208 protein-coding genes, 4 tRNA genes and 4 pseudogenes (2 of these 216 running past the window's edge) are annotated in these 227,857 nt (G+C 58.9%); 109 read left to right on the plus strand and 107 right to left on the minus strand.

Going from position 1 to position 227,857, the window contains the following annotated elements; translation table 11 throughout:
* The 11 genes from ribD to ABH909_RS07065 all read left to right on the plus strand — a co-directional run.
* Positions 1-681: the 3' portion of a bifunctional diaminohydroxyphosphoribosylaminopyrimidine deaminase/5-amino-6-(5-phosphoribosylamino)uracil reductase RibD gene (gene ribD, locus ABH909_RS07015; protein WP_429431539.1), read on the plus strand. 453 nt of this gene lie to the left of the window's left edge; 681 of the gene's 1,134 nt are visible here — the last part of the coding sequence; the start codon falls outside the window, past its left edge; it ends in the stop codon at positions 679-681.
* Positions 682-728: 47 nt separating this feature from the next.
* Positions 729-1,394 (plus strand): riboflavin synthase, encoded by a 666-nt coding sequence (locus tag ABH909_RS07020; RefSeq protein ID WP_429431542.1) that lies wholly within the window; start codon positions 729-731, stop codon positions 1,392-1,394.
* A gap of 31 nt (positions 1,395-1,425) precedes the next feature.
* The gene (ribBA, locus tag ABH909_RS07025) at positions 1,426-2,517 is read left to right on the plus strand and encodes a bifunctional 3,4-dihydroxy-2-butanone-4-phosphate synthase/GTP cyclohydrolase II (protein WP_007906834.1); all 1,092 of its coding nucleotides are present in this window, start codon (positions 1,426-1,428) and stop codon (positions 2,515-2,517) included.
* 248 nt (positions 2,518-2,765) lie between these two features.
* Positions 2,766-3,242: a 6,7-dimethyl-8-ribityllumazine synthase gene (ribH, locus tag ABH909_RS07030; RefSeq protein WP_003228649.1), complete on the plus strand. Its 477-nt coding sequence runs from the start codon at positions 2,766-2,768 to the stop codon at positions 3,240-3,242.
* Positions 3,239-3,739: a transcription antitermination factor NusB gene (gene nusB / locus ABH909_RS07035; RefSeq protein WP_007906833.1), complete on the plus strand. Its 501-nt coding sequence runs from the start codon at positions 3,239-3,241 to the stop codon at positions 3,737-3,739. The genes ribH and nusB overlap by 4 nt, the downstream gene beginning before the upstream one ends.
* A 28-nt stretch (positions 3,740-3,767) precedes the next feature.
* A complete protein-coding gene (gene thiL / locus ABH909_RS07040) occupies positions 3,768-4,733 on the plus strand; it encodes a thiamine-phosphate kinase (protein WP_429431545.1) in 966 nt (321 codons plus the stop codon).
* A complete protein-coding gene (locus tag ABH909_RS07045; RefSeq protein WP_008073949.1) occupies positions 4,730-5,233 on the plus strand; it encodes a phosphatidylglycerophosphatase A family protein in 504 nt (167 codons plus the stop codon). The genes thiL and ABH909_RS07045 overlap by 4 nt, the downstream gene beginning before the upstream one ends.
* Positions 5,234-5,256: 23 nt before the next feature.
* Complete coding sequence (locus ABH909_RS07050) at positions 5,257-5,991, plus strand: substrate-binding periplasmic protein (RefSeq protein WP_429431548.1); 735 nt, start codon at positions 5,257-5,259, stop codon at positions 5,989-5,991.
* A 235-nt stretch (positions 5,992-6,226) separates the two neighbouring features.
* Positions 6,227-6,844: a GTP cyclohydrolase II gene (ribA, locus tag ABH909_RS07055; protein WP_052967080.1), complete on the plus strand. Its 618-nt coding sequence runs from the start codon at positions 6,227-6,229 to the stop codon at positions 6,842-6,844.
* Positions 6,841-7,260, plus strand: a complete 420-nt coding sequence (locus ABH909_RS07060; protein ID WP_429431551.1) for an MFS transporter — start codon at positions 6,841-6,843, stop codon at positions 7,258-7,260. The genes ribA and ABH909_RS07060 overlap by 4 nt, the downstream gene beginning before the upstream one ends.
* On the plus strand, positions 7,260-8,060 hold the full coding sequence (locus ABH909_RS07065; protein WP_429431554.1) for a cobalamin-binding protein: 801 nt from the start codon (positions 7,260-7,262) through the stop codon (positions 8,058-8,060). The genes ABH909_RS07060 and ABH909_RS07065 overlap by 1 nt, the downstream gene beginning before the upstream one ends.
* Before the next feature lie 153 nt (positions 8,061-8,213).
* Here ABH909_RS07065 and ABH909_RS07070 read toward each other — a convergent pair whose 3' ends face one another.
* The 14 genes and pseudogenes from ABH909_RS07070 to exaC form a co-directional block, all read right to left on the minus strand.
* Positions 8,214-10,097 carry a TonB-dependent receptor domain-containing protein gene (locus ABH909_RS07070; RefSeq protein ID WP_429431557.1) on the minus strand — a complete coding sequence of 628 codons (1,884 nt, stop codon included), beginning with the start codon at positions 10,095-10,097 and terminating at the stop codon, positions 8,214-8,216.
* A 149-nt stretch (positions 10,098-10,246) separates the two neighbouring features.
* Complete coding sequence (gene dxs / locus ABH909_RS07075; RefSeq protein ID WP_429431560.1) at positions 10,247-12,145, minus strand: 1-deoxy-D-xylulose-5-phosphate synthase; 1,899 nt, start codon at positions 12,143-12,145, stop codon at positions 10,247-10,249.
* Between the two features lie 91 nt (positions 12,146-12,236).
* Positions 12,237-13,124: a (2E,6E)-farnesyl diphosphate synthase gene (gene ispA / locus ABH909_RS07080; RefSeq protein WP_429431563.1), complete on the minus strand. Its 888-nt coding sequence runs from the start codon at positions 13,122-13,124 to the stop codon at positions 12,237-12,239.
* A complete protein-coding gene (locus ABH909_RS07085; RefSeq protein ID WP_095633943.1) occupies positions 13,121-13,363 on the minus strand; it encodes an exodeoxyribonuclease VII small subunit in 243 nt (80 codons plus the stop codon). The genes ispA and ABH909_RS07085 overlap by 4 nt, the downstream gene beginning before the upstream one ends.
* A gap of 258 nt (positions 13,364-13,621) precedes the next feature.
* Positions 13,622-13,750 (minus strand): annotated as a pseudogene (locus tag ABH909_RS07090) (DUF4172 domain-containing protein); the annotation flags it as partial.
* A 572-nt stretch (positions 13,751-14,322) separates the two neighbouring features.
* Positions 14,323-15,069, minus strand: a complete 747-nt coding sequence (locus ABH909_RS07095) for a S24 family peptidase (protein ID WP_007894319.1) — start codon at positions 15,067-15,069, stop codon at positions 14,323-14,325.
* A 239-nt stretch (positions 15,070-15,308) separates the two neighbouring features.
* Positions 15,309-15,836: an inorganic diphosphatase gene (gene ppa, locus ABH909_RS07100; RefSeq protein ID WP_007894323.1), complete on the minus strand. Its 528-nt coding sequence runs from the start codon at positions 15,834-15,836 to the stop codon at positions 15,309-15,311.
* Positions 15,837-15,949: 113 nt separating this feature from the next.
* Positions 15,950-16,762, minus strand: coding sequence for a zinc-dependent peptidase (locus ABH909_RS07105; RefSeq protein ID WP_429431568.1), 813 nt, complete (start codon positions 16,760-16,762; stop codon positions 15,950-15,952).
* Positions 16,763-16,768: 6 nt separating this feature from the next.
* The gene (locus ABH909_RS07110; RefSeq protein WP_429431571.1) at positions 16,769-17,425 is read right to left on the minus strand and encodes a DedA family protein; all 657 of its coding nucleotides are present in this window, start codon (positions 17,423-17,425) and stop codon (positions 16,769-16,771) included.
* A gap of 258 nt (positions 17,426-17,683) precedes the next feature.
* Entirely contained in the window at positions 17,684-18,145 is a 462-nt protein-coding gene (locus ABH909_RS07115; RefSeq protein ID WP_063342407.1) for a GNAT family N-acetyltransferase, read from the minus strand.
* A gap of 113 nt (positions 18,146-18,258) precedes the next feature.
* On the minus strand, positions 18,259-19,083 hold the full coding sequence (gene eutC / locus ABH909_RS07120; protein WP_429431574.1) for an ethanolamine ammonia-lyase subunit EutC: 825 nt from the start codon (positions 19,081-19,083) through the stop codon (positions 18,259-18,261).
* Between the two features lie 8 nt (positions 19,084-19,091).
* On the minus strand, positions 19,092-20,486 hold the full coding sequence (locus ABH909_RS07125; RefSeq protein ID WP_429431577.1) for an ethanolamine ammonia-lyase subunit EutB: 1,395 nt from the start codon (positions 20,484-20,486) through the stop codon (positions 19,092-19,094).
* Positions 20,487-20,688: 202 nt separating this feature from the next.
* Positions 20,689-22,059: an ethanolamine permease gene (gene eat, locus ABH909_RS07130; protein ID WP_429431580.1), complete on the minus strand. Its 1,371-nt coding sequence runs from the start codon at positions 22,057-22,059 to the stop codon at positions 20,689-20,691.
* A 261-nt stretch (positions 22,060-22,320) separates the two neighbouring features.
* Positions 22,321-23,841 (minus strand): acetaldehyde dehydrogenase ExaC, encoded by a 1,521-nt coding sequence (gene exaC / locus ABH909_RS07135; RefSeq protein ID WP_429431583.1) that lies wholly within the window; start codon positions 23,839-23,841, stop codon positions 22,321-22,323.
* A 402-nt stretch (positions 23,842-24,243) separates the two neighbouring features.
* Here exaC and ABH909_RS07140 point away from each other — a divergent pair, with 402 nt between their 5' ends.
* The 4 genes from ABH909_RS07140 (at position 24,244) to ABH909_RS07155 (ending at position 28,664) form a co-directional block, all read left to right on the plus strand.
* Complete coding sequence (locus tag ABH909_RS07140; protein WP_429431585.1) at positions 24,244-26,163, plus strand: sigma-54-dependent Fis family transcriptional regulator; 1,920 nt, start codon at positions 24,244-24,246, stop codon at positions 26,161-26,163.
* A gap of 245 nt (positions 26,164-26,408) precedes the next feature.
* Positions 26,409-27,758 (plus strand): UDP-N-acetylmuramate:L-alanyl-gamma-D-glutamyl-meso-diaminopimelate ligase, encoded by a 1,350-nt coding sequence (gene mpl, locus ABH909_RS07145; protein ID WP_008009026.1) that lies wholly within the window; start codon positions 26,409-26,411, stop codon positions 27,756-27,758.
* Entirely contained in the window at positions 27,755-28,387 is a 633-nt protein-coding gene (gene ubiX / locus ABH909_RS07150; protein ID WP_429431588.1) for a flavin prenyltransferase UbiX, read from the plus strand. The genes mpl and ubiX overlap by 4 nt, the downstream gene beginning before the upstream one ends.
* Positions 28,380-28,664: a YceK/YidQ family lipoprotein gene (locus ABH909_RS07155; RefSeq protein ID WP_429431591.1), complete on the plus strand. Its 285-nt coding sequence runs from the start codon at positions 28,380-28,382 to the stop codon at positions 28,662-28,664. The genes ubiX and ABH909_RS07155 overlap by 8 nt, the downstream gene beginning before the upstream one ends.
* Before the next feature lie 77 nt (positions 28,665-28,741).
* On the opposite strand, the gene ABH909_RS07160 is transcribed toward ABH909_RS07155, so the two are convergent.
* The 3 genes from ABH909_RS07160 to ABH909_RS07170 all read right to left on the minus strand — a co-directional run bounded on the left by ABH909_RS07160 (position 28,742) and on the right by ABH909_RS07170 (position 31,696).
* On the minus strand, positions 28,742-29,383 hold the full coding sequence (locus ABH909_RS07160; RefSeq protein ID WP_429431594.1) for an oxidoreductase: 642 nt from the start codon (positions 29,381-29,383) through the stop codon (positions 28,742-28,744).
* 27 nt (positions 29,384-29,410) lie between these two features.
* Positions 29,411-31,126, minus strand: a complete 1,716-nt coding sequence (locus ABH909_RS07165) for a C13 family peptidase (RefSeq protein WP_429431596.1) — start codon at positions 31,124-31,126, stop codon at positions 29,411-29,413.
* A 114-nt stretch (positions 31,127-31,240) separates the two neighbouring features.
* On the minus strand, positions 31,241-31,696 hold the full coding sequence (locus tag ABH909_RS07170; RefSeq protein WP_429431599.1) for a MaoC family dehydratase: 456 nt from the start codon (positions 31,694-31,696) through the stop codon (positions 31,241-31,243).
* A 195-nt stretch (positions 31,697-31,891) separates the two neighbouring features.
* Between ABH909_RS07170 and ABH909_RS07175 the strand changes: the two genes are divergently transcribed.
* Genes ABH909_RS07175 through ABH909_RS07185 form a run of 3 tightly spaced genes read left to right on the plus strand, consistent with a single transcriptional unit; the run spans position 31,892 to position 33,568 of the window.
* Positions 31,892-32,254, plus strand: a complete 363-nt coding sequence (locus ABH909_RS07175) for a CidA/LrgA family protein (RefSeq protein ID WP_429431602.1) — start codon at positions 31,892-31,894, stop codon at positions 32,252-32,254.
* The gene (locus tag ABH909_RS07180) at positions 32,251-32,967 is read left to right on the plus strand and encodes an LrgB family protein (RefSeq protein WP_429431605.1); all 717 of its coding nucleotides are present in this window, start codon (positions 32,251-32,253) and stop codon (positions 32,965-32,967) included. The genes ABH909_RS07175 and ABH909_RS07180 overlap by 4 nt, the downstream gene beginning before the upstream one ends.
* A gap of 10 nt (positions 32,968-32,977) precedes the next feature.
* Positions 32,978-33,568: an LON peptidase substrate-binding domain-containing protein gene (locus ABH909_RS07185; protein ID WP_429431608.1), complete on the plus strand. Its 591-nt coding sequence runs from the start codon at positions 32,978-32,980 to the stop codon at positions 33,566-33,568.
* A gap of 92 nt (positions 33,569-33,660) precedes the next feature.
* Here ABH909_RS07185 and ABH909_RS07190 read toward each other — a convergent pair whose 3' ends face one another.
* Positions 33,661-34,977, minus strand: coding sequence for a bifunctional DedA family/phosphatase PAP2 family protein (locus ABH909_RS07190; RefSeq protein WP_429431611.1), 1,317 nt, complete (start codon positions 34,975-34,977; stop codon positions 33,661-33,663).
* Between the two features lie 176 nt (positions 34,978-35,153).
* Positions 35,154-35,852, minus strand: coding sequence for a DNA-3-methyladenine glycosylase (locus ABH909_RS07195; protein ID WP_429431614.1), 699 nt, complete (start codon positions 35,850-35,852; stop codon positions 35,154-35,156).
* 189 nt (positions 35,853-36,041) lie between these two features.
* Here ABH909_RS07195 and ABH909_RS07200 point away from each other — a divergent pair, with 189 nt between their 5' ends.
* The 13 genes from ABH909_RS07200 (at position 36,042) to ABH909_RS07260 (ending at position 48,603) form a co-directional block, all read left to right on the plus strand.
* Positions 36,042-37,313 (plus strand): glutamate-5-semialdehyde dehydrogenase, encoded by a 1,272-nt coding sequence (locus tag ABH909_RS07200; RefSeq protein ID WP_429431617.1) that lies wholly within the window; start codon positions 36,042-36,044, stop codon positions 37,311-37,313.
* Between the two features lies 1 nt (position 37,314).
* Entirely contained in the window at positions 37,315-37,992 is a 678-nt protein-coding gene (gene nadD, locus ABH909_RS07205; RefSeq protein ID WP_429431620.1) for a nicotinate-nucleotide adenylyltransferase, read from the plus strand.
* Between the two features lie 72 nt (positions 37,993-38,064).
* Entirely contained in the window at positions 38,065-38,559 is a 495-nt protein-coding gene (rsfS, locus tag ABH909_RS07210; RefSeq protein ID WP_038981377.1) for a ribosome silencing factor, read from the plus strand.
* A gap of 9 nt (positions 38,560-38,568) precedes the next feature.
* Positions 38,569-39,036 (plus strand): 23S rRNA (pseudouridine(1915)-N(3))-methyltransferase RlmH, encoded by a 468-nt coding sequence (gene rlmH / locus ABH909_RS07215; protein WP_003185785.1) that lies wholly within the window; start codon positions 38,569-38,571, stop codon positions 39,034-39,036.
* 10 nt (positions 39,037-39,046) lie between these two features.
* The gene (gene mrdA, locus ABH909_RS07220) at positions 39,047-40,942 is read left to right on the plus strand and encodes a penicillin-binding protein 2 (protein ID WP_429431623.1); all 1,896 of its coding nucleotides are present in this window, start codon (positions 39,047-39,049) and stop codon (positions 40,940-40,942) included.
* 31 nt (positions 40,943-40,973) lie between these two features.
* A complete protein-coding gene (rodA, locus tag ABH909_RS07225) occupies positions 40,974-42,077 on the plus strand; it encodes a rod shape-determining protein RodA (RefSeq protein ID WP_429439767.1) in 1,104 nt (367 codons plus the stop codon).
* A gap of 17 nt (positions 42,078-42,094) precedes the next feature.
* Positions 42,095-43,105, plus strand: coding sequence for a lytic murein transglycosylase B (gene mltB / locus ABH909_RS07230; RefSeq protein ID WP_429431626.1), 1,011 nt, complete (start codon positions 42,095-42,097; stop codon positions 43,103-43,105).
* Entirely contained in the window at positions 43,105-44,115 is a 1,011-nt protein-coding gene (locus ABH909_RS07235) for a septal ring lytic transglycosylase RlpA family protein (protein ID WP_429431628.1), read from the plus strand. The genes mltB and ABH909_RS07235 overlap by 1 nt, the downstream gene beginning before the upstream one ends.
* 182 nt (positions 44,116-44,297) lie before the next feature.
* Positions 44,298-45,455: a D-alanyl-D-alanine carboxypeptidase family protein gene (locus ABH909_RS07240; RefSeq protein WP_008070106.1), complete on the plus strand. Its 1,158-nt coding sequence runs from the start codon at positions 44,298-44,300 to the stop codon at positions 45,453-45,455.
* 80 nt (positions 45,456-45,535) lie between these two features.
* The gene (locus tag ABH909_RS07245) at positions 45,536-45,811 is read left to right on the plus strand and encodes a DUF493 domain-containing protein (RefSeq protein WP_429431631.1); all 276 of its coding nucleotides are present in this window, start codon (positions 45,536-45,538) and stop codon (positions 45,809-45,811) included.
* A complete protein-coding gene (lipB, locus tag ABH909_RS07250; RefSeq protein ID WP_429431634.1) occupies positions 45,811-46,458 on the plus strand; it encodes a lipoyl(octanoyl) transferase LipB in 648 nt (215 codons plus the stop codon). The genes ABH909_RS07245 and lipB overlap by 1 nt, the downstream gene beginning before the upstream one ends.
* A 1-nt stretch (position 46,459) precedes the next feature.
* The gene (lipA, locus tag ABH909_RS07255) at positions 46,460-47,482 is read left to right on the plus strand and encodes a lipoyl synthase (RefSeq protein WP_007946663.1); all 1,023 of its coding nucleotides are present in this window, start codon (positions 46,460-46,462) and stop codon (positions 47,480-47,482) included.
* 173 nt (positions 47,483-47,655) lie between these two features.
* Positions 47,656-48,603 (plus strand): S66 peptidase family protein, encoded by a 948-nt coding sequence (locus ABH909_RS07260; protein WP_429431637.1) that lies wholly within the window; start codon positions 47,656-47,658, stop codon positions 48,601-48,603.
* 94 nt (positions 48,604-48,697) lie between these two features.
* On the opposite strand, the gene ABH909_RS07265 is transcribed toward ABH909_RS07260, so the two are convergent.
* The 5 genes from ABH909_RS07265 to leuS form a co-directional block, all read right to left on the minus strand.
* Positions 48,698-50,020, minus strand: coding sequence for a lytic murein transglycosylase (locus tag ABH909_RS07265; protein ID WP_429431640.1), 1,323 nt, complete (start codon positions 50,018-50,020; stop codon positions 48,698-48,700).
* 62 nt (positions 50,021-50,082) lie between these two features.
* A complete protein-coding gene (gene arfA, locus ABH909_RS07270) occupies positions 50,083-50,247 on the minus strand; it encodes an alternative ribosome rescue factor ArfA (RefSeq protein WP_003176285.1) in 165 nt (54 codons plus the stop codon).
* Positions 50,248-50,431: 184 nt separating this feature from the next.
* Complete coding sequence (holA, locus tag ABH909_RS07275; RefSeq protein WP_429431646.1) at positions 50,432-51,469, minus strand: DNA polymerase III subunit delta; 1,038 nt, start codon at positions 51,467-51,469, stop codon at positions 50,432-50,434.
* A gap of 39 nt (positions 51,470-51,508) precedes the next feature.
* The gene (lptE, locus tag ABH909_RS07280) at positions 51,509-52,114 is read right to left on the minus strand and encodes an LPS assembly lipoprotein LptE (protein ID WP_429431649.1); all 606 of its coding nucleotides are present in this window, start codon (positions 52,112-52,114) and stop codon (positions 51,509-51,511) included.
* 89 nt (positions 52,115-52,203) lie between these two features.
* Positions 52,204-54,810 (minus strand): leucine--tRNA ligase, encoded by a 2,607-nt coding sequence (gene leuS, locus ABH909_RS07285; protein WP_429431652.1) that lies wholly within the window; start codon positions 54,808-54,810, stop codon positions 52,204-52,206.
* Positions 54,811-55,090: 280 nt separating this feature from the next.
* Between leuS and ABH909_RS07290 the strand changes: the two genes are divergently transcribed.
* A complete protein-coding gene (locus tag ABH909_RS07290; protein WP_429431654.1) occupies positions 55,091-55,411 on the plus strand; it encodes a hypothetical protein in 321 nt (106 codons plus the stop codon).
* Positions 55,412-55,517: 106 nt separating this feature from the next.
* Complete coding sequence (locus ABH909_RS07295; RefSeq protein ID WP_429431657.1) at positions 55,518-56,297, plus strand: YdcF family protein; 780 nt, start codon at positions 55,518-55,520, stop codon at positions 56,295-56,297.
* A gap of 118 nt (positions 56,298-56,415) precedes the next feature.
* Here the strand turns inward: ABH909_RS07295 and lnt are convergent, their stop codons facing one another.
* The 5 genes from lnt to miaB form a co-directional block, all read right to left on the minus strand.
* The gene (gene lnt / locus ABH909_RS07300; RefSeq protein ID WP_429431660.1) at positions 56,416-57,939 is read right to left on the minus strand and encodes an apolipoprotein N-acyltransferase; all 1,524 of its coding nucleotides are present in this window, start codon (positions 57,937-57,939) and stop codon (positions 56,416-56,418) included.
* Between the two features lie 15 nt (positions 57,940-57,954).
* Entirely contained in the window at positions 57,955-58,794 is an 840-nt protein-coding gene (locus tag ABH909_RS07305; protein ID WP_007894419.1) for an HlyC/CorC family transporter, read from the minus strand.
* Between the two features lie 5 nt (positions 58,795-58,799).
* On the minus strand, positions 58,800-59,294 hold the full coding sequence (ybeY, locus tag ABH909_RS07310; RefSeq protein ID WP_429431663.1) for an rRNA maturation RNase YbeY: 495 nt from the start codon (positions 59,292-59,294) through the stop codon (positions 58,800-58,802).
* Positions 59,287-60,303 carry a PhoH family protein gene (locus tag ABH909_RS07315; protein WP_095633901.1) on the minus strand — a complete coding sequence of 339 codons (1,017 nt, stop codon included), beginning with the start codon at positions 60,301-60,303 and terminating at the stop codon, positions 59,287-59,289. Before ABH909_RS07315 ends, ybeY begins: the two co-directional genes overlap by 8 nt.
* 225 nt (positions 60,304-60,528) lie before the next feature.
* Positions 60,529-61,857, minus strand: coding sequence for a tRNA (N6-isopentenyl adenosine(37)-C2)-methylthiotransferase MiaB (miaB, locus tag ABH909_RS07320; RefSeq protein ID WP_429439770.1), 1,329 nt, complete (start codon positions 61,855-61,857; stop codon positions 60,529-60,531).
* A 134-nt stretch (positions 61,858-61,991) separates the two neighbouring features.
* Between miaB and ABH909_RS07325 the strand changes: the two genes are divergently transcribed.
* A complete protein-coding gene (locus ABH909_RS07325) occupies positions 61,992-62,321 on the plus strand; it encodes a DUF1820 family protein (protein WP_007894425.1) in 330 nt (109 codons plus the stop codon).
* 209 nt (positions 62,322-62,530) lie between these two features.
* Here ABH909_RS07325 and ABH909_RS07330 read toward each other — a convergent pair whose 3' ends face one another.
* The 4 genes from ABH909_RS07330 to ABH909_RS07345 all read right to left on the minus strand — a co-directional run bounded on the left by ABH909_RS07330 (position 62,531) and on the right by ABH909_RS07345 (position 66,067).
* The gene (locus tag ABH909_RS07330) at positions 62,531-63,085 is read right to left on the minus strand and encodes a tetratricopeptide repeat protein (RefSeq protein WP_008070087.1); all 555 of its coding nucleotides are present in this window, start codon (positions 63,083-63,085) and stop codon (positions 62,531-62,533) included.
* A 225-nt stretch (positions 63,086-63,310) separates the two neighbouring features.
* Complete coding sequence (gene hemL / locus ABH909_RS07335) at positions 63,311-64,594, minus strand: glutamate-1-semialdehyde 2,1-aminomutase (protein ID WP_007894429.1); 1,284 nt, start codon at positions 64,592-64,594, stop codon at positions 63,311-63,313.
* Positions 64,595-64,612: 18 nt separating this feature from the next.
* Positions 64,613-65,236, minus strand: a complete 624-nt coding sequence (gene thiE / locus ABH909_RS07340) for a thiamine phosphate synthase (RefSeq protein ID WP_123498585.1) — start codon at positions 65,234-65,236, stop codon at positions 64,613-64,615.
* Positions 65,237-65,269: 33 nt separating this feature from the next.
* Positions 65,270-66,067: a hydroxymethylpyrimidine/phosphomethylpyrimidine kinase gene (locus ABH909_RS07345; RefSeq protein ID WP_429431667.1), complete on the minus strand. Its 798-nt coding sequence runs from the start codon at positions 66,065-66,067 to the stop codon at positions 65,270-65,272.
* A gap of 368 nt (positions 66,068-66,435) precedes the next feature.
* On the opposite strand from ABH909_RS07345, the gene ABH909_RS07350 reads away from it, so the two are divergent.
* From ABH909_RS07350 to ABH909_RS07365, 4 genes are all read left to right on the plus strand, one after another.
* Positions 66,436-68,799, plus strand: a complete 2,364-nt coding sequence (locus tag ABH909_RS07350; RefSeq protein WP_429431670.1) for a 7TM diverse intracellular signaling domain-containing protein — start codon at positions 66,436-66,438, stop codon at positions 68,797-68,799.
* Positions 68,800-68,895: 96 nt separating this feature from the next.
* Positions 68,896-70,545 carry an acyl-CoA dehydrogenase family protein gene (locus tag ABH909_RS07355; RefSeq protein WP_429431673.1) on the plus strand — a complete coding sequence of 550 codons (1,650 nt, stop codon included), beginning with the start codon at positions 68,896-68,898 and terminating at the stop codon, positions 70,543-70,545.
* 117 nt (positions 70,546-70,662) lie between these two features.
* The gene (amn, locus tag ABH909_RS07360) at positions 70,663-72,162 is read left to right on the plus strand and encodes an AMP nucleosidase (protein ID WP_162131364.1); all 1,500 of its coding nucleotides are present in this window, start codon (positions 70,663-70,665) and stop codon (positions 72,160-72,162) included.
* 69 nt (positions 72,163-72,231) lie between these two features.
* On the plus strand, positions 72,232-72,867 hold the full coding sequence (locus ABH909_RS07365; protein ID WP_429431677.1) for a pseudouridine synthase: 636 nt from the start codon (positions 72,232-72,234) through the stop codon (positions 72,865-72,867).
* On the opposite strand, the gene ABH909_RS07370 is transcribed toward ABH909_RS07365, so the two are convergent.
* The gene (locus tag ABH909_RS07370) at positions 72,862-73,071 is read right to left on the minus strand and encodes a DUF2788 domain-containing protein (RefSeq protein ID WP_429431680.1); all 210 of its coding nucleotides are present in this window, start codon (positions 73,069-73,071) and stop codon (positions 72,862-72,864) included. The two genes, ABH909_RS07365 and ABH909_RS07370, sit on opposite strands and share 6 nt — an antisense overlap.
* A 239-nt stretch (positions 73,072-73,310) precedes the next feature.
* Complete coding sequence (locus tag ABH909_RS07375) at positions 73,311-73,790, minus strand: Lrp/AsnC family transcriptional regulator (protein ID WP_007894448.1); 480 nt, start codon at positions 73,788-73,790, stop codon at positions 73,311-73,313.
* A 436-nt stretch (positions 73,791-74,226) separates the two neighbouring features.
* On the opposite strand from ABH909_RS07375, the gene ABH909_RS07380 reads away from it, so the two are divergent.
* Positions 74,227-75,222, plus strand: a complete 996-nt coding sequence (locus tag ABH909_RS07380; RefSeq protein WP_429431683.1) for a DUF6515 family protein — start codon at positions 74,227-74,229, stop codon at positions 75,220-75,222.
* Between the two features lie 67 nt (positions 75,223-75,289).
* Here ABH909_RS07380 and ABH909_RS07385 read toward each other — a convergent pair whose 3' ends face one another.
* Both ABH909_RS07385 and ABH909_RS07390 read right to left on the minus strand, forming a co-directional pair.
* On the minus strand, positions 75,290-76,183 hold the full coding sequence (locus ABH909_RS07385; RefSeq protein WP_429431686.1) for a cation diffusion facilitator family transporter: 894 nt from the start codon (positions 76,181-76,183) through the stop codon (positions 75,290-75,292).
* Positions 76,184-76,213: 30 nt separating this feature from the next.
* The gene (locus tag ABH909_RS07390; protein WP_007894454.1) at positions 76,214-76,633 is read right to left on the minus strand and encodes a hypothetical protein; all 420 of its coding nucleotides are present in this window, start codon (positions 76,631-76,633) and stop codon (positions 76,214-76,216) included.
* A gap of 351 nt (positions 76,634-76,984) precedes the next feature.
* Here ABH909_RS07390 and hrpB point away from each other — a divergent pair, with 351 nt between their 5' ends.
* Entirely contained in the window at positions 76,985-79,504 is a 2,520-nt protein-coding gene (gene hrpB / locus ABH909_RS07395) for an ATP-dependent helicase HrpB (RefSeq protein ID WP_429431690.1), read from the plus strand.
* Between the two features lie 95 nt (positions 79,505-79,599).
* Here the strand turns inward: hrpB and ABH909_RS07400 are convergent, their stop codons facing one another.
* Both ABH909_RS07400 and ABH909_RS07405 read right to left on the minus strand, forming a co-directional pair.
* Complete coding sequence (locus tag ABH909_RS07400) at positions 79,600-80,682, minus strand: endonuclease/exonuclease/phosphatase family protein (protein WP_429431693.1); 1,083 nt, start codon at positions 80,680-80,682, stop codon at positions 79,600-79,602.
* Between the two features lie 87 nt (positions 80,683-80,769).
* Positions 80,770-81,444 (minus strand): YciC family protein, encoded by a 675-nt coding sequence (locus tag ABH909_RS07405; RefSeq protein ID WP_429431696.1) that lies wholly within the window; start codon positions 81,442-81,444, stop codon positions 80,770-80,772.
* A 178-nt stretch (positions 81,445-81,622) separates the two neighbouring features.
* Here ABH909_RS07405 and ABH909_RS07410 point away from each other — a divergent pair, with 178 nt between their 5' ends.
* The 3 genes from ABH909_RS07410 to ABH909_RS07420 all read left to right on the plus strand — a co-directional run bounded on the left by ABH909_RS07410 (position 81,623) and on the right by ABH909_RS07420 (position 83,705).
* Entirely contained in the window at positions 81,623-82,375 is a 753-nt protein-coding gene (locus ABH909_RS07410) for a DUF2076 domain-containing protein (RefSeq protein ID WP_429431699.1), read from the plus strand.
* A 216-nt stretch (positions 82,376-82,591) separates the two neighbouring features.
* Positions 82,592-83,071 (plus strand): NYN domain-containing protein, encoded by a 480-nt coding sequence (locus ABH909_RS07415; RefSeq protein ID WP_095633876.1) that lies wholly within the window; start codon positions 82,592-82,594, stop codon positions 83,069-83,071.
* A 22-nt stretch (positions 83,072-83,093) separates the two neighbouring features.
* Entirely contained in the window at positions 83,094-83,705 is a 612-nt protein-coding gene (locus tag ABH909_RS07420; RefSeq protein ID WP_429431702.1) for a 3'-5' exonuclease, read from the plus strand.
* A gap of 155 nt (positions 83,706-83,860) precedes the next feature.
* Here the strand turns inward: ABH909_RS07420 and ABH909_RS07425 are convergent, their stop codons facing one another.
* Positions 83,861-84,313 carry an Lrp/AsnC family transcriptional regulator gene (locus ABH909_RS07425; RefSeq protein WP_123359120.1) on the minus strand — a complete coding sequence of 151 codons (453 nt, stop codon included), beginning with the start codon at positions 84,311-84,313 and terminating at the stop codon, positions 83,861-83,863.
* Between the two features lie 163 nt (positions 84,314-84,476).
* On the opposite strand from ABH909_RS07425, the gene yedA reads away from it, so the two are divergent.
* Positions 84,477-85,403 (plus strand): drug/metabolite exporter YedA, encoded by a 927-nt coding sequence (gene yedA / locus ABH909_RS07430; RefSeq protein WP_429431707.1) that lies wholly within the window; start codon positions 84,477-84,479, stop codon positions 85,401-85,403.
* A gap of 78 nt (positions 85,404-85,481) precedes the next feature.
* A complete protein-coding gene (locus ABH909_RS07435) occupies positions 85,482-86,816 on the plus strand; it encodes a DEAD/DEAH box helicase (protein ID WP_429431710.1) in 1,335 nt (444 codons plus the stop codon).
* A 73-nt stretch (positions 86,817-86,889) separates the two neighbouring features.
* On the opposite strand, the gene ABH909_RS07440 is transcribed toward ABH909_RS07435, so the two are convergent.
* Positions 86,890-88,137 (minus strand): TIGR03862 family flavoprotein, encoded by a 1,248-nt coding sequence (locus ABH909_RS07440; RefSeq protein WP_429431713.1) that lies wholly within the window; start codon positions 88,135-88,137, stop codon positions 86,890-86,892.
* A gap of 283 nt (positions 88,138-88,420) precedes the next feature.
* Positions 88,421-89,341: a histone deacetylase family protein gene (locus tag ABH909_RS07445; RefSeq protein WP_429431715.1), complete on the minus strand. Its 921-nt coding sequence runs from the start codon at positions 89,339-89,341 to the stop codon at positions 88,421-88,423.
* A gap of 90 nt (positions 89,342-89,431) precedes the next feature.
* On the opposite strand from ABH909_RS07445, the gene ABH909_RS07450 reads away from it, so the two are divergent.
* The 3 genes from ABH909_RS07450 (at position 89,432) to ABH909_RS07460 (ending at position 91,567) form a co-directional block, all read left to right on the plus strand.
* On the plus strand, positions 89,432-90,001 hold the full coding sequence (locus ABH909_RS07450; protein WP_429431718.1) for a GNAT family N-acetyltransferase: 570 nt from the start codon (positions 89,432-89,434) through the stop codon (positions 89,999-90,001).
* 106 nt (positions 90,002-90,107) lie between these two features.
* Positions 90,108-90,977 carry an acyl-CoA thioesterase II gene (gene tesB, locus ABH909_RS07455; protein WP_429431720.1) on the plus strand — a complete coding sequence of 290 codons (870 nt, stop codon included), beginning with the start codon at positions 90,108-90,110 and terminating at the stop codon, positions 90,975-90,977.
* A complete protein-coding gene (locus tag ABH909_RS07460; RefSeq protein WP_429431723.1) occupies positions 90,974-91,567 on the plus strand; it encodes an HAD family hydrolase in 594 nt (197 codons plus the stop codon). The genes tesB and ABH909_RS07460 overlap by 4 nt, the downstream gene beginning before the upstream one ends.
* A 124-nt stretch (positions 91,568-91,691) precedes the next feature.
* Here ABH909_RS07460 and ABH909_RS07465 read toward each other — a convergent pair whose 3' ends face one another.
* Both ABH909_RS07465 and ypfJ read right to left on the minus strand, forming a co-directional pair.
* The gene (locus ABH909_RS07465; protein WP_429431726.1) at positions 91,692-92,651 is read right to left on the minus strand and encodes an alpha/beta fold hydrolase; all 960 of its coding nucleotides are present in this window, start codon (positions 92,649-92,651) and stop codon (positions 91,692-91,694) included.
* Positions 92,651-93,544 carry a KPN_02809 family neutral zinc metallopeptidase gene (gene ypfJ / locus ABH909_RS07470; protein WP_429431729.1) on the minus strand — a complete coding sequence of 298 codons (894 nt, stop codon included), beginning with the start codon at positions 93,542-93,544 and terminating at the stop codon, positions 92,651-92,653. Before ypfJ ends, ABH909_RS07465 begins: the two co-directional genes overlap by 1 nt.
* Before the next feature lie 241 nt (positions 93,545-93,785).
* Between ypfJ and ABH909_RS07475 the strand changes: the two genes are divergently transcribed.
* Together ABH909_RS07475 and ABH909_RS07480 are read left to right on the plus strand one after the other, a co-directional pair.
* Positions 93,786-94,562, plus strand: a complete 777-nt coding sequence (locus ABH909_RS07475) for an IclR family transcriptional regulator (RefSeq protein ID WP_429431732.1) — start codon at positions 93,786-93,788, stop codon at positions 94,560-94,562.
* 147 nt (positions 94,563-94,709) lie between these two features.
* Positions 94,710-95,591 (plus strand): annotated as a pseudogene (locus ABH909_RS07480) (DMT family transporter); the annotation flags it as partial.
* 49 nt (positions 95,592-95,640) lie between these two features.
* Here the strand turns inward: ABH909_RS07480 and ABH909_RS07485 are convergent.
* Positions 95,641-96,978: an MFS transporter gene (locus tag ABH909_RS07485; RefSeq protein WP_429431735.1), complete on the minus strand. Its 1,338-nt coding sequence runs from the start codon at positions 96,976-96,978 to the stop codon at positions 95,641-95,643.
* Between the two features lie 617 nt (positions 96,979-97,595).
* On the opposite strand from ABH909_RS07485, the gene quiC reads away from it, so the two are divergent.
* Together quiC and ABH909_RS07495 are read left to right on the plus strand one after the other, a co-directional pair.
* The gene (quiC, locus tag ABH909_RS07490) at positions 97,596-99,497 is read left to right on the plus strand and encodes a 3-dehydroshikimate dehydratase QuiC (protein WP_429431738.1); all 1,902 of its coding nucleotides are present in this window, start codon (positions 97,596-97,598) and stop codon (positions 99,495-99,497) included.
* Positions 99,498-99,600: 103 nt separating this feature from the next.
* Entirely contained in the window at positions 99,601-100,278 is a 678-nt protein-coding gene (locus tag ABH909_RS07495) for a TetR family transcriptional regulator (protein WP_192345361.1), read from the plus strand.
* A gap of 92 nt (positions 100,279-100,370) precedes the next feature.
* Here ABH909_RS07495 and ABH909_RS07500 read toward each other — a convergent pair whose 3' ends face one another.
* The 3 genes from ABH909_RS07500 to ABH909_RS07510 form a co-directional block, all read right to left on the minus strand.
* On the minus strand, positions 100,371-101,225 hold the full coding sequence (locus tag ABH909_RS07500) for a shikimate dehydrogenase (protein ID WP_429431743.1): 855 nt from the start codon (positions 101,223-101,225) through the stop codon (positions 100,371-100,373).
* A 5-nt stretch (positions 101,226-101,230) separates the two neighbouring features.
* Positions 101,231-101,671, minus strand: coding sequence for a type II 3-dehydroquinate dehydratase (gene aroQ / locus ABH909_RS07505; RefSeq protein WP_429431746.1), 441 nt, complete (start codon positions 101,669-101,671; stop codon positions 101,231-101,233).
* Between the two features lie 214 nt (positions 101,672-101,885).
* Entirely contained in the window at positions 101,886-102,797 is a 912-nt protein-coding gene (locus ABH909_RS07510) for a LysR family transcriptional regulator (RefSeq protein WP_429431749.1), read from the minus strand.
* Positions 102,798-103,184: 387 nt separating this feature from the next.
* On the opposite strand from ABH909_RS07510, the gene ABH909_RS07515 reads away from it, so the two are divergent.
* On the plus strand, positions 103,185-103,631 hold the full coding sequence (locus ABH909_RS07515; protein ID WP_429431752.1) for a DUF2442 domain-containing protein: 447 nt from the start codon (positions 103,185-103,187) through the stop codon (positions 103,629-103,631).
* Between the two features lie 54 nt (positions 103,632-103,685).
* Here the strand turns inward: ABH909_RS07515 and trmA are convergent, their stop codons facing one another.
* Together trmA and ABH909_RS07525 are read right to left on the minus strand one after the other, a co-directional pair.
* Positions 103,686-104,765: a tRNA (uridine(54)-C5)-methyltransferase TrmA gene (gene trmA, locus ABH909_RS07520; RefSeq protein WP_429431755.1), complete on the minus strand. Its 1,080-nt coding sequence runs from the start codon at positions 104,763-104,765 to the stop codon at positions 103,686-103,688.
* Complete coding sequence (locus ABH909_RS07525; RefSeq protein WP_429431758.1) at positions 104,762-106,057, minus strand: NCS2 family permease; 1,296 nt, start codon at positions 106,055-106,057, stop codon at positions 104,762-104,764. Before ABH909_RS07525 ends, trmA begins: the two co-directional genes overlap by 4 nt.
* A 226-nt stretch (positions 106,058-106,283) precedes the next feature.
* Between ABH909_RS07525 and ABH909_RS07530 the strand changes: the two genes are divergently transcribed.
* Both ABH909_RS07530 and ABH909_RS07535 read left to right on the plus strand, forming a co-directional pair.
* On the plus strand, positions 106,284-106,739 hold the full coding sequence (locus ABH909_RS07530) for a DUF4879 domain-containing protein (RefSeq protein WP_429431761.1): 456 nt from the start codon (positions 106,284-106,286) through the stop codon (positions 106,737-106,739).
* Between the two features lie 67 nt (positions 106,740-106,806).
* Positions 106,807-107,358, plus strand: a complete 552-nt coding sequence (locus ABH909_RS07535; RefSeq protein ID WP_429431764.1) for a DJ-1 family glyoxalase III — start codon at positions 106,807-106,809, stop codon at positions 107,356-107,358.
* A gap of 21 nt (positions 107,359-107,379) precedes the next feature.
* On the opposite strand, the gene ABH909_RS07540 is transcribed toward ABH909_RS07535, so the two are convergent.
* Positions 107,380-108,621 carry an MFS transporter gene (locus ABH909_RS07540; protein ID WP_429431768.1) on the minus strand — a complete coding sequence of 414 codons (1,242 nt, stop codon included), beginning with the start codon at positions 108,619-108,621 and terminating at the stop codon, positions 107,380-107,382.
* A 525-nt stretch (positions 108,622-109,146) separates the two neighbouring features.
* On the opposite strand from ABH909_RS07540, the gene ABH909_RS07545 reads away from it, so the two are divergent.
* From ABH909_RS07545 to ABH909_RS07555, 3 genes are read left to right on the plus strand one after another with little or no spacing between them, the layout of a single operon-like run.
* Entirely contained in the window at positions 109,147-110,586 is a 1,440-nt protein-coding gene (locus ABH909_RS07545) for a cytochrome ubiquinol oxidase subunit I (RefSeq protein WP_429431771.1), read from the plus strand.
* Between the two features lie 3 nt (positions 110,587-110,589).
* Positions 110,590-111,597: a cytochrome d ubiquinol oxidase subunit II gene (gene cydB, locus ABH909_RS07550; RefSeq protein WP_429431774.1), complete on the plus strand. Its 1,008-nt coding sequence runs from the start codon at positions 110,590-110,592 to the stop codon at positions 111,595-111,597.
* A gap of 51 nt (positions 111,598-111,648) precedes the next feature.
* The gene (locus ABH909_RS07555; protein ID WP_258622847.1) at positions 111,649-111,816 is read left to right on the plus strand and encodes a DUF2474 domain-containing protein; all 168 of its coding nucleotides are present in this window, start codon (positions 111,649-111,651) and stop codon (positions 111,814-111,816) included.
* A gap of 66 nt (positions 111,817-111,882) precedes the next feature.
* On the opposite strand, the gene ABH909_RS07560 is transcribed toward ABH909_RS07555, so the two are convergent.
* Both ABH909_RS07560 and ABH909_RS07565 read right to left on the minus strand, forming a co-directional pair.
* Positions 111,883-113,007 (minus strand): methyltransferase, encoded by a 1,125-nt coding sequence (locus ABH909_RS07560; protein WP_429431777.1) that lies wholly within the window; start codon positions 113,005-113,007, stop codon positions 111,883-111,885.
* Between the two features lie 190 nt (positions 113,008-113,197).
* The gene (locus tag ABH909_RS07565; RefSeq protein ID WP_429431779.1) at positions 113,198-113,905 is read right to left on the minus strand and encodes an autoinducer binding domain-containing protein; all 708 of its coding nucleotides are present in this window, start codon (positions 113,903-113,905) and stop codon (positions 113,198-113,200) included.
* A gap of 291 nt (positions 113,906-114,196) precedes the next feature.
* On the opposite strand from ABH909_RS07565, the gene ABH909_RS07570 reads away from it, so the two are divergent.
* A complete protein-coding gene (locus ABH909_RS07570) occupies positions 114,197-114,973 on the plus strand; it encodes a ferredoxin--NADP reductase (RefSeq protein WP_429431782.1) in 777 nt (258 codons plus the stop codon).
* Between the two features lie 44 nt (positions 114,974-115,017).
* On the opposite strand, the gene mscL is transcribed toward ABH909_RS07570, so the two are convergent.
* Positions 115,018-115,431, minus strand: coding sequence for a large-conductance mechanosensitive channel protein MscL (mscL, locus tag ABH909_RS07575; RefSeq protein WP_429431785.1), 414 nt, complete (start codon positions 115,429-115,431; stop codon positions 115,018-115,020).
* A gap of 285 nt (positions 115,432-115,716) precedes the next feature.
* Here mscL and katB point away from each other — a divergent pair, with 285 nt between their 5' ends.
* From katB to radA, 3 genes are read left to right on the plus strand one after another with little or no spacing between them, the layout of a single operon-like run.
* Entirely contained in the window at positions 115,717-117,258 is a 1,542-nt protein-coding gene (gene katB, locus ABH909_RS07580) for a catalase KatB (RefSeq protein ID WP_429431788.1), read from the plus strand.
* Between the two features lie 57 nt (positions 117,259-117,315).
* Positions 117,316-117,870, plus strand: a complete 555-nt coding sequence (locus ABH909_RS07585; RefSeq protein ID WP_429431791.1) for an ankyrin repeat domain-containing protein — start codon at positions 117,316-117,318, stop codon at positions 117,868-117,870.
* A gap of 45 nt (positions 117,871-117,915) precedes the next feature.
* On the plus strand, positions 117,916-119,283 hold the full coding sequence (gene radA / locus ABH909_RS07590; RefSeq protein WP_007895270.1) for a DNA repair protein RadA: 1,368 nt from the start codon (positions 117,916-117,918) through the stop codon (positions 119,281-119,283).
* A 40-nt stretch (positions 119,284-119,323) separates the two neighbouring features.
* Here radA and ABH909_RS07595 read toward each other — a convergent pair whose 3' ends face one another.
* The gene (locus ABH909_RS07595) at positions 119,324-119,692 is read right to left on the minus strand and encodes a PilZ domain-containing protein (protein WP_429431795.1); all 369 of its coding nucleotides are present in this window, start codon (positions 119,690-119,692) and stop codon (positions 119,324-119,326) included.
* 159 nt (positions 119,693-119,851) lie between these two features.
* On the opposite strand from ABH909_RS07595, the pseudogene ABH909_RS07600 reads away from it, so the two are divergent.
* The 5 genes and pseudogenes from ABH909_RS07600 to lanM all read left to right on the plus strand — a co-directional run bounded on the left by ABH909_RS07600 (position 119,852) and on the right by lanM (position 126,737).
* A pseudogene (locus tag ABH909_RS07600) lies at positions 119,852-121,919 on the plus strand (carbon starvation CstA family protein).
* Positions 121,920-121,933: 14 nt separating this feature from the next.
* Entirely contained in the window at positions 121,934-122,131 is a 198-nt protein-coding gene (locus ABH909_RS07605) for a YbdD/YjiX family protein (protein ID WP_007895266.1), read from the plus strand.
* A gap of 161 nt (positions 122,132-122,292) precedes the next feature.
* Positions 122,293-123,264: a GTPase gene (gene yjiA / locus ABH909_RS07610; RefSeq protein WP_429431798.1), complete on the plus strand. Its 972-nt coding sequence runs from the start codon at positions 122,293-122,295 to the stop codon at positions 123,262-123,264.
* Between the two features lie 131 nt (positions 123,265-123,395).
* Positions 123,396-123,545 carry a hypothetical protein gene (locus ABH909_RS07615; RefSeq protein ID WP_429431801.1) on the plus strand — a complete coding sequence of 50 codons (150 nt, stop codon included), beginning with the start codon at positions 123,396-123,398 and terminating at the stop codon, positions 123,543-123,545.
* 57 nt (positions 123,546-123,602) lie between these two features.
* Positions 123,603-126,737: a type 2 lanthipeptide synthetase LanM gene (gene lanM, locus ABH909_RS07620; RefSeq protein WP_429431804.1), complete on the plus strand. Its 3,135-nt coding sequence runs from the start codon at positions 123,603-123,605 to the stop codon at positions 126,735-126,737.
* Between the two features lie 200 nt (positions 126,738-126,937).
* Here lanM and ABH909_RS07625 read toward each other — a convergent pair whose 3' ends face one another.
* From ABH909_RS07625 to ABH909_RS07640, 4 genes are all read right to left on the minus strand, one after another.
* Positions 126,938-127,492, minus strand: coding sequence for a hypothetical protein (locus tag ABH909_RS07625; protein ID WP_429431807.1), 555 nt, complete (start codon positions 127,490-127,492; stop codon positions 126,938-126,940).
* A gap of 67 nt (positions 127,493-127,559) precedes the next feature.
* On the minus strand, positions 127,560-128,132 hold the full coding sequence (locus tag ABH909_RS07630; RefSeq protein WP_429431810.1) for a hypothetical protein: 573 nt from the start codon (positions 128,130-128,132) through the stop codon (positions 127,560-127,562).
* 367 nt (positions 128,133-128,499) lie between these two features.
* Positions 128,500-129,753, minus strand: coding sequence for a serine hydroxymethyltransferase (gene glyA / locus ABH909_RS07635; RefSeq protein WP_007895259.1), 1,254 nt, complete (start codon positions 129,751-129,753; stop codon positions 128,500-128,502).
* 222 nt (positions 129,754-129,975) lie between these two features.
* Positions 129,976-133,824, minus strand: a complete 3,849-nt coding sequence (locus tag ABH909_RS07640; protein WP_429431813.1) for a sensor domain-containing protein — start codon at positions 133,822-133,824, stop codon at positions 129,976-129,978.
* A 273-nt stretch (positions 133,825-134,097) separates the two neighbouring features.
* On the opposite strand from ABH909_RS07640, the gene ettA reads away from it, so the two are divergent.
* On the plus strand, positions 134,098-135,762 hold the full coding sequence (ettA, locus tag ABH909_RS07645) for an energy-dependent translational throttle protein EttA (RefSeq protein ID WP_095632324.1): 1,665 nt from the start codon (positions 134,098-134,100) through the stop codon (positions 135,760-135,762).
* Between the two features lie 188 nt (positions 135,763-135,950).
* Here ettA and ABH909_RS07650 read toward each other — a convergent pair whose 3' ends face one another.
* From ABH909_RS07650 to ABH909_RS07660, 3 genes are all read right to left on the minus strand, one after another.
* Positions 135,951-136,445 (minus strand): GreA/GreB family elongation factor, encoded by a 495-nt coding sequence (locus ABH909_RS07650; RefSeq protein ID WP_429431817.1) that lies wholly within the window; start codon positions 136,443-136,445, stop codon positions 135,951-135,953.
* 300 nt (positions 136,446-136,745) lie between these two features.
* Complete coding sequence (locus ABH909_RS07655; protein ID WP_429431820.1) at positions 136,746-138,599, minus strand: DUF4105 domain-containing protein; 1,854 nt, start codon at positions 138,597-138,599, stop codon at positions 136,746-136,748.
* A 105-nt stretch (positions 138,600-138,704) separates the two neighbouring features.
* Positions 138,705-139,193, minus strand: a complete 489-nt coding sequence (locus ABH909_RS07660) for a DUF3015 domain-containing protein (protein WP_429431823.1) — start codon at positions 139,191-139,193, stop codon at positions 138,705-138,707.
* 271 nt (positions 139,194-139,464) lie between these two features.
* Between ABH909_RS07660 and ABH909_RS07665 the strand changes: the two genes are divergently transcribed.
* On the plus strand, positions 139,465-141,903 hold the full coding sequence (locus ABH909_RS07665; protein WP_427626808.1) for a Lon protease family protein: 2,439 nt from the start codon (positions 139,465-139,467) through the stop codon (positions 141,901-141,903).
* Between the two features lie 68 nt (positions 141,904-141,971).
* Here the strand turns inward: ABH909_RS07665 and ABH909_RS07670 are convergent, their stop codons facing one another.
* Positions 141,972-142,223, minus strand: coding sequence for a hypothetical protein (locus tag ABH909_RS07670; protein ID WP_429431826.1), 252 nt, complete (start codon positions 142,221-142,223; stop codon positions 141,972-141,974).
* Between ABH909_RS07670 and ABH909_RS07675 the strand changes: the two genes are divergently transcribed.
* From ABH909_RS07675 to ABH909_RS07690, 4 genes are all read left to right on the plus strand, one after another.
* Positions 142,222-142,563, plus strand: coding sequence for a hypothetical protein (locus tag ABH909_RS07675; protein ID WP_095632317.1), 342 nt, complete (start codon positions 142,222-142,224; stop codon positions 142,561-142,563). The genes ABH909_RS07670 and ABH909_RS07675 overlap by 2 nt on opposite strands.
* Before the next feature lie 303 nt (positions 142,564-142,866).
* On the plus strand, positions 142,867-143,355 hold the full coding sequence (locus ABH909_RS07680) for a TIGR00645 family protein (protein ID WP_007901849.1): 489 nt from the start codon (positions 142,867-142,869) through the stop codon (positions 143,353-143,355).
* A 202-nt stretch (positions 143,356-143,557) separates the two neighbouring features.
* Positions 143,558-143,854, plus strand: a complete 297-nt coding sequence (locus tag ABH909_RS07685; protein WP_429431829.1) for a DUF6482 family protein — start codon at positions 143,558-143,560, stop codon at positions 143,852-143,854.
* Positions 143,855-143,984: 130 nt separating this feature from the next.
* The gene (locus ABH909_RS07690) at positions 143,985-144,602 is read left to right on the plus strand and encodes an FKBP-type peptidyl-prolyl cis-trans isomerase (protein WP_007901858.1); all 618 of its coding nucleotides are present in this window, start codon (positions 143,985-143,987) and stop codon (positions 144,600-144,602) included.
* A gap of 143 nt (positions 144,603-144,745) precedes the next feature.
* Here ABH909_RS07690 and ABH909_RS07695 read toward each other — a convergent pair whose 3' ends face one another.
* The 3 genes from ABH909_RS07695 to ABH909_RS07705 form a co-directional block, all read right to left on the minus strand.
* Positions 144,746-145,003 (minus strand): hypothetical protein, encoded by a 258-nt coding sequence (locus ABH909_RS07695; RefSeq protein WP_429431832.1) that lies wholly within the window; start codon positions 145,001-145,003, stop codon positions 144,746-144,748.
* 206 nt (positions 145,004-145,209) lie between these two features.
* Positions 145,210-145,551 carry a zinc ribbon domain-containing protein YjdM gene (locus tag ABH909_RS07700; protein WP_201116276.1) on the minus strand — a complete coding sequence of 114 codons (342 nt, stop codon included), beginning with the start codon at positions 145,549-145,551 and terminating at the stop codon, positions 145,210-145,212.
* 166 nt (positions 145,552-145,717) lie between these two features.
* A complete protein-coding gene (locus ABH909_RS07705) occupies positions 145,718-146,686 on the minus strand; it encodes a polyprenyl synthetase family protein (protein ID WP_030129461.1) in 969 nt (322 codons plus the stop codon).
* A 240-nt stretch (positions 146,687-146,926) separates the two neighbouring features.
* Here ABH909_RS07705 and rplU point away from each other — a divergent pair, with 240 nt between their 5' ends.
* From rplU to ABH909_RS07730, 5 genes are all read left to right on the plus strand, one after another.
* On the plus strand, positions 146,927-147,241 hold the full coding sequence (gene rplU, locus ABH909_RS07710; RefSeq protein ID WP_007901869.1) for a 50S ribosomal protein L21: 315 nt from the start codon (positions 146,927-146,929) through the stop codon (positions 147,239-147,241).
* Positions 147,242-147,276: 35 nt separating this feature from the next.
* Positions 147,277-147,552 carry a 50S ribosomal protein L27 gene (rpmA, locus tag ABH909_RS07715; protein ID WP_007901871.1) on the plus strand — a complete coding sequence of 92 codons (276 nt, stop codon included), beginning with the start codon at positions 147,277-147,279 and terminating at the stop codon, positions 147,550-147,552.
* 193 nt (positions 147,553-147,745) lie between these two features.
* A complete protein-coding gene (cgtA, locus tag ABH909_RS07720) occupies positions 147,746-148,969 on the plus strand; it encodes an Obg family GTPase CgtA (protein WP_052967586.1) in 1,224 nt (407 codons plus the stop codon).
* Positions 148,970-149,092: 123 nt separating this feature from the next.
* A complete protein-coding gene (proB, locus tag ABH909_RS07725) occupies positions 149,093-150,211 on the plus strand; it encodes a glutamate 5-kinase (protein ID WP_429439773.1) in 1,119 nt (372 codons plus the stop codon).
* Positions 150,212-150,223: 12 nt separating this feature from the next.
* A complete protein-coding gene (locus ABH909_RS07730) occupies positions 150,224-150,688 on the plus strand; it encodes a CreA family protein (protein ID WP_429431836.1) in 465 nt (154 codons plus the stop codon).
* A 185-nt stretch (positions 150,689-150,873) separates the two neighbouring features.
* On the opposite strand, the gene rpsT is transcribed toward ABH909_RS07730, so the two are convergent.
* Positions 150,874-151,152, minus strand: a complete 279-nt coding sequence (gene rpsT / locus ABH909_RS07735) for a 30S ribosomal protein S20 (protein WP_007901883.1) — start codon at positions 151,150-151,152, stop codon at positions 150,874-150,876.
* A gap of 387 nt (positions 151,153-151,539) precedes the next feature.
* On the opposite strand from rpsT, the gene murJ reads away from it, so the two are divergent.
* From murJ to ispH, 6 genes are all read left to right on the plus strand, one after another.
* A complete protein-coding gene (gene murJ / locus ABH909_RS07740) occupies positions 151,540-153,078 on the plus strand; it encodes a murein biosynthesis integral membrane protein MurJ (RefSeq protein ID WP_429431839.1) in 1,539 nt (512 codons plus the stop codon).
* Positions 153,079-153,207: 129 nt separating this feature from the next.
* Positions 153,208-154,158, plus strand: a complete 951-nt coding sequence (ribF, locus tag ABH909_RS07745) for a bifunctional riboflavin kinase/FAD synthetase (RefSeq protein WP_429431842.1) — start codon at positions 153,208-153,210, stop codon at positions 154,156-154,158.
* Positions 154,159-156,990: an isoleucine--tRNA ligase gene (ileS, locus tag ABH909_RS07750; RefSeq protein WP_429431844.1), complete on the plus strand. Its 2,832-nt coding sequence runs from the start codon at positions 154,159-154,161 to the stop codon at positions 156,988-156,990. It begins immediately after the preceding gene.
* Positions 156,983-157,495: a signal peptidase II gene (gene lspA, locus ABH909_RS07755; protein WP_007901890.1), complete on the plus strand. Its 513-nt coding sequence runs from the start codon at positions 156,983-156,985 to the stop codon at positions 157,493-157,495. The genes ileS and lspA overlap by 8 nt, the downstream gene beginning before the upstream one ends.
* Positions 157,488-157,940, plus strand: coding sequence for an FKBP-type peptidyl-prolyl cis-trans isomerase (fkpB, locus tag ABH909_RS07760; RefSeq protein ID WP_429431847.1), 453 nt, complete (start codon positions 157,488-157,490; stop codon positions 157,938-157,940). The genes lspA and fkpB overlap by 8 nt, the downstream gene beginning before the upstream one ends.
* Before the next feature lie 192 nt (positions 157,941-158,132).
* The gene (ispH, locus tag ABH909_RS07765; protein ID WP_007901894.1) at positions 158,133-159,080 is read left to right on the plus strand and encodes a 4-hydroxy-3-methylbut-2-enyl diphosphate reductase; all 948 of its coding nucleotides are present in this window, start codon (positions 158,133-158,135) and stop codon (positions 159,078-159,080) included.
* Here the strand turns inward: ispH and ABH909_RS07770 are convergent.
* Positions 159,057-159,599 carry a GspH/FimT family pseudopilin gene (locus tag ABH909_RS07770; RefSeq protein WP_429431850.1) on the minus strand — a complete coding sequence of 181 codons (543 nt, stop codon included), beginning with the start codon at positions 159,597-159,599 and terminating at the stop codon, positions 159,057-159,059. The genes ispH and ABH909_RS07770 overlap by 24 nt on opposite strands.
* A 131-nt stretch (positions 159,600-159,730) precedes the next feature.
* On the opposite strand from ABH909_RS07770, the gene ABH909_RS07775 reads away from it, so the two are divergent.
* The 7 genes from ABH909_RS07775 to thiO are packed head-to-tail and all read left to right on the plus strand — an operon-like array spanning position 159,731 to position 166,534.
* Positions 159,731-160,204: a GspH/FimT family pseudopilin gene (locus ABH909_RS07775; protein ID WP_008068412.1), complete on the plus strand. Its 474-nt coding sequence runs from the start codon at positions 159,731-159,733 to the stop codon at positions 160,202-160,204.
* On the plus strand, positions 160,201-160,650 hold the full coding sequence (pilV, locus tag ABH909_RS07780) for a type IV pilus modification protein PilV (protein ID WP_429431853.1): 450 nt from the start codon (positions 160,201-160,203) through the stop codon (positions 160,648-160,650). Before ABH909_RS07775 ends, pilV begins: the two co-directional genes overlap by 4 nt.
* Positions 160,647-161,360 (plus strand): PilW family protein, encoded by a 714-nt coding sequence (locus ABH909_RS07785; protein ID WP_429431856.1) that lies wholly within the window; start codon positions 160,647-160,649, stop codon positions 161,358-161,360. Before pilV ends, ABH909_RS07785 begins: the two co-directional genes overlap by 4 nt.
* 11 nt (positions 161,361-161,371) lie before the next feature.
* Positions 161,372-161,851, plus strand: a complete 480-nt coding sequence (locus tag ABH909_RS07790) for a pilus assembly PilX family protein (RefSeq protein ID WP_429431859.1) — start codon at positions 161,372-161,374, stop codon at positions 161,849-161,851.
* On the plus strand, positions 161,838-164,960 hold the full coding sequence (locus tag ABH909_RS07795; RefSeq protein ID WP_429431862.1) for a pilus assembly protein: 3,123 nt from the start codon (positions 161,838-161,840) through the stop codon (positions 164,958-164,960). The genes ABH909_RS07790 and ABH909_RS07795 overlap by 14 nt, the downstream gene beginning before the upstream one ends.
* Positions 164,961-164,974: 14 nt before the next feature.
* On the plus strand, positions 164,975-165,376 hold the full coding sequence (locus tag ABH909_RS07800) for a type IV pilin protein (protein ID WP_429431864.1): 402 nt from the start codon (positions 164,975-164,977) through the stop codon (positions 165,374-165,376).
* Between the two features lie 57 nt (positions 165,377-165,433).
* Entirely contained in the window at positions 165,434-166,534 is a 1,101-nt protein-coding gene (gene thiO, locus ABH909_RS07805; RefSeq protein ID WP_429431867.1) for a glycine oxidase ThiO, read from the plus strand.
* A 93-nt stretch (positions 166,535-166,627) separates the two neighbouring features.
* Here the strand turns inward: thiO and ABH909_RS07810 are convergent, their stop codons facing one another.
* The 6 genes from ABH909_RS07810 to ABH909_RS07835 all read right to left on the minus strand — a co-directional run bounded on the left by ABH909_RS07810 (position 166,628) and on the right by ABH909_RS07835 (position 174,531).
* Positions 166,628-167,968: a sigma-54-dependent transcriptional regulator gene (locus ABH909_RS07810; RefSeq protein ID WP_429431870.1), complete on the minus strand. Its 1,341-nt coding sequence runs from the start codon at positions 167,966-167,968 to the stop codon at positions 166,628-166,630.
* Positions 167,969-167,970: 2 nt separating this feature from the next.
* Complete coding sequence (locus ABH909_RS07815; RefSeq protein ID WP_429431873.1) at positions 167,971-169,560, minus strand: sensor histidine kinase; 1,590 nt, start codon at positions 169,558-169,560, stop codon at positions 167,971-167,973.
* Positions 169,550-169,783 (minus strand): PP0621 family protein, encoded by a 234-nt coding sequence (locus tag ABH909_RS07820; RefSeq protein ID WP_429431876.1) that lies wholly within the window; start codon positions 169,781-169,783, stop codon positions 169,550-169,552. The genes ABH909_RS07815 and ABH909_RS07820 overlap by 11 nt, the downstream gene beginning before the upstream one ends.
* Before the next feature lie 140 nt (positions 169,784-169,923).
* Positions 169,924-170,181 carry a bacteriocin immunity protein gene (locus ABH909_RS07825; protein WP_429431878.1) on the minus strand — a complete coding sequence of 86 codons (258 nt, stop codon included), beginning with the start codon at positions 170,179-170,181 and terminating at the stop codon, positions 169,924-169,926.
* Between the two features lies 1 nt (position 170,182).
* Positions 170,183-172,252 carry an S-type pyocin domain-containing protein gene (locus tag ABH909_RS07830; protein ID WP_429431881.1) on the minus strand — a complete coding sequence of 690 codons (2,070 nt, stop codon included), beginning with the start codon at positions 172,250-172,252 and terminating at the stop codon, positions 170,183-170,185.
* 1,256 nt (positions 172,253-173,508) lie between these two features.
* Complete coding sequence (locus tag ABH909_RS07835) at positions 173,509-174,531, minus strand: outer membrane protein assembly factor BamD (protein WP_429431884.1); 1,023 nt, start codon at positions 174,529-174,531, stop codon at positions 173,509-173,511.
* Positions 174,532-174,682: 151 nt separating this feature from the next.
* Between ABH909_RS07835 and rluD the strand changes: the two genes are divergently transcribed.
* The 7 genes from rluD (at position 174,683) to ABH909_RS07870 (ending at position 179,774) form a co-directional block, all read left to right on the plus strand.
* Entirely contained in the window at positions 174,683-175,645 is a 963-nt protein-coding gene (gene rluD, locus ABH909_RS07840) for a 23S rRNA pseudouridine(1911/1915/1917) synthase RluD (protein WP_007901932.1), read from the plus strand.
* Positions 175,642-176,367 carry a peptidoglycan editing factor PgeF gene (gene pgeF / locus ABH909_RS07845; protein ID WP_429431888.1) on the plus strand — a complete coding sequence of 242 codons (726 nt, stop codon included), beginning with the start codon at positions 175,642-175,644 and terminating at the stop codon, positions 176,365-176,367. The genes rluD and pgeF overlap by 4 nt, the downstream gene beginning before the upstream one ends.
* A gap of 129 nt (positions 176,368-176,496) precedes the next feature.
* Positions 176,497-179,061 carry an ATP-dependent chaperone ClpB gene (gene clpB, locus ABH909_RS07850; RefSeq protein WP_429431891.1) on the plus strand — a complete coding sequence of 855 codons (2,565 nt, stop codon included), beginning with the start codon at positions 176,497-176,499 and terminating at the stop codon, positions 179,059-179,061.
* A 298-nt stretch (positions 179,062-179,359) separates the two neighbouring features.
* Positions 179,360-179,435 (plus strand) — tRNA-Asn (locus tag ABH909_RS07855).
* Between the two features lie 9 nt (positions 179,436-179,444).
* A tRNA-Pro gene (locus tag ABH909_RS07860) sits at positions 179,445-179,521 on the plus strand.
* 5 nt (positions 179,522-179,526) lie between these two features.
* A tRNA-Lys gene (locus tag ABH909_RS07865) sits at positions 179,527-179,602 on the plus strand.
* 95 nt (positions 179,603-179,697) lie between these two features.
* Positions 179,698-179,774: transfer RNA gene (locus ABH909_RS07870), tRNA-Pro, on the plus strand.
* A gap of 106 nt (positions 179,775-179,880) precedes the next feature.
* Here the strand turns inward: ABH909_RS07870 and ABH909_RS07875 are convergent.
* The 7 genes from ABH909_RS07875 to ppk2 all read right to left on the minus strand — a co-directional run bounded on the left by ABH909_RS07875 (position 179,881) and on the right by ppk2 (position 186,819).
* Positions 179,881-180,297: an HvfA family oxazolone/thioamide-modified RiPP metallophore gene (locus ABH909_RS07875; protein WP_429431894.1), complete on the minus strand. Its 417-nt coding sequence runs from the start codon at positions 180,295-180,297 to the stop codon at positions 179,881-179,883.
* Positions 180,298-180,613: 316 nt separating this feature from the next.
* Positions 180,614-181,912, minus strand: coding sequence for an NAD(P)/FAD-dependent oxidoreductase (locus tag ABH909_RS07880; protein ID WP_429431897.1), 1,299 nt, complete (start codon positions 181,910-181,912; stop codon positions 180,614-180,616).
* Between the two features lie 60 nt (positions 181,913-181,972).
* A complete protein-coding gene (locus ABH909_RS07885) occupies positions 181,973-182,146 on the minus strand; it encodes a DUF3094 domain-containing protein (RefSeq protein ID WP_050681443.1) in 174 nt (57 codons plus the stop codon).
* 124 nt (positions 182,147-182,270) lie between these two features.
* Entirely contained in the window at positions 182,271-182,897 is a 627-nt protein-coding gene (locus ABH909_RS07890) for a DUF1780 domain-containing protein (protein WP_095630608.1), read from the minus strand.
* Positions 182,898-183,007: 110 nt separating this feature from the next.
* Positions 183,008-184,129 (minus strand): AI-2E family transporter, encoded by a 1,122-nt coding sequence (locus tag ABH909_RS07895; RefSeq protein WP_429431902.1) that lies wholly within the window; start codon positions 184,127-184,129, stop codon positions 183,008-183,010.
* Positions 184,130-184,161: 32 nt separating this feature from the next.
* Positions 184,162-185,946 (minus strand): SulP family inorganic anion transporter, encoded by a 1,785-nt coding sequence (locus ABH909_RS07900; protein ID WP_429431905.1) that lies wholly within the window; start codon positions 185,944-185,946, stop codon positions 184,162-184,164.
* A gap of 48 nt (positions 185,947-185,994) precedes the next feature.
* Positions 185,995-186,819: a polyphosphate kinase 2 gene (gene ppk2, locus ABH909_RS07905; RefSeq protein ID WP_429431908.1), complete on the minus strand. Its 825-nt coding sequence runs from the start codon at positions 186,817-186,819 to the stop codon at positions 185,995-185,997.
* A 327-nt stretch (positions 186,820-187,146) separates the two neighbouring features.
* Here ppk2 and ABH909_RS07910 point away from each other — a divergent pair, with 327 nt between their 5' ends.
* Together ABH909_RS07910 and ABH909_RS07915 are read left to right on the plus strand one after the other, a co-directional pair.
* Positions 187,147-188,484: an aromatic acid/H+ symport family MFS transporter gene (locus tag ABH909_RS07910; RefSeq protein WP_429431911.1), complete on the plus strand. Its 1,338-nt coding sequence runs from the start codon at positions 187,147-187,149 to the stop codon at positions 188,482-188,484.
* 107 nt (positions 188,485-188,591) lie between these two features.
* Complete coding sequence (locus tag ABH909_RS07915) at positions 188,592-189,860, plus strand: OprD family porin (RefSeq protein ID WP_429431914.1); 1,269 nt, start codon at positions 188,592-188,594, stop codon at positions 189,858-189,860.
* Between the two features lie 43 nt (positions 189,861-189,903).
* On the opposite strand, the gene dctM is transcribed toward ABH909_RS07915, so the two are convergent.
* From dctM to ABH909_RS07935, 4 genes are all read right to left on the minus strand, one after another.
* Positions 189,904-191,187 carry a C4-dicarboxylate TRAP transporter large permease protein DctM gene (dctM, locus tag ABH909_RS07920; RefSeq protein WP_183682691.1) on the minus strand — a complete coding sequence of 428 codons (1,284 nt, stop codon included), beginning with the start codon at positions 191,185-191,187 and terminating at the stop codon, positions 189,904-189,906.
* Positions 191,184-191,816 (minus strand): TRAP transporter small permease, encoded by a 633-nt coding sequence (locus ABH909_RS07925; protein ID WP_429431918.1) that lies wholly within the window; start codon positions 191,814-191,816, stop codon positions 191,184-191,186. Before ABH909_RS07925 ends, dctM begins: the two co-directional genes overlap by 4 nt.
* 71 nt (positions 191,817-191,887) lie before the next feature.
* On the minus strand, positions 191,888-192,883 hold the full coding sequence (locus ABH909_RS07930; protein ID WP_429431921.1) for a TRAP transporter substrate-binding protein: 996 nt from the start codon (positions 192,881-192,883) through the stop codon (positions 191,888-191,890).
* A 104-nt stretch (positions 192,884-192,987) separates the two neighbouring features.
* Positions 192,988-194,442, minus strand: a complete 1,455-nt coding sequence (locus tag ABH909_RS07935; protein ID WP_429431923.1) for a TrkH family potassium uptake protein — start codon at positions 194,440-194,442, stop codon at positions 192,988-192,990.
* A gap of 245 nt (positions 194,443-194,687) precedes the next feature.
* Here ABH909_RS07935 and ABH909_RS07940 point away from each other — a divergent pair, with 245 nt between their 5' ends.
* Positions 194,688-195,377 carry an energy-coupling factor ABC transporter permease gene (locus tag ABH909_RS07940; protein ID WP_429431925.1) on the plus strand — a complete coding sequence of 230 codons (690 nt, stop codon included), beginning with the start codon at positions 194,688-194,690 and terminating at the stop codon, positions 195,375-195,377.
* Between the two features lie 63 nt (positions 195,378-195,440).
* Complete coding sequence (locus ABH909_RS07945; RefSeq protein ID WP_429431928.1) at positions 195,441-195,656, plus strand: hypothetical protein; 216 nt, start codon at positions 195,441-195,443, stop codon at positions 195,654-195,656.
* A 9-nt stretch (positions 195,657-195,665) separates the two neighbouring features.
* Here the strand turns inward: ABH909_RS07945 and yacG are convergent, their stop codons facing one another.
* The 5 genes from yacG to pilB are packed head-to-tail and all read right to left on the minus strand — an operon-like array spanning position 195,666 to position 200,277.
* Complete coding sequence (gene yacG, locus ABH909_RS07950) at positions 195,666-195,866, minus strand: DNA gyrase inhibitor YacG (protein ID WP_429431930.1); 201 nt, start codon at positions 195,864-195,866, stop codon at positions 195,666-195,668.
* The gene (coaE, locus tag ABH909_RS07955) at positions 195,863-196,486 is read right to left on the minus strand and encodes a dephospho-CoA kinase (RefSeq protein WP_429431933.1); all 624 of its coding nucleotides are present in this window, start codon (positions 196,484-196,486) and stop codon (positions 195,863-195,865) included. The genes yacG and coaE overlap by 4 nt, the downstream gene beginning before the upstream one ends.
* The gene (locus tag ABH909_RS07960; RefSeq protein ID WP_429431936.1) at positions 196,483-197,355 is read right to left on the minus strand and encodes a prepilin peptidase; all 873 of its coding nucleotides are present in this window, start codon (positions 197,353-197,355) and stop codon (positions 196,483-196,485) included. The genes coaE and ABH909_RS07960 overlap by 4 nt, the downstream gene beginning before the upstream one ends.
* 1 nt (position 197,356) lies before the next feature.
* Positions 197,357-198,574, minus strand: a complete 1,218-nt coding sequence (locus tag ABH909_RS07965) for a type II secretion system F family protein (RefSeq protein WP_429431939.1) — start codon at positions 198,572-198,574, stop codon at positions 197,357-197,359.
* Positions 198,575-198,576: 2 nt separating this feature from the next.
* Entirely contained in the window at positions 198,577-200,277 is a 1,701-nt protein-coding gene (gene pilB, locus ABH909_RS07970; RefSeq protein WP_429431942.1) for a type IV-A pilus assembly ATPase PilB, read from the minus strand.
* Between the two features lie 225 nt (positions 200,278-200,502).
* Here pilB and ABH909_RS07975 point away from each other — a divergent pair, with 225 nt between their 5' ends.
* Both ABH909_RS07975 and ABH909_RS07980 read left to right on the plus strand, forming a co-directional pair.
* Positions 200,503-200,925: a pilin gene (locus ABH909_RS07975; RefSeq protein WP_429431945.1), complete on the plus strand. Its 423-nt coding sequence runs from the start codon at positions 200,503-200,505 to the stop codon at positions 200,923-200,925.
* Between the two features lie 314 nt (positions 200,926-201,239).
* A complete protein-coding gene (locus ABH909_RS07980) occupies positions 201,240-201,596 on the plus strand; it encodes a BON domain-containing protein (protein ID WP_183682673.1) in 357 nt (118 codons plus the stop codon).
* A gap of 240 nt (positions 201,597-201,836) precedes the next feature.
* On the opposite strand, the gene ABH909_RS07985 is transcribed toward ABH909_RS07980, so the two are convergent.
* The 15 genes and pseudogenes from ABH909_RS07985 to dksA all read right to left on the minus strand — a co-directional run bounded on the left by ABH909_RS07985 (position 201,837) and on the right by dksA (position 221,934).
* Positions 201,837-202,133, minus strand: a complete 297-nt coding sequence (locus tag ABH909_RS07985; RefSeq protein ID WP_429439776.1) for a DUF2845 domain-containing protein — start codon at positions 202,131-202,133, stop codon at positions 201,837-201,839.
* Positions 202,133-205,120: a DUF748 domain-containing protein gene (locus ABH909_RS07990; RefSeq protein WP_429431948.1), complete on the minus strand. Its 2,988-nt coding sequence runs from the start codon at positions 205,118-205,120 to the stop codon at positions 202,133-202,135. Before ABH909_RS07990 ends, ABH909_RS07985 begins: the two co-directional genes overlap by 1 nt.
* 61 nt (positions 205,121-205,181) lie before the next feature.
* Entirely contained in the window at positions 205,182-206,198 is a 1,017-nt protein-coding gene (locus ABH909_RS07995) for a class I SAM-dependent rRNA methyltransferase (protein ID WP_429431951.1), read from the minus strand.
* A gap of 218 nt (positions 206,199-206,416) precedes the next feature.
* On the minus strand, positions 206,417-208,354 hold the full coding sequence (acs, locus tag ABH909_RS08000; protein WP_429431954.1) for an acetate--CoA ligase: 1,938 nt from the start codon (positions 208,352-208,354) through the stop codon (positions 206,417-206,419).
* A 229-nt stretch (positions 208,355-208,583) separates the two neighbouring features.
* Positions 208,584-210,248 carry a glucose-6-phosphate isomerase gene (pgi, locus tag ABH909_RS08005; RefSeq protein WP_429431957.1) on the minus strand — a complete coding sequence of 555 codons (1,665 nt, stop codon included), beginning with the start codon at positions 210,246-210,248 and terminating at the stop codon, positions 208,584-208,586.
* A gap of 231 nt (positions 210,249-210,479) precedes the next feature.
* On the minus strand, positions 210,480-210,860 hold the full coding sequence (gene panD, locus ABH909_RS08010) for an aspartate 1-decarboxylase (RefSeq protein ID WP_008153310.1): 381 nt from the start codon (positions 210,858-210,860) through the stop codon (positions 210,480-210,482).
* Between the two features lie 195 nt (positions 210,861-211,055).
* Entirely contained in the window at positions 211,056-211,916 is an 861-nt protein-coding gene (gene panC, locus ABH909_RS08015; RefSeq protein ID WP_429431961.1) for a pantoate--beta-alanine ligase, read from the minus strand.
* On the minus strand, positions 211,913-212,713 hold the full coding sequence (gene panB, locus ABH909_RS08020; protein ID WP_429431964.1) for a 3-methyl-2-oxobutanoate hydroxymethyltransferase: 801 nt from the start codon (positions 212,711-212,713) through the stop codon (positions 211,913-211,915). The genes panC and panB overlap by 4 nt, the downstream gene beginning before the upstream one ends.
* A 398-nt stretch (positions 212,714-213,111) precedes the next feature.
* Entirely contained in the window at positions 213,112-213,597 is a 486-nt protein-coding gene (gene folK, locus ABH909_RS08025) for a 2-amino-4-hydroxy-6-hydroxymethyldihydropteridine diphosphokinase (RefSeq protein ID WP_429431967.1), read from the minus strand.
* Between the two features lie 3 nt (positions 213,598-213,600).
* Entirely contained in the window at positions 213,601-215,001 is a 1,401-nt protein-coding gene (locus tag ABH909_RS08030) for a polynucleotide adenylyltransferase PcnB (RefSeq protein WP_429431970.1), read from the minus strand.
* Between the two features lie 737 nt (positions 215,002-215,738).
* On the minus strand, positions 215,739-217,175 hold the full coding sequence (locus tag ABH909_RS08035; protein WP_429431973.1) for a sigma-54-dependent transcriptional regulator: 1,437 nt from the start codon (positions 217,173-217,175) through the stop codon (positions 215,739-215,741).
* A gap of 22 nt (positions 217,176-217,197) precedes the next feature.
* Positions 217,198-220,153, minus strand: a pseudogene (locus ABH909_RS08040) (sensor histidine kinase).
* Entirely contained in the window at positions 220,137-220,313 is a 177-nt protein-coding gene (locus tag ABH909_RS08045; RefSeq protein WP_003176118.1) for a hypothetical protein, read from the minus strand. The pseudogene ABH909_RS08040 and the gene ABH909_RS08045 overlap by 17 nt, the downstream one beginning before the upstream one ends.
* A 77-nt stretch (positions 220,314-220,390) precedes the next feature.
* The gene (gene gluQRS, locus ABH909_RS08050; protein ID WP_429431975.1) at positions 220,391-221,287 is read right to left on the minus strand and encodes a tRNA glutamyl-Q(34) synthetase GluQRS; all 897 of its coding nucleotides are present in this window, start codon (positions 221,285-221,287) and stop codon (positions 220,391-220,393) included.
* A gap of 206 nt (positions 221,288-221,493) precedes the next feature.
* Entirely contained in the window at positions 221,494-221,934 is a 441-nt protein-coding gene (gene dksA / locus ABH909_RS08055) for an RNA polymerase-binding protein DksA (protein ID WP_007902025.1), read from the minus strand.
* Between the two features lie 334 nt (positions 221,935-222,268).
* Between dksA and ABH909_RS08060 the strand changes: the two genes are divergently transcribed.
* Together ABH909_RS08060 and sfsA are read left to right on the plus strand one after the other, a co-directional pair.
* Positions 222,269-223,441 (plus strand): pyridoxal phosphate-dependent aminotransferase, encoded by a 1,173-nt coding sequence (locus ABH909_RS08060; protein ID WP_429431977.1) that lies wholly within the window; start codon positions 222,269-222,271, stop codon positions 223,439-223,441.
* On the plus strand, positions 223,441-224,154 hold the full coding sequence (sfsA, locus tag ABH909_RS08065; protein ID WP_429431979.1) for a DNA/RNA nuclease SfsA: 714 nt from the start codon (positions 223,441-223,443) through the stop codon (positions 224,152-224,154). The genes ABH909_RS08060 and sfsA overlap by 1 nt, the downstream gene beginning before the upstream one ends.
* On the opposite strand, the gene ABH909_RS08070 is transcribed toward sfsA, so the two are convergent.
* Positions 224,143-224,460: a Rieske (2Fe-2S) protein gene (locus ABH909_RS08070; protein ID WP_429431982.1), complete on the minus strand. Its 318-nt coding sequence runs from the start codon at positions 224,458-224,460 to the stop codon at positions 224,143-224,145. The two genes, sfsA and ABH909_RS08070, sit on opposite strands and share 12 nt — an antisense overlap.
* Positions 224,461-224,701: 241 nt before the next feature.
* Between ABH909_RS08070 and ABH909_RS08075 the strand changes: the two genes are divergently transcribed.
* The 3 genes from ABH909_RS08075 to ABH909_RS08085 are packed head-to-tail and all read left to right on the plus strand — an operon-like array spanning position 224,702 to position 227,340.
* Complete coding sequence (locus ABH909_RS08075; protein ID WP_429439779.1) at positions 224,702-225,685, plus strand: FecCD family ABC transporter permease; 984 nt, start codon at positions 224,702-224,704, stop codon at positions 225,683-225,685.
* Positions 225,685-226,452, plus strand: a complete 768-nt coding sequence (locus tag ABH909_RS08080) for a heme ABC transporter ATP-binding protein (RefSeq protein WP_429431985.1) — start codon at positions 225,685-225,687, stop codon at positions 226,450-226,452. The genes ABH909_RS08075 and ABH909_RS08080 overlap by 1 nt, the downstream gene beginning before the upstream one ends.
* 21 nt (positions 226,453-226,473) lie before the next feature.
* Complete coding sequence (locus ABH909_RS08085) at positions 226,474-227,340, plus strand: ChaN family lipoprotein (RefSeq protein ID WP_429431988.1); 867 nt, start codon at positions 226,474-226,476, stop codon at positions 227,338-227,340.
* Between the two features lie 268 nt (positions 227,341-227,608).
* Here the strand turns inward: ABH909_RS08085 and ABH909_RS08090 are convergent, their stop codons facing one another.
* Positions 227,609-227,857, minus strand: partial view of a TfoX/Sxy family protein gene (locus tag ABH909_RS08090; protein WP_007902045.1) — the 3' portion only. 24 nt of this gene lie beyond the right edge of the window; the window shows 249 of its 273 coding nt (coding positions 25-273); the start codon falls outside the window, past its right edge; the stop codon is at positions 227,609-227,611.

The raw sequence follows: 227,857 nt of genomic DNA on the forward strand, positions 1-227,857 counted from the left end.
CATGGTTTGCCGTTCGTGCGGGTCAAGTTGGCGATGAGCCTCGACGGCCGCACGGCGATGGAAAGCGGCGAGAGCCAGTGGATCACCGGTCCGGCGGCGCGTTCGGCGGTACAGCGTTTGCGCGCCCAGGCCAGCGTGGTACTGACCGGCGCCGATACGGTACTGGCGGACAACGCGCGTTTGACCGTACGTGCCGACGAGCTGGGCCTGGACCCTGAGCAAACAGCCTTGGTCATGAGCCGTCCACCGCTTCGCGTGCTGATCGACGGTCGCCTGCGGGTGCCGCTGAACGCACCGTTCTTCAAGGCCGGTCCGGCACTGGTCGCCACGTGTGTCGCGGTGGAAGAACAGTACGCCAACGGCCCGGAATGCCTGATCGTGCCGGGCGACGATGGCCAGGTCGATCTGCATCGGTTACTGGTCGAACTCGCCAACCGTGGCGTCAATGACGTGCTGGTCGAGGCCGGCCCACGACTGGCTGGCGCGTTTGCCCAGCTCGGGCTGGTGGATGAGTTTCAGATCTTCATCGCCGGCAAGTTTCTCGGTTCCACGGGGCGGCCATTGCTGGACTGGCCGCTGGCGCAGATGAAAGACGCGCCTGAGCTCAAAATCACCGAAATCCGCGCGGTTGGCGATGACTGGCGAGTCACTGCCATTCCTGTGCCATCGGCGAGCGTATAATTCCTGGCCATTGCTCTAGCGCTGGCTCTGTTCTCGAGGAGGACTCCATGTTTACCGGCATCATCGAATCCATCGGCAGTATTCGTGCATTGACCCCAAAAGGCGGAGATGTGCGGGTTTACGTCGAAACCGGCAAGCTCGACCTGAGCGACGTCAAACTGGGCGACAGTATTGCCGTCAATGGCGTGTGCCTGACAGCGGTTGAATTGCCGGGCAATGGCTTTGCGGCGGACGTCAGTCGCGAAACCCTCGATTGCACCGCCATGAATGACCTGAAAAGCGGCAGCCCGGTCAATCTGGAAAAAGCCCTGACCCCGACCACCCGTCTCGGCGGGCATCTGGTTAGCGGTCACGTCGATGGCGTGGGTGAAGTGGTTGCCCGTACCGAAAACGCCCGCGCCGTGGAGTTCCGCATCCGCGCCCCGAAAGACCTGGCCAAATACATCGCCCATAAAGGCTCGATCACCGTCGACGGCACCAGCCTGACCGTGAACGCCGTCGATGGCGCCGAGTTCATGCTGACCATCATTCCGCATACCCTGAGCGAAACCATCATGGCGTCGTATCAGCCGGGTCGCCGGGTGAATCTTGAAGTTGATTTGCTTGCCCGTTATCTGGAACGCCTGCTGTTGGGCGACAAGGCCGCAGAGCCAGCAAAGTCCGGAAACATCACTGAAAGCTTTCTGGCCGCCAACGGCTACCTCAAATCCTGAAGCTCAAATTTCGAAAGAAGGGGGGTGCCTTGTGGCGCTCAATAGCATCGAAGAACTGGTTGAAGACATCCGCCAAGGCAAGATGGTCATCCTCATGGATGACGAAGACCGCGAGAATGAAGGCGACCTGATCATGGCCGCCGAGTGCTGCCAGCCTGAACACATTAACTTCATGGCCAAGCACGCCCGTGGCCTGATTTGCATGCCGATGAGCCGCGAGCGCTGCGAACTGCTCAAGCTGCCGTTGATGGCTCCGCGCAACGGTTCCGGTTTCGGCACCAAGTTCACCGTGTCCATCGAAGCCGCCGAAGGTGTCACCACCGGTATCTCCGCCGCCGACCGTGCGCGCACCGTACAAGCCGCTGCCGCCAAAGACGCCAAGGCTGAAGACATCGTCAGCCCTGGCCACATCTTTCCGCTGATGGCCCAGGCTGGCGGTACGCTGGCCCGCGCCGGTCACACTGAAGCTGCCTGCGACCTGGCGCGCATGGCCGGTTTCGAGCCCAGCGGTGTGATCTGCGAAGTGATGAACGACGACGGCACCATGTCCCGTCGCGCTGAACTCGAAGCCTTTGCCGCCGAACACAACATCAAGATCGGCACCATTGCCGACCTGATTCACTACCGGATGATCCACGAACGTACCGTTCAGCGGATTGCCGAGCAGCCGCTGGACAGCGAGTTGGGCCAGTTCAACCTGGTGACCTACCGTGATTCGGTGGAAGGCGACGTGCACATGGCCCTGACCCTGGGCACCGTGTGTGCTGAGGAGCCGACGCTGGTTCGGGTACACAACATGGACCCGCTGCGTGACCTGTTGATGGTCAAGCAACCGGGTCGCTGGAGCCTGCGCGCCGCCATGGCTGCGGTTGCCGAGGCTGGCAGTGGCGTGGTGCTGTTGCTCGGTCACCCGCTCGATGGCGACGTGTTGCTGGCGCATATTCGCGAAACCGCGGATCACAGCGCCGTGAAAAAACCGACCACTTACAGCATCGTCGGTGCCGGTTCGCAGATCCTTCGCGACCTGGGCGTGCGCAAAATGCGCCTGATGAGCGCGCCGATGAAATTTAATGCGATATCCGGTTTCGATCTGGAAGTTGTAGAATACGTGCCCTCCGAATAAGACGCCGGGTTTTGGCCTCGTTGTTCACTCAAGGCATATTTGATTTATTGTGGCGAGGGAGCTTGCTCCCGTTTGGGTGCGCAGCGCCCACAAGAGGGGCCGCTACGCAGCCCAGCGGGAGCAAGCTCCTTCGCCACAAAGATGTGCAAGTGAACACCGATGTGCGATTTCCGACGCTGTATTCGCGGTTCAAATATCACTGAGGGACGCGTACGAGACGCGTCCCGGCTCTTTAAGAGATCTAACGAATGACCCTGAAGACCATCGAAGGTACCTTCATCGCCCCTAAAGGCCGCTACGCTTTGGTAGTGGGCCGTTTCAACAGCTTCGTCGTTGAAAGCCTGGTCAGCGGTGCAGTTGATGCCCTGGTTCGCCATGGCGTGAGCGAAAGCGACATCACCATCATCCGTGCGCCTGGCGCCTTCGAAATCCCGCTGGTTGCGCAGAAAGTCGCTCAGAAGGGCGAGTTCGCGGCAATCATCGCCTTGGGCGCAGTCATTCGTGGCGGTACTCCGCACTTCGAATACGTGGCGGGCGAATGCACCAAGGGCCTGGCCCAGGTGTCCATGGAGTTCGGCGTACCGGTTGCTTTCGGCGTACTGACCGTTGATTCCATCGAACAAGCCATCGAACGTTCCGGCACCAAGGCCGGTAACAAAGGTGCTGAAGCTGCCCTGTCCGCTCTGGAAATGGTCAGCCTGCTGGCGCAGTTGGAGGCCAAGTGATTAGCGACGAAAGTGATCGTTTCAACCCGCGCGATCCAAAGCCTGCGGATGCCGGCAAGCCATCGAAAAGCGTCAAGCGTCGCGAAGCCCGTCAGCTCGCGACTCAGGCGCTGTACCAATGGCACATGGCCAAGCAGTCGCTGAACGAGATCGAAGCGCAGTTTCGGGTCGATAACGATTTCAGCGATGTTGACGGTGCCTACTTCCGTGAAATCCTGCATGGGGTTCCGGCGCAGAAGGACCGGATCGATGCCGCACTGGCGCCATGCCTGGACATCACCATCGAAGAGCTGGACCCGGTTGAACTGGCGGTTCTGCGCCTGTCTACCTGGGAGCTGCTCGAGCGCGTTGATGTGCCGTACCGCGTTGTGATCAACGAAGGTATCGAACTGGCGAAAGTCTTCGGCTCCACCGACGGCCACAAGTTCGTCAACGGTGTGCTCGACAAGCTGGCCCCGCGTCTGCGTGAAGCTGAAGTGAAGGCGTTCAAGCGCTGATTGGCGCTTGGAATGTCGACACGAAGCCATGGGCGAGTTTGAGCTGATCCGCAATTTCTTCGCCGCCGCGCCTTGTGCGCAGGGCGGCGAAGGCGTTGCGCTGGGGATCGGCGACGACTGCGCCTTGCTGGCTGTTCCCCCTGGGGAGCAGTTGGCGATTTCCACCGACACGCTCGTGGCCGGTGTGCATTTCGCAGACCCCTGCGACCCGTTTCTGCTTGGTCAGCGCTCGCTGGCTGTGGCGGTCAGTGACCTGGCCGCCATGGGCGCCGCCCCCATTGCCTTTACCCTTGCCCTGACCTTGCCGACGGTGACCACCGATTGGCTGGAAGCCTTCGCCCGTGGTTTAAACCTCATGGCGCAGAGTTGCGGGGTGGCGTTGGTGGGTGGCGATACCACCCGCGGGCCGTTGAGCCTGACCATGACCGTGTTCGGTCGGGTGCCGGCCGGTCTGGCGTTGACCCGCAGCGGCGCACAGCCGGGCGATTTGCTCTGCGTGGGCGGTGAGTTGGGGAACGGCGCGGGCGCATTGCCGTTAGTGCTCGGCCAGCGGATGGCTGAACCGGCCATCGCCGATCCGTTGCGGGCTCATTACTGGTCGCCACAACCGCAGCTGGGTCTGGGCATGGCGTTGCGCGGCAGAGCCACGGCGGCGCTGGACATCTCCGACGGTCTGCTCGCCGACTGCGGGCACATTGCCCTGGCATCGAAAGTCGGAATTGAGGTAGAGCGCAGCAAGCTGCCGTTGTCGAAGGCGCTGCTGGCCTTCCTCGGTCCGTCTGGCGCTGAGCAAGCCGCCCTGAGCGGCGGTGACGATTACGTGCTGGCCTTCACCTTGCCGCCCGCCGAGTTGCCATCGTTGCTGGCGGACGGCTGGCCGATTCATGTGCTGGGTCAGGTGGTTGCGGGGCAGGGCGTGACATTGCTGGACGCCGACGGACACGACATCACCCCGCCAATCCGGGGTTATCAACATTTTCGGGAGACACCGTGACAGATCATCCCAAACAGGTCCCGGCGGAGTTCGTACCGCCGTCGGTCTGGCGCAATCCGTGGCATTTCCTGGCATTCGGTTTCGGCTCGGGAACCTTGCCAAAAGCGCCGGGCACCTGGGGTTCGTTAGTGGCGTTACCCTTCATTCCGTTGTGGCAGATGCTCCCCGATTGGGGCTACTGGCTGATGCTCGGCATCACCATGCTGTTCGGCTTCTGGCTGTGCGGCAAGGTCGCCGATGATTTGCGCGTGCACGACCACGAAGGCATCGTCTGGGACGAAATGGTCGGGATGTGGATCACTCTGTGGCTGGTGCCGGAAGGTTGGTATTGGTTGTTGGCGGGGTTCCTGATGTTCCGCTTCTTCGACATCCTCAAGCCTTGGCCGATTCACTGGATCGACCGGCATGTGCACGGTGGGGTCGGGATCATGCTCGACGACGTGCTGGCAGGCGTATTTGCGTGGTTGGCGATGCAAGGGCTGGTGTGGTTTTTCGTCTGAGGCGTCCAGTGAGAGAACGGGGAATGGTGCGGCGCGGGTTGCTGCTGATGGTTATTGCGGTGTTTTGCTCACTCGCCCGGGCGGAGGATGCACCGAAGCCGTCCGTGATTCATCTCGCCAGCGAAGCCTGGGAAGACTACACCGCCGCCGATGGTCAGGGTTTGGGCTGGGAGGTGTTGCGCAAAGTCTTCGAGCCGGCGGGCGTAAAGCTGGATATTCGAACCGAACCTTATACGCGCGCCATGGGCTTGGCCCAGCGTGGGGAAGTGGACGCTTGTGTCGGTTCTTATCGGGAGGAGGCGAGCGATCTTCTTTATCCTCGCTGGAATTTCGATACCGACCACATCTACGCCTTGGGCTTGGCCAGCAATCCGGCGCCGACCCTGGATACCTTGGGCCGCTACCGATTGGCCTGGGTGCGCGGTTACAAATATCAGGCTTATCTACCCAATGTGCAGCGCTATAACGAAGTCGCGCGGCGGACGGGAATTGTGTCCATGCTGACCCACAATCGCGCCGACTATTACATTGATGCGCTGACCGAAGTCGATTACGTCTTTAGCCGAGCCACAGACACGTCGCAGTTTCGCCGCACGCATATCGCGGAATTGCCGCTGTTTCTGTGCTTTGCCGATACACCTCGGGCCCGCACGCTGATGGCGCTGTTCGATCAGCGCATGGAAGTATTGGTCAAAAACGGCCAGCTGAAACCGATTTTCGCGAAGTGGAAACAGCCGTACCCGTTTGGCACAGACTGAATACGGTCAATGTGTGGGAGCGGGCTTGCTCGCGAAAGCGGTGTGACAGTCACAATGATTTTGAATGTGGAGCCGTCTTCGCGAGCAAGCCCGCTCCCACAGGGTTATTGACTTGGCTTCTTGATCAAACTTATTGATCGTTATGCCCCATAATTCAGCCTAAGCGTCAGCAGGAACGTGCTGTTACAATGCCGCCTCTGCGAATCTTCAGTACTTATAGATCAGGAGCACACCGGTGCCTGTCGTTTTTGTCGCCGCTTCCAAGCTGCCAACGCCTTTCGCGCAATTCACCATGCATGGCTTTCTCGATGAAGAGAACGGGCGCGAGCACGTAGTACTGAGCCTGGGTGATTTTGCCGATGGTGCTCCGGTACTCGGCCGGTTGCACTCCGAATGCCTGACCGGCGATGCCTTGTTCAGCCAGCGCTGTGACTGCGGTTCGCAACTTGAGGCAGCCTTGCAGGCAATCGCCCGTGAAGGTCGTGGCGTGTTGCTCTACTTGCGTCAGGAAGGTCGCGGCATTGGCCTGCTGAACAAGATTCGCGCCTATGAATTGCAGGACGGCGGTGCCGACACCGTTGAAGCCAATGAGCGTCTGGGTTTCGCCGCCGACCAGCGCGACTATGCCATGTGCCTGCCGATGCTGGAGCACCTGGGCGTGAAGTCCCTGCGTCTGATGACCAATAACCCACGCAAGGTCAAAGCCTTGACCGACATGGGCATCGTGGTGGCCGAGCGCGTGCCGTTGCACACCGGGCACAACCCGCACAACAAACTCTATCTGGCCACCAAGGCGAGCAAGCTCGACCATATGATGGGCAACGAGCATCAGGGCGAGGTTGATCGGGCGTGACTCGCGGCCAGGTGCGGCGGCGACTCTCCGTCAATTGGTGGCAATACCTGGCGCTGGCCTTGGTACCGCTGTTCGTGATCAACGGCGTATTCGGCCAGCGCGAGGCGATTCTGCCGGTGCTGGCCATGCCATTGTTCATCGCCGGTGTGGCCTCGATGTTCGTCAGCCTGAAGTTCTTTGGCGGCTACAAGCACGCACTGATAGCCACCCAGAAAGCCCTCGATACCCCTGAAGAACCCAGCGCCTGGATTGCCCTGGCCGCGAAACGCCGTGCTGCGTTCCTGGTCGCCGGCCTGCCCGCCTGGATTGGTGCGCTGGCGGTATTCGTCGGTCTTGAAGCCGTTCCATTGGTGCTGCTGGCGCTGTCGACCACGGTGCTGTTCTACCTCTACCGTATCCCGCGTCAACTCGGCTGATGCGCAGCGTCTGGCTGGCGGTGTTGCTGCTGGCCGTCAGTGGTTCGGTGGCTGCGGTCGAGCGGGTCGTCAGTCTGGCGCCGTCGCTTTCTGAAATTGTCGTCGAGCTGAACTCGGCTGACCTTCTGGTCGGTGTGCTGGATGCTGGCGAACGTCCCGCTGAGCTCAAAGACATTCCTTCGGTGGGCAACTACGGTCAGTTGGACATGGAACGACTGCTCAGTCTCAAGCCCGATCTGTTGCTGCTCTGGCCGGGCAGTGTAGGGCCGGCGCAGCGTGAGCAGCTCAAGCGGCTGAATATTCCCACCTATGTCGCCGAACCCCATAACCTCGAACAACTTGCCGCCCAGATCGAAGCGATCGCTACGCAGCTCGGAAGACCGGAGCGTGGTGTTTCATTGGCCGCAAATCTGCGTCAACGACTCGATTCCCTGCGCCAGCGTTATCGAAGGGATGAGCCGATACGGGTGTTTTATCAAGTCTGGGACCGGCCCTTGTACACCGTGGGCGGCGGGCAGATCATCAGCGATGCACTGCAGGTATGCGGGGCGCGCAATGTATTTGCCGACCTGACACAGCCTGCTCCGCAGATCAGTGTGGAGGCGGTGTTGCAGCGTAATCCCGAGGTGATTCTGGCCAGTGACCAGGCGCAGCTCGATGCGTGGAAGAGCTGGCCTCAGGTAATGGCAGTGGCGCGGAGTCAATTGCTGCTGGTGATGGACAAAGGTCTGGAACGGCCGAGTGGGCAGATGATCGAAGCGACGGCCAAGTTGTGCCAAATTATCGCGCCCGAGCTCTAACCTGTGGCGAGGGAGCTTGCTCCCGTTGGGCTGCGAAGCGGCCCCAAAACCTGCCGGCGAGTGCTTTTCAAGTGGACCGAGTCAGCTTGGATTGCGGCTGCTACGCAACCGAGCGGGAGCAAGCTCCCTCGCCACAGTGATCGGGTGATGGCTTCAAATATCCGGCGTCCAGGTCACCCCGAACATCCACGCCCGGCCTTCCTCCCGATACCCATACTGACTGCCATCATGGCTGTACAACGCCCGGCTATAGCCCTTGTCCAGCAGGTTGTCGACCTTCAGCTCCAGCTTGATCTCTCGATTCAGCGCCCAACTGCTGCGCAACCCCAACAACGCGTACCCGCCCAACGGCTGCTGATTGTTCTCGTCGTCATAACTGCTGCTCACCGCTTGCCAACTGGCACCGAGGCCGAGCCGATCAAACTGCCGATCCAGGTCCAGGCTCAACGTCCGCCGTGCACGACGGGCGAGGGTATGGCCGCTGTCGCGATCCCGAGGGTCAATGATCGCCACGCCGAGGTTGCTCTGCCAACCGAACAGCTCTTGTTTCAAAGCCGCTTCAAAACCGTTGATCCGCGCCGAGGCGACGTTCGCCGGGCGGTTGTTGCTGCCGAAAATAATCGCGTCTTGCAGATCGGTGCGGTACAGCGAGGCTTCCAGGCGACTGGCTTCCGTTAGCTGACTGCGCCATTGCAGTTCATAACTTTTCGAGGTTTCGGGTTTCAGGTCCGGGTTGCTGAAGTCCGGGTAGTACAGGTCGTTGAAGGTCGGCGCGCGAAAGCCTTCGCTGTAAGTCAACAGCACATCGTTGTCCGGGTTCAGCGGCAGGGTGAGCGTGCCGCTCCAGCTGTTCTGGCTGCCGAACTGCTGGTTCTGGTCGCGGCGCAGGCCCAGTTCGGTAGAGAAACTGTCGGCCTGATAGCGATGCTGGATAAACGCTGCACGGTTCCAGCGGCTGTCTTCGTCAAACGCTGTGCTGCTATTGATTCGGTCTTCGTACCAGTCGCCGCCGAGAATCAGGCTGTTGCGTTCATTCAGGGTCAGGTCGTTCTGCCAGTTCACCGAATCGCGGTAGGTGTTGAACACGCTGCGCTCGTCGCTGAGCTTGTCGAGCGTCTTCTCACGGTTTTCGCTATGGCCGAACTCGACGCGGGTTTTCCAGGCGTCGTTGATCCGCGCATCGACGTAACTGCTGACGCTGCTCACAGCGAACTCGCTGTAGGGCTGCTGCTGGACCGATTCGAAGGTGTTCATGTCGAAGCGGCCGAACGGGTTGTCGAAGGCACTTTTGCCCTCGTTATCCAGCAGATTGGCGCCGACTTCGATGTCATCGCTGAGGGCGTGACTCAGGCTTAAGCTGACCGACTTATTGCGGTATTCATCGTGATCGCCATCGCTGGGCCAGGACTCATGAGTGCGATTGATGCCTGCCGTTTCATCAAGGCTGGCGCCCAGGTTGAAGCGGGTCTGCGCGTCGCCTCCAGACAATCCAAGGCTGCGTTCCCAGGTCTGATTGCTGCCAACCCCCACGTGCATGCGGGGTTGCAGGCCTTGTTCGCCACCACGGCGGGTGAAGATCTGAATCACCCCGCCGATCGCATCGCTGCCGTAAATAACTGAACGCGAACCGCGCAGCACTTCCACGCGCTCGACCTGTTCGATGTTGATGTGTTGCAGGTTGCTGTCGCCGGAGGTCGAGTTACCGATGCGTTGGCCGTCGACCAGCACCAGGCTCTGCGCCGACTTGGTACCACGAATATAAACCCCCGGCAGACTGCCACGCCCCCCGGTTTGCCCGACCTGTACGCCCGGCACCCGGCGCAGCAGGTCAGTGACACTGCTCGGTTGCAGACGGTCGATATCGTCACGGGTGAACACCGTGTTGGCGGCGCTGCTGTCGTTGCGCGCTTCGACCTGACGGTTGGCGCTGATCAGCACGTCCGGCAGTTTCAGGGCTTGGTCGCGTTCAAAGGTGTCGGCCAAGAGTTGGCCGGCCGGCAGAAGCGTCAGCGTCAGGGCAAAAGGGGAGAGTTTCATGGATGATCCGAGACGAATTCAGATACGACGCAACCCACGTAGGAGCTGCCGAAGGCTGCGATCTTTTGATTCTGTTTTTTCAGGTTGGAGCCGCCGAAGATCAGGATCAAAAGATCGCAGCCTTCGGCAGCTCCTACAGGGGATCGGGTTTACAAATTCAGCAGTTGCAGGCGCTGGCGCACCGCTTCTTCGATCCCGACCTCATCCAGTCCGCATTCGGCCAGCATCTGCGCAGGCTTGGCGTGCTCGACGTAGATGTCCGGCAAGCCCAGGTGCAGCACCGACTTGAGGATGTTTTCGCGGGCGAGAAACTCGCTGACCGCGCCACCAGCACCGCCCATGATGGCGTTCTCTTCGACAGTCACCAACAATTCATGGCTGCCGGCGATTTCGCGGACCAGTGCTTCGTCGAGCGGTTTGACGAAACGCATGTCGATTACGGTTGCATCCAGCTTCTCGGCGACTTTCAGTGCCTCGGCCAATTGCACGCCGAACACCAGCAGGGCGACTTTGCTGCCCTGACGACGGACGACACCTTTGCCGATTTCAATCGGCTCAAGGTCTTTCGTGATCGGCGCATTCGGGCCGGTGCCGCGCGGATAACGGACCGCCGCCGGGCCGTTGTACAGATGGCCGGTGCTGAGCATTTTGCGCAGTTCGTTTTCGTCGCTCGGGGTCATCAGCAGCATGCCGGGGATGCAACGCAGGAACGACAGGTCAAAGCTGCCCGCGTGCGTCGGACCGTCTTCGCCCACCAGGCCTGCGCGGTCGATAGCGAACAGCACGTCGAGGTTTTGCACCGCCACATCATGCACAAGCTGGTCGTAAGCACGTTGCAGGAAGGTCGAATAAATCGCCACCACCGGTTTTGCGCCTTCGCAGGCCATACCGGCGGCGAGGGTCACGGCGTGTTGTTCAGCAATCGCCACGTCGAAATAGCGCTTGGGAAAACGTTCGCTGAAGGCCACCAGGTCGGAGCCTTCCTTCATCGCCGGAGTAATCCCGACCAGGCGCGAATCGACCGCGGCCATGTCGCACAGCCACTCACCGAACACACCGGAATACTTCGGTCCGCCGGCTTTCTTTGGTGCGGCGGCCGGAGCATCCACAGGTTCGAGTTTGGTGATGGCGTGGTAACCGATCGGGTCGACTTCCGCCGGAGCGAAGCCTTTGCCTTTTTTGGTGACCACGTGCAGGAATTGCGGGCCTTTCAGATCGCGCATGTTGCGCAAGGTGGCGATCAGGGTCGGCAGGTCGTGGCCATCGATCGGGCCGATGTAGTTCCAGCCCAACTCTTCGAACAGCGTGCCGGGAACCAGCATGCCTTTGGCATATTCTTCGGTCCGACGGGCGATTTCCCAGGCCCCGGGCAGGCGCGACAGGACCTTTTTGCTGCCTTCGCGCATGCTCGCGTAAGTGCGGCTGGAAAGGATTTTTGCCAGATAGTTCGACAATCCGCCGACGTTGCGCGAAATCGACATGTCGTTGTCGTTGAGGATCACCAGCATGTTGGCGTCCACTTCCGGCGCGTGGTTCAGCGCCTCGAAGGCCATGCCGGCGGTCAGTGCGCCGTCGCCGATCACTGCGATCGCCTTGCGATCACTGTGTTGCAGGCGGGCGGCAATCGCCATGCCCAGCGCAGCGCTGATCGAGGTGCTGGAGTGGCCGACGCCAAAGGTGTCGTACTCGCTCTCGGAGCGACGCGGGAAGGCGGCAACGCCGTCCTTCTGGCGCAGGGTGCTCATGCGCTCGCGACGGCCGGTGAGGATTTTGTGCGGGTAGGCCTGATGACCCACGTCCCACACCAACCGGTCGTCCGGGGTGTCGAAGACGTAATGCAATGCGATGGTCAGCTCGATGACGCCCAGGCCGGCACCGAAATGCCCACCGGTCTGACCGACCGTGTAGAGCAATTCCAGGCGCAACTCATCAGCCAGGGTTTCCAGCTCGGCTTCGCCTAACCGGCGCAGGCCTTCCGGCGTGTTGGCACGGTCGAGCAGGGGCGTGGTCGGGCGCTTGCGGGGAATCTCATGAAACGTCGTGGGCATCAGGCGAATCGTTATAGGTATAAAAGATGCGGCAGTTTACCTGATGCATCGCCCCCTGCCCACGCGTTGGTTTTTTTTGGCGGATACGCCGTCAGCTGCGGCGATCGACGATGTACCGGGCCAGATCGCGCAATGGCTCAGCCGCCGCGTCAAACGGTCGCAGCGCGTGCAGGGCCTGGTCGCGTAGTTCCAGGGCATAGGCCTTGGCCGCGTCGAGACCGAGCAGAGCCGGGTAGGTCGGCTTGTCCCGGGCGATGTCGGCGCCCTGGCGTTTGCCGAGGGTTTCGGTGTCACTTTCGACGTCGAGAATGTCGTCCTGGACCTGAAAGGCCAAGCCAATGGCCTGTGCATAACTCTGCAGGGACTTCAGTTCATCCTTCGCGGCATGACCGCTGGCCAGGGCGCCGAGCTTGACGCTGACTTCGATCAATGCGCCGGTTTTGTGCCGGTGCATGTATTCAAGGGCTTTTTGATCGAGCTTCAGGCCCACCGAGCCCAGATCGATGGCTTGCCCGCCGACCATGCCCGCCGGGCCTGCCGCCAGCGCCAGGGCGCTGACCATCTGCAGACGGATTTCGGTATCGCAACTGCTCAGGCGCGGGTCGAGCAAAGCGCTGAAGGCCAGGCTCTGCAAGCCGTCACCGGCGAGGATTGCACAGGCTTCATCGAATTTTTTATGCGTCGTCGGCTGGCCGCGACGCAGATCGTCGTCGTCCATGGCCGGCAAATCATCGTGCACCAGCGAATAGGCGTGGATCAGCTCCACCGCACAGGCCGCGCCGTTGGCTTGCTCGGCCTTACCGCCCAAAGCTTCACATGCAGCGTAGGCCAGCAGCGGGCGCACACGCTTGCCACCGTTCATAACGCTGTAGCGCATGGCTTCGTAGAGGCGGGCGAGCTCAGGGCTCGGCGCGCTGAACAGGGTTTCCAGTGCAGCATTGACGCGGGCCTGGCTGGACGCCGAATACGCCGCAATCATTCTGGCTGATCCGCGTCGAAGGGTTCCTCGGCCAGCTCACCATCACGCTCGAGCAGTACTTGGACCTTCAGCTCGGCCTGCGCCAGCGCCGCCTGGCAATCGCGAGTCAGACCGATGCCCTGCTCAAAAGCGGCCAGCGAGTCTTCCAGCGACAATTCGCCATTCTCCAGACGCTCCACCAGCGTTTGCAGGTCAGCGAGGGATTGTTCGAAATCCAGTGCAGCTTTTTTGCGGGCCATGGCGGCTATTTCCGGTTGACGTTAAACCGGCGCGACACTAGCAGACATAGGGGTTATGGGCAAATGAGCGGGGCCTTTGACACCACAGTTTCCGGGTGAAAACACACCCTGTGGCGAGGGAGCTTGCTCCCGCTGGGGCGCGGAGCGGCCCCTAAACCAGACACCGCGTTTCTTCAGGTGTACCGCATCCAGCAATTTGCGACTGCTTCGCAGCCGAACGGGGCAAGCCCCCTCGCCACAGTGCGGTATTGATCATGATTAATCTGTTGAGTCATCGGGATAGCTGATTTGATATCGAGTACTGCGCCCGCCGCCGGGCAGGCGTTTCAGGCAGCCCTTCTCCAGCAGTTCGGCCAGATGACGGGTTGCGGTGGCTTTGGAAACCTGGAATGAGTGAGCCGATTAAAAATGCTATTCGGCTCATATAGTGAGCCGAATATGACGCCTATTCGGCTCACCGTCCAGTTGTCGGACAGCGTGTCGCCTCACGTGCGGCTGCGACTGAATCGCGCAACATGTGGGTTGGCCGCAGTTCAATGCGGTCAAAGTGAATTCAGGATTATTTTTTAGACATTAAAAAGCCGGCTTGTGGCCGGCTTCTCGGGGACTGGCTTGGTTTATTTTTGGTAAACCGCGCCAGCCTTCAAAACGTACACCCGGATCTTGCGTCCGGCTGTGGGACTTGGCGAGAAAGTCATCTGCCTTGTCGGTGCGATCTGAGCCTGCAGAAGGGGCGATGCGCAAATGTGGGGCGCAGCATACTGATTTTTTTGAGGAATTCCCAGTGGGAAGTGCCGGGTAGAGCGATGGGGGTGTTGGTTGGTAGGAGAGTTTCTGTATAGGGCCGGGCAGTTGGGTTTCGGGCTGATTGCCAGGATCGCAGCCTTCGGCAGCTCCTACAGGGGCCTGCATTTCCCTATCCCACCAAGGAGCTGCCGCAGGCTGCGATCTTTTAACGCTTACAGGAAGGGCACGGAAGGTCGGCGTTTGTTGAGCGTCGACCACCAGAATACCCACCCCAATACCCTGATGTTTTGCTTATCAATCTGCTCGGCACTGAAGATCTCGTCGGGATACTCGGCTTTGTTATAGCTGCGCAATCGCAACGCATTCCCCGGCATCCGGTGCAGGTATTTGATCCGCAACATCCCGTCATGCTCGATCGCATATATTTCCCCATCAATCACCTGAGTCAGCCCACGGTCGATCGCTAGCGTCGAGCCATCTTCAATCTTTTCGCCCATGCTGTTGCCGATCATGTGGGTACAGATAGCATTGGCGTGGTTGATTTCCAGGGAGTCCAGGTGGCTGCGGGGCAGGCGGATGGATTGGCTGGGGTCTTTGACGACGTGAGTTTTGTTGGAGCCCGGTGCGGTGGCTGTTTCTATATAGAAGGGCAACTCGACGTCGATGGACTCGATCACCGTGTAGATGCCGCGGATGGCCTGGGCATCGAAGGTGTTGCCGGACTCGTCGAGTACGCGCAGGCGTGAGGACTCTTTCGGGCCTTCGCCGGTTTTCAGCCAGTCGCTATTTACAGATAGTAATCTGGCGACCTCTTCCATGCGGTAGGCGGGCACACCTCGGGTGTACCAGTTGTGGATATTTTGCGCTTCCGTATCGAAGAAAGCGGCAAATCCAGTGGTTGTGATTTTCGCTGCTTCAAGGAGTGCTTTAAACCGTGGGCCGCTAGTGTTCTTTTTCATAAACACGAGTCTACTGGCGCAGGATGGGGGTTTGAATAAACGATCCGTTCAAATTCCGAGGGAAATTTAAGACTGGATGTAAGGCGCTTTTAGGAGAAATTAAACAAGCAAAAACCAAAGCCAGGAGGCGCTATACGTACCGTTAAAAATGAAAGGGTCTGTATGAAGCGCCCACAAAAAACCCCGGATCAACCGGGGTTCTTCTTCAAACGTCGCAGCTAGAAGCTTACCGCGGCTTCTCAGCCTTTATAGGCAGCAACCGACTTGGTGATCGCGTCGCGGGCGGCATCTGCGCCGGCCCAGCCTTCGATCTTCACCCATTTGCCTTTTTCGAGATCTTTGTAGTTCGCGAAGAAGTGCTCGATCTGCTGAATCAGCAGCGCAGGCAGATCGGTGTATTCCTTCACGTCGACGTACAGCTGGGACAGCTTGTCGTGTGGAACTGCGATTACTTTGGCATCACCGCCGCCATCGTCGGTCATGTTCAGGATGCCGACTGGACGCGCGCGGATCACCGAACCTGGGGCAACCGGGTAAGGGGTCACGACCAGCACGTCGAGGGGATCACCGTCGTCGGCCAGGGTGTTGGGGATGTAACCGTAGTTGGCCGGGTAGAACATCGGGGTGGCCATGAAACGGTCAACGAACAGGCAATCGCTGTCTTTGTCGATTTCGTATTTGATCGGCGCGTGGTTGGCCGGGATCTCGATCGCGACGTAGATGTCGTTCGGCAGGTCTTTGCCAGCCGGAATCTTGCTGTAGCTCATTGGGCGGTGCCCCCGTTAGTTGACCAAAAACACTTGGCCGGATTGACCAAAAAGTGGCGGCGATTATAGGCATATTCTGCCATCGTTGCCATGCGCCAGAGGTCGTGTAGACCTTAGTCGTGTGCCTGATAGACAGGGTTCTCGGCCAGAAGTTGCCGTAGCCGGGCCAGCGGATCCTGCCGATAAAACAACTTAAGCTGCTCATAAACCTGTGGATATGCCTCATGCAGCAAGTCCGGTGCGCTGAAGAAGTATTCACTGGTAACGGCGAAGAACTCGGCGGGGTTTTCCGCTGCGTACGGGTCGATGGCGGTTTCGGCGTCCGGGTTGCGGTCCAGTTGCCGGTCAAGGTCGTCATAGGCTTCTTGCATGACTCTGGCCCAGTCGCTGATGCGCATATCGGCATGCAGCGGTGGCAAGCCATTGGCGTCACCGTTGAGCATGTCGAGTTTGTGCGCCAGTTCGTGGATCACCAGGTTGTAGCCTTCCCAGCCACCGCTGGCCATTACGCCGGGCCAGGCGAGGATGATCGGACCTTGCTGCCAGGCTTCGCCGCTGTGTTCGCCGTCCCATTCGTGTTCCACGCCGCTGGCATCGCGATGGCGCTGGGGGCTGAGGAAATCGTCGGGGTAGAGGATGATTTCGTGAAAGCCCTGATACCAGTTCAGATCGCCCAGGTGCATCAGCGGCAATTGGGCCTGGGCGGCGAGTAGCAGGCGTTGCTCCTGGTGAAGCTCGACGCCGGGCAGGGCGGTCAGGTGTTTGTCTTGCAGGAACAGCACGCAGGCTTCCCGCAGCCACTGGTCTTCGGCTGCGCTGAGGCCATCGAGAAACTTCAAGTGATGGCGCACCCGTTGCCACATGTCGTCGGCAATCGGATGCCTGGCCAAGGTGCGCTGGCGTCGCCAGGCGCTAAGAAACCACATCGTGAGTCAGCGTGGTTCGACTTTGGACGTGGTATGACCGAGACGGCTGCGGATCACGCTGATGATCATCGGTAGCAGCGACAGCAGGATGATGCCCACTACCAGCAGCGAAAGATTTTTCTTGATGAACGGTACGTTACCGAAGAAGTAACCGAGGGTGACCAGGCCCCCTACCCAGAGGATGGTGCCAAGGACGCTGAAGGCAAAGAAACGAGGGTAAGGCATTTTGCCAACACCGGCGACGAAAGGGGCAAAGGTACGGATGATTGGCAGGAAGCGCGCCAGGGTCACGGTTTTGCCGCCGTGCTTTTCGTAGAAGTCGTGGGTTTGTTGCAGATAGTCGCGACGGAATATTTTCGAGTTCGGGTTGCTGAACAGCTTTTCGCCGACGGTGCGGCCGATCACGTAGTTGGTGCTGTCACCAAGAATTGCCGCCAGCATCAGCAGGCCGCCCAGCAGCACCGGGTCCATGCTGCCACCGGCCGCCACGGCGCCCGCGATGAACAGCAGGGAATCGCCCGGCAGAAACGGCGTCACTACCAGACCGGTTTCGCAGAAGATAACCAGAAACAGAATGGCGTAAATCCATGACCCGTAGTTGGTCACCAGCAGGTCGAGGTAAACATCGAGATGCAGGATAAGGTCGATCGGGTTGAAATCCATGGAAAGCACCTGTGGTGATTGGCCCGACTCTGCAGGCCTGTGCGGATGGCTTCGCGTAAGACTACAGCTAAGTGTGATTTTTCTTACGAGCCGGAAGAGCGGGCATTATACGGGGAGAGAAGTGAAAAACGCCTCGAGATTGTAGCGAAGGATGTCGATGGGGGCGGTGTTGTGGGAAAAGATCGCAGCCTTCGGCAGCTCCTACAGGGAAATGCAGACAGTGTAGGAGCTGCCGAAGGCTGCGATCTTTCTGGGGACTTAAATCCCGTCACTGATCGGCAACACGTAGTTCTTGAACTCGGTGTCTTCCCTGAACCCGATGGATTCGTAGGTTTTCTGCGCGACTTCGTTATTGCTGCTGGTGGAAACGCGCATGCGCACGGCATTGGTTTCCTTGGCCATTTTTTTCGCGGTACGGATCAGGTTGTCGGCCACCAACTGGCGGCGGGCGTCTTCGGCGACGTAGATGTCGTTGAGGATCCACACGCGTTTGAGCGAAAGAGACGAAAAGCTCGGATATAACTGGCAGAAACCCATCAGCTTGTTGTTGTCGTCATCGGCCAGGGCCAGATAGATCACCGATTCCTTGCGCCGCAGGCGTTTCTCGAGGAACGCTCGGGATGAGTCCGGATACGGCAGGGATCCGTAAAACTCACGATATTTGACGAACAACGGGGTCAGCAGGTCGAGGTGTTCGAGGGTCGCTTGAATAATCCGCATGGTAGGTCTCGTCTTCAAGTGGCTGTCTTACGTGGTGACGGCGATGGGAAATCCCTGGCGGCCGTGCATCGATCCTGCCTGAAACCTGAATAGAAACGCAATGCGGAAACGGTTCAGGCATCCGACGGGCTCAGTAGGAAATTACCTTTCATGTCCGCGCCATTGTCCGACTCCAGCGTCTGAACCTGGGCTTCGTCCTTCAGACTGACCCCTGATAACTGCCGCCGACAGGCTTCGCGCATCAAATACAGCAACCGGTGTGCTGCCATTCCGTAACTCAAGCCTTCGAGGCGGACATTCGAGATGCAATTGCGATAGGCATCCGTTAGTCCGACCTTGGGATTATAGGTGAAATACAGTCCCAAGCTGTCTGGCGAGCTCAAGCCGGGGCGTTCGCCGATCAAAATGACCACCATCTTCGCGCCTAATAGCTCGCCAATCTCGTCGGCCACTGCAACTCGGCCCTGTTCCACCAGGATCACCGGCGACAGGGACCAGCCCTCAGTGGCTGTCTGTTCTTCCATGCGCGCCAGAAACGGCAAGGTGTGGCGATGAACGGCCAATGCCGAGAGGCCATCGGCCACCACGACCGCCAGGTCCACCCCGCCAGGATGATTCCGGGCGTAGTCGCGCAGGGTCTGCGCCGACTCATCACTCAATTTGCGCCCCAGATCGGGGCGCTGCAGATAGCTGTTCCGGTCCGTGGCGGCGCTGTGCAGCAGCAAATGCTCACGTCCACGCTCGGCCAATTGCGAACCGAGCCCCTTGTGATCGAATGGCAGGTGCACCGCATCCCGGGCCTGTGCATGGGCGTACTGAAAATCCAGCTGCGCGCTGGTCGGCATACTGGTGCCTGTACGACCGAGGGCAATACGTGCCGGGGTCAGGCGGCGCAGTTCCAGCAACGGGTTTTGCGGATCGACAGGTGGTTTATCCATCTCAATACTCATCCCAGTTGCGCCATGGCCTGACGGAAGGCCGGCGGCAGGTTGTCGCCGAAGTGAATTTTGCCGTCTGTCTGGGTAAAGATGCCCATGTTCGCCAGCCAGTTTTCAAACTCTGGCGCCGGTCTCAGGCCCAGGGTTTTCCGGGCATAAAGGGCGTCGTGGAACGATGTGGTCTGGTAATTGAGCATGATGTCGTCGGAGCCGGGGATGCCCATGATGAAGTTGATCCCGGCCACGCCCAACAGGGTCAGCAGGGTGTCCATGTCGTCCTGATCGGCTTCGGCGTGATTGGTGTAACAGATGTCGCAACCCATGGGCACGCCCAGCAGCTTGCCGCAGAAGTGGTCTTCGAGGCCGGCGCGGATGATCTGTTTGCCGTTGTAGAGGTATTCGGGGCCGATGAAGCCTACGACGGTGTTGACCAGAAACGGTTTGAAATGGCGTGCCACGGCGTAGGCGCGGGTTTCGCAGGTCTGTTGATCGATGCCGTGATGGGCGTTGGCCGACAAGGCGCTGCCCTGGCCGGTCTCGAAATACATCAGGTTCTGGCCCAACGTGCCGCGATTCAGGCTCAAGCCTGCGTCATAGCCTTCCTGCAAGACGTTTAGGTTGATACCGAAACTGGCGTTGGCCGCTTCAGTGCCGGCGATCGACTGGAACACCAGATCCAGCGGAACTCCGCGGTTCACCGCCTCGATGGAGGTGGTGACGTGGGTCAGCACGCAGGCTTGTGTAGGAATTTCGTAGCGCTGGATGATTGCATCGAGCATTTCGAGCATGGCGCAGATCGAAGCGATGCTGTCGGTGGCCGGGTTGATGCCGATCATCGCGTCACCGTTGCCGTACAGCAGGCCGTCGAGAATGCTCGCGGCGATACCGGCCGGTTCGTCGGTGGGGTGATTGGGTTGCAGACGTGTCGAGAGCCGACCGCGCAAGCCCAGCGTGCCGCGAAATTTCGTGACTACACGGATTTTCTGCGCCACCAGCACCAGGTCTTGCACGCGCATGATCTTTGACACGGCGGCGGCCATTTCCGGGGTCAGGCCTGGGGCGAGGGCACGCAGGCTCTGTTCGTCGGCGGCGTCGCTGAGCAGCCAATCGCGAAAGCCACCGACAGTGAGGTGGCTGACCGCTTTAAAAGCCTGCTTGTCGTGGGTGTCGATGATTAGCCGGGTGACTTCATCGGTCTCGTAGGGAATCAATACTTCCTGCAGGAAATGAGTCAGCGGGATGTCAGCCAGGGCCATCTGCGCGGCCACGCGCTCGCCATCATTGAGGGCGGCAACGCCGGCCAGAAAGTCCCCGGAGCGCGCCGGGCTGGCCTTGGCCATGACGTCCTTGAGGTTGTCGAAACGGTAGGTCTGGGCGCCGACGGTATGGGCAAATACGGCCATGGGACGGTGTCCTCCTGATTCAATAAATAACTCAAATGCACCGCCGAACCCCTGTGGGAGCGGGCTTGCTCGCGAAGGCGGAGTGTCATTCACCACACATGTTGAATGTCAGACCTCCTTCGCGAGCAAGCCCGCTCCCACATTGGATCTCTGTGCACTTCAATATGGCAGGCGCCGGGAATCAGCCCGGCGCCGGTGCAATTCAGACGCCTTCGAGCATCGCATCCGCCGGTGCGTCGGAACGCTGCTTGGCCGTCAGTTGGAAATACAGGTAACCGGCCGCCATGAACCCGAGAAACACACACCCGATCAAGGTGTTGAACCACGCCATCGCCACCAGGCACACCACGGCCAGAAACAGCGCGATCCCCGGCACGATAGGGTAGCCCGGGGCGCGGAAGATGCGTTCCAGGTTCGGCTCGGTTTTACGCAGTTTGAACAGGCTCAGCATACTGATGATGTACATCACGATGGCGCCGAATACCGACATGGTGATCATTGCCGCCGTCAGCGTCATGCCCTGCAGGTTGACCAGGCCGTCGCTGTAGATTGCCGCGATGCCGATCACGCCGCCCGCCAGAATCGCCCGGTGCGGCGTCTGGAAGCGCGACAGCTTGGCCAGCCCTTTGGGCAGGTAACCGGCGCGAGCCAGGGCGAAGAACTGTCGCGAGTAGCCAAGAATGATCCCGTGGAAGCTCGCCACCAGGCCGAACAGGCCGATCCAGACCAGCATGTGCATCCAGGTTGAATCGTTGCCGACCACGGCTTTCATCGCCTGAGGCAGCGGATCGTTGATGTTCGACAGTTGGCGCCAGTCGCCGACGCCGCCAGCCATCACCATGACGCCGATGGCCAGGAACACCAGGGTCAGAATGCCACTGACGTAAGCCCTGGGAATCGTGCGTTTCGGGTCCTTGGCTTCTTCGGCGGCCATGGCTGCGCCTTCAATGGCGAGGAAGAACCAGATTGCGAAAGGTATTGCCGCAAAGATGCCGGGGATCGAGGCCATGGTGAATTCGTTGGAACCCGACCAACCATTGAGCACGAAATTGCTGAAGCTGAAGCCCGGTGCGACCACGCCCATGAACACCAGCAATTCGGCGACCGCCAGCACGGTGACCACCAATTCGAACGTGGCAGCGATGCTCACGCCGAGGATATTCAAGCCCATGAACACGAAATAGGCACCAACAGCAGCGATCTTCGGGTCAAGTTCCGGGTATTGCACGTTGAGGTAAGCGCCGATGGCCATGGCAATTGCCGGTGGCGCAAAGACGAATTCGATCAGGGTCGCAATGCCGGCGATCAGTCCGCCTTTTTCGCCGAAGGCCCGTCGGCTATAGGCAAACGGCCCGCCAGCGTGGGGAATGGCGGTGGTCAATTCGGTGAAACTGAAGATAAAGCAGGTGTACATCGTCGCCACCATCAGGGCGGTGACGAGAAAACCCAGGGTCCCCGCGGTGCCCCAGCCGTAACTCCAGCCGAAGTATTCGCCGGAAATCACCAGGCCGACGGCAATGCCCCATAGGTGCAGGGTGCCGAGTGTGGGTTTGAGCTGTGTAGTAGAAGTCATAAGTCCTCTCTGTCTTTATTATTGTTTGATCTGTTGGACTTTCGGGTATGGCGTTTATATGTGGTGCGGGCACGCAAAGCCCGTGCCAGAGCAGCAGGGCGATAATTGGTGTGTCATTGAGGGCGCCTTCGCGAGCAAGCCCGCTCCCACATTGGGGGTGTGGTGTGCCTGATAGTGGGCACGCCGGAAAATGTGGGAGCGGGCTTGCCCGCGATGGCCACCAGAAGGGCGATACAGAACTACCTGTATCGCCCCCGGTTTTTAGAAGAAGCCCAACGGATTGATGTCGTAGCTCACCAGCAGGTTTTTGGTCTGCTGATAGTGATCGAGCATCATCTTGTGGGTTTCACGGCCGACGCCGGACTTTTTGTAACCACCAAACGCGGCGTGAGCCGGGTACAGGTGGTAGCAGTTGGTCCACACACGACCGGCCTTGATGGCTCGGCCCATGCGATAGGCGCGGTTGATGTCGCGGGTCCAGAGGCCGGCACCCAGGCCGAACTCGGTGTCGTTGGCGATGGCCAGGGCTTCGGCTTCGTCCTTGAAGGTGGTGATGCTCACCACCGGGCCAAAGATTTCTTCCTGGAACACGCGCATTTTGTTGGTGCCCTTGAGCAGGGTCGGCTGGATGTAATACCCGGTCGCCAGGCTGCCCTCGAGTTTTTCTACTTTGCCGCCAGTCAGCAGTTCGGCGCCTTCGCCCTTGGCGATGTCCAGGTACGAAAGGATTTTGTCGAATTGCTGCTCGGACGCCTGAGCGCCGACCATAGTGTCGGTGTCCAGCGGGTCGCCACGTTTGATTTGCAGGACTTTGTTCATGACCACTTTCATGAACTCGTCGTAGATCGACTCTTGCACCAAGGCGCGGGACGGGCAAGTGCAGACTTCGCCCTGGTTGAAGAATGCCAGCACCAGGCCTTCGGCGGCTTTCTCGATGAAAGTCGGTTCTGCTTGCATGATGTCTTCGAAGAAGATGTTCGGCGACTTGCCACCCAGCTCCACGGTGGACGGAATGATGTTTTCGGCGGCGCATTTCATGATGTGCGAGCCGACCGGGGTCGAGCCGGTGAAAGCGATCTTGGCGATGCGCTTGCTGGTGGCCAGGGCTTCCCCGGCTTCTTTGCCGAAGCCTTGCACCACGTTGAGCACGCCGGGTGGCAGCAGGTCGCCGATCAGTTCCATCAGCACGGTAATGCCCAGTGGCGTTTGCTCGGCCGGTTTAAGGACCACGCAGTTGCCGGCGGCCAGGGCCGGGGCGAGTTTCCAGGCGGCCATCAGGATCGGAAAGTTCCACGGGATGATCTGCCCGACCACGCCCAGCGGTTCATGGATGTGATAGGCCACGGTGTTGCCATCAATCTCGGCGGCGCTGCCTTCCTGGGCCCGGATGCAACCGGCGAAGTAGCGGAAATGGTCGGCGGCCAGCGGGATGTCGGCGTTGAGGGTTTCGCGAACGGCCTTGCCGTTGTCCCAGGATTCAGTGATCGCCAGCACTTCCAGGTTCTGTTCGATGCGATCGGCGATTTTCAGCAGCACCAGCGAGCGAGCCTGGGCGGACGTGGCGCCCCAGGCATCGGCGGCAGCATGGGCAGCGTCCAGGGCCTTTTCGATGTCTTCGGCTGTGGAGCGCGGGAATTGGGCAATAGGTTGGCCGTTGACCGGCGATGTATTGGTGAAGTACTGACCTTTGACAGGCGCGACGAACTCGCCGCCGATGTAGTTACCGTATTTGCTCTTGAACGAAACGATAGCGCCTTCAGTACCGGGGTGAGCGTAACGCATGATGGGTTTCTCCTTGGCTTTTGTGCTTATAAGGGAGGACGCGCTAAAGCGCTGTATTAAGCGTAGAGCAAAGGTCGGGCCACTGCGTTGTAGGTCAGGTAAATCAAGGCCTTGCGTGTTTTTTGTCGGACGGATGGGCAGTGTTTGTGACGCTTGCGGTACAGCCCGTGTGACACTTTGTACCGTTTGTGGCGCAACGTGTGACGGGACGGGCTCGCCAGCATTGCAATACACGTCGCGCTGGAGGATGCTCGGCACAACCTCTGTAGGAGCTGTCGAGTGAAACGAGGCTGCGATCTTTGATTTTGCTTTTCCGGAACAAGATCAAAAGATCGCAGCCTCGTTTCACTCGACAGCTCCTACAGGGACGGGTGTAAAACCGCTCGGGGAGAATAATAAGAAATGCACGACAACCATTTGAGTCGCCATGCCCAGCAAGTGCTGACCGTGACCCAAGGCAAATCCCATCTGCACGGTCCCGGCAGCGATCCGTCCATTGCCCGTTCCTGGCTGCGTTGTCTTGAGGACTATCACCTCGACCCGGCTCTGACCATGGCGCCGACGGTGCTCGAACATGGCCGCGTGCTGGAAAGCCGTGAACGTTTGCAGCAAGTACTGCAAATCGCCGGCAACGAAATGACCAGTCTCCACCAGCAACTTTCCGGTGCCGGCCACGCGGTGCTGCTGACCGATGCTCGCGGGGTGATCCTCAACTGCGTTACCGCGCCCACCGAACGGAAGATTTTCGAGCGCGCTGGCCTTTGGCTCGGCGCCGACTGGAGCGAAGCGTGCGAAGGCACCAACGGCATCGGCACCTGCCTGGTGGAGCGCCAATCCCTGACCATCCATCAAGACGAACATTTTCGCGGCCGTCATACTGGCCTGACCTGCTCGGCGAGCCCGGTATTCGATCCTCACGGTGAACTGCTGGCGGTGCTCGACGTGTCTTCGGCGCGTCACGAGGTTTCGCGTCAGAGTCAGTTCCACACCATGGCCCTGGTCAATCTGTCGGCGAAGATGATCGAGAGCTGCTATTTCCTGCGTTACTTCGACAATCAATGGTTGCTGCGTTTTCACTTGCAGGCCGAATCTGTCGGGCTGTTCAGCGAAGGGTTGCTGGCGTTCGATGGGGAAGGGCGAATCAGTGCGGTCAACCAGAGTGCGCTGAATTTGCTGGGGCATATTCGTGGTGGGCTGTTGGGCAAACCGGTGGAGGCGTTTTTCGACTGCTCACTGGATGAATTGCTCGGCCGCGCGAGCGCCAATGCCAGCGCCAGTTGGCCATTGCGCACCCGTGACGGGCGGCGGTTGTTTGCCGTATTGCGCGGGCAGCCGCGCAGTATGCCGGTGCCGGTGGTGCAAAGCCCGAGGGTTGCCGAGCGTCCGCGCTTGTCGGGCATTTGCCTGGGCGATGCCGCGTTGCAGGAGGATTTTTGCAAGGCCTTGCGCGTGTTTGAACGCGACGTGCCGTTGCTGATCAATGGCGAAACCGGCTCAGGCAAGGAAGCTTTCGCCAAAGCCGTGCATCAGGCCAGCCAACGGGCAGAAAAATCGTTCGTCGCCCTCAATTGCGCGGCGATTCCCGAAAGCCTGATCGAAAGCGAACTGTTCGGCTATCGCGGCGGCAGTTTCACCGGCGCTCGCAAGGAAGGCATGCGCGGCAAGCTGCAGCAGGCCGATGGCGGGACGTTGTTCCTCGATGAAATCGGTGACATGCCACTGAACATGCAGACCCGGCTACTAAGGGTGCTGGAAGACCGTCAGGTGGTGCCGATTGGCGGTGAGCCGGAACCGGTCAATGTGCGGATCATCAGCGCCACTCACCGCAATCTGCTTGAACGAGTGAAGGACGGCAGTTTCCGCGAGGATTTGTATTACCGGCTCAATGGGCTGGAAGTCGCATTGCCGGCGTTGCGCGAGCGCTCTGACAAATCGCAGTTGCTCGACTTTTTGCTGGCCGAAGAGGCGGGCACGGAGACGGTGCTGATTGATGCTCCGGCGCGCCAGGCCTTGCTGGATTTTGCCTGGCCGGGCAATGTGCGGCAGCTGCGCAATGTGCTGCGAACCCTGGCAGCGTTGTGTGACGGCGGCCGGATCGGGCTGGAGGATTTGCCGGCGATGATTCGCCAGGCTCGGGCGGTAACGGTGTCAGCGGTTGAAGAACCGTCCGGGTATCCACTGGACGATGCGGAGCGATTGGCATTGCTGACGGTGCTGGAACAGCAGCGCTGGCATATGACGCATACCGCTGAACAGCTGGGCGTGAGCCGCAATACCCTCTACAGAAAGCTGCGCAAACACGGTATCGCCCGCTCTGTCTGACTGATTGAGTCCTGTGGCGAGGGAGCTTGCTCCCGCTCGACTGCGCAGCAGTCGTAAAGTTGGCAATCGGGTGATCCGAATGACCGCGTTGACTGGTTTTGGGGCTGCTTCGCAACCCAGCGGGAGCAAGCTCCCTCGCCACCAAAAGCGTGCCGGATCAGCCAAACGGTTGCCTCACGCTCAGCTAAAGAGTGCGATTTTTCCTACCCTACGCTAACCTGCGACCATGTTTTTCGAGGTCGACTATGCACATTCATATTCTTGGTATTTGCGGCACTTTCATGGGTTCGATGGCGGTTCTGGCCAAAGAGCTGGGCCATCACGTGACGGGCTCCGATGCCAACGTCTATCCGCCGATGAGCACTCAGCTGCAAGCCCAGGGCATTGAGTTGACCCAAGGTTACGACCCGGCGCAACTCGATCCGGCCCCGGACCTGGTGGTGATCGGCAATGCCATGTCCCGCGGCAACCCGGCCGTCGAATACGTGCTGAACAAGGGCCTGCCATACGTCTCCGGCCCGCAATGGCTGGCCGATCACGTGTTGCAAGGCCGCTGGGTGCTGGCGGTTGCCGGCACTCACGGCAAAACCACCACCAGCAGCATGCTCGCCTGGGTCCTGGAGCACGCGGGCATGAGCCCGGGTTTCCTGATCGGCGGCGTGCCGCAGAATTTCTCGGTGTCGGCGCGTTTGGGTGATACGCCATTCTTCGTGATCGAAGCCGATGAATATGACAGTGCGTTCTTCGACAAGCGCTCGAAATTCGTTCACTACCGTCCACGTACGGCGATCCTGAACAATCTTGAATTCGACCACGCCGACATTTTCCCTGATCTGCCAGCCATCGAGCGGCAGTTCCATCATTTGGTGCGGACCATTCCAAGCGAAGGCCTGGTGATCCATCCGACCACCGAGCCGGCATTGCTGCGCGTGATCGAAATGGGCTGCTGGACCCCGGTGCAAACCACCGGTGCCGGCGGTCAGTGGCAAGTTAAACTGCTCAGTGAAGATGGCTCGAAATTCGAAGTGATGTTCGAAGGCGCTGTTCAAGGCGTGGTCGAGTGGGACATGACCGGTCAGCACAACGTCGCCAACGCCTTGGCCACCTTGGCCGCCGCACGTCATGTCGGCGTCGTGCCGTCGATGGGCATCGCTGCACTGAGCGCGTTCAAAAGCGTCAAGCGGCGGATGGAAAAAGTCGCGGAAGTGCGTGGCATCACGATCTACGACGATTTCGCTCACCACCCGACCGCCATCGCCACCACCCTCGACGGTCTGCGCAAGCGCATTGGCGACGCGCCATTGATCGCGATCATCGAGCCGCGCTCCAACTCCATGAAGCTTGGCGCGCACCGTGATGGCTTGCCGGAAAGTGTGGTCGATGCCGATCAGGTGATCTGGTATTCCCCGGCCAACCTCGGTTGGGACCTGGGCGCCACTGCGGCGTTGTGCACCGTGCCGTCGATCGTCAGCGATTCGCTGGAAGGCATCATTGAGCGCGTGAAGAGCCAGGCTCAGCCCGGCACTCACGTGGTAATCATGAGCAACGGCGGCTTCGGCGGCCTGCACGGCAAACTGGCCGAGGCGCTGCAATGAACAACGGCCCGGAACGCATCACACTGGCGATGACCGGCGCTTCGGGCGTCCAGTATGGCTTGCGCCTGCTCGACTGCCTGGTGCGTGAAGACCGCGAGGTGCACTTCCTTATTTCCAAGGCTGCGCAACTGGTGATGGCCACCGAGACCGATGTCTCGCTGCCGTCCAAACCACAGATGATGCAAGCCTTCCTCACGGAATACACTGGCGCCGCCGCCGGGCAGATTCGGGTGTATGGCAAGGAAGACTGGATGTCGCCGGTGGCCTCGGGCTCTGGCTCGCCGGCAGCGATGGTGGTGGTGCCGTGTTCCACCGGGACCTTGTCGGCTATTGCGACCGGCGCCTGCAACAACTTGATCGAACGGGCTGCCGACGTGACCTTGAAGGAGCGCCGCCAGTTGATTCTGGTGCCCCGTGAGGCGCCGTATTCGAGCATTCATCTGGAGAACATGCTCAAGCTGTCCAACATGGGCGTGACGATTTTGCCGGCGTCGCCGGGCTTTTATCACCAGCCGCAGACCATCGATGACTTGATCGACTTTGTCGTGGCGCGAATTCTCAACTGTTTGAATATCCCGCAAGACATGCTGCCGCGTTGGGGCGAACACCATTTGAGCAGCGATGAATAAGCTGCTGGTCATTCTGCTGGCTTTGCAATTGGCGGGCTGCGCCACCGCGCGCACCCTCGATGCCGCCAAGCCTGGAGCGCCGGTGGTGTATTCGGGGACACGTCTTGATTGGTATGCGCTGAATGGCGGCTGCTGCGCCATGGACCGGTTTGGCGCCGAAGCGCCGAGTTATCCGGCTGTTGATCTGCCGGCCAGTGCGTTGCTCGACACGCTGCTGTTGCCGCTGTCGTTGTTGACGGTAATTGGCGTAAGTTTTCAAGCGACTGGCGGATTGTAAAAAGCAAAAGATCGCAGCCTTCGGCAGCTCCTACACATACCTATGTAGGAGCTGCCGAAGGCTGCGATCTTTTGATCTTATTTGCCTAATTTACGCAACTCATCCGACTCGACAATCCGCACGCCATCCTGCTCTTCCAGCGCCAGGCGCCACATGGCGCGGGCCAGTTGGCAGGCTTCGATGCCGTGATATTTGCCCGGAATCAATTTCGACAATGGGCCGGCAACCCGCTCGCCCAGTCGTGGCTCGACGCGATCGCCCAACAACAGCGAAGGCCGGCAGATGGTCAGCTGCGGCCAATTCTGCGCACGCAATGCATGTTCCATTTCGCCTTTGACCCGGTTGTAGAAAATCGGGGATCTGCGATCGGCCCCCAAGGCGCTGATCACGATCAAGTGCCGTGCGCCCATTTCCCGCGCACGTTTGGCGAAGGCCACGACCATGTCCAGGTCCACCGCGCGAAACGCTTCCTCGGAGCCGGCCTGCTTGATCGTGGTGCCGAGGCAGCAGTAGGCAATGTCGACGCGACCGTTCAATTGCGGCAAAAATACCGCGGGGTCGCCGACCGGGTTTTCCAGGTGAGGATGCTCGGCCAGTGGCCGGCGTGAGGGGGCTAATACCCGTGTAATCGTTGGCTCGTTGAGTAGACGGTCAAGCAAATGTTCACCGGTTAACCCGGTAGCTCCGGCAAGCAATACATGCTGAGGCGTCAAGTACATAGTAATTCCCCCTTGATACTATTCAGCTTAGTTGCTCTTTTCATCCTTGCTGACAGAGACACTTTGCAGGGCTTTTCGTGCCTGCTGTTTGCGTAACGATTGCCAGTGAGAGAGCACGGTTTTCGGCGCCCAGATTTGCGGCTCGGAGGCTTCGAAATTATCGGCCAGTTCGCGTTCGGCCACGGTGGCACTGGCCAGTTTGAAGGCTTGCTCCAGATCGTCGGTCTGGTTCAGCGCCTGGGCGAACAGCGCGTCGCCGAAGTACGTGAAATTGGCTTCTTCCGAACACCCAAAGGACACTCGATCGGCGCGCGAGGCGGTCATGATCAGGGTGCGTTCGTCCTTTAGAGTGGGAATGAAGCCGCCGGAATAACAGGATGAAATCACGATAATTTTGTCGCGCTTTTTCAGGGGCGCGAGGACCGCGGCGAGTTCGTCGGCCGGCAGGTCGGCCAGTTCCATGCGTGGCTGGTCGAGCACCAGTTCATGTTCGCTGGTGCCGTGGCTGGTCAGATAAATGAACAGCAGGTCCTCCGGGCCGCTGCGTTCGGCCAGGGTCTGGGCGGCGCGGCGCAGGTTTTCCCGGGTGGCCATCGGACGGTCGCCCAAGTGATCGCGATGGTTGACCAGGCGGATCTGGCCGAAGGCGCCAAAACGGCTGGCGAGCATGTTGGCAACATAGTCGGACTCGCGCAGGAACACGCTCTGCTTGCCATCGCCGCCGAGGGTCAAGGTGTACAGTTCGACCGCCGAGGTTGAGGCCGGGACATTGGCCAGTGCATCGTCGAGCAAACGACCCTGAGCCAGCAAACCGAGTTCGAGAGGGTCGGGTAGCAGCTTGCCGTCGGCATCGCGCACGCGCTGACTATTGACCCAGGTGCCGCTCTGCACCGTGCCATCGGTCAGTACCAAAGTACCTTGGCCCTGATAGTTGTCGCCGTCGAACTGGCCAACATAGAAACTGCCATCGGCCAGGTTCAAGCGACCCTGGCCGGTGAAACGCCAGTCGTTGAAGTGACCGATGTAGTGACTGCCATCGGCGCCGATCAACTCGCCCTTGCCGCTGAGCACGCCTTCCTTGAACTGACCGAGCCAGACATCGCCATCGGCGTTTTCGTAGCGGCCCTTGCCATGCAGTTGATTGTTCTTGAAACCGCCGACATAGATATCGCCATCGGCGCTGTTGAAGGTGCCATTGCCTTCCAGCTGGCCGTTAACGAAATGCCCGGTGAATTGATTGCCGCTGGCATCGCTGCGCTGGCCTTCGCCGTTGGGTTTGCCGTGGGCGAATTGACCCTGGTACTGGCTGCCGTCTGCGAGTTCCAGGCGACCGAGCCCTGAATATTGATCGGCCTTGAATTCGCCGCGGTAAGTCATGGCGTTTTCTTTGAGGGTGCCTTCACCGTCGCGTCTGCCCGCCTTGAAACCGCCGGTGTAGCTGCTGCCAGGGGTGGTCAGCGTGCCTTGGCCGTCGAATAGCCCTTGCTGGAATTGCCCGCGATAGACCTCGCCATTGCTGCCATGCCATTCGCCCTGGCCATGCCATTGGCCTTTATCGAACTGGCCGGCGTACCAGCTGCCGTTCGGATAATCGATGCGGCCTTCACCTTGCAGCAAGCCATTGACCAGATCACCGCGATAACGTCCGCCGTCCGGCAGGCGTGCATCAGGGGGCAACAGCGATTCGCCATCGCCGCAAGCGGTCAGCAACAGGGTCAAAGCAAGGAGTGCAAGTGAGCGCATAGCGGGATCCGGGCAATTAGGCGACCGAGTATGCCGCAGCTATGTGTCGCATTTATAGAGACATGGCACAGACACGGCGCGAAACAGCCTGAGCTGCTTCGCATCCGGGATGCTTTACACGAAGCAGAGGGACAGTGACTCGGCGATATACGCCGGTTTGTCCGACCCTTCGATTTCAAGCGTGGCGACGGCCTTGAGCAGCCATTGGCCGGGTTTCTTCTCGGTGACGTCGTTCATGTCAACCTTGAGGCGAACCCTGGAATTGACCTTCACAGGCTGGATGAAACGCACAGTGTCCAGACCGTAGTTGACGACCATCTTTGCGCCTTCGGGCAGAATGAGGATGTCTTCCATCAGTTTGGGGATCAGCGACAACGACAGGAAACCATGGGCGATGGTGCTGCCAAAAGGTGTTTGCGCGGCTTTGACCGGGTCGACATGGATGAACTGATAATCACCTGTGGCTTCTGCGAACAGGTTGATGCGTTCCTGGTCGATGGTGAGCCATTCGGAACGTCCGAGTTCCTTGCCGACATAATCTTTGAGCTCTGCAACTGGAACATAGGGCATTGAGACTCTCCTTGGGTTCATCGGTTTTATAGTTTTTCGAGTGGGGGGATTTGACCTCCCTGCGAACCACTTTAGATCAACATGGCAAATTGCTCCGGTCAACTGTCCATGCTTTTGGCGAATGCCGATTCATAGCGTTGGCGTGCTTATAATGTCGGGCCCCTTCTTTGTGGGAGCATGCGCGGGAGATGATGGATGTTGTTACGTGGCCTGACCTGGCTGGTGCTTTTTCAATTGCTCGGCACCGCCCTTAACCATTTGTTTGTGCCGGTACTGCCAGGGCCGATCATTGGTCTGCTGTTGCTGCTGGGATACCTGATTATTCGCGGCCAGGTCGGCGAACCGCTGAACCTCGCGGCCAGCAGCCTGCTGCGTTATCTGCCGTTGCTGCTGGTGCCGCCAGCAGTGGGCGTGATGGTTTACGCCGCCGATATCGCCGCGGATTTCTGGGCGATCACCGGTGCGCTGGTGTTGTCGCTGCTGCTGTCGATGGCCTTCGCTGGCGTATTGATGCAGCGCCTGGTCAAGCGTCACGCGCATCGCGAGGACGGCCAATGACTTTCGATTGGCAGGGTGCCTGGGCGTCGGTGATTCATCATCCATTGTTCGGTATCGGCATTACGTTGGGCGCGTATCAATTGGTACTGGCGGCCTACGAGAAAACCCGCTGGATTTTTCTGCAACCGGTACTGGTCTCCATGTTGCTGGTCATCGTTGTCCTGATCGGTTGCGGCCTGAGCTACGCCGAATATCGCAAGAGCACCGAGATCCTGAGTATCCTGCTCGGGCCGGCTACCGTTGCGCTGGCGGTGCCGCTGTACCTCAATCTGCGGCGGATCCGGCAGTTGTTCTGGCCGATATTTACTACGCTGGTGATAGGCGGCGTGGTCGCCACGGGCATGGGTGTGTTGCTAGGCTGGGGCTTCGGCGCCGAACACATGATCCTGATGACCATGGCACCCAAATCGGTCACCTCGCCGATTGCCATGCTGGTGGCGGAGCAGATTGGTGGCGTCGCGGCATTGGCAGCGGTGTTCGTGTTGATTACCGGGGTGATCGGGGCAATCTTCGGGCCGAGTCTTTTGACCCGCCTCGGTGTCCACAGCCCAGAGGCCCGCGGCATGGCCCTGGGCATGACCGCTCATGCGGTTGGCACCTCGGTGGCCTTGCAGGAGGGTGAAGAATGCGGTGCCTTTGCCGCGCTGGCGATGAGTCTGATGGGCGTAGCCACGGCGGTATTCCTGCCGTTGGCGGTGTCGATGGTGGTGTAAGGAAATGTCTATGAGTCTGCCGCTTTTTCCGCTGAACACGGTGCTGTTTCCGGACTGCATCCTCGACTTGCAGATCTTCGAGGCGCGCTATCTGGACATGATCGGTCGCTGCATGAAGCAGGGCGGCGGCTTCGGTGTGGTGTGCATCCTCGACGGCAAGGAAGTGGGCATCGCCCCTGAAGGCTACGCACGGGTAGGGTGCGAGGCGCTGATCACCGATTTCCATCAGCAGGACAATGGCCTGTTGGGCATTCGGGTGAAGGGCGGGCGGCGTTTTCATGTAGTGCGCACCGAGGTGCAGCGCGACCAGTTGATCGTCGCTGAAGTCGAGTGGCTCAAAGATGAACCCGAACAGCCGCTACAGGATGAAGACGCCGACCTGGTCGCGCTGCTCAAGGCCTTGGCGGAACACCCGATGGTCGAAGCGCTGAACATGGGCACCGAAGCGACGGGGCAACAGTCACTGGCCAATCAGTTGGCGTACCTGTTGCCGTTTGCCGAAACGGACAAGATTGACCTGCTGCAACTCGATGATCCGCAGCAACGTCTGGATGCGATTCAGGCATTGCTGGACAAGTTGCAGGGTGACTTGTTTGCCTGACGCGCGCTAAAAGATCGCAGCCTGTGGCAGCTCCTACATTAAATTGACGTACGCCCGGTAGGAGCTGCCGCAGGCTGCGATCTTTTGATCTTTCAGTACGCGTATCTCAACATCGCATGCGGCATATGCCTCAACACAAAGAAACCGAACAACGCCACCAATGAAGGCAACACCAGCCACCAGATTTTTGACGGCATGGCATTGAGAGAGGTCTGGCGTTGAGTCAGCCAAAGGCTGGCCGCGCACACGCATGCCGCCAGCATCGCCCCGGCCAGCACATCGGTCGGCCAGTGCGCTCCCAGGTACACCCGTGAAAAGGAAATTGTCAGCGCTGGCAAGCAACCCACCAGTAACCAGGTCAGGCGCATGCGCGGCGGTTGTCCGCGACCCGCCAGCACTGCGAGTGTCAAGAACAGCGCGAAAGAGCCCGAGGCGTGGCCGCTGGGCATACTGTAGCTGGTCAATGGATCACTCAGCACTTCCGGGCGTATGCGGGCGAAAAAATGCTTGGTCGCGGTATTGCCCAGTGCGGTGAACAGCAACGTGCCGCCTGCGAAAAGCGCGTGCCGCCATTGCCTCGTCAGCAACAGCAAAACTGTCAGCAGCGCGCTGAACATGAACATATTGCGGAATTCGCCGATCAGCGTGAACACCACGGCCACTTCATCGAGCATCGGGCTGCGGTGTTCCTGCACCAGCGTCATAACACCTTGATCAAGAGCGCTCAGGTGCGGATAGCCGATAAACAGCCCCGCCAGAATCAGCAGGCTCATGCCGGTGATGAATATCGTGGCTTTGCGATGCCGGCGCAGGCTGCTGGTGGCACTCAGCCCCACCATCAGTGCAATGCTGCCCACGACAATCCCGGCCTCGGGCCAGAAACCTTCCGGCAACGGCAAGCGAATCGCCGCTCCCGTGGCCCAGCCGGGCAGCAGATACGCAACGCTCCAGCCTGCGGCGGCGAGCAGACTGACCACGGCGAAGCGCGGGAATGGCATGTCGAACATCCCGGCGACCATCGGCAACATCGGTCGTAGCGGGCCGATAAAACGTCCGACCAATAGACTGGCAATGCCATAACGCTGGAAATACGCCTCGGCCCCGGCCATCCATTCCGGATGATGGCGCAACCCCGGCAGACGCCGGATGTTCTGATGGAAATGGCGCCCCAAAAAGTACGAAACGATGTCACCCAATACACCGCCGAGCAAACCCAGCAGCAGCGTTTCTCCCAATGACAATGCACCACTGCCGGCCAGTACCGCCACGGCAAACAGCAACACGGTGCCGGGCACGATCAGCCCGGCAATCGCTAGGCATTCAACGCAAGCCACAATGAACACTGCCGCGGCCAACCACTGCGGATTGACCGTCAGCCAACCAGTCACGCTATCGAGCCATTGGCCCATAAAAACAACTCCATCGAATAATCAATCGTTCCCAAAGGACGAACGCAATCTTCACAACACCACAGATTTCATGTGGGAGCGGGCTTGCTCGCGAAGGCGGAATGTCAGGCGGCACTAATATCGACTGAAAGGGCCCCTTCGCGAGCAAGCCCGCTCCCACACTGGATTTTCATCGTTCACGTCAGCAAAAAATAATCGCGTCCTTCGACCTGCCCCCGGCGCAGCGGGTTGCGTGTGCAATAAAGTGCGTAAGCCGCATCAACAAAACGGTACATCAAGTGCTCGTCACGCCCATGGGGAATGCCCAGGCGTGTGGTCTGGATAATGTGGCCGGGCGCTGGCCCGACATCTTCCACCAGCAGTACTTCATGGTCGAAGCGCTTGGCATCCCAGACTGGAACCTTCAGCCCCAGCGCCTTGCAAAGCAGCGTTTGCCCGGCACACAGCTTTTGTGAGGGGCGAGGGCGACCCTGAGCATCGGGATTGTTCAATAGCATCTGCGCCAGACTCGCTGGCCCGCTCAGTTCGTCGACCCATGGATAGGCGGATTTGATCAACACTGCATTGCCGGGGCCCTGAGCGCTGAAGTTCAACGAATCGCCACCGCGGGCGTAATACATATAGATATGGCCGCCATCCAGAAACAAAGCCTTACGCTTTTCTGTGTAGCCAAGGGAGGCGTGGCTGCCTTTTTCTTCGCAGTAATAGGCTTCGGTCTCGATGATCCGGGCACTGAGCCACAGGTCGCCGACCTTATGACGGATGATTTTGCCCAGTAAATCCCGGGCCAGCGTTTGGGCATCGCGGTCGAAAAATGCATCCGGCAACCCCTTGGGCTGGCGCGAAGCAGACGCAGAAACAGGCAGGTTAGTCATGATGAACAGCGTTTATCAGGGCTGATTGAGTCGTGATGATAACAATATGCGGCTTAATCACGGCTGAACGTCGGCAAATTGCCCTCCATTTCGACCATCCGCCTGTCACCGCTGTTAGTCCCGGGACGCGACAGCTATAATCTGCCGCTTTACTCTTTACCAAGACCTTAGCAAAGACCATTGCAGACCATGACTGAGTCCGTTCTTGACTACATGACCCGTTTGGGTCGCGCCGCTCGCGAAGCTTCCCGCGTGATCGGCCGTGCCAGCACCGCGCAGAAAAACCGCGCCTTGCAGGCGGCGGCCAATGCGCTGGACGCTGCACGCGCCGAATTGACCGCGGCCAACGAACTGGATTTGGCCGCCGGCCGCGCCAATGGTCTGGAACCTGCTTTGCTGGAACGTCTGGCGCTGACCCCGGAGCGCATCGACGGCATGATCGTCGGTTTGCGTCAGGTCGCGGCACTGCCGGACCCGGTGGGTGCGATCCGCGACATGAGTTATCGCCCGTCCGGCATTCAGGTCGGCAAGATGCGCGTGCCATTGGGCGTGATCGGGATCATCTACGAATCACGGCCGAACGTGACCATCGATGCCGCCAGCCTGTGCCTGAAGTCTGGCAACGCGACCATCCTGCGTGGCGGCTCCGAGGCGATTCATTCCAACCGTGCCATTGCCGCCTGCATCCAGCGCGGCCTGGCCGAGGCCGATCTGCCGGCCGCCGTGGTGCAAGTGGTCGAAACCACCGACCGTGCCGCCGTCGGCGCGCTGATCACCATGCCCGAATACGTCGACGTCATCGTGCCCCGTGGCGGTCGTGGCCTGATCGAACGGGTCAGTCGCGATGCCCGTGTGCCCGTGATCAAGCACCTGGACGGCATTTGTCACGTCTACGTCAGTGCCCACGCCGATCTGCCGAAAGCCCAGCGCATCGCATTCAACGCCAAGACTTACCGTTATGGCATCTGTGGCGCCATGGAAACCCTGCTAGTGGATCAAGCGGTCGCCAAGGATTTCCTGCCGTCGATGGCGGCACAGTTCCGCGAAAAAGGCGTTGAGCTGCGCGGTTGCGAGCGTACACGGGCGATCATCGAGGCCATTGCTGCCACTATCGAGGACTGGCACACCGAATACCTGGCGCCGATTCTCTCGATCCGCGTAGTCGACGGGCTGGATCAGGCCATCGAGCATATTAATAAGTACGGCTCCCATCACACCGATTCGATCGTCAGCGAAAATCTGGCCGAAACCCGGCGTTTCGTGGCCGAAGTCGATTCTTCTTCGGTAATGATCAATACGCCGACGTGCTTTGCCGATGGCTTCGAATACGGATTGGGTGCCGAGATTGGCATTTCTACTGATAAGCTGCACGCCCGCGGCCCGGTGGGCCTCGAAGGGCTGACCTGCGAGAAGTACATCGTGGTCGGTGACGGTCAGTTGCGCGGCCAGGAGTCGCTCTGACTTGGGCGACTTCGATCCGTCCGTCAGCGAGCCCCGGCCTCGACGCATTGGCGTGCTGGGCGGGACTTTCGACCCGGTGCACATCGGCCATTTGCGCGGTGCGCTGGAAGTCGCCGAATCGCTGGCGCTCGATGAGTTGCGTCTGACACCCAGTGCCAGGCCGCCTCATCGCGGTACGCCGCAGGTGTCGGCGAAGGACCGTCTGGCGATGGTCAAGTGCGCGGTGGCCGGTGTGCCGCCGTTGGTGGTGGACGCCCGCGAATTGCAGCGGGACAAACCGTCCTACACCATCGACACCCTGGAACTGATGCGCGCCGAACTGGCCGCCCCGGACCAGGTTTTTCTACTTTTGGGCTGGGACGCATTTTGCGGCCTGCCCACTTGGCACCGCTGGGAAGAGTTGCTCCAGCATTGCCACATCCTGGTGCTGCAACGCCCGGATGCCGACAGCGAACCGCCGGATGCCTTGCGCAACCTGCTGGCAGCGCGCTCGGTGAGCGACCCGCTGGCCCTCAAAGGGCCGAGCGGACAGATTGCATTCGTCTGGCAGACGCCGCTCGCGGTATCCGCCACCCAGATCCGTCAACTGCTGGCCAGCGGTAAGTCGGTACGTTTCCTGGTGCCCGACGCGGTCCTGGCCTACATCGATGCGCACGGGCTTTACCGTGCGTCGAACTGAAAAAGGGCGCGCTTCAAGGCACGTGAATGCGTGTATCGAAGCGCCCGAACACACGAGCAAAACGAGTTTTATATGACTGACAAAGACGTAAACAAAGTAAAGCGCAAGGGCACGTTCAAGAGCGCTCCGCTGCCAGTAGTGGCCAATACCGGCCCGGAACTGCGCGGCGAAGAGCTGGTCAAGGTGGCCGTAGCGGCCCTGGAAGACGTCAAGGCCCAGGATGTTCTGGTGATCGATGTTCGTGAAAAGCAGAGCATCACTGATTTCATGATTATCGCTACCGGTACTTCCAACCGCCAGATTGGCGCGATGCTGGATAAGGTCCGCGAGGCAGTCAAGGCCCAGGGCGTCAAACCGTTGGGTGAAGAAGGCAAGGGCGACAGCGACTGGGTGCTGCTGGATATGGACGACGTCATCGTGCACATGATGACTGCCAGCGCTCGCCAGTTCTATGACCTGGAGCGTTTGTGGCAGGGTGCCGAGCAGAGCCGTGCCGGCAGCGCCGCGCACCACAGCCCGGAAAACACCCATGAGCATTTCATCAAGCTCAACAAAGACCAGCAATAAGGGACCGCTGTGCGACTGCGACTGATCGCCGTCGGTTCACGCATGCCCAAATGGGTGGAAGAAGGCTGGCACGAATATGCCAAGCGTCTTCCGTCCGAGCTGGCGCTGGAACTGGTGGAAATTCCGCTCAACACCCGCGGCAAGAACGCCGACGTGGCGCGTTTTATCCGTCAGGAAGGCGAGGCCATGCTGGCCAAGGTCGGGCCGAACGAGCGCATTGTCACCCTCGAAGTCCACGGCAAGCCCTGGAGCACCGAGCAACTGGCGGTCGAACTCGATCGCTGGCGGCTGGACTCGCGCACGGTGAATTTCATGGTCGGCGGCCCCGAGGGGCTGGCGCCGGAAGTCTGTGCCCGGGCAGATCAACGCTGGTCGTTGTCGCCGTTGACGCTGCCGCACCCGTTGGTGCGGATTCTGATCGGCGAACAGCTGTATCGTGCCTGGACAGTTCTGTCCGGCCACCCTTACCACAAGTAGTTCTGCCCTCATGCCCCAGCCGATCCGCATCAAGGACCACGAAAAAGACGCCCGTCTGGTGCGCGGCCGCGTCGTGTTCGGGGCCATTGCGGTGGTGGCGCTGATTGGCGTGCTGATCGCGCGGCTGTATTTCCTTCAGGTGATCCAGTACGAGTACCACTCGACCCTGTCGGAAAACAACCGCGTCCATGTGCAGCCGATTCCGCCGACTCGCGGGTTGATCTTCGACCGCAATGGCGTGGTGGTGGCCGATAACCGGCCCAGCTTCAGCCTGAGCATGACCCGCGAACGCTCCGGCAACTGGCAGCAAGTGCTCGACGTGATCGTCGAAGTGCTCGAGCTGACGCCCGAAGACCGGGTGATTTTCGAGAAGCGCATGCGTCAGGGGCGCCGGCCGTTCGAACCGGTGCCCATCCTGTTCGAACTGACCGAAGAGCAGATCGCCCGCATCGCGGTGAACCAGTTCCGTCTGCCCGGTGTGGAAGTGGTCGCGCAGCTGGTGCGTCATTACCCGCAGGGCGCGCACTTTGCGCATTCGGTGGGTTACATGGGGCGGATCAACGAGAAAGAGCTGAAGTCCCTCGATCCGGTCAATTACAGCGGCACCCACCACATCGGCAAGACCGGCATCGAGCGCTTCTATGAAGCCGAGTTGCACGGCCAGGTGGGTTACGAGGAAGTCGAAACCAACGCACGAGGCCGCGTATTACGCGTACTCAAGCGTACCGATCCGATTCCTGGCAAGGACATTGTCCTGAGCCTGGACATCAAACTGCAGGAAGCTGCCGAAGCCGCGCTGGGTGGTCGCCGTGGCGCTGTCGTGGCGCTGGACCCGAACACCGGCGAAGTGCTGGCGATGGTCAGTCAGCCGAGTTTCGACCCGAACCTGTTCGTCACCGGCATCAGCTTCAAGGCCTATGCCGAGCTGCGCGATTCCATCGACCGACCGCTGTTCAACCGCGTGTTGCGCGGTCTGTACCCGCCGGGCTCGACGATTAAACCGGCGGTGGCGATTGCCGGCCTGGACGCGGGCGTGGTCACGGCGTCGTCCCGGGTCTACGACCCCGGTTATTACCAACTGCCCAATTACGATCACAAATACCGTAACTGGAACCGTACCGGCGACGGTTTTGTGGATCTGGACACGGCGATCATGCGGTCCAACGACACCTACTTCTATGACTTGGCGCACAAGCTGGGGATTGATCGGTTGTCGGCCTACATGAGCAAATTCGGCATTGGCCAGAAGGTCTCCCTCGACATGTTCGAAGAATCGCCAGGATTGATGCCGACCCGGGAATGGAAGCGCGCGACCCGTCGTCAGGCCTGGTACCCGGGCGAAACGCTGATTCTGGGGATCGGTCAGGGCTACATGCAGTCCACGCCGTTGCAGTTGGCCCAGGCCACGGCGCTGGTGGCCAACAAGGGGGTGTGGAATCGTCCGCATTTGGCCAAGACCCTCGAAGGTGCGAAGCCGGTGGATGAAAATCCGATGCCGGACATCATCCTGCGCGACCCGTCGGACTGGACCCGGGTCAACCACGGCATGCAGCAGGTGATGCATGGTGCGCGCGGTACCGCGCGCAAGGCTGCGATCGGTTCGCAATACCGGATCGCCGGTAAGAGTGGTACGGCTCAGGTGGTCGCGATCAAGCAGGGCGAGAAGTACGACCGCTCCAAGGTTCAGGAACGCCACCGCGACCACGCCTTGTTCGTTGGCTTCGCGCCGGCCGAAAACCCGAAAATCGTCGTGTCGGTGATGGTCGAGAACGGCGAGTCCGGCTCCGGCGTCGCCGCGCCTGTGGTGCGTCAAGTGATGGACGCCTGGCTCCTGGACCAGAACGGCCGACTGAAAGCCGAATACGCCAGCCCTATCAGTGCGGAGGCTACGGCCCGTGAAGAGTAATTTCGATCGCATTCTTTCCAGCGAGGATGTGATGCGTCGCCGGGCGACGCTGCTGCAACGCATGCACATCGACGGCCCGTTGTTGATCCTGCTGCTGACCCTCGCGGCTGGCAGCCTGTTCGTGCTGTATTCGGCCAGCGGCAAAAGTTGGGATCTGCTGGCCAAACAAGCCACTTCCTTCGGCATCGGCCTGGTGTCGATGATCGTCATCGCCCAGTTCGAGCCGCGCTTCATGGCCCGCTGGGTGCCGGTCGGTTATGTGATCGGCGTGCTATTGCTGGTGGTGGTGGATGTCATGGGCCACAACGCCATGGGGGCCACGCGCTGGATCAACATTCCCGGGGTGATCCGCTTCCAGCCCTCGGAATTCATGAAGATCCTAATGCCGGCAACCATCGCCTGGTACCTGGCCAAGCGCTCCTTGCCGCCACAACTCAAGCATGTGGGCGTCAGTCTGTTTCTGATCGGGTTGCCCTTCATCCTGATCGTGCGTCAACCCGACCTCGGCACTTCGCTGCTGATTCTCGCCGGTGGCGCGTTCGTGCTGTTCATGGGCGGGCTGCGCTGGCGCTGGATTCTCAGCGTGATTGCCGCGGCTGTGCCGGTGGCGATTGGCATGTGGTACTTCGTCATGCACGACTACCAGAAGCAGCGAGTTCTGACCTTTCTCGATCCCGAGAGCGATCCGCTGGGCACAGGCTGGAACATCATCCAGTCGAAAGCGGCCATCGGTTCCGGTGGCGTGTTCGGCAAAGGCTGGTTGCTTGGCACCCAGTCGCACCTGGACTTCCTGCCGGAAAGCCACACCGACTTCATTATTGCGGTACTGGGCGAAGAATTCGGCCTGGTGGGCATCTGCGCACTGTTGCTGATTTACCTGCTGTTGATCGGTCGCGGGCTGGTGATTACCGCCCAGGCACAGACATTGTTCGGCAAATTGCTCGCGGGCAGTCTGACCATGACGTTTTTTGTTTACGTTTTCGTCAACATCGGTATGGTCAGTGGCCTGTTGCCGGTTGTGGGGGTACCGTTGCCGTTCATTAGCTACGGAGGAACTTCGCTGGTGACGCTACTGTCAGCGTTTGGGGTTTTGATGTCGGTCCATACCCATCGCAAGTGGATCGCACAGGTTTGAATAAGGTGAAGATTTCAATGCAAGTAATGCGTGGCTGGGCGACTCGATACGCACCGTGGGTCGGCCTGGTAAGCATCCTTGGTACCGCGCAGCAAGCGTGGGCCGGCGATTACGAAGGCTCGCCGCAGGTGGCCGAGTTCGTCGGTGAAATGACCCGCGACTATGGCTTTGCCGGTGAACAGCTGATGGGCGTGTTCCGCGAAGCCGAGCGCAAACAGTCGATTCTGGACGCGATCTCCAAACCCGCCGAACGGGTTAAGCAGTGGAAAGAATATCGCCCGATGTTCATCACCGATGCGCGCATCGCCCGTGGCGTGGACTTCTGGCGTCAGCACGAAGCGATTCTGGCCCGCGCCGAGCAGGAATACGGCGTGCCGGCGCAGGTCATCGTCTCGATCATCGGTGTTGAGACCTTCTTTGGTCGAAATACCGGCAATTTCCGGGTGATCGATGCCTTGTCCACCTTGGGTTTCGACTATCCTCCCCGTGCCGAGTTCTTCCGCAAGGAATTGCGTGAATTCCTGCTGCTGGCCCGTGAAGAGCAGGTCGATCCGTTGACCCTCAAAGGCTCCTACGCCGGGGCCATGGGCTTGCCGCAATTCATGCCGAGCAGTTTTCGCGCCTATGCGGTGGATTTCGACGGCGACGGCCACATTAATATCTGGACCAACCCCGATGATGCCATCGGCAGCGTCGCCAGTTATTTCAAGCGTCATGGTTGGGTCGCCGGCGAACCGGTGGTCAGCCGCGCGGATGTGCGTGGCGATCAGGTAGATGAGGGTTTGACCGCAGGCATCGAGCCGACGAAAACTGTCGGGGAGTTGCGGGCGCTGGGCTGGTCGAGTCATGATGCGCTGCGCGATGATATGCCGGTCACGGCGTTCCGCCTGGAAGGTGACAATGGCCCTGAACACTGGATGGGCCTGACCAATTTTTACGCGATCACGCGTTATAACCGCAGCGTGATGTACGCCATGGCCGTACATCAACTGTCTGAACAGCTGGTCCAAGCACGGGGCGTCAAGTAATGCGGGCATTGCCTATGAATAAACCCCTGAAGCTCATGGCATTCGCCGCGTTGACGGTTCTGGTCGCCAGTTGTTCGACCAGTCGCGCGCCGGCTCAGAAGTCTCCCACTGCCGTTCGTTCGGCACCTAGCCTGGATATCAACCGGGCTCACAAGGATGGCGCACCCTGGTGGGACGTCGACGTGACGCGCATTCCGGATGCCACGCCGACCCTGCACAGCGGTCCTTATAAAGCCAACCCGTACACGGTGTTGGGCAAGACTTATTTCCCGATACAAGAATCCAAGACCTACGTGGCCTCGGGCACTGCGTCCTGGTACGGCACCAAGTTCCATGGTCAGAACACCGCCAACGGCGAAGTCTATGACCTGTACGGCATGAGCGCCGCGCACAAGACCCTGCCGCTGCCCAGTTACGTTCGGGTGACTAACCTGGACAACAACAAGACGGTCATTCTGCGGGTCAACGATCGCGGGCCGTTCTATTCGGACCGGATCATCGACTTGTCCTACGCAGCCGCCAAGAAACTCGGCTATGCCGAAACCGGTACGGCGCGGGTCAAGGTCGAAGGCATCGACCCGCAGCAATGGTGGGCCGCCAAAGGTCGCCCGGCGCCTTTAATGCTTAACGAACCGAAAGTCGCACAAAATAGCGCCCCGGTGATGACGGCATCGGCCGGCACCGTCGAGCAATGGACCCCACCGCCGCAGCAACACGCCGCGGCCGTAGTGCCCATGCAGATCGATGGAAAAAAAAACGCTTCTGTACCAGCCTCTGGCCAGTATCTGCAGGTGGGCGCGTTCGCCAACCCGGACGCTGCAGAGCTCCTGAGATCGAAGCTCAGCGGGATGGTGAGCGCTCCGGTGTTTATCAGCTCGATCGTGCGTAACCAACAGACACTGCATCGGGTGCGCCTGGGGCCGATCGGCTCGCCGGGTGAAATCCAGCAAGTGCAAAACAGCGTGCGGCTGGCCAATCTCGGTTCGCCGAGCCTGGTCAGCGCCGAGTAGTACCTGGTTCTTGTTTGACGGTTCGCTTGCGGTTTGGGGGGCGAACCGGGTTGTTGGCTCGTTGAAGAACAAAAGCCCGGCAAGGGTTGCAGAGTGAGCAACTGAACACGCGACAACTTTTTCGAGAGTTGTCTGATTAGTTTTGCCCTAGGGCAGTTTCCATTAGCGATTTCGAGAGACGGATGAACATCACCACCTTTGCCAAACGCCTGTGCCTGCTAGTCCCGCTGCTGCTCTCACCCGCGGCTTTCGCGGCCGAGATAATGCCGTCGCCACCGCAACTGGCCGCCAAAGCCTATGTACTCATGGACGCCAGCAGCGGCAACGTGCTGGTAGAGAACAATGGTGACCAGCGTCTGCCACCGGCCAGCCTGACCAAGCTGATGACCGCTTACATCGCGACCCTGGAAATCCGTCGTGGCCAGATTGGTGAAAACGATCCGGTGACCGTCAGCGAGAACGCCTGGCGTACCGGCGGTTCACGGATGTTCATCAAGGTGGGTTCGCAAGTCACCGTCAGTGATCTGCTGCACGGCATCATCATTCAGTCGGGTAACGACGCCAGTGTTGCGCTCGCCGAGCACATCGCCGGCAGCGAAGACGCATTCGCCGACATGATGAATAAAACCGTGGCCGACCTGGGCATGACCAACAGCCACTTCATGAACCCGACCGGTCTGCCAAACCCGGAGCACTACTCGTCGGCTCATGACATGGCTGTGCTGGCCCGCGCGATCATCCACGAAGACCCGGCTCACTACGCGATCTACTCGCAGAAAGAGTTCTTCTGGAACGGCATCAAGCAACCTAACCGCAACCTGCTGCTGTGGCGTGACAAGACCGTCGACGGTCTGAAAACCGGTCACACCGACGAAGCCGGCTACTGCATGGTGTCTTCGGCCGTACGTGATGGCATGCGCCTGATCGCCGTGGTGTTCGGCACCAACAGCGAAGTGGCCCGTGCTGCTGAAACCCAGAAGCTGCTGACTTACGGTTTCCGCTTCTTCGAAACCCAGACCTTCTATCAGAAAGGCGCCGAGCTGGCTCAGGCACCTGTCTGGAAAGGCACCACCAATCAAGTCAAGGCCGGCCTGGCTCAAGACCTGACCATGACCCTGCCAAAAGGCCAGCTGAAAAAGCTCGCCGCCAGCATGACCATGACCCCGCAACTGGTCGCGCCAATCGCCAAGGGCGATGTGATCGGTAAAGTCGAAGTGAAACTGGACGACAAAGTGGTGCACAGCGCCGACCTGATCGCTCTGGACGCGGTCGACGAGGGTGGTATCTTCCGCCGCATGTGGGATAGCATCCGTCTATTCTTCTACGGCTTGTTCAACTGAATTAGTGTGGACCTGCATGGCCCCGTTCCAATCCGGAGCGGGGCCATGTCCGTTGCCACGGCTTACGAGGCCGTTACGCCATGACAGACACTGAAGTAAAGGCGCCAAAAATCGAATTCCCCTGCGCGGATTACCCGATCAAGGTAATCGGCGACACCGGCGTGGGTTTCAGGGACAAGATCATTGCGATCCTTGAAAAACACGCGACCGTTGACCACGACACCTTTGCCGAACGGCAGAGTACCAACGGCAAGTACACGACTATCCAGTTGCACATCATTGCCACCGGCCAGGAACAGCTGTACGACATCAACAGCGAGTTGCGGGCTACCGGTTTCGTGCACATGGTGCTGTGATGCCTGGCACGCTGGGCTTTCGCGAACTCGGTCAGATGGCTTATGAGCCGGTCTGGCATGCCATGCAGCGCTTCACCAACGAACGCGGCAGCGATGCCGCCGACGAAATCTGGCTGGTGGAACATCCGCCGGTGTTCACTCAGGGCCAGGCTGGCAAGGCCGAGCATCTGCTGCTGCCGGGGGATATTCCGGTGGTGAAGGTCGACCGCGGTGGTCAGGTGACTTATCACGGTCCTGGCCAACTGGTGGCCTACTTGTTACTGGACGTGCGCAAGCTGGGGTTCGGTGTGCGTGATCTGGTCAGCCGCATGGAGCAATGCCTGATCGAGCTGCTGGCCAGCTACGGCGTGACCGCGGTGGCCAAGCCGGATGCGCCGGGTGTCTATGTCGATGGCGCGAAAATCGCTTCTCTGGGTCTGCGGATCCGCCACGGTTGCTCCTTTCATGGCCTGGCCTTGAATGTGGATATGAACCTGGAACCGTTTCGACGGATTAATCCCTGCGGCTACGCCGGGCTGGCAATGACCCAGCTGTGCGATCACGCAGGATCGATTGAATTTGCCGAGGTAAGTGCCCGGCTGCGCGCGCAGCTCGTCAAACACCTCGACTATGCTGAGCAGACGACCCTAACGGGCGGAATCGACTGATATGACTACTGATGCAGTGCAAACCATGATCCCGACGCTCGATGTCACCGAGCGTCCGGCCCCGCGTGCCAAGGTTGAAGCCGGCGTCAAGCTGCGCGGCGCCGAGAAGGTTGCACGTATCCCGGTGAAGATCATTCCGACCACCGAACTGCCGAAGAAGCCTGACTGGATTCGCGTGCGCATCCCGGTTTCCCCGGAGGTCGACCGCATCAAGGCCCTGTTGCGCAAACACAAGCTGCACAGCGTGTGCGAAGAGGCGTCCTGCCCGAACCTGGGCGAGTGCTTCTCCGGCGGCACCGCGACCTTCATGATCATGGGTGATATCTGCACCCGTCGCTGCCCGTTCTGCGACGTTGGTCATGGTCGTCCGAAGCCACTGGATGTCAACGAGCCGGAAAGCCTGGCCATTGCCATCGCCGACCTGAAACTCAAGTACGTCGTAATCACCTCGGTAGACCGCGACGATTTGCGTGACGGCGGTGCCCAGCATTTTGCCGATTGCATCCGCGAAATCCGCAAACTGTCGCCGAACGTGCAGCTCGAAACCCTGGTTCCGGACTACCGTGGCCGCATGGACGTCGCGCTGGAAATTACCGCCGCCGAGCCGCCAGATGTGTTCAACCACAACCTGGAAACCGTGCCGCGCCTGTACAAGGCTGCGCGTCCGGGTTCGGATTACCAGTGGTCGCTGACCCTGCTGCAACGCTTCAAGCAGATGATGCCGCACATTCCGACCAAGTCCGGTTTGATGCTGGGCCTGGGCGAAACCGACGAAGAAGTCATCGAAGTCATGAAGCGCATGCGCGAACACGACATCGACATGCTGACCCTGGGCCAGTACCTGCAACCGTCCCGCAGCCACTTGCCGGTCCAGCGTTTCGTGCACCCGGACACCTTCGCCTGGTTCGCCGAGGAAGGTTACAAGATGGGCTTCAAGAACGTTGCTTCCGGGCCGTTGGTACGTTCCTCGTACCACGCCGACGAGCAGGCGAAACTGGTCAAGGCCGAGCTGATGTCGTCCTGATCCCGTTTTGAAAGCAAAAAAGGCCCGCAGGCTTCCAGGCCTTGCGGGCCTTTTTTTTGCAGTGCCCATGGCGATTACCGTCTTTTCCTGCACACCGTGGTGCGATTGACCCTCTTCTGTTTATTCCCGTTCCTGACTACTGTGTGCTGAAGCATTCACAGGGAGAATCATGGATGACTGCTCGACCGACCCATACCCTTTGTCCTCACGCTCCCGTTCCGGCCTTGCCGTCTGCCGGGCTGATCGGGGTGATCGCGCCCGCCGGCCCCGCGATGCTGGACACCGATAAAGCCATTGCCTGGATGCGCGCTCGTGGCTATTCGCTGCGCGTGTTTCCCGGCGTTTATGAGCAAGAGGGTTATCTGGCTGGCAGTGATGATGTGCGGCTCAATGACCTGCATGGCGCATTCGACGACAGCGAGGTCGATGCCATTATCTGTCTGCGTGGCGGTTACGGTACGCCGCGTTTGCTCGATCGCATCGATTTCGAATTATTGCGCAACAACACCAAGCCGTTCATCGGCTACAGCGATGTCACTGCGTTGCACCTGGCCATCAGTCGTTATGCCGGGTTCGTGACCTTCCATGGCCCGATGCTCAACGCGGACTTGCTGGGTGACAAGCAGCAACCCACCGAGTTCTCGTTTTTCAACATGCTGCGCGGGCAGGTGAAGGCGGGCAGTGTGCTTTCTCACCCAGTGGCCTGGCCGTTGACTACCATCGAGCCCGGCATTGCTCACGGGCGTTTGCTGGGGGGCAATCTGTCGATGATCGCCGCGACCATGGGCACGCCTTATGAGATCGACGCCGAGGGCGCCATCCTGTTCATCGAGGATATTAACGAGCCGCTGTATCGCATCGACCGGTTGCTGACTCATTTGCGTCTGGCCGGCACGCTGCACAAGCTGCGCGGGGTTCTGGTGGGGGATGTGGCGGGGGTCGATACGATCGCGCTGAAGAAGTTGCTCAAGCAGACCTTTGCGCCGTTGCGCATCCCCGTGCTGGCCGGATGGCGTAGCGGGCACTGTGATCCGAATCTGACGCTGCCGATGGGCGCGCTGGTCAGGCTGGATGCGGGGGACAAGACGTTGGTGTTGGAGCAGGATGTGGTGATCAGGTAACAACAGTCGCAAAAAAAAGATCGCAGCCTTCGGCAGCTCCTACAGGTGTACACAAAACCTTGTAGGAGCTGCCGAAGGCTGCGATCTTTTGCTTTTAGCGGCTACGCAACCCTTCCAGCAGCTTGTGCGTCGGATAACCATCCGCCGGCCAGCCAAACGACTGCTGCGCACTGCGGATCGCTTTGCGGGTATTGGCGCCGATAATCCCGTCGGCGGTCCCAGCGTCGTAATTCTGGGCGCTCAGCAGGTTTTGCAGCTCGATTCGCTCGGTACGGCTCAACGGCAAGTCATCTTTCGGCCATAAGCCGCTGATCAAACCGCCACCATTGAAGCGCTCGGACAGCAGACTCACGGCCAAGGCATAGGACGAAGAATTGTTGTACTTGAGAATCGCGCGGAAGTTATCGAGGACCAGGAACGCCGGGCCGCGATAGCCTGCCGGCAACAACAGGGCGGCCGACAGGTGTTCGGAGCCTGCCGGAACCTGGCCGCCATTGGGCAGGGTTACCCCCAGTTGCCGCCACTCGGCCACACTCTTGCGAATCGCGCCATCGGCCAGAACGTAATTGAAGCCGCTCGCCAGTTGAACTTCGAAGCCCCAGGGCTGACCTTTCTGCCAGCCAGAGCTTTGCAGGTAGTGCGCGGTCGAGGCCAGTGCATCAGCAGAGCTGTTCCAGATGTCGCGGCGGCCATCACCGTCGAAATCCACGGCGTGGGTGTTGTAGGTAGTCGGAATGAACTGGGTCTGGCCCATGGCCCCGGCCCAGGAGCCGAGCATTTTCTCGGGAGCGATATCGCCCTGTTGCAGGATTTGCAAGGCTGCGATCAGTTGTGCGTGGGCAAAGCCCGGGCGTCGCCCTTCATAAGCCAGGGTCGCCAGGGAATTGATCACCGACTTGCTGCCCTGGAACTGACCGAAGTTACTTTCCATGCCCCACACCGCGACCAGAGCCTGACGGTCGACGCCGTAGCGCTGTTCGATGCTTTGCAGGATATCGGCATGCTCGCCGACAAGCGCCTGACCTTTGCGTACCCGCAGCGGAGACAGCGCGCCATCGAGGTACTCCCACACCGGGCGAGTAAATTCCGGTTGGCTGCGATCGGCACGGATCACGCTGTCGTCCACGCTGACATTGGCAAAAGCGCGATCGAACAGATCGGCGCGAATGCCGGCGGCAAGGGCGTCTTTACGGAAACCCGCCTGCCATTCGGCAAAGGTCTGGGTCGGCTGGATATCGAGATTTTCACCGGTTGGAACCACCGGCGGAACGATCGCAGGGGCCGTCGCAACGGTGCGGGTCTGAAGCGGTTGGGCGTCGGCGGCAGTGGGTTTTTCCGCGCAGGCGACAAGCAGAACGAGGCTGGAGGCAGCGATCAGTTGGCGAAAGTGCCAACGACGGGAAATACAAAGGGGCATGCACAGGTCCAGAGGATACGAATCAGATGCAGACCTTAACATGTTGAGCGCTGGCTTGCCTTTCAGGCCGCCAGAAAGTAAGAAGCCTCCCAGCTATTAGACTGGAAGGCTTCGCGGCGGTAGCTGCCTTTGCCCTTGCCGGCTCGTTCCTGACGGCTGCGGAACAGTGGCTGGGCGATGATGGATTTGGCCTTGTTGGGGCCATGTTTAGATGGCTTTTTGCTCATGATGATCTCTCGCAAGTGGGTGGGGTTTGCGGGGGAATAATCTGCCGAAGTGGGGATTCTGTCTATAGGGCAAATGCAGCTGTGTTTTGTAGGAAAGCAAGATCAAAAGATCGCAGCCTTCGGCAGCTCCTACATGGGGTCGCGTTCATCCGTAGGAGCTGCCGAAGGCTGCGATCTTTTGATTTTATTCGGCAGGTAACGACAATCTCTGCCCGGCCATCAACAGCGTCAACCGACTCAGACTCATCCACGGCGAACCCGCCGCCTGGCCTTTGATCTGCGCATCGATGCGCTGGGCTTCCAGCAGCAACTGCGCCCAGCGTTGTGCCGAATAGCGTTGCAGCGCTTTGCTCATCAACGGTTTGCGTTTGTCCCAGATTGGCGGTCGGGCCTGGCTGAAGGCTTTGTCCAGCGGCACGCCCTGGCTGTATTGCAGCGACAGGTTGGCCAGCAGACGCAGTTCCCGGGCCAGCGCCCAGAGGATCACCGGCGGTTCGACGCCTTCGCCGCGCAACCCTTCGAGCATGCGCAGGGCGTGAGCAGCCTCGCCATTGAGAATCGCATCGGTCAGGCCGAAAACATCGAAACGCGCACTGTCGGCCACCGCTGCTTGCACGGTTTCGACCGTGATTTGGCCACCCTCGGCCATCAGCTTGAGCTTTTCGATTTCCTGGGCGGCAGCCAGCAGATTACCCTCGACCCGAGCAGCGATCAGTTCGACAGCGTCCTGGCTGGCGGAAAGCCCGGCCTGGGACAGGCGTTGACGGATCCAGCTCGGCAACTGGTTGGTGTCCACCGGCCAGATTTGCACGAACTGGGTCTGGGGACCTTCGACCAGTGCCTTGCCCCACTTGGTCTTCTGCGCACTGCCGTCAAGCTTGGGCAGGCTGATCAGCAATACCGTGTCTTCGGCCGGGCGCGAGCAATACTCAATCAATGCCGCAGCGCCTTTGTCTCCGGGTTTGCCGGAGGGCAGACGCAGTTCCAGAAGACGTTTTTCGGCGAACAGCGACATGCTGGCGCCGGCCTGCAGCAGCGTACCCCAGTCGAAACTGGCGTCGGCGGCAAAGACCTGGCGTTCATCGAAACCTTGCTGGTGGGCAGCCGCGCGAATGGCGTCGGCAGCTTCCTGACACAGCAGCGGGTCATCGCCACTGATGACGTAGACCGGCGCGAGGGCACCTTGCAGGTGTTTAGCGAGTTGGGCGGGGGCGAGTTTCATAAGAAGAGGCGAACGGGGCGCCTGAGCGCCCCGTAAGGCTTATTGCTGCGGCAGTTCGATAGGCGACTGACGCGGCATCTGCGCTTCAGCTTTCTGCGCCGCTTCCAGCGCCTCGGCTTCAGCTTTGGCCCTGGCGTCAGCGGTCTGCTGCAGCTGTTCCAACTGAGTTGGGGAGAGCTGTTGCAGGCGCAGCATCATGCGTTGAACCAGTTCACGACGCATTTCCTTGCGGGCATCGTTGGCTTCCTGGTCGGAACCCACCAGGTTGTTGCCGTCATGGATGAAGACTTTCTGCACTTCGAGCTTGTCGCTCAGCAATGGCAGGTTGCTCTGACCCCGGATGTCGTAGTTCAGCACTATGGTCATCTGGTACTCGCCAGTACGACCGGCGCCTGCGTAACTGAGGATGCGCTGGCTTTCCTGCTCATCGGTCAGCACCAGTTTGTGAGGTGCACCGTTGTAGACCTTGACGCCACTGCTTTCCAGCACCTGACGCAATTGCGTCACGGTTTCGCCGTAGGCATTGCGGGCGCTCAGGTCGAGTTCCTTGATCGCCAGTTCAGTGGTGCCGGTGCCGCGCAGCTGGAAACCGCAGGCGCTCAGCAGGACTGCAAGGCCCATCACCAGCAAATTGCGTTTGATCATCTTGTTGCTCCCCTTGAAACCATGTGGGCCGGTCAAGCGGCCCGAAAGGTTTTACTCGGCGCCAGGCATGACCTGGCGCCCGATCCAATTTAGCTGGCGACGATATTGACCAGTTTCCCGGGCACTACGATCACTTTGCGAATAGTCAGGCCATCGACGAAGCGCAGGACGTTTTCGTTGGCCCGTGCGGCCGCTTCGACTTCTTCGCGGCTGGCGCTGGCCGGCATTTCGAGGTGGCCGCGCAGCTTGCCGTTGACTTGAATGACAAGCTGCAGGCTGTCCTGTACCAAGGCGCTTTCATCCAGCACCGGCCAACCGGCATCGATGACCGGATCGGCGTGACCCAGGCGATGCCACAGTTCGTGGCTGATGTGCGGGGTGATCGGAGCCAGCAGCAGGACTACGGTTTCCAGACCCTCGTGAATCAGTGCGCGATCCTGTTCGGTGCCTTGCACGGCTTTTTCCAGCACGTTCATCAGCGTCATCACTTGGGCGATGGCGGTGTTGAATTTGTGGTTCTGGCCGACGTCGTGGCTGGCCTGCTTGATGGCCTGGTGGATCGAACGGCGAATGGCTTTTTGCTCGTCGTTCAGGCTGGCGACGTCCAGTTTGCCCGGCAGGCCCTGAGTGACGTGCGCTTGAGCCAGGCGCCAGACGCGCTTGAGGAAGCGGTGCGAACCCTCTACGCCGGAGTCGGACCATTCCGCGCTCATGTCGGGTGGAGAGGCGAACATCATGAACAGGCGGCAGGTGTCTGCGCCGAACTGGTCGATCATCGACTGCGGGTCAACGCCGTTGTTCTTCGACTTGGCCATCTTCTCGGTGCCACCGATTTCCACCGGCAGGCCGTCCGCGATCAGCTTGGCGCTGATGACCTTGGCCTTGCTGTCGCGTTCGAGTTCGACATCCGCCGGGTTGAACCAGGTGTAAGCACCGTTGGCTTCGCGGCGATAGTAAGTCTCGGCGATTACCATGCCCTGGGTTAGCAGGTTCTTGAATGGCTCGTTGGAACTCACCAGGCCTTCATCACGCATCAGCTTGTGGAAGAAGCGCGCATAAAGGAGGTGAAGAATGGCGTGTTCGATGCCGCCGATGTACTGATCCACTGGCAACCAATGGTCGGCCGCCGATTTTTCCACCAGACCACCTTCATAGTGTGGCGAGGCGTAGCGGGCGTAGTACCACGAGGACTCGACAAAGGTGTCCATGGTGTCGGTTTCACGCTTGGCCGCAGCGCCGCATTTCGGGCAGGTGCATTCGTAGAACTCGGGCATGCGCGCCAATGGCGAACCGGCGCCGTCCGGTACGACGTCTTCCGGCAGCACGACTGGCAACTGATCTTCCGGGACCGGCACATCGCCGCAGGTGTCGCAGTGGATGATCGGGATCGGGCAGCCCCAGTAGCGCTGACGGCTGATGCCCCAGTCACGCAGGCGGAACTGGGTGCGCGAGGCACCGAGGTTTTTCTTGATCAGCGCCACTTCAATGGCGTCGAAGGCGCCTGCGAAGTCGAGGCCGTCGAATTCGCCGGAGTTGATCAGCGTGCCGTGCTCGCCGTACGCATCCTGCCAAGGAGCCGGGTTGGCGTCACCGGAACTCGTGCGCACCACGGATTTGATCGGCAGGTTGTACTTGGTGGCGAACTCGAAATCACGCTCGTCGTGAGCCGGAACAGCCATGACCGCGCCATCGCCGTAATGCATCAGCACGTAGTTGGCGACCCACACCGGGAGTTTCTCCCCGGTCAGCGGGTGTTCGACGAACAGCGAGGTCGGCAGGCCTTTTTTCTCTTGAGTGGCGACATCGGCTTCGGCAACGCTGCCGCCCTTGCATTCAGCGATGAACGCTTGCAGCTCAGGGTTGTTCTGCGCGGCCAGGGTGGCCAAATGGTGTTCGGCGGCCACCGCAACGTAGGTTGCGCCCATCAGGGTGTCCGGACGGGTAGTGAAAACTTTCAGTGCGCCGGCTTCGCCGATGGAAGCGACGTCGTACGGGAACTGTACTTCCATGCCACGGGATTTGCCGATCCAGTTGCGCTGCATGGTCTTGACCTGTTCAGGCCAGCCCGTCAGTTCGTCGAGGCTTTCCAGCAGCTCATCCGCGTAGGCGGTGATCTTGAAGTAGTACATCGGGATTTCGCGCTTTTCGATCAGCGCGCCGGAACGCCAGCCGCGACCGTCGATCACTTGCTCGTTGGCCAGAACGGTCTGGTCGACCGGGTCCCAGTTCACAGTGCCGCTTTTTTTATAAATCACGCCTTTTTCGAACAGGCGAGTGAACAGCCATTGTTCCCAGCGGTAGTAATCAGGCTTGCAGGTGGTCACTTCGCGCGACCAGTCCACCGCCAGGCCCAGGCTGCGCAGCTGGCTTTTCATGTAGGCGATGTTTTCGTAGGTCCATTTGGCGGGCGCTACGTTGTTCTTCATCGCGGCGTTTTCCGCCGGCATGCCGAAGGCGTCCCAACCCATGGGTTGCAGGACGTTCTTGCCTTGCATGCGCTGGTAGCGGGAGATCACGTCGCCGATGGTGTAGTTGCGCACGTGCCCCATGTGTAGCTTGCCGCTGGGGTAAGGGAACATCGACAGGCAGTAGAAGGTCTCCTTGCCTGGCTGTTCACTGACTTCAAAGGACTTTTGCTCGTCCCAGAATGACTGGGCGGCGGCTTCGATTTCACGGGGCTGATATTGTTCGTGCATGGCTACTTTTGAACTGAATAGGGGTGGCCTAATCCTCTTCAATGCAACGCTGGACGGTGAGAACGCCAAATCGGCGTTTCGGTGCCCAGGCGAGCTGGAAGTGGAGTTACAGGAAGCGCCGTAGCATACATGACCGCACTCTACCGAGGGAAACCCTGATTACACGCAAGGATGCGGCCAATACCCGCCCCGAGGGCCGTTGGTCGCGGCACTCAGCCGGTTTTTTCAGCGAGGCTAAGCTCTAAAAGGGGAGTGAGTCTTATCTTCAATGAGGTGATGGATGGTTGAGTCACAGCAAAAAGCTACGAAACCGGAGCTGTACGAAAAACTGATAGACCGTCTCGCAATGGCCTTGGACACGGCCAAAACAGCCGGACGGCTGCGTGATGAGCGTCCCCTGGAGCTGGAACTGCGTGGTTTGAGCCCCGCAGAGTTTGAACTGGTCAAGGCCTATCTGGATCGTAGTGAACGTGAAACGCACGGATGCTTGTCAGCAGCAGTGAAGCAACTCGAGGCACCACGTTCGGCCAAGATCATCTGGCTCAAGGATAAGGCACCCGGCAAAGGCGCGGTAAAGGTCCGGTCTTTGCAGTTCAAGTAAGGGCACTTGAAGCCATGGAAAATGGTTTTTTGAAACAAAGTCCTTCGACATTTGTTGTCGCATTGCGTCAACCCACCTAGGCTTCGGGCATCTATGGAGATGCTCGATGCCTTTTCGTTATTTCATTAAACAACTTCTATTGCCGCCCGGCATTCTGTTGCTGTTGCTGGTACTTGCCTGGTGGTGGCGCCGCTCGAGGCCGAGGCTGGCGGGGTTGTGTTTCATTCTGGGCGTGGGCGGCTTCTGGTTGATGAGCTTGCCGGTGGTAGTGGAGTGGAGTGCCAAGGCGCTGGAGCGCGAACCGCCGCTGGCGCGCGAGGAATGGGCAACCTTGGGCCGACGGGCGGACGCGATCGTGGTGCTGGGCTCAGGGCGTGAGCGGGGCGATCCGGCTTGGGGCGTTGACCAGCCGACCGGCGTAGGCCTGGGGCGTGAGCGCTATGCCGCACGCCTGGCCAAGGCGTCCGGCTTGCCGATTCTGACCAGTGGTGGTCTGCATTACGGCACACCACCGACCGAAGCGAAGCTGATGGCGGACTCATTGCTCGATGATTTCGGCGTGACGGTGCGTTGGCAGGAAGGACGCAGCCGCACGACCTGGGAAAACGCGCAATTCAGCGCCCAGGTGTTGTTGCCGGAGGGAGTCAAGCGGGTGGTGGTCGTGACTCAGGCCTGGCATATGCCGCGAGCGGTCTGGAGTTTCCAGCAGGCCGGATTTGAGGTGGTGCCCGCGCCAGTAGGGTTTTTAGGCGTGGACAATGCCCGGCCGCTGGGTGGCTGGATGCCGGAGTTCAAATCGATCTGGCAGAGCGGGCAGTTGATGAATGAGGCGGTGGGGCAGATCGGGTATTCGTTGTTTTATCGAGACGATGTTGACGCTGATTGATATTGTGCCTGTGATGCCGCCTTCGCGAGCAAGCCCGCTCCCACATTTAATCTCTGTCGTTCACACATTATGTGTTCACAGAAGATCCAATGTGGGAGCGGGCTTGCTCGCGAAGCTTTTAAACGGTCTTCGCCATCCGGTTCGCCACTAATGCCCAACCAAACAACAACACGCAACTGATGATCAACGGCCACGAGCGCCATTCCAGATAGGGCGTCAAGTTGTGCATCGGCACCACTTCGCCATACAGAATGCCTTGTTCGAACTGCGGGATCTGCACAGTGATCTGGCCAAACGGGTTGATCAGGCCGGTCACGCCGTTATTGGTGGCACGGATCATCCAGCGGCCGGCTTCAAGTGCGCGCATCTGCGCCATCTGCAAGTGTTGCAGCGGGCCGATCGAGGTGCCGAACCAGGTGTCGTTGCTGATGGTCAGCAGCAAATCGCTACGGGCGGCGAGGCTGGCGGCGAATTCCGGATAGACCACTTCGTAGCAGATGAACGGTGCAATCTGATAACCCTTGGCTTGCAGCAGCGCTTGATCGGCCGGCCCTCGGGCAAAGTCGGACATCGGCAGGTCGAAGAAAGCGATCAGGCCACGCAAGACTTCCTGCAGCGGCACGTATTCGCCGAACGGCACCAGTTTTTGCTTCAGGTAAGTGCCATCGCCCTCACCGACGACGGTAATGCCGTTGAAATAGCGCTTCTCGTGATGGAGTTCCTGGCGAATCGGCACGCCGGTGATCAACGCGGATTTACGCTCGGCGGCGAAGCTTCCCATCATGTTCAGGTAGCCCTCGGCGGACTCCTTGAGCACCGGGACCGCCGTTTCCGGCCAGATCAGCAGGTCGACGCGTTTGGAGCTCAAACTCATGTCGCGGTACAGCGCCAGCTGCGCATTGAGCTGCGAGGGGTCCCACTTCATGCTTTGTTCGATGTTGCCCTGAATCGCCGCGACGCTCAGTGGTGCGCCTGCCGGGCTGGTCCAGGCATGTTCCTTGAGCGCCATGCCGGCCACCCATGGTCCTGCCAGCAGTAACACGCCGACAGCGATGAAGCCTTTACGACCAGTGCGTACCAGGCGCGCAGCGTTGTAGATCAGCGCAGCCGTCAGGGCCAGGGTGAAGGAAATCAGCCACATTCCGCCGACCGGCGCGAGCCCGGCCAATGGGCCGTCGAGTTGGCTATAACCGGAATAGAGCCATGGGAAACCGGTAAGGAACCAGCCGCGAAAGGCTTCCTGGCCCACCCACAACGCCGCAAATGCCAAGGCATCGGCCAGCGGCGCTTCATTACGGCGCAGCCAGCGCGCCCAAATCCAGGCGGGCAGGGCGAAGAACCAGGCAATCGCCGCGGTGAACAGCAGCATCAAGAATCCGGCCAGCAGCACCGAGGCGCCGCCGAAGTTATGAATGCTGTAGTAGATCCAGCTGGTGCCCGCGGCAAACAGGCCGAAACCAAAACACCAGCCACGACCCAAGGCCTGACGGGGGCTCAGTTCGCGCAAACCGGCATAAAAGAAACCGGCCGCCAGCAAGGCCAGCGGCCAGATATCGAACGGTGCCAGGGCCAGGGTGGTAAGTGCACCGGCCGCCATGGCCAGCGAGTTACCGGGCCAGCCGGGGCGGGTCATCCAGTGCATTTCTTTCCTTAATTTTTACCGGGCAATGGGTGTCAGACGCAGCAAGTGAATCCGACGGCTGTCGGCGTTCAGGATGCGGAAGCGATAGGCGCCGATTTCAGTGATTTCGTTGCGTTTTGGCAAGTGCCCGAACGCGCTCATCACCAAGCCGCCGACGGTGTCGAATTCATCGTCGGAGAATTCGCTGTCGAAGAACTCATTGAAGTTATCGATCGGCGTCAGGGCCTTGATCAGGAAGTCACCGCTGGGCAGCGGCTTGATGTAGCTGTCTTCTTCGACGTCGTGTTCGTCTTCGATGTCGCCGACGATCTGTTCCAGCACGTCTTCGATGGTCACCAGACCGGCCACGCCGCCGTATTCGTCAATGACGATGGCCATGTGGTTATGGTTGGCGCGAAACTCACGCAGCAGCACATTCAGGCGCTTGGACTCGGGCACGAAGGTCGCCGGGCGCAGCAGGTCCTTGATGTTGAAGCTGTCGCCGTTTTCCTTGAGGATCAGCGGCAGCAAGTCCTTGGCCAGCAACACACCCATCACGTCATCATGGCTTTCGCCGATCACCGGGTAGCGGGAGTGGGCCGAGTCGACCACGGCCGGCAGGAACTCGCGAGGTGTCTGGGTCGCCTTGATGCTGATCATCTGCGAGCGCGGGACCATGATGTCCCGTACTTGCAGGTCTGCAACCTGGATGGCGCCTTCGACGATGGCCAGCGCTTCGCTGTCCAACAACTTGTTTTGATGTGCGTCGCGCAGCAGCTCCAGCAGCTCCTGGCGGTTTTTCGGCTCGTGGGCAAAAGCCTGGGTGAGCTTACCCAGCCATGACTTCTGCCCGTTGCTCGATCGATCTTCGCTCATAGCGATTACTCTGAATCCTTTGTTGTCACGATTGGGGATGTGTCTGTTTCGTCGTCCGCATAAGGGTCTGGATGACCCAGCTCTGCAAGCAACGTTCGTTCCAGTGCTTCCATCTCTTCGGCTTCATCGTCATCTATATGGTCGTAACCAAGTAGATGCAAGCAGCCGTGAATGACCAGATGCGCCCAGTGGGCCTTTGATTCCTTGCCTTGTTCCGCCGCTTCGCGCTCGACCACCGCTATGCAGATCACCAGATCGCCGAGCAGGGGAATATCGAGAAACTCATCGGGGACATCGGCCGGGAACGACAAAACGTTGGTGGCGTAGTCTTTCTGCCGCCAGGTGAAGTTCAGCTCGCGTGCTTCTTCCTCATCGACCAGACGGATGGTCATTTCGGAATCGGCGGTGCGCTGGCGCAGAGCCAGTTCGCACCATTGACGGAATTCGGCTTCGCTTGGGGCAGACGCTTCGCTAGCCAGTTGCAGGTCAAGCTCAAGCATCGGGGCGAGTGTCCTTGGGGGAGGGCTTCGCCGTTTCGTCGGCTGTGCGATTTTCGAAGCGCTCGTAGGCTTCGACGATGCGTTGCACCAACGGATGGCGCACCACGTCCTTGGGCATGAAGTGGGTAAAGCTGATCCCCGGAACGTCCTTGAGCACCTCGATCACATGATGCAGCCCGGACTTGGTGCCTTTCGGCAGGTCGACCTGGGTGATGTCGCCGGTGATGACCGCCGTGGAGCCGAAGCCGATACGGGTCAGGAACATTTTCATCTGCTCGACGGTGGTGTTCTGGCTTTCGTCGAGGATGATGAAACTATTGTTCAGCGTACGACCGCGCATGTAGGCCAACGGCGCGACTTCGATCACTTGGCGCTCGATCAGCTTGGCCACGTATTCGAAGCCGAGCATTTCGTAGAGCGCGTCATAAAGCGGGCGCAGGTACGGATCGATTTTCTGCGACAGGTCACCCGGCAGGAAGCCGAGCTTTTCGCCCGCTTCAACTGCCGGACGAACCAGCAGAATGCGGCGAATCTGCTCGCGTTCCAGCGCATCGACCGCGCAGGCAACGGCCAGATAGGTCTTGCCGGTACCGGCCGGGCCGATGCCGAAGTTGATATCGTTACCGAGAATTTCCTTCACATAGCGCACTTGATTCAAGCCGCGAGGGCGAATCATGCCTTTCTTGGTGCGCAAGGCGACGGACGGTTCGGCGGGAGAATGATTGTCCAGTTCCTCGACAGCTGATTCCTGCAGGAACAGGTGGACCATGTCTGGCGACAGCTCGGTACCTTTGGTTTCCCGGTACAAGCGGCGCAGCAGGTTTTCCGCGGAGGTGGTGTGCTTGCGCTCGCCGATCAGTTCGAACTGATTTCCGCGGTTGCGGATCTCGATCGCGAGGCGCTGTTCGATCAAGCGCAGATGCTCGTCGAATTGCCCGCACAGATTGGCGAAGCGGCGAGCTTCAAAAGGCTCGAGGATGAAACGATGTGGTTCTATGGGTGCGTTCAAGGTCGTATTTAGCCGCCCAAGGGCAATTATGATGAATCAAGGATAGCGCCAGTCGCCTGGGTGCGAAAGCTCTTAAACAAGATCCAGGCTGGCGCGTGATCTGTGGCGAGGGGGCTTGCCCCCGTTCGGCTGCGAAGCAGTCGCAAAATATTCGGGACCGCTTCGCGATCCAACGGGGGCAAGCCCCCTCGCCACAAAAGCCCGGCTCCCACAGGTGACGAGGTGTTACTGGAGCAGCGAGCCCCGTAGCGAGTGCGGTTGCGCGGCATCGATGTGCACATCGGCGAACTGGCCGATGAGGGTCGGATTGTCGCAGCGGAAGTTGACGATACGATTATTCTCGGTCCTGCCTTGCAGTTCACCGGGGTCTTTTTTCGAATAATCGGTGACCAGAATCCGCTGAATGGAGCCCACCATTTGTCGGCTGATCTCGAAACCTTGCTGGTTGAGGCGATGTTGCAGGGCGTTCAGGCGTTCTTTTTTCAGTTCTTCCGGCGTTTCGTCGGCCAGATCGGCGGCCGGCGTGCCAGGGCGCTGGCTATAAACGAACGAGTAGGAAAAGTCGAAACCTACATCTTCGATCAGCTTCATGGTCTGTTCGAAGTCTTTTTCGGTCTCGCCCGGGAAACCGACGATGAAGTCAGAACTGATGCAGATCCCCGGTACGGCAGCCCGCAATTTGCGCAGCTTGGATTTGTACTCCAGTGCGGTGTGGTTGCGTTTCATCGCCGCGAGGATCCGGTCAGAACCCGATTGCACTGGCAAATGCAGGTGTTTCACCAGTTCCGGCACGTCGGCGTGGGCCTGGATCAGACTGTCGGAGAATTCCAGCGGGTGCGAAGTGGTGTAGCGAATCCGGTCTATGCCATCGACAGCGGCCACTACCCGGATCAATTCCGCCAGATCAGCCAGGCGGCCATCGTGAGTGGTGCCGCGATAACCGTTGACGTTCTGCCCCAGCAAGGTCACTTCGCGTACGCCGTTTTCGGCCAGGTGAATGATCTCGGCAATCACGTCGTCGAACGGTCGGCTGACTTCTTCACCGCGGGTATAAGGCACCACGCAGAAGGTGCAGTACTTGCTGCAGCCTTCCATCACCGACACGTAAGCGCTCGGCCCGTCGATGCGCGGCTCGGGCAAGTGGTCGAATTTTTCGATTTCCGGGAACGAGACGTCGACTTGCGGCAGTTTGGTAGCGCGCGCGGCGTCGATCATTTCCGGCAGGCGGTGCAGGGTCTGCGGGCCGAATACCACGTCTACATACGGAGCGCGATCACGGATGGCCGCACCTTCCTGACTGGCCACGCAACCGCCGACGGCGATGACCATGTCCGGGTTAGCCAGTTTCAGTTCGCGCCAGCGGCCCAGCTGGGAATACACCCGGTCCTGGGCACGTTCGCGGATCGAGCAGGTATTGAGCAGGATCACGTCGGCATCTTCAGCGCGAGCGGTGACTTCCAGGGCCTGGTGTTCACCCAGCAGATCGACCATGCGCGAGCTGTCGTACTCGTTCATCTGGCAACCGTGGGTTTCGATGTAAAGCTTCTTGGCCATGGACAGAGTCATCACGTGATTCAAAGAACCGCGCATTATAGGGAACATGCTCCCAGGTTCCTACCGTTGCGCGTCCGGCGGCTATGCTATAGTTCGCGCCCTCATTTTTATCCCCGATGTGTTATCCGCCCACCATGACCAAACGTGAAGCTCCAATCTACAAGGTGATTTTCCTCAACCAAGGCCAGGTGTACGAAATGTATGCCAAGCAGATCTATCAAAGTGATCTGTGGGGCTTCCTGGAAGTGGAAGAGTTCGTCTTTGGCGAGCGCACGCAAGTGGTCGTCGATCCGAGCGAAGAGAAGCTCAAGGCTCAGTTCGAAGGCGTTGTACGTAGTTTTGTACCGATGCATTCGATTGTGCGCATCGACGAGGTCGAGCGCCTTGGCACCCCGAAAATCAGCGAAGCCCGTGGCGCGGTCGGCAATGTCATGCCGTTTCCGATGCCGATGCCTGAGAAGTAAAGCCACGGATTGAGTGGCTGGGTTTGTTGTGGCTAGTGGTGCTTGTTGTGGAGGGAGCTTTTGTGGCGAGGGGGCTTGCCCCCGTTGGGCTGCGAAGCAGCCCCTAAATCAGCCTCCGCCACCTTCCAGACAGACCGCGTGTGCTGATTTTACGACTGCTGCGCAGCCGAGCGGGAGCAAGCTCCCTCGCCACAGGGGCCAGCTTCAATTCAAGGCAGTGGCGAGAAAGGCGTACGCCCATCGGCGCTCTGCAATTCCATCAAGTATTTACGGAAAATTTGCCCCAGCACCTGGGTAGCGACTTCCAGATCTTCGCGGGGCATTTTTTCGGCGACTTCGTCGGCGGTGTCCAGCGCCTCTTCGGCACCATTGACTGCGGCCATTTTCAGCACGATATACGCCTGGACGTTATTGGCCGGTACGCCTTCGCCATGGAAGAACATGGTGCCGAGTTTGAATTGCGCCTGGGCGTGGCCTTGCAGCGAGGCCTTTTCGAAGTAGCTCAGGGCTTGATTGAGGTCGCGCGGCGCGTTTTTGCCGTCGTAGTAGAACTCACCCAACTCGTATTGCGCTTGCGCATCCCCTTCGTCCGACGCTTTCTGACAGGCGGCGAGCGCTTGCGTCAGGTCTTGCGGCTGAGTATTGAGGGTGCAGCGACCCATCGCCGGGATCAACAACGAGTTGCCGCCTGCTTGTGCGAGCGCGAGCAGGGGCTGAAGGAGCAACAGGCAGCCCAATGCAAGGGTGCGGCCGGTGCGGTTCATGGGAATCGACTTACCTCTGAAGGGCGCGTGGACCCATCGAGGGGATCCAATAAGCGCGCATTATGAAATAAGCAGGGCCAACCTTACAAAGTCTTTACTCGTTTTTCTGCTGCGCGGGGGATATATCGCCCACATTGCGGGGGATTATTGGCAGATGAACAGGAAAAAGGGCGCGGATGCAGGTGAAAGCTGACGCTGGCAATGGCCAACGTCAGCGTTACAGCTTTATTTCAATGCGGCGAACGCACGCTCGGCAGCGTCCAGTGTCAGTTTCAACTCGGTTTCGCCGTGGGCGATCGAGGTGAAACCGGCTTCGAAGGCACTTGGCGCCAGGTATACGCCGCCTTCGAGCATCAGATGGAAGAAACGCCCGAACAGTCCGGCATCGCTGGCCATCACGTCATCGAAGGTCACGATGTCGTCGGCGCCGCTGAAGTACAGGCCGAACATGCCGCCAGCCTGAGTGGTCACGAACGGAATGCCCGCGGCATCGGCGCGCTGTTGCAGACCATCGAGCAGACGGCTGGTGTAGTCGCTCAACTCGGCGTGGAAACCAGGACGGCTGATCAGGCGCAGCGTGGTCAGGCCCGCCGCCATCGCCAGCGGGTTACCCGACAACGTGCCGGCCTGGTAGACCGGCCCCAGTGGCGCGATTTGCTCCATGATCTTGCGTTTGCCGCCGAAGCAACCCACCGGCATGCCGCCACCGATGATCTTGCCGAAGGTGCTCAGGTCTGGCGTAACGCCGTAATGGGCTTGGGCGCCACCGAGGGCGACACGGAAACCGGTCATCACTTCGTCGAAAATCAGCACCACGCCGTGCTTGTCGCACAGGGTCCGCAGGCCTTCCAGGAAGCCCGGTGCCGGCGGTACGCAGTTCATGTTACCGGCCACTGGTTCGACAATGATGCAGGCCACGTCCTGGCCGACTTCGGCGAGCATGGTTGCTACCGCGTCGATGTCGTTGAATGGCAGGGTCAGGGTGTGTTTGGCGAATGCCGCTGGTACACCGGCCGAACTTGGTACGCCTTGGGTCAGGGCGCCAGAACCGGCCTTGACCAGCAGGCTGTCGGAATGGCCGTGGTAGCAGCCTTCGAACTTGATGATGCTGTCACGGCCGGTAAAGCCACGGGCCAGGCGGATGGCGCTCATGGTCGCTTCGGTGCCGGAGCTGACCATGCGCACCATTTCCATCGACGGCACGATCGAGCAGACCAGATCGGCCATTTCGGTTTCCATCGCGGTCGGGGCGCCGTAGGACAGGCCGTGTTCCAGCTGTTTGCGCACCGCGTCCAGCACGTCCGGATGGCTATGTCCGAGAATCATCGGCCCCCAGGAACCGACGTAATCCACATAACGCTTGTCGTCTTCGTCGGTGACGTAGGCGCCTTCGGCGTGTTTGAAGAACAGCGGCGTGCCGCCAACACTCTTGAACGCACGAACGGGCGAGTTCACGCCTCCGGGAATGTGTTTCTGGGCATTGGCAAACAGGGTTTCGGAACGAGACATGATCGGGCTCTCAAAAAATCAGGATTTGAACAATTCGTTAAAGGCGCGGGCGCGGCGTGTCACTTCAGCCGGGCTGTCGGCGCCAAACAGGCCATGCACCACCGCCAGCAAGTCGACCCCGTGGGCTACCAGCGGCGCAGCGTTGTCCAGCGTGATGCCGCCGATCGCGCAGATCGGCAGATGCAATTTGCTGCGGGCCTGATCAAGCAGTTCGAGGCCGCAGGCCGGTGCGCCGGGTTTGGTATTGGAATTGAAGAAGCGACCGAAGGCGACGTAACTGGCGCCTTCTTTGGCGGCTTGTTCGGCGAGTTCGAGTTGCGCGTGGCAGGTCGAACCGATGATCGCCTGACGACCGAGCAGTGCCCGAACCGGCATCAGAGGGCCATCGGTCTGACCCAGGTGCACGCCGACATTCAGGCGCGCGGCCAGTTCGGCGTCATCGTTGATGATCAGATGAGTCTTGTAGCGTTCGCACAGATCGCGCAGGGCTTCGGCCTCACGCAGGCGACGGGCCTCGTCACTGCTTTTGTCACGGTATTGCAGCAGGGTGACGCCGCCTTCGAGCGCCGCCTCTACGTACGAAAGAAATTTACCGGCCAGTAACTGGCTGTCGGTAATGGCGTACAGGCCACGTAGTTTCATCGGACTATGCCTCTGCGCTTCACGCATAGAAAGTTACAAACAGAAATCCAGCGGCAAGCGGCGCGGCACGAACTGGCCTTTGCCCAGTTGCTCCGCATCACGCAAGGTGCGCCAAGTGTAGTCAAGCGCGGTCTTTACGGCACTGGCGAGGTGTTCACCCTGGGCCAGGCGACCGGCGAGGGCGCTGGCCAGTGTGCAACCGGAACCGTGATAACTGCCGGGCAGGCGCTGGCAGGTAAAGGTTTCGCGGCGACCGTCACGGCTGTACAGGCGATTGTGTATTTCGTGTTCGTCGCCATGACCGCCGGTGATCAGCAGGTGTTTGACGAACGGCAGGAGTTTTTCAGCGCACTCGTCCGCGGTGCCTTCGGGCAGTTCGGCGAGGATGCGGGCTTCGGGAAGGTTGGGGGTGGCAATGATCGACAGCGGCAACAGGCGTTCGCGCATGGCGTAGCCGACTTCGTCCTTGCCCAGTCGTCCACCGCCGCCGGCGCGCAGTACCGGGTCGCAGACCACCGGCAAATGCGGATGCGCCGAGAGCAGTTCGACCACGGTGTCGACCATTTCCAGGGAACCGAGCATGCCCAGTTTGACGGCTGCGACTTCAGAGTCGTTGAGTACGGCGTTGGCCTGGGCCAGCACCCACTCGCGATCGAGAACGCGGAAGTCGGTGACGTTGACGGTGTCTTGCACGGTCAGGGCGGTGACGGCCGGGGCCGCATGACAACCTTGAGCAAGCAGGGCTTCGATATCTGCCTGCAAGCCGGCGCCACCACTAGGGTCGTGGCCGGAGAGGCAGAGGACAACGGGGCGAGAGCTGTAGATATTCATGGTGCGCGAGCTTACCACCAAACATGTTTTTCCGGTGCGCGCGCGCATCGAAGCCGATTGCGCAACGAGCAAAAGATCGCAGCCTGCGGCAGCTCCTACATGGACCGCGGATCGATGCAAATCCGTAGGAGCTGCCGAAGGCTGCGATCTTTTGATCTTTCTGACCAAGCCAACAGCTCTAACTCAATGTATAGAGCTGGAACGCCTGTTCTAGAGCCTTCGCAGGAAAAATTTCAATGGTGTTCAATGGCCACCAACGGCTATGCTAGAGTGGATCCAAACCAATAACAGGTAATACCGGTTTTACGTCTACTCAAAAGGAATGGGGGGCTTCCTGACACAACCGGACAGGCCACGCTGGGGCTTAAATGCGCTATTTGCTGATGTTGCTGTTGTGCTTGCCCCTCCTGGCGAGCGCCGTCGAGTTCGACGAGTTCACCCAGAGCCTTCCCCTGGGCCGAACGATGCAGGTTTATGAAGACGCGGGCGGTCAGGCGACCATCGCCGATATCCGTGCGCAAGCGGCGGCCGGGCAGTTCAAGCGTCATGATAAAGCCACTCTGAACGCCGGTTATTCGCGTTCGGCGTTCTGGCTGAAAATCGACCTGCAATACCGCCCGACCAACCCGTCGGCGCAACGGAGGTGGTTGCTGGAGCTGGCTTACCCGCCCCTCGATCACCTTGATCTGTACGTGCCCGATGCTGGCGGTGAATATCAATTGGTCCGACAGACCGGCGATGCGTTGCCGTTCGCCACTCGCGAGATCCGCCAGAACAACTATCTGTTTGGTCTGAACTTTGCGCCCGAGCAGGCGCAAACCGTGTATTTGCGTCTGCAAAGCCAAGGCTCCGTGCAGGCGCCTGTCACGTTGTGGTCAAGCACCGCTTACCTCGAAGAGCAGCCGGTGCGGCTCTATGTGCTGGGGCTGATTTACGGTGTGTTGTTGGGGATGCTGGTCTATAACCTGTTCATCTTTCTCAGTGTGCGCGACACCAGCTACCTCTATTACATCGTTTATATCGCCTCGTTCGGCTTGTATCAGTTGTCGGTGAACGGCGCGGCCGTGGAGTATTTCTGGCCCGACAATCCATGGTGGGCGAACGCCGCGACGCCGTTCTTCATCGGCTGTTCAGGATTGTTCGGCAGCCAGTTCGCCCGCAGCTTTTTGCAGACGGCCACCCACAGTCGCTGGCTCGACCGTTTGCTGCTGGCGTTGATTGCGTTCAGTGCGCTGGTGGTCGGATTGTCATTGATGACCCATTACGCCCTGGCCCTGCGTCTGGCGACGTTGCTGGCGCTGGTCTTCACCGTCGTGATTTTCGCCGCCGGGATTTTCGCCTGGTGGCGTGGCTTGCGGGTCGCGCGGTATTTCATCATTGCCTGGTCGGCGTTTCTGCTCGGTGGTGTGGTCAACACTCTGATGGTCCTGGGTTACTTGCCCAACGTATTCCTGACCATGTACGCCAGCCAGATCGGCTCGGCCATCGAAGTGGCGCTGCTGTCCCTGGCCCTGGCCGATCGTATCAACGCCATGCGCGAACAACAGGCGCAAACCCTGTTTGATGCCGGCCAGAAGCTCGAAGTGTTGAACCAGCAATTGGCTCACAGCAACAAGCTCAAGGACGAATTCCTCGCCACTCTGACCCACGAACTGCGCACGCCCATGAATGGTGTCATTGGTTCGCTGGAGCTGATGCAGACCGTCGAGATGAACCCTGAGCTGGAGCAATACCAGCAAACGGCCGCCGGTTCGGCGCGGGACATGATGCGCATGGTCAACGGCATTTTGACCCTGACCGAGTTGCAGGCCGGCAAGCTCAAGGTCTACCCGGACACCTTCAGTTTGCGCGGTGTGGTCGAGGCCTTGCGTCTACAGTTCGATGGCAATGTGTCGAGCAAGTCGCTGGATTTCAAAGTCGAGGTTACGCCCGGGCTGCCGGATCGCTTGCACGGCGACAGCGGCAAACTGACGCAATGCCTGGAATGCCTGCTGGATAACGCGATCAAATTCACCCGGGTCGGCGGATTGGCGTTACGGGTGACGGGCAAACCGGTGACGCCTGATCGGCTGGCGCTGTCCTTTGCGGTGATCGATACCGGCATTGGCTTTACCGATTTGGACGAGGCAACGCTGTATCAGCGCTTCTTCCAGGTCGACGGTTCGATGACCCGTGAGTACGGTGGTCTGGGCGTTGGCCTGGCCATTTGTCGGCAACTGGTCGAATTGCTCGGCGGGCGCCTGAGTCATCGCTCGGAACCGGGGCGCGGCAGTCGCTTTCAACTGGACGTCGAGTTCGAGCTGCCGCTGCCGGTGGTGGAATCTGCGCCCGCAATCCCCCGACAAACCACCGACCTGCGTTTGCCTCAGGACTGCACGGTATTGCTGATCGATGACAACAGCATCAATCAATTGGTGATGCGTGGCATGTTGCTCAAGCTGGGGTTTCGCGTGCGCACCGCTGACAGCGGCGTCGCTGCGCTCGATCATTTGCAGCAAGAGGCCGTTGACGCGGTGCTGCTCGATTGTCAGCTGCCGCCGCTGGACGGCGCCTCGATCTGCTGTCGGATCCGCGCCTTGCCGGGTTGTGCCGAAATACCCGTGTTCATGATTTGCCTGAGTGCGGATCGGGCCTACTGCCCAAGCGATACCTTGGTCGACTACCTGAACAAGCCGGTGAAATTCGAAGATTTGCAGGCGGCGCTTTATCGGCGGGTGCTCTGTTCGGGATAAGGCGAAAGCGCCGACAGTTAGGCAGATATGCCACTTTGTTCAACCTCGGGGCGGTGCTTAACTGAAAGTCCCTTGGCTGACCAAAGGAGCCCCGTCATGAACCTGCATCAGTTCGCCGAAACCCACGAAGTCACCAATCAGCCGCCGTCGCTGGACGGCGCCAACCTCTATCGCATCGACCTGCCATTGCAGGAATGGTCGCGGCGTTTCGATGCTGGTTGGGCCGAGTCGCGGATCGATGCTTACGGCGCATTGGCCGGCGGGCCGCTGATGGAGGCGGGGTTTGCGGCCAATCAGAACAAACCGGTATTCGTCAGCCATGACCGTTACGGCCATCGCATCGACCTGGTGGAATTTCACCCGGCTTATCATGAGTTGATGCGCACGGCGGTGGAGCATGGCCTGACAGGTTTGCCCTGGACCGACCCGCAATCGGGCGCTCACGTTGCCCGCGCGTCCATGACCTATTTGCACAGTCAGGCTGAAGCCGGCAGCGGTTGCCCGTTGACCATGACCTTCGCCAGTGTCCCGGCGATGCGCCTGCAACCGGATCTGGCCGAACAATGGCTGCCGAAAATCCTCGCCACCGAATACGACCCGCGCAACGTCGGCATGGCCCACAAGGCCGGGGTCACCATCGGCATGGCCATGACCGAGAAACAGGGCGGCACCGACGTGCGGGCCAACACCACCAAGGCATATCCGGTCGGCGCCAGTGGGCCCGGTCAGGCGTATGAACTGGTGGGCCACAAGTGGTTCTGTTCGGCGCCGATGTGCGACGCCTTTCTGACCCTGGCCCAGACTGACAAAGGCTTGACCTGTTTCCTGCTCCCGCGCCATCGCCCGGACGACACACGCAATCAGTTCTACATCCAGCGGCTGAAGAACAAACTCGGCAATTGGTCCAATGCCTCCAGCGAGGTGGAATTCCGTGGCGCCCTGGCCTGGATGGTTGGCGAAGAGGGCCGGGGCGTTCCAACCATCATCGAAATGGTCGCCATGACCCGCTTCGATTGCATGGTCGGCTCCAGTGCGCTGATGCGCCAGGCGCTGACCCAGGCCAGCCATCACTGCGCCCACCGCAAGGTCGCAGGCAAATTGCTCAGCGAGCAACCCTTGATGCAAAACGTGCTGGCCGACCTGGCCCTGGAAAGCGAAGCAGCGTTGGCCTTGAGTTTGCGCATGGGCCGGGCGCTGGATCATCTGGATGACGATCACGAGGCGAAATTCGCCCGACTGGTGACGGCGGTGGGCAAGTACTGGATCTGCAAACGCGCGCCCGCGATGATCAATGAAGCTGCCGAATGCATGGGCGGCGCCGGTTATGTCGAAGAAAGCATCCTGCCGCGTCTGTACCGTGAGGCCCCGGTCAACTCGACGTGGGAAGGTTCCGGCAACGTGCAATGCCTCGACGTGTTGCGCGCATTGTCGAAAGAGCCGGGTGTGCTTGATGTGTTGTTCAGCGAGTTGGGCGACGGTCATGGCGACAAACGTCTGGCGGCGCACATCAGCCAGTTGCGAACCGCGTTCAAGGACACCGACGACATTCAATACCGCGCCCGCCAACTCACCGAAGACATTGCCTTGGGGCTTCAGGCCAAGCTGTTGCTGGAGGCGGGTAATGCGGCGGTCAGTGATGCTTTCATCGCCAGCCGTCTGGGTTCGGCCGGTCGGGTGTATGGAACATTGCCGCGCGGGCTGGATGTGGAAGCGATTGTGGCCCGGTCGACGCCGCAAGGGTTTTGAAGGGCGAAAAGATCGCAGCCTTCGGCAGCTCCTACAGGTGTACGACGAACTGATGTAGGAGCTGCCGAAGGCTGCGATCCTTTTTCACTGTTCCCGTCGGACGATGATGCAGGCAAGATGAAGGTCTGCAAGTCAGAACACAGGAAGCTGATCGTGACCGAAGCGTTTATTGTCGTTCAAACCGCCGAGCAAGCCGTGGATCGGCTTGCTGCCTTGCACGAGCGTGCAACCACCGCGCTGAATCAGGCGCTCAAGCGTTATCTCAAGGATCGCGTCGAGCCGGACGCAGAACAGCGGGCTCTGTTTCGTTATCCCGAATTGCGTCTGACCTACCTTTGCCAGGGTGAAGTCCCACAGACCACTCGCGCCTATGCCAAGGTTCAATTGCCGGGGACCTACAGTGTCACCGTCACTCATCCCCGGGCTTTCCGCAAATACCTGTTGGAACAACTCGTCCCGTTGATGCACGACTTCACCGTGACCGTGGAAGTCGGCGTCAGCCAGCAGAACATCCCTTATCCGTACGTGGTCGAGCAGGGCGATGAACTGGCCGGTTCCGGCGTTACGGCGGCGGTGCTGGCCCGAGTGTTCCCGAGTACGGATTTGTCGGCCGCCACCGATGGCATCGCCGATGGCTTGTACGACTGGGAAAACACCGACCCGCTGCCGCTGGCCCTGTTCGACGCCGCGCGGGTGGATTTCTCCCTGCGTCGACTGGTGCATTACACCGGCAGCGACTGGCGCCATGTGCAGCCGTGGATTCTGCTGACCAACTACCACCGCTACGTCGACCAGTTCATCGTTCATGGCCTGGCGCAACTGCGCAACGACCCGCGTTTTGTGCGCATGGTGTTGCCGGGCAATGTGATCATCGAAAAGGACATGGATCACGGCGAAGCGTCGGCGATCGCCGCCGGCGTGGTCTGGCACCGTTACCAGATGCCGGCCTATCACCTGATCGCCAGCGATGGCCATGGCGTGACCCTGGTGAACATCGGTGTCGGTCCGTCCAACGCCAAGAACATCACCGATCACCTGGCGGTGCTGCGTCCGCATTGCTGGCTGATGATTGGTCACTGCGGCGGCTTGCGTCAGTCGCAGACCATTGGCGACTACGTGCTGGCCCACGCGTACATGCGTCGCGACGGGATTCTCGACCGGGTCGTGCCGCCGAATATTCCGATTCCGGCCCTGGCTGAAGTGCAGATGGCGTTGCAGCAAGCGGCGGCCAACATCACCGGTGAGAAGGGCGACGAGCTGAAGAAGCGCCTGCGCACCGGCACCGTGTTGACCTACGACGACCGTAACTGGGAACTGCGCTGGGCGCAGGAACGTCCGCTGATCAACCTGTCCCGCGCCGTGGCGGTGGACATGGAAAGCGGCACCATCGCCGCGCAGGGTTACCGCTTGCGGGTGCCATACGGCACGTTGCTCTGCGTATCGGACAAACCGTTGCACAGCGAAATCAAACTGCCGGGTTCGGCCAACGCCTTCTATGAACGCGCGGTCAGCCAGCACTTGAAGATCGGCATCGAAGCGGTGGATCTGTTGCGCACCGAGCTCAACTCGCTGCACTCGCGCAAACTGCGCAGCTTCGACGAGCCGCCATTCCGCTGATTTGCGATGGTCATTTAACGGTCAGGCTACTAGCATTAGCAGCCCTGACCGTTAGATGTTCCTTTCCTCATGTCTCGTCCACAACGCCCCGTCTCTCGCCGCCCTGGCGCGAACAACCCGCAATCAGCCCCGCGCCGTGTCGCCAAAGCCCCGCCGGCCGAGCCGAAGCTGATTCTTTTCAACAAACCGTTCGATGTGCTGACGCAATTCAGCGACGGCGAAGGGCGGGCGACGCTCAAGGACTTCATCGAGATTCCGGGAATCTACCCGGCAGGGCGGCTGGACCGCGACAGCGAAGGCTTGCTGCTGTTGACCAATGACGGCCAACTCCAGGCGCGGATTGCCGACCCGAAACACAAATTGGCCAAGACCTATTGGGTGCAAGTCGAAGGCGAACCAACCGCCGAGCAGTTGCAGCGCTTGCGCGATGGCGTCGAGTTGAACGACGGCATGACGTTGCCGGCCGAAGCGCGGCAATTGGATGAGCCGCAACTGTGGCCGCGCAATCCGCCAGTGCGCTTTCGTAAAAGCGTGCCGACAAGTTGGCTGGAACTGGTGATTCGCGAAGGCCGCAACCGTCAGGTACGACGCATGACCGCGGCGGTCGGCTTGCCGACGTTGCGTCTGGTGCGGGTCAGAATCGGTGACTGGTCGATCGAAGGGCTCGATCAAGGGCAATGGAAGGAAGTGCCAGCGCGCTTATAGCGTGCCGGATTCAATCATGCCGATGACCACGCTTTTGATCACAAACGCGGCCACGCCCAGCCCCAGTACGAAGAACAGAATGAACGAGCCGAAGCGCCCGGCCTTGGATTTTTTCGCCAGATCCCAGACGATGAAACCCATGAAAATGATCAGGATGCTGACCAGTCCAGTCATCATCCACTCTTCGAGTACTGCAGGATCCATTGAACATCTCCGGCGCAGGTGGGGCTAAAAGGCGCTGGAGTATACGCCATGGGGGATTGGCGGGGCATTGACCTGCGGCAGTGTGTCGCAGCTATTCATCGCCCTGGCTGACTCGCTCTTGTAGGAGCTGTCGAGTGAAACGAGGCTGCGATCTTTTGATTTTGCTTTTAAGAACAAGATCAAAAGATCGCAGCCTCGTTTCACTCGACAGCTCCTACGGTCCTACGGTCCTACAGGTCTCAACTGCGTAAATGAGTGAGCGGCAACTCGGTGCTGTTGAGCACTTGGTTCAACACAAAACTCGACCGCACGCTGGTTACCCCTTCAATCCGTGTCAGGTGTCCCAATAGCAGTTTCTGATAGTGGTCCATGTCTGGCACTACCACTTTGAGCTGATAGTCCGCATCCATCCCCGTCACCAAACTGCATTCCAGCACTTGCGGCAAGGTGCGAATGGCGGCTTCGAAGTTCTCGAACCGCTCGGGAGTATGGCGGTCCATGCCGATCAGCACGTAGGCGGTCAGGCTCAGGCCGAGCATCTTGCGGTCCAGCAGGGCGACCTGGCGGGTGATGTAACCGTCGTCTTCCAGCTGCTTGACCCGCCGTGAGCAAGGCGAAGGCGACAGGCCGATGCGTTCGGCCAGCTCCTGATTGGAGATGCGCGCGTCGCGCTGTAATTCCGCCAAAATGCTCAGGTCGTATCGGTCGAGTTTGCTCATCAATCAGGCCTTTGTCATAACTATTGCGGCGGATTATCTATCCTGAGTTAAAAATTGCGCAAGTGATGTTTATTTGAGCAATCTTCGCAATCCTCTGCCGGCGCGCCCGGCCTATTCTTATCACCAGAATCACTGCTCGGACAAACAGTCCAGTGCGGCTCGCCCAATCAGGCCAGCTGCGGTCGCCACCCCCACCGGGGCTGTGTCGGCCCCCGAGCTACACACTGTCCAGAAGACGGCGTGAGGTGAGCCGACGTCATAAGCGTCGAGCACGGACGAAGTTCTCAAAGGGAGGCCGACGGGTCTCCCTTTTTTCTTGCCCGGAATTTATGGGCGACCCTCAATAAATAAGTTGCGTGACTGATAACCTGTTGCAGAACCGGCCTGTGCTTTCCCCGTCTTACGTATAGGCCCCTAATCCGCAGTGAGGAAAAGCATGAAGTCGCGCATCTGGCGTTTGGCCGGTGTTGGTTTGCTGTGTGTGAGTGTCACTGCGCAATCGCTGGCCGATGAACCGCAAATCCGTGGGCCCGATGGGGGCCAACGCGGGCCGGATCATCAGGGCAAAGGCCAGGGCCATGACGGTAACAACCAGCCCCGGCCGCAGAACAACGACATCATTCGTGGCGACAACAGCCGTCAGTTCGAGCTTCACGACCAGAATCAGGGCGGCGAGCGTCAGAACCGTCCGTCGCACGATCCCAATGTCCAGGGCCGACCCCCGCAACAACCCGGTAACAATCTGCCGATCCAGGGCCGGCCCGATACGGTGCACCAGACCCAGGAACCCCGGCGTGGCTACTATCAAGACGAGCAGCCGCCTAACTATGACAACCAGCACTGGCAGACTGGCGGGCAGGGCTCACGTCATGATGATCGTCGCTGGCCTGGTCGCCCGGATGGGCGCGGCAATGGCTGGGGCCCCGGCCCACAGTATCGCCCGGGGTACGTGATCGACCGCTTTCCGGAGCGCAACTACCGCGTGCCGTATCGTGGCCAGGATTATTTCTATTCCGGTGGTTATTGGTATCGCCCACAAGGCCCGCGTTACGTGGTGGTTCAGCCGCCGCGCGGGATTCGGGTCAGCTACTTGCCCGATTACGCGCGTGAAGTGTGGATTGGCGGTGCGTTGTTGTTCCTGGCGGCCGGCGCGTATTACGCCTATCAGGAGAGCACTCGGGATTACGTCGTGGTCGAACCACCGATGCAGCCGCAACCGGTGAGCAGTGGTTATGACGTGGTGGCGTATCCGGCCAACGGCCAGTCGCCGGAGGAGGTCAGTCGGGACGGTTACGAGTGTTATCGCTGGGCCGTGGAGCAGAGCGGTTTCGATCCGCGCGCCGTCACCTATCAACCGGCCCCGTCGGTGGTGCAAGCCTACCGACAGGCCCAGGGCAACTGCCTGAGCAGTCGCGGTTATCAGGTTCAGTAGCAGCTGCAAGCTATAAGCCTCAAGCCTCAAGCCTCAAGCCTGGAGCCTGGAGCCTGGAGCCTGGAGCTTAAAGCTTGTCGCTTGAAGCTGCTTTCATAGGGTCGGCGTGCACCAGCACTTCGGCTCGCGGGTAGGCGGCATGGATCGCATCGGCGACTTGATCGCTGATGCCGTGGGCGACTGACAGCGTCAGCTCCCCCGGCAATTCCAGATGCAATTGCACAAACCACTGGTTGCCGGAGATCCGCGTGCGCAGGTCGTGGGCGCCCAAAACCCCCGGTACGCTGCAGGCCAGTTCAAGCATATGCTGGCTGACATCCGGCGGCAGTTCTTCATCCATCAGCACCGCAAAGCTTTCCCGGGCGATATGAATGGCGCTCCAGAGGATGTAGGCGGCGATCCCTAACCCAAACCAGGGGTCGACTTGATGCCAACCAAACCCGGCCAGCACCAGCGCCACCAGAATGCTGCCGTTGAGCAGCAGGTCTGAGCGGTAATGCAGGGAGTCGGCACTCACGGCGTTGGAACCGGTAGCCTTGATCACCCGATGCTGCAACATCAGCAGGGCCACGGTCAGGGCGAGGGAAAACACAATCACCCCGATGCTGAGCCACGCGGCGCTTACCGGCTCCGGATGTTTCAACCGTTCGATCGCCTGCAACGCAATCAGCACCGCACTGCCGCCAATGAACAGCGCCTGAGCCATGCCCGCCAATGATTCGGCTTTGCCATGCCCGTAGCGGTGATCGTCGTCGGCCGGGCGCAAGGCGTATTGCACGGCCAGCAGATTGAGCAACGAGCTGACGCCATCGAGTGCCGAATCGGTCAGCCCGGCGAGCATGCTCACCGAACCGCTCAACCACCAGGCGATGGCTTTGGCGACGATCAAGATGCACGCCACCGCCACCGAGGCGCGCGTCGCCAGCCGCAGCAGGCGGGCGTGTTCGGTACTGCTGGTCATAAGTGCGGCTTTTCCTTTTTGGTGCACCGATTACGCGGCCGGTTGCAGGCCGAACATGGCCAGTTGCTGGGTGCTGCCCTTGTGCTGGATCAGACGTGGATCGTCCAGCGGGAAGCTGCGGCCCAACTCGGTTTCCAGAATAGTCTGCAACTTGTGGTTATCGACTTTACCGTCGGCACCAATGGCTTCCTTGAGTTTTTCCGGCGCCACCTGGGCGGTGCGGCCGGGCTCGTAGTAAATGGCGCCAGTGGCAAAGTCCACCGCAAAGGCAATCAAGCCCGGAATGATATAAAACAGCAGACCCACGGCATCCAGCGCGACGATGACCGGGTCGATCTTGCCATCGATCTGCCCGCGACGATCGGGGTAGAAAATCGTGCCGCAGGCGGTTATTTGGGTCAGCAAACTCGCGACCAGTACACCGCCGATCAAGCGAAAGGGAGCACGCATGTGAAATCTCCTGGGTTATCTGGAAACGAAGGGGCGTCAATATGAATTAGGACCGCGACGAAGGCCGTTATACTCGCGGCGGCAGGGCGTGCCCACAGTAAATTGCGGTCGTGTCTCACCCCCCCACTGGAATGGCTGAGGATTGAAGTTGTTTTTTCCAGATCGACAACGCGTAACGACTGATGGATGTTATCGGGGTTCGGCCCTCCGGGCTGAAGCTGTGGGCGCGCCATGCTGCGTTGCAGGACTTGGCAAGGAAACGACCCTTACCGGCGTCCCGCGCCTTGCCTGGCACGCCCACAGCTTCAACGCGACTCGCAATTTACTGTGGGCACGCCCTGTGGAGCCAGCATGATTTCTTTGCCGATCGATGAAGTTTTACCCGCCCTGCGTGAAGCCCTCGCTACACGCCACGAAGCCGTGCTCGAAGCACCGCCCGGGGCCGGTAAAACCACCCGCGTACCCTTGGCCTTGCTCGATGAGCCGTGGTTGGCCGGGCAGACCATTCTGATGCTCGAACCACGCCGCCTGGCCGCGCGGGCGGCGGCGGAGCGGTTGGCCAGTGAACTGGGTGAGAAGGTCGGTGAAACCGTTGGCTACCGGATTCGTCTCGACAGCAAAGTCGGCCCCAATACCCGCATCGAAGTGGTCACTGAAGGTATCCTTACCCGGCGCTTGCAGGATGATCCGGCGCTGGAAGGCGTGGGTTTGCTGATTTTCGATGAATTCCACGAACGCAGCCTCGACGCCGACCTGGCGTTGGCCCTGAGCCTCAATGGCCGCGAGTTGTTTCGCGATGATCAACCGCTGAAAATTCTGTTGATGTCGGCAACCCTGGAAGGTGAACGCCTGGCCGGGTTGCTCGATGATGCGCCAATCCTGCGCAGCGAAGGTCGCATGTACCCGGTGGCGATGCGTTGGGGGCGACCGTTTCAGCCAGGTGAATTTATCGAGCCAAGGGTGGTGCAGACCATTCTCGACGCGCTGAACGATGAGACCGGCAGCCTGCTGGTGTTCCTGCCGGGGCAGGCGGAAATCCGTCGGGTGCATCAGCAACTCGCCGATGCACTGGGCGATAGCACACAGGTTCTGCTCTGCCCGTTGCACGGTGAATTGGACCTCGCCGCCCAACGCGCCGCGATCGATCCGGCGCCCGCCGGCAGACGCAAAGTGGTGCTGGCGACCAACATCGCCGAGACCAGCCTGACTATCAACGGTGTGCGCGTGGTGATCGATGCCGGGCTGGCGCGAGTGCCGCGTTTCGACCCCGGCAGCGGCATGACTCGCCTGGATACTCAGCGCATTTCCAAAGCCAGCGCCACGCAGCGCGCGGGCCGGGCTGGGCGGTTGGAGCCCGGCGTGTGTTATCGCTTGTGGTCGCAGGATCAGCATGAGCAACTGGCGGCTTACGCCAGTGCGGAAATTCTCTCGGCGGACCTCGCCGGGCTGGCCTTGCAACTCGGTCGTTGGGGCGTGACGCCGGGGCAGTTGGTTTGGCTCGATGTCCCTCCGGCAGCAGCTTATGCACAGGCTCAAGATCTGCTTGAACGTTTGGGCGCGCTGGAGGGCGAGGCGCTGACCCGTCACGGTCAGGCCATGGCTGAACTGCCGGCCCATCCACGGATCGCTCATTTGCTGTTACGTGGCCAGGCGCTCGGTCTCGCCGACATGGCCTGCGATGTCGCGGCATTACTCGGTGAGCGGGATATCTTGCGTGGTGCCGGGGCGGATCTGCACAGCCGATTGGTGCTGTTGTCCGGTGAAGAGCGAGCCGCTCGTGGTGCGCAGGGCGGTGTTCAACGGGCTCGGCAACTGGCGCGGCAGTATCGCGGTTATCTGCGTGGCAAGGCGTCGGAACCGGTCAGCGATCCTGAACATCCGCGCTGGCTCGGCGCGTTGCTGGCGTTGGCGTATCCCGACCGGGTTGCGCAACAGCGGCGGGCCGGTGGCGCGGAGTATCGTCTGGCCAACGGTCGTGCAGCGTTGTTCGCCGAGGCAGACAGCCTGATGAAGCAACCGTGGCTGGTGATCGCTGATCTGGGCAGTCGTCAGGGCCAGCGTGAAGAACGGATTTATCTGGCGACGGATTTCGATCCGGCGTTGTTCGATTCGGTGCTGGCCGAGCAGGTGCGTTGCGTCGATCAACTGGATTGGGATGAGCGCGAAGGCGTGCTGCGGGCTGAGCGTCAGCGCAAGGTCGGCGAATTGATCCTCAGTCGCGAGCCGCTGACCGGGCTCGATGAAACTGCCCGTAGTCAGGCGTTGGTGAATCTGGTTCGGCGCAAAGGCCTGGAGCTGTTGCCCTGGACGCCAGAGCTGCGTCAGTGGCAGGCGCGGGTGGCGTTGTTGCGGCAGCTGGATCTCGGCAGTAAGGAGCAGAGTGAATGGCCGGATGTCAGCGACGCAGCACTGCTCAAAAATCTCGAACACTGGTTGATGCCGTATCTGGGCAAAGTCTCGCGGCTCAGTCATTTCGCCAATCTCGACCTGTCGAGCATCGTTCATAACTTGTTGCCATGGCCGCTGCCGCAACGGCTCGAAGAACTTGCGCCACATCATTTGAGCGTGCCGTCGGGGTCATCGATTCGTCTGGATTACAGCGAACAGCCGCCGATTCTGGCGGTGCGTTTGCAGGAGTTGTTCGGCCTGGCCGAGACCCCGCGCATTGCAGGGGGCCGGCAAGTGGTCAAGCTTCATCTGCTGTCCCCGGCACGGCGGCCGGTGCAGGTGACGCAGGATCTGGCGAACTTCTGGCGCAGTACGTATGCCGAGGTGAAGAAGGATTTGAAGGGACGGTATCCGAAGCACTACTGGCCGGATGATCCGCTGGTGGCCGAAGCGACGGCGCGGATCAAACCTCGTAAAAGCTGAAGATCAAAAGATCGCAGCCTTCGGCAGCTCCTACAAGGGATCGCATTCCCAATGAGCTGCCGAAGGCTGCGATCTTTTTCACTAACGCCACAAATCTAAGGCGAAGCCGGCAACAGAAACCGCGCAATCACCGGCAAATGATCGGAAATGCGCAACGTATCGTCCTGCTTCACCCTCGCTTCGACCCGTTTGATGCGTGGGCTGTAAAACAGGTAGTCGACGGTCCGGTCCGGGCCGTTCAAGCCGGGGTCATTCGGGTAATGGGTCAGCCATTGCGCCCGGTCGATACCGCTGGCTTCGTTGTTGGTGGGGATCATCGGGTATTTGTCCCACAACACATGCAGCGCGCTGTCGGCGGAGTAGGGCGTGCGTTGCTCGGTGGGCAGGCGTCGATATTGGCCCAACGGCAACAGGTTGAAATCGCCGCCGATCAACCACGGCGTGCCGCGGCTTTCATACTTGTCGAGGACCTTGGCTATAGCCGTCACCTGGCGCTGCAAGGTTTCGTCGAGCGGGGTGGTGGCACGGTCCAGGTGGGTGTTGAGCACGGCCATTTGGCCGCCGTTGCTCAATGGCAGGTGAGTGACCAGCACGGCGTTTTTCGGCTTGAACTGGCGGCTGATGAAGTTGGCCGCAGCGACCGGTAATTGCAGGCGTTCGGCGTGTTCGATCCGGTAACGGCTCAGGGTTGCCAGTTGCCGGCCAACGCTGCCGAAGATTCGCGGTTCAGGCACGAAGTCGGCTTTCCAGTCGAAGGCTTGAGCGCTGCAGGGATACAGGTCAGTGACTCGATCCTGAAGCAATTTGAACTGGTTCTGGTAGTCGCTGGCCTTGGCACCGTCATCGAGTTCCTGCAATAGCACGATGTCCGGTTGCTCGTCGCGAATCACCCGCGCCACTTCGTCGAGGCTGAAGGCCATGTCTTCCGGTGTGGGTTTTTCATCGGTGCCGTTGGCCAGATCATTCCAGAACACATAGCGCTTGCCTGCCAGGTACTGGACGTTCCAGGTCATCACCTTCAGCGCCTGGCCGGGCACCAGCGTCGGCGCCTGGGCGTTGCAACTGACCGGCAGCGCTTCCTTGGCTTCGGGGCGCCAGGTGAGGCTGTAGATCATCAATGCAATCAGGCCAATGGCAATCAGCAGGCACAGCAGGGTGTAGCGCAGTAGACGGGTCATGGCTCGGCTTATAGCGTTACAAAGATGGCCTCGAGCATAACCGAGCGCAAACGGCATGCCCATCAATTAGCCGAGACACATCGTTCTTTAAAGTGCCCCGTCAACCTTCTCGGGCGCATCGCTAATCAGCATGAATAAACGGAACACCACGACGCTGGTGAACAGTTGCAGGAAGCTGTGGGCGCTGTCGATCAGCAGCGAGATCACCGGGTTTTGCGGCTCAGGGTAAGCCGCCAGCGTCGCACCCTTGAGCACCCACAGCGGGCCCATCACGCACAGAATGCACACCAGAATGCGCAGGAAATTCCCGCGGGTCAGGCGCAGGCTTTCCTTCATCGCCGCCAGTGGTGCCAGGCCGCGCAGCACCAGCAGGTATTCGCCGAACGCCAGCGTCACCATCAGCCAGATCCCCGGCAGGAAATACAATGACAGGCCGATCAGAATCAGCAGGGTATTGAGAGCGGTCAGCAGGGCGAAACGCGGCCACAGGGTCGCGGAGGTCGCCAGCAAGTCGCGGGTGCGCGGTGTTTCGCCACGGCTGCGGGCATCGAGAAACAGGATCAGCGCGGCGGTGTACAGCGGATACACCAGCAGGCCGACCAATACACTGATGCCGGGGAAACTGTCCGGCTCGGTGGAGTGGTCGACCACTTGTTGCAGCAGCGCCTCGACAATCACCAGCGGCAGGCACAGCTGCACGATCTGGCGCAGATTGCGCTTGAAGAAATACAGAGAGTCACGCAGTACATCGAACGGATTCATCAGTCGGTATCGCAGGTCGAAAGCAGGTGCCTCACTTTAACCGATGAACCCCTTTGGGGCGCAAACGTAAACGTTCGGTAAAGGTCATTGAAACATCCTGTATCAGCCCCATTACGGGTGAGCACCTTGTCCACCGTGGATGAGGGCGACGATATTCCAGGCAATCTATGAGGTCGCCATGAACAGCGAAGAACAAACCCTGATCGATGGACTGTTTTCCCGGCTGCAACAGGCCGAAACGGATTCAGCCCCGCGCGACGCCCAGGCCGAAGCGCGGATCAAGGAACACCTGACTCGCCAGTCAGCAGCGGGCTATTTCATGACCCAGGCGATTCTGGTGCAAGAGGCTGCCATCAAGAGCCTCGACGAACAAAACAAGCAACTCACTCAACAAATCCAGCAATTGCAGGCTGAACTGCAATCGGCCAAGGCTCAGACGACGGCGCCGGCACCGAGCAGCGGTGGCTTTTTGTCGAGCATCTTCGGTGGTGGATCTCGTGATCCACAGCCTGCGCCGACTCAAAGCGCAACCCCGTCGAATGGCGGCTGGCGTGAACCGGGGCGGCCGTCATTCAACTCGCAGCCGCCGCAGAACTTCGGTGCGCCGGCTGCTCAGCAGAACTTCGGAGGGCAGAACTACGCACCACAACAGTCTGCCGGCAGCAGTTTCCTCGGCGGTGCATTGAAAACTGCAGCGGGTGTGGCCGGTGGCGTGATGCTGGCGCAAGGCATCAGTAGCCTGTTCCAGCACAATCAGCAGCCGGAAGTGGTTGAAGTCATCAAGGAAGAACCGGCTCAGGTCAACGATCAGAGCGACAGCAACAATGAGCAGCGCCTGGCTGACAACTCCAGCGATCAAGGCGGATTCGCCGACGCGGATTACAATGATGACAGCTCATCGTTCTTCGGCGACGACGACTCTTTCGTCTGATTACATCTGTGGCGAGGGAGCTTGCTCCCGCTGGACTGCGTAGCAGGCCCCTTGGGTTTTAAAGCAAGGGCGCCACTTCGCACCCCAACGGGAGCAAGCTCCCTCGCCACACGGCCGATTATTCGCGGAACAATCCTTCGGGCTGGCATACTGGGCAACTTTTCGGGCCGGGTGCCTGATCCAGCCCGCGCTTCGGCACGCTATTGAGGATGTACGGTGAAAAAAATCGCAGTGTTCGCCGATGTCCAGAACCTCTATTACACCGTGCGTCAGGCCTATGGTTGCCACTTCAACTACGCCGCGCTGTGGGCGGACGTCAGTAAAGAAGGGCAGATCGTCGAGGCCTATGCCTATGCGATCGATCGTGGCGACAGCAAGCAGCAGCAGTTTCAGCAGATCCTGCGCAATCTCGGTTTCATCGTGAAGCTCAAGCCCTACATCCAGCGCAGCGACGGTTCGGCCAAAGGTGACTGGGACGTGGGCATCACCCTCGACATCATGGACGCCGCCGACCACGTTGACGAAATCGTGCTGGCCTCCGGTGACGGTGATTTCGACATGCTGTTGGAGCGCATCATCAGCAAGCACGGCGTGCAAGCGGTGGCCTATGGCGTGCCCGGTCTCACTGCCAACTCACTGATCCGCGCTGCCAGCCGTTACGTGCCAATCGAAGGCGCGTTGCTGCTCAAGAATTGATTTTTACGGAGTTGAAACAGGTTTGGAACGCATAGCAGTCATCGACTTTGAAACCACCGGACTCTCCCCCAACAGCAACTGCCGGGCCACGGAAATTGCCGTGGTGATTCTTGAACAGGGACGCATCGTCGAGCGTTACCAAAGCCTGATGAACGCAGGCGTGCGGGTGCCGGCCTTCATCGAGCAACTCACCGGCATCAGCAACGCCATGCTGCGCGCCGCGCCCTCGGCCGAGCAGGTGATGAACGAGGTCAATGAATTCGTTGGCATCACGCCTCTGCTGGCGCACAACGCTGCGTTCGACCAGAAGTTCTGGGACTACGAGCTCGGGCGAATCAAACGCACACGCTTGCAGAACTTTGCCTGCTCGCTGTTACTCGCCCGCCGCCTGATGCCCGCCGCGCCAGACCACAAACTCGGTACCCTCACCACTTTCGCCAGCCTGCCCAATACCGGTAAGGCTCACCGGGCCATGGCCGATGCCGAAATGGCCGCCAACCTGACGGCGCACTTGGCTGAAGAATTGCGGCGCAAGCATGGGTTGCGGGAGTTGTCCCATGATCTGCTCGTCAGTTTGCAGAAAGTGCCGGCGGCGAAGATCAATGAGCATCTGAAGCGGTATCGCGGGTTCTGACAGAAACACCGCCGATGTCCTGATTCTGTCCAACTTTTTGGGTGCAGATCATCCTGTAGGAGCTGTCGAGTGAAACGAGGCTGCGATCTTTTGATCTTGATCCTAAAAATCAAAAGATCGCAGCCTCGTTCCACTCGACAGCTCCTACAGAAGAACTATTTTCCATTCCCTTCCAACTGCCCCAACGGCACGCGCTTCTCGATGGCGCTCGACAGCACGATCGAGGTCTTGCTGAACCCGAACGTGGCGATCCGGTTGATCAACTCTTCCAGCTCCGGCATCGAGCCCACCGCCGCTTGCATGATCACGCACGGGTCGCCGGTGACGCGGTGGCATTCGGTGAGCTGTGGGATTTTGATCAGTTCGTCGTAGGTTTTCTGGTTGCCGTGCTGGTTCAGGCGCAGTTCGATGACGCACTGGATCGGCAGACCGAGTTTGGCCATGTCGACTTTCGCCTGGTAGCCGGTGATCACCCCGCAGGCCTCAAGTTTGGCCACGCGCTCGGCCACCGCCGGAGCGGACAGGTTCACCTTGCGCGCCAGTTCGGCGTAGGACGCACGACCGTTTTCCAACAGGGCGCTGAGGAGCATGCGGTCGTATTTGTCCATCGTGGTATTCCTGAAAAAAGACTGACTTTCGAAAGCACGGTTTATAGCGCTGAACTCCGTGTTTTGAAAAGTGTACCGGCGCTATAAACAGGTTTTGTAACTTATTTTCCGTCGCTGGCCTTTCTAAAATAACGGCTCCCTTTGTCTTGTTCTCGAGCTGCCCATGCCTGGCATACGCCGTTTTTCCTTACCGCTGATCGCTGCTTTTTTCGCGCTGTACGTGATTTGGGGATCGACCTACCTGGTGATTCGAATCGGCGTGCAGTACTGGCCGCCGTTGTTGCTCGCCGGTATTCGTTTCGTGATCGCGGGTACGTTGATGTACGCGTACCTGCGCTGGCGGGGTGCCCCGGCACCAACGTGGGCGCAGTGGAAAGCGGCGGGGATCATCGGGATTTTGCTGCTGACGTTCGGTAACGGGGCGGTGAGTGTGGCTGAACACACCGGTGTCGCCTCCGGCGTTGCCGCGTTGGCGGTGGCGACGGTGCCACTGTTCACTTTGCTCTGTGGATATTTCTGGGGCGCGCGTAATACCCGTCTCGAATGGGCCGGGATTGCGCTCGGGCTGATCGGTATCGCCATGCTCAACCTCGGTTCCAATCTGCAATCGAGCCCGTTGGGCGCGGCATTGCTGGTGTTCGCGGCAGCGTCCTGGGCGTTCGGTTCGGTGTGGAGCAAACACTTGCCGTTGCCGCAGGGCGCGATGGCCAGTGCCGTGGAGATGCTGGTGGGCGGCGTGGTGTTGTTGATCGGCAGCGCGGTGAGTGGCGAGCATCTGGAGGCTATGCCGCCGATCGAAGGTTGGGCCGCATTGGCCTATCTGACGTTCTTCGGTTCGATCATCGCCTTCAACGCGTACATGTACCTGTTGAAACACGTGCGTCCGGCAGCGGCCACCAGTTATGCCTACGTCAACCCGGCGGTGGCGGTGTTGCTGGGTATCGTGTTTGTTGGCGAGACCATTGGTATCGAGGAAGCGCTGGCCATGGCAGTGATCATCAGTGCCGTGGTGTTGATCGGGTTGCCACAGTGGCGCCGTGGTGCCGATCGGCCTGGTGTAGTGGTGCCGACAGAATCCCGTGCGAATTAGGGTAAACTGCGCGCCATTGCATCTTGTTTTGCACACTTGTTTTGAAAAACCCGCGCTGAATTTTCCTACGGTACTCCCATGACTTTCGCCACCCTTGGCCTGATCGAACCCTTGCTGCGCGCTCTCGAGACGCTCGGCTACCAGACCCCTACGCCGGTGCAGACACAAGCGATTCCGGCGGTGCTGGCCGGTCGTGACCTGATGGCAGCCGCCCAGACCGGCACCGGCAAAACCGCCGGTTTCGCTTTGCCGTTGCTGCAATTGCTGGCCATGGAAGGGCCGAAAGTCAGCGCCAACTCGGTGCGCGCACTGATCCTGGTGCCAACCCGCGAGCTGGCCGAACAGGTTCACGAAGCCGTGCGCCAGTACGCCGAGAACCTGCCGTTGAGCACGTACGCGGTGTACGGCGGCGTCAGCATCAACCCGCAAATGATGAAGCTGCGCAAGGGCGTCGACCTGTTGGTGGCGACTCCGGGGCGCTTGCTCGACCTGTTCCGCCAGAACGCGCTCAAGTTCAACCAGTTGCAAACCCTGGTGCTGGACGAAGCCGATCGCATGCTCGATCTGGGCTTTTCCGAGGAGCTGGGGAACATTTACCGCGTATTGCCGAAGAAACGTCAGACGTTGCTGTTCTCTGCCACGTTCTCCGATGCGATCCGCCTGCTGGCCGGGCAAATGCTCAACGACCCTCTGAGCATCGAAGTCAGCCCGCGCAACGTCGCTGCCAACACCGTCAAGCAATGGGTGGTGACGGTGGACAAGAAGCGTAAGCCGGAGCTGTTCGTTCACTTGATGCGCAAGGGCAAGTGGAAGCAGGTGCTGGTGTTCGCCAAGACCCGTAACGGCGTAGACGCGTTGGTGGAAAAGCTCCAGGGCCTGGGCATCAATGCCGACGGCATCCACGGCGACAAACCTCAGGCGACTCGTCAGCGGGCACTGGATCGTTTCAAGGCCAGTGAAGTGCAGATCCTTGTCGCCACCGACGTGGCAGCGCGTGGTCTGGATATCGAAGATTTGCCATTGGTGGTCAATTTCGACCTGCCGATTGTGGCCGAGGACTACATCCACCGCATCGGTCGCACCGGCCGTGCGGGCGCAACCGGGCAGGCGATTTCGCTGGTGTGTGCTGATGAGGTGAATTTGCTGTCGGCCATCGAGATGTTGACCCGTCAGACGTTGACTCGTCAGATGGAGCAGGACTTCGAGCCTGAGCACCGCGTGCCGGATACCGATGCCAGCGGCCAAGTGGTCAAGAAGCCGAAAAAACCGAAGAAGCCAAAAACTTCGAGTGGCGGAAAGCGCAATTTGGGTAAGTGGGTCGAGAGCGGTGACGCTTCGGCGCCGGAGCCTTCGATCAAGCCTGTGCGTAAAGTGCCGGTATTTAATACCGGGCCGCGTAAGCGTAAGCCGTAAAGAAGCAGTTATAAGCTATCAGCTGCAAGCGGCAAGCAGAAATGCGCCCGTCTTGCAGCTTGCAGCTTGCAGCTTATAGCTTGCCGCCGGCCTTGAGCCACTCCACCATCCCCAACCCCGCTGCTCGCCCACTGGCGAAACACGCGGTCAGCAGATAGCCGCCGGTCGGCGCTTCCCAATCGAGCATTTCCCCTGCGCAGAACACGCCGGGCAGTTGCTTGAGCATCAAACGTTCATCCATCGACTCGAACATCACGCCCCCTGCGCTGCTGATGGCCTCGTCCAATGGTCGGGTTTTCACCAACGTCAGCGGCAATGCCTTGATCGCTTTGGCCAGCAGTCCCGGATTGGTAAAACAGTCTGCTGGTGTCAGCTCTCGCAACAGCGCCGCTTTCACCCCATCAAGCCCAAGTTGACTGTGCAGGTGTTTGGCCATGGAACGGGAGCCGCGCGGTTTGCTCAGCGCAGACTGAATTTTATCCACAGGCTTGCCAGGCAACAGATCGAGGTGAATGGTCGCCGAGCCGTGTTGATTGATTGCTTCGCGGATTGGTGCCGACAGGGCGTAGATCAAACTGCCTTCAATTCCTGTGGCCGTGATCACACATTCTCCGAGTCGCGGCACATCGTCATTGAGGCCAATGGCGATGTTTTTCAGCGGGCTGCCTGCGAATTTGCTGACCATCAGTTCGCTCCAGGCCTGCACCTCGAAGCCGCAATTGCTCGGTTGCAACGGCGCCAGTCCTACACCGCGCTGTTCCAGCGGCAGCATCCAGGCACCGTCCGAACCGAGGCGCGACCAACTGCCGCCGCCGAGGGCCAGCAGGGTTGCATCGGCTTGAACGGTTTTTTCGCCTTCGGGGCTGTCGATGCGCAGGTCACCGTTGTCATCCCAACCGAGCCAGCGATGGCGGGTGTGGATAACGACGCCGGCATCGCGCAGGCGTTTGAGCCAGGCACGCAACAGGGGCGCGGCTTTCATGTCGGTAGGAAACACCCGGCCGGAACTGCCGACAAAGGTTTCGATGCCCAGGTCATGAATCCATTGGCACAAGGCATCGGCGCCGAAGGACCGTAACAGCGGCGCAATCTGCGGTGCCCGTTCGGCATAGCGTGAGAGAAACGCCGGGTAGGCCTCGGAATGGGTGATGTTCATGCCGCCGACCCCGGCGAGGAGGAATTTTCGCCCCACCGAAGGCATGCCGTCGTACAGATCGACCTTGATCCCGGCCTGGCTCAGCACTTCAGCCGTCATCAAACCGGCGGGGCCGCCGCCGATGATGGCGACGTGAGGGGAGAGGGAAGTGGAGGGCTGGGTCATGGGATGCGCTGCGGTTTGGCGGAATGAAGCCGGGCATTCTATCAGCCCCGATCAATGTGGGAGCGGGCTTGCTCGCGAAAGCGGTGGGTCAGTCGACATCAATGTGGATTGTTAAATCGCCTTCGCGAGCAAGCCCGCTCCCACATTTGATCTTCGGTGTTTCCAAAAGGGTGGTTAAAAAACAACCACCGCTCTGCCGCCTACGCTCCGCATGGCCTGCAGGCCCTTTCACTCAGGTTATCCACAGGCGGTTCCACAGGCATTGTGGGTAAAGACTCACACATCAATGACAACCTGATGACTGCCACACCCGTTGGGCGCTGTGATGGAGGATGCCATGACGGCGTGCCAGAGCCTTGCGATCCTTGCTGTAGCCGCCGCCGATCAGGCCGACCAGCGGAATATCCCGGCCCAGGCAATGACGCATCACGCTTTCATCGCGAGCGGCGACGCCTTTGTCTGTCAGCTTCAGATAACCCAAGGCGTCGTCCTTATGCACATCGACGCCGGCGTCGTACAGCACCAGGTCCGGTTGGTAGAGCGGCAGCAAATAGTTGAGCGCGTCGTCCACTACCTTCAGGTAATCGGCATCGCCCATGCCCATCGGCAACGGAATATCCCAATCACTGTCGGCTTTGCGTGCAGGAAAATTCTTTTCGCAGTGCAGGGAAACGGTTATCGCCTCAGGAGTGTTGTGCAGGATTCGTGCAGTCCCGTCGCCCTGATGCACATCACAGTCGAAGATCAGCACCCGATTCACTCGGCCACTTTCCAGCAGGTAATGGCTGATCACCGCCAGGTCATTGAAGATGCAAAACCCGGCGGGATGATCGTAATGCGCGTGGTGGGTGCCGCCAGCCAAGTGACAAGCCAAACCATGTTCCAGTGCCTGTTCGGCCGCCAGCAGCGAACCGCCGACCGCTCGCACCGTGCGCCGGGCCAGCGCTTCGCTCCAGGGCAAGCCGAGGCGTCGCTGGTCTTCGCGGGACAATTCACCGCCCATGTAGCGTTCGATATACGCAGGGTCATGGGCGAGGGCGAGAATCTCTGGCGGGCAGAGGTCCGGGCGCAGCAGGTCGGCGTCGTGGGCCAGGCCACTGTCCACCAAGTGATCGCGCAGCAGGCGAAACTTGTCCATGGGGAAGCGGTGATCCGCCGGGAACTCGGGGCTGTAGTCTTCGTGGTAGATCAGTGGCAGGGGCATGGCAGATTTAATCAGCAAGGCTGGCAGGAATGAGTGAACGATCCTACCAGCGATGTAGACTTGCGGCATGGAAACGGGGGAGGAGGCACGATGGAGCCGATACGGGAACTCGAAAGCGCACGACTGTTGTTACGGCAGTGGCGTGATGAGGATTTGCCGGCGTTTGCGGCGATGTGCGCCGACCCACAAGTGATGCGTTATTTTCCGGCACCCTTGAGTCGAGTGGAAAGTGCCGCGTTGATCGGGCGTATTCGCGGGCATTTTGCCGAGCATGGTTTCGGTCTCTGGGCACTGGAGCGCAAGGACACCGGGGCGTTCATCGGGTTTACCGGGCTGGGTATGGTCGGCTTCGATGCGCCATTTACGCCGGCCATCGAAATCGGCTGGCGCCTGGCGCGCGAGCATTGGGGCTTGGGCTATGCCGGTGAAGCGGCGTGGACCGCTCTGCGCTGCGGGTTTGATCGCTTGGCGCTGCAAGAGGTCGTGGCATTCACCACCAAGACCAATTTGCCATCCGAGAAAGTCATGCAAGCGATCGGCATGCACCATGCCCCCGCCGATGACTTCGAGCACCCGCGGCTTGCAACCGATCATCCGCTGCGCCCGCACGTGTTGTATCGCATCACCCGTGAGCAATGGCTGCAAACCTTGCATGGATAAGCAGGCGCGGACGTTTACAATGGCCCTCATGTTGAACCGGGCCATAAACTGAATCGACCGCCGCAGCCAAGACTGCGCGGCATTGCGTTGTGTGAGGAGAGTCTGAATGAGCCAAGTGTTGGAAGATCTGGTAGACCTGCTGACCCTGGAACCGATTGAAGAAAACCTGTTCCGTGGCCGCAGCCAGGACCTGGGTTTTCGTCAGTTGTTCGGCGGCCAGGTACTCGGCCAGTCCCTGTCGGCGGCCAGTCAGACCGTCGAGGCGGCGCGCCATGTGCATTCGATGCACGGTTATTTCCTGCGCCCGGGCGATGCCAAATTGCCGGTGGTGTATCAGGTCGATCGGGTGCGCGATGGCGGCAGTTTCAGCACGCGCCGGGTGACGGCGATCCAGAAGGGCCATCCGATTTTCACTTGCAGCGCCTCGTTCCAGTACGACGAAGAAGGCTTCCAGCACCAGACTGAGATGCCGCAGGTAGTCGGCCCGGAAAACCTGCCATCGGAGCTGGAACTCACCCAGCAGCGCGCGCACCTGATACCTGAGCACATGCGCGACAAACTGTTGTGCCCGAAACCGATCGAATTCCGGCCGGTGACCGAAGAAGACCCCTACAACCCGCAACCTGCCGACCCAGTCAAATACGTCTGGTTCCGTGCCGACGGTGCCTTGGCTGACACCCCGGCGCTGCACAAATACCTGCTGGCTTACGCGTCGGACTTCGGTCTGCTGACCACTTCGATGCTGCCCCATGGCAAATCGGTCTGGCAGAAAGACATGCAAGTCGCCAGCCTCGACCACGCCTTGTGGTTCCACGCCGACTTGCGCGCTGATGACTGGTTGCTGTACGCCATGGACAGCCCGTGGGCCGGCAACTCGCGCGGATTCTCCCGCGGCAGCGTGTTCAACCGTGCCGGGCAACTGGTGGCTTCGGTCACTCAGGAAGGCCTGATTCGCCATCGCAAGGATTGGGCATGAGCCTGGCCGAGGTGCGGCACTGGGTGTTCGACATGGACGGCACCCTGACAGTGGCCGTGCACGACTTCGCGGCGATTCGCGTGGCGTTGGCGATTCCCGCCGAACACGACATTCTCACTCACCTCGCTGCGCTGCCGGCCGATGAAGCCGCGGCCAAACACGCGTGGCTGCTGGAGCACGAGCGGGATTTGGCGCTGGGTTCGAAGCCGGCGCCGGGCGCGGTGGAACTGGTGCGTGAGTTGGCCGGGCGCGGTTATCGTCTGGGCATTCTCACGCGCAATGCTCGTGAGCTGGCGCATGTCACGCTGGAGGCTATCGGCCTGGCCGACTGCTTTGCGGAAGAGGATGTACTGGGCCGCGATGAAGCACCGCCCAAGCCGCATCCTGGAGGATTGCTGAAACTGGCCGAAGCCTGGAAAGTGCCGACGAGCGAAATGGTGATGGTCGGTGATTACCGCTTTGATCTGGATTGCGGCCGGGCGGCGGGGACGCGGACGGTGCTGGTGAATCTGCCGGATAATCCTTGGCCGGAATTGGCGGATTGGCATGCGCGTGATTGCATCGAGTTGCGGCAAGTACTTTTGGTTTGAGAGATGTATTGTTGGTTTAACCGCTTTCGCGAGCAAGCCCGCTCCCACATTTGATCGGTGTGAACACAGATTTTGTGTACACCAAAATCTACTGTGGGAGCGGGCTTGCTCGCGAAAACAACCCTCACTGCCCGAACAACTCCTTCTGCCCCTCGGGCGAGGTAAACATCCCATCCCCATCATGCCCGACCCCAGGCACTTCAATGAGTTGCTGACTCAACCCTTGCGGATGGCGCCGTTTCAGATAATTGAAATAGTGGCGCCCACGAATCAATCGAGAAGCGCCTTGGGCTTTGGCCTCGCAACTTTTATCCAGCGCCGGATGATTCGGGTCGATGTCCTGCTGCCCGAGTAAATAAACGATGTCACGTTTGACGTAGTTTTCTTCGAGTTGCGCAGGTGTTTGCCCATCGGCATAGGCGGGCAGATCCGCCAGGCCGTATTTCCAGCGATTGAAATTCGGACATTTCGCGTGACTGAACGCCACTGGCCGTTGCTCATTGAAGTAAGCGTACGACGAAGCATTGGCGATCACATAGCGCACCTTCACGCCCTCCGCGTCGAGGGCTGGCTGAGGGTGGCTCAGCAAGGCATAACGTTGAACCACCTGCGCACCGCCGGAGTGACCGGCGATGACGATTTGCTTCACGTCCGGAAACTGTCGCCGATCACCCAGTCGCGCGATGATTTCGTCGAGCGCCGCATAGGAACTCAGCGTAAACGGCGCGGTGGATAAACCGCCGGCCATCCAGTCATTGCCTTGCCAGCGTAAAACACTGTCAGGCACCGGTTGGCTCGCGACGTCGGTTTCGTTGAGAAACTGCGGGGCGAGCACCAAGGTGTTCGCGCTTTGCCCGGCCTGCTCGGCAGCGCGTTCGGCGCTTTGGCGATAGGTTTCAGCATCGCGTAATCGACCATGGACGATGATCACAACGCGTTCGATTTTTTCCGGTGTCGGGCCCATGCTCACTGCGATTTCCCCGGCGCTCAATAGCAGGCGCCCGGAACTGATCGCCTTGACCCCTTGCTCGGCAGCCTGGGTGCTTGCGCAGGTGATTAGCAGAGCCAGCAGCCACTTGCGCATCACAGACTCTTCGCCGCGAAGGTGTCGCACTGGCCGACTTGGCCCTGTGCGAACCCGGCCTTGAACCAGCGCACTCGCTGGGCCGAAGTGCCGTGGGTAAAGGAGTCCGGCACCACGCGGCCCTGACCCTGCTGTTGCAAGCGATCGTCGCCGATGGCGTTGGCGGCGTTCAAGGCTTCTTCGATGTCACCGGGTTCCAGCCAGTTCAGACGTTTTTGCGCATTGTGGGCCCAGACGCCGGCCAGGCAATCGGCCTGCAGTTCCTGACGCACCAGCAAACCATTGTCGCCTTCCATCTGCCGGCCCTGTTGGCGAGCGGCCTGAATCTTCGCGGAAACGCCGAGCAGGGTCTGCACGTGGTGCCCGACTTCGTGAGCAATCACGTAGGCCTGGGCGAAGTCGCCGGCGGCGGAAAAGCGTTGGGACATCTCTTGAAAGAAACTCATATCGAGGTAGACCTTCTGGTCAGCCGGGCAATAGAAAGGGCCGGTCGCCGAAGTCGCCAGGCCGCAGGCCGAGTTGACGCGGTTGCTGAACAGAATCAGGGTCGGGTCTTTGTATTGCCGATCGGCCTGCTGGAAAATCTGGCGCCAGGTGTCTTCGGTATCGCCGAGGATCGAGCGCACGAATTCGGCCCCTTCATCATTGGCCGGTGGCGCCTTGCGGGTTTGGGTGGGGGCCGGGGCTGACTGCTCGCTCATTTGCCCGGTCAGTTGACCGAGGATTTGCAGCGGGTCCTGGCCAGTGATCCAGCCGATCCCGACGATCAACAGGATCGCCGTCAGGCTCAGGCCCTTGCCTCCACCGAAGCGCATTCCACCGCCCCCACCACCGACGTCATCGCCACGGGCATCGACCACGTTGTCGCTGCGTCGGCCTTTTTTCCAAAGCATGGGGGATCCTCTTTTTTTACCTGATGAAGGCGCATGGTGCTGAGTGTTGCCGGTGAGTAGGTATGACGCCAGTCCGGTCGTCTGACAGCCCTTGGCGCCAGGGGTTCTCGTCAGTGGCGACATTAGCGGTTTCAGGGACGGACGGGTACCAGGTCGGTCAAGATTGCTGCCGGACAGGTTCCAGATTTTGCTTGCTCTGAGTTGTCTTTTAGAATCAGCCAAATTTCATTTGGAACCTCCCATGGCAGGCAGTCAGATCGAACGTGTTTTCAGCGTGCTGGAAAGCCTTACCGGTGAACCTCAAGGTTTACCGATGCAGACCCTGGCCGAGCAATTGGGCATACCCAAGAGCGCAACCCATCGTCTGCTCGCCGAACTGATTCGTCTGGGGTATGTGCGGCAGAACCCGCAAAACCTGCGCTATCACTTATCGACCAAACTGGTCGCCATGGGCTTTCGTTACTTGTCCGGCAGTGGTGCGGACATTGTCCAGCCAGTGCTGGATCGGCTGGCCCGGGAGACCGGCGAGCTGGTGCGTCTGGGGGTGATCGAAGGCGAGCGCCAGACCTGGATCGCCAAATCCCAAGGCGCCCGTTCCGGCCTGCGTTACGACCCCGACATGGGGCGCGATGCGCCGCTGTTCTATACCGCTTCCGGGCATGCGTGGCTGGCCAGCATGAGCGATGCCGAAGCGTTGTCGCTGGTTGAGCGCCAGGCCATCGAGACGCCCGAGGGCCTGGGGCCCAATGCGCCACGCTCCAACATCGAATTGCTGGAGCGGCTGCGCCTGGCGCGGGAGCAAGGCTATGCCTGGGTCGAGGAAAGCTCGGCGGTAGGCACGTCGGCGATTGCTGCGGTCATCCGTCATCCCTTGCAGGGGCGAGTGATCGGCGTGCTCAGCATTGCCGGACCGAGCGCGCGAATGCCGGGGGCACGACTGCATGAACTGGCGCCGACGTTGCTGGCGTTCGCCCAAGAGCTGTCGGCAGCGAGTCAGGCGTCGGAATTCTTTAGCTGATAGCGCTTGCTCGTATCGATTCGAAGGTCGATTCGAAGGTCGATTAAAAACCGTGCGCTGTTCGCACACTTTCAAGCGGTGCGGCTGTAAGAATCTGGAACCGGGTTCTAAATTATTGGAATTACCCCGCCAGAAGAGAACCTCGCCTTGACGTCGTCTATCAGCACTCCGCTCTGCGGCGTCAATCATCCTTTCAAAGGCATCCTGTTGGTGGTGGTCGCCACCTTTCTGTTTTCCAGCCATGACGCCTTGTCGAAATACCTCTGCGGGTTTTATCCGGTCGTCATGGGGGTCTGGGCTCGTTATGTGATTCACACCTTGTTGATGGCCGGGATTTTTCTCCCGCGAGCCGGGTTGCGCGTCCTGCGCACCAAGCGGCCATTGCTGCAGTTGATGCGGGCGTTGTGCTTGTTGGCAACCAGTCTGCTGTTTACCGGCGCGCTGTTGTTCATCCCGTTGGCCGAAGCCACGGCGGTGAATTTTCTCGCACCGGTATTGGTGACGGCGCTGTCGGTGCCGCTGCTCGGTGAGCAGGTGACGCGCGGGCAATGGCTGGCGGTGATTTGCGGGTTCATCGGGGTGTTGATCATCGTTCATCCCGGCGGCGAACTGTTCACGCCTGCGGTGTTGCTGCCGTTCTGCTCAGCGCTGTTTTTCTGTTTCTATCAACTGCTCACCCGCAAGCTCAGCGAAATCGACAGCCCGACCACCAGCAATTTTTTCGCCGGGCTCTGCAATACGTTGGTGATGAGTGCGCTGGTGCCGTTCTTCTGGCAAGTCCCAAGCGTGGGTCATGGGGTTTTGATGGTGGCGCTGGGGGCGTGTGGAATGACGGCGCATCTGTTGCTGACCCAGGCCTTCCGTCACGCCGCGCCCGCGTTGCTGGCACCGTTCGGCTATTGCCAGATTGTCTTTGCCGGTTTGCTGGGCTGGTGGCTGTTTTCCCAGACGCCGACCCTGACTGCGGTGATCGGGATCGTGGTGATTTGCTGCAGCGGGTTGGCAGCGGCGTGGCAACAACGGCGTCGACAAGAGGAGGGCGGCAGGCCTGGAATCAGGCCTGCCGGGGGAAGGGCGTTTACGCGGTGACGGTAGGAATCTTGCGCGGTGCCATGAAGTACATCCAGATCAGCGCGATGAAGTACATCGCCGGAATCATGGTGAACAACACCGTGTAGTTGTTGTGGGTGACCGTCAGAATGTGGCCGACCAATTGGGTCATGAACATCCCGCCGATTGCCGCGCACATCCCGCCGAAGCCGAACACCGTACTCATCATGTGCTTGGGCGTGTAGTCCATCACCAGGCTCCAGATGTTCGCGGTCCAGGCCTGGTGCGCACCGATGGCCAGGGAGATGGCGAATACCGCGAGCCACAGGTTGCTTGAGCCGGCGGCCATGACCACGCCGATGATGCAGCAGGCGAACAGGAACATGGACATCAATCGCGCCTTGATCGGGTTGATCCCGCGACCGATCAGGAACGAAGACAGAATCCCGCCGCCGACACTGCCGAAGTCAGCCGTGAGGTAGATGATGATCAGCGGAACACCCATCTGGGTGACGTTGATGCCCAGGTTGTATTGCTGATTGAGAAACGGCGGCAGCCAGTACAGGTAGAACCAGAACACCGGTGCGGTGATCGAGTAGGCGAGGGCGAAGGCCCAAGTGCCACGCATGCGCAGGATTCGCGAGAACGGTACGCGGGATTGTTCCGGCTCGACTTCCTTCTGGATGTAGTCCAGTTCCGATTGTTTAACGCTTGGGTGATCTTCCGGGTTGAAGTACTTCAGACCCCAGAACAGCAACCAGATACCGCCCAGCGCCGCCATGCACAGGAACGCGGCTTGCCAGCCCCAGGCGTGGAGGATCAGCGGCAGCAGCATGGGCGTGAACATCGCGCCGACGTTGGTCCCGGCGTTGAAAATGCCGGTGGCCACGGCGCGCTCGCCGGCGGGGAACCACAACCGGGTGGTTTTCACGCAGGCCGGGTAATTCGCCGCTTCAGTCAAACCGAGAATGAACCGGCAAACCATGAAACCCACCGCCGAAGTGGCCAGGCCATGAGCGCCGGTGGCCAGGCTCCAGAGCAGCACCGCGCAGAAGAACACCCGTTTGACGCCGACCCGGTCGATCAACCGGCCCTGCAGCACAAAACCGATGGCGTAGCCGACCTGAAACCAGAAGTTGATGTTGGCGTAGTCCATCGCCGTCCAGCTCATTTCCTTGGCCAGGATCGGCTGCATGACGCCCAGGGCGGCACGGTCGATGTAGTTCAGCGTGGTGGCGAAAAACACCAGCGCCAGCATCCCCCAACGGGTTTTGCCGACCGCCATGGCGCCGCGGATTTTATCGCCGATGCCGCCAGTGGCGACGCCGATGGCCGGAGCCACGGGAGAGCTTTGAGAAGGAATCATATTTATGTGCCATCCGTTCAATGACTGACAAGCAAGGCTTGCCGGGACTTCAAGGGCGCGTGATCAATCGACGGCGCCAGGCGCGGGTGTGATTGATCGGCTGAGGTGTTTTCGTCGGGCTGACGACAACGGTTATTCAGCGAGCGGGACGATTCGGCCCAGAGGACGCAAGGTTCGGATGGACGCCTGGTACGGCGTGAGGGCGATGGAGCAAGCAAACAAGGCGTTGAATGAGTGCATGAGCGTGTACCCGTTTTTTGAAATTTTTATGTGGTGTTCAGGGTCTTTGGTAACCGAGTCCATGGGGCCGTGGCCGGACTCAATGTGGTGTCGATGTTGCGCAGTGGACGAAAAATCGTCAATTCGCCAACTGCCATTGTGTTCGATAATCGCCCGCAAAACTAACCGGGTAGTACACTTTGAATTGCTGTGTGGATTCGTCAAGTCAATAATTTGCCCAAGACAAACGCTACCCCTGTAGGAGCTGCCGAAGGCTGCGATCTTTTGATTCTGGCTTTGAAGATCAAGATCAAAAGATCGCAGCCTTCGGCAGCTCCTACGTCGAGGCGTGCCATGCCCCCCTGACAAGAAATTTCCCTACCACCGGGAGTCCCTACATGCAGCGTTCCATTGCCACCGTTTCCTTGAGCGGCACCCTGCCGGAAAAACTCGAAGCCATCGCTGCCGCCGGTTTTGACGGCGTGGAGATTTTCGAGAACGACCTTCTCTACTACGACGGCAGTCCGCGGGAAATCAGGCAGATGTGCGCCGATCTCGGGATCGCCATCACGCTGTTTCAACCCTTTCGTGATTTCGAAGGTTGCCGCCGCGATCGCTTGCCGCGCAATCTGGAGCGGGCCGAGCGCAAGTTCGATCTGATGCAGGAACTGGGCACCGACCTGGTGCTGGTGTGCAGCAACGCCTCGGCCGATTCCATGGGTGATGAGCAGATTCTGATTGATGATTTGCACCAACTCGCAGAGCGGGCCAGCATTCGTGGCCTGCGGATCGGCTATGAAGCGCTGGCCTGGGGTCGGCATGTGAACACGTATCAACAGGTGTGGAACATCGTTCGCCAGGCCGATCATCCAAGCCTCGGCGTATTGCTGGACAGTTTTCATACGCTGTCGCTCAAGGGCGACCCGAGCGCCATCGCCGAGATTCCCGGCGACAAAATCTTCTTCGTGCAAATGGCCGACGCGCCGATGTTGGCCATGGACGTGCTGGAATGGAGCCGACACTTCCGCTGCTTCCCGGGCCAGGGCGAATTCGATCTGCCGGGCTTTCTCGCGCCGATCATCAAAAGTGGCTACACCGGGCCGCTGTCGCTGGAGATCTTCAACGACGGCTTCCGCGCCGCACCGCCACGGGCCAACGCCGCTGACGGTTTGCGTTCGTTGCTGTACCTGGAAGAGAAAACCCGCCAACGTATGGAACAGGAAGCCACGCCCGCAGCCAATCGCGACATTCTGTTCGACACCCCAAGCGCCAGCGAATACAACGGCATCGAGTTTCTTGAATTCGCAGTGGATGAAAGCCTCGGCGCCAAGCTGTCCTATTGGCTGGAGCGGCTGGGTTTCGTCAAGGCCGGGCAGCATCGTTCCAAGAGTGTCAGCCTGTTGCGTCAGGGCGATATCAACCTGATCCTCAACTCCGAGCCTTATTCTTTCGCCCACAGTTTTTTCGAGGCCCACGGCCCATCGCTGTGCGCCACCGCCGTGCGGGTCCAGGACAGCGCCAGTGCGCTGGCCCGTGCCGTGGCTTACAAAGGCCAGCCCTATCGCGGACTCGTTGGCCCCAACGAGCTGGAACTGGCAGCGGTGCGAGCGCCGGACGGCAGCCTGATTTACCTGGTGGACCAGAATGCCGACGTTTACGGCACCGACTTCAACCTGCAACCGACGGCCGTGGCCAGCGGTGGCCTCAAACGCATCGACCACATGGCAATGGCGCTGCCCGCCGACAGCCTCGACAGTTGGGTGCTGTTCTATAAGAGCCTGCTGGATTTCGAAGCCGACGATGAAGTAGTGCTCCCCGACCCGTATGGTCTGGTGAAGAGCCGCGCATTGCGTAGCCGATGCAGTTCGATCCGTCTGCCGCTGAACATTTCCGAGAACCGTAACACCGCCATCTCACATGCGCTGTCGAGTTATCGCGGTTCCGGCGTGCATCACATCGCTTTCGATTGCGACGACATCTTTGCCGAAGTCAGCCGCGCGAAGGCGGCGGGCGTACCGCTGCTGGATATCCCGCTCAACTACTACGATGACCTCGCCGCGCGATTCGATTTCGACGATGAGTTCCTCAGCGAGCTGGCCTATTTCAACGTGCTTTACGACCGCGACGCTCAGGGCGGTGAACTGTTTCATGTGTACACCGAGCCGTTCGAAGGACGGTTCTTCTTTGAAATCATCCAGCGCAAAAACGGCTACGCGGGTTATGGCGCAGCCAACGTGGCAGTGCGGCTGGCGGCGATGGCCAAATCGCGAAGTGGTGGCGTACGTCAGGCAAAGTTGTAGGAAAATCGTAAACACGGGGACAAAACTGCTGCCTCGCGCCTTCCTTCACTGGGCGCGGCAGCCCATAATCGCCAGCTTGTGCAGTGATGGCCGTGAGCCCGCAATGACAATAATTACAGAACTCTCCGCAGCGCCCGAAAAGCCGATAGCCGAGCCTCGCAAGAGTCGCAAGAACAATCCGGAAAAGACCCGCGAGAACATTCTTCAAGAGGCCATTGTCGAGTTCGTTCAGCAGGGACTTTCCGGTGCGCGCGTCGATGCAATTGCCGAACGCATCCACACCTCAAAACGCATGATCTATTACTACTTCGGCAGTAAGGAACAGCTCTACGTCGAGGTGCTGGAGAAACTCTACGGGGATATCCGCAGCACCGAGAACCGATTGCACCTGGCCGAACTGGCGCCGGTGGAGGCAATTCGCCGTCTGGTGGAATTCACTTTCGATCACCATGATCGCAACGTCGATTTCGTGCGTATCGTCAGCATCGAGAACATTCACAACGCCGAGTATGTGAAGCGCTCCGATGCGATCAAGGCGATGAACAACACCATCCTCGATTCACTGGGCGAGATTTTGCGTCGCGGCTGCGAAGAAGGTGTATTCCGCACCGACCTCGATCCATTGGATGTGCATCTGCTGATCAGCTCGTTTTGTTTCTATCGCGTATCGAACCGTCATACCTTCGGTGAGATCTTTCAGATCGACTTGCCGGACGAAAGCATCAAGCAGCGTCATCGGGCGATGATTTGCGAGTCGGTTTTGCGATACTTGCAGGCCTGATTCGTAACTCCCTTAAAAGATCGCAGTCTCGTTTCACTCGACAGCTCCTTGTAGGAGCTGTCGAGTGAAACGAGGCTGCGATCTTTTGATCTTCAACCATTCATGCTCTGAAAATGCGCCAGCATCCGCTGGGCATCCGGCACCACCCCGCTGAACAGTTCAAACGCCTTCACCGCCTGAAACACCGCCATGTTGCCACCATCCAGCGTTCGGCAACCCAGCGCGCGAGCGTTGCGCAGCAGTTCGGTTTCCAGTGGGAAATAGACAATCTCCGCAACCCACAACTGCGCCCGAAGCAGCTCTACCGGCACGGGTGTGCCCGGCAATTTTTTCATGCCCATTGGCGTGGTATTCACCAGCCCGTCTGCCTGGCCCAATGTGCCTGGCAAATCATGCCCAGCCACGGCGCGACCGAAACCAAAATACTGATTGAGGTTGTTCGCCAGCGACTGAGCGCGACCTTGATCCACATCGAAAATGCTCAGCAGCTGTACGCCTTCGCTCAATAGTGCGTGGGCCACTGCCGCGCCTGCGCCACCAGCGCCCATTTGTACGACGCGCTCAAGAGCAACGCCCTGCAAGCCACGGCGAAAGCCTTCGGCAAAACCCAGGCAATCGGTGTTGTGGCCGATGCGTTTGCCGTCCTTCAGCACCACCGTGTTCACCGCACCAATACCGCAGGCTTCCGACGATAATTCGTCCAGCAACGGGATGATCATCTGTTTGCACGGGAAGGTGATATTCAGCCCGGTGAAGTTCATCCGTTCGGCAGCCATCAGCAGGTCGGGCAGGGCACTGCTGTCGAGTTTCAACTGATCCAGATCGATCAACCGATAGAGGTAACGCAAGCCCTGCGCATCGCCTTCATGCTCATGCAGCGCGGGAGTGCGGGAAGCCTGAATGCCGGCACCGATCAGCCCGGCCAATACCACGGTGTTCTGTGTCATGACGCTTAACCTTCCAAACGATGGCTGAAATGCTCCAGCGCCAAACGATAGCCGTGGCTGCCGAAACCGCACATAACCGCCGTGGCGATGGATGAAACAAAGGAGTGATGCCGGAAGGGTTCACGGGCATGGACATTGGACAGATGCACTTCGATCACCGGCAGTTCGCTGGCGACCAGGGCGTCACGAATGGCGACCGAGGTGTGAGTCCAGGCGGCCGGGTTGATGACGATCCCGGCGCAGCGGCCGCGGGCGGCGTGAATCCAGTCGAGCAGTTCGCCTTCATGGTTGGTCTGGCGAAACTCCACTGTCAGGCCGAACTCTTCGGCCGCGCGACCGCACAGCGCGGAAATGTCCGCCAGGGTTTCGTGGCCATAAATCGCCGGTTCACGGGTGCCCAGCAGGTTCAGGTTCGGGCCGTTGAGCACCAGAACGATAGGGGACATCGGGTCTCTCCACATATTATTTTTTTGGCATTGGCCGAGGGTTTCAGCTTGTGGAGAGAAATTGTACTAACCGGTTAATAAGGTCAATTGAAGAGGGCGCTGGGACTGGATTATTTGTGCGGTGATCGGACAAGTACAAAAAGATCGCAGCCTTCGGCAGCTCCTACGGGGGTACGCGTTTCAATTGTAGGAGCTGCCGCAGGCTGCGATCTTTTCAGCGAGGCAGATGCTCAACCAGAAAATCGATAAACGCCCTGAGCCGCAACGGCACATGGCGGCTTTGCGGGTACAGCAGCGTGAAGGGGCGGGAGCGTCCGCCATAGGGCTTGAGCACTTCCACCAGCGAACCGTCCGCCAGTTCCTTTTCGACGATAAAGCGATAGGTTTGAAAGATTCCGGCGCCGCTTTTTGCCAGCGTCACGCCACCCAATACGTCATCGGAACAACAGTAATTGCCCTCGGCCAAAATTTCCCGTGGCATGCCACCATCGTTGAACAGCCAGGCAATCCGCCGCCCACTGCTGGGCAGTTCGTACTGGATGCAATCGTGCTGAGCCAAGTCATCCAGGGTCTGCGGGGTGCCGGCCCGCTTCAGGTAATCAGGGCTGGCAATCATCACCAGCGCGGCGTCCTCCAACGGCCGTGCGATCAGCCCGGAGTCGGGAATGGCCCGCACACGGATTGCCATGTCATAGCCTTCGCCGACGAAATCGATATTGCGATTGCTGATGTGTGCCTCGACTTTCACGGCGGGAAAGCGCGCCCGAAACGCAGGCAGCAAGGGCAGGATTCGATGATGGGCGTAGGTCGTGGGAATGCTGATGCGCAAAGTGCCAGAAGGTTCTTGCTGCTGCCCCATCACCTCGCGCTGGGCCTCGACCAGTTGTGCGAGCGCCTCGCGACACTCCTCGAAATAACGCCGACCACTGTCGGTCAGCTTGACGCTGCGGGTGGTACGCGCAAACAGCCGCACGCCCAAGCGTTCTTCCATGCGCGACACCGAGCGACTGACCGCGGCCGGCGTCACACCTGCCACCAGAGCCGCAGCAGTAAAGCTGCCAGCTTCGGCGGCCAGGCAAAACAGTTCGATGCTGCCCAGCTGAAGATCGTCGAAATGTCGTTGCATGATTGATTACACCGGGAATCAAATGAAGTGTCTGAGTCTGTATCTATCAAATAAGAGCGCACAAATACAGGGCCTAGTTACCGGCCAGGCATTGGCGATGAAAGGATTGCTTACTGTTTTTTGCCTTGATTGGCGGAGCCCGATCGACCTGGAACGCTAGGCTCAAACGTGGCCAGTTGATCCAAGCGATCAGCGCCAGTCATCGGATTCTTCAAGGAATAGTGAATCTTCAGATCCAATAACCTAACGGATGGGTTAGCATGAATGTATGCCGTTACAAAGGTTTTTCACTGGTGGTCATGTTGCGGGACGAGCATTGCCCGAGCCGGAGAGCAACAAGACCCTGCTGAGCCTGATGGGAGCACCAGAAGGCGTGGAGATCGAATTATGAAAACGATAAGCGCAAAAATGCAGGTCGATCACCCCGTGACCGAAGGCGCTCTGGACGAAGCAATCGAGCGTGGTGGGGCACGCCGTCGTGCCGGATTGAATGCAACGACTGTGATCTTTCTTGATCCATGTCTCGCCGTCGGCTTTGAGGATGGCAGCGGTGTGTTGTTGCCAGTAAAAAACTATCCGGAGTTCGATGGTTTTGAGACCGAGGATTTCGCCGGGCTGAAAGTCGGTTTCGCCGGAGCCGCACTTTGTCACGAAGACAAGGATCTGCAGGTGTCCATCGCCGGTCTGATTTCGGCGAGCAAACCGCTGATGGATATGGCCGCCTCGGTGATCGCATCGCGTAATGGTCGTCAGAGCAGCGCTGCGAAGGCGGAGGCTGCACGGGCCAACGGCAAGAAGGGCGGTCGCCCGCGCAAGGTCGATGCGGCTCTCTGATCACCCACAAAAAAGCCGTCCTGTGGACGGCTGATTTGTAGGGAGAGGCTGCAATCAACGACGGGTCAACAACACCCCGGATTCCATGTGATGGGTCCACGGGAACTGGTCGAACATCGCACATTGAGTAATGCGGTGGGTGTCGTGCAACTGGGCGATGTTTGCCGCGAGGGTTTCCGGGTTGCAGGAAATGTAGAGGATGTTGTCGAAGCGTCTGGTCAGTTCGCACGTGTCCGGGTCCATGCCGGCGCGGGGTGGGTCGACGAACACGCTACCGAATTCGTAGCTCTTGAGGTCGATGCCGTGCAGGCGGCGGAACGGACGAACTTCGTTCAGGGCTTCGGTCAGTTCTTCGGCAGACAAACGTACCAGCGTGACGTTATCCACTGCGTTTTCGCTCAGGTTGCTGAGTGCTGCGTTGACCGACGTCTTGCTGATTTCGGTGGCCAGCACTTTACGCACACGGGTCGCAAGCGGCAGGGTGAAGTTACCGTTGCCGCAATACAACTCCAGCAAATCGTCGGGGCGATCGCCGAGGGCGTCATACGCCCAGTTGAGCATCTTCTGGTTCACCGTGCCGTTGGGTTGGGTGAACGCGCCTTCCGGCTGGCGATAGCTGAAGGTACGGCCGCCAACTTCGAGTTTTTCGACCACGTAATCGTGACCGATCACTTCGCGTTTGCCCTTCGAGCGACCGATGATGCTGACGTTCAGGTCGGCGGCCAGTTTCGACGCCGCTGCGTGCCAGTGCTCGTCCAGCGGGCGGTGATAGCACAGGGTGATCATCGCATCGCCAGCCAGCGTGGTGAGGAACTCCACCTGAAACAGCTTGTGGCTCAGGGCCGCACTCGCTTGCCACGCCGCCTTGAGCTGCGGCATCAACTGGTTGATGCGCAGGCTTGCAATCGGGAACTCTTCGATCAGGATCGGCGTGCGTTTGTCTTCCTGGGAAAACATCGCGTAATGGCGCTCGCCGGCTTCGCGCCACAGGCGGAATTCGGCACGCAGGCGGAAGTTCTTCAGGGGCGAATCGAACACTGCAGGTTCAGGGGCATCGAATGGGGCCAGCAGGTCGCGCAGGCGCGTGACCTTTTCTTCGAGTTGAACGGTGTAGGCCTGGGAGTCGAAAGTCATGCGTTGAACCAACCCAATTTGATCACGAACAGAATCGACAGAATCACCAGCGCCGAATTCAATTCACGGCCGCGACCGGACAACAACTTGATGGCCGTCCAGGAGATGAAACCGAAGGCGATGCCGTTGGCGATGGAATAAGTGAATGGCATGGCCAGGGCGGTGACCACGACGGGGGCGGCGACGGTGATGTCGTCCCAGTCTATTTCGGCCAGGCCGGATGTCATCAGTACGGCGACGAACAGCAAGGCAGGCGCGGTGGCAAAGGCTGGAACACTGGCCGCCAATGGCGAGAAAAACAGCGCCAGCAGGAACAGGATCGCGACCACGATGGCGGTCAGGCCGGTGCGACCACCGGCACTCACGCCGGCTGCGGACTCGATGTAGCTGGTGGTGGTCGAGGTGCCCAACAGGGAACCGGCCATGGCCGCGGTGCTGTCGGCGATCAGAGCGCGGCCCATTTTCGGCATGTGGCCATCCTTGCCCATCAGGCCGGCGCGCTTGGCGACGCCAATCAGGGTGCCGGAGTTGTCGAACAGGTCGACGAACAGGAAGGCGAAAATCACGCTGACCAGACCGATGTCCAGTGCGCCCATGATGTCCAGTTGCAGGAAGGTCGGTGCCAGCGACGGCGGCATCGACATCACGCCGCCGAACGGGGTGAAGCCCAACAAGATGGAAACGATGGTCACCGCGAGAATACCGATCAGCACCGCACCGCGGACTTTCAGGGCTTCAAGCGCCACGATCAGGGCAAAACCGAGGGTCGCGAGAATCGGTGCCGGTTGCTTCAAGTCGCCGAGGCCGACCATGGTCGCCGGGTTGCTGACCACGATGCCGGCGTTGTGCAGGGCAATCAGGGCCAGGAACAGGCCGATACCGGCGGCAATCGCCGAGCGCAGCGCCAGCGGAATGCTGTTGATGATCCATTCACGGATGCGGAAGATCGACAGCAGGAAAAACATCACCGCCGAGAGGAACACCGCGCCCAACGCCACTTGCCAGGTGTGGCCCATGTGCAGGACCACGGTGTAAGTGAAGAAGGCGTTCAGGCCCATGCCTGGCGCGAGGGCGATCGGGTAGTTGGCGATCAGGCCCATGGTTGCCGAGCCGATGGCCGCTGCCAGACAGGTGGCGACAAACACCGCACCTTTGTCCATGCCGGTCTCGCCGAGGATGCTCGGGTTGACGAACAGAATATAGGCCATGGCCAAAAAGGTCGTGAGGCCCGCCAGAATCTCGGTCCGCACGTTGGTGTTGTGTGCCTTGAGTTGAAACAGCCTTTCCAGCATGTCTGCTCCCCGTGGCGCGCCCGGCGCCGTGAATGTATCGACCTCAACAGCAAAGCACAGGCCACAGCAGGCGCCTGGGTATTTTCTGTGGGTCGGAAAAAGCCGCGCATCATACCAGCAGCGTGGGGCTATGGCTGCTTATGGCTGCGATCGTCGTCGATGTTTTGCACAAAAGGGAACTGCGCCATACTGCGCGCTGTTTTTTTGGGGGAGGGAGGGGGTAGTTATGTCTTGCATTAATAAGCGTGTGATTGCGGCATTTGGATTGCTGCTCAGCTGTCTCATCGGCGTGCCAACAGCCTCTGCGGCCATGGCTCAACCATTGAGCCAGGTGAAGGTGCTTAAGGTCGAATCACCAGGCTGTGGCTTTGAAAATATCGCGGACGGCCAGGCGCAAACCCGTTGCGATCACAAGGGACCAAACATCAAGGTGTACGTGCTGGAAGTCGGCTACGGCCGTGCAGCCCATGTCGCACTGGACGGTTTCGAGGTGAACGGCACCCGCACTCCTGTCTGTGCTTTTGATACCGGTAACCTGACCGAGTGCTCCGCCGGGAAAAAAACCGTCGGCTATCTGTACATCTTCAACCTGGCCGGCAAGCAGGACGGCATCTTCACGTTCAGCAACACCTCGATCAACGCCCCCGGCAATACGATGTCGACGCAGCTTTACATCAAGTAACGGCTGGCCTTGAACAAGGGTCAGGAAAGCTGACTACGCTTTAAAGAATATCCTGTGGACCGCGCCCATGACCTTTAGAGCCCTGATTACCCTCGCCGAGGGCATCGACGATTTGCAAACCGTGACCCTGATCGATGTGCTGCGCCGCGCCAAGGTTGAAGTGGTGGTGGCCAGCATCGAGGCACGACGGATGCTCACCTGCGCTCGCGGCACCCGCTTGACCGCCGATGCGATGTTGGTGGATTTGCTCGCCCAACCCTTCGACCTGATCGTGCTGCCTGGCGGTGCTGTAGGGTCGCAGCATTTGGCGGCCCACCAACCCTTGCAACAATTGATCAAGGATCAGTCCGCCGCCGGGCGCCTGTTCGCCGGAATTGCCGAATCTCCGGCGCTGGCGCTGCAAACCTTTGGCGTTTTGCGCCAGCGACGCATGACTTGCCTGCCCACAGTCAGCAATCAACTGTCAGGCTGCAATTTCGTCGATAAACCGGTGGTGGTCGATGGCAATTGCATCACCGCTCAGGGCTCAGGTGCCGCGTTGGAGTTTGCGCTGACGCTGGTGGAGCAACTCTGCGGCAAAGCTACGCGGTCGACGGTGGCGGGGGAGTTGATGGTTTAAAGCGTGCCCTGGGCAACTCCGTCAGGCCCTGACTGCTTCTTCCACCGGCTCATGCATACGATCGCGGTTGGCCAAGGTCGGAAACAGTTTGATCCAGGCTCCGGTCACCATCAGCGTGCCGATACCGCCCATGACCACTGCCGGCACCGTGCCGAACCAGTGGGCGGTCAGGCCGGATTCGAATTCGCCGAGCTGATTCGAAGCACCGATGAATAAGCCATTCACCGCACTGACTCGGCCGCGCATTTCGTCGGGGGTTTCCAGTTGCACGAACGAGGCGCGGATCACCATGCTGATCATGTCCGCAGCGCCCAATACCACCAGCACGGCGAGAGAGAACCAGAACGAAGTCGACAGGCCGAAAGCGATCGTTGCCACGCCGAATACGCCCACGGCCGTGAACATCACCCGTCCGACGTTGCGCTCAACGGCAAATCGCGCCAGAAACAACGACATTAGCAACGCACCGACTGCCGGGGCCGAACGCAGCAGGCCCAAGCCCCAGGGACCGGTCAGCAGAATGTCTTTGGCGAACACCGGCAGCAGCGCGGTTGCGCCACCCAGCAGGACGGCAAACAGGTCCAGGGAAATCGCCCCGAGAATGTCCGGGCGACTGCGAATGAAGCGGACGCCCGCCAGCAGCGAATCCAGGGTGGCCTTGCCCTTGTTCAGCGGTGTTTGCCGGGCCGGGAGGTTGAGCATCAACGCACAGGCAATGAGGTAAAGGATCACCGTCGGGCCATACACCCAGACGCTGCCGAAGGCATAGAGCAAACCGCCCAGCGCCGGGGCGACAATGGTGGCCGATTGTTGCGCAGATTGCGCGGCGGCAACGGCACGGGGGAATAACGCGCTGGGTACGATGCTCGGCAGCAAGGCCTGAGTCGTCGGCATTTCGAAGGAGCGGGCAGCGCCGAGCAAGAACGCGAGGATGAAGATCATCTCCCGGGTAACCTGATCGGTCGCGCTGCCGATGGCCAGCGACAGGGCAATCAGCGCTTGCAGGGACTGACAGATCGCCGCGACCTTGCGCCGGTCATAGCGGTCCGCGACATGCCCGGTGTGCAGCATGAACAGCACGCGGGGGGCAAACTCCACCAACCCCACGAGGCCCAGATCGAGCACATTGCCGGTCAGTTGATACAGATTCCAGCCAATGGCCACCGTGAGCATCTGAAAACCGCTGGCGGTAAACACCCGAGCCAGCCAGAACGCGATAAACGGGCGGTGATGACGTAACAGCAGGGGCGCTTGGCTGGGCATCTGAAGGCAGGTCTGGGCGAGGGGATGGGTGAGATTATCACCAGGCTGTAACCAGAAGTTGCAAGGCTAGGAAATTTAGTTAGCTAGACACCGATCTGCGCAGCCCTTAAACCCCCTGTGGCGAGGGAGCTTGCTCCCGCTGGGCTGCGAAGCAGCCCCGAACCTGCTACCCGTTTCCCACAGGCATATCGCATCACCCGGTTTTACGACTGCAGCGCAGCCGAGCGGGGGCAAGCTCTCTCGCCATGGGAATGTATTGCAGCTCATGCCCAAACCTATGAGGCAACCTGTCACGCGGCAAAAGACCACACCGTCCATCGGCAAAAATGCGACTACTCTTTCAACGTTGCTTGATCCAGATCAAGACCCTTTGGGAATTGATCCGGCGGCCAGATGGCCAGACTCCCTACGTTTGTGATGGTGGTCTAAAAAGAACGAATTCGAATTCGCCACACTCCATATCCGTGGGGACAGTGGGTGTAGGCCGCAAGCCTTCAGCCGGTATTACCTGACAGAGGAAGACGTATGTTCGGTTTGGAGGCTCTTGATCTCGCCCGGATTCAGTTCGCATTCACCATTTCGTTTCACATCCTGTTCCCGGCCATCACCATTGGCCTGGCGAGTTACCTGGCGGTGCTCGAAGGCCTGTGGTTGAAGACCCACAACGATACTTATCGCGATCTGTATCATTTCTGGTCGAAGATCTTTGCCGTCAACTTCGGCATGGGCGTAGTTTCCGGTTTGGTCATGGCCTATCAGTTCGGCACCAACTGGAGCCGTTTTTCGGACTTCGCCGGTTCGGTGACCGGGCCATTGCTGACCTATGAAGTGCTCACCGCCTTCTTCCTCGAAGCCGGTTTCCTTGGCGTCATGCTGTTCGGCTGGAACAAGGTCGGACGCAAGCTGCACTTTTTCTCGACGGTCATGGTCGCCATCGGCACCCTTATTTCGACCTTCTGGATTCTGGCCTCCAACAGCTGGATGCAGACCCCGCAAGGTTACGAAATCGTCAATGGCCAGGTCATTCCGGTGGACTGGCTGGCGATTATCTTCAACCCGTCATTCCCTTACCGTCTGATGCACATGGCTACGGCGGCGTTCGTGGCGACCGCGTTTTTCGTCGGTTCGTCGGCGGCCTGGCACTTGCTGCGCGGCAAGGACAACCCGGCCATCCGCACCATGCTCTCGATGGCGATGTGGATGGCGCTGATCGTGGCGCCGATTCAAGCGGTCATCGGCGACTTCCACGGCGTCAATACGCTCAAGCATCAACCGGCGAAAATCGCTGCGATCGAAGGCCATTGGGAAAACATCGGCGATGAACCGACCCCGCTGATCCTCTTCGGCTGGCCGGACATGAAAGCCGAGAAAACCAGATTCGCCGTCGAGATTCCCTACCTGGGCAGCCTGATCCTGACCCATACCCTGGACAAGCAAATACCGGCACTCAAGGAGTTCGCGCCTGAAGACCGGCCGAATTCGACCATCGTCTTCTGGTCGTTCCGGATCATGGTCGGCCTGGGCGTGCTGATGATCTTCACTGGTTTATGGAGTCTGTGGCTGCGCAAGCGCGACAAGCTGTATACCTCGCGGCCGTTCTTGTACCTGGCGCTGTGGATGGGGCCGTCAGGCCTGATCGCGATCCTCGCCGGCTGGTTCACCACTGAAATCGGCCGTCAGCCGTGGGTGGTTTATGGGTTGATGCGCACGGCGGATGCATCCTCCGGCCACAGCTTCGTGCAGATGAGCATCACCTTGATCATGTTCGTCGTGGTGTATTTCGCGCTGTTCGGTGCCGGTCTTGGCTACATGATGCGCCTGGTGCGCAAAGGGCCGAAGATCGACGAAGGCAAGGAAACCAACGAAGGCGGTCCTGGCCAGAAACGCACACCAGCCCGTCCGCTGTCCGCAGCCGATGACAATGGTGACGCTGATCACAACCACAGCCTGAACAAGGAGATTTGAATCATGGGTATCGATCTTCCGCTGATCTGGGCCGTGATCATCATCTTCGGCATCATGATGTACGTGGTCATGGACGGCTTTGATCTTGGGATCGGAATTCTCTTCCCATTCATCAAGGGCAAGAGCGATCGGGACGTGATGATGAACACCGTCGCCCCGGTCTGGGACGGCAACGAAACCTGGCTGGTATTGGGCGGCGCAGCACTGTTCGGCGCTTTCCCGCTGGCTTACTCGGTGGTGCTCTCGGCGTTGTACCTGCCGCTGATTTTCATGCTGATCGGGCTGATTTTTCGCGGTGTGGCCTTCGAGTTTCGCTTCAAGGCCAAGGACGACAAACGCCACCTCTGGGACAAGGCATTCATCGGTGGCTCGATCGCCGCAACCTTCTTCCAGGGCGTGGCATTGGGTGCGTTCATCGATGGGCTACCGGTAGTCGATCGTCAGTTTGCCGGCGGTTCGCTCGACTGGCTGACACCCTTCACGATGTTCTGCGGTGCGGCGCTGGTGGTGGCTTACGCACTGCTCGGTTGCACTTGGCTGATCATGAAAACCGAAGGCAAGTTGCAGGAGCAGATGCATGATCTGGCGCGACCACTGGCCTTCGTGTTGCTGGCGGTGATTGGCATCGTCAGTATCTGGACGCCATTGGCCCATGCGGAAATCGCTGCACGCTGGTTCACCCTGCCGAACCTGTTCTGGTTCCTGCCGGTGCCGATTCTGGTGCTGGTGACTTTGTACGGTCTGATTCGGGCGGTAGCCCGCAATGCGCATTACACGCCATTCCTGCTGACCCTGGTGCTGATCTTTCTCGGCTACAGCGGTCTGGGTATCAGCCTGTGGCCGAATATCGTGCCGCCGTCGATCTCGATCTGGGACGCCGCCGCACCGCCGCAAAGCCAGGGTTTCATGCTGGTGGGCACGCTGTTCATCATTCCGTTCATCCTGGGCTACACCTTCTGGAGCTACTACGTGTTCCGCGGCAAGGTCACCCACGAAGATGGTTACCACTAATGACTACGGCGCAGCATTGAATCCTGCGCCGTTGCAGAGGAGAAAACGATGATGGCTGGCAAACCCACTTTGCAGGAAATCGAAGCCGCCGAGAAAAAGCCGCTGTGGCAGCGCCTCGGCTGGCTGGCGATGATCTGGGCCGGCAGCGTCGTGGCATTGTTCATCGTGGCCACGCTAATGCGGATGTTCATGAATGCCGCGGGCCTGAGTACCCACTGAAATTCCCATCCCGTTGCCTTGCGGCACGGATTCATAACCCTCCCGATGGAGGGTTTTTTTTCGCTTTTATTTACGGGCTTTGAGAATGACAAACTTGGGCGTGGCGGCTACTTGCTCGACGCCGCGGAACAATCGCGCCAGCTTGCTGTGATAACCCAGGTGACGGTTGCCGACGATGTACAACGCGCCGCCCACCACCAACGCTTCACGCGCCTGCTGGAACATCCGCCAGGCCAGGAAATCGCCGACCACTTGCTGTTGGTGAAACGGCGGATTGCACAGCACCACGTCCAGGGATTGAGGTTCCTGCTCGGCCAACCCATCGCCGGCCCGCACGATCACGTCGCGATCGCCTAGCGCCATGCGCCAGTTTTCAGCGGCCGATTGCACGGCCATGAACGATTCGTCCACCAGCGTGTAGTGCGCCTCAGGGTTTTGCAGGGCACTGGCAATCGCCAGCACGCCGTTGCCACATCCAAGGTCGGCAACCCGCGCCGTGCCGAGGTTCTTCGGCAAATGTGGCAAAAAGGCCCGCGTACCGATATCCAGCCCTTCGCGGCAGAACACATTGGCGTGATTGAGCAGTTCGATCGCAGGTTCGTCGAGTCGATAGCGGGTCGGGTAGGGAGAGATAGCAGGGGGTTTGGCTTCGGCTGTGGCGATCAGTAATCGAGCCTTCTTCACCGCCAGCGAGGCTTGCACCGGGCCGATGTAACGTTCCAGCAGATCGCCCGCAGCACGTGGCAAATGCTTCACCATCGCGGCCGCAATCACTTGAGCGCCGGGAGCCAGTTGCCCTTGTAGCCGGATCAGTTGCTCCTCCAGCAGGGCCAGGGTTTTCGGTACCCGGATCAATACCCGGTCAAACGGCCCGACGAACGTTTCACTGGCAGGCACCTTCGGCACTGCATCAAACGTCTGGCCGTTGCGTATCAAGTTTTTTTCCAGCCCCAGAAAAGCCAGAAACGAATCGCCGCTGCTGGTCACCCGAACCTTGCCCGCCAGGCTGGCGGCCAAAGCCCCGAAGCTGTCATTGAGCACCAGCACGCGGCTATCGGCGGCCGGTTGTTGCCCGGCCAGATGATTGAGCAGGTATTCGTCTGCGGCATCAAAGGCTTGCAACGGTTCGTTCTGCTGTTCTGGCTGGCGGATCAGATCGAGTTGAGCGAAGGGGGTTTCGAGCAGAGGCATGAGGCGGGGGACTCTGGGTAGTCAACGGAGGATAATCAACGAATGGCCCGCCGCTCAGGGGCTTGCAGCGGGCGAACCATCCGAGTGGACTGCGTCGTGGGAGTTTCACACGGCATCACTCAGGATGGATCGCAAATGGTACGGTTTTTTCGCCTGGATTACTCGCGGGGATTACCGGATTCAAACAGATTCAGATGACGCCCACTTTCGCGGCTCTGATCACCGCTGCAATCTTGTTGTTTACACCGAATTTTCGGATAGCGCCGCGTATATGGAACTGTACGGTGCTTGAACTCAGGCAGAGGATGATCGCGATCTCGTCTGCTGTCTTGCCAAGGGCTGAATATCTCAGCACCTCGATTTCCCGGGATGATAAATGCACTGTGCCTGATTTTGAGGCCGCAGGCAGTTCTTTCGCGACAAGCCCGTGCAGGTGACGGCTAATGAACAGCGCGTAGCCCAGATTTTTGTACAGATCATGCATCGTAATCGGACAGTGGCTTCTGGCCAGGCTCAGTATGCTGCAAAGCCCATTCTCATCATGAACGGATTGGGACCAGCCATAGCGCAATCCTTGCTGTTTTTGTGCTTGCCACAATGTGGGGGTCTTGCAGAAGATTTCTTCCTGCCAAAGAATCGGTAATTCGGAATGATTGCAATGAGCCAGTATCGGATCGACTTCACTGAAATGCTCCTGTTCATATTTCGTGTTCCATTCGGTGGGATAATTATTCAGATTGATCGTATGGTGGCATCTCTCCTTTATTTGGGATGTTATTGAAAATGCACAGAAATTAAAGCCAAGATTTTTAACGAGATTGAGAGAAATCTCGTACGCCGTCTCTATTTTCTGAGCGTAAGAAAGCTGCGTAAACTGTGATTCCTTCCAGACTTTCATGTGGAAACTCCATTGCGGACCTACTTGCATTGGTGCTTGTTGGATCCAATATCCTGGCACGTCCCGAGTGTAGGAGAATTCTTACTTGTATGATGAATTTTTTTGCTCTTAAAAAAAAATTGGAACTGCATTAACCGGTTCTTAGCTGTACTAACGAACAGCAAGTATCAACAGCGTGTCATATTCGGTGTTTCTACTGTTTGGTGAGGTGAAGCAAAGCCATTACAAATCACCGGTGTTTATGCCCTCTGCTTTGCGGGACACTGGCGTCATCTGTTGAAGGAGCGACCCATGACTGCCAGTGCAGAGAAATTCACACGTCAGACACTGCTCGACGTCCAGCCGTTGACTCCAAGCCTGTTTACCCTGCGCACTACCCGGGATTCGGGCTTTCGTTTTCGCGCTGGGCAATTCGCTCGGTTGGGCGTGACCAAGGCCGACGGCAGTACGGTGTGGCGGGCTTATTCCATGGTCTCGTCCCCCTTTGACGAGTTCCTGGAGTTCTTCTCCATTGTCGTGCCGGGAGGGGAGTTCACCAGTGAACTGAGCCGGCTGGAAGTCGGCGATACGCTGCTCGTCGACCGGCAGGCTTTTGGGTATCTGACGCTGGATCGCTTCGTCGATGGCCGTGACCTCTGGTTGTTATCCACAGGCACGGGGCTGGCGCCGTTTCTGTCGATCCTGCAGGACTTCGAGGTGTGGGAAAAATTCGAACGAATCATCCTGGTTTACAGCGTGCGCGAAGCGCGGGAGCTGGCGTATCAGGAGCTGATTGCAGGGCTGGCCCAGCGCGATTATCTGGCTGAGTACGCGCACAAGCTGCAGTTCATCGCCACCGTCACCCGCGAGCAGCCTCCGGGGGCCCTGAATGGGCGGATCACGACACTCATGGAAAGTGGCGAACTGGAGCGCACGGCCGGTGTAAGGCTGACCGCCGAGCATTCGCGGGTGATGCTCTGTGGTAACCCGCAGATGATCGATGACACACGCAAATTGCTCAAACAACGGGGCATGCACTTGAGCCTCAGTCGACGGCCCGGCCAGGTGGCAGTGGAAAACTACTGGTAAACAAACGGCGCCCTGAAGGCGCCGTTGCTTGGGGCAATCCGTCATCAGGGCTGATTGTTCTGAGCCTTGAGCAGATCGCGAATCTCGCCCAACAGCTCTTCTTCCTTGGTCGGAACCGGCGGCAGCGTTGGCGCAACGGCCTCTTCACGTTTCAGGCGGTTGATGGCCTTGACGCCCATGAAGATCGCGAAAGCGACGATGATGAAGTCGATCAGGCTCTGGATGAACTTACCATAGGCCAGCACCACCGCTGGCACGTCACCGTTGGCAGCCTTGAGCGTAATAGCCAGGTCACTGAAGTCCACCCCACCGATCAGCAAGCCGATTGGCGGCATCACCACGTCGCCGACAAACGATGAAACGATTTTGCCGAAGGCGGCACCGATGATGATACCCACGGCCATGTCGACCACATTACCTTTGACCGCGAAGGCCTTGAACTCACTTATCACGCCCATAGGTTATTTCCTTGTTACAGATGAGGTTGGTGAACGCAGTGTAAATCAGCTAAACGGCTGGCGCTCGAAACACCGCCTTACAATGCCCGCTATTATCGACACATCTTTTGGCATTTAGTTTACAAAGTGCCACCAGTCGCGCGCGATTACCCGCTCTAGACCGGGCATTACAGAACCTTTTCACTATCGGCTCGGTGCGGGATTTCTATTTATGTTTTGGCCTTTGGGTCACTAGCCTCTGTGGGGCGCACCTGGATGCGCTTTATAAAATCAGAGGAAACTTCCATGACAACTCCCCTTGGCCTCGGGGCTTTTCCCCTCCGTCGTACTCTTGGCGTTCTGACCGCCAGCCTGCTGTCCTTCTCCGTCAATGCTGCGACCTTGACCCGCGATAACGGTGCCGCCGTCGGCGACAACCAGAACTCGCAAACCGCCGGCGCGACCGGGCCGGTGCTGCTGCAAGACATACAATTGATCCAGAAACTCCAGCGTTTTGACCGTGAACGCATTCCCGAACGCGTGGTGCATGCCCGCGGCACTGGCGCCCATGGCACATTCACCGTCACCGACGACCTCAGTGACCTGACCAAGGCCAAGGTGTTCGCCGGTGGCCAGAGCACACCAGTTTTTGTACGTTTTTCGGCGGTGGTTCACGGCAACCATTCGCCGGAAACCTTGCGTGATCCACGAGGGTTTGCCACCAAGTTCTACACCGCAGACGGCAACTGGGACCTGGTCGGCAACAATTTCCCGACCTTCTTCATCCGTGATGCGATCAAGTTTCCAGACATGGTTCATGCCTTCAAGCCGGATCCGCGTACCAACCTTGACGACGATTCCCGTCGTTTCGACTTTTTCTCCCATGTTCCAGAAGCCACTCGCACCTTGACCGAGTTGTATTCCAACTCCGGTACGCCGGCCAGTTATCGGGAGATGGACGGTAACGGTGTACATGCCTACAAGTTAGTGAACGCCAAAGGCGATGTGCACTATGTAAAATTTCACTGGAAAAGTTTGCAGGGAATAAAAAATCTCGACCCTAAAGAAGTCACTAATGTTCAAGGTCAAGACTACAGTCATATGACTAACGACTTGGTCGCCAATATTAACAAGGGCAACTTTCCTAAATGGGACTTGTACATCCAGGTTCTCAATCCACAAGATCTGTCCAAGTTTGATTTCGATCCATTGGATGCGACCAAGATCTGGCCAGGTGTGCCGGAACGAAAAGTTGGACAAATGGTGTTGAATCGTAATCCGGCGAATGTTTTCCAGGAAACTGAACAAGTGGCCATGGCCCCGGCCAATTTAGTTCCGGGTATCGAACCTTCGGAAGATCGCTTATTGCAAGGGCGAGTGTTCTCGTATGCCGATACTCAACTGTATCGTCTGGGGGCCAATGCTCTGCAGTTGCCAATCAACGCACCCAAAGTCGCCGTGAACAACGGTAATCAGGATGGCGCAATGAACATCGGCGCCAGCAGCACCGGCGTAAATTACCAGCCAAGTCGCCTGCTGTCTCGTGAAGAGCCGCCAACCGCGCGTTACAGCCAGTCGGCCCTGTCGGGCAGCACGCAGCAGGTGAAGATTCAGCGCGAACAGAACTTCAAGCAGGCCGGTGATCTGTATCGCTCGTTCAACCCGAAGGAGCGTCAGGATCTGATCGACAGCTTTGGTGGCTCGCTGGCTACCACTGACGATGAGAGCAAGCACATCATCCTGTCGTTCCTGTACAAGGCCGACACGGAATACGGGACCGGGGTAGCCAAAGTGGCCAAGGGTGATCTGGCCCGGGTCAAGGCGCTGGCGGCCAAGCTGGTCGACTGATCCATCTGCCTGAAACGGGGCCTCATGCGAGGTCCCGTCTGATCAAGGAGTTGCGCCATGCGTTTTTATCTGTCTGTGTTTCTGGCGTGCTGGTCGCTCAGTGTGTTCGCCGGGCCTGATGTGCAAGCCTCGAAGAACCCTCAGGCGCTGAAAGCCCAACTACAGGATTACTATTTTGATGCCGCTCGACGCGGTGATGGGCCGATGCTCGAGACTTTCATCGAGGCTGGCTATTCCCTCGATACTCGCGACAGCAAGGGTTACACCGCACTGATTCTGGCCGCCTATCACGGGCACAGCGCCGCGGTGGAGCGTTTACTCGCTGCCGGGGCGGACGCCTGCGTTCAGGATCAACGTGGTAATACGGCGTTGATGGGCGCGATTTTCAAAGGCGAAGTGCAGATTGCCAGAACGCTGTTGGCCGCCCAGTGCAACCCCGACCAACGCAACGGCGCGGGACAGACTGCCGCGATGTACGCCGGCTTGTTCAAGCGCGTCGAGTTGCTGGACGTCCTCAAGGCCAAGGGGGCGGACCTGAACGCCGAAGATCCGCTGGGTAACAGTGCCGCGCGTCTGGCCAGCGGTGAAATCCGTACGGCGGCGCCGCGCTGATCCGCCCGAGCTGAGCTATCATCGCGGTTTTTGCCGGGAGTTCAGATGGCCAAGGCCAAGCGCATGTACGGCTGCACCGAGTGCGGCTCAACCTTCCCCAAGTGGGCCGGCCAATGCGGCGAATGCGGGGCCTGGAACACGCTGACCGAAACCATGGTCGAGAGTGGCGGCGCCGCAGCCCCCAGCGGGCGCACCGGTTGGACTGGCCAACAGGCGCAGATCAAAACCCTGGCCGAAGTCAGCGTCGAAGAAATCCCGCGTTTCTCCACGGCGTCCAGCGAGCTGGATCGCGTTCTGGGCGGCGGCCTGGTGGATGGCTCGGTGGTGCTGATCGGTGGTGATCCAGGCATCGGCAAGTCGACCATTTTGTTGCAAACCTTGTGCAATCTCGCCAAGAGCATGCCGGCACTGTATGTCACCGGCGAAGAGTCCCAGCAACAAGTGGCCATGCGCGCCCGGCGCCTGGGCTTGCCTCAGGATCAGCTGCGGGTGATGACCGAAACCTGCATCGAAACCATCATCGCCACGGCCCGGCAGGAAAAACCCAAAGTGATGGTGATCGACTCGATCCAGACGATTTTCACCGAGCAACTGCAATCGGCACCGGGTGGCGTCTCCCAGGTTCGCGAAAGTGCGGCGCTGCTGGTGCGTTACGCCAAACAAAGCGGTACGGCGATTTTTCTCGTCGGTCATGTCACCAAAGAAGGCGCACTGGCTGGCCCTCGAGTACTGGAGCATATGGTCGACACCGTTCTGTATTTCGAAGGCGAATCCGATGGGCGCCTGCGTTTGTTGCGGGCGGTGAAAAACCGTTTCGGCGCAGTGAATGAATTGGGCGTGTTCGGCATGACCGACAAGGGCTTGAAAGAAGTCTCTAACCCTTCGGCGATTTTTCTGACCCGCGCCCAGGAAGAAGTCCCGGGTAGTGTTGTCATGGCAACGTGGGAAGGCACCCGGCCGATGCTGGTGGAAGTGCAGGCGTTGGTGGACGACAGCCATATGGCCAACCCACGCCGGGTAACGCTCGGTCTGGATCAGAATCGCTTGGCCATGTTGCTGGCGGTTTTGCATCGACACGGCGGCATTCCGACTCACGACCAGGACGTGTTCCTCAACGTGGTCGGCGGGGTGAAGGTGCTGGAAACAGCATCTGACCTGGCCTTGATGGCAGCGGTCATGTCCAGTTTGCGCAACCGGCCGCTGCCCCATGATCTGCTGGTGTTCGGTGAAGTTGGCTTGTCGGGTGAAGTGCGCCCGGTGCCAAGTGGTCAGGAACGCTTGAAAGAGGCGGCGAAGCACGGCTTCAAGCGCGCCATCGTGCCCAAGGGCAATGCGCCGAAAGAAGCGCCGCCGGGGTTGCAGATTATTGCCGTGACACGCCTGGAGCAGGCGCTGGATGCGTTGTTCGAATAGCTGCCGAATCGAACACAATCCCTGTGGGAGCGTCGGGCCGTCAAACTTCGATCAAGGCGCCCAGTTCACGCTCAAGCTCTTGCGGATCACCCAGATTGAGCTCAACCAACCGTCGCAGACGCTCGATGGATTCCAGGCTGATGTGTTTGCAGACAAACCCGAGTTGACCCTGGTCATCGTGGGTCAACATCACATCCATCTTGATCTCTACGTCTTCGTTAAGATGAATATCAACCAGGAAATGCCAGTCTGGATTACCCAGCCACGGCTCGGGCTTCTCGATAAGCAGCCCCTTGAGCGACAGGTCGATCAACTTCACCGGCCAGATGAACTCTCCTTGGCTCAGCTCGGTTCGGGCATCGAACGCAAAACGTTTGAAGCGACGGCGATCAGCGGGGTGGTCACTCATGGCGCAATCCTCTGAATGTCCGCTGACTATAGACCCGCATCATTAAAACCTGCCAGCCAAGACAAGGCCCTGGATCAATGTCGGGGTATGGCCTTTGCTGTCAGTAGCGCTAAACTCCGGATGGCTGTCTTTCTTGTCCACTCTGGCTGGAATCATAAAATGAAAAATAATAATAGCCTGCTACGCCATCTACCCTGGCTGCTGCTGGCAATCCTGGGAGCGTGCGCCCTGGGTGTAGTGGCATTGCGCCGAGGCGAGGCGATCAATGCCTTGTGGATTGTGGTCGCCGCCGTGGCCATTTATTTGGTCGCGTACCGCTACTACAGCCTGTTCATCGCTAACAATGTGATGCAACTCGATCCGCGTCGGGCGACGCCCGCCGTGCTCAACAATGACGGTCTGGACTATGTGCCGACCAACAAACACATCCTTTTCGGTCACCACTTTGCAGCGATCGCTGGCGCAGGGCCGCTGGTCGGCCCGGTCCTGGCGGCGCAGATGGGCTATCTGCCCGGTACGCTGTGGCTGATTGCCGGGGTGGTGCTGGCCGGTGCGGTTCAGGACTTCATGGTCCTGTTCATGTCCACCCGCCGCAACGGTCGCTCCCTGGGCGACATGGTCCGTGAGGAAATGGGCCGCATCCCCGGAACCATCGCGCTGTTTGGCTGCTTCCTGATCATGATCATCATCCTTGCGGTGCTGGCGCTGATCGTGGTCAAGGCCCTGGCCGAAAGCCCGTGGGGTATTTTCACGGTGATGGCGACCATCCCGATCGCGATGTTCATGGGCATCTACATGCGCTACATCCGCCCGGGCCGCATCGGTGAAATCTCGGTGATCGGCGTGGCGTTGCTGCTGGGTTCGATCTGGCTGGGCGGGCAGATTGCCGCTGACCCGGTGTGGGCCAAGGCGTTCAGCTTTACCGGGGTTCAGATCACCTGGATGCTGATTGGCTACGGTTTTGTCGCTGCGGTATTGCCGGTGTGGCTGATTCTGGCGCCGCGTGATTACCTGTCCACCTTCCTCAAGATCGGCACCATCGTTGCGTTGGCGATCGGCATCCTGATCACCATGCCCGAGCTGAAAATGCCGGCCTTGACCCAGTTCATCGACGGCACCGGGCCGGTATGGAAGGGCGGGTTGTTCCCGTTCCTGTTCATCACCATTGCCTGTGGCGCGGTGTCCGGTTTTCACGCGCTGATCTCCTCCGGCACCACGCCGAAGTTACTGGATAACGAGGTTAACGCCCGTTACATCGGTTACGGCGGCATGCTGATGGAGTCCTTCGTGGCGATCATGGCCATGGTGGCCGCGTCGGTGATCGAGCCGGGCGTGTACTTCGCCATGAACAGCCCGGCGGCGGTCGTCGGTGGTGATGTAGCGGCTGTCGCACAAGTCGTCAGCGGCTGGGGTTTTGCAATTACCCCGGAAGCGCTGCAAGCAGTGGCCAAGGACATCGGTGAAACCACCATCCTGGCCCGTGCCGGCGGTGCGCCGACCCTGGCGGTCGGTATCGCACAGATCCTGCACAGTGTGCTGCCGGGTGAAAACACCATGGCGTTCTGGTACCACTTCGCGATCCTGTTCGAGGCGCTGTTCATCCTGACTGCGGTGGATGCCGGCACCCGTGCCGGGCGCTTCATGCTGCAGGATTTGCTCGGCTCCTTCGTGCCGGCGCTCAAGCGCACCGAATCCTGGACCGCCAACCTGATTGCCACCGCCGGTTGCGTGGCGATGTGGGGTTATCTGCTGTATCAAGGCGTGATCGACCCGTTGGGCGGGATCAACACCTTGTGGCCGCTGTTCGGCATTTCCAACCAGATGCTGGCGGGTATCGCACTGATGCTGGCAACCGTGGTGCTGATCAAAATGAAGCCGCCAACGCTACATCTGGGTCACCATGTTGCCCGCTGTGTGGTTGCTGATTTGCACCACCACCGCAGGCTTCATCAAGCTGTTCGACGCCAACCCGGCCATCGGCTTCCTGTCGTTGGCGAAGAAATACAGCGATGCGTTGGCCAACGGGCAGATTCTGGCCCCGGCCAAGAGCATCGAGCAGATGCAGCATGTCATCTATAACGCCTACACCAACGCAACGCTGACCGCGCTGTTCCTGTTCGTGGTGTTCAGTATTCTGTTCTATGCGCTCAAGGTCGGCATTGCTGCCTGGGGCACCAAAGAACGTACGGATAAAGAATCGCCGTTCCAGGCTCAGCCGGATGCGTAATCGAGGATTGCACCATGTTCAATGACCTGAGTCGCCTCGGTAAATACCTCGGTCAGGCCGCGCGCCTGATGGTCGGCATGCCCGACTACGACAACTACGTCGAGCATATGCAAACCAAACACCCGGACAAACCGGTGATGAGCTACGAGATGTTCTTTCGAGAACGTCAGGAAGCCCGTTATGGTGGCAAGGGTGGACCGAAGTGCTGTTGATGCAACAGCCTGGCTGATGCAATCCCTGTGGGAGCGGGCTTGCTCGCGAAAGCGGTGTGTCATTCAACATTAATGTCGACTGACACGACCTCTTCGCGAGCAAGCCCGCTCCCACATTTGTTTTGTGTAGTTTCTTAACTTTGTGAAACAGGAGAACCCGTTTGTCCTCTCCCATTCCAGTAACAATCCTCAGTGGCTTTCTCGGCGCGGGAAAAACCACGCTCTTGCGCCACCTGCTCAAAGCCGAGCACGGCCTGAAAATCGCCGTGATCGAAAATGAATTCAGTGACGCCGGCATCGACACCCAGCTGTTGGGTGACGAGCCGGTGCAAGTGATGACGCTGTCCAACGGCTGCGTCTGCTGCACCATCCACACCGATTTGACCAAAGCGCTGTACCTGCTTCTGGAACGCCTGGACAGCGGCGAAATCGCCTTCGACCGCCTGGTGATCGAATGCACCGGCCTGGCCGACCCGGCTCCCGTGGCGCAAACCTTTTTCATCGACGAAGAACTGCGTGAGCGCTACATCCTCGACGGCATCATCACCCTGGTGGACGCGGCCCACGCCGACCTGCACCTGACCCAGACCATTGCCCAGGCACAGATCGGCTTTGCCGACCGCTTGCTGGTGAGCAAACGGGATCTGGTGGACGAACCGACCTTCACTGCCCTCAGCGAGCGCCTGATCCGCATCAACCGTCGCGCGCCAATCCGTGTGGTCGACCACGGCAAGATTGATCTGGCTGAACTGCTCGACGTGCGCGGTTTCAACCTCAATGCCGACCTCGGTGGTGGCGTGAGTTTGCGCCCGGTGAGCAAGGCGCCCTCCATCGATCGCATTTCCAGCCTGGTGTTGCGCACCGACAAGCCGCTGGATATCGACAAACTCAGTGAGTTCATGAACGAACTGCTGGAAGAGCATGGCAAGCAACTGCTGCGCTACAAAGGTGTTTTGAACATTCTTGGCGAACCGCGGCGCATGGTGTTTCAAGGGGTGCTGAAGTTGTACGGTTTCGATTGGGATACCGAGTGGGCCGATGATGAAGTGCGGGAAAGTATCATTGTGTTTATTGCTGATGAGTTGCCCGAAGAAAAAATTCGTGAAGGGTTCGCAAAAATTGCAATAGACTAAATTGTTAGTGTTTATGATGAATTGGGGTGGTTACATTAAGTTGGAATTTGTAGCGGGCTTTGGTATTTCGATGATGTTAACTTTCTTGGGTGCCAATGAAGGCACCTATTAAGTTGATATTGGAGCGTTATATGAAAGAGCAGATCCTGGATATGTCTGGCGATTTCGACAGTGAGTTTGAAGCCTATGTAAAAGGCGGTATCAATAAGATGGCGGGCGTTGAAGTTATGTCCACCACCGCGATTACCTGCGAGAGCCTGGGTTGTACGGTTTTCTGCTAAATCGTCAGTAATATATGGCAGGTCGACGACCTGCCATTTTGGTCAAGGGTGGCAAGCATGTTGGCTGATATTCTGACGTTCCAGGAGCGTGAAACATCGGGCGCGGGAAATGGAGTCGATGTCGACTTACTGCGCAAGACCATGGAAATGCTGCATAAGGATGATGACGCCGTTATAAAGTATTTCGGCATGAATAGGAATGAGCTGATTGAGCGGCTCGAGAATGGTGCCGAGTATTGTGAGTATTTACAGCACGCCTCGATAGAAGTTTTGCACAATAAAATTCAACTGATCGTTGCTTTGAGTGGTGGTGGTCGGCCATGCAGTACGAGTCAGGAAACATTTGAAGGCTTTTATAGGGTTTTTTATTGTTACTTCAAGCAAGTATTTGAGCGTGATAGAAGGTATGTCGAAGTTTGTCAGTATTTCAATGCCGAATCATTGCTGGTCAGTGTCCAGCCTTATGTAATAGCCTGTCTTAAGCGTTTGTCGCAAAAGTCCCTTGTTCATTGTCTTAATACGCGAATATCACAAGGCGTCGATACGGACCTGAACACCTTCGAACAGTTTCTTGGTACCCAGTCGATAGGCCTGCTCCTGGCGTCCTATCCGGTACTGACTGACCTGCTGATCCAGCAAATGGAAAGCACATCCGCCTACCTGTACAAAGTCATCTCTCATTTTGCCGAGGACGTCGATGCGCTGGCTCAGCTATTCGCACTGCAAGGGCGACGAATAGATTCTATCGACCTTGGATGGGGCGATCCCCATGCCAACGGCGAAACGGTCTGTGCTGTTCAGATCGCTACCACTTCGTTGGTCTACAAACCAAGAAGTAACCGCGAAGCGGAGTTCTATGGCGCGTTGATGAGGCTGTTGCACGAGAACAACCATGACGAGTGTTTCTCTGCGCATACCCCATCGTTGATCTGCAGAGACGACCATTGCTGGATCGAAAAGGTCGAGAACCGAGCCTGTGAAACGGTAGGTGATGTGGCGTTGTACTACCGAAGAGCGGGAGCGCAGATTGCGATTGCCCATGCCCTGAATGGCATGGATTTTCACTATGAGAACATCATCGCGTGCGGGAGCAGTCCTGTCATGATCGATCTTGAGTGTCTGTTTACAGCTTCAATGATTGATCTTAAGGGCGACCTTCCCGGTACCAGTGCGTTGTTCAAAACGTTGAAACTGAACGGTCAATCGATATTCGCGACGGGTTTTATTCCCTATTCACCTGGCTCTGAAAATGACTTCAGCGGCCTGACCCGACAAAAACACTTCACCTCAAATGTACTGCGTCTGGTTCGTGAGCAAGGTTTCTATCACTTGAAGCGGGTCAGCATCGAAAAGACGCCGATTATCCGACACCTTCCGGTTCTCGATGGCCTGCCACGTTCGCTGGAAGACTATCAGGAAGACATTTTTGAAGGATTTGGGTTGGCCTACGATGAGGTGATGAAGCATCGGAGCGCGATACTGGCGTTGATCCGTCAGCATGCCAGTGAGTTGAAAACACGGGTATTAATCAAGAATACCCAGCGCTATGTGGACTTCATCGAGTTGACGCTGCATCCGCGCTTTATGCAATGCATGCTCCATCGCCAGTTGCTGTTGGCCACCTTGTGGTCGGAGTTGTCCGAAACGCTTATTGGTAAACATGTTCCTGGTCACGAGTCGGTCGATCTGGAGCGGGCAAATATCCCAAGTTTCAGCATGCCTATCGACTCCAATCGATTGTTCAGCGGTCATGGCGGGTTCGTGGCTGAACTCGACATCGAGAGCCCACTTGAAAACTGCCGACGAAAGCTGAGCGATCTGTCCGTCAAGGACAAAGCTTTTCAGACACTCATCCTGCGCGAGTGCCTGTTCCCTTCGGGCAATGGCGCCATGCCCTTGAATAGACAGCATCGCCAGAAAGGTGTGCCGGGTATGCGGATGGCGGGCTATCTCGCAGGGGCGCTGAGAGTTGCGGCGGTGATCGAACGGTTGAGCATTGGGGGCGAAGACGGGGATGTAGCGTGGTCTTTCCTCAATACCCATCCGACAACTCGACGTAACTACCTCTCGCCCATGAGTAACAGCCTGTACAGCGGCATGGGTGGGTTGGCTGTTTTTTACATGAGCCTGTTTCGAGTCAGCGGTCAGCCAGAACACTTGAGCATGGCCGACCGAATTGTCGACTCGATGTCCAGATCCCACGAGCATTTTGACAGCGACATGGCGGTCAGCGCCTATTTCGGCCTGGCGTCTTACCTCTATGTTCTAGTCAACCATCAACAGGTCTTGGGGCAGGATATCCATCGCGCGACCATTGATGACCTATTGCTCAAGCTCGCCGACTTTCCGCGTCAGGATGACGAGTTTGACTTCCTTAATGGATGGTGCGGGACGGTCACGATACTGGTGAATCTGTATCAGCTAGAAAAGCGAGGCAGTTTGATCCCTCTCATAGAAAAGTTCTCGGCAGCCATTCAAGCCGAGCTGCTGAGCGAAGAGGGAGGATTTGTGCGCAAGTCCTGTCGAACGCCTTTGCTCACCGGATTCTCCCACGGGATTTCCGGCATTCTCCAGGCGCTCGGCAAAGCTTATGAGGTGACGGGGAGTGCGGCGCTCGTCCCGCTGATCGCGGCCTTGTTGAAGGACGAAAACCGCCTGAAAGCCCAGGGATTCTGGCTGGATCTGCGTGATGCTTCGAAGTCGTCCCACATGATCAAGTGGTGTCACGGCGATGCCGGGATCCTGATTTCCAGGTTGCAACTCAAGAAAGCGCTTAAAGGTGTATTCAGTGTGGAGCTTGGGGCAATCGTCGACAACGATATCAGTCAGTGCGAGCACAATCTCTGGCACCACGGACTTGGGTCCGGCTACAGCCTTTGCCATGGTGACTTCGGTAATCTGGTGTGTTTGATGGAGCTGTATCGCAGCACGGGAAACAAACAGGGAATTGCGAGGAGCCAGCAGGCGTTCTCCGAGGTAGCAGATAACTTCCTCAATGAAGACTTCATGACGCAAAACAGCGTACCTGTTCTCGGGATGATGCTGGGACTCACAGGGGCGGGTCAGGCGTTGCTGTATGCGGTAGAGCCTACGTTGCCGAATGTCCTGTCGTTGACGTTTATGGATGCTCGCCCAGCAGCCTCTGTTCAAGATCATCCAGATATTGTGTCATCAAGCGCACTGCTGCACTGATGTCGGTTCGCTCCAGGGCATCCACAAAGCAGACGTGCGTCCGCCAGGTGCAAGCGCTACCAGTAGAGAAGATACGCCAGGGGGGCGCCCGCCTCGCAACTCATTGACAACAGGGCGCCCCCACTTCAGAACGGTGGAGGAGGGGGCGCAGGTGTTCAAGGCAATCAAGCGTTATCCGGAAGGCACACCGTCGACAGACCTCAGTACGGGACGTTTCGCTGCAGAATATTCAGTTTGAAATCCAGAACCGTTTTGCTTTTCGGCGCTTGCAGCCGAACAGGTGTTCCGATCTTGGGGTTGTATTTGGCGCGAGAATAGCCCTGGCGCAGAAGCTTGCCGCCGCGTGTTTGTATTCTGATGGTCGGGGAGTCATTTGCAAAATCATCAAGGGTGACAATCTTGCCGTTTGTATTCAGCAAATTGAAAGTGGTCTGGTCACCATCCTGGGAGGCGTAGGCATTGATGAAGTCATCTTCTTCATTGCTAAGGGTCATGTAGTAGTAGGTGCCTTTGGTGAATATGTAGATCGTGTAATAGTCGTCTTGGCACCTGAAGTAAAAGGTCAATGAGTCGGCAGGCAAGTCAGGCTTGAGGAATAAATAGTTGGAAACATCCATGTGTGAGTTAAAGCTGAAAGCCTCGTAGTCAAGTTTCAAGGTGGTGTACTTTCTCCCATAGGTAAGTGCGGGAAAATGCGGGTAGCCAAATGATGTGCTGCAGGTGGCGATAAAAGATTTCTCTTGGTCAGTGCTCATTGTATATACCTTGTATGTTGAGTTGCGATATTGCTCACGAAGTTAAAAGCAGAAGTATCAGTGAGTGTCAGATATCGTCTGGATCGTTTGCGTATGGCACGTTTCGTTCGGTAATGCACAGATTGAAGATCAAGCCGCGGCGCTTTATGTCCACCAGATAAACGTACGGCGCACCCTGTCGGCGAATGCTGCTGATCTGCCCGGCGTTGCGGGCCTTGAGCCTGATCTGGTGAGTGTCTGCACGCAGATCATCCAGGGTGACGATGCTATCTTGCAGGTTCAGTAGATTGAACGATGTTGTATCGCTGCCAGCAGGTGGAAAGGCTCCCAGTACTCCAGAATTATCCTTGCTTATACATTTGTCGGTATGCGTACCCGGCGACAGGATCTGGAGTGTGTAATAGTCTTCCGCGCAGCGGAAATAGATATTCAGCGGGGCGATCTTCAAGGACGGCTCGCGAGGCTTTATTCCCAGTAGATGGGAATCGTCGATCTTCGAAGAGGCACCTGTATAGAAACCACCAGAGAAAAATGTGGAGTGCCTGGTGACCGGATCTTCGTAAAGATTCCCCAGGAATTCCAGATATTCGTCATGTAATTCAAGGCTGGCGATGAAGGATTTCTGTCGGTTATTGCTCATGTCTCATCCGTGAGTTATAAAAGTTTTATTTGCAGTGCGGAAAGAGATATTTATCAGATATTTGATGCAGGGTGAAAAAGTGATGTGTTGCGATATGTTGGTGTGCGCCGTGGTTATGGAAGTTGTTTGAGTGGGTTGTCATTAGTTGCCGACAATCGTCAACTTTGTTTTAAGTGGACGGGGGACAAACATACACTCGCTTACGGGAGTAGAAGGCAATCGTGCCTAACATACTGATCGGCGCCGGATGCACGATCATGCCCATAATGCGCAGGACCGGGTTTAAACAGTGCTGATCTTCATAACGGGCGAAAAAAAACCGGCCATCACTGGCCGGTTTTTCATTGCTGCGGTTTTAGCGAAGCACTTAAGCGCCGTACACCGGCAGCTTCTTGCAGATGGCCTTGACTTTCTCACGAACGGCGTCGATCACTGCTTCGTTGGAAAGATCTGCCAGGATGTCGCAGATCCAGCCGGCCAGTTCTTTGCACTCTGCTTCCTTGAAGCCGCGAGTGGTGACAGCCGGGGTACCGAAACGCAGACCGGAGGTGACGAACGGGGAGCGTGGATCGTTCGGTACCGAGTTCTTGTTCACGGTGATGAACGCTTTGCCCAGAGCGGCGTCGGCGTCTTTACCGGAGATTTCCTGCTTGATCAGCGACAGCAGGAACAGGTGGTTCTGAGTACCGCCCGACACAACGTCGAAACCGCGCTCGATGAACACGCCGGCCATGGCCTGGGCGTTTTTCACCACTTGTTGCTGGTAGGCCTTGAACTCAGGTTGCAGCGCTTCCTTAAAGCAGATCGCCTTGGCAGCGATCACGTGCTCCAGCGGGCCACCCTGGGCGCCCGGGAATACGGCGGAGTTCAGCTTCTTCTCGATGTCGGCGTTGGCGCGAGCCAGGATCAGGCCGCCACGTGGACCGCGCAGGGTCTTGTGCGTGGTGGTGGTCACGACGTCAGCGAATGGAACCGGGTTCGGGTAGACGCCTGCGGCGACCAGACCGGCCACGTGAGCCATATCGACGAACAGGTAGGCACCGACTTTGTCAGCGATTTCGCGGAAACGCGGGAAGTCGAGGATCTGCGAATAGGCAGAGAAACCGGCCACGATCATTTTCGGCTTGTGCTCGACCGCCAGGCGCTCGACTTCGTCGTAGTCGATCAGGCCATTGGCATCGATACCGTATTGAACGGCGTTGTACAGCTTGCCGGAGGATGAAACGCTGGCACCGTGGGTCAGGTGACCGCCGTGGGCCAGGCTCATGCCCAGGATGGTGTCGCCGGCTTGCAGCAGGGCCAGGTAAACGGCGCTGTTGGCTTGGGAGCCGGCGTGTGGCTGAACGTTGGCGTAATCGGCGCCGAACAGTTCTTTGGCGCGGTCGATGGCCAGTTGCTCAACCACGTCGACAAACTCGCAACCACCGTAGTAGCGCTTGCCCGGGTAACCTTCGGCGTACTTGTTGGTCAGTACCGAGCCTTGAGCTTCCATCACCGCTGGGCTGGTGTAGTTTTCCGAAGCGATCAGCTCGATGTGTTCTTCCTGGCGCTGAGCTTCTTGCTCCATGGCGGCAAAAAGGTCGGCGTCGTACTTGGCAATAGTCAAATCACGGCTGAACATGGCGGTCCTCAAGGATCGGGGCAGAAAAGGGGGGCATTCTAACCCAACCGCTTTTAGATGGCATATGAAAGGACATCATGTCGCAGACAAGTGGTGTTCATGCGCCGGATTTTCGGTGTCTGGACTGGCCCCTTCGCGAGCAAGCCTGCTCCCACCTTGAAATGCGTTCCCCTGTGGGAGCGGGCTTGCTCGCGAAGAGGCCGTCTGCCTCACTACAAAATCTCAATCAAACATGAACAACGCATCATTGCTGAACTGCGCCTCAAACCGACTCGCCGGCATCGGCCGGCCAAACAGATACCCCTGAACCTCATCGCAACCATGCTCACGCAGGAAGTCGAGCTGTTCATGGGTTTCCACGCCCTCGGCGATCACCGCCAGATTGAGGCTGTGGGCCATAGCGATGATCGCCCGGGCAATTTGCGCGTCCTGTTCACCCGAGGGCAGGCCATCGACGAAGGTACGGTCGATTTTCAGCACGTCGATCGGGAATTGCTTGAGGTAGTTGAGCGATGAATACCCGGTGCCGAAGTCGTCGACCGCAATGCTCAAGCCGAGGTTTTTCAATCCGGCGAGGATCTGCATCGCCTCGCTGACTTCGCGCATCAGAATACTTTCAGTCAACTCCAGCTCCAGGCACGCCGGCGGCAGGGCGGTTTCCTTGAGGATGGTGGCGATCCGCGTGCCGAGCTGACCGTCGGAGAATTGCCGGGCCGAAATATTCACCGAAACCTTCGGCACCCGCACTTTGGTTTGATGCCAGGTCTTGAGCTGACGGCAGGCCTCGCTGATCACCCAGTCGCCGACGTCCACCACCAGCCCGAGCTCTTCGAGCACCGGAATGAAATCCCCCGGCGGCACCAGACCGCGGCGTGGGTGACGCCAGCGCAGCAGGGCTTCGGCACCGGTCAGGCGTTTGCCATCGCCGCTGAATTGCGGCTGGTAATACAGGACGAATTCATTTTGCTCCAAGGCATGGCGCAAGTCGCTTTCCAGCTCCAGGCGCTCCAGGGCACTGGCGTTCATGTCGGCCTGATAGAACTGGAAGTTGTTTTTGCCACGCTCCTTGGCGTGGTACATCGCGGTGTCGGCGTTCTTCATCAGCTGACTGAGTTCGCTGCCGTCCTGAGGACTCAGGGCGATACCGATACTGGCGGTGACAAAGAACTCGCGGCCCTCCAGCACGAACGGTTTCACCAGGCTGGCAAGAATCTGTTCGGCCACGTGAATCGCCCGGTTTAACGCGATCTCCCGGTTGACCCGGGGTTGCAGCAGCAATGTGAACTCATCGCCGCCCATGCGTGCCACGGTGTCGTCATCATCGACGCAACCGAGCAGGCGCGTGGCCATTTCCTTGAGCATGCGGTCGCCGGCGGCATGGCCCAGGGAGTCGTTGATCGGCTTGAAACGGTCGAGGTCGAGGAACATCAGCACCACCCAGGACTTCTGCCGTTCAGCCGATTGCAGTGCGGTGTGCAGGCGATCCTGGAACAGCGTGCGGTTGGGCAGGTGAGTCAGGGCGTCGTAATAAGCGAGGCGGTGAATCCGTTGCTCGCTGGCCTTGCGTTCGCTGATGTCGCTGAAAAAACACACGTAGCTAGCCAGGTCGCCTTCATCGTCGAGTACCGCGGTAATCCCGACCCAAGCCGGGTAATGCTCGCCGTTGCGCCGCTTGAGCCAGACTTCGCCTTCCCAGGTGCTGTGTTGATGCAATTGCTTGAGCACATAGCGCAGATGGGCTTCCTGCTGTTCATCGACGGTGAGCATGTTCGGCAACTGGTCGAGGACCTGGGCCACCGCATAGCCGCTGACGCGACTGAACGCTTCGTTGGCCTGGACGATATAGCCGGCCGGGTCAGTGATCAGAATCGCCGAGGTCGAGTGCTCGAATACCGTGGCCGCCATGCGCAAGTCTTTCTCGGCACGGCGTTGCTGACTGATGTCGCGGCCGACCCCGAGCACACCTTCGAAGGCACCGTGCTCGTCCCAGACCAGCACCAGACGCAACTCGATGGGGATCTTGCGTCCGTCGGCCCGCAGGCAGTCGAACAGAAACAGCTGGGTCTGCACCTGACTGCGCAGCAGCGCCAGTTGCTCGGGCTTATCCAGCGCTTTGCTGACCCGGTCCATCAGACTGTAGATGCCGGTCAGTTGTTGCGGGTTGGCGATGGTCGATTGCCAGCCGTTCTGGAATATCCAGTCGGCGTCGAAGCCCAGTACGGCTTGCACCGAGGGGCTGACGTAATTGAGCGACATCTTGCTGTCGGTGGAGAAAATCACGTCGCTGATGCTTTCGGCGAGCATCCGGTAACGCTGCTCGCTGTCGCGCAGGGACTCGCTGGCTTCAATCTGGTCGGTGATGTCTTTGGCCACGCCGATGATGCGCGTGACCTGATTGTGTTTGTCCCGCGCCAGGGCCTGTTCGCGAATGTCGAAACGCCGCCATTTGCCATCGCGATGGCGGAAGCGCAGCTGGCATTGCATCAGTTGGGTGTAACCCGCGTGCCGTTGGGACTGGCGTGATTGGTGGTAGTAATCGGCATCTTCGGGGTGCAAGAGGATTTCCCAGAAATACTCGCCCATCTGGTGCAGTTCGGTGCGGTTGTAACCCAGCGTTTGCCCCAGGTGATGGTTGCTGAAGATCATCCGCTGGCTGATTACATCCTGCACATACAGATGATCCGGCACGGTGCGCACCACATCGGACCAGAACCCTTCACGCTCCAGCAGCGACAATTCGATGAGCTTGCGACTGGTGATGTCGCTGATGCTCAGGATCACCGCCTTATAGTCGGCCTGATCTTCCGGCAGACGCAGCACCAGCCACAAATGCTGGTCGCGGCCTTTGGCGTCCTGGAGTTTGATTTCCAGTTCAAGCTGTTTCTGCTGTTGCAGCACCGCTTCGAGCACTTGATTGCCGATGGCCGTACCGTCCGATGGGCAGCCGTCGATCAGCAGTTTCCAGGCTTGATCGCAGGAATTGACGTTGAGCAATTGCAAGGCAACCTGGTTGACCTCGGTGATACGCAGTTCCTGCAGCAGTTGCTGGCGTTGCTCCGGTGTCTGGAGCCAGGCGTTCAACTGCTCGCTGCTGTTGAGCTGAGCCTTGTCGAGGACACTTTTGAGCCCGGACAAGTCGAGTACGCACAGCGCAACGCCGGTGCCTTCGAAAATGTCCTGATAGCGTCGGCGGCCTTCATGCAACTGGCGTTGACGGCGACGAATGCTCAGCAGGGCGATGAACGGCAACAGCGAAAAGGCCAGGCCCAGCAGGCATTTGCCGATGAACGCCGGCAGCAGCTGTTCAATCACCCGTTGCCGGTCGAACAACCCGCGCAATTGCCAATCGCTACTGCTCAGAGGAACTGTCAGCACGCTGTTGGCCAGCTCGTCGGCTGTCAGCTTGGCCGGCTTGGCCGAGGGCTGGGTGTCATCGCGGCTGATGATCTGATGATTGATACGGTTTTCCACCAGCCACAAGGGGCGGATGCCGGCGTCGCCCTGTTTGGTCAGTAAGGAGAAAAACGTCGGTGTCAGACGCAGGGCCCAATAACCGCGACTGCTGCCGCGGGCCTGATGCAGAAGCAAGTGCACCACCGAGCCGTCGTCGGCATTGCTGAAATAGTGGGCTTGGGCGCGGCTGCGCTGAACCAGTTCGCCGAGGTAATTGGCGTCCTGGCTGTCGGCGGCGCTGTCGCTGAGAATTTTTCCGGACGGACTGAGCAGCGCCAGGCTGCGCAGGTCGGGCAGCGATTGTTGCAGTTTGTGCAGCAACGCCTGTTGTTCGTCGGCGCTTTGCGGTTGTTCGATGATCGGTAGCAGATTAAGGGCGATCTGGGCATTGAGCGCCATGTTGAGACTGACTTGCGCAGCCAGATCGGCGGAGTAGTCGATGGTGTACTGGCGCTGATTTTTCTGGGTTTCGCGAAACTGATCCAGCAGCTGCCAGAACAGCAGTGCGAGCAGCAACAGCACGAGGGTTGCCAGCGCGCCTTTCAAGGTTCCGCGCAGGGGTGAGCCGGTCGCAGGATTGAGCGCGCTCACGGACGATGGCGGAGAGACATTAGACAAACTGTAATCCTGCGGTTTGGCTGGACTGACGCGACGTGCACTATAAGCCGGACGCCCGAAGGGCGGCTAGCATGCCTTGAGTTGTGGCGAAGTGCCAGTCCCGCTCGGCTGGACTGCTTTCTATCAATAAGGTAGCTTTGCCGGTTACGCGGGAGCGTTCCAGCTCCCAGACAGCGCGCACGCCTTGATACCCATCAGACGAACGACGCGCATGGCCTGGCCGGGCATTGCCTGCGCTCCAATCATTCATCAGTCACTGACCCAAGGTTCTCCATGGCTCAATACGTCTTCACCATGCATCGGCTGGGCAAAGTTGTTCCGCCGAAGCGGGAAATCCTGAAAAACATTTCGCTGTCGTTCTTCCCTGGCGCCAAGATCGGCGTACTCGGTCTCAACGGTTCGGGTAAGTCCACGCTGCTGAAAATCATGGCGGGCGTCGATAAAGAGTTCGACGGTGAAGCCCGTCCGATGCCGGACCTGAACATTGGCTACCTGCCGCAAGAACCGATCCTGGACCCGACCAAGACCGTGCGTGAAGTGGTCGAGGAAGCGGTCAGCGTGATCAAGGACGCCCAGGCGCGCCTGGACGAGGTTTACGCGGCCTACGCTGAACCGGATGCAGACTTCGACAAACTGGCGGCAGAACAGGCCAAGCTCGAAGCCATCCTGCAAGCCAGCGACGGTCACAACCTGGATCGCCAACTGGAAGTCGCCGCCGATGCGCTGCGCCTGCCAGCATGGGATGCCAAAGTCGAATTCCTGTCCGGTGGTGAAAAGCGTCGCGTGGCCCTGTGCCGCCTGCTGCTGTCCGCACCGGACATGCTGCTGCTCGACGAACCGACCAACCACCTGGACGCCGATTCCGTCGCCTGGCTGGAGCACTTCCTGCACGATTTCCCGGGCACCGTGGTTGCGATCACGCACGACCGTTACTTCCTGGACAACGTCGCCGGCTGGATCCTCGAGCTCGACCGCGGCGCCGGTATCCCGTACGAGGGCAACTATTCGGGTTGGCTCGAAGCCAAGTCCGATCGTCTGGCGGCCGAATCCAAGCAACAATCGGCTCACGAAAAGGCCATGAAGGAAGAGCTGGAATGGGTGCGCAAAGGCGCCAAGGCCCGCCAGTCCAAATCCAAGGCACGTCTGCAACGCTTCGAAGAAATGCAATCGCAGGAATTCCAGAAGCGCAGCGAAACCAACGAGATCTACATCCCGGCCGGTCCGCGCCTGGGCGATAAGGTCATCGAGTTCAAGAACGTCTCCAAGGGTTACGGCGATCGCGTGTTGATCGACAACCTGTCGTTCTCCATGCCTAAAGGCGCCATCGTTGGCGTGATCGGCGGTAACGGTGCCGGTAAATCGACCCTGTTCCGTATGTTGATGGGCAAGGAAACACCGGACTCGGGCACTATCGAAGTCGGCGAAACCGTGCAACTGGCGTGTGTTGACCAGAGCCGTGAAGACCTGGATGGCAGCAAGACTGTGTTCCAGCAGATCTCCGACGGTTCCGATCAGATTCGCATTGGCAACTACGAGATTCCATCGCGCACCTACGTCGGTCGCTTCAACTTCAAGGGCGGTGATCAGCAGAAGTTCGTCAAGGACTTGTCCGGTGGTGAGCGTGGTCGCTTGCACCTGGCCCTGACCCTGAAAGAGGGCGGCAACGTCCTGTTGCTCGACGAACCGTCCAACGACCTCGACGTTGAAACCCTGCGTTCCCTGGAAGAAGCCTTGCTCGACTTTCCCGGCGCCGCCATTGTGATCTCTCACGATCGGTGGTTCCTTGACCGCGTCGCGACTCACATCCTGGCGTACGAAGACGACTCGCAAGCGGTGTTCTTCGAAGGCAACTACACCGAGTACGAAGCCGATCGCAAGAAACGCCTCGGCGAAGCGGCTTCCCAGCCGCACCGTGTACGGCACAAGAAACTGGCTTGATTTCAGGTTGGTCGCATAGAAAAAACGGAGCCTTCGGGGCTCCGTTTTTTGTTCTTCTGTAGGAGCTGTCGAGTGAAACGAGGCTGCGATCTTTTGATCCTTCCGCTTGGGATTGGAGCGGGCCTGAAAAGATCGCAGCCTCGTTTCACTCGACAGCTCCTACAGGCGAGATCGCGACGTCATCGAACTCACCCGGCCTCTATGGCCAACACCTCAATCACCAAATCCCCCGCCGGTCGCTTCCACAACACCTCATCGCCCACTTTTGCCCCGAGCAACGCCCGTCCCAGCGGCGAACTCCAATTGATCAAACCATGGGCGGCATCCGCCTGGTCTTCTCCGACCAATTGCACGCGTTGCTGATGATCGTGTTCGTCGGCAAAGGTCACCCAGTTGCCGATCTGCACTTTGTCGGTCGAGGAGGCCTGGGTGACCAGTTGCGCACTTTGCAGGCGATGCTTGAAATAGCGCCAGTCGCGATCGAGGTCGGCCTGGCGCTGCTTGTCGGCCAGGTCACCTTTGGCGCTTTCCTGATCAAGCAGGCTTTGCAGTTCGGCGACTTTCGCCTGAAGCTGCGCCAGGCCCACTGGCGTGACGTAATTGGGCTGCGCGCTGACCTGCCGTTCGACTGGCTGATCGGCTTGCGCGGCGGCGTTATCTTCATTGACGAAGGCGCGACTCATGCTTTTCTCCCATTAATAGGGTTTGGGCCATGGTCGCAGGCTTTAAGTTTCGACAAATGTCTGTAAACGACTTATTGCGAGCGATAGGCTCGCGCGGCGTCCCGGTCTTTCTCGTGTTGCCAGGTCCGTTCGCGCTCGACCGTTCAACGGCTTATAAGGGAAGTCTAGAAGCAGATTTGTCGGCTGGGAGTGAGAGAAAGGACAAAAGATCGCAGCCTGCGGCAGCTCCTACAAAAGCGCGGTTACATGCGCTCCTGTAGGAGCTGCCGCAGGCTGCGATCTTTTGCGGTTAAGCAACGATCAATAGTGATACCAATTCACTTCAAGCATCACTTCGTTTTCGGGTGAGGCTATATGGCTGAATTCGCGTTGGGCGCTCAGGCGCACGCCCAGATTGCGCGACAGTTCCCACTGCTGATTCAGGCTCATGCTGCGGCGCACTTCGCCATTGGTGAAGTAATCCCCCTTGGCTTCCAGGCTGAAATTGCCCAGCGGGTTTTTCCACAGCAGGCCGCTGTTGAAACCCGCCGCCGGGGCGATGAAACCCGCGAAGTCGTTGTTATGCTCCACACGCACGGTGCCCAAGGCAAAACCGAGCATGTCGTCACCTAGCTGCCAGGTTCCACCGCCACCGCCATTGACATGGCTGACCAGGGTTTCGTCATCGTGCTTGCCCGGTACGCGCTCCAGGCCGCCGGTGACTTGCCACGACAGCGGCTGCAATAACTCATTGCGCGGCGTCAGCGAGCGGATGGTCGCCAGGTCCAGTTGCTGCAACTGCCAGTCATTGCCTTCGTATTGACGCAGCTTCATCTGCAGAATTTCGATCTGCGCGCCGAGGGGGAAATTTTCCATGTTGTCATTGAGATCGTGATAGGCCATGCGCAGGCCATATTCGCCGAAGGCCTTGTCGCCTCGAGTGCCGATGCCGGCCTGCCAGGTGCGGGATTCGTGACCGTCCTCGGGCAAGCCGGGTTGCGGAATTTCCAGTTCCGGAGGCGGGTTTCGATTGATTGCGCGTAATAATTCGAAACTGCGTTGAGCCCGTTGCGGGTCACGCTCCTGACCGTTGGCGCGATAACGCTCCAGACGATAAGCCGCATCAATGATCAACGCCTGACGGTCGCGAGCTAGAGCCTTGAACGCCGGATTCTGCAATTGCGTCTGATCGGCGCTGACGTTCAGCACCCACTCTTGCTCTTCAACGGTTAATGGCTCGGCGCGGCTCAGCAGTTCACGCTCACGGGACGGGCGATATTCGATCGATTGCACCAGCCCGGCTTCTTTCACCGCTTTGACCGTGTCGGTGGGAATAGCGGTCAACAGGAATTGCTCGGTCAGATTCAAGTTCGGTCGCGCCACTTGCAGCAGCTCAAGCAGGCGGTAAGAGCAGTTTTCGTCGAAGAAGAAGTAGTCGAACTGGATCTGCTTGAGTTCCCACACGTGTTCGACCATGCGCTCGGTTTCCTGCTGCGTCAGGTTCAGACGGTATTCCCACAGGTCGCGGTTCTCGAGGCTACGGTATTCCGAGAGCTTTTCCTGGTATGGCACCAGCGCAAACAGCCCGGGATAGCCACCCATCAGGCCTTTCCAGGCATACAGAATGCTGTTGTCCGAACCCTCGATGTAAGCACCGAAATTGATCGCGTAACTGAGTAGCGAGGTCTTGTCACTCTGCACATTGGCCTGATCGATGCGCAGCAAGGTGTGGCCAAACATCGACGATGGGCTGTTCAAGTAGGCCGCCGGGAAAATCATCACCGCGCTGTGGGGCGCAACATCCTTGAACCATTGCTTGAACTCGGCACAGTCCGGCGTCGGCAGATCGGTCAGTTCAAGTTGCGCCTTGAGCCAGCGGGCGCGGGCCGGGTAAACGCATTGGGCATGCTGCTCGCCGACGCTGGCCGGGGCATACAGTGCCTGCACGGTCGCCGCCAGTTCACGGTCGGGGTGTTCGTTGCCATCGGGGGCGAGAAAGAATTTCTTGTCGCTGACATAGCTGCGCCAGCCACCGAGCTTGGCGGTTTCGTAATGCCCCAGGGAAATCCAGAAGGGGTCGTTGGCCAGTTGCTGCAAACGTTGATTGTCGATAGGTGGCGCGGCGGACAGCGGGGCGCAGACACAGAGCGCCAGCCAGGCAAGGCGTTTGAGCATAGTGGGCAACTTAAGCCGAAAGAAACAAAGACCCAAAGGGGCAGGCCAAAAGGGCCAGGTTCAAAAAACAAAACCCGCCCCCAACAGGAGCGGGATGGATCGAGCTTAAGCTTGAGTGGCGTACTTGGCCAGACGCGGGTCGCTTTTCAGCACGGCCAGGGTGTTGGTATGCACGTCATCAGCGGTCACGTCAGCTTTGCTGAAGATCTGCTGGAAGTGCTGATGAGTCACAGCGGCGAAGTGCGCACGGTCTTCCGGCGCCACGCCCAGTACCACGGCGTAAGTGGTCAGCGCTTCGCCCTGACCTTTAGCCATGTCTTCAGACAGCTCGTTCATCATGCCATTCATGGCAATCCAGGATTTGCCGCCATAGGTCAGCGCCGCATTGGTCGAGCAACCATTGGTGCCGGAAGTCATGCCGAAGGTTGCGTTACCGGAAGTGCCGTTGGTGGTGGATGCCAGGAAGTGTGCCGGGGTGCCACGCTGACCTTCGAACAGCATGTTGCCCCAACCACAGTCCGGACCGCCTGGCGCCTGAGCCATGGCGTTGATGGATACAGCGGTGAAGAGAGTACCGAGAAGAATCCGTTTCATAGCTATGTTCTCTTTGTGTACCAATGGACAAGGTGCTGGCCCCCTAATGGTGCCAGTGGGCCGGTTATCATCCAGCCGCGCAGCTTGGAGTTTAGGCAGGTTCGGCGGGTTCCGTTACTTTTTGCGAAACATTCGTTGAAAACACTGATTTTGAGCCGCCCGGCCCGACGCGCAGGGATTGTCTGAGCTTTGGCTTGAGGCGCGCCTTGCCAGTGAGGTACGGGCAGCGCCAGAATGCCGCTATCTGCCCCGCCTGATGTAAGGAAGCCCGATGCCTGATCCTGTTGCTGCCAGCTTGCGTCTAGCGCCTGAAGCGCTGACCCGTCCGTTTTCCGCTGAACAGTTCAGCTTCTCTACCACCAATGATCTGGAGCCCTTCCGCGGTGTGCTTGGCCAGGAACGCGCGGTCGAAGCCTTGCAGTTCGGTGTGGCCATGCCACGCCCCGGTTACAACGTATTCGTCATGGGCGAGCCCGGCACTGGCCGGTTTTCGTTCGTCAAACGCTATCTCAAGGCCGAAGGCAAACGCCTGCAGACCCCGGCTGACTGGGTTTACGTCAATAATTTCGATGAGCCGCGCGAGCCGCGTGCGCTGGAATTGCCGTCGGGCACCGCCGGTGCTTTCATCGGTGACATCAACGGCTTGATCGACAACCTGCTGGCAACCTTTCCGGCCGTGTTCGAGCACCCGTCCTATCAGCAGAAGAAAAGCGCCATCGACCGCGCTTTCAACCAGCGTTATGACCGTGCCCTGGATGTAATCGAGCGTCTGGCGCTGGAGAAAGAGGTCGCGCTGTACCGCGACAGCAGCAACATCGCCTTCACGCCGATGAGCGAAGGCAAGGCCCTGGATGAGGCGGAATTCGCCCAGTTGCCGGAAGCCGAGCGCGAACGCTTTCATGATGACATTTCCGGCCTGGAAGAGCGGTTGAACGAAGAGCTCGCCAGCCTGCCGCAATGGAAGCGCGAGTCGAGCAATCAACTGCGTCAGCTCAACGAAGAAACCATCACCCTGGCCTTGCAGCCATTGCTGGCGCCACTGTCGGAAAAGTACGCGGAAAACGCTGGCGTTTGCGGGTACCTGCAAGCGATGCAGGTTTACCTGCTCAAGACAGTGGTCGAGCAATTGGTGGACGACAGCAAGACCGACGCCATCGCCCGCAAATTGCTCGAAGAGCAATACGCCCCAAGCCTGGTGGTTGGTCATCCGTTCAGCGGCGGCGCGCCCGTGGTGTTCGAACCGCATCCGACCTACGACAACCTGTTTGGCCGCATCGAATACAGCACCGACCAAGGCGCGCTCTACACCACCTATCGGCAGCTGCGACCGGGTGCGCTGCACCGGGCCAACGGCGGTTTCCTGATTCTCGAAGCGGAAAAAATGCTCAGTGAGCCGTTCGTGTGGGATGCGCTCAAGCGTGCCCTGCAATCGCGCAAGCTGAAAATGGAATCGCCGCTGGGCGAGTTGGGCCGTCTGGCCACTGTGACGCTGACACCGCAGCACATTCCGTTGCAGGTGAAAGTCGTGATCATCGGCGCCCGGCAGTTGTATTACACGCTGCAGGACCTCGATCCGGACTTCCAGGAAATGTTCCGCGTCCTGGTGGATTTCGACGAAGACATCCCGATGGTCGACGAGAGCCTGGAGCAGTTCGCCCAGTTGCTCAAAACCCGTACGTCCGAAGAAGGCATGGCGCCGCTGACCGCCGATGCGGTGGCGCGTCTGGCGACCTACAGCGCTCGTCTGGCCGAACACCAGGGGCGATTGTCGGCGCGGATCGGCGATCTGTTCCAGCTGGTCAGCGAGGCGGATTTCATTCGTGACCTGGCGGGTGACGACATGACCGACGCCGGGCACATCGAGCGTGCACTCAAGGCCAAGGCAACCCGTACCGGGCGCGTTTCAGCGCGGATTCTCGATGACATGCTGGCGGGGATCATTCTGATCGACACCGATGGCGCGGCCGTCGGCAAGTGCAACGGGCTGACGGTACTGGAAGTCGGCGATTCGGCCTTCGGGGTGCCGGCGCGGATTTCCGCCACGGTTTATCCGGGCGGCAGCGGCATCGTCGACATCGAGCGCGAGGTCAACCTCGGCCAGCCGATCCACTCCAAAGGCGTGATGATCCTTACCGGGTATCTGGGCAGCCGGTACGCCCAGGAATTCCCGCTGGCGATTTCCGCAAGCATCGCCCTGGAACAGTCCTACGGTTATGTCGACGGTGACAGCGCGTCTCTTGGCGAAGCATGCACGCTGATTTCGGCCTTGTCGAAAACCCCGCTCAAGCAGTGTTTTGCGATTACCGGTTCGATCAACCAGTTCGGTGAAGTGCAGGCGGTGGGTGGGGTCAACGAGAAGATCGAAGGTTTCTTCCGACTCTGCGAAGCCCGTGGTTTGACCGGTGAGCAAGGGGCGATCATTCCTCAGGCCAACGTCGCCACGTTGATGCTCGACGAGAAGGTGCTGGCGGCGGTGCGCGCAGGGCAGTTTCATGTCTACGCAGTGCGCCAGGCCGACGAGGCGCTGAGCCTGTTGGTCGGCGAGCCAGCCGGTGCGCCGGATGAGAATGGCGCATTCCCTGAAGGCAGCATCAACGCGCGGGTAGTGGAACGCTTGCGGGTGATTGCGGAAATGATCAGCGAGGAAGACCTCAAAGAGGCCGAAAAGGAGTTGGCACAGGAAGCGATGCTGGAAATCAAACCGGCCTGACACAAACCCCCCTGTGGGAGCGGGCTTGCTCGCGAAGACTGACTAACATTCAACATCAATGTCGACTGTTATGCCGCCTTCGCGAGCAAGCCCGCTCCCACAGGTTCTGTAGTGCTTTGCTGACTGTATTCAATGCAAAAGAGCGCCATCGAAATGGCGTCAATATTTGCGCGGTGACCACTCGGCACCTTCTGATTCTGGTTCGCGTGCGAGCCAGACTTTTCTTCTATTATCTGCTCAAGGATATCGACAGTAATCACTGGATCGAGACAGCCTTCCCGTGGAGGCTGAATACCGGATCTACCGAGGGTCGCCGCCATGTCGCGCAACCTCTGTCTCACCCGTCAATGCCTGGGCCTTGTGACCCGTATCGAATGTGCTATCCGCCCGCTGGCGGGAGATACGGGCATGTGGACCTTGCTCTTCGCCGCCGGCATGGCCGGCGAGCAGCCTTCTGCCATCAAGGCCCAAGGCCCGTTTCGTGGGCCGGTCGTGGCGGAATCGATCCTCGACACCATCGTTGAAAGTCTGACCTTGCATGGTTACGAGCTGGCCGACGACCCGCAAATCTGGTGCCTGCATTTGCAAGCCCAGTTGCGAGAAATCAATGGCGGCCGTTACCGCAACCTTAGCGGACCCGAGTTCCGGCCTGATCACTGAACAGGCTATTGACCAGGGTTACCTGGCTCAGCCTGGTCGAGTTTGACCTCAAACCCAAATTGAACGGGGGTGAGGTTGATTCGCTGATAAGTTTCCAGACGGGTGGGCTGGCCATGCCTTTAGGCAACTGACGGGCATCGTATGCCTAGCCTTCCTGTTCGATGTTGCTGACCTGTCAATCATCTGGGCACTAGCAGAAAAACTTTGTCACACACACGCAGGTTGCGGATTTTCCAGCGGTTTCTGGGTGTAACAGGTGGCTGTTATACTCGCCGCCATTTCCAGCCCCTTGTGTGAGATTCAATGGAACGCTTTATCGAAAATGCAATGTACGCCTCCCGCTGGTTACTGGCGCCGATCTATTTCGGTTTGTCCCTGGGCTTGCTGGCGTTGGCACTGAAATTCTTCCAGGAAGTCTTCCACGTCATCCCTAACGTGTTCTCGATGGCCGAGTCGGATCTGATTCTGGTACTGCTGTCGCTGATCGACATGGCGCTGGTGGGCGGCTTGCTGGTGATGGTGATGATTTCCGGTTACGAGAACTTCGTTTCCCAGCTGGATATCGACGACAGCAAGGAAAAGCTCAACTGGCTAGGCACCATGGATTCGTCTTCATTGAAGATGAAGGTAGCGGCGTCCATCGTGGCCATTTCGTCCATTCACCTGCTGCGGATCTTCATGGACGCCAAGAACGTCGATCCAGAGCATTTGAAGTGGTATGTGGTCATTCACATGACTTTCGTGGTCTCGGCGTTCGCCATGGGTTATCTGGACAAGCTGACCAAGCACTGATCGACTGATCCTTGTGGGAGCGTGGCTTGCCCGCGATGGCATCACCGCGGTTTATCGTCAGACCGCGGTGATGCCATCGCGGGCAAGCCACGCTCCCACAGTTTTGTGAAACAGACGGGCGGTGTCGTCTGTGGCTTGTACTTTGACCCGTCGAGGCATTCCATGTAGAGATCCTGGCTGGCCCACTGTGTGAGGTGCGCTCATGACTTTACAAGAATTGAATGCGTATGCCGTCGCCGGAAAGGTCGATGAGCTGAACCTGATCTCGATGGAAGGCGTGTTCTACGTGCTGGAGGCTCGGGTGCATGGCGCGCCGCATCGTTTGCTCGATGCTCACGGCGAAACATTGCAGCTGCGTTCGGTCGAGCATGCACGTGATGTGCTTCACGCCTTTCCCAAGTTGTCGTTCAACGTTGTGCATACCTCGGTTCATGACGAAATGTGCGGTGCCAGCACCGAGGAAAGCCTGAAAGTACCGATCACCTTCCGTTCCGTGTGACAGCGCTGATGCCGCTCATCAACGTGACGGCATCTGTGCTAGTCTGCTCGCCCTTTTGATTCCGGGCGCTCCGGGATGCGCTGTGTACGCACGGCAAGTTCCAGGGCCGTCCGCACAGCGGAGCAGTGTCATGTCCGAAGTAAATCTGTCCACCGACGAAACCCGCGTCAGCTACGGCATTGGCCGTCAGTTGGGCGACCAGCTGCGTGACAATCCACCACCGGGCGTTAGCCTGGACGCGATCCTGGCGGGCCTGACCGACGCATTCGCCGGCAAGCCAAGCCGTGTGGGTCAGGAAGAAATGTCCGCCAGCTTCAAGGTGATCCGCGAAATCATGCAAGCCGAAGCTGCAGCCAAGGCTGAAGCCGCTGCTGGCGAAGGCCTGGCTTTCCTGGCTGAAAACGCCAAGCGTGAAGGCATCACTACTCTGGCTTCCGGCCTGCAATTCGAAGTGCTGACCCAGGGTGAAGGCGCCAAGCCGACCCGTGAAGATCAAGTGCGCACTCACTATCACGGCACCCTGATCGATGGCACTGTGTTCGATAGCTCCTACGATCGTGGTCAGCCAGCAGAATTCCCGGTTGGCGGCGTCATCGCAGGCTGGACCGAAGCCCTGCAACTGATGAACGCCGGCAGCAAATGGCGTCTGTACGTGCCGAGCGAACTGGCTTACGGCGCTCAAGGCGTTGGCAGCATTCCGCCGCACAGCGTATTGGTATTCGACGTCGAACTGCTCGACGTTCTGTAATACCTGAGTGTCGGAACGGGCTCGGTCATGTGGGAGCGGGCTTGCTCGCGAAGGCGGTGTGTCGTTCAGCGATGATGTTGAATGTCATGGCCTCTTCGCGAGCAAGCCCACTCCCACAGGGCTCGCTCCGACATGTTGCATTTTCATAGTTCAATTTTATGGTTCAGACCGCTGGTCGGGCGCAACGCCCGGGCATAACAAAACAGAAACAGATTGCGCACCAGTTCCTTGAGCACCACTGGCTCGCTGGAACTTAAGCCATTGACGTCCAGATCACCCTGATCCTGCAGCTCGTTCAAGGCTTCTTCTTCAAGCACGGCACAGACTTCCCCGGTTTCCCGATGCAGGATTCTGAGGTAGGGGTGTGGGCGGTCCAGCCAGGCATCGATCAAATAAGTCATAAGTCTCATCTCCATTGATGGGTTTCAATGAGAATAATTCTTATTCATCAAATAGCAAGGGTCTATTGGCGGTTTGTGTTTTTTTCTGCGGGGAAATGGCTGGGCGTCAAAGCGACAGGCGTTAGGCTATTGCGCGGGAATGCTGGGTGATTCGGGGAAGGGCGAAGCACCATCCCACGGCAGGCGCGGGATGGAATACAGCAGATTCAGACTTTTCTGACGAACTCGGATTTAAGCTTCATCGGCCCGATGCCATCGATCTTGCAGTCGATGTCGTGGTCGCCATCGCACAGGCGAATGTTCTTGACCTTGGTGCCGACCTTGACCACCAGCGACGTGCCTTTGACCTTGAGGTCCTTGATCACGGTGATGGTGTCGCCGTCCTGCAGGACATTGCCGACCGAATCCTTTTTCACGGTGTCATCGGAAGCCACTTCAGCTTCTCCACCGGCGGACCACTCGTGGGCGCACTCCGGGCAGATCAGCTGTGCGCCGTCTTCATAGGTGTATTCGGAATTGCATTTCGGGCAGGGTGGCAACGTGCTCACTAAGGCTCCTTGGGTTCAGGTTGGCTAAAGAGCGCACATTATATAGGGTTTTTAAGGCGCGGGGAGCTGAAAGCAAAAGATCGCAGCCTTCGGCAGCTCCTACGGGGGGTTGTATACACCTGTAGGAGCTGCCGAAGGCTGCGATCTTTTGATCTTGCCGTGAATGTCAGTGCGTGCGGGCGACCGCAAACTCACTCAGCTCAACCAGCGCATCGCGGTATTCGCTAGCGGGCAGGGCATCGAGGCACTTGATCGCACGGGCCACATAATCGCGGGCCAGTTGCGCGGTGTAATCCAGCGAACCGGACGCCTCGACAGCTTCGCGAATGCTTTCCAGATCTTCGATGCCGCCTTTCTGGATCGCCTGACGAACCAGTGCGGCCTGCTCAGGAGTACCTTCGCGCATGGTGTAGATCAGCGGCAGCGTCGGTTTGCCTTCGGCCAGATCGTCACCGACGTTCTTGCCCAGGGTTTCGGCATCGCCACGGTAATCCAGCAGATCGTCGACCAACTGGAACGCCACCCCAAGGTGATCGCCGAAGGTACGCAGTGCTTCGCTCTGTTCCGGCGAGGCACCGGCCAGGGCGGCGGCGCTGTGGGTCGAGGCTTCGAAGAGCATCGCGGTTTTGCCGCGGATAACTTCCATGTAGGTTTCTTCAGTAGTGCTGGCGTCGCGTACCTTCGACAGCTGCAACACTTCGCCCTCAGCGATGATGCGCGTGGCTTGCGAAAGGATCTTCATCACCGGCATGGAGCCCAGTTCGACCATCATTTCGAAAGAGCGCGAATACAGGAAGTCGCCCACCAGCACACTCGGCGCGTTGCCCCACATGGCGTTGGCGGTCGAGCGGCCACGGCGCATGCCGGACATATCGACGACGTCATCGTGCAGCAGGGTGGCGGTATGCAGGAACTCGATGGTTGCGGCCAGCAGGCGCAGGTCATCGCCTTCGCGGCCGAGTGCCTTGCCGCACAGCAGCACGAGCAACGGGCGCAAGCGTTTACCGCCAGCCGAAGTAATATAATCGCCGATTTTCGATACCAGCGGCACTCGGGAAGTCAGCTGTTTCTTGATGATGCCGTCGACGGCGCTAAAATCGTCCGCCACCGCGCGGTAGAAAGCTTGGGGTTGCATCAGCGACAGTTGCTCCAGAAGGGTTGCGCGGCATGCTAGGACCCACGTCGGCGGGTGTCAAGGCACGATAGACAGCCACTTGCAACGCTCAAGCAGCTTGCGTACAATCGCGCACCCTGAACTTCCTGGGCAGCACCTGCCTTACGCAATTGCAAACAGGCCTTCCAGCCTTATGCAGCCATGCCAGCCAATACCTCTTCTTATAAAGAGCTGGGTGAGCAGGATTATCGGAGAAATACCATGTCTTATGCAGTAATCGTTACTGGTGGCAAGCAGTACAAAGTTGCTCCAGGTGAATACCTGAAGATCGAAAAACTGGAAATCGCTACCGGCGAATCCGTTACTTTTGATCGCGTTCTGTTGGTTGCCAATGGCGACGACGTGAATATCGGCGCTCCAGTTGTTCCTGGCGCTACCGTTGTGGCTGAAGTGATCTCCCAAGGTCGTCACGATAAAGTCCGCATCATCAAGTTCCGTCGCCGTAAGCACCACATGAAGCGTATGGGCCACCGCCAGTGGTACACCGAGATCAAAATCACCGGTATTCAGGCTTAATTTCAGCCTAATTCCTCACTAGGAGAATTGAACTCATGGCACACAAAAAAGCTGGTGGTAGTACCCGTAACGGTCGCGACTCAGAAGCCAAACGCCTTGGCGTGAAGATGTATGGCGGCCAGGTTATCATTCCGGGCAACATCATCGTGCGTCAGCGCGGCACCCAATTCCACGCTGGCTACGGCGTTGGCATGGGCAAGGATCACACTCTGTTCGCTAAAATCGACGGCGTGATCAAGTTCGAAGTAAAGGGCGCCTTCGGTCGTCGTTACGTAAGCATTGTTCCGAAGACTGACGTCGTCGCGGCATAATTACGTAGTTGCTGGAAAAGCCCTGTCTTGCGACGGGGCTTTTTCGTTTGTGGGGTGAGTCTCTTGCAAAGCTGTTTGTGATGGGCTCCAGCGCTGGATTTGCGGTCGTTGATTGAGGTCGCTGCGCTCATTTTTGCAAGAGTCTTATGTCTAGGTTTTTTCGGCTCGTCCGTATGGCGAGAGGCGTTTTGTTATGAAGTTTGTTGATGAAGTATCGATTCGAGTAAAGGCCGGGGACGGCGGCAACGGTTGCATGAGCTTCCGTCGTGAAAAATTCATTGAAAACGGCGGCCCGAACGGCGGTGATGGTGGTGATGGCGGCTCGGTCTACATGGTCGCCGACGAAAACCTCAACACCCTGGTGGACTACCGTTACACCCGGCACTTCGATGCCGAGCGTGGTTCCAACGGCGGCAGCACTGACTGTACCGGCAAGAAAGGTGAGGAGCTGGTGCTGCGCGTTCCAGTTGGCACTACCGTTATCGATTCCGCGACTCAGGAAGTGATCGGCGACCTGACCAAGGCCGGCCAGCGTCTGCTGGTGGCTCACGGCGGCTGGCACGGTCTGGGTAACACTCGTTTCAAATCCAGTACCAACCGGGCGCCGCGCCAGACCACGCCGGGCAAGCCGGGTGAGCAGCGCGACCTGAAGCTGGAAATGAAGGTGTTGGCGGACGTCGGTCTGCTTGGTTTGCCGAACGCCGGCAAAAGTACCTTCATTCGCTCGGTATCGGCCGCCAAGCCGAAAGTCGCCGACTACCCGTTCACCACTTTGGTGCCGAATCTGGGGGTGGTCAGCGTCGATCGCTGGAAGAGCTTTGTGGTAGCGGACATTCCTGGTCTGATCGAAGGTGCTTCCGAGGGTGCGGGCCTGGGGATTCGTTTCCTCAAGCACTTGTCGCGTACTCGTCTGCTGCTGCACCTCGTCGACATGGCGCCACTGGATGACACCAGTGCTCCAGATGCCGCTGAAGTGATCGTCAGCGAACTGACCAAGTTCAGCCCGTCCCTGGCTGAGCGGGATCGCTGGCTGGTGCTGAACAAGTGCGACCAGATCCTTGAGGAAGAGCACGACGCTCGCGTCAAGGAAATCGTTGATCGTCTGGAGTGGACCGGTCCGGTCTACGTGATCTCCGCGATCGCCAAGCAAGGCACCGAGCGTCTTTGCCATGACATCATGCGTTACCTGGAAGATCGTGCCGATCGTCTGGCTAACGACCCGGCCTACAAGGAAGAGCTGGCCGAGCTCGATCAGCGCATCGAAGACGAAGCGCGCGCCCAGTTGCAGGCGCTGGACGATCAGCGTGCCCTGCGTCGCAGTGGTGTGAAGTCGGTTCATGACATCGGTGACGACGATTGGGACGAAGAAGATGTGGATGACGAAGACGGTCCGGAAATCATTTACGTGCGTGACTGATTCGTTGCGATAAACTTAAGCGCCGCTCACTAGAGCGGCGTTTTAGTATCTGGAAATCGGTAGTCACGAATAACGTCATGGGCAGCGCTGGGTCGTGCTGTCCTCAAGCTAAGGTTGAAGATGATGCGGAGCAAGGTGACAGGTGCGCAGCGTTGGGTTGTGAAGATCGGCAGCGCTTTGCTGACGGCGGACGGCAAAGGCCTGGATCGCGCGGCAATGGGTGTCTGGGTTGAGCAGATGGTTGCCTTGCACGAGGCGGGTGTTGAGCTGGTGCTGGTGTCCTCCGGGGCAGTGGCGGCGGGCATGAGCCGTTTGGGCTGGACTGTACGACCCAGTGCAATGCACGAGTTGCAGGCCGCTGCCGCCATCGGTCAGATGGGGTTGGTGCAAGCTTGGGAGTCGAGCTTTGCCGAGCATGGCCGGCATACCGCGCAGATTCTCCTGACGCATGATGATTTGTCCGACCGCAAGCGCTACCTGAACGCTCGCAGTACGCTGCGCGCACTGGTCGAGCTCAAGGTGATCCCGGTGATCAACGAGAACGACACCGTGGTCACTGACGAAATCCGTTTCGGCGACAACGACACGCTGGCGGCGCTGGTGGCGAACCTGGTTGAAGCTGATTTGCTGGTGATCCTCACCGATCGCGACGGCATGTTCGACGCCGATCCGCGCAACAATCCCGATGCCAAGCTGATTTACGAGGCGCGTGCCGATGATCCGGCGCTGGATGCGGTGGCTGGCAGCACGGGCGGTGTACTGGGTCGTGGCGGTATGCAGACCAAGTTGCGCGCCGCGCGCCTGGCGGCGCGTTCCGGTGCGCACACCATCATCGTCGGCGGGCGCATTGATCGCGTGCTGGATCGTCTCAAGGCGGGCGAGCGCATCGGCACCTTGTTGTCGCCTGAGCGTGGCATGTTGGCGGCGCGCAAGCAGTGGCTGGCCGGGCATCTGCAAACCCGCGGCACACTGGTGCTGGATGCGGGTGCGGTGACGGCGTTGTCCCAGGGCAACAAAAGTTTGCTGCCGGTGGGTGTCAAACTGGTTCAGGGCAGTTTCCGTCGTGGCGAAATGGTGGTCTGCGTGGCGCCGGACGGTCGTGAAATTGCTCGTGGCCTGGCTAACTACAGTGCTCTGGAAGCACAAAAAATCATCGGTCAATCGTCTGAGGCGATTGTCGGTCTGCTGGGTTACATGGCGGAGCCAGAGCTGGTTCATCGCGATAACCTGATTCTGGTCTGAAGGAATACCTGAATGCGTGTGGCAAAAGGATTATTGGGCTTGTTATTGGCGATGCCGCTATTGGTCTCGGCCGATGAAATTGGCCAGGTGTCGACGGTGTTCAAGTTCGTCGGTCCGAACGACCGTATCGTTGTCGAGGCATTCGATGATCCGAAAGTGGAGGGCGTGACCTGCTACCTGTCGCGCGCCAAGACCGGTGGCGTAAAGGGTGGATTGGGTCTGGCCGAGGATCGCGCAGAAGCATCCATTGCGTGCCGTCAGGTCGGGCCGATCAACTTCAAGGGTGAGCTCAAGGATGGCGAGGAAGTGTTCAAGGAGCGCACGTCCCTGGTGTTCAAGACCATGCAGGTAGTGCGATTCCTGGATGAAAAACGCAATACGCTGGTGTATCTGGTTTATAGCGATCGTTTGATCGAGGGCAGCCCACAGAATGCGGTGACGGCGATTCCGATTTTGCCGTGGACGCACGCTCAATAAGCTAGCAAAGATCAAAATGTGGGAGCGGGCTTGCTCGCGAAGACTGGCTGGCATTCAGCATCTATGTTGACTGTTACGCCGCCTTCGCGAGCAAGCCTGCTCCCACATTTTTTTTGCGTGGTGTTTGCCAAATCACAGGCAATAAAAAACCGACCCTGAGGTCGGTTTTTTAATGAGCGTGTCGCTTAGGCAGCAGCGGCAACGTTCAGGGCCTTTACGTGGCCATTCAGGCGGCTCTTATGACGAGCAGCCTTGTTCTTGTGGATGATGCCTTTATCGGCCATACGGTCGATAACTGGCACAGCCAGAACGTAAGCAGCTTGAGCTTTGGCAGCGTCTTTTGCGTCGATGGCCTTAACTACATTCTTGATGTAGGTACGAACCATGGAACGCAGGCTGGCGTTGTGGCTGCGACGCTTCTCAGCCTGTTTTGCACGTTTTTTGGCGGAAGGTGTGTTGGCCACCGTCGAGCTCCTCGAAAGACTTTTTAGGAAATAGCAAACAAAATAGGCCGCGAATCATGCCGATGAGTTGATGGCTTGTCAAGGGCGGGAGAGACGTTCCGCTAAGTGGCCGGTTCCGACCCCATGAAAACTACTGCGCTCGGCAATACAGCGTTGAAAGCACCCTCGAAATGCTCATTGACTGAAGTCAACTCCGCTTCCTCGCCTGCTTTCGCCTTGTCTTGCCTTCGCTCGCTACGTTTTCAAAGGGACGGTGAGCTGGATATTTCTTTCCGGCGTGCGACCTGTAAACTCGCGAGCTTTGGCTCTGTGCTGTTGCGGCGCGGAGTATCGCATAAGTGGGCGCGTTGTTCGCCTGCTGTTTATCGACAGGCAAAAACTCTTTCAATGAATCTGCTCAAATCGTTGGCCGCTGTCAGCTCTATCACGATGCTTTCCCGGGTGTTGGGGTTTGTTCGCGACACCCTTATCGCTCGCGCATTTGGTGCAGGAATGGCGACCGACGCCTTCTTTATCGCCTTCAAACTGCCCAATCTGTTGCGGCGGATCTTCGCCGAGGGAGCATTTTCCCAGGCCTTCGTGCCGATTCTCGCCGAATATAAAAGCCAGAAGGGCGAGGAGGCGACACGAACCTTCATTGCCTACGTCTCGGGCCTGCTGACGCTGGTACTGGCGTTGGTCACTGCGCTAGGCATGCTCGCCGCGCCCTGGGTCATCTGGGCCACGGCACCCGGTTTCGTCACAACCCCGGAAAAATTCGAGCTGACCACCGATCTGCTGCGGGTCACTTTTCCTTATATATTACTGATCTCCCTATCTTCATTGGCCGGTGCGATCCTCAACACCTGGAACCGCTTCTCGGTCCCGGCCTTCGTGCCGACCCTGCTCAATGTCAGCATGATCATCTTTGCGGTGTTCCTGACGCCGTATTTCGATCCGCCGGTAATGGCGCTGGGCTGGGCCGTTCTGGTGGGTGGCCTGGCGCAATTGTTGTTTCAACTGCCGCATCTCAAGAAGATCGGCATGTTGGTGCTGCCGCGCCTGAGTCTGCGCGATAGCGGTGTCTGGCGGGTCATGAAGCAGATGCTGCCAGCGATCATCGGCGTTTCGGTGAGCCAGATTTCGCTGATCATCAACACCATATTTGCTTCGTTTCTGGTGGCCGGTTCCGTGTCCTGGATGTATTACGCCGATCGCCTGATGGAATTGCCATCCGGTGTACTGGGTGTGGCACTGGGCACGATTCTGCTGCCCACGCTGGCCAGGACCTATGCCAGCCAGGATCGCCACGAATACTCGCGGATCCTCGATTGGGGGTTGCGCCTGTGCTTCATGCTGGTATTGCCGTGCGCCCTGGCGCTGGGGATTCTGGCTGAACCGCTGACGGTTTCGTTGTTCCAGTACGGCCAATTCAGCGCATTCGATGCGGCCATGACCCAGCGCGCGTTGATTGCCTATTCCGTCGGCTTGCTGGGAATTATCCTGATCAAAGTGCTGGCGCCAGGCTTTTATGCGCAACAAAACATCCGGACACCGGTAAAAATCGCGATTTTCACCCTGGTCGTCACTCAGCTGTTCAACCTGGTGCTGATCGGTCCGCTAGCTCATGCCGGTCTGGCCCTGGCCATCAGCGCGGGCGCGTGCATCAACGCAGGACTGTTGTTCTATCAACTGCGCAAGCAGCAGATGTATCAGCCGCAACCGGGCTGGGCGAAGTTCGGTCTTAAACTGCTGGTGGCAGTGACGGTGATGTCCGCGGTATTGCTAGGCGCCATGCACTTCATGCCGGCTTGGGCGGAAGGGCATATGCTAGAGCGTTTGCTGCGTCTGGGCGCATTGGTGATCGCCGGCGTGGTGGTCTATTTCGGCATGTTGCTGTTGATGGGCTTCCGTTTGCGCGACTTCAATCGCAAAGCGCTGAACTGAGGCTTTTGCCTCGATAAACACGGGCGAGCCGACGGTTTTGTCGGCTCGATCACTTTGGGTTACGGTGTTGCCTGTCGTCGGCCGCCGGGTGTGGTTATAATCGACCACTTTATGAGCAAGAAGCGCGTTATGCAGCTGGTTCGAGGCCTCCACAACTTGCGCCCCCAGCATCGGGGCTGTGTCGCCACTATTGGCAACTTTGACGGTGTTCACCGTGGTCACCAGGCTATCCTGGCCCGGCTGCGTGAGCGTGCGCTCGAGTTGGGCGTGCCCAGCTGCGTGGTGATTTTTGAGCCGCAGCCGCGAGAATTCTTCGCCCCGGATACCGCCCCGGCGCGTCTGGCCCGCCTGCGGGATAAACTGCAGCTGCTGGCCGAAGAGGGCGTCGACCGGGTGCTGTGCCTGGCGTTCAATCAGCGCCTGAGCAAACTCAGCGCCAGCGAATTCGTCGATACTATTCTGGTGGACGGCCTCGGCGTGCAGCATTTGGAGGTCGGCGACGATTTCCGTTTCGGCTGTGACCGGCTAGGGGATTTCGACTTCCTGCAACAGGCCGGCGTCCTTCAGGGGTTTACCGTCGAAGCGGCGCAGACCGTTGTACTGGACGGCATTCGTGTCAGCAGCACTCAGGTGCGTAACGCCCTGGCCGCTGCCGATTTTGCCTTGGCCGAGCGGCTGCTCGGTCGTCCGTACCGGATTGCCGGGCGGGTCCTGCATGGCCAGAAGCTGGCGCGCCAATTGGGTACGCCCACGGCCAACGTGCAGCTCAAGCGTCGTCGTGTGCCGTTGAGCGGGGTTTACCTGGTCAGCGTCGACATCGACGGCAAGACCTGGCCAGGCGTCGCCAACATCGGCGTGCGGCCAACGGTCGAAGGGGATGGCAAAGCCCACCTCGAAGTACACCTTTTAGATTTTGCCGGCGATCTGTATGACCGGCGTTTGACGGTGGTTTTCCACCACAAGCTGCGTGAAGAGCAGCGTTTCGCCTCTCTGGAGGCGCTTAAGACGGCAATCAATGCGGATATCGCCGCCGCCCGTGCCCTGTCGCACCTAGCGCCAATCGCTAATGAAGAGCCTTAAATGACCGACTATAAAGCCACGCTAAACCTTCCGGACACCGCCTTCCCAATGAAGGCCGGCCTGCCTCAGCGCGAACCGCAGATTCTGCAGCGCTGGGACAGCATTGGCCTGTACGGTAAGTTGCGCGAGATTGGCAAGGATCGTCCGAAGTTCGTACTTCACGACGGTCCTCCGTACGCCAACGGCACGATTCACATCGGTCATGCGCTGAACAAGATTCTCAAGGACATGATCATCCGCTCGAAAACCCTGTCGGGTTTCGACGCGCCTTATGTTCCAGGCTGGGACTGCCACGGCCTGCCGATCGAGCACAAAGTCGAAGTGACCCACGGCAAGAACCTGGGCGCGGACAAGACCCGCGAACTGTGCCGTGCCTACGCCACCGAGCAAATCGAAGGCCAGAAGTCCGAATTCATTCGTCTGGGTGTGTTGGGCGATTTTGCCAACCCGTACAAGACCATGGACTTCAAAAACGAGGCCGGTGAAATCCGCGCCCTGGCGGAAATCGTCAAGGGTGGCTTCGTGTTCAAGGGCCTGAAGCCGGTGAACTGGTGTTTTGACTGCGGTTCGGCCCTGGCTGAAGCGGAAGTCGAGTACGAGAACAAAAAATCCGCGACCATCGACGTGGCGTTCCCGATCGCTGATGAGGCCAAACTGGCTGCCGCGTTCGGTCTGCCATCGCTGGGCAAACCTGCTTCGATCGTGATCTGGACCACCACCCCGTGGACCATCCCGGCCAACCAGGCGTTGAACGTTCACCCGGAATTCAACTACGCCCTGGTCGATGTCGGCGACAAGCTGCTGGTCCTGGCTGAAGAGCTGGTCGAGTCGTGCCTGGCCCGCTACAGCCTGGAAGGCTCGGTCATCGCGACCACCACCGGTAAAGCGCTGGAACTGATCAATTTCCGCCACCCGTTCTACGACCGTCTGTCGCCGGTTTATCTGGCTGATTACGTTGAACTGGGCGCAGGCACTGGCGTGGTTCACTCCGCGCCAGCCTACGGCGTCGACGACTTCGTGACCTGCAAAGCCTATGGCATGGTCAACGACGACATTCTCAATCCGGTGCAAAGCAACGGCGTGTACGCGACGTCGCTGGAGTTTTTCGGCGGCCAGTTCATCTGGAAGGCCAACCCGGCCATCGTCGACAAACTGACCGAAGTCGGCGCGTTGCTGCATACCACCACCATCGAACACAGCTACATGCACTGCTGGCGTCACAAGACCCCGCTGATCTACCGCGCCACCGCGCAGTGGTTCATCGGCATGGACAAAGAGCCTGCAACCGGCGAAACCCTGCGCAAGCGGGCAATCAAGGCCATCGAAGAGACCAAATTCGTTCCGGCCTGGGGCCAGGCGCGTCTGCACTCGATGATCGCCAACCGTCCGGACTGGTGCATCTCCCGTCAGCGCAACTGGGGCGTACCGATCCCGTTCTTCCTGAACAAGGAAAGCGGCGAGCTGCATCCACGCACTGTCGAATTGATGGAACTTGTCGCCCAGCGCGTCGAAGTCGAAGGCATCGAAGCCTGGTTCAAGATGGACGCCGCCGAGTTGCTCGGGGAAGAAGCGCCGCTGTACGACAAGATCAGCGACACCCTGGACGTCTGGTTCGACTCGGGCACCACGCACTGGCACGTCCTGCGCGGTTCGCACTCGATCGGCCACGAGACCGGTCCGCGTGCCGACCTGTACCTGGAAGGTTCGGACCAGCACCGTGGCTGGTTCCACTCGTCGTTGCTGACCGGTTGTGCCATCGACGACCACGCGCCGTACCGCGAGCTGCTGACCCACGGTTTCACCGTCGACGAATCCGGCCGCAAAATGTCCAAATCCTTGGGCAACGTGATCGCGCCGCAGAAGGTCAACGACACCCTGGGCGCCGACATCATGCGTCTGTGGGTCGCTTCTACCGACTACTCGGGTGAAATGGCGGTTTCCGAGCAGATCCTGCAACGCAGTGCGGACGCCTACCGGCGCATCCGTAACACCGCGCGCTTCCTGCTTTCCAACCTGACCGGTTTCAACCCGGCCACCGATATCCTGCCGGCCGAAGAAATGCTGGCGCTGGACCGTTGGGCCGTGGATCGCACCCTGCTGCTGCAACGCGAGCTGCAAGAGCACTACGGCGAATACCGCTTCTGGAACGTCTACTCCAAGATCCACAACTTCTGCGTGCAGGAGCTGGGTGGTTTCTACCTCGACATCATCAAGGACCGTCAGTACACCACTGGCGCCAACAGCAAGGCCCGTCGTTCGGCGCAAACCGCGCTGTACCACATCAGCGAAGCGCTGGTGCGCTGGATCGCGCCGATCCTGGCGTTCACCGCCGACGAGCTGTGGCAGTACCTGCCGGGCGAGCGTAACGAGTCTGTAATGCTCAACACCTGGTACGAAGGCCTGACCGAATTGCCGGAAGGCTTCGAGCTGGACCGCGCCTACTGGGAGCGGATCATGGCGGTGAAGGTGGCAGTCAACAAGGAAATGGAAATCCAGCGCGCAGCGAAGGCCGTCGGTGGCAACCTGCAAGCCGAAGTGACGCTGTTCGCCGAAGACGCGCTGAGCGCCGACCTGGCCAAGCTGAGCAACGAACTGCGCTTCGTACTGATCACCTCGACTGCCGCCGTTGCACCGTTGGTGCAGGCTCCGGACGACGCAGTGGTCACCGAAGTTGGCGGCCTGAAGCTCAAAGTGGTCAAATCGAGCCATGCCAAGTGCGCCCGTTGCTGGCATTGCCGTGAAGACGTCGGCGTGAACCCGGAGCATCCGGAAATCTGCGGTCGTTGCGTCGACAACATCAGCGGCGCGGGCGAGGTTCGTCACTATGCCTAATGCCGTTGGCCGTTTCGGACGGCTGAGCTGGCTCTGGTTGAGTTTGCTTGTCCTGGTCATCGACCAGGCCAGCAAGTTCTACTTCGAAGGCTCGCTGAGCATGTACCAGCAAATCGTGGTGATCCCCGATTACTTCAGCTGGACCTTGGCCTACAACACTGGCGCGGCGTTCAGTTTCCTGGCTGACAGCTCGGGCTGGCAGCGCTGGCTGTTCGCCCTGATCGCGGTGGTGGTCAGTGCGGTGCTGGTAGTCTGGCTCAAGCGCCTGGGACGCAACGAAACCTGGCTGGCGGTTGCGCTGGCTCTGGTTCTGGGTGGCGCGCTGGGTAACCTGTACGACCGCATTGCCTTGGGCCATGTGATCGATTTCATTCTGGTGCATTGGCAGAACCGCTGGTATTTCCCGGCCTTCAACTTTGCTGACAGCGCAATTTCTGTCGGTGCCGTGATGCTTGCACTGGATATGTTCAAAAGTAAAAAGACCGGAGAAACCGTTCATGACTGAACAGGTATTGGCTGAGCAACGCATTGGCCAGAACACGGAAGTCACCTTGCACTTTGCATTGCGCCTGGAGAACGGCGACACCGTCGACAGCACCTTCGACAAAGCCCCGGCGACCTTCAAGGTTGGCGATGGCAGCCTGTTGCCAGGTTTCGAAGCGGCGCTGTTCGGCTTCAAGGCCGGCGACAAACGCACCCTGACCATTGAGCCGGAAAACGCCTTTGGTCAGCCGAACCCGCAAAACGTACAGAGCATCCGGCGCTCGCAGTTCAAGGATATGAAACTGTCGCCTGGCTTGCTGGTGATCTTCAACGATGCGGCCAATACTGAGTTGCCCGGTGTGGTGAAAGAACTCGATGATGCCCAGGTGACCATCGACTTCAACCACCCGCTGGCTGGTAAAACCTTGACCTTTGACGTCGAGATCATCAACGTCAAAGCGCTGTAACTGACCGAACTCGGTCCAATGTGGGAGCGGGCTCGCTCGCGAAAGCGTCATCACATGTAACATCAATGTCGACTGACACACCGCTTTCGCGAGCAAGCCCGCTCCCACATTAAGATTTTCACTGTTTTCGAGCCCGGTGTTCGAATGACAGGTGGCATTACTATTTCTTGCGCGCAAGACACGAGGCACAGCATGCAAATCAAACTCGCCAACCCCCGTGGCTTCTGCGCCGGTGTGGACCGGGCGATCGAAATCGTCAACCGCGCCCTGGAAGTCTTCGGGCCTCCGATCTACGTGCGCCACGAAGTGGTCCACAACAAATTCGTCGTCGAAGACCTGCGCGCCCGTGGGGCTATCTTCGTTGAAGAGCTGGATCAGGTACCGGACGATGTGATCGTGATCTTCAGCGCCCATGGCGTTTCCCAGGCCGTGCGCACCGAAGCCGCTGGCCGTGGCCTGAAGGTGTTCGATGCTACCTGCCCGCTGGTGACCAAGGTGCACATCGAAGTCGCGCGCTACAGCCGCGACGGCCGTGAGTGCATCCTTATCGGCCACGCCGGTCACCCGGAAGTCGAAGGCACCATGGGTCAGTACGATGGCAGCAATGGCGGCGCGATCTATCTGGTCGAGGACGAGAAAGATGTCGCCGAGCTGCAAGTAAACAACCCTGAAAGACTGGCCTTCGTCACCCAGACCACCCTGTCCATGGACGATACCAGTCGCGTGATCGACGCCCTGCGTACTCGATTCCCTGCGATCGGGGGGCCGCGCAAGGACGATATCTGCTACGCCACGCAAAACCGTCAGGACGCCGTCAAGCAACTGGCGGACGAATGCGACGTGGTGCTAGTGGTCGGCAGCCCGAACAGCTCCAACTCCAATCGTCTGCGTGAGCTGGCTGAACGCATGGCCACCCCGGCCTATCTGATCGACGGCGCTGAAGATCTGCAAAAGAGCTGGTTCGACGGTGTCGAGCGTATTGGCATCACCGCTGGTGCCTCGGCTCCGGAAGTATTGGTGCGTGGCGTGATCCAGCAGTTGCAGGCTTGGGGTGCGACCGGGGCCGATGAGTTGGCCGGGCGTGAAGAGAACATCACGTTCTCGATGCCTAAAGAGTTACGGGTCCGCTCGCTGCTCTGAGCTTTCTCCTTCCTCGCATAACGCCTGTGCAGCCTTTTTGCTGCGCAGGCTGACGCGACCACTCGGGGCCAGCACCACCTGGAGCTGACTCACCGGTTCGCGGGCTGCGCAAATGTGTAATGTCCCCGATTGAAAGCCACCGTACAAAGGTTCACCCAGATGGCTGAATCGTACGGAAGTCCTGACATGCTGATTGCCGAAAATCGGCACCCGAGTATCATTCCGACGTTCGACCAGCAGCGGATTGCCGCTGTCCTCATGCCCTTTGCCGTTAACATCCAGAATGATCCGCCAGCCCTGGCCCCAGTCGTCGTTTATGCCGTGAATGACAACGGTCTGGTTGCGCGCGATCGCTTCGCTTCTGGCGCTGCGCATGCCGCTCACAAGAGACTGCGCCGCCACTTGGCGATAGTTCGACTCCGTAAGTGTTGCGAACGCCGGACTGACCAACAGCAGAACAATCCCGACAATTGTCAGTCCCATGAGCAGTTCGATCAGGCTGAAACCTTGCTGATGCATGTTATCTCCCTCCCTGGAGTGCTGCGGTTCGCGCGATCCCTGCGCGAGTAATGGCAAAACAACCGTACATCCGCCGGTCGAATGTTCTAGCGTGTAGAAGCAGGTATAGCCGACGGCAACGGAGGGCACCGATGGATCATCGTACAAAAGGTTTCACGCTGATCGAATTGCTGATCACGCTCGCCGTGTTTCTGATCCTGATCAGCCTGGCTGTTCCGGCGTTTACCCGCTCGGTGCAAAGCACCAAGGCCGACACCGAGATCGGCGACCTGCAACGCGCGCTCAATTTCGCCCGGCTTGAGGCGATTGACCGGGGCCTCACCACTCGTGTTCGCCCGACAGCCGGCGGCAGTGTCTGGACCGGCGAGCTGACCGTTTATGACGGTACTGGCAATCCGGCTAATGTATTGCGGGTTGTTCCAGCGATGAGCAGTGGTGCAACTCTGACGCTAACCTCAGGCGTGACCGCTATCGATTTCAACAATCTGGGCGGTTTGTCGGCGCCGTCCACGGCCGTCGTGATTAGTTATGTACTGGGGGCACAGAGCCGGACGCTGAATGTGTGTTTGAACGGGCGAATTCTATTGGGTGGAAGTTGCGGATGAGGGACTGGAGCAAGCGCGCACAGGAGGGCATGACGCTGATCGAGGTATTGGTCGCGTTGTTGGTTCTGGCCGTGGGGTTATTGGGCGCGGCGGCGATTCAGCTCAATGCGCTGAAATACACCGACAGCTCGCGGATGACCAGCCAGGCGAGTTTTATCGCCTACGACATGATGGACCGCATTCGTGCCAACTCCGGCGCCGATTACACCGTCACGCCACCGACCTCCGGCAACCTGAGCGTGGCCCGGGATCAGGACCTTTACGACTTCACCAGCAACATCGTCAGTTTCGGCGGCGCCACGGCGACCGGCAGCATTACCCGCAACCAGCGGGTATACACCATCACCATTACCTGGGACGACTCACGGGCCGCCAATACTGCCGACTCGCGCCGCAGCTTCGTCCTTACCAGTCGTGCCACCGTCGACCCGGCGACGACACCATGATCAGAGCCAGCAAAGGTTTCGGCCTGATCGAGTTACTGATCGCCCTGGCGTTGAGTCTGGTCGTGGTTCTTGGCGTGGCGCAGATCTTCATCGCCGCTAAAAATACCTACGTCAGCCAGAGCACTGCCGCCGGCATGCAGGAAGATGCACGGTTCGTCCTGAGCAAGATGATTCAGGAAATCCGCATGGTCGGCATGTTCGGTTGCCTGGGCACGATTATCGATGCCAGTTCGGCAGGGAGTTTCAATGCCAGTCAGATCACGCCAATCAGTTGGGATAATGCCAACCTCAAATTAACGCTTGTCACCGCCGATGTCGGCGGCAGTGGCGGGACGCCGACCTGGACGGTCATTTCGGACTGTCGTAACACTGCAACGGCCCACTCCGGTCTACGAACGACCCCATCCGGGCAGTTGGCATTTCCGATCCGACGGCTGATCTACAGCTTCAGTAACAACCAACTGCTGATGGGCTCTGGTGTGGGCACGCCGACGCAGCAAGTGCTGGTGAACAATGTCAGCGAGTTCAAGGTGAGCTTCGGCCTCGCCAGCTCTGCCACGGATACGGCCGCCTCCAGCTATAGCAGCAACCCGTCCGATCCGGCACGGATCCGCAGTGTGCGACTGACCCTGACACTGAGCGACCCGAACCACCGGGTCAGCGATCAAACCTTCAACGTGGTTGCCGCCTTGCGCAACCGGTTGCCATGAGGGGAGGGCCGATGAATATTTCTCCCATGATCCCTCACTCCCAGCGCGGCATGGCGCTGTTGGTCAGCCTGGTGTTTCTTCTGGTGCTGACGTTGATCGGGCTTTCATCAATGCAGAGCGCTACGTTGCAGGAAAAAATGGCCGGCAGCGTGATCCTGCGTAACCAGTCGTTCCAGGGCGCGGAAGCGGCATTGCGTATCGGCGAAAGCGCGGTGCAACTGGACACCTATTCATTGCCGGTTTGCAGCGGTACCAGCCAATGTGCGCCGCCGGCCGAGGCGTCGGTCATTACCGCCGCCGGGTTCAACTCCACCTCGGGAGTGACCTGGATCGCCGCCGGCAGCGGCTTTTACGGGGTGCAGAACATTGGCACCACCCTGACGGCCGTGAATGTACCGAGCAACACGTCGGCAACGCTATACCGGGTGACCGCCGTGGGCATCGCGGGCAATTCGCGCAGTGTGGTGGAGAGTATCTATGCGAAGTACTGAGACCCGCCCAGGCTGGCGCCGCTGGTTATTGCAGCTGTTCTGCGGCTCGGCATCGAGCCTTTATCTGGCGGCGCCGGCTTACGCCTTCACACCCTCGGATTCGCCGCTGTTGAACGCCGCCGCCGTGGCGCCCAATGTGATGCTGTTACTCGACGACTCGAAGAGTATGAACAGCATTATCTGGGCGGCAGGCTTCGATCCGATGGTCGCACGTCCCCCGGTAACTATTTGCCTCTCCAATGGTTCGTGCGACAAAGGCCGCGAACTTGACATGACCGATGACAATATTGCTCTGTCGAGTTTGACGCACGGAACATGTACAAAGGATGGATGGTACGGTTTTTATAAAAACAGCCTTCTCGGTCTGGATTCACTTTGCCTGAAGCTTCCCGATCCGGTGGGACGCGAAGACACGCTCTATTCGGCGAAATACTTGTCGTACCTGATCAGCCTGGCCAACAACTCCGACCGGGATTTCACCGATGGTTCGATTCCCAATGATTACCGGATGAACGTGGCGCGCAATGTTTCCAAGACGTTGGTGGCCAGCAACCGCTCGCTGCGCATTGGTCTGTCGACGTTTAACCTGGCGGTTGGCAACCATAAGAATGACGGCGGCTACATCGTCCGTTCGATCAGTGATTTGATGGCCGTCAGCGGCTCCGTGACCCAGGCTCAGGCCGATACCAACTACAACGAGTTGATCGCCGGAATCGACGAATTGAGCGCGCAGGCCAATACGCCCTTGGCTGAAGCCTATTACGAGATCACCCGTTATTTTCGTGGTATGACGCCGTACAACAACGCGAGGCCCACCACCTACACCAGTCCGATTCAGTATCGCTGTCAGAGAAATTACGGCGTGGTAATCACTGGTGGTTTGCCGACCTTCGACCAAACCTTTCCGACTGACGATCCACTCGGTGGCGGCGCACTACCGAACTGGGACGGTATCAGCAGTAACGATGGCGCCGATCGTTTCGGCGACAATGAGGGCGATACCCTGTTCCTGGATGACATCGCCAAGTTCGCTTTCGACATCGACATGCGCTCCACGGGAACCGATGCCACGGGCAAAAGCTGGAATGCCCCGGATTTTTCAAAACAAAACATGAATACCTATACCCTGGGTTTCACTGCGGCAAACCAGATGCTGGCGGACGCCGCGACCTACGGGCAGGGCAAGTATTACCAGGCGATCGACGGTGCCGAGCTCAACAGCGCATTGTCTTCAGCCCTGAGCGACATCACCGCCAAGGCCGGCTCTGGCGGCAGCGGTGTGGCCAATGGCACGACTTTGACCAGCAGTTCCAGCTACTTCCAGACCAGCTACGACCCCAAGGACTGGCGCGGCACGATCAAGTCTTTTGGTTTCACCTCGGCGGGCGCGGTGAACACGGCTGCGGCGCTGTGGACGACCGATACCACCATCGTGCCCGGTGCTACAGCGCCGACCTACCAGTCCTGGAATACCCTGACCAACGCCGTCGTTACCTTGGCCTATAGCAATTTCTCTGCGCAGCAGCAGGCTTCTCTAAGCCAGAGCCTGCCCGTCGGTATTACCGGCAGCGATCTGGTGGAGTGGAGCAAGGGCACCAACAAAAGCGGGTTGAGAGCGCGCAGTGTATTGCTTGGCGATATCATCAATTCGCCTCTGGTACTGGCTGCACCCACGGACCAAACCGCGTCCGATCTGGTGGGCGACACCACCTACAGCACTTACCTCGCCACCAAAGCCGCCAATATGAACTCCAGCCTGGTGGTGAACGCCAACGACGGTTTTGTAAACGTTATCAACTCGACCAACGGTGTCAGACGGTACGGCTACATGCCCTCCAGCGGGCTGCCATCTTTGCGCTACATTGCTGATCCCACTTACATCAACGGTGTGAGCCACAAATATCTGGTCGACGGTCAGGTCGGCGTGTTCGATGCCCAACTCGACAGTGCCTGGAAAACCCTGGCGATTGGTGGAACAGGGGCGGGCGGCAAAACTTTCTATGCACTGCAGCTGTTCGACGCCTCGGCCGGTAATGTGACTAACGCGTTGTGGGAAATCAGTGCGCCGGTCACGAACAGTACGACAAACGTTTTCAATGATCTGGGTTATGCCTATGCGCGCCCTGAAGTGGCACGCTTGGCCGATGGTCGCTGGGCCGCGTTTATCTCCAATGGCTATGGCAGCAACTCCGGGGTGGCTGCGCTGTATGTGGTGGATATCCGCGACGGCTCGCTGATCAAGAAAATCGTGGTCGACAGCACAGAAACCAATAACGGTCTGTCGTCGGTGAAGCTGAGGGTCAACTCGCAGAATGTGGTGCAGGCTGCCTATGGTGGCGACTTGAAAGGGCGGTTGTGGAAGTTCGATTTGAGCGGCACCACCACCGACACCTGGGGTGTGGCGTTTTCCGGCAAGCCGTTGTTCACCACGGCGGGCGGCGCGACTCAGCCGATCACGGTACAACCCTTGCTCGCCGATCACGCATCGGGCGGCAAGCAAGTGTTTTTCGGCACCGGCAAACTCAATGAGGCCGCCGACAAGACCAACAAGGATCTACAGGCGTTCTACGCGGTATGGGATGCGGAGGGGGGCGCGGGGCAAATCACCGCTTCCAGCCTGCAGGCACAGGCGGTGACCGGCGTGTTCTCTGACAGCAGCGGGCAATTCATCACCACCAGTCAGAATGAGGTGAGCTACCCGGCAAAGAAAGGCTGGTACTTGCCGCTGGTCTACAACAACGTACTGACCGGGGAGCGGGTGATCAATCAGGCCCGTCTGGTGGCGGAGCGAATCGTTTTTACCACGGCCAGTATGGATACCATTGACCCCTGTGCCGGCTTCGGCACAGGCAAACTGGTCGAACTCGATGCGTTCAGCGGTAAGATGCTCAACTATGCGGTGCTCGACACCAATGCCGACGGGGTGGTCGACAGCACTGACACGATTTCCAGCGGGGTAATTTTCACCGGTGGTATCCCGACCCTGAACGCGGTCGTCAATGACGCAACCCGCAAGGTTGTAAACGACTCCGGTGGTGGCGTGACCACACTGGTGGAAAAATCCGGTGGCGGCAGCGGCCGTCGCATCATGTGGCGACAAATACAGTAAGTGAGAGTTGAGGCATGCGCAGATCCAATCGAGGTTTTACCCTGATCGAAATCATGATTGTGATTGCGATCATCGGGATCGTCATCACCATTGGCTATCCAAGCCTCACCGAGTATGTAAAAAAGGGCCACCGTACTGAGGTGGCCGGTCTGCTTTCCGAGCAGGCACACATCCTTGAGCGCTTTTATTCGAAGAATAATGTCTACACCAATGCCACCGGTCTGAGCGCTGGGAATGATTTCTATACCATCACCCCGACCTTGACCGATCAGACCTTCCTGCTGACAGCAACACGCAAGGCCGGTTCGACCATGGCGAGCGACAAGTGCGGTGATTTCACCCTCACCAATACCGGTGTCAGAAGCATGGTCAATGCCACGTCCGGCCTGGCCACCAAGGACTGCTGGGGTCGCTGAGTTTATTTTTTCGGGCGCCTTTTACGCCCTCTGTCTATTGAACGGTTGGATCAGAACATGAGCAGGCAACAGCAAGTGGTGATTGTCGGCGGCGGCGTGATTGGCCTGCTGACGGCGTTCAATCTCGCGTCCGAAGTACAGAGCGTCGTGCTGCTGGACCGCTCGAATGTCGGTCAGGAGTCGTCCTGGGCCGGTGGCGGGATCGTTTCGCCCCTCTATCCGTGGCGCTACAGCCCGGCGGTCACTGCGCTAGCTCATTGGTCCCAGGATTTTTATCCACAGCTGGCGAAACGTCTGTTCGCTGCCACCGGCGTCGATCCTGAAGTGCACACCACCGGATTGTACTGGCTGGACCTGGATGACGAAGCCGAAGCGCTCGCCTGGGCCAAACGGGAAAACCGTCCGCTGCGGGCTGTGGATATCTCTGCGGCACATGATGCGGTGCCGGTATTGGGCGCCGGTTTTTCCCGGGCGATCTATATGGCCGATGTGGCCAATGTGCGCAATCCACGGCTGGTGAAATCCCTCAAGGCCGCCTTGCTGGCGCTGCCGAACGTGACGATTCATGAGCAGTGCGAGGTCAGCGGGTTTATCCGTGAAGGTGCCAGGGTGGTCGGCGTACAGACCTCGACGGGCGCCATTGCGGGGGATCAGGTGGTTTTGACGGCGGGGGCTTGGAGCGGAGACTTGCTGAAAGGCCTGGGCCTGGAGCTGCCCGTCGAGCCGGTCAAAGGCCAGATGATTCTCTACAAGTGCGCGGCGGACTTCCTTCCAAGCATGGTCCTGGCCAAAGGGCGTTATGCCATTCCTCGGCGTGACGGGCACATTCTGATCGGCAGTACGCTGGAGCATGAAGGCTTCGACAAGACGCCGACCGACACCGCGCTCGAAAGCCTGAAGGCCTCGGCGGTGGAGTTGATTCCGGCGCTGGCGGATGCCGAGGTGGTGGGGCATTGGGCCGGGTTGCGGCCGGGGTCGCCGGAGGGAATTCCCTATATCGGTCGGGTGCCGGAGTTTGACGGGCTCTGGCTCAACTGCGGGCACTACCGAAACGGCTTGGTGCTGGCGCCGGCGTCGTGTCAGTTATTTGCGGATGTGATGCTGGGTCGGGCACCGATTATCGATCCTGCGCCGTATGCACCGGCCGGGCGTATTTGACAGAAGATCAAAAGATCGCAGCCTTCGGCAGCTCCTACGTTGAATTGGCCGCGAACACCGAATCTGTAGTAGCTGCCGAAGGCTGCGATCTTTTTAATCCAGCCCCAATTTCTTGAGCCTGTAACGCATCGAGCGAAACGACAGATTCAACCGCTGAGCCGCCGCCGTGCGGTTCCAGCGGGTTTCTTCCAGGGCCTGGAGGATGAGTTTGCGTTCGACATTTTCCAGATAGGCTTCCAGGTTGTCGATCTGCGTCAGGTCTGGCACATCGCCGTCCGGGTTGCAGTTGCCTTCGGCCAGCCGCAGGTCGCTGGCATCAATTTGTTTGTTCTCGCACAAGGTGTGCGCCCGCTCAAGCATGTTCTCCAATTCCCGCACGTTTCCCGGGAAGCGATAGTTTTTCAGTGCATCGAGGGCTTGCGGATGGAGTTTTGCCGCGGGTTGGCCAGTGCCAGTCGCCAGTCGCTTGAGCATATTGTTGGCCAGAAGCTCAATGTCGTCGCGTCGTTCGCGCAAGGGCGGCACCCGCAATTCGATCACATTAAGGCGATAGTACAAGTCCTGGCGAAAGCGTTCGGCGGCGACTTCGGTATCGAGATCTTTGTGGGTGGCGCAGAGAATGCGCACATCCACCACGGTTTCCTGCTGCCCACCGATACTGCGCACGGCTTTCTCTTGAATGGCCCGTAAAAGTTTGACCTGCATCGCCAACGGCAGGTCTGCCACTTCATCGAGGAACAAAGTACCGCCATGGGCGGCCTGGAATAGCCCGGGTTTGTCTTCGATGGCACCGCTGAAACTGCCTTTGCGATGGCCGAAAAATTCGCTTTCCATCAATTCCGACGGGATCGCCCCGCAGTTCACCGGCACGAACGGTCGGCTGGCGCGTGGGCCCTGGTCGTGGATCAGTCGGGCGACCAGCTCCTTGCCGCTGCCAGACTCACCGCTGATGTACACCGGGGCCTGGCTGCGGGCGAGTTTGTCGATTTGTTGACGCAGACTGCGCATCGGCAGTGAGTCGCCCAGCAGCCGACGGTCGATGGCGCTGCTGGCACCGCCTGGTGCCGGCAGACTCAAAGCACTGGTGACCAGCTCGCGCAGGCGGGTGAGGTCGACCGGTTTGGTCAGAAAGTCGAAGGCGCCAGCCTTGAGGGCGTTGATTGCCGTTTCCAGGCTGCCATAGGCAGTAATCATCGCCACTGGCACTTGCGCATAGCGCTGCTGGATGTGCTGCACCAGCGCCAGGCCGGTGCCGTCGGGCAGGCGCATGTCGGTCAGGCACAAGTCGAATGTCTCCCGTGCCAGCAATGCTTGCGCTTCTGCGAGGTTGCGGGCACTAAAGGTGTCGAGTTTCATCCGTCCCAGGGTTATTTCCAGGAGTTCGCGGATATCCGGCTCATCGTCGACGATCAGGATTTTTTGCCGTGGGCTCATGTTCAACTTTGTTTCCGTCCGTGAGCAAAGGTGATGCGAAAGCAGCCGCCGCCTTGGCGTGGTTTGAAGTCTAGGCGGGCTTGATTGCTTTCGCACAGCTCACGGGACAGATAAAGCCCCAGGCCAGTGCCCTGGCTGCTGGTGGTGAAGAACGGTTCGAACAAATGCGAACGCTGGTCTGGCGCCACGCCGGGGCCATCGTCCAGAACTTCAAGGGTCGGCAGCTGGCTGTCCGGGTCAATGAACAATTCGAGCCAGACCTGCGCCTGATCATGGTTCAGGGCGCTATGGCGCCAGGCATTGCGCAACAGATTGTCGAGAATTTGCGTCAGCTGATTTGGATCCATCAGGGTTTTGAAGTCCCCGGCGCCGATTCGCAGGTGAACGTGCTGACGCTCGATCGCCCCCTCGCGGGTTTCGGCCACGAAGTGCTTCAGCCATGGCCGCAAATCCAGCCGTTGGGGCACGGTTTGCTGGCGACGGGACAGTTGCAGGACGTTTTCGATTACCCGATTCATTCGCTGAGAGTGGTCTTGAATAATCTGCGTCAGACGCCGATCCGCGCCGTTCAGTTCCTCGGATTCCTGCAGTAACTGCGCGGCATGACTAATGGCGCCTAGTGGATTGCGGATTTCATGGGCTATACCGGCAGTCAGGCGGCCGAGGGCGGCGAGTTTAAGTTGCTGGGCCTGCTGGGCGATTTGGGCCAGGTCTTCGAGAAAAACCAGCGTCTGGTGGTGCGGGCTTTGGTCCAGGGCAATGAAGCTCGGTTGCAGCTCCAGGCCATTGCTGGCGATTTTCAGGCTTTGCGGGCGCAAAGTCGGATTGTTGAACCACAGTTGGAGTCGTTCGACCAACGGCATCGAATGGTCGTCGATCAGTTGACCATTGAGTTTTTCCTGCCCCAGCAAGGTCAAGGCGCTGTGATTGGCCAGTTGCACACGCCGTTGGTCGTCGAGCACCAGAATGCCCGTGCGCATACGTTGCAGGATCAGTGCGTTGAGGGCCTCGAGGCTGAGCACTTCGCTGGCCCGTTGCTCGGCCAGGGTTTCGCTGACTTCCAGCCTTCGGATCAAGCCTTGCACCAACAATGCTGCGGCAAAACACAGGGCGCCGAGCATGCCGATTTGCAGGTAATCGTTGGGGCTGATGGGGTGGCTGAAGCTCAGAAGGAAGCTCAAACCCACGATGCCGAGGGCGCCAACGGCCGCAATCAGCAGGCCGATGCGCCCGCGCAGCAGGGTATTGCTGATGACCACCGACACGATCAACAGGTTGCCGATGGCGCTGGGCATGCCGCCAGCGGCATAGAACAGGCCGCACAGCAGCAGGACATCCACCAGCGCCAGGCTGAACAACTGCGCCGGGCGCCGGGTGTTCCCCTGAAAGACCACCAGCAGGATATTCAGCACCAAGTACAACCAGCTGCCGTTGCGCAGCAGGTCGTCATGGGCGAACGTCAGCAACTGATTGTCCATGTTGCTGGAGATCAACAGCACCAAGGTGATGCCGATGCTTAAACGGTAGAGGTGATAGAGGCGCAGCAATCGCTGGGCCCGTTTGGTGCCGGGACTGGAAGTCTCAGCGATCACTGGAACCCGGGCCTTGCTCAAGGTGAGCCTGGCTGCAATACCACTGTTGTTCAAGTTTGAGCGCGCGGTCGCGGGGCAGATGTACGCCGCAATGAGCGCAACGGACCATGGGTGGAGCATCTTGCTCTCGCGGCATGTCGGCACCCGAAACCGGCGCCTTGAATTTGCGCCAGAGCCATATCGCAGCGGCAATCAGGGCGATCCAGAATAATAAACGAAGCATGGTGAGCTGCTTTTTGACTAGTGAATTGGCAGTTTAGCCAAGGACATGGCAGGCGCACAGTGCAATTGAAGAGCGGAAATAAAAAAGGGCAGCTGCAAAAGCAGCTGCCCTACAGGAGGAAGCGTTACCAACCCTTTTGACTACTCGGGTTTGAAGCCAGATTTGCCGTTGGCCGCTCGCCAGTCTTTCACTTTTTTGATGATGGCTTCAGGTGTTGCGTCTTCGTCGGAGTCTGCGTAGTAAATCAGGTCGGAACCGTCTGGATGCTCCGTCAGCTTTTCAAATAAGAGTACAGCCTCTATTTGATCTTTTTCAGTCGGGTACTCCGATTTGCAAATTTCGGTTAAAAATTCAAGAAATTCCTCTTCGGTATAATCGGAAATACTAGTAGTGCTCATGTTAATTCCCTCCTTTGTGCAACTCAGAATGGCGTTTTGGTGTGACAATCCGGATGTTATCTATGCCGTAAACATCACCACCTTTAGAAACACGGTTCACATGGTGTAATTCAAATTTTACCTGGCCACCCAGCCTGTCGTTTTTTCGCGTAAAAGGGGCTCTTCCGTTTTTCATTTCTTCAATATTGTTGGCAGTAAACTGTTTGGCTAAATCAGGATCGTCAATTGCAGCTCTCCAGAGAGTCTCTCTAAACGCCCTAAAGCTTGAAAAATCCCGTCCTCGGAGTTTATCCGCTATCTGCTTCGGGATGGCTGCACCTTCTCCTTGTGAGGCAACTCCCAGCCAAACACCTGAAACCGCCTCCCCATAACCACTGGCCATACCCGGCTCATTACGCCGATCCCTGAACATCGTGTAGACAGGCGGCATTCCCGACTCAGCCGGAAACACCGTGATGAAACCCCCAAAACTGTAGAGATCCAGCTCCGGGAACGTATCGATCCTTCCTTCGAGAGCGGTCACGGTAGTGCCGTCGTAAACGGCGACGTTCAGCTCGCTCGCCGGGAGGGAGGTTGACGCGTTGTTCGGCTTGACTATCGGCGTCCAGGTCATGCCGATGGACGGGGCATCCGGGGTGTAGGACCGGTAAACGTTCAGTGTCGGGTCGAGCGTCGCGAGCCGCACCGGCACTTTGGAAGGCACTGTCGTGCCGTTGGTCGCCGTAACAAAAAACTCGGTGGTGTTGCCCACCGTCCTCGAACCCATCGCGACCGGCAGTTCGATGTCTCCATTGGCTTCGGCGATGGCATATAAGTCTTGGGGGGCGTCGGCCACGAGATCCGAGAGCGGGACGCTCAAGGCATGAAGATCGTCAGGCTCGTATTCCGAGAGCGAGAGGCTCCAGTTATGGAGGTCATCCGGCACCAGATCCGAAAGCGGCGGGATGCTCATTTCGCGCCGATCACTGTTACCCAGTGGCGAGGGGAACAGCAGTGCGGCGAACCCGACCATTACCGCGCCTGCCGACGCGATACCCGCCGCCATCACGGTGGCTACTGCGCTTTGCAGCGCGGCCCTGACTGCCTGGGTAGTGGCTGGATGGGTGGCGAGACGACCCGATGCCAAGGTAAACACCGGACCCCCTGCCACAGCCGATCCCGACACGGGGAATGGGCGATCGGCTCTGGCTGCGTCCATGGCCGCGAAAAATGCACTCAGTTCTTTGAGCTGGGCGTCCGCTTCCGCACGCCTTTTTTCGGCCGCCTCCTCTTGCTCTTTCGCCTCTTGGGCTTTGCGAGCCTTTTCCTCGGCTACGCGTTTGGCTTCAGCCAATGCAGCCAAGCGGGCTTGCTCTTGAGCCTGGGCCAGAGCTTCAGCTTCCGCCCTGATGCGTGCCTGTTCCGCAGCGATGCGTTGTGCTTGCTGTTCCGCTGCGATTCGCGCCTGTTCAGCGGCCTGCAACGCAGCGAGGGTCTGCTGTAGATTGATGCTTCGCTGATTGAGCGAATGGATGGTTTGGAGCAATAGCCTTGCGTCATGTGCAGCCCTGTAAGATGTGTTCCACGCCTGCATGGCAACGCCGTTCGGACGGACAGGCGACTCTATAGTCTTGGCTTTCCGGGGGAACTCCGCTAATGGTCTGCCGATTGGGTCGTAGCCATAAAAGCTATTGGCTATTGCCGTTTTGTTATCAAATTCAGCTCTCTTGCGGGCCCAAAGTCTGTTAAGTACCCCCAATTCGCGAATGATTCCCTCTATAGGGGGGACAGGGTTGGTTGGACCCTCGGTTCTCGTGGCGGCCAGTTCATTTTCAATGGTTTGTGGTAATTGGTTGGACCGGATTTGATACTCTTCTGCCAATGTTGTCGTGGTGCTTTTCAGGTTGCGAAAAATTTGCACGTGTCCTGGCTGAATGCCGAATTGCCCGCTGTGATTATTGGGTAACCTTGTTGTCGATGAAGCGTTAAATCCACCACCATTGAGATCCTTTCCTGGTTTTGGTTGTTTTCCAATATATGTGGTTGCTAAATCAATCCTGCCATGTTGTGGGGGACCTTGTTTTCCTGACATTGTTGATCTTCCTTGAGCATAATTAATAGGTGCTGCCCAATAAGATTACGTCAGGAAGTTTTAGGCTGGGTCCGAGACGCTTGTAGGCGATTTCCGACTTGGATGTACGTGATTTGTAATATTTTTATATGTGGAAAGAGGATTCTTTGTTTTACGTGGGAGATTTCTCTGAATGATCAGGTTTGCGTAAGTAAGGGGGGAAGCACGAAACGCGCCCATAAAAAAAGGCCGCTGCAAACGCAGCGGCCAAAGCAAGACGTTGGATCAAGGAGCAATAAATCAACGTCAGTGAATACAGGGCGATGAGTCGAAATAGCGCTTCAAATCATCTGGATTCTGTTGCCAAGCAGGGTAGAGCCATCATCCCCAACGCCTCATGCTTTCAGGTCGTTTGCCGTGAAAGCCCGGCAAGAATAAGGGCTTGAGCGCAAAGGAAAAATAGCGATTCCAGACATGAATTGTTGCAGGCTAGGCAACAGTCGCAGGCTGACCCCTGTAGCAGCTGCTGCGTTCGGCTGCGAAGCAGTCGTAAACCCTGAATCCCACTGTTACCCAGTGGCGAGGGTAACAGTGCGGCGAACCTGATCATCACCGCGCTTGCCGACGCGGTACCCGCCGCAATCACGGCGGCTACTGCGCTTTGCAGCGCGCCCCTGATTGCCTGGTTAGTGGCTGGATGGGTGGCGAGACGGCCCGTTGCCAAGGTGAACACCGGGCCAAATGCCACAGCCGATCCCAATACCGGAAATGGTCGATTGGCTCTGGCTGCGTCCAAGGGCGCGAAAAATGCAAATTGTCCCGACTGCCGGCTGGAAGCCGAAATGTCCGCTGTTAGGGTAGTGTGGTGAACTGGCGGGTACGGGGTGTACGCCCGGAGGCGCTATTGCTGGTGGTATGCACAGCTTGAGTCAATACCATGGTGGAGGTTTTTGCATATTCATATCCTTTTGAATGTGCGTGCGTTGTATTCAGACACTATTTTTAGTGAGCGATTGTTTTACGCCATTTAACGTTACAGCAGAAGCCGCAGGGATGAGTCTGAGAGGGTAGTAAGGAGTTACATATAGAAGAGAGGGAAGTTTCTGTGAGGCATAAATAAGGCAGAATGTTCGTTCGCATAAAAAGACGTTTCCTATGCTGTTGCAGGAAAGGTCTTTCAAGGGTGTCTTCAACAGCAAAGGGGCGTGATCGCTACAAAACCACCGCCCATAAAAAAGGAGACCCGAAAGTCTCCCTTTTATGCATAACCTGGTATGTCAGTCGAACACGCCGAAAGTCATGTAGCTGAACCAAGAGCGGTCGGTGCTGTTGGCTTCGGACTCGTGCTGCTCTTCTTCGATCACATCGCCGTCTTCATCTTTAGGCTTGAGCTCGTTCGGAATCGCGTCCTTGGCGTCCTGGAACTGTCGCTGCACGTCCTGGTTGGCGCGGGTTTCACCTGGCGGCAATGGCGGACGGGATTCGATCAGGCCCAGGGTGGCCTTGCTCAGCCATGAACGGTTGTCGGCTTCGTCCTTCGAAGGCACGAACTGACCGTCCACCAGGCTTGGGTGGTTCGGGTAGTTGAGCTTCAGGGTTTCGAGGGTGGTCGCGGCCAGTTCGTCCAGGTGCAGACGCTGGTAGGCTTCAGTCATCACTGCCAGGCCGTCACCGACCGAAGGCGTTTCCTGGAAGTTTTCCACCACGTAACGACCACGGTTCGCGGCGGCGACATAGGCCTGACGGGTCAGGTAGTAGTCGGCCACGTGAATCTCGTAGGACGCCAGCAGGTTGCGCAGGTAGATCATGCGCTGTTTGGCATCCGGCGAGTAGCGGCTGTTCGGGAAGCGGCTGGTCAGCTGGGCGAACTCGTTGTAGGAGTCGCGAGCCGCGCCCGGGTCACGCTTGGTCATGTCCAGCGGCAGGAAGCGCGCCAGCAGGCCGACGTCCTGGTCGAAAGAAGTCAGACCCTTGAGGTAGTAGGCGTAATCGACGTTCGGGTGCTGCGGGTGCAGGCGGATGAAACGCTCGGCGGCGGATTTTGCAGCCTCAGGCTCGGTGTTCTTGTAGTTGGCGTAGATGAGCTCGAGTTGAGCCTGATCGGCGTAACGACCGAACGGATAACGCGACTCCAGAGCCTTCAGCTTGGCAGTGGCGGCGGTGTAGCTATTGTTGTCCAGATCGTGCTGAGCCTGCTGGTACAGCTCGACTTCGCTCAGGTTTTCGTCTACGACTTCCTTCGATGAGCAAGCAGCGGTCAATGCGAGGATGGCGATCAGCAGCAGGTGTTTCACTTGCATGGCGGCTTGCGTCCCTATGACGGCCGCTGTCTTGGGCGGGGCCGTCCTGTTATGATGAGCGCCCCGTTGAAAAGCCTCGGGGCAAAAGACGCCGTATTTAACCACAAGCGCGCAGCCGAAACCAAAGGCTGTGCCGACGCCTAGTCTGAGCATGTCCGATAAAATTGAACTTCGCGCAGAGGTGCCGTCCGAATTGGGCGGCCAACGCCTCGATCAAGTCGCCGCACAATTATTCGCTGAGCACTCGCGCTCGCGCCTTTCCGCCTGGATCAAAGACGGCCGCCTGACTGTGGATGGGGCGGTTATTCGCCCGCGAGACATCGTTCACGGTGGCGCCATTCTTGAACTCACTGCCGAGCAGGAAGCTCAAGGCGAATGGATCGCTCAAGACATCGAGCTGGACATCGTCTATGAAGATGACGACATCCTGGTGATCAACAAGCCTGCGGGCCTGGTGGTGCACCCTGCCGCCGGCCACGCCGACGGCACCTTGCTCAACGCCTTGCTGCACCATGTGCCGGACATCATCAATGTGCCTCGCGCCGGTATCGTGCATCGTCTGGACAAGGACACCACTGGTCTAATGGTGGTGGCCAAGACCATTCAGGCGCAGACACAGCTTGTCACGCAACTGCAGAGCCGCAGCGTAAGCCGGATCTATGAGTGCATCGTGATCGGTGTGGTGACAGCCGGCGGCAAGATCAACGCGCCGATCGGTCGCCATGGCCAGCAACGCCAGCGCATGGCCGTGATGGAAGGTGGCAAGCAAGCCGTCAGCCATTACCGCGTGCTCGAGCGTTTCCGTTCCCACACGCACGTGCGGGTCAAGCTGGAAACCGGTCGTACGCACCAGATTCGCGTACACATGGCGCACATCAACTACCCGTTGGTCGGAGACCCTGCCTATGGCGGTCGTTTCCGAATTCCGCCGGCCGCCAGTGTGACCATGGTCGAATCCCTGAAGAATTTCCCGCGTCAGGCGCTGCATGCGCGGTTCCTGGAGCTGGATCATCCGACCACCGGTAAACGCATGAGCTGGGAATCGCCGCTGCCGGACGATTTCGTCTGGTTGCTGTCGCTGCTCAAGCAAGACCGCGAGGCGTTCATCGGATGAGTGACTGGCTGATTCCCGACTGGCCTGCGCCTGCCGGGGTCAAAGCCTGCGTCACTACCCGTGCGGGCGGCGTCAGTCTGGCGCCGTTCGACAGCCTCAACCTGGTCGATCACGTCGACGACAATCCCGAAGCCGTCGCCGAAAACCGCCGTCGCCTCACCGATCACTTCTCCATTCAACCGGCCTGGTTAAAGCAGGTTCACGGCATTGTCGTGGTCCATGCTGACCCAAGCCAGGCAGCCACTGCCGATGCCAGCTGGACGGCAACACCCGGTATCGCCTGCACCGCGATGACCGCTGATTGCTTGCCAGCGCTGTTCTGCGACCGTGCCGGCACCCGCGTCGCTGCCGCCCATGCCGGTTGGCGCGGGTTGGCGGCGGGTGTGCTGGAGGCGACGCTCGACAGTCTGGCCGTGCCGCCTGAAGACGTGCTGGTCTGGCTTGGCCCGGCCATTGGCCCACAAGCCTTTGAAGTCGGCCCGGAAGTGCGCGAAACCTTCGTCGAGCAATTGCCCGAAACCGCCAAAGCCTTTGTACCGAGCCAGAACGCCGGCAAGTTCATGGCCGACATCTATGAGCTGGCACGTTTGCGTCTGGCCGCTCGCGGGGTTACCGCTGTTTATGGTGGCGGTTTTTGCACCGTGACCGATCCTCGTTTCTTTTCTTACCGCCGTAGTCCACGCACTGGCCGGTTTGCCTCTTTGGTCTGGCTTGAACGCTAGACTTGTCTGATCTACATCAACATCACGACGCTTGAATCTCCCAGAATCGACCGCATCTATAGCGGTATCTGGCAGGTTTCTTCATTCAGGATGTTTATAGGTCCGGCCTGCTCAAAAGGAAGGTGACCCATGCGTATAGACCGTTTAACCAGCAAGTTGCAGTTAGCCTTGTCCGACGCCCAATCCCTGGCCGTCGGCCTCGATCATCCGGCCATTGAGCCGGCGCATTTGATGCAGGCCATGCTTGAACAGCAAGGTGGTTCGATCAAACCCCTGCTGATGCAAGTGGGTTTTGACGTCAACAGCTTGCGTAAGGAGCTGACCAAAGCCCTCGATCAGCTACCAAAAATCCAGAACCCGACCGGCGACGTGAATATGTCCCAGGATCTGGCGCGCCTGCTCAACCAGGCTGACCGCCTGGCCCAGCAGAAGGGTGACCAATTCATCTCCAGTGAACTGGTGCTGCTCGCCGCGATGGACGAGAACAGCAAACTCGGCAAATTGTTGCTGGGCCAGGGCGTGAGCAAAAAAGCCCTGGAAAATGCGATCAACAACCTGCGCGGCGGTGAGGCCGTCAATGACGCCAACCACGAAGAGTCACGCCAGGCGCTCGACAAATACACCATCGACCTGACCAAGCGCGCTGAAGAAGGCAAGCTTGATCCAGTGATCGGTCGTGACGACGAAATTCGCCGCACCATTCAGGTCCTGCAGCGCCGCACCAAGAACAACCCGGTGCTGATCGGTGAGCCTGGCGTGGGTAAAACCGCCATCGCCGAGGGGCTGGCCCAGCGCATCATCAACGGCGAAGTGCCGGATGGCCTGAGAGGCAAGCGTCTGTTGTCCCTGGACATGGGGGCTCTGATTGCCGGTGCCAAATACCGCGGCGAGTTCGAAGAACGCCTCAAGTCCCTGCTCAATGAACTGTCGAAGCAGGAAGGGCAGATCATTCTGTTCATCGACGAACTGCACACCATGGTCGGCGCCGGCAAGGGCGAAGGCTCGATGGATGCGGGCAACATGCTCAAACCGGCGTTGGCTCGTGGTGAGCTGCATTGCGTCGGCGCGACCACGCTCAACGAATACCGTCAATATATAGAAAAGGATGCGGCCCTCGAGCGGCGCTTCCAGAAAGTTCTGGTGGATGAGCCGAGCGAAGAAGACACCATCGCCATCCTGCGTGGCCTGAAAGAGCGCTACGAGGTTCACCACAAAGTGGCGATCACCGACGGTGCGATCATTGCCGCGGCCAAGCTCAGTCATCGCTACATCACCGACCGCCAGCTGCCGGACAAAGCCATCGACCTGATCGACGAAGCCGCCAGCCGCATCCGCATGGAGATCGACTCCAAGCCGGAAGTGCTGGACCGTCTGGAACGTCGTTTGATTCAGCTGAAGGTGGAATCCCAGGCGCTGAAGAAAGAAAGCGACGACGCGGCGAAGAAACGTCTGGAAAAACTGCAGGAAGAAATCGCCCGTCACGAGCGTGAGTATTCGGACCTCGAAGAAATCTGGAACTCGGAAAAAGCCGAAGTTCAGGGTTCGGCGCAGATCCAGCAGAAAATCGAACAATCCCGTCAGGAGCTGGAAGCCGCACGCCGTAAAGGCGACCTGAACCGCATGGCCGAGCTGCAATACGGGGTGATCCCGGACCTGGAGCGCAGCCTGCAAATGGTCGACCAGCACGGCAAAAGCGAAAACCAGTTGCTGCGCAGCAAGGTGACTGAAGAAGAAATCGCTGAAGTCGTGTCGAAATGGACCGGCATCCCCGTGGCGAAAATGCTCGAGGGCGAGCGCGAAAAACTGATGAAGATGGAGAGCCTGTTGCACCAGCGTGTGATCGGTCAGGACGAGGCGGTGATCGCTGTCTCCAACGCGGTGCGGCGTTCCCGCGCCGGGTTGTCCGACCCGAATCGCCCGAGCGGCTCGTTCATGTTCCTCGGCCCGACCGGTGTCGGTAAAACCGAGTTGTGCAAGGCGCTGGCCGAGTTCCTGTTCGATACCGAAGAGGCGATGGTGCGGATCGACATGTCCGAGTTCATGGAGAAGCATTCCGTGGCTCGACTGATCGGTGCGCCACCGGGTTACGTGGGCTATGAAGAGGGCGGTTACCTGACCGAGGCAGTGCGTCGCAAGCCTTATTCGGTGATCCTCCTGGACGAGGTCGAGAAGGCCCACCCGGATGTATTCAACATTTTGCTGCAAGTGCTCGAGGATGGTCGTTTGACCGACAGCCACGGCCGCACGGTGGATTTCAAGAACACCGTGATCGTCATGACCTCCAACCTCGGCTCGGTGCAGATCCAGGAGCTGATCGGGGATCGCGAGGCGCAGCGCGCAGCAGTGATGGATGCGATTTCCACGCACTTCCGGCCGGAGTTCATCAACCGGGTCGACGAAGTGGTGATTTTCGAGCCACTGGCTCGGGATCAGATCGCCGGCATTACCGAGATCCAGTTGGGTCGCCTGCGTAGCCGCCTGACTGAGCGCGAGCTGAAGCTTGAGCTGAGCCCGGAAGCGATGGACAAGCTGATCGCCGTCGGTTACGACCCTGTGTATGGCGCACGGCCGCTGAAACGGGCGATCCAGCGCTGGATCGAGAACCCGCTGGCACAGCTGATTCTGTCCGGTCGATACATGCCAGGCGAGACAGCCAAGGGCACCGTGGAAAACGACGAAATCGTTTTCGTCTGATTCCCGTCGGTAGCAAATAGAAAGAGGCCTCGCATTGTGAGGCCTTTTTTTCGCCAGGCTGTTGAACTCAAAGGAAAAGGCTTGTAAAGTGCGCCCCGCAGTAAGTCGCCCTGAAGGGTTTCTGCTCCCCAAGCAGAAATCTGAAATAAGTTGCAAATCATTAACTTGAAAGCAATTTAGGGGGTTGACAGAGGTGCTTAAGATTGTAGAATAGCGCGCCTCAGACACACGAACGCAGCGATGCGAACGGGTCGAAGAGGTGAAGCAAGCTTCACAGTTGTAAATTGAAATATGTAGTTCCGTGATAGCTCAGTCGGTAGAGCAAATGACTGTTAATCATTGGGTCCCAGGTTCGAGTCCTGGTCACGGAGCCAATTTCAAACCGGGGTATAGCGCAGTCCGGTAGCGCGCCTGCTTTGGGAGCAGGATGTCAGGAGTTCGAATCCCCTTACCCCGACCATTTTTGGGTCGTTAGCTCAGTTGGTAGAGCAGTTGGCTTTTAACCAATTGGTCGTAGGTTCGAATCCCACACGACCCACCATTTTTGAAACCAGTTAGCGCTGGAATCGAATCTTAAGATCAGACGCCAAAAGCTCTGTTCGCAGAAGGCGCCTTTCAAAGGTGCCTTTTTTTTACCGGGGTATAGCGCAGTCCGGTAGCGCGCCTGCTTTGGGAGCAGGATGTCAGGAGTTCGAATCCCCTTACCCCGACCATATTAAAAATCCTCGTATCGAAAGATACGGGGATTTTTTTTGCCTGCTGTAAATGCAAAAAAAGCCCTGCTTCTCGAATCAGAGGCAGGGCTTGGGTTTCAGAGGCTTAGCTATTGTCTTTAAGGTGTTCAAACAAGCCCTTCGGCATTTTTTTGCCATTGGCTTCGTAGTTGGCTTTCACGTTATCAAAAGCCTCTTGTTCCGAGATTTGACCATCGTGGTTGGTGTCGATCTTGTCGAAGTCAGCCTTGGGCGCCACCTTCAAAAATTCCGCGCGCGATACCTGGCCATCATCATCGGTATCGGTCCGGGCCATGGAGGCATCGCCGCATTTGCCTTCGCCGCATTTACCTTCTCCACATTTGCCTTCCGGCGTCTTCACGGCCTGTTCCGCCGAGGCCAACAAGTAGCCTTGAGTCAATGGCTGCGAAGCGAACACGGAGCCGGACAACATCATGCCGCCGGCCAGGACAGCGCCGAGCAGGCCAACGGTGTTTTTGCTGGGAGTAGTGGTGCGGGACATTACAAATCTCCTGGGTTGTACAACACAACCGTTCGATAAAGGACGCCATGTAAGGTGGCGATGACCGAAGCAGGCAGTGCCTTGCTCGGGTGGGGCCATTTAGCGGGTGTGGTGTATCGCTACTGTGTCGCGCAAGGGGGGCTTTGTAAGCGAAGGGATGGAATCAGTGGGGGAGATACAGTGAGACACAGATCTTCGGGTTGATGAAGAACAAATGTGGGAGCGGGCTTGCTCGCGAAGAGGCCATAACATTCAACATCAAAGTTGACTGTTACACCGTCTTCGCGAGCAAGCCCGCTCCCACAATGGATGTGTGTTAATGCAGTTTCAGACGCGGCTCAGTCCCGCGCCCAATCTTGCTGCCCAGCATCAACATCGCCGTGCGGAACGCGCCATATAGCGCCATCTGGTGCATGCGATACAGCGACACGTAAAACATTCGCGCCAGCCAGCCCTCGAGCATGACGCTGCCGGTCAGGTTGCCCATCAAGTTACCCACAGCCGAAAAACGCGACAGCGAAATCAGCGAACCATAGTCGGTGTACTTGTACTCCGGCAGGGCTTTGCCTTCGATCCGCAGTTTCAGCGATTTGGCCAGCAACGAAGCTTGCTGGTGCGCGGCCTGGGCACGCGGTGGCACGTTGCGGTCGCTGCCCGGTTGTGGGCATGCCGCACAGTCACCGAAGGCGAAGATGTTCTCGTCACGCGTGGTCTGCAGAGTCGGCAATACTTGCAGTTGATTGATGCGGTTGGTTTCCAGGCCATCGATGTCCTTGAGGAAGCCCGGCGCACGAATCCCCGCAGCCCAGACTTTGAGGCTGGCGTTGATCACTTTGCCATCGGCGGTAATCAGGCTATCTGCCGTCACTTCGCTGACTGCCGCATTGGTCATGACGTTGACCCCGAGTTTCTCCAGGGTTTTATGCACAGGCCCGCCGATTCGTTCCGGCAGAGCTGGTAATACCCGTGGCCCGGCTTCGATCAGGGTGATGTGCATGTTTTCCGGTTTAATCCGGTCCAGGCCGTAGGCCGCGAGTTCATGGGCGGCGTTGTGCAGTTCCGCTGCCAGCTCGACCCCGGTGGCACCGGCGCCGACGATCGCTACGCTAATCTGCTCGACCTTGTCGGTCTGCCCGGCGTGGGCGCGCAGGTAATGATTGAGCAGTTGTTGATGGAAGCGCTCGGCCTGTTTGCGGGTATCGAGGAACAGACAATGCTGCTCCGCGCCCTGCGTGCCGAAGTCATTGGTGGTGCTGCCGACGGCAATCACCAGCGAGTCATAGGGCACTTCGCGCGCCGGCACCAGTTCCAGGCCAGCCTCGTCGTAGGTGGCGGCCAACTGGATTTTCTTCTGTGCGCGATCGAGCCCGCTCATGCGCCCCAGCTGGAACTCGAAGTGGTTCCATTTTGCCTGGGCAACATAGTTGAGTTCGTCTTCGGAAGAGTTCAAGGAACCTGCCGCCACTTCGTGCAACAGCGGTTTCCAGATGTGGGTCAGGTTCGCGTCGACCAGCGTCACACTGGCCGTGCCGCGCTTGCCCAGAGTCTTACCCAGACGGGTAGCCAACTCCAGACCGCCGGCGCCGCCGCCAACGATGACAATACGATGAGTCATGGGGATATCTCGCAAGGCTAAAAGAAATCGGTGCAATTACCCGAGCGAGCGCGATGCTGCTCATAGCGTCAGGTAACTGATAAGTCGGCTCAACAGGCCTAAACCAATGGTCACTGCCAACACCAGTACCAGGAGCATCCACGGCCGGAAAGGCCGGCGCTCGACTTGGTGCTGGGACAGGCGCAGGTACTCTTCGACATGCTTTTGGTCGTCGGGGTTCAGGCGGCTGGTCATATTGGGCCTCGTCAGGTAGACGTTGCTGAATGTGTAGACGCTACAGCGCGCAGCGATGTCGCGACCTATCTGGAATGGGACGGAGCCACTTTGTAACACTCTGCGATCAGTTCCCGCAACGGACTCACAGACTGATCCCGACGTCGAAAACGATACTGCGCCCCAGGTTGCCGCGCAGGAAGTCCGGGGCTTCCGGGTGGGCGAACAACACTCGGGCGAAGGTCGGGCCGACCAGCGACAATGAGCGCCAGCCCTGACGCAGGTATTCGGTGGGCGGAGGAAAGTGGCTGTTGAGGTCCAGCACTTCGCGTTTGAGGCTGGCGAACGCGATGATGTCCAGTTCCCCCAGGTCCATGCCGCGCTCTTGGTAGTTGTGGGCTTTTTTGCGCAAGGTCGGCGCCAGTCTCAGCAGAAACTCATTGGCCGGGATGCGCCGGGGCTTGGCTTCGCGGCGCACCAGTTGGCTCAGGGAAAACGCGCTGCGTCGACGTTGCAGCTCGTCGCGCCATTCGTCGTTGAGGCGTCGACCCTCGTCGAGCACGAAGAACACTTCGAAGTTCGCATCGCGGAACAACACGTCCGGTGGCTCCCCAGCGGGGGCAAATTCGTCGGCGCGATAGGGAATGTTCAAGCCTTGCAACAGGCGCTGGCAAACCCAACGCTCACGCTCCCATTTGCGGGCATTGGAGAGGAACGTGTTGGCTTGCTCGGCCGCAATGGTCAGCAGGCGTAAATAATCTGAATCATCCATAGGCCCAAGCTTAGCGTTCAAATGTGATCTGAATAATAAGTCTGTCGCAAAAGAAAAAACTCTGTCGGGATTTCTTCAGCCGTTTTTTCTGGCATGCCTATGGGTTTTCATCAGCGAATCTCTTCTGCCGCCGTATCAGGTCCCTGATTAGCTGGCCCAGGCTCTTGCGCCTGATCCACCCATTCCCAGAACAGCTGATAGCCGACCGCGAGTATCACAGGACCGATGAACAGGCCGAGGATACCGCCCGTGACCATGCCGCCCAAGGCACCGATCAGCACCACGGGCATCGGTACATCGACGCCACGACCCAGCAGCAGCGGTTTGAGGACGTTATCGACCAATCCTGCGATGAAGACATAAATGGCAAACACAATGGTCGCCGTACTGGCACCTTCGCTCATGAAAACAAAGACGATGACCGGAAGGGTAATCAGGGTTGCCGGTAACTGCATGATGCCAAGCAGCAGCACCGCCAAGGCGAGAAGGCCGGCGCCGGGGACGCCCATGAGCACAAAACCGATGCCCACCAACAACATCTGGATGAACGCGATGCCGACCACCCCCAAGGCCACTGCCCGGATAGTTGCGGTGCACAAATCGGCGATTTTCGGCCCGTTGATTGGACCGCTGAAACGCGTAACGATTTGCACCGCGCTACGATGGCCGCTTTCTCCATACGCTAAAAAAATACCGGCAACAATCAGGGCGACGATGAATAAAAGGAGCCCCATGCCGACACCCGCAAGCTTGCTCAGCAATGAGAGGCTGACACCTTTGATCTGCGGCATGAACTTGTGGGCCAGATCGGGCAGGTCAGTGGCGGCTTGCGCCCACACGTTATAAATAGGTTCGCCCACCAGTGGCCAGCTCGCTACCGCATCGGAGGGTGGCGGAATATGGAAACTGTCGGTCTTGACCATGGTCATGACCTTCTCCACGGAATCCGCAATCGAGGCTCCCAACAAATAAATAGGCACCATAAGAATACTGATGACGACCAATACGATCAGCGTCGCGGTGAGCCCGTCTTTGTTCCCCAGCTTGTTTTTGAACCTGACTTGCAAGGGATAGAGGGTGATTGCCAGGATCACCGACCACAGCATCAGATCGAGGAACGGGCTGAATATCTGAAAGCAGAACATCACCAGAACGGCAATCACGCCGGCACGAATCAGTACATCGAGCAGGTCTCGGGAAAAAACCTTTTCGAGAATGGGTATGGGAACCATGGATTACCTCCTGTGGAAAGTGAACATGCCGCTCAGCGTCCCTTGTTATCCCGACCCATCCAGTCCACCGGATGTATCGCGAGATAGCTGTCGACGGCAGAACCTATTGTTGGAAAGAACGCTGTTTCACCCAGCCGCGCAAAAAGCCCGAAGCGCTTCAGCTTGTCTTTGACCGGGTCTTTCATTTCGGCTACGCACAACTTGATTCCCGCCGCGTGCAACGTTTCGTCCAGTTCCGCCAACATGTCGGCGGAGGTCACGTCCACGCTGGTGACAGGTTCCGCCGCAACCACCAGCCAGCACACTGGCGTAGGTGATGCGGCCACGGCGTCCAGCACTCGGTCATGGAACAACTCGGCGTTGGCGAAAAACAACGGTGCATCCCAGCGAAACAGGACCAGGCCGGGTACAAGGCGCGCGTCGGGATAGCGCTTGATGTCGTGATAACCCTTCACTCCGTCCGCACGTCCCAGGACGGCGGAGTAAGGACGCCAGCCATCCCACAGAAATTCGATGACGGCGATCACGATGGCCAGGCCGATCCCCTCGATCGCACCCAGCACGGCCACGCCGACGGTGCAGACGATTGACAGCCAGAACTCCCAGCGCTGGATTCGATAAATGCGTTGTAGGTCGGTGATCTCAATCAGGCCAATGGCGGAGGCGATCACCACCGCGGCCAAGGCGCTGGTAGGTAAATCCTCCAGGAGGTCCGGTGCGACCATTAGCAACATGGCAACCGCAAGCGCGCCGACGACTCCGGTCAACTGGGTTTTGGCACCTGCGGCCTCGGCCACGGGCGTACGTGAGGAACTGCTACAGATCGGAAAACCCTGAAACAATCCGGCGGCGAGATTGGTAAAACCGAGCCCCACCATTTCCTGGTTCGGGTCCACATAGGTACGGCTTCGTGCCGCATAGACACGTGAGAGCACGCTGGTATCGGCGAACGAAACCAGGGCAACGGCGCAGCCACCGATCAGGACGGGAACGATGTCGTCCCTGGTGATCCAGGGGATGGCGAAGGCAGGCAGGCCTTGTGGAAGAGAGCCGAGGACCGACACCCCCGCGCGTGTTGCAAGATCCAGCACACCCACAACGATGGTCGCTCCGGTCACGGCAATCAAAATGCCCGGCACGCGTTTGTTGCCCTTGAGCAGCAGAATCACGGCCAAGGTGGCTGCGCCGACCATGAAAGCGGTCCAGTTGGATTTTCCATCCATGACCGCTGTAACGATCGCCCACAGGTTTCTCAGCGGGCCGTCGGACTCAATCGAAAAACCGAAAAACTTGGGCAGTTGGCTGATCAATACCGTGAGCGCGATCCCGTTCATGTAGCCATAGCGGATCGGTTTGGAAAGAAGCTCCGTGACGAAGCCCAGGCGCGCGATGCCGGCCAGGATACACACCGCCCCTGATACGATCGCCATCATGCCCGCAAGGGCGATTGCACGATGCGGGTCGCCACCGGACAGTGGCAGGACGACCGCGAGAATGACGGCCGCCAGCGAGGAATCGGGCCCCAGCACCAGAATTCGGCTGGGGCCGAACAGCGCATACGCGAGTAGCCCGACGATGGTTGCGTAAAGGCCATAGATGCCGGGTACGCCCGATGCCACCGCGTAGGCGATGCCGACAGGCACCAGCATCGTGGTCAGCACCAGTCCGGCCACGAGGTCGTGCCGCAACCAGGTTATTTTGTATTCGCGCAGCGTGCGTAGTCCGGGCAACCAGCGACGCCAACCGGTGTCGCCGCTATTGCGATGGGCAATGCGGCCCGGTTCCGGGACGGGAGGCAAAGCATCCGAATGGCTCATAGGATGTGGCCCTTTGGTGTACAGCGCAGATTCGCTTGAACGTGCCGGTCAGAACTTTTCCGGAACTCGCCGCAACGGGTAATTCGGTTCACGATAGCCGCCTGATTTCTGCCGCTTGGGCAAAATCACCTTCTCGCGCGGCACATCCTTGTACGGAATACGGCTGAGCAGATCAGAGATGATATTGAGGCGGGCCCGCTTCTTGTCATTCGAGTTGGCCACGAGCCACGGAGCATGTTCGGTGTCGGTCGCCTTGAACATGTCGTCCCGCGCGCGGGAGTAGTCATACCAGCGACTGTATGACTTGAGATCCATTGGCGTCAGTTTCCAGATTTTGCGGCCGTCCTGGATCCGCGCCTGGAGCCGTCGGGTCTGCTCCTCTTCGCTGACTTCCAGCCAATACTTGAACAGCATGACGCCCGAGTCGACCATCATGCGTTCCATCAGGGGAGCCAGGGCCAGGAAACGGGTCACCTGCTCATCGGTACAAAACCCCATCACGCGCTCGACCCCGGCGCGGTTGTACCAACTACGATCGAAGATCACCACCTCGCCAGCCGCTGGCATGTGCGCCAGGTAGCGCTGCATGTACATCTGGCTTTTCTCGCGATCGGTCGGGGCGGGTAGCGCCACCACCCGAAAGACACGCGGGCTCACCCTCTCAGTGAGCGCCTTGATCGTCCCCCCCTTGCCGGCACCGTCGCGCCCCTCGAAGACGATACAAATCTTGATGCCTTTTTGTTTCACCCATTCCTGCAACTTGACCATTTCGACATGCAGTTGGCGTAGCTGCTCGAGATACGCTTTGTTCGTCAGTTTCGAGGGGGCAGCGGAGTTACGTTTAGCTGGGGTTTTCTTCTTGTCTTTTGCCATAACCAAAGCCTCACCTATGCCAGTCGCTGGTTACCGATAGATTGACCCTGCAAGTGCAACTATCAGTTTGCAGATCGCGCATTGCTTCGAGCAAACCTGGCGTCAGTCGTGGACGGCCCTCTGCTCTTGACGTTCAACGTCATCACCAACCGCGTGAGTCTAGTCCATGAATCAACCCTCTACAGGGTGGCTACAGGGCCTTGCACAAAACGGATAGCGATCTGCGCAAAGCGGCTATTGCCCCGTGCCCGGCGTCTCTACCCTCGGCTGTACGGACGTTAGCTGCGTTACCGACTCTTAAAAAAACAACAACAAGAGATAGATGCCATGCGCAAGATCGATGTACATGAGCTGATCGACAACGCTCGATTCAACCGCTTTCACTGGAGGGTGCTGTTCTGGTGCGCCCTGATCATCATCTTCGACGGATACGATCTGGTGATCTACGGCGTGGTGTTGCCGATGCTGATGAAAGAGTGGGGGCTCAGTCCCTTGCAAGCTGGCGCACTGGGAAGTTATGCACTGTTCGGGATGATGTTCGGGGCGCTGTTTTTCGGCCCGCTGTCGGACAAGATTGGCCGCAAGAAAGCCATCACCCTGTGCGTGATGCTCTTCAGCGGTTTTACCGTGCTCAATGGATTTGCTCGTAACCCCACTGAGTTCGGTCTCTGCCGGTTCATTGCCGGTCTGGGCATTGGCGGAGTAATGCCCAACGTCGTGGCGCTGATGAACGAGTACGCGCCGAAGAAAATCCGCAGCACGCTGGTGGCAATCATGTTCAGCGGCTATTCAGTGGGCGGCATGCTCTCGGCGGGGCTCGGCATCGTGCTGATCCCCCGTTTCGGTTGGCAATCGGTGTTTTACGTGGCGGTGCTGCCGTTGCTGTTGTTGCCATTGATCATGTATTTCCTGCCCGAGTCGGTGGGTTTCATGCTGCGTCAGGGGCGCAATCAAGAGGCGCGCAACGTTCTGCAACGGGTTGATCCGGCTTACATGGCACTCGCCAGCGATCAGTTGCACATGAGCGAAGTGAAGGCCACCGGCACCCCGGTGTTGCAACTGTTCCGCGAGGGCCGCGCGCTGCGCACGCTGATGCTGTGGCTGGCATTTTTCTGTTGCTTGCTGATGGTCTACGCCTTGAGTTCCTGGCTGCCGAAACTGATGGCCAACGCCGGTTACAGCCTGGGCTCGAGTCTGTCGTTCCTGCTGGTGCTCAACTTCGGTGCCATTTTCGGCGCGGTCGGCGGTGGTGTGCTGGGCGACAAGCTCAACCTGCCGCGCGTGTTGGCGGTGTTCTTCGTCGTGGCTGCGGTCTCGATCACCTTGCTGGGCTTCAACAGTCCGATGCCGGTGTTGTACCTGCTGATCGCCCTGGCCGGCGCCACCACCATTGGCTCGCAAATTCTGCTGTATGCCTGCGCCGCGCAGTTCTACTCCATGACCATTCGCTCGACCGGTCTGGGGTGGGCTTCAGGCATCGGCCGCAACGGCGCGATTGTCGGTCCGCTGCTGGGCGGTGCCTTGCTGGGGGTCAACCTGCCGCTGCAACTGAATTTCATGGCGTTTGCCTTGCCAGGTGCGGTGGCCGCCCTCGCCATGACCGTATTCGCCATCAGCAGCCAGCGCAGCGGTGCTGCCCGGACGTTGACGCCTACCAGCGCTTGAACGGACAGCGCTCGGCACGGCGGCATGCCGCACTTGCTGTTGAGTGCCCGACGTTCTGCGCCTCAGGTCACTTCAACCTGTCGATCAATAACAATAAGAGAACAGCGATGAAACAGACTTTTCCAGCAACCGGTTCAGGGTTGTCCCTGGCGCTCGTCTCGGTTTTTTCCAGTGGCGTGATGGCCGCTGAGAGCGGCTTCATCGAAGACGCCACCGCCACCTTGCAGGCGCGTAACTATTACTTCAGTCGGGATTTCTCGGACATCGTCGGGGCCAATCAACAGTCGAAGGCCGAAGAGTGGGCGCAAGGCTTCATCCTCAACGTCAAATCCGGTTATACCCAAGGCCCGGTCGGTTTTGGTGTGGATGTCATCGGCCTGCTCGGCCTCAAACTCGACAGCAGCCCGGACCGGGTCAATACCGGTTTGCTGCCGGTGCACGATGACGGGCGCGCGGCAAATGAGTACAGCCGCCTGGAAGGTGCGTTGAAGATGCGTTACTCCAGGACCGAGCTGAAAGTAGGGGAGTTGCAACCCAACGTGCCGGTGCTGGCCTTCAGCGATATCCGCCTGCTGCCGCCCAGCTATCAGGGCGCAAGCGTCAGCTCCAATGAAATCGATGGCCTGACCTTGCAAGGCGGCCACTTGAATTCGACCAGCCTGCGCAACGAGGCCGGCGACGAAAAGATGCAAGCCATGCTCGGTCATGTTCCGCAGCGTCAGGTCAGCAGCGATGGTTTCAACTTTGCTGGCGTCGACTACGCCTTCAATGACAAACGCAGCTCGGTCAGCGCCTGGTTCGGGCAACTGGAAGATATCTACAACCAGCGCTTTCTCGGCCTTAAACACAGCCAGCCGATGGGCGACTGGACCCTGGGCGCCAACCTCGGCTACTACGATTCGCGCGAAGATGGCAAAAAGTTGCTGGGGAATGTCGACAACCAGGCATTTTTCTCCTTGCTGTCGGCCAAGCGCGGCGGCCACACGTTTTATGTCGGCTATCAGGGCATGTTCGGCGACTCCGCTTTCCCGCGGGTGTTTGCCAACATCTCACCGCTGGGCAACGAGGTGCCGACCTACGAGTTCGCCTACACCGATGAGCGCTCCTGGCAGGCGCGCTACGACTACGACTTCGCGGCCCTCGGCGTGCCCGGCCTGACCAGCACCGTGCGTTACATCACCGGCCATAACGTCGACACCGGCAAGGGCTTTGAAGGCAAGGACCGCGAGCGCGATCTGGACATCGGTTATGTGCTGCAGAGCGGCAGCCTCAAAGGTCTCGGGCTCCGCGTGCGCAATGTGATGGCACGCTCCAACTACCGCAGCGATATCGACGAAAACCGCCTGATCCTCAGCTACACGTGGAAGCTGTTATGAGCCCGCGGTCATAGATCTGTGGATGACTTGGGATCTCGCTCGTTTACATCATCCCGAGCGAGTTCGGCAGAACCAGAGAAATCCACGGGACATAGGTAATCAATATCAGGAACAACAGCAGAATGATCAGCCAAGGCATCGCTGCACGAATGGTGGCGGTCAGTGACATGCCGGTCACCGCCGATGTGACAAACAGGTTCAGGCCCACGGGCGGCGTAATCAGACCGATCTCCAGGTTCACCACCATGATGATCCCCAAATGAATCGGGTCGATTCCCAACTTCATGGCAATCGGAAACATGATCGGCGCCAGGATCAGGATGATTGCCGAGGGCTCCATGAAGGCGCCAGCTATTAGCAACACGATGTTCACCACGAGCAGGAATGTCACCGGTGTCAGGCCTGCGCCGATGACCCAGGCGGTGATTTGTTGAGGTAATTGCTCGGTGGTCAGTACGTGGGCGAAGAGCATGGCGTTGGCGATGATGAACATCAGCATGATGCTCAGCTTGGCGGATTCGAGCAGTACCTTCGGTATCTCGCGAAACGACATGTCCTTGTAGACGAACAGCGCAATGAACGCCGCGTAGACCGCTGCCACGGCCGCCGCCTCGGTCGGGGTGAACATTCCGGAGTAGATGCCGCCCAGGATGATGAACATTAGCAGCAAGCCCCAAATGGCCTTGCGTGCCGCACTCAACCATTCACGAACAGTCGCCCGTGGCATGGCTGGCAGGTTTTTCCTCACGGCGACGACGTAGATGGCCACCATCAGCGCTGTACCCAGCAGCAGGCCGGGCACCACGCCGGCCATGAACAGCTTGCCGACCGAGGTTTCCGTCGCCGCGGCATACACCACCATCACAATAGAAGGAGGAATAAGAATCCCCAGGGTACCGGCGTTGCACACAATCCCGGCACCGAACGCCTGTGGATAACCGGAGCGGACCATCCCGGCAATGGCGATGGAACCTACGGCAGCTACCGTCGCGGGGCTTGAGCCGGACAACGCGGCGAACAGCATGCACGCCAGTACCGCCGCGATGGCCAGACCTCCGCGAATATGCCCAACGCACGCGTTGGCAAAGTCGATCAAGCGCCGCGCCACCCCGCCCGTGGTCATGAAGGCGCCGGCCAGCAAAAAGAACGGGATGGCCAGCAACGTGTAGTGTTCGGAGGTCTCGAACAGCTTGATGGCCAGCGACCGCACGGAGTCAGGGCTGAAAAAGATGATCGTCAGCGAACCGGCCAGGCCCAGGGAAATGGCGATCGGTACACCGATAAACATCAGTGCGAACAGAGCAGCGAAGAGGAAAAGAATAGTCATTTCTTGTGATCCTCATGCTCGGTCAGTTTCATCACCTCCGCAGCCTCGTCGGCCAGGCCCAGGCCCGTTTGACGGTTTTGCACGATGCGCACCAGGATCTCGGCAAAGCGGATGAACACCAAGGCAAAACCCACGGGCACAATCAGCCCGATGTGCCATTGCATGATGCCGTAATGACCGAGGTCCTCGGCACCGATGTCGGCGATGAACAAGGTCTGAATCCATTCGAAACTGGCGACGCTGAGCAGCCCCGCATAAACCAGACTGCAGAGGCAGGCAATGATGCCAATGATTCGCTGGACCGGTTTGCTGGCCAGTTTCACCAAGGCATCGACACCGATATGTCCGGCCGTGCGCACGCCATAGGACAAGCCAAAAAAGATCAGCCAGGCAAACAAGGCCTTGGTCAGCGATATGCTCCACGTCATGGCCTGGGCCATTCCCATGACGCTGTCGCCAATCGCGAACAAGGGTTCGCTGGCGCTCTGCCACTGCTCGGCGAGGCTGTAGAACACGCTATAGAGGTTGTTAAGGATGACGTAGACGAACGTGACCAGCGTCATTGCCGCCAGCAGGAAGACGATAAAACCTTCTTCGAAGTGATCCCAGATTCGCCGTAAGGCATTCATGAGTGGCATCTCCCGATCGAGTGATGACGATGAAACAGGGGCCGCCCTTTGGGGCGGCGCCCGCCGGCAGATTACTGAGTCTGGTTGGCGGCTTCGGCGGCCTTGATCAGGTCGGCACCGATATCACCTTCGAACTTCTTCCAGACCGGTTTCATTGCTTCGCGCCACTTGCCTCGTTGCTCTGGGGTCAGGGTGATGATTTCAGTGGTTTTGGCGTTGATGATGCTCTGTTTGGCATCCTGGTTCAGTTTCTCTGCGTCTTTGTTCACCTGAGTCGTGACCTCGACGATGATCTTTTCCAGTTCGGTTTTTATATCCGGCGGCAGGCCAGTCCAGAACTTGGTGTTGGTGATCAACATGTAATCGAGCAGGCCATGGTCGGATTCAGTGATGAACTTCTGCACTTCGTGCATTTTCTGGCTGTAGATATTCGAGTAAGGGTTTTCCGCGCCATTGACGACGCCGGTCTGCAAGCCCTGATACACCTCGGCGAAGCTCATCTTGCGAGGGTTGGCGCGTACCGCCTTGAATTGCTCTTCGAGCACGGCCGAAGCCTGCACGCGAAATTTCAAGCCGCGGGCATCGCCCGGTTCACGCAACGCCTTGTTGGCCGACAACTGCTTCATGCCGTTATGCCAATAGGCCAGACCGGTGATGTTCTTGCTTTCCATGGACTTGAGAAGCCCTTGGCCGTCAGGGCTTCGCTGGAAGCGGTCGACTGCCGAGATGTCATTGAACAGGAAGGGCAGATCGAACAATTGCAGCTTGGGTGTGTACTGCTCGAATTTGGCCAGCGACGGCGCAATCATCTGCACATCGCCCGACAGCAGTGCCTCCATTTCCTTGCCGTCACCAAACAGCGAAGAGTTTGGATAAACCTCTACCTTGACCTTGCCGGGCAGACGTTCTTCGACGAGTTTCTTGAACAGCAGGGCGCCTTGGCCTTTAGGCGTTTGTTCGGCAACCACATGAGAAAACTTGATAACGACTGGATCAGCCGCCAGCGTCAGACTCGACGCGCCTAGCGCGAGTGTGCAGGCGAGCGCGCTCCACAATGATTTGAGCATTTGGATGTTCCTCTTGTTTTAGTTCTCGTGCCGTTCATGTCTGAAACGCGTTTGCACGGTGGACAAGAGGAGTCTAGGCAATAAATCACCATTGGTCGTCGAGGCTAGTATTTCCAGAAAACCGGGATGAACAGCACCAGAACGGTGAGGATCTCCAGTCTTCCCAGCAGCATGCCAATGGTCAGCAGCCATTTGGCTGAATCGGGCAGTGTCGAGAAGTTACCTGCCGGGCCAATGATCGAACCAAGGCCTGGCCCCACATTGCAGACGGCGGTGGCCGCGCCACTCAATGCCGTGGTCCAGTCCAGGCCGATGAGCGCCAGGCCCATGGCAATCGCCCCGATGGTGATGGTGAAAAAGAAGGAAAACGTCAGGAGTGAGCGGGCGATGTCCTCATCGATGGGACGATTGTTGTATTTCTTCTGGATGACGGCGCGAGGATGAATCAATTGTTTCAGGCTGCCCATGAGCAGGGCGCCAGCCACTTGAAAACGAAAAATTTTAAGGCCGCCGGCAGTGGAGCCGGAGCAGCCGCCGACAAAGGTCAGATAAAAAAACAGCAACACGGAGAAGCTGCCCCACAACGTGTAATCCCCTAGCGCCACGCCGGTCGTCGTGACCACAGACGTCACGTTGACCGCCACGATCCGAAACGCTTCCCACCAGCCGTACTCGCTGTTCAAGCACAGCCAGGTGCCGAACAGCAGCCAGGTAATGAGCAAAAAGCCAATGAAGCCGCGTACCTGATGATCGTTGAACAAGGCCTGTTTGTTCCCGCGCAGCATGCTCACATACAGCGTAAAAGGCAGGCTGCCCAGAATCATGATCACCACCGACACCCAATGAATGGCCGGTTGTGTCCAGTGCGCCAGAGAAGAATCGGAGGTGGAAAATCCTCCTGTGGAAATCAACGCCATTGCATGATTGACAGCTTCGAACGGCGTCATTCCGGCTATCCACAGCGCCAGCGTGGAAACAGCGGTCAGGCCGACATACAGCCCCAGAATATATTTGGCCGCGACATGGGAGCGTGGTGTGACCTTCTCTGACCAGTCGGATGATTCGGTTTGGAACAGGCGCATCCCCCCGACCCGTAATAGCGGCAGGATGGCCACGGCCATGCCGATGAAGCCGATCCCGCCCAGCCAATGCAGCATTGAACGCCAGATCAGCAACCCGGGGGAGGCGGTGTCCAGGCCGGTCAGGATGGTCGATCCGGTGGTGGTGATGCCGGACATCGTTTCAAAAAACGCGTCGGTGTAACTGATGTGCTGGATAAAGACCATGGGCAATGCGGCAAACATGCAGACGACCACCCAACTGGCGGTTGTCAGCATGTACATATCGCGGGGACGCAACTGAGCGTTTTCAGGACGTCCCTTGTTAATCAGCAGCAGCCCGGACACCATCGTGATCACAATTGACCACCCAAAGGCTGACATCTCATCGTTGCGTTCATGGATCATCAGCGTGAGCAGCGGTATCGCCATGCTCACCGCGAGGGTGATCAGGAAAATACCCAAGATGAAACCGATAAACCGCAAAACCGCAATGGACATAAATAACGCCTGTTTTGTTAGCGTCGCGCAGTATCGACCGGCTTGTCGTTTTGTCTCGTAAAGTTTGCGTAACGTTTTTTCGATCCTTCGGATTCTCTACTCGTCGGGTAAACGCGCGACACGGCCAGTCAGAACGCCGGTATAGACTGAGAGCTATCACGATGGGAGAGACGCGTGAAATATAGAACAGTGTTGCTGCTCAGCCGTTTGTTTCCGTGGACGCCGGCGCCCCGGAAATCACGCCTATGATCGGCGCCGAACTGCTGTCACAGCAAAGCCTCACAGTCGGTTGGCTGATCTATGTGCCGGCAGTGATCTGGGCTGTCTGTCGAGCGCCCTGGGTCGAACTGTTCAGCGATAGCCGTCGTCAGCATCTGTTGTTCGGCACGGTGTTCGCGCTGTTCTTGCTCTGGCTGGTGCGACGGGACTTCGACACTGGCGTGTCCTATCACTTCATCGGCATGACGGCCGTGACGTTACTGCTGGATTGGCCATTGGCGATTGTCGGCGGGTTGGTCGCGCAAACGGGATTGGTCCTGCTCGGGCGGCAGGACATGGTGGCCATGGGGGTCAACGGCGCGCTGCTGATTCTGCTCCCGGTACTGATTACCGAGTGTTGCGCCATTCTGGTCGAGCGCGCGCAGCCGCGTAACCCCTTTGTGTACATCTTCTGTTCGGGTTTTTTTGCCGCTGCATTGTCGGCCCTGTTGTGCCTGATCCTGGCGCTCACGCTGCTGTGGTACGACGAACGTTTCGCCATGCCGTACTGGCTGACAGATTTTGTCGGCTACCTGTGGCTGCTGATTTTCCCGGAAGCCTTTATCAACGGCATGGTGGTCAGCGCATTGGTGGTGTTCTGCCCCGAATGGTTGGAGACATTCAATCGCACCCGCTACCTTTCGGCGCCCTGGAAAGACGACGATCCCAAATCTTGATCCACATCAAATCCAAAAAACATTGCCGAATCCATGCTCTGGAAAACTTTCAGGAGCAATGGCATGAGTGTGTATGAGTGGGCCCGGCAGGAGTTGCGTCGGAGTGTGGATATGGCGCAAGAGGTGGGTTTCGATCCGGGGTTGAGCCTGCGCGCCTTGCTCAGTGCGGTGGTGCAGCAGAGCAAGGCGGTACGCAATATAGAAGACCTGGCCGATGAGTTGCGGTTTCTCGCCGAGAACCTCGACGAAGGCCAGGACTATGGTTTTATGCGGCCTTGAGGGACGGGATCAGTGACGCGGGTCGAAGTCGCCGCTGAACATCTCGTCCTCGGCATCCGGGCTCACCGGGATCTTGTGTTCTTCCGACGCCCAGGCGCCCAGGTCGATCAGTTTGCAACGGTCTGAACAGAATGGCCGGAACTTGCTTTCGGGGCTCCATTCGACAGGGGCGCCACAGGTTGGGCAATCGACGGTTGGGGTTTGGCTCATGACTGGCCTCCACGCAAAGTAAGGTAAAAATGATGCAGGCGTTCGACCTCGCTGTGTAGCCAGGCGAGGTCGCGGTCGTTGACCACCACATCGTCGGCATGGCTCACGCGGTCCTGTCGGCTGGCCTGGGCCTTGAGGATCGCCTGGACCTGCTGTTCGCTGGTCTGGTCACGCTGCAGGGTGCGTTCGATCTGTAACTGTTCCGGAGCATCGATAACCAAAACCCGTTGGGTCATGGCGTACTGCCCGGACTCGATCAGCAGCGGCGAAACCAGAATCGCATAAGGCGATTGTGCCTTGGCCAGATGGTGAGTGATTTCTTCGGCGATCAGCGGATGCAACAGCGCTTCGAGCCAGCGGCGTTCATCCGGCACTTCGAAGATCAGCTTGCGCAGCGCCGCGCGATCCAGTTGGCCGTTGGCTTGCAGCACGCCGGGGCCAAAGTGCTCGGCGATCTTCGCCAGTGCCGGGCGCCCGGGCTCCACCACCCAGCGAGCCGCATGATCGGCGTCCACCACGTGCACGCCCAGATCGATGAAGTGCTGGGCGGCGGCGCTTTTGCCGCTGCCGATGCCGCCGGTCAGGCCGAGAATCCAGGGTTTTTTCACAGGGGTATTCATTTCAAACCGACAAACTGCCAATAGAAGCCGGTTATTTGACCACCCCAGAGCAAGGCAATCCAGCCGGCAATGGCCAGATAGGGGCCAAAGGGCAGCGGCGTCGAGGTTTTCGCGTCCCGCAGGCGTAGCACAATCACCCCGATGACGGCGCCCAGCAGCGATGACAGCAGGATGGTCATAGGCAGGATCTGCCAGCCGCCCCAGGCGCCGAGCATCGCCAACAGCTTGAAGTCACCGTAGCCGATGCCGTCCTTGCCGGTGATCAGCTTGAACAGCCAGAACACCGTCCACAGCGCCATGTAGCCGGCCACCGCGCCCCAGAGCGCGTCATGCAGTGAAACGAAAAGCCCGAAACTGTTGACGATCAACCCCAGCCATATCAACGGCAGCACCAGCACGTCCGGCAACAGCTGATGCTCGGCGTCGATCAGGCTCATCGCCAACAGGCCCCAGCTCAGGATCAGCACCATGCAGGCCTGCCAGCCGAAACCGAAATGCCAGGCGACGAACGCCGACAGCACGCCACAGGCCAGTTCGGTCAGCGGGTAACGTTTGCTGATCGGCGTCGCGCAGTTCGAGCATCGCCCGCGTAAAAACAGATAACTGAGCACCGGAATGTTTTCCCACGCTCGAATCCGATGGCCACAGCCGGGGCACTCGGAATGAGGCAGTATCAGGTTGTAAACCGGGCTGGGGACTTCGGGTGGCAAATCCAGGATGTCATGGGCTTGCAAGCGCCATTCACGCTCAAGCATTTTCGGCAGGCGCCAGACCACCACGTTGAGGAAACTGCCGATCAGCAAACCGATCACCGATGCGCTGATCACAAAGGCCAGCGGGTCGAGACTCAGAAATTCGTTCAAGGACATATCAGATCGCTGAGCCAAGTTGGAAGATGGGCAGGTACATCGCAACCACCAGGCCGCCGACGATAACCCCCAGCACCACCATGATGAAAGGCTCCATCAGGCTGGTCAGGTTATCGACCATGTTATCCACCTCGTCCTCATAGAAGCTCGCGACCTTGTCGAGCATGTCATCCAGTGCGCCAGACTCTTCGCCAATGGCCGTCATCTGGATCGCCATGTTCGGGAAGATGCCGGAGGTGCGCATGGCAAAATTCAGCTGCATGCCGGTTGAAACGTCCTGCTTGATGCGTAACACCGCTCGCTTGAACACGATGTTGCCGGTTGCGCCCGCCACTGAATCCAGAGCCTCGACCAGTGGCACGCCGGCGGCGAACGTCGTCGACAAGGTGCGGGCGTAACGGGCCACGGCGGACTTGTACATGAGCGCGCCAATCAACGGCAGTTTGAGCAGCCAGGTGTCCATCCGGTCTCGAAAGCCCGGGGACTTTTTAAAGGCATGACGGACGCCGAAGACCAGCGCACCCAACAGGCCGAGCACCATCCACCACCAGGCCTGCAGGAACTCCGACAAGCCGATGACCATCACGGTGAACGCTGGCAGCTCGGCGCCAAACCCCGAGAACACCGACTCGAATTGCGGCACAACCTTGACCAGTAGAATCCCGGTCACGATGATCGCGACGAACACCACCGCCAGCGGATAGGTCATGGCTTTCTTGATCTTGGCCTTGAGGCTTTCGCTCTTTTCCTTGTAGGTCGCGACCCGTTCCAGCAGGGTATCCAGGGCGCCGGCCTGTTCACCGGCATCCACCAGGTTGCAGTACAGCTCATCGAAATACTGGGGCTTTTTGCGCAGGGCCGCGGCGAAGCTGTTCCCGGCCGCGACTTCCTGTTTCACCTCGTCCACCAGCTTGCGCATGTTCGGATTATCGAAGCCCTCACCGATAATGTCGAATGATTGCAGCAACGGTACGCCGGCTTTCATCATGGTCGCCATCTGCCGGGTAAACAGGGCAATGTCCAGGGCCTTGATGCGTTTGCCGGCGTTGAAAATGGACGCGGTTTTTTTCCGTACCTTGCCCGGGTTGATCCCTTGCTTGCGTAACTGAGCCTTGATCAGCGCGGGATTCTGGCCGGTCAATTCGCCGGTCATTCTTGCGCCTTTTTTGTCGGTGCCTTCCCAGGCATATACGCTGATTTTCGCTGCTTTGACCGCCATGTTCAGTCCTTCGTGACCCGGTTGATTTCTTCAAGGCTGGTGATGCCTTGCATGGCCTTGAGCAGGCCTGAGGTACGCAGGTCGTTGAAGCCGTCCTTACGCATCTGGATGTCGATTTCCAGAGAATTGCCTTCGGCCATGATCAGCCGTTGCAGGTCAGGGGTGTTCTTTACCACTTCATAAATCCCTACTCGCCCTTTGTAGCCGTTGTTGCACTGATCGCAACCGACCGGTTCATAGATCGTGAACGAGCCGATGCGTTCCTCGGGAAAGCCTTCTTTGAGCAGCGTCTCGCGGGGAATCTCGATGGGCTTTTTGCAATGACTGCACAGTTTGCGCGCCAGCCGCTGGGCGATGATCAGGCTGACCGAGGTCGCGATGTTGAACCCCTGAATCCCCATGTTGTGCAAGCGGGTCAGGGTTTGCGCGGCGCTGTTGGTGTGCAGGGTGGAAAGCACCATGTGCCCGGTCTGGGCGGCCTTGATGGCGATTTCGGCGGTTTCGAGGTCGCGGATTTCACCGACCATGATCACGTCCGGGTCCTGACGCAGAAACGAGCGCAGCGCCTGGGCGAAATCCAGTCCCTGCCTGGGATTGACGTTGACCTGGTTGATGCCTTCGATGTTGATTTCTACCGGGTCTTCGGCAGTGGAAATATTGATGTCGACGGTGTTGAGAATGTTCAGCCCGGTATACAGCGACACGGTCTTGCCCGAGCCGGTGGGGCCGGTCACCAGGATCATTCCCTGTGGCTGCTTGAGCGCGGCCATGTACAGGTCTTTCTGGTCGGGTTCGTAGCCGAGGGCATCGATGCCCATTTGGGCACTGGACGGGTCGAGGATCCGGATCACCACTTTCTCGCCCCACAGGGTCGGCAGGGTATTGACCCGGAAGTCGATGGACTTGCTTTTGGACAGGCGCATCTTGATTCGCCCATCCTGGGGTTTGCGCCGCTCGGAGATGTCGAGACTGGCCATGACCTTCAGCCGCGAGGCAATGCGGTTGGCCAGTTGTGTCGGCGGCCTGGCGACCTCCCGCAGCATGCCGTCGGTGCGCATGCGCACGCGGTAGATTTTTTCATAGGGCTCGAAATGCAGGTCGGAAGAACCGCTCTTGATCGCATCGAGCAGCATCTTGTGAACGAAGCGCACCACCGGCGCGTCATCGGCGTCTTGCCCTACGAGGACGTCTTGTTTCTGCTCGTCGACCGACTCGATGTCCAACCCGTCGAGGTCGACATCGGCCATGTCTTCCAGGCCGGTGGAATGGTTGTCGAAGAATTTTTCGATGGCGTCGCTGAGCTTGTCTTCTTCCACCAGGATGGCTTCGGTACTCAGCCCGGTACTGAACTGGATATCGTTGATGGCCTGGTGATTGGTCGGGTCGGAAATCCCCACGAACAGCTTGTTACCACGCCGCCAGAGGGGCAGGGCGTGGTGCTGACGGATCAACTTCTCACTGACCAGCCCTCGGGGTTGGGTGTCCTTGTCCAGGCAATTGAGGTCCAGCAGGGCCATGCCGAAATGCTCCGAGGCCACCTCGGCGACCTGCCAGCTTTTCAGCAGTTTGTTTTGCACCAGATAGCTGACCAGCGAAATTCGATTGCGTTGGGCCTGCTGATACGCCTGTTGCGCACTTTGGTCAGTGATCAGCTCAGCCAATACCAATTGCTTGGCCAGACCGCTAAGGGCGATGTCATTCATTGGAATACCGGACGCAGACAGTGAATGACTTATAGCCTAGTCAAGCAGTGGAGCCAAACCAGTCGGGTGAAGTGACAAAAAGTGTCAGATAGTGCGGATCCGTGGATCAGGAAAGGTCTTTGCCGCGATCTCACGCCCAGCAGGCAGGGGCATGCTCGGCTTGGCATGACCTGTGCTGTGCCTTGTTCAGATCATGAGATTTCGACTCATGCATGGAGCCTGTCTATGAAAAATCAAAATGGTTTTACCCTGATCGAACTGTTGATCGTCGTGGCGATCATCGGGATTCTGGCGACGTTTGCGTTGCCGCAGTATTCGAAGTACCAGGCGCGGGCGAAGGTCACCGCTGCGGTTGCAGAAATTTCGGCACTCAAGGTGCCTTTCGAAGACATCATCAATCAAGGCACCAATATTGCCACCCCCGCCGAGATCGGCGCGGTGAGCGCCACGGGTAATTGCACGATTACGGCAACGGGTACCGCCTCTACCGGTGTGGGCAGTATTGCTTGCACGATTCTCAACGCACCGGGGCCGGTGCTCAGCAAAACTGTAACGCTTTCACGCACACTTGCCGGTGGCTGGACGTGCGCCACAACAGTCGATGCAGAATATGCTCCTAAAGGTTGCCCTCCCACTCCCGCCAGCTGATCCATTCATCTTGTCAATGCCTCGCGTTTAACAACGCGGGGCATTTTTTTGTTCGCTGTTTTTGGGGCGATTCAGATAATCGAGAAACCCCCGACAATTCATGGCCTTAGGCCTGCGTTAAAACCCGCATGTTGCATGTAGATAATTTCGCAGTCATGCAATTTGCATGATTCCGAAAATTACCGTTGTTACTAACTAATTGATTTATAAGCATTTATTTTTTATTGAACAGTTGGCACAGCGTTCGCACTCTCTTCAGTAACCCTGCTGACAAGACACGCAGCAGACTTTCCAGAAATACAGGAGTTACTTGTATGAAGAAGTTCGCTATCGCTGCCGCTACTGCTACCGCGTTGACCCTGACCATGGCCAACGCCGCATTTGCACAGACCACCCAAGCGACTCAGGCACCCTTGATGCTGGCCGCCGGTGAAGTCACTGAAGCGAAAGAGGATGTTTCCGATACCTGGATCACGACCAAAGTCAAAGCCGATCTGCTGACCGAAAAAGGCATTCCTGGCACTGACATCAAAGTCGAAACCAACAAAGGCGTTGTGTCCCTGTCTTCCATGACCGTTCTGACTGATGCTCAGAAAACAACCGCCGTGGCTATCGCCAAGAAAATCAAAGGTGTCAAAGCGGTGTCCGCTGACGGCCTGAAATCCGAGTAAGGCAAGGCTTCTCGCCTGGACCGGGAGAAGGTGCGGTAGACGGGCCGAGTCATACGTCTGCCGCCACTTGAGGGTTCATGCGAAAGGCCACAAGGATGTGGCCATTACAGGCCCCGGCATTCGTGTCGGGGCCTGTTCTATTCTGGGGAACAAAGGTTAAAAGATCGCAGCCTTCGGCAGCTCCTGCATGGGGATGGGTACACCTGTAGGAGCTGCCGAAGGCTGCGATCTTTTGATTGTTCAATTCCCGCGCTTGCTAGTGATTCGAACCAACCGGTTTCCTTCAAAACGCAGGTACTGGTACATCCCGCTATTGGGCCCGTAGGTCCATTCCTCGACCTGAAACTCTTCCCGTCGATTGGCGCTGCGTTTGTAGCCCAGCAAATCGCGGGCAATGGGCTCTCCGCATTTTTGCAGCACCTCGCTGGACCTGTCTCCGACGCTGATCAACTGGCTGCCGCAGCGCAAGGTGTCCGCCGCCGTTGCCTGGCCGGCAGCCAGCGCCAAGGCCAGGCTCAGAAGCCAGCGCGCGTCCATCATTCGGCATCCAGATGCATGGACGTGATAACCCGGCCATCGCTCTGTGCCTCGCCGAGGCTGGCGTCGATGAAGTACACACGGTCATCGGCCAACTGACCCTTTTCCACCAGATAATCCTTGATGCTGCTGGCCCGTTCTTGCCCCAGTTGACGTAACAGCACTTCGCTGGAACTCCAGAACGCGATCACGTCTTCACGCATTTTGTTGCTACGTTCTTCCTTGCCCAGATCCTTCCATTCGGCGGGTGGCTGGGTCTTGAGGCGTGTGCGGTAGATCCCTTCCAGCAGCGGGCCTTTCTCGTTGTCCGGTACGTCCAGCAACGAGGCTTGGGCCGGTACTTTGTCACCGCGACGCTGGAGCATTTTGTAGTAGTTGTACTGGTATTCTCGCTCCAGGCGTTGCTCGGCAATCAGCGGGCCATCGCTGGTTTTGGCGGCAGTGCCTTCAATTTCCAGACGCAGGGCCGGACGTTCCTTGAGTGCTTGGGAGAGTTTGACTAGCGCCGCTTCGGCGTCTTTGCTCAGGTCACTCGAACCCGGTGCGAATGCCACACTGCCCAAATCTTCCGAGCCACCGCCGCTGACCAGGCCGCCAATCATTTTGAATGGCGCTGCGGCGGCTTTCACGATCAGGTTGCGCAGGGTCTGCCAGACAATAGGCATGACACTGAACTGCGGGTTATTCAGGTCGCCGCTCACCGGCAGTTCGATGGAAATCTTGCCATCGACATCCTTGAGCAAGGCAATCGCCAGCTTCAGCGGTAGGCTCACAGCGTCCGGGCTGTCGACTTTTTCACCCAGTTGCAGCTGCTCGACCACCACTTTGTTTTCGGCCAGGAGCTGGCCGTTGGTGATCTTGTAATGCAGCTCTAGATTGAGCCGGCCCTTGCGGATACGGTAACCGGCGAACTTGCCGGAGTAGGGTGTCAGCGTGGTCAGTTCCACCCGTTTGAAACTGGTGGCGATGTCCAGGCTGGCCATTGGGTCGAACGGGTTGACCGAACCCTTGATGGTTACCGGTGCATAGCGGTCGACCTTGCCTTTGATGTCGACGCTGGCCGGTTTAGCCTGGCGGCTGTCGATGGTGCCGATCTTCCCGTTGAGCTGTTGAACGGCGGTGGCGAAGTTCGGGGTCAGGCTGAAGTCGGCGAAGTTTGCCGAACCGTCATTGATGGCAACGCCGCCAATGTGGATGCCCAGCGGTTTTTCTTTTCCGGCTGCCGGTTTGGCCGAGGCTGCCGTGGTGCCGGAATCGGCGGGTTGCGGGATCAGCAGGTCATCGACGTTGGTGGTGCGATCATCGTTGATCATGAAGCGCGCATAGGGCTGGAACAGGCTGACCTTGTCGATCGACAGGCTGTCGCCATGCTGATAGTTCAGGCCTTCGAGCACCACCTGTTGCCACTTGAGGAAGTCGCGGGTTTTCAGGGTGTCGAGGGTATGCAGTTGATCGACCTGGGCTTTGCCTGTGACGTTGAACGCCAGCGGCTCTGTGCTTTTCAGGTCGACCGCCAGATCACTGCCCAGCATGCCGCTGCGCAGTTCGAGACGAATGAACGGGTTGATGTAGGACTGGGCGACGCGCAGGTCGATGTCCTTGGTCTGCACGTTCAGTTTGGCGCTGATCGGGGCCAGATTGACCACGCCATCTGCGCTGATCTTGCCTTGCTTGCCCACGCCGGTATCGAGCTTGAGGTTGAAAGGTGAGCCGTTGAGGCTGTCGAAATTTTGCAGGTCCAGGTTCAGCGGCCCCAATTCCAGAGCTACCGCCGGTTGTGCCTTGCGGTCGGCCAGATGCACCTGATAGTCACGTAGCTGCACGTCTTTGAGCAGCACCTGCCAAGGCTTGCTCGGCGCGGTCGGTTCAGGCTTCGGCGAATCGGCAGCCGCTGGTGCACTGCTCGGTTCGGCATTGGCCTTGGCGGCCGCTTTAGACGGTTGACTGGCGAACAGTTTTTGCCAATCGAGTTGCGCGTCGGCTTCGAGGGCGGCCCAGGTTTCCAGTTTCTGGCTGCGAATCTTGCCGACCACCACTTGCTGTTTGGCCAGGTCTACGGTGGTTTCGCTGATGTCCAGCCGTTCGAGCTTCGCCAGCGGTCGACCGTCCGGCGTCTTGATCGCGAAAGGCGCGACACTGACGGCAACGTTGCTCAGCAGCAGTTCGGTTTCTTTGGCCAGGTTGAGTTTGTAGTCGGTGCTGAGGCTGACGACGCCCTCTTCGAGTGCGAGTGGCACGGCATCACGCACATAGGGCCAGAAGGATTTCATCTTGCCGTCGGTGATTTTCAGCTTACCTTCGGAGGCGATCGGGATCAGGCTGAAATTACCGGTCCAGTCAATCTGTCCACCTGCCGGGCCGACGGCGACCAATGTCATGTCGGCGCTGTCTTCGGGCAGGGTGCTGAGGTTTTTCAATTCGAAATCGAGTTTGTCGTAGAGGAACTCTATGGGTTCGCTGGGCCGTGCATCCTCGAAATGCAAGGAGCCGCCGGCCAGTTTGATCCGCTCCACACGCAGCGGGAATGGTTTGGCGTCCGGGTCAACCGGGGTCGGTTCGCTGGCGGGGATTTTGAACAGGCCGAGCAGATTGAGCTTGCCGTCCTTGCCGAAGAGGATTTCGGTCTTGGGTTTATCCAGTTCTATATCGGACAGATGCAGGGCTTTGGTCCAGAGGCTGTCGATCTGCAGGTTGGCGTAGAGACGTTCGAAGCCCACTTGTTCCTTGCCCGGCTCGCCAATGACCAGACCCCAAAGGGTGACTTCAAGGCTGAACGGGTTGAGTTCGATCCGCTGAATCGTCGCCGGTGTCGTGGCGTAGTTGGCCAATTGCTGGTTGGCGATTCGCAACGCGATGCCCGGCAAAATCAGAAACCCCAGCAGGCTATAAAGAGCCAGGGCAGTCAACAAGGCGCCGATAGCGCGAATCAATCCTTTGGGCATGTGCGGCTTCATCTGTCGGAATCGGAGTGCCTTGGAGTATGGCATGCGTTTGCGGTTCCGAAGCAACCAGGCTTTATAGGATTTATCTGATTATCGGTGCGGATTTTCAGAGCTGTAGAATCAGCGTTTTCAATGGTGGCTGCTGATCCAGCGACGGGAAATCGCTGCCTGGGGTCAGCACGCTCCACTCACGCACCGGGCGCCCGGCCTTCTCGGCGCAGCGCAGAACCTGTTCGCGCCAATCGTCCATGCTGACCTTCGCCAGGTTGTTGCAGCAGATCAGCACGCCATCCTTGGCGGTGGTCAGCAGCGCCGGTTTGAGCAGGCTTTGGTAATCACGCAACAGGTCGACCGTGCCGAAAGCGCTCTTGGCCCAGGCCGGTGGATCGAGCAATACCAGATCGTACTGACGCGGCTCCAGGCGTTGATAGCTTGGCAATTTCTGCCCGCGACGCTGGCTGATCGGCAGACCGGCCAATTGACGAATGGCCGGAAAGTAATCGGACTGAATGAATTCCATTGTCGGCAATTGCGGGTTGAGCAAGCCGTTCTCACGACCCACCGCCAGATTGCCTTCGGCAAAGTCCAGGTTACACACCTCGCTCGCACCACCCGCCGCGGCGCTGAGGCCGACGCCACAGGTGTAGGCAAACAGGTTCAGCACACTTTTGTTTTTGCTGTGCGCCTTGACCCAGCCGCGAGCGTTGCGCAGGTCGAGAAACAGCAACGGGTCCTGACCGGCATGGCGCCCGCGAACCCGGTAGTTCAGTCCCCATTCGTGGCCGATCAAATCTTGCAGGGCGGCTTCGTTGGCGCGGTAGACGGTATCTTCGCGGTCGATGCGCGAGTTGCCACGGGAGCGGTCGTTGTAGACCAGCAGCGTGTCGAAACCCAGCTGTTGATTGACGGTTTCATGCAGTTGCAGCAGAGCGTCACGCTCCAGCGCCTGATGAAAGCTTTGCACTAACAGTTGCGGACCGTAGCGGTCGATGGTCAGGCCGCCGGCGCCTTCCTGGCTGCCATGGAACAGGCGATAGCAATCGGTGCCTTGCTGATGCAACTCGGCAAGCAGGTCCTGACGATGATCGAGGGCGGCGCGCAGCGCCTGATTCAAGGAAGACATGCTGGGCGCCTTGCAGGAAGAAATTGGGGGCGCGGGAGTTTAACAGCTATGGGCTTTGAGTTTTGTGGGCAAATACGTGGGATGTGGTGGCTTTGAGGGCGTCTTCGCGAGCAAGCCCGCTCCCACACTGGATTAATGAACGACACAAATTCACTGTGGGAGCGGGCTTGCTCGCGAAGCTTTTAAGCTCTTTCGACGGCCAATGCACAACATGGGGCTCATTGGTTCAGCCGCTGATCGATCAGCCCTTGCACCACGCTCGGGTCGGCGAGGGTCGAAGTGTCGCCCAGGCTGTCCAGTTCGTTGCAGGCGATCTTGCGCAGAATTCGTCGCATGATCTTGCCCGAACGGGTTTTGGGCAGGGCCGGAGCCCACTGGATCAAGTCCGGTTTGGCGAAATTGCCGATTTCCTTGCTGACATGCGCCAACAATTGGTTCTTCAATTCCTCGTTGGGTTCGGTGCCATTCATGGGCGTGACAAAGGCATAGAGGCCCTGGCCTTTGACGTCGTGGGGATAACCAACCACGGCGGCCTCGGCGATGCTGTCGTGCAACACCAGCGCGCTTTCCACTTCGGCCGTGCCGATGCGGTGCCCGGAGACATTGATCACGTCGTCGATGCGCCCGGTGATCCAGTAGTCGCCGTCCTCATCGCGACGTGCGCCATCGCCGGTGAAGTAGTAACCGGGGTAGGGCTTGAAGTAGGTTTCGATCATCCGTTTCGGGTCGCCGTAGACGCTACGGATTTGCGCCGGCCAGCTGGACTTGATGGCCAATATACCGCTGCCGGTGCCTTTGATTTCCTTGCCGTGTTCATCGAGCAATACCGGTTGTACACCGAACATCGGTTGCATGGCGCAACCAGGTTTGACCCGTTGGGTGCTGACCAGCGGGCTGAGCATGATGCCGCCGGTTTCGGTCTGCCACCAGGTATCGACGATCGGGCAGCGCTGCTCGCCGACCGTATTGAAATACCACTCCCAGGCTTCCGGATTGATCGGTTCACCGACGGTGCCGAGCAGTCGCAGACTCTCGCGGGACGTTTCCTTCAACGGCTCGGGGCCTTCACGCATCAACGCGCGCAACGCGGTTGGAGCGGTGTAGAAGATATTCACGTGGTGTTTATCGATCACTTGCCAAAAGCGCGAAGTGCTGGGGTAGCCCGGCACACCTTCGAAAATCAGCGTGGTCGCTCCGTTGGCCAGCGGCCCGTAGACGATGTAGCTATGGCCGGTGACCCAGCCGACATCGGCGGTGCACCAGAAGACTTCACCGTCGCGATAGTCGAACACGTACTTGAAAGTCATGGCGGCTTGCAGCAAGTAGCCGCCGGTGGTGTGCAGCACGCCTTTGGGTTTGCCGGTGCTGCCGGAGGTGTAGAGGATGAATAGCGGGTCTTCGGCGTCCATCGGCTCTGGCGGGCAGTCATCGCTGACGTCGCGCAACGCCTGGTGGTACCAGATGTCCCGATCGTCGACCCAGTTGATCTGACCTTGGGTACGCTCGACCACGATCACGGTGTTCACGTCGGGGCAGCTTTGCAGCGCCGTGTCGACATTCTGTTTGAGCGGCACGAATTTGCCACCGCGCACACCTTCGTCGGCCGTGATCACGGTGCGACAATCGGCGTCGAGAATCCGGTCACGCAACGAATCCGGGGAGAAACCGCCGAACACCACCGAATGAATCGCGCCGATCCGCGCACAGGCGAGCATGGCGTAGGCCGCTTCGGGAATCATCGGCATGTAGACGCACACGCGGTCGCCTTTCTTCACGCCACGGCTTTTGAGCACGTTGGCCAGTCGACAGACATTGTGATGGAGTCTTTTGTAGGTGATCTGGGCGGATTCGGCGGAGTCATCGCCTTCCCAGATGATCGCAATTTGATCGCCGCGCTTTTCCAGGTGACGGTCGATGCAGTTGTAACTGACATTTAACTGTCCACCCGCGAACCAGCTCGCTTCACCGGTTTTCAGGTCGTAACGCTGGACGGTTTGCCACGGCGCGCTCCAGTCGAGAAAGCGTGTGGCCTGTTCGGCCCAGAAGGTGCTGGGATGCTCGATGGATTGGCGGTACAGGCGTTGGTAGTCGTCTTGACTTAACTGTGCAGCCCGGCGGACGGCATCGGCTTTGGGGAACGTGCTGATATCGAACATGACGGTTCCTTATTCTTGTTTTGCGACAAGAGGGGAGCTGCGCGACCCTCGTAGGAGCTGCCGAAGGCTGCGATCTTTTGATCTTGTTTTTTACAATCAAGATCAAAAGATCGCAGCCTTCGGCAGCTCCTACAGTGATAGCGCACGCCACCGATTTTGCGGTAAACCCGGTGCCGTGGAACTGTCGGTGCTACAAGCGAAGGGGCGGGTAGACCGCCCCTTCAGCCTATCACCCGCGGTGACGACCGCGGAAGTAGTTGATCAAGCCTTGGGTGGAAGCATCGTCGGCCGGGGTTTCTTCGCTGCCGACCAGGCGGTTGTAGACGCCTTTGCCCAGTTCCTTGCCCAGTTCCACGCCCCATTGGTCGAAGGCATTGATGCCCCAGATCACGCTTTGCACGAAGACTTTGTGTTCGTACAGCGCCACCAATGCGCCTAGGCGACGTGGGCTGATGCGTTCGACCACCAGGGTGTTGCTCGGACGGTTGCCCGGGATCACCTTGTGCGCCGCCAGCTTCTGCACTTCATCTTCGCCCATTCCCTTGTCACGCAACTCGGCTTCGGCCTCGGCGCGGGTTTTGCCGAGCATCAGTGCCTGGCTTTGCGACAGGCAGTTGGCGTACAGCCACTGATGGTGGTCGGATACCGGGTTGAAGCTGACGATCGGCACGATAAAGTCGGCCGGAATCAGTTGAGTGCCTTGGTGCAGCAACTGGTGATAAGCGTGCTGACCGTTGCAGCCGACGCCGCCCCAGATCACCGGGCCGGTATCGGTGGACACCGGCGTGCCGTCCTGGCGTACGCTCTTGCCGTTGGATTCCATGTCCAGCTGTTGCAAGTGTTTGGTGATGTTGCGCAGGTAGTGGTCGTACGGCAGGATCGCGTGGCTTTGCGCGCCCCAGAAATTGCCGTACCAGACGCCGAGCAACGCCAGCAATACCGGCATGTTCTGTTCGAATGGCGCGCTCTGGAAGTGCTGGTCCATGGTGTAGGCCCCGGACAGCAGTTCCTTGAAGTTCGACATGCCAATGGCCAATGCGATCGGCAAACCGATAGCCGACCATAGCGAGTAACGCCCGCCAACCCAATCCCACATCGGGAAGATGTTTTCTTCGCGAATACCGAAGGCTACCGCCGCTGCGTTGTTGCTGGAAACGGCGATGAAGTGACGGTACAGCTCGGCTTCCGAACCGCCCTGAGCCAGGTACCAGGCGCGTGCGGCCTGGGCGTTTTTCAGGGTTTCGAGGGTGTTGAACGATTTCGACGAGACGATGAACAGCGTGGTCTCGGCGCGCAGCTTCATGGTCAGTTCGTGGAATTCACTGCCGTCGATGTTCGCCAGGTAATGGCAGCGCACGCCTTTCTGGGCGTAGGACAGCAGCGCTTCGGACACCAGCTCAGGGCCGAGGAACGAGCCACCGATGCCGATATTCACCACGTCAGTGATCGGCTTCTCGGTGTAACCGCGCCACAGACCGTCGTGGATGCGGCCCACGAGGTCAGTGATCTGGTTCAGCACTTTATGCACGTCAGGCATCACGTTGACGCCGTTGACCGACAACTTGTCGCCCACCGGGCGGCGCAGTGCGGTGTGCAGGGCCGGACGCCCTTCGGAAGCGTTGACGATCTCGCCTGAGAACAGCGCTTTGATCGCGCCCTGCAGATCGACTTCGTTGGCCAGGCCCACCAGCAGATTGCGGGTCTCGGCGTTGATCAGGTTTTTCGAGTAATCGAGAAACAGGCCGCAGCTGCTGAGGGTGAATTGAGTAAAACGCTGCGGATCGGCATTAAAGGCTTCGCGCATGCTGAAATCCTGCATGGCTTGGCGGTGGTCATTCAGCGCTTGCCAGGCGGGCAGAGCGGTAACGTCGTGAGGAGTGCGGTAATACGCCATCGCTGCGGTTTTCCTTTTTACTTGAACGGCCTTTTGAACACGATAAATCCCGGAGCGCTGCGGGTGGGCGTCCGGTCAACTGCGTCGACACGATTTCATGGCGCAGGGCGAATACAGTAAACCTCGCGCTGCAATCTGTCTTGACTTTGTCTGACCTGCTCCCGGTACTTTTTTAACATTTAAACAGGGAGCGGTCCGACAAACGGAAGGCTGACAGGGGCGTCGGCTCGATCAGGCGACCTGAACCGGAATGGCATTGCTGGTGTGGCTCAACTCGTTACCCGGCGCCATGTAGAGCATGCGCGGCTTGAAGTTGAGCAGTTCGGCTTCGCTGTAGTGGGCGTAAGCGCAGATGATCACGCGGTCGCCGACCTTGGCCTTGTGCGCCGCGGCACCGTTGACCGAAATCATGCGCGAACCTTCTTCGCCACGAATCGCGTAAGTGGTGAAGCGTTCGCCGTTGTCGATGTTGTAGATCTGGATTTGTTCGTACTCACGGATGCCGGACAGGTCCAGCCATTCACCGTCGATGGCGCAAGAGCCTTCGTAATCGAGTACAGCGTGGGTAACTTCGGCGCGATGCAGCTTGGCCTTGAGCATGATGGCGTGCATGAGTGTTTCCCCGGGTCGGAATCGAACGGCGGGCAGTTTGCCCGAAGGCTTTGTGGGCGGCAATACAGTCTGGACACGACGTAGATCCAGTGTGGGAGCGGGCTTGCTCGCGAAGAGGCCATCACATTCAACATCATCGTTGACTGTCAGACCGCTTTCGCGAGCAAGCCCGCTCCCACATTGGTTTTGCGGTGCTCAGACGGGCGCGTCGAGGTTCAGATGCAGGTTGTCGATCAACCGCGTCGTGCCCAAAAACGCTGCCACCAGAATCACCAGATCCCGATCTTGCGCCGTCGCCGGACGCAAGGTCAGCGCATGGCGAATTTCCAGATAGTCCACTCGCAGACCGGCGCCTTCGAGTTGCTTGATCTGCTCGTTGATCAGCGTCGGGTAATCGCGCTCGCCCTGTTTGATTGCATCGGCAATATGGGTCAGGGTGCGATAGACCACCGGCGCGATGGCCCGCTGTTCTTCGCTGAGGAAACCATTGCGCGACGACAGCGCCAGACCGTCGGCGGCCCGGACGGTAGGCTCACCGATAATCTGGATCGGCATGTTCAGGTCATGCACCAGGGCGCGAATCACCGCCAGTTGCTGGAAATCTTTCTGGCCGAAAATCGCCAGGTCCGGCTGGACCATGTTGAACAGCTTGCTGACGACAGTCGCCACGCCTTCAAAATGCCCCGGACGGCTGGCGCCGCACAGGCCCTCGGACAGTTGCGGAACGCTGACGCGGGTCTGGCCGGCCATGCCATCGGGGTACATTTCTTCGACAGTCGGTGCGAACAGCAGATGGCAACCGGCCTGGAGCAGTTTCTCCTGATCGGCGGCCAGGGTTCGCGGGTACTTGTCGAGGTCTTCGCCGGCACCGAACTGCAGCGGGTTGACGAAAATGCTCGCGACCACGAAATCCACCCGTTGGGTGGCTTTGGTAATTAGTGCGATATGCCCGCTGTGCAGGTTGCCCATGGTCGGCACGAAGCCGATACGTTTGCCTTCGCTACGGGCACGGGCCACGGCGGCCCGCAATTCGCGTACGGTTTTTACGGTGTTCATGCAGAGAATCCGTGTTCGATGCCAGGGAAAGTCGCCGCTTTGACTTCAGTGACGTAAGCGCTCAAGGCTGCCTGGACGCTGGTTTGGCCAGCCATGAAATTCTTCACGAATTTCGGCACGCGGCCGGTAATGGACATACCCAGCATGTCGTGCAGAACCAGCACCTGGCCGTCGGTGCCACCGCCGGCGCCGATACCGATCACCGGAATCTTCACCGCCTGGGAAATTTCTTCGGCCAGTTCGCTGGGCACGCATTCGAGCAGCAGCATGGCCGCCCCAGCCTGTTCCAGGGAAATCGCATCGGCACGCATCTGCCGCGCCTGGTTCTCGTTGCGGCCCTGGACTTTATAGCCGCCAAGAATGTTGACCGATTGCGGCGTCAGCCCCATGTGCGCGCACACCGGGATGCCACGTTCGGCCAGCAGACGGATCGAGTCCGCGAGCCACAATGCCCCTTCAACCTTGACCATGTGCGCACCGGCCTGCATCAACAGGGCGCTGTTAGTCATGGTTTGTTCAAGGGTGGCGTAAGCCATGAACGGCAGATCAGCGAGGATCAAGGCATCGGTGTTGCCGCGTTTGACGGCTGCCACGTGGTAGGCCATTTCGGCGGTGGTCACCGGCAGGGTACTGTCGTGACCCTGCAAAACCATGCCGAGGGAGTCGCCCACCAGCAGCACTTCAACCCCGGCCTCATTACAGGCATGGGCGAAGGTCGCGTCATAGCAGGTCAGCATGGTGATCTTTTCACCTTTCTGCTTGAGGCTCTGGAGCGTGGTCAGGGTGATGGCTGGCATGAAAAAATCCTCATTACAGGCGCTATGGAAACTACTGCGAGTAACGCGCGTGATTCGTCATTTATACAGGCGCACCTTCTTTCGTGGTGCTTGTAAGGCCTGGATTGCGCCCTTTGGCGCCGCGTTGGCGGCAGCGGGACGCCTATAGTCGTGAGGAGAACCCGGGAAGTCAATTGCGTGTGTTACCGCATTGTTACGTATGGGGTGTTACCGGCGTAACTGATGCGATTCAGCAGATTGGCAGGGATGACTTGCAGATTTTTTGTCCGACAAATAACCAATGTGGGAGCGGCGGTGCGACGATTCGACTTGCTCGCGAATGCGGCGTGTCAGGCGACCTAGATGCCAACTGATACACCGCTTTCGCGAGCAAGTCCGCTCCCACAGGGGGATTTGCGTTAAATCGGCGGGTGGCGTTCCAACCCGACGAACGGGCAGTCGGCGAGTAATGCTGCGAGGCTACGGCCATCGGCCAGGCGCAAATCCGCCGGTGCCAGCTCGGCCAGCGGATAGAGCACAAAGGCCCGTTCCTGCAGATGATAATGGGGAACTTTGAGGCGAGGTTCGTCGATCAGGCGATCGCCGAACAGCACAATGTCCAGATCCAGCGTGCGTGGCCCCCAGCGTTCAAGGCGCTCGCGGCCCTGGTCGTTCTCGATGGCTTGCAGCGCATCAAGCAGGTCCAGTGGCGCGAGGCGGCTGTCGAGTGCGGCGACGGCGTTGGTGTAGCGCGGTTGGCCAGGCAGTAGCGAGTCGCTTTGATAAAACCCGGAAACCCCGACCAGTTCGGTCTGCGGCAATCGCGTCAGCGCTTCGACAGCGCTGCGCAACTGTTCGGTGGGGGCAGCCAGATTGCTGCCCATGCCGATATAGACGCGTTCCATGGCTTATTCGCCTGTAACGCTCGGTGCGCCGGCAGCACGCTTGCGCTTGGCACCGCCACTGCGGCGACGTTTGCGTGGAGCGCCGGTAGCGTCATCCTTGCCGCTCAAGTCGCGAATCATGTCTCGGCGTTCGCTGTCGTTGGCGTCCTGATAATCGGTCCACCATTCGCCCAGCCCATCGGTCTGCTCACCGGCGCTTTCACGAAGCAGCAGGAAGTCGTAACCGGCGCGGAACCGCGGGTTGTCCAGTAACAGGTCGGCGCGTTTGCCGCTGCGCCGTGGCAAGCGCTCCTGCATGTCCCAGATCTCGCGAATCGGCATGGTGAAGCGTTTCGGAATGGCGATGCGCTGGCACTGCTCGGCGATCAATTCGTGAGCGGCTTCCTGCATCGCCGGAATCGGCGGCATGCCGCGTTCTTGCAGGCGCAGTACCCGGGCCGGCAGGGCAGGCCAAAGCAGGGCGGCAAACAGGAACGCCGGGGTGACCGGTTTGTTCTGTTTGATTCGCAGGTCCGTGTTGATCAGCGCTTCACTGATCAGCGTGTGGGTGTAGGTCGGGCTGTATTCCAACGCTGCCGCACTCGCCGGGAACAGCGGATCGAACAACTGCAGGTCGACCAGCATTTCGAAGGTGTCCGCGGCATAGCCGGAGAGGAACAGCTTGAGCACTTCTTCGAACAGACGAGCCGACGGGATCTCGCGCAGCAGCGGTGCCAGTTCGCGAATGGGCGTGGCGCTGTGTTTTTCGATGCCGAAATTCAACTTGGCGGCGAAACGCACGGCCCGCAGCATCCGCACCGGGTCTTCCTGGTAACGTTGCTTCGGATCGCCGATCAGGCGGATCAGGTGATTACGGATGTCGTGTACGCCGTTGGCGTAATCAAGAATGCGCTCGCTGACTGGATCGTAATACAAGGCGTTGATGGTGAAGTCGCGGCGTTGTGCGTCTTCTTCCAGGGTGCCGTAGACGTTGTCGCGCAAAATGCGCCCGCTTTCATTCCGAGACGATTGGTTGCTGTCTTCGTCTTCGTCGTTTTGCGGGTGATTGGCGCGGAAGGTCGCGACTTCAATGATTTCGCGGCCAAAGTGGATATGCACCAGTTTGAAACGCCGACCGATGATCCGCGCGTTGCGGAATTCGGCGCGTACCTGTTCAGGCGTGGCGCTGGTGGCGACGTCGAAATCTTTCGGCGTGATGCCGAGCAGCATGTCACGCACACAGCCGCCGACCAGGTAAGCCTGGTAACCGGCGTTCTGCAGGCGTTCGACGATATTCACCGCGTAACGACTGAATTGTGCCTTTTGCAGCGAATGTTGGCCGCTGTTGAGCACTTCAGGCGTACTGCGAATGTGTTGCGTATGACGCTTGGGAGAACGGAATGACTGGAACAACTTCTTCAGCATGGGATGCACTGTTTGAAGGAATGTTCGGCCATAACGAAGAATGACCGCATGATGGGCGGGGATTCTAGCATTTAGTCGGGGGATGGTGTAGGACACAGCAGATATGAGCTGCAAGCCACAGCTACAAGAGAAAAGCGAAGCGCAGGCGGGGGAGGTTTTTCAAATCGCAGAAACCACAAGGGGAGCCGAAGCTCCCCAAGAAGTAGTTGCATGCTCTATTTTTATTATTGGTTTCGGGCTTCTTGTTTTTGTTGAGCGCCCTCGCCATGAAGCTTTCCTTCATGACCCTCCCAATCGGGAGCCAAGAGCAAACGGATTGCTTTGGTCGCTGTGCTGCTGTGATCGTTCGATCCAACCAGTTCAGGCACTGTCTCGGGACAGTTTTTTATTGTTCTCGGCCTGGTCGTGGGGCGAGCCCCAAATGCAACGCCTCTCCAAAAGAATCAGTTAGCTACGCCTCTCGCCGTCTTGTTTTTATTGTGCGTGAGTCGATACGTCTTATTTTTATTGTCTTGTTCATTGCTTGTTATTGTTCTTGTACTGAACATATAGCAGGGTGCGTGCCAACTTTTGTGAGGCCCAGTAAAACAAGGGGTTAGGCGGGCTAATGAGGTTTTTCGGGGGCAAAAAAAACCGGGGCTTCGTTACCGTAAGCCCCGGCTTCTGTTACGCGAAAAAGCTGAGGTAACAGTTTTTTCACAATGTCATGTGTTACCCGCACATGCGACAGGTGCGGTTCAGCTCTCGCTGGCCACCCCGGTTTTACGCCGCGGAATGCCCAGGCGCTGACGGCGTTCCCACAGGCATTTGCGACTGACCCCCAGTTTGCGGGCCAGTTCGGTTTCGGTCATGTGGTCCTGATGCTCGAGGACGAAATGCTGGAAGTAGTCTTCCAGGGACAAATCTTCAGTCGGTTCATGGCTGGTGTTACCGGCACCGTTGCCCTGCTGGGGCGCCAGACCGATGAAATCGTCGTCATCCAGATCGCTCAATTCGATATCGATGCCCAACAGCTCTGCAGAAATTTCCGGGCTTTCGCACAGAATCACTGCACGTTCGACCGCGTTTTCCAGCTCGCGAACGTTACCCGGCCATGAATAATGTCGAATGGCCTGTTCGGCATCGGTGGCAAATCTCAGGTCGGTACGGCCAACCCGTGCACTCTGCCGCGCGAGGAAGGCAGTGGCAATTTCATTGACGTCCGCGCCGCGCTCACGCAAGGCCGGCAGTTTCAGGGCGATTACGTGAAGGCGGTAATACAAGTCTTCACGGAACTGACCAATCTTCGCCAGGCTCTTGAGGTCCCGGTGGGTCGCGGCGATCAACCGTACGTCGACCTTCTGCGACTGCACCGAACCTACCCGGCGGATTTCTCCTTCCTGCAACACACGCAGCAGGCGGGCCTGGGCTTCCAACGGCAATTCGCCGATTTCATCGAGGAACAAGGTGCCGCCGTCCGCCGCTTCCACCAACCCGGCACGTCCGGCACTGGCGCCGGTAAACGCGCCTTTTTCGTGGCCGAACAGTTCGGACTCGATCAGGCTTTCCGGAATGGCCGCACAGTTCACCGAAATCATCGGCGCCTTGGCGCGTTTGGACAGGTTGTGCAGGGCGCGTGCTACCAGTTCTTTACCGGTACCGGATTCGCCCTGGATCAGGACATTGGAATCGGTTGGCGCGACTTTGCGGATTTTGCTGTACAGGTCCTGCATCGGCGGACACGAGCCAATGATGCCGATTTCGCCGTTGCTGTTGTCGATACCGTTTTTAGCGGCGCCATTGCCCGTTTTACCGACGACCGGTTCACCGCTGGCTTGCGCCGATTGCCGGTCACGCAGGATTCGCGCGACGGCCTGGAGCATTTCGTCGTGGTCGAAAGGCTTGGCGATGTAATCCACCGCGCCCATTTTCATGGAATCGACGGCCGAACGCAGGCTGGCGTAACTGGTCATGATCAGCACCGGAGTGCCTTGGCCAAGTTTGATCAACTCGGTACCAGGTGCGCCCGGCAGGCGCAGGTCGCTGACGATCAGGTCAAATGTGGGGATGCTGAAACGCTCTTGTGCTTCCTGCACGGATCCGGCTTCGCTGACCTGGTACTGGTTACGTTCCAGCAGACGGCGCAAGGCGGAGCGGATAATTGTTTCGTCTTCGACGATCAAAATGTGCGGCATTGATTCGATACTCTCGACGGTCTCAGTTCACAGCGGACGTCGCTTCGACATGACGCGGCAAAGTTACCCGGATACGGGTGCCGCGTTGGCTTTGAACATCAGCCGGGCTGTCGATGGTGATTTGTCCATAATGCTCTTCAACGATGGAATAGACCAGTGCAAGGCCCAGACCGGTGCCTTCGCCAGGGTCCTTGGTGGTGAAGAAAGGTTCGAACAGTCGGTCCATGATGTTCGAGGGAATACCACTGCCTTCGTCTTCGACGATCAGATCGACCGTGTGTTCGCCGGCTTCGCTTTTGACTCGTACCGCACTGCCCGGAGGCGAGGCGTCGCGGGCATTTGAGAGCAAGTTGATCAATACCTGGGCGAGCCGCTGCGGGTCGCCTTCGACCCAGTGGTCGGGGTCGCACAGGTTGTAGAACTGTACTTCGAAATTGCGCCGGTTCAAGGCCAGCAGGCCGATGGCATCCTGGGCCACTTCCGCCAGACAGACGGGCTCGTCACTGTGCTGATAGCTGCCGGCATGGGCGAAGCTCATCAGCGACTGAACGATGCGTGACACGCGTTTGGTCTGTTCGAGGATCTGCCCGCTGATTTCCGTGAGTTCGGTGTCGTCCTCACGCTCTTCACGCAAGTTCTGCGCGAGGCAGGCAATGCCGGTGATCGGGTTGCCGATTTCATGGGCCACGCCGGCCGCCAGTCGACCGATGCTGGCCAGACGCTCGGAGTGCACCAGTTTGTCTTCGAGCATCTGGGTTTCGGTCAAGTCTTCCACCAGCAGCACCAGGCCGCTGTTACCCGGCGCCAGCGGTTCATCGATCGCCGCTTTGTGCAGGTTCAGCCAGCGCGTCTGACCATCGAGGGCCAAGTGCTGTTTGTGCAAATGCTCGTCCGGCAGGTTGATGAAGCCCTGCAGCAGCTCTTTCCAAGGATCGGCAATGGTACTCAGGCGCGAACCGACCACACGCTGCGCAGCAATCCCGGTCAGTTCCTCCATGGCCTTGTTCCACATGAGGATTTCCTGATCCTTGGCCAGCGAGCACACGCCCATCGGCAATTCCTGCAATGTCTGGCGGTGGTAGCGGCGCAGGGCATCGAGTTCGGCGGCAAGACCGGTGAGGCGCGAGTGGTAGTCCTCAAGACGGCTTTCGATGAAGTGGATGTCTTCGGTAACGTAGTTTTCGCCGCCAGCCTTGTAGGGCAGGAAGGTTTCGACCATGTCCTGCGCCACGCTTGGCCCCATCAGGCCGGAAAGGTTGGCTTCGATACGGTCACGCAAACGGCGCAAGGCGTAAGGCCGGCGCTCGTCGAACGGCAAGTAGAGGTCGCGCAGGGCCTGTTCGACTTCCTTCTGTGCAGCCTTGGCGCCCAATGGTTTTGCAAGCTGTGTGGCAAAATTCCTGAGGCGAGGCGGCATGCAGTTCGCGGCGTTGCGGGCGGCGAACGTTATCCACGGCGCAGGCTTCGGCGGCGCTGGCCTCTTCGGGGCTGGCGTTGGTGAACAGCGAGATCAGCGTGAACATCAGCACGTTGGCGGCCAGCGAGGCAATTGCCGCCATGTGCCAACTGGTGTCGTCCAGCACGTAGATCATGTTCAGCAATGGAATGTAGAAACCCTGCAGATTGCCGACCAGCGGCAGCAGCATGGTTACCAGCCACACCAGAATCCCCGCCAGCAGGCCGGCGATGAAGCCGCGACGGTTGGCGGTCGGCCAGTACAGCACCGACAACACCCCTGGCAGGAACTGCAACGTGGCGACGAAGGCGACGATGCCAAGGTTGGCCAGGTCCTGCTCGGCACCCAGCATCAGGTAGAAGCCGTAACCGGCCATGATGATCGCGACGATCAGCGCCCGGCGGGTCCATTTCAGCCAACGGTAAATATTGCCTTCGGCCGGCGGCTGATAGAGCGGCAGCACCAGATGGTTCAGCGCCATCCCGGACAGCGCCAGCGTGGTGACGATGATCAGGCCGCTGGCCGCCGACAATCCACCGACATACGCCAGTAGCGCCAGGGCTTTGCTGTTGGCGGCGATGCCGATGCCCAGGGTGAAGTACTCCGGATTGGTCGTGGCGCCGAGTTTCAGCCCAGCCCAGAGAATCAGCGGCACCGCGAGGCTCATCAACAGCAGAAACAGCGGCAGACCCCAGCTCGCACTGACCAGCGAGCGCGGGTTGAGGTTCTCGGTAAAGGTCATGTGGTACATGTGCGGCATTACGATCGCCGAGGCGAAGAACACCAGCAGAAGCGTGCGCCACGGGCCTTCCTGCAATGGCGTGTGCAGGGCGGCGAGGGCGGTCTGGTTTTGCAGCAGCCACAGTTCCAGCTGTTGCGGCCCATCAAACACGCCGTACAGCGCATACAGGCCAACGCCGCCAATCGCGATCAGTTTGATCACTGACTCGAAAGCAATCGCGAACACCAGGCCTTCATGCTTCTCGCGGGTAGCGATGTGGCGTGAGCCGAAGAAAATCGTGAACAGCGTAATCAGTGCGCAGAAGCTCAGGGCCACGCGATGCTGCACCGGCTCGCGGGTGAGAATGCTGATGGAGTCGGCCACTGCCTGAATCTGCAACGCCAGCAACGGCAGCACGCCGATCAGCATGAAAATTGTTGTCAGTGCGCCGGCCCAGGTGCTGCGGAAACGAAACGCGAACAAGTCGGCCAGGGACGAGAGTTGATAAGTGCGGGTGATTTTCAGGATCGGGTACAGAAGCACCGGCGCCAGCAGAAACGCTCCGGAAACCCCGAGGTAGCTGGACAGAAAACCGTAGCCGTACTGATAGGCCAGGCCCACCGTGCCATAAAACGCCCAGGCACTGGCGTAAACGCCCAGCGACAGGGTGTACGTCAGCGGGTGGCGAATGATCGCCCGGGGGATCATGCCCCGTTCGCTGACCCAGGCCACGCCGAACAGCACCGCCAGGTACGCGGCGCTGATCAGGATCATCTGGGTCAGGCTAAAGCTCATCGGCATCTTTTTGGCTCTGCAGGATGAAGGTCACGACAATCAGAATCAGCCAGAGCAAATAAGGGCGATACCAGGCGCCCGTGGCGTCGATCCACCAATCCATGATGGCCGGGGAGAACAGATAAATCCCCACTACCAGGAGCAGGACCAAGCGATAGATGTACATCCCGGCCTCTCTTTTTTATGCGCGTGCCCGAAAACGTGCGGCGATGGTAACGGATGGGCGCGCCACTGCAAGTGGCATCACTGCAGTTGCGCTTCAGGCAACGTCAGTGTGCGCGGGATCAGCGATGCATCCCAGTGGGTAATCCCCCAGTTCAGCACTTGCCGTGGCGTGGCGTCATTCAGTTCGGTCGCAGGTTTGTGCCCCAGCGCCCGCAATGCGCGCAGCAACAGCGGCGTAGCCTGATCTTCGGTCAGCGGCGGCGAGCGATAGGATTTGCCGAGTTTGTGGCCGTCCGGCTGGGTAATCAGCGGGATGTGCAGGTAGCGCGGTTGCGGCACGCCCAGCAGTTCTTGCAGATAGAGCTGGCGCGGCGTGGAATCCAGCAGATCGGCGCCTCGCACGATATCGGTGATGCCTTGCCAGGCGTCGTCCAGCACCACTGCCAATTGATAGGCGTAGAGCCCGTCGCGGCGGCGGATCACGAAATCACCCACCTCCCGCCCCAGATGTTGACGGAACTCGCCCTGCACCCGGTCGATGAAGTGGTATTCCAGCTCCGGTACACGCAGGCGGATCGCCGCGTTCTCGGTGCCATGCCCCGCGTTACGGCAGAATCCGGGATAGATGCCGTGATACGGCTCCAACTGCTTGCGTGAACAGGTACAGGCGTAGGCCAGGCCCTGATTGAACAGGCGATTGATGACTTCGTCATAGGCCGCGTGTCGCTCGCTCTGTCGGACCATGTCGCCATCCCACTCGAACCCGTAGCTTTCCAGCGCCTTGAGAATTGCCGCCTGAGCGCCGGGTTCTTCGCGCGGCGGATCGAGATCTTCCATGCGCACCAACCAGCGGCCGCCGACCGAACGGGCGTCGAGGTAGGAGGCCAGTGCTGCGACCAGCGAACCGAAATGCAGGTGGCCACTAGGGGTAGGGGCGAAGCGCCCAATATAATTGGGGGAGGCGATGGCGGTCATAAGGTCGATATTACGTTGTCCGGGCGTGCACCAGCCACCTGTGGGAGCAGGCTTGCTCGCGAAGGGGCCATCAGCTTCAACATTAATGTTGCCTGACACACTGCTTTCGCGAGCAAGCCCGCTCCCACAGGTTTGCTGCCAAGGCAAATGTCAGAAACAAAAAACGGAGCGTTCGCACGCTCCGTTCTTCGTTCAAGTCGCCAAGATTACTTGCCGACTTGCTTTTCCTTGATTTCCGCCAGGGTCTTGCAATCAACGCACATGTCGGCGGTAGGGCGGGCTTCCAGTCGCTTGACGCCGATTTCGACGCCACAGGATTCACACCAGCCGTATTCTTCGTCTTCGATCAATTGCAGTGTTTTGTCGATTTTCTTGATCAGCTTGCGCTCGCGGTCGCGGGCGCGCAATTCGAGGCTGAATTCCTCTTCCTGGCTGGCACGATCTGCCGGGTCAGGAAAGTTGGCCGCTTCGTCTTTCATGTGATCAACAGTACGGTCGACTTCCTGCATCAAGTCCTGTTTCCACTTGTTCAGGATCTTGGTGAAGTGAGCGCGCATGGGCTTGCCCATGTACTCTTCGCCCTTCACTTCTTTGTAGGGTTCGAAGCCGCTGATCGACTGATTTTGCTGCTTTGCTTGGGTGGGCATGAAATGGACCGCCTCTACTCTTGTAATCCATTGCGCAGGATTGCTCCATCACCGACACCTGCCGGCCCTGCGGCTGCAAGCGGGCGAACTTACCAGATCAAATCGGACCGCGCTACTCCCGGATGTCGAGCCCGCGGCCCGTGGGCCTTGCAAAAGATTGCAAAGCCTTGCCTGGTGGCTCTGGAGACCTGATCAATTATTGATTTTAGTCAAACCTGGAGCATACGCTTGAACCGTTTGAGACCAGCGTTATATGGGCTCTGACCGCTTCAGGTTCTCGCTCGTTCCTGCGCTTGAGTAGAATCGATTCTTTTCCCCGTTGTAAGGAAGGCTAATGGCTCTGTCCTACAGTGCGCGCAGTCGCGCTATCGAACCGTTTCACGTCATGGCTCTGCTCGCGCGAGCCAACGAGCTGCAAGCGGCCGGCCACGACGTGATTCACCTGGAAATCGGCGAGCCGGATTTCACCACCGCCGAGCCAATCATCCAGGCCGGCCAGGCTGCGCTGACGGCGGGGAAAACCCGTTACACCGCCGCCCGCGGCATTCCTGAGCTGCGTGAAGCCATTTCGGGCTTTTATCAGCAACGTTACGGGCTGAACATCGATCCGCAACGAATTCTCATCACGCCCGGCGGTTCCGGCGCGTTGCTGTTGGCCAGCGCCTTGCTGGTGGACCCAGGTAAACACTGGCTGCTGGCAGACCCGGGTTACCCGTGCAACCGGCATTTCCTGCGGTTGGTGGAAGGCGCGGCGCAGTTGGTGCCGGTCGGCCCCGATGTGCGTTATCAGCTGACCCCGGACCTGGTGGCGCGCCACTGGGATCACGACAGCGTCGGCGCTCTGGTGGCATCGCCGGCGAACCCGACCGGAACCATCCTGACCCGCGACGAGTTGGCCGGGCTCTCTGCAGCAATCAAGGCCCGCCACGGCCATTTGGTGGTCGACGAGATCTACCATGGCCTGACGTACGGCACGGATGCGGCCAGCGTGCTGGAGGTCGATGACAGCGCCTTCGTCCTCAATAGTTTTTCAAAGTATTTCGGCATGACCGGCTGGCGTCTCGGTTGGCTGGTTGCACCAGAAGCGGCGGTCGGAGAGCTGGAAAAACTCGCCCAGAACCTCTACATCAGCGCGCCGAGCATGGCCCAGCACGCCGCATTGGCTTGCTTCGAGCCCGCCACGATCCAGATTTTCGAGGAGCGCCGCGCCGAGTTCGGCCAACGTCGTGATTTCCTGCTGCCCGCCCTGCGTGAATTGGGTTTCGGTATCGCCGTGGAGCCGGAAGGCGCGTTCTACTTGTACGCCGATATCAGCAAGTTCGGCGGTGATGCCTTCGCGTTCTGTCGACATTTCCTCGAAATCGAGCACGTAGCGATCACGCCGGGCTTGGACTTCGGGCGTTATCAGGCGGGGCATCATGTGCGATTTGCCTACACCCAAAGTCTTCCACGCTTGCAGGAAGCGGTTGAGCGGATCGCTCGTGGTTTGCGGAGCTGGCAAGGCTGATGCGTTTTCATCCTCCCCTCGAAGAAGGTCGCTTGATTCGTCGCTACAAACGTTTTCTTGCCGATATCGAAACCGTTGGCGGCGAGTTGCTGACCATTCACTGTCCAAACACCGGTTCGATGCTCAATTGCCAGGTCGAAGGCGGGCAGGTCTGGTTCAGCCGTTCCAACGACCCCAAGCGTAAATTGCCCGGCACCTGGGAAGTCGGGGAAACCCCGCAAGGGCGGCTGTTTTGCGTAAACACCGGGCGCGCCAACGGTTTGATCGAGGAGGCGTTGCGGGCCAATGTCATCACCGAACTGAACGGTTTTACCGAACTGAAGCGCGAAGTGGCGTACGGTCAGGAAAGCAGCCGCATCGATTTTCGTCTCGATTATCCGGGCGGGCCCGCCTTTGTAGAAGTCAAAAGCGTCACCCTGGGCTTCGATGGCTCGTTGGTGGCGGCATTTCCCGATGCAGTGACCCAGCGCGGTGCCAAGCATTTGCGCGAGTTGGCGCATTTGGCCCGGGACGGGATTCGTGCCGTGCAGTTGTATTGCGTGAATCTGACGGGCATCGACTCCGTGCGTCCTGCCGAAGAAATCGATTCGGCCTACGCGGCGGCGTTACGCGAAGCGGTGGAGTGTGGGGTCGAAGTGCTGGCGTATGGCGTGCACTTGACCCACGAAGAGATGGTGGTCGATCGGCGCCTGGAGGTGCTGTTAAACGGTTAGCCAGATCCCTTGCTCATCTTCGCGGCAGGGGATGGCGGTCAGGGACTGACCGGCGCAGGGGCCAGCGACGCATTCGCCGTCTTCAATCAGAAACAGCGCGCCATGGGTGGCGCACTGGATCAGGCTGTTGCTGGGATCGAGAAACTGGTCGGGCTTCCATTCCAGTCCGACGCCCCGGTGCGGGCAGCGATTTTCATACACATACACCCGGCCGCCCCTGCGCACGGCCAGGAGTTTCTGACCGTCGATGTCGAAACCGCGACTGCTGGCGTCAGACAATTCGGCGCCAGCGCAAAGAAACTTCATGTCTATCCTCAAGTCCCGCCGCTCGTGACCGGATAGGTCCGGGCTTGACGTTCAAATGCAAGCAAATATCAAATGGCCGCTCACCCACAGGGCGATTGCCGGATGCCGAGGATACTTGGCCTGTTCTCTCGATGCCCGGCAAAACTTTTCAAGGAAGCTGTTTTATGCGTCTGAGTACGACCGGCCAATGACCCTTCTGGTTAAACCTCGCGCGTTGTTCATTGGCCTGAGCCTGCTGTGTTTGCTGGCGATCTGGTTGTCGCTGGCGTTGGGGCCGGTGAGTTTGCCGTTGTTCGACACGTTATGTGCGGCATTGCGGTTGATGGGTTTGCCCATCGCGCCCGACGGATTGGAGCAGGCCGAACTGATCCTCGGGCAGATTCGCTTGCCACGAACCTTACTCGGCTTGGCGGTGGGTGGCGTGTTAGCACTGTCTGGCGTGGCGATGCAGGGCCTGTTTCGCAACCCTCTGGCCGATCCGGGATTGGTAGGTGTCTCCAGTGGCGCGGCTTTGGGCGCAGCCATCGCGATTGTCTGCGGCTCGGTGTTCGGCGGTTTGCCTGAATCCTTCGGGCCTTACCTGTTATCGGTGTGCGCGTTTCTCGGCGGGCTGGGTGTAACGGCGCTGGTCTATCGACTGGGGCGGCGCAATGGCCAGACTAATGTCGCCACTATGCTACTGGCCGGTATTGCATTGACTGCCCTTGCCGGTTCGGCGGTAGGGTTGTTCACCTACCTGGCGGATGACGCGACCCTGCGTACCTTGACGTTCTGGAACTTGGGCAGTCTTAACGGCGCCAGTTATTCGCGACTTTGGCCGTTGTTACTAGTGAGCACCGGTGTGGCGCTGTGGCTGCCGCGTCGGGCCAAGGCCTTGAATGCATTGTTGCTGGGGGAGTCAGAGGCAGGTCACCTGGGTATTAATGTCGAAAGGCTTAAGCGTGAACTTGTGTTCTGCACGGCACTGGGCGTCGGTGCGGCGGTTGCGGCAGCGGGGATGATCGGGTTCGTCGGTCTGGTGGTGCCGCATCTGGTACGGCTGCTGGCCGGCCCCGATCATCGTGTGCTGTTGCCGGCGTCGGTATTGGCGGGCGCCAGCCTCTTGTTGTTTGCCGATCTGGTGGCGCGGCTGGCCCTGGCGCCGGCCGAATTGCCGATCGGGATCGTCACAGCCTTCATCGGCGCACCGTTCTTTCTGTATTTACTGCTCAGAGGGCGTGCCTGATGTTGCGAGCGCAGAACCTGCAAATCCGGCGCGGTCGAAAAATTGTCCTCACGGGCATCACCCTTGAGCTCAAACCGGGCGAAGTCCTCGGCGTGCTCGGGCCCAACGGTGCCGGAAAAAGCACGTTACTCGGCGCCCTGTGCGGCGAACTGCAGATGGACCACGGCAGTGTCTGGCTCGATGAACGCGAGCTGAGTCATTGGGTCGGGGCGCAGCGAGCCCAGCGTTTGGCGGTGTTGCCGCAAGTGTCGACCCTGGACTTTGCCTTTCGCGTCGAAGAAGTGGTCGGCATGGGTCGTCTGCCGTATCAAAGCGGCCGGGTCATGGATGACGAAATCGTCGCCGCCGCGCTGCACGCGGCCGATGCGCGGCACCTGAGTGGTCGTAGTTATCTGGCATTGTCCGGTGGTGAGCGTCAGCGGGTGCACCTGGCACGCGTCTTGGCGCAGCTGTGGCCTGGGGAGGCGGGGCAAACGTTGTTGCTCGACGAACCGACGTCGATGCTCGACCCGCTGCATCAACACACTACGCTGCAAGCGGTGCGTGAATTCGCCGATCGTGGTGCCGCGGTGCTGGTGATCCTGCATGATCTGAATCTGGCGGCACGCTATTGTGATCGTCTGTTACTGCTCGAAGGCGGGCGACCCGTGGCGCTGGATACGCCGGAGCAGGTGCTGCGCCCGGAGCCGCTCAAGGCCGTGTTCGGGCTGGAAGTACTGGTGCAACCGCACCCGGAGCGTGGGCATCCGCTGATCATCTCCCGCTGAGCATTTCATTGAGGTGAAAACATGCGTGCGATGGTGATCCTGGCTGTGCTGTTACTGAGTGCCTGTCAGCATGGGCCGGTGGTGCCACCACCCGTCAGCGGCGAGATCCGGGATCTGCGCAGCGGGCAAACATTGACAGCGCAGGAACTGCTTGCACGGTTGGCCAAGCCTTCGCGGCTGATCGTGGGCGAGCAGCATGACAATCGTGATCACCATCAGCTGCAATTGTGGCTGTTACAGGCGCTGGGGGAGCGGCGGCCCCAAGGCAGTTTGCTGCTGGAAATGCTCACGCCGGATCAACAAGGGCGCGTCGATCACGTTAAGTACTCTTCACCGCTACCCGCTGACTTGCCCAATGCATTGGCCTGGCAACCGGGATGGGACTGGAATCTCTATGGGCCGATCGTCGGTTTCGCCCTGACTCAGCCGTACCCGTTGCTGGCGGCCAATCTGGATACGCTTGAAGTCCGTAATGTCTATGCCAAACCGCCGGCATTGAGCGGTTCGCTCTCCAACGCGCCGAGGGTCAAGGATGAGTTGCTGGCACAGATCAGCGATTCCCATTGCGGCCTGCTGCCCACATCGCAAATGCCTGCGATGCTGGCCGTCCAGCAGCAACGTGACCGGCGGATGGCCAGGCGATTACTGGCCGCCACAACGCCTTCACTGCTATTTGCCGGCGCCTACCACGCACGCAAGGATGTCGGGGTGCCAATTCATGTGCGGGACTTGGGGGCCTCTGAAGCGCCAACCGTATTGATGCTGGCGGAGCAGGGCGCTGAAGTCACGCCGGCCATGGCCGATTACGTCTGGTATACGCCTGCCACGCCGCCACAGGATTACTGCGCGCAAATGCGCAAACAGTTCGGCAAGCAGGCAGGGCAGTAAAACCTGGCGAGTTTTTCACAGGCAAAAAAAGACCCGGCAAGAGCCGGGTCAAATAACCGTGATTAGCCTGATGAGGAGATAATCTGAGAGTCCGAACCAAGGGCTTTTCAGAATATCGACCAGTCTCGCGACCAGTTGTGGTAATCATAGCGATTCTCATTACCATGTCAATCGCTGATTTTGGTTTTCTGTTGATCTCACCAGATCCTTTGGTGAAAGCCTTGCAATCATTGCTCTTCAGGCTGCGTTCTTAAATGTGATGGCCCGTTCAAATCTTGTGGCGTGACGAAATGGCGTCCAGCTGTTTGTTCAAAGCTTCCTTGCGTTCGGCGGGAATGTCGTTCCAGTGAACATCCATCAGTGCGCCTTCGATCGCATACAACAACACCTTGGAAGCCCGAAAACCGCGCGTGCGCACGGCTCGATAAGCATCCACAGCTCCCAGCCGACGCAAGTCCGATGCACTGTGGATGCCCACGGCATGCAGCCATTGCGCCGACGTCTTGCCAAGATTTTT

The organism is Pseudomonas sp. BS3782 TE3695 (assembly GCF_050435305.1).
Lineage (GTDB): Bacteria > Pseudomonadota > Gammaproteobacteria > Pseudomonadales > Pseudomonadaceae > Aquipseudomonas.

Excerpts from the sequence above, each read along its gene's own strand:
- ABH909_RS07020 (WP_429431542.1), top strand. The coding sequence starts at position 729 with ATGTTTACCGGCATCATCGAATCCATCGGCAGTATTCGTGCATTGACC.
- ribH (WP_003228649.1), top strand. The coding sequence starts at position 2,766 with ATGACCCTGAAGACCATCGAAGGTACCTTCATCGCCCCTAAAGGCCGC.
- thiL (WP_429431545.1), top strand. The coding sequence starts at position 3,768 with ATGGGCGAGTTTGAGCTGATCCGCAATTTCTTCGCCGCCGCGCCTTGT.
- ABH909_RS07050 (WP_429431548.1), top strand. The coding sequence starts at position 5,257 with ATGGTGCGGCGCGGGTTGCTGCTGATGGTTATTGCGGTGTTTTGCTCA.
- ABH909_RS07065 (WP_429431554.1), top strand. The coding sequence starts at position 7,260 with ATGCGCAGCGTCTGGCTGGCGGTGTTGCTGCTGGCCGTCAGTGGTTCG.
- ABH909_RS07070 (WP_429431557.1), bottom strand. The coding sequence starts at position 10,097 with ATGAAACTCTCCCCTTTTGCCCTGACGCTGACGCTTCTGCCGGCCGGC.
- dxs (WP_429431560.1), bottom strand. The coding sequence starts at position 12,145 with ATGCCCACGACGTTTCATGAGATTCCCCGCAAGCGCCCGACCACGCCC.
- ispA (WP_429431563.1), bottom strand. The coding sequence starts at position 13,124 with ATGATTGCGGCGTATTCGGCGTCCAGCCAGGCCCGCGTCAATGCTGCA.
- ABH909_RS07085 (WP_095633943.1), bottom strand. The coding sequence starts at position 13,363 with ATGGCCCGCAAAAAAGCTGCACTGGATTTCGAACAATCCCTCGCTGAC.
- ABH909_RS07095 (WP_007894319.1), bottom strand. The coding sequence starts at position 15,069 with ATGAAAAAGAACACTAGCGGCCCACGGTTTAAAGCACTCCTTGAAGCA.
- ppa (WP_007894323.1), bottom strand. The coding sequence starts at position 15,836 with ATGAGCTACAGCAAGATTCCGGCTGGCAAAGACCTGCCGAACGACATC.
- ABH909_RS07105 (WP_429431568.1), bottom strand. The coding sequence starts at position 16,762 with ATGTGGTTTCTTAGCGCCTGGCGACGCCAGCGCACCTTGGCCAGGCAT.
- ABH909_RS07110 (WP_429431571.1), bottom strand. The coding sequence starts at position 17,425 with ATGGATTTCAACCCGATCGACCTTATCCTGCATCTCGATGTTTACCTC.
- ABH909_RS07115 (WP_063342407.1), bottom strand. The coding sequence starts at position 18,145 with ATGCGGATTATTCAAGCGACCCTCGAACACCTCGACCTGCTGACCCCG.
- eutC (WP_429431574.1), bottom strand. The coding sequence starts at position 19,083 with ATGGATAAACCACCTGTCGATCCGCAAAACCCGTTGCTGGAACTGCGC.
- ABH909_RS07125 (WP_429431577.1), bottom strand. The coding sequence starts at position 20,486 with ATGGCCGTATTTGCCCATACCGTCGGCGCCCAGACCTACCGTTTCGAC.
- eat (WP_429431580.1), bottom strand. The coding sequence starts at position 22,059 with ATGACTTCTACTACACAGCTCAAACCCACACTCGGCACCCTGCACCTA.
- exaC (WP_429431583.1), bottom strand. The coding sequence starts at position 23,841 with ATGCGTTACGCTCACCCCGGTACTGAAGGCGCTATCGTTTCGTTCAAG.
- ABH909_RS07140 (WP_429431585.1), top strand. The coding sequence starts at position 24,244 with ATGCACGACAACCATTTGAGTCGCCATGCCCAGCAAGTGCTGACCGTG.
- mpl (WP_008009026.1), top strand. The coding sequence starts at position 26,409 with ATGCACATTCATATTCTTGGTATTTGCGGCACTTTCATGGGTTCGATG.
- ubiX (WP_429431588.1), top strand. The coding sequence starts at position 27,755 with ATGAACAACGGCCCGGAACGCATCACACTGGCGATGACCGGCGCTTCG.
- ABH909_RS07155 (WP_429431591.1), top strand. The coding sequence starts at position 28,380 with ATGAATAAGCTGCTGGTCATTCTGCTGGCTTTGCAATTGGCGGGCTGC.
- ABH909_RS07160 (WP_429431594.1), bottom strand. The coding sequence starts at position 29,383 with ATGTACTTGACGCCTCAGCATGTATTGCTTGCCGGAGCTACCGGGTTA.
- ABH909_RS07165 (WP_429431596.1), bottom strand. The coding sequence starts at position 31,126 with ATGCGCTCACTTGCACTCCTTGCTTTGACCCTGTTGCTGACCGCTTGC.
- ABH909_RS07170 (WP_429431599.1), bottom strand. The coding sequence starts at position 31,696 with ATGCCCTATGTTCCAGTTGCAGAGCTCAAAGATTATGTCGGCAAGGAA.
- ABH909_RS07175 (WP_429431602.1), top strand. The coding sequence starts at position 31,892 with ATGTTGTTACGTGGCCTGACCTGGCTGGTGCTTTTTCAATTGCTCGGC.
- ABH909_RS07180 (WP_429431605.1), top strand. The coding sequence starts at position 32,251 with ATGACTTTCGATTGGCAGGGTGCCTGGGCGTCGGTGATTCATCATCCA.
- ABH909_RS07185 (WP_429431608.1), top strand. The coding sequence starts at position 32,978 with ATGAGTCTGCCGCTTTTTCCGCTGAACACGGTGCTGTTTCCGGACTGC.
- ABH909_RS07190 (WP_429431611.1), bottom strand. The coding sequence starts at position 34,977 with ATGGGCCAATGGCTCGATAGCGTGACTGGTTGGCTGACGGTCAATCCG.
- ABH909_RS07195 (WP_429431614.1), bottom strand. The coding sequence starts at position 35,852 with ATGACTAACCTGCCTGTTTCTGCGTCTGCTTCGCGCCAGCCCAAGGGG.
- ABH909_RS07200 (WP_429431617.1), top strand. The coding sequence starts at position 36,042 with ATGACTGAGTCCGTTCTTGACTACATGACCCGTTTGGGTCGCGCCGCT.
- rsfS (WP_038981377.1), top strand. The coding sequence starts at position 38,065 with ATGACTGACAAAGACGTAAACAAAGTAAAGCGCAAGGGCACGTTCAAG.
- mrdA (WP_429431623.1), top strand. The coding sequence starts at position 39,047 with ATGCCCCAGCCGATCCGCATCAAGGACCACGAAAAAGACGCCCGTCTG.
- rodA (WP_429439767.1), top strand. The coding sequence starts at position 40,974 with ATGCGTCGCCGGGCGACGCTGCTGCAACGCATGCACATCGACGGCCCG.
- mltB (WP_429431626.1), top strand. The coding sequence starts at position 42,095 with ATGCAAGTAATGCGTGGCTGGGCGACTCGATACGCACCGTGGGTCGGC.
- ABH909_RS07235 (WP_429431628.1), top strand. The coding sequence starts at position 43,105 with ATGCGGGCATTGCCTATGAATAAACCCCTGAAGCTCATGGCATTCGCC.
- ABH909_RS07240 (WP_008070106.1), top strand. The coding sequence starts at position 44,298 with ATGAACATCACCACCTTTGCCAAACGCCTGTGCCTGCTAGTCCCGCTG.
- ABH909_RS07245 (WP_429431631.1), top strand. The coding sequence starts at position 45,536 with ATGACAGACACTGAAGTAAAGGCGCCAAAAATCGAATTCCCCTGCGCG.
- lipB (WP_429431634.1), top strand. The coding sequence starts at position 45,811 with ATGCCTGGCACGCTGGGCTTTCGCGAACTCGGTCAGATGGCTTATGAG.
- lipA (WP_007946663.1), top strand. The coding sequence starts at position 46,460 with ATGACTACTGATGCAGTGCAAACCATGATCCCGACGCTCGATGTCACC.
- ABH909_RS07260 (WP_429431637.1), top strand. The coding sequence starts at position 47,656 with ATGACTGCTCGACCGACCCATACCCTTTGTCCTCACGCTCCCGTTCCG.
- ABH909_RS07265 (WP_429431640.1), bottom strand. The coding sequence starts at position 50,020 with ATGCCCCTTTGTATTTCCCGTCGTTGGCACTTTCGCCAACTGATCGCT.
- arfA (WP_003176285.1), bottom strand. The coding sequence starts at position 50,247 with ATGAGCAAAAAGCCATCTAAACATGGCCCCAACAAGGCCAAATCCATC.
- holA (WP_429431646.1), bottom strand. The coding sequence starts at position 51,469 with ATGAAACTCGCCCCCGCCCAACTCGCTAAACACCTGCAAGGTGCCCTC.
- lptE (WP_429431649.1), bottom strand. The coding sequence starts at position 52,114 with ATGATCAAACGCAATTTGCTGGTGATGGGCCTTGCAGTCCTGCTGAGC.
- leuS (WP_429431652.1), bottom strand. The coding sequence starts at position 54,810 with ATGCACGAACAATATCAGCCCCGTGAAATCGAAGCCGCCGCCCAGTCA.
- ABH909_RS07290 (WP_429431654.1), top strand. The coding sequence starts at position 55,091 with ATGGTTGAGTCACAGCAAAAAGCTACGAAACCGGAGCTGTACGAAAAA.
- ABH909_RS07295 (WP_429431657.1), top strand. The coding sequence starts at position 55,518 with ATGCCTTTTCGTTATTTCATTAAACAACTTCTATTGCCGCCCGGCATT.
- lnt (WP_429431660.1), bottom strand. The coding sequence starts at position 57,939 with ATGCACTGGATGACCCGCCCCGGCTGGCCCGGTAACTCGCTGGCCATG.
- ABH909_RS07305 (WP_007894419.1), bottom strand. The coding sequence starts at position 58,794 with ATGAGCGAAGATCGATCGAGCAACGGGCAGAAGTCATGGCTGGGTAAG.
- ybeY (WP_429431663.1), bottom strand. The coding sequence starts at position 59,294 with ATGCTTGAGCTTGACCTGCAACTGGCTAGCGAAGCGTCTGCCCCAAGC.
- miaB (WP_429439770.1), bottom strand. The coding sequence starts at position 61,857 with ATGGCCAAGAAGCTTTACATCGAAACCCACGGTTGCCAGATGAACGAG.
- ABH909_RS07325 (WP_007894425.1), top strand. The coding sequence starts at position 61,992 with ATGACCAAACGTGAAGCTCCAATCTACAAGGTGATTTTCCTCAACCAA.
- ABH909_RS07330 (WP_008070087.1), bottom strand. The coding sequence starts at position 63,085 with ATGAACCGCACCGGCCGCACCCTTGCATTGGGCTGCCTGTTGCTCCTT.
- hemL (WP_007894429.1), bottom strand. The coding sequence starts at position 64,594 with ATGTCTCGTTCCGAAACCCTGTTTGCCAATGCCCAGAAACACATTCCC.
- thiE (WP_123498585.1), bottom strand. The coding sequence starts at position 65,236 with ATGAAACTACGTGGCCTGTACGCCATTACCGACAGCCAGTTACTGGCC.
- ABH909_RS07345 (WP_429431667.1), bottom strand. The coding sequence starts at position 66,067 with ATGAATATCTACAGCTCTCGCCCCGTTGTCCTCTGCCTCTCCGGCCAC.
- ABH909_RS07350 (WP_429431670.1), top strand. The coding sequence starts at position 66,436 with ATGCGCTATTTGCTGATGTTGCTGTTGTGCTTGCCCCTCCTGGCGAGC.
- ABH909_RS07355 (WP_429431673.1), top strand. The coding sequence starts at position 68,896 with ATGAACCTGCATCAGTTCGCCGAAACCCACGAAGTCACCAATCAGCCG.
- amn (WP_162131364.1), top strand. The coding sequence starts at position 70,663 with ATGAAGGTCTGCAAGTCAGAACACAGGAAGCTGATCGTGACCGAAGCG.
- ABH909_RS07365 (WP_429431677.1), top strand. The coding sequence starts at position 72,232 with ATGTCTCGTCCACAACGCCCCGTCTCTCGCCGCCCTGGCGCGAACAAC.
- ABH909_RS07370 (WP_429431680.1), bottom strand. The coding sequence starts at position 73,071 with ATGGATCCTGCAGTACTCGAAGAGTGGATGATGACTGGACTGGTCAGC.
- ABH909_RS07375 (WP_007894448.1), bottom strand. The coding sequence starts at position 73,790 with ATGAGCAAACTCGACCGATACGACCTGAGCATTTTGGCGGAATTACAG.
- ABH909_RS07380 (WP_429431683.1), top strand. The coding sequence starts at position 74,227 with ATGAAGTCGCGCATCTGGCGTTTGGCCGGTGTTGGTTTGCTGTGTGTG.
- ABH909_RS07385 (WP_429431686.1), bottom strand. The coding sequence starts at position 76,183 with ATGACCAGCAGTACCGAACACGCCCGCCTGCTGCGGCTGGCGACGCGC.
- ABH909_RS07390 (WP_007894454.1), bottom strand. The coding sequence starts at position 76,633 with ATGCGTGCTCCCTTTCGCTTGATCGGCGGTGTACTGGTCGCGAGTTTG.
- hrpB (WP_429431690.1), top strand. The coding sequence starts at position 76,985 with ATGATTTCTTTGCCGATCGATGAAGTTTTACCCGCCCTGCGTGAAGCC.
- ABH909_RS07400 (WP_429431693.1), bottom strand. The coding sequence starts at position 80,682 with ATGACCCGTCTACTGCGCTACACCCTGCTGTGCCTGCTGATTGCCATT.
- ABH909_RS07405 (WP_429431696.1), bottom strand. The coding sequence starts at position 81,444 with ATGAATCCGTTCGATGTACTGCGTGACTCTCTGTATTTCTTCAAGCGC.
- ABH909_RS07410 (WP_429431699.1), top strand. The coding sequence starts at position 81,623 with ATGAACAGCGAAGAACAAACCCTGATCGATGGACTGTTTTCCCGGCTG.
- ABH909_RS07425 (WP_123359120.1), bottom strand. The coding sequence starts at position 84,313 with ATGGACAAATACGACCGCATGCTCCTCAGCGCCCTGTTGGAAAACGGT.
- yedA (WP_429431707.1), top strand. The coding sequence starts at position 84,477 with ATGCCTGGCATACGCCGTTTTTCCTTACCGCTGATCGCTGCTTTTTTC.
- ABH909_RS07435 (WP_429431710.1), top strand. The coding sequence starts at position 85,482 with ATGACTTTCGCCACCCTTGGCCTGATCGAACCCTTGCTGCGCGCTCTC.
- ABH909_RS07440 (WP_429431713.1), bottom strand. The coding sequence starts at position 88,137 with ATGACCCAGCCCTCCACTTCCCTCTCCCCTCACGTCGCCATCATCGGC.
- ABH909_RS07445 (WP_429431715.1), bottom strand. The coding sequence starts at position 89,341 with ATGCCCCTGCCACTGATCTACCACGAAGACTACAGCCCCGAGTTCCCG.
- ABH909_RS07450 (WP_429431718.1), top strand. The coding sequence starts at position 89,432 with ATGGAGCCGATACGGGAACTCGAAAGCGCACGACTGTTGTTACGGCAG.
- tesB (WP_429431720.1), top strand. The coding sequence starts at position 90,108 with ATGAGCCAAGTGTTGGAAGATCTGGTAGACCTGCTGACCCTGGAACCG.
- ABH909_RS07460 (WP_429431723.1), top strand. The coding sequence starts at position 90,974 with ATGAGCCTGGCCGAGGTGCGGCACTGGGTGTTCGACATGGACGGCACC.
- ABH909_RS07465 (WP_429431726.1), bottom strand. The coding sequence starts at position 92,651 with ATGCGCAAGTGGCTGCTGGCTCTGCTAATCACCTGCGCAAGCACCCAG.
- ypfJ (WP_429431729.1), bottom strand. The coding sequence starts at position 93,544 with ATGCTTTGGAAAAAAGGCCGACGCAGCGACAACGTGGTCGATGCCCGT.
- ABH909_RS07475 (WP_429431732.1), top strand. The coding sequence starts at position 93,786 with ATGGCAGGCAGTCAGATCGAACGTGTTTTCAGCGTGCTGGAAAGCCTT.
- ABH909_RS07485 (WP_429431735.1), bottom strand. The coding sequence starts at position 96,978 with ATGATTCCTTCTCAAAGCTCTCCCGTGGCTCCGGCCATCGGCGTCGCC.
- quiC (WP_429431738.1), top strand. The coding sequence starts at position 97,596 with ATGCAGCGTTCCATTGCCACCGTTTCCTTGAGCGGCACCCTGCCGGAA.
- ABH909_RS07495 (WP_192345361.1), top strand. The coding sequence starts at position 99,601 with ATGACAATAATTACAGAACTCTCCGCAGCGCCCGAAAAGCCGATAGCC.
- ABH909_RS07500 (WP_429431743.1), bottom strand. The coding sequence starts at position 101,225 with ATGACACAGAACACCGTGGTATTGGCCGGGCTGATCGGTGCCGGCATT.
- aroQ (WP_429431746.1), bottom strand. The coding sequence starts at position 101,671 with ATGTCCCCTATCGTTCTGGTGCTCAACGGCCCGAACCTGAACCTGCTG.
- ABH909_RS07510 (WP_429431749.1), bottom strand. The coding sequence starts at position 102,797 with ATGCAACGACATTTCGACGATCTTCAGCTGGGCAGCATCGAACTGTTT.
- ABH909_RS07515 (WP_429431752.1), top strand. The coding sequence starts at position 103,185 with ATGAAAACGATAAGCGCAAAAATGCAGGTCGATCACCCCGTGACCGAA.
- trmA (WP_429431755.1), bottom strand. The coding sequence starts at position 104,765 with ATGACTTTCGACTCCCAGGCCTACACCGTTCAACTCGAAGAAAAGGTC.
- ABH909_RS07525 (WP_429431758.1), bottom strand. The coding sequence starts at position 106,057 with ATGCTGGAAAGGCTGTTTCAACTCAAGGCACACAACACCAACGTGCGG.
- ABH909_RS07530 (WP_429431761.1), top strand. The coding sequence starts at position 106,284 with ATGTCTTGCATTAATAAGCGTGTGATTGCGGCATTTGGATTGCTGCTC.
- ABH909_RS07535 (WP_429431764.1), top strand. The coding sequence starts at position 106,807 with ATGACCTTTAGAGCCCTGATTACCCTCGCCGAGGGCATCGACGATTTG.
- ABH909_RS07540 (WP_429431768.1), bottom strand. The coding sequence starts at position 108,621 with ATGCCCAGCCAAGCGCCCCTGCTGTTACGTCATCACCGCCCGTTTATC.
- ABH909_RS07545 (WP_429431771.1), top strand. The coding sequence starts at position 109,147 with ATGTTCGGTTTGGAGGCTCTTGATCTCGCCCGGATTCAGTTCGCATTC.
- cydB (WP_429431774.1), top strand. The coding sequence starts at position 110,590 with ATGGGTATCGATCTTCCGCTGATCTGGGCCGTGATCATCATCTTCGGC.
- ABH909_RS07555 (WP_258622847.1), top strand. The coding sequence starts at position 111,649 with ATGGCTGGCAAACCCACTTTGCAGGAAATCGAAGCCGCCGAGAAAAAG.
- ABH909_RS07560 (WP_429431777.1), bottom strand. The coding sequence starts at position 113,007 with ATGCCTCTGCTCGAAACCCCCTTCGCTCAACTCGATCTGATCCGCCAG.
- ABH909_RS07565 (WP_429431779.1), bottom strand. The coding sequence starts at position 113,905 with ATGAAAGTCTGGAAGGAATCACAGTTTACGCAGCTTTCTTACGCTCAG.
- ABH909_RS07570 (WP_429431782.1), top strand. The coding sequence starts at position 114,197 with ATGACTGCCAGTGCAGAGAAATTCACACGTCAGACACTGCTCGACGTC.
- mscL (WP_429431785.1), bottom strand. The coding sequence starts at position 115,431 with ATGGGCGTGATAAGTGAGTTCAAGGCCTTCGCGGTCAAAGGTAATGTG.
- katB (WP_429431788.1), top strand. The coding sequence starts at position 115,717 with ATGACAACTCCCCTTGGCCTCGGGGCTTTTCCCCTCCGTCGTACTCTT.
- ABH909_RS07585 (WP_429431791.1), top strand. The coding sequence starts at position 117,316 with ATGCGTTTTTATCTGTCTGTGTTTCTGGCGTGCTGGTCGCTCAGTGTG.
- radA (WP_007895270.1), top strand. The coding sequence starts at position 117,916 with ATGGCCAAGGCCAAGCGCATGTACGGCTGCACCGAGTGCGGCTCAACC.
- ABH909_RS07595 (WP_429431795.1), bottom strand. The coding sequence starts at position 119,692 with ATGAGTGACCACCCCGCTGATCGCCGTCGCTTCAAACGTTTTGCGTTC.
- ABH909_RS07605 (WP_007895266.1), top strand. The coding sequence starts at position 121,934 with ATGTTCAATGACCTGAGTCGCCTCGGTAAATACCTCGGTCAGGCCGCG.
- ABH909_RS07615 (WP_429431801.1), top strand. The coding sequence starts at position 123,396 with ATGAAAGAGCAGATCCTGGATATGTCTGGCGATTTCGACAGTGAGTTT.
- lanM (WP_429431804.1), top strand. The coding sequence starts at position 123,603 with ATGTTGGCTGATATTCTGACGTTCCAGGAGCGTGAAACATCGGGCGCG.
- ABH909_RS07625 (WP_429431807.1), bottom strand. The coding sequence starts at position 127,492 with ATGAGCACTGACCAAGAGAAATCTTTTATCGCCACCTGCAGCACATCA.
- ABH909_RS07630 (WP_429431810.1), bottom strand. The coding sequence starts at position 128,132 with ATGAGCAATAACCGACAGAAATCCTTCATCGCCAGCCTTGAATTACAT.
- glyA (WP_007895259.1), bottom strand. The coding sequence starts at position 129,753 with ATGTTCAGCCGTGATTTGACTATTGCCAAGTACGACGCCGACCTTTTT.
- ettA (WP_095632324.1), top strand. The coding sequence starts at position 134,098 with ATGGCTCAATACGTCTTCACCATGCATCGGCTGGGCAAAGTTGTTCCG.
- ABH909_RS07650 (WP_429431817.1), bottom strand. The coding sequence starts at position 136,445 with ATGAGTCGCGCCTTCGTCAATGAAGATAACGCCGCCGCGCAAGCCGAT.
- ABH909_RS07655 (WP_429431820.1), bottom strand. The coding sequence starts at position 138,599 with ATGCTCAAACGCCTTGCCTGGCTGGCGCTCTGTGTCTGCGCCCCGCTG.
- ABH909_RS07660 (WP_429431823.1), bottom strand. The coding sequence starts at position 139,193 with ATGAAACGGATTCTTCTCGGTACTCTCTTCACCGCTGTATCCATCAAC.
- ABH909_RS07665 (WP_427626808.1), top strand. The coding sequence starts at position 139,465 with ATGCCTGATCCTGTTGCTGCCAGCTTGCGTCTAGCGCCTGAAGCGCTG.
- ABH909_RS07675 (WP_095632317.1), top strand. The coding sequence starts at position 142,222 with ATGTCGCGCAACCTCTGTCTCACCCGTCAATGCCTGGGCCTTGTGACC.
- ABH909_RS07670 (WP_429431826.1), bottom strand. The coding sequence starts at position 142,223 with ATGGCGGCGACCCTCGGTAGATCCGGTATTCAGCCTCCACGGGAAGGC.
- ABH909_RS07680 (WP_007901849.1), top strand. The coding sequence starts at position 142,867 with ATGGAACGCTTTATCGAAAATGCAATGTACGCCTCCCGCTGGTTACTG.
- ABH909_RS07685 (WP_429431829.1), top strand. The coding sequence starts at position 143,558 with ATGACTTTACAAGAATTGAATGCGTATGCCGTCGCCGGAAAGGTCGAT.
- ABH909_RS07690 (WP_007901858.1), top strand. The coding sequence starts at position 143,985 with ATGTCCGAAGTAAATCTGTCCACCGACGAAACCCGCGTCAGCTACGGC.
- ABH909_RS07695 (WP_429431832.1), bottom strand. The coding sequence starts at position 145,003 with ATGACTTATTTGATCGATGCCTGGCTGGACCGCCCACACCCCTACCTC.
- ABH909_RS07705 (WP_030129461.1), bottom strand. The coding sequence starts at position 146,686 with ATGCAACCCCAAGCTTTCTACCGCGCGGTGGCGGACGATTTTAGCGCC.
- rplU (WP_007901869.1), top strand. The coding sequence starts at position 146,927 with ATGTCTTATGCAGTAATCGTTACTGGTGGCAAGCAGTACAAAGTTGCT.
- rpmA (WP_007901871.1), top strand. The coding sequence starts at position 147,277 with ATGGCACACAAAAAAGCTGGTGGTAGTACCCGTAACGGTCGCGACTCA.
- cgtA (WP_052967586.1), top strand. The coding sequence starts at position 147,746 with ATGAAGTTTGTTGATGAAGTATCGATTCGAGTAAAGGCCGGGGACGGC.
- proB (WP_429439773.1), top strand. The coding sequence starts at position 149,093 with ATGCGGAGCAAGGTGACAGGTGCGCAGCGTTGGGTTGTGAAGATCGGC.
- ABH909_RS07730 (WP_429431836.1), top strand. The coding sequence starts at position 150,224 with ATGCGTGTGGCAAAAGGATTATTGGGCTTGTTATTGGCGATGCCGCTA.
- murJ (WP_429431839.1), top strand. The coding sequence starts at position 151,540 with ATGAATCTGCTCAAATCGTTGGCCGCTGTCAGCTCTATCACGATGCTT.
- ribF (WP_429431842.1), top strand. The coding sequence starts at position 153,208 with ATGCAGCTGGTTCGAGGCCTCCACAACTTGCGCCCCCAGCATCGGGGC.
- ileS (WP_429431844.1), top strand. The coding sequence starts at position 154,159 with ATGACCGACTATAAAGCCACGCTAAACCTTCCGGACACCGCCTTCCCA.
- lspA (WP_007901890.1), top strand. The coding sequence starts at position 156,983 with ATGCCTAATGCCGTTGGCCGTTTCGGACGGCTGAGCTGGCTCTGGTTG.
- fkpB (WP_429431847.1), top strand. The coding sequence starts at position 157,488 with ATGACTGAACAGGTATTGGCTGAGCAACGCATTGGCCAGAACACGGAA.
- ispH (WP_007901894.1), top strand. The coding sequence starts at position 158,133 with ATGCAAATCAAACTCGCCAACCCCCGTGGCTTCTGCGCCGGTGTGGAC.
- ABH909_RS07770 (WP_429431850.1), bottom strand. The coding sequence starts at position 159,599 with ATGCATCAGCAAGGTTTCAGCCTGATCGAACTGCTCATGGGACTGACA.
- ABH909_RS07775 (WP_008068412.1), top strand. The coding sequence starts at position 159,731 with ATGGATCATCGTACAAAAGGTTTCACGCTGATCGAATTGCTGATCACG.
- pilV (WP_429431853.1), top strand. The coding sequence starts at position 160,201 with ATGAGGGACTGGAGCAAGCGCGCACAGGAGGGCATGACGCTGATCGAG.
- ABH909_RS07785 (WP_429431856.1), top strand. The coding sequence starts at position 160,647 with ATGATCAGAGCCAGCAAAGGTTTCGGCCTGATCGAGTTACTGATCGCC.
- ABH909_RS07790 (WP_429431859.1), top strand. The coding sequence starts at position 161,372 with ATGAATATTTCTCCCATGATCCCTCACTCCCAGCGCGGCATGGCGCTG.
- ABH909_RS07795 (WP_429431862.1), top strand. The coding sequence starts at position 161,838 with ATGCGAAGTACTGAGACCCGCCCAGGCTGGCGCCGCTGGTTATTGCAG.
- ABH909_RS07800 (WP_429431864.1), top strand. The coding sequence starts at position 164,975 with ATGCGCAGATCCAATCGAGGTTTTACCCTGATCGAAATCATGATTGTG.
- thiO (WP_429431867.1), top strand. The coding sequence starts at position 165,434 with ATGAGCAGGCAACAGCAAGTGGTGATTGTCGGCGGCGGCGTGATTGGC.
- ABH909_RS07810 (WP_429431870.1), bottom strand. The coding sequence starts at position 167,968 with ATGAGCCCACGGCAAAAAATCCTGATCGTCGACGATGAGCCGGATATC.
- ABH909_RS07820 (WP_429431876.1), bottom strand. The coding sequence starts at position 169,783 with ATGCTTCGTTTATTATTCTGGATCGCCCTGATTGCCGCTGCGATATGG.
- ABH909_RS07825 (WP_429431878.1), bottom strand. The coding sequence starts at position 170,181 with ATGAGCACTACTAGTATTTCCGATTATACCGAAGAGGAATTTCTTGAA.
- ABH909_RS07830 (WP_429431881.1), bottom strand. The coding sequence starts at position 172,252 with ATGTCAGGAAAACAAGGTCCCCCACAACATGGCAGGATTGATTTAGCA.
- ABH909_RS07835 (WP_429431884.1), bottom strand. The coding sequence starts at position 174,531 with ATGCAAGTGAAACACCTGCTGCTGATCGCCATCCTCGCATTGACCGCT.
- rluD (WP_007901932.1), top strand. The coding sequence starts at position 174,683 with ATGTCCGATAAAATTGAACTTCGCGCAGAGGTGCCGTCCGAATTGGGC.
- pgeF (WP_429431888.1), top strand. The coding sequence starts at position 175,642 with ATGAGTGACTGGCTGATTCCCGACTGGCCTGCGCCTGCCGGGGTCAAA.
- clpB (WP_429431891.1), top strand. The coding sequence starts at position 176,497 with ATGCGTATAGACCGTTTAACCAGCAAGTTGCAGTTAGCCTTGTCCGAC.
- ABH909_RS07875 (WP_429431894.1), bottom strand. The coding sequence starts at position 180,297 with ATGTCCCGCACCACTACTCCCAGCAAAAACACCGTTGGCCTGCTCGGC.
- ABH909_RS07880 (WP_429431897.1), bottom strand. The coding sequence starts at position 181,912 with ATGACTCATCGTATTGTCATCGTTGGCGGCGGCGCCGGCGGTCTGGAG.
- ABH909_RS07885 (WP_050681443.1), bottom strand. The coding sequence starts at position 182,146 with ATGACCAGCCGCCTGAACCCCGACGACCAAAAGCATGTCGAAGAGTAC.
- ABH909_RS07890 (WP_095630608.1), bottom strand. The coding sequence starts at position 182,897 with ATGGATGATTCAGATTATTTACGCCTGCTGACCATTGCGGCCGAGCAA.
- ABH909_RS07895 (WP_429431902.1), bottom strand. The coding sequence starts at position 184,129 with ATGGTTCCCATACCCATTCTCGAAAAGGTTTTTTCCCGAGACCTGCTC.
- ABH909_RS07900 (WP_429431905.1), bottom strand. The coding sequence starts at position 185,946 with ATGAGCCATTCGGATGCTTTGCCTCCCGTCCCGGAACCGGGCCGCATT.
- ppk2 (WP_429431908.1), bottom strand. The coding sequence starts at position 186,819 with ATGGCAAAAGACAAGAAGAAAACCCCAGCTAAACGTAACTCCGCTGCC.
- ABH909_RS07910 (WP_429431911.1), top strand. The coding sequence starts at position 187,147 with ATGCGCAAGATCGATGTACATGAGCTGATCGACAACGCTCGATTCAAC.
- ABH909_RS07915 (WP_429431914.1), top strand. The coding sequence starts at position 188,592 with ATGAAACAGACTTTTCCAGCAACCGGTTCAGGGTTGTCCCTGGCGCTC.
- dctM (WP_183682691.1), bottom strand. The coding sequence starts at position 191,187 with ATGACTATTCTTTTCCTCTTCGCTGCTCTGTTCGCACTGATGTTTATC.
- ABH909_RS07925 (WP_429431918.1), bottom strand. The coding sequence starts at position 191,816 with ATGAATGCCTTACGGCGAATCTGGGATCACTTCGAAGAAGGTTTTATC.
- ABH909_RS07930 (WP_429431921.1), bottom strand. The coding sequence starts at position 192,883 with ATGCTCAAATCATTGTGGAGCGCGCTCGCCTGCACACTCGCGCTAGGC.
- ABH909_RS07935 (WP_429431923.1), bottom strand. The coding sequence starts at position 194,442 with ATGTCCATTGCGGTTTTGCGGTTTATCGGTTTCATCTTGGGTATTTTC.
- ABH909_RS07940 (WP_429431925.1), top strand. The coding sequence starts at position 194,688 with ATGATCGGCGCCGAACTGCTGTCACAGCAAAGCCTCACAGTCGGTTGG.
- ABH909_RS07945 (WP_429431928.1), top strand. The coding sequence starts at position 195,441 with ATGAGTGTGTATGAGTGGGCCCGGCAGGAGTTGCGTCGGAGTGTGGAT.
- yacG (WP_429431930.1), bottom strand. The coding sequence starts at position 195,866 with ATGAGCCAAACCCCAACCGTCGATTGCCCAACCTGTGGCGCCCCTGTC.
- coaE (WP_429431933.1), bottom strand. The coding sequence starts at position 196,486 with ATGAATACCCCTGTGAAAAAACCCTGGATTCTCGGCCTGACCGGCGGC.
- ABH909_RS07960 (WP_429431936.1), bottom strand. The coding sequence starts at position 197,355 with ATGTCCTTGAACGAATTTCTGAGTCTCGACCCGCTGGCCTTTGTGATC.
- ABH909_RS07965 (WP_429431939.1), bottom strand. The coding sequence starts at position 198,574 with ATGGCGGTCAAAGCAGCGAAAATCAGCGTATATGCCTGGGAAGGCACC.
- pilB (WP_429431942.1), bottom strand. The coding sequence starts at position 200,277 with ATGAATGACATCGCCCTTAGCGGTCTGGCCAAGCAATTGGTATTGGCT.
- ABH909_RS07975 (WP_429431945.1), top strand. The coding sequence starts at position 200,503 with ATGAAAAATCAAAATGGTTTTACCCTGATCGAACTGTTGATCGTCGTG.
- ABH909_RS07980 (WP_183682673.1), top strand. The coding sequence starts at position 201,240 with ATGAAGAAGTTCGCTATCGCTGCCGCTACTGCTACCGCGTTGACCCTG.
- ABH909_RS07985 (WP_429439776.1), bottom strand. The coding sequence starts at position 202,133 with ATGGACGCGCGCTGGCTTCTGAGCCTGGCCTTGGCGCTGGCTGCCGGC.
- ABH909_RS07990 (WP_429431948.1), bottom strand. The coding sequence starts at position 205,120 with ATGCCATACTCCAAGGCACTCCGATTCCGACAGATGAAGCCGCACATG.
- ABH909_RS07995 (WP_429431951.1), bottom strand. The coding sequence starts at position 206,198 with ATGTCTTCCTTGAATCAGGCGCTGCGCGCCGCCCTCGATCATCGTCAG.
- acs (WP_429431954.1), bottom strand. The coding sequence starts at position 208,354 with ATGTTCGATATCAGCACGTTCCCCAAAGCCGATGCCGTCCGCCGGGCT.
- pgi (WP_429431957.1), bottom strand. The coding sequence starts at position 210,248 with ATGGCGTATTACCGCACTCCTCACGACGTTACCGCTCTGCCCGCCTGG.
- panD (WP_008153310.1), bottom strand. The coding sequence starts at position 210,860 with ATGCACGCCATCATGCTCAAGGCCAAGCTGCATCGCGCCGAAGTTACC.
- panC (WP_429431961.1), bottom strand. The coding sequence starts at position 211,916 with ATGAACACCGTAAAAACCGTACGCGAATTGCGGGCCGCCGTGGCCCGT.
- panB (WP_429431964.1), bottom strand. The coding sequence starts at position 212,713 with ATGCCAGCCATCACCCTGACCACGCTCCAGAGCCTCAAGCAGAAAGGT.
- folK (WP_429431967.1), bottom strand. The coding sequence starts at position 213,597 with ATGGAACGCGTCTATATCGGCATGGGCAGCAATCTGGCTGCCCCCACC.
- ABH909_RS08030 (WP_429431970.1), bottom strand. The coding sequence starts at position 215,001 with ATGCTGAAGAAGTTGTTCCAGTCATTCCGTTCTCCCAAGCGTCATACG.
- ABH909_RS08035 (WP_429431973.1), bottom strand. The coding sequence starts at position 217,175 with ATGCCGCACATTTTGATCGTCGAAGACGAAACAATTATCCGCTCCGCC.
- ABH909_RS08045 (WP_003176118.1), bottom strand. The coding sequence starts at position 220,313 with ATGTACATCTATCGCTTGGTCCTGCTCCTGGTAGTGGGGATTTATCTG.
- gluQRS (WP_429431975.1), bottom strand. The coding sequence starts at position 221,287 with ATGACCGCCATCGCCTCCCCCAATTATATTGGGCGCTTCGCCCCTACC.
- dksA (WP_007902025.1), bottom strand. The coding sequence starts at position 221,934 with ATGCCCACCCAAGCAAAGCAGCAAAATCAGTCGATCAGCGGCTTCGAA.
- ABH909_RS08060 (WP_429431977.1), top strand. The coding sequence starts at position 222,269 with ATGGCTCTGTCCTACAGTGCGCGCAGTCGCGCTATCGAACCGTTTCAC.
- sfsA (WP_429431979.1), top strand. The coding sequence starts at position 223,441 with ATGCGTTTTCATCCTCCCCTCGAAGAAGGTCGCTTGATTCGTCGCTAC.
- ABH909_RS08070 (WP_429431982.1), bottom strand. The coding sequence starts at position 224,460 with ATGAAGTTTCTTTGCGCTGGCGCCGAATTGTCTGACGCCAGCAGTCGC.
- ABH909_RS08080 (WP_429431985.1), top strand. The coding sequence starts at position 225,685 with ATGTTGCGAGCGCAGAACCTGCAAATCCGGCGCGGTCGAAAAATTGTC.
- ABH909_RS08085 (WP_429431988.1), top strand. The coding sequence starts at position 226,474 with ATGCGTGCGATGGTGATCCTGGCTGTGCTGTTACTGAGTGCCTGTCAG.